The organism is Pseudomonas sp. PDM17 (genome assembly GCF_014851985.1).
Lineage (GTDB): Bacteria > Pseudomonadota > Gammaproteobacteria > Pseudomonadales > Pseudomonadaceae > Pseudomonas.
Window position 1 is genome coordinate 1 of record NZ_JACVAT010000001.1, and the last position, 224,653, is coordinate 224,653.

Sequence of the window (224,653 nt, forward strand, 5' to 3'; positions counted from 1 at the left end):
CTTGACGACCATAGAGCGTTGGAACCACCTGATCCCATCCCGAACTCAGTAGTGAAACGACGCATCGCCGATGGTAGTGTGGAGTTTCTCCATGTGAGAGTAGGTCATCGTCAAGCTCCTATCCCAAAGCCCCTGGTCAGCATCGCTGGCCGGGGGTTTTGCTTTTGCGCGCGAAAAGCTCGGCAGCGGCAACGCCGCTGCGGGTACGACTCGCTCCCAATGAATCGCGAAGAGCTGCGTCCCTGCCGGGTTTTCCAGAAATTTTGAGGCATGCTACGGGCACCGGAGATACGGTTGCGTCGTCTACAATAGCTTTCAAATTTTCCCTGAGTTCCTACATGCCCGACATCGAAGGACAAGCCTTGCAGGACCTGCCTCTGGAAGAGCTGATGGCTTGCCACGAGTGCGACCTCCTGATGCGTCGCGAGCCCGTTCCGCTCGGGCACCGGTCAGTCTGTCCGCGTTGCGGATACGAACTGGAAATCCACCGTCCCCACATGGTCCGCCGTGCCCTGGCGTTGGTACTGACGGCGCTGTTTCTGTACATACCGGCGAACTTTCTGCCGATCATGCATATCACCATCCTGGGCCAGACCAGCATGGATACCGTGTGGAGCGGCGTCGTAGGCCTGTATCACTCGAACATGGCCGGCGTCGCCTTCCTGGTATTTCTGTGCAGCATGGTGATTCCACTGCTGAAGCTGCTCTGTCAGTTGTTCGTGCTGGTCTCCATTCGCTACAAGGCGCTACGCGAGCACGGCATGTTGCTGCTGCGCGGCTACCAGCATCTGCGGGAGTGGGGGATGCTCGAGGTATACCTGATGGGCATCCTCGTCTCGATCGTCAAGCTGATAGGGATGGCGGAGCTGCATGTCAGCGTTGGCCTGGCCTGCTTCGTGGGCTTGCTGCTCACGCAGGTCTGGCTCGAAGTCACGATGTCTCACCACCAGGTATGGGGCGAGCTGTGCGGGGAGTTCGACGATGCGAGCCATTGATGCGGGGATCGTGGTGTGTGGCGAATGCCACCAACTCAACCGCCGCGAGGAAGATGACGAGACTCACTGCAGCCGCTGTGGTGCCGTGGTGCATGAGCGTACGCCCAACAGCATCATCCGGACCTGGGCGCTGCTGATTACGGCGGCGATCCTCTACATCCCCGCGAACCTGCTGCCGATCATGACAGTGAACTTCCTCGGTAATGGGATGCCTGCGACGATCATGGAAGGCGTGGTCGAGCTTATCAATGCGGACATGATACCCATCGCTGCGGTGGTTTTCGTCGCCAGTATCCTGGTGCCCACCTTCAAGCTCGTTGGCATTGCGCTGCTACTGTATTCGGTGCAGCGGCGACAGCCGCTTTCCGCCCTGCAACGGAATGTGATGTACCGCTTCATCGAATGGATCGGTCGCTGGTCGATGCTCGACATCTTCGTCATCGCGATCCTGGTGACGCTGGTGAACTTCGGTAATCTGGCCAGTATCGAGGCGAACCTCGGTGCGGCCGCCTTTGCCAGCGTGGTGGTGCTCACCATGCTGGCTGCAGTGACTTTCGATCCCCGGCTGATCTGGGATAACACGGACGCGGAAGAAAACGATGAGTGACCTCCCAACACCCAAGATGCGCAAGACCACCAATTGGTCGGCTATCTGGATCCTTCCGCTGATTGCCCTGGCGATCGGGGCCTGGCTGGCATGGCGTGCCTACGACCAGGCAGGGATCATGATCCAGATCCAGTTCGAAAGCGGCGAGGGTATCCAGGCCAACAAGACCGAGGTGATCTTCAAGGGGATCGGCGTCGGCAAGGTTGTCGACCTGCATGTGAACAAGCCGACCCTGGGCGTGATCGCCATGGTGGAGATGCGCAAGGAGGCCGCCGAGTACCTGAGCAAGAGCACGCGCTTCTGGCTGGTCAAGCCGCGGGTTTCCATCGCCGGCGTCACCGGCCTGGAGACGCTGGTTTCGGGCAACTACATCGCGATCGACCCGGTGAAGGGCGAGCAGCAGAAGGAGTTCGTCGCCCTGAAGGAACCGCCGCCGCTCTCCGACAGCCTGCCCGGGCTGCACCTGACGCTGAAGGCTGATCGCCTGGGCTCGCTGGAGCAGGGGAGCCCGATCTATTACCGGCAGATCCAGGTCGGCCAGGTGAAGAGCTACCAGCTGGCGGAAGACCAGAAGACCATCGAGGTGAAGGTCCACATCGAGCCGGCCTACGCGAACCTGGTGCGTAAACACACGCGTTTCTGGAATGCCAGTGGCATCACCCTTTCCGGCAGCCTGAGCGGTTTGAAGCTGCGCACTGAGTCTCTGGCAAGTATCGCCGCCGGCGGTATCGCCTTCGCCACGCCGGAGAACTATGCCGACAGCCCGCCCACTGACCCGACCAAGCCCTTCCGCCTGTACGAGGATTACGATGCCGCACAAGCAGGGCTCAGCGTCAAGGTGAAGGTCAGTGACGTCAGCGGCCTGACTCCCGGCAGTACACCGGTGATGTACAACGGCGTTGAGGTCGGTACGGTCAAGAGCATCGACATGGACAAGGACTTCAACGGCGCCACCGCCACCCTGTCCATGGATCCGCGCACCGAAGAGTTCCTCAACAGCAAGACCGAGTTCTGGATGGTCAAGCCGAGCATCTCGCTGGCCGGCATCACCGGCCTCGAGGCCCTGGTGAAGGGCAACTACCTCAATGTGCGCTTTGCCAGCGACGGGGAACCGACCCGTGATTTCGTCATCCGGCCCAAGGCGCCACCGCTGAATCTCGACTCACCGGGCCTGCACCTGGTGCTGACCACGGACCAACTGGGTTCGCTGGAGGTCGGTACACCTATCCTCTACCGCCAGATGAAGGTCGGTAGCGTGCAGAGCTACCAGCTCTCCCGCCGTGACCCGTCGCGTCTGGTCATCGGCGTCCACATCGAGCCGGAGTACGCCAAGCTGGTGAATACTTCGTCGCGCTTCTGGAATATCAGCGGCGTCACCATCAGTGGCGGCCTGGATGGCATCAAGCTCAAGAGCGAGTCGCTGCAGACCCTGCTCGCCGGCGGTATTGCCTTTGATACGCCCGATCCCAAGGCGGCGCCGATCACCAAGGTGCGTCGCTTCGCCCTGTTCGACAGCGAAGACGATGCTCACCTGAAGGGCCAGATGATCGAGCTGCGTGCCGATACCGCCGACGGTCTGAAGGAAGGTACCGTCCTGCGTTACAAGGGCCTGGAAGTAGGCCGCGTGGAGCAGGTGGAGCTGAGCAAGGACCTGCAGAGCGTGCAGTTGAAAGCGCGTCTGACCCGCGGGGCGGATCGTATCGCTCGCCAGGGGAGCCGCTTCTGGGTGGTAGGGCCGCAGGTCGGTCTGTCCGGTGTCAGCAATCTCGGCACCATCGTCAGCGGTCAGTACATTGAGGTGCTGCCCGCGTCCAAGCCCAGCCAGGAGCAGACCAGCTTCAGCCTGCTGGGTGGCGAACCCAATCGCTTGCTCGATGCCGACGGCTTGCGCCTGACCCTGAGCGCGGCTCGTCGCGGCTCGCTGAAGACCGGTGTCCCGGTGACCTACCGCGAGGTCCAGGTGGGCAAGGTGACGTCCTTCGAGCTGGGTGAGACGGCCGATCGGGTGCTGATCCACGTCCTTATCGAACCGCGCTACGCGGCATTGGTGCGGACGGGCAGCCGCTTCTGGAACACCAGCGGTGTCGGCGTGGATGCCGGGCTGTTCAAGGGCGTGAAGGTGCGCACCGAGTCGATGGAGACCATCCTCGCTGGCGGCGTAGCCTTCGCCACCCCGAACAATGCCGAGATGGGCTCGCCGGCCAAACCGGGGCAGACCTTCGCGCTGTTCGACGAGGCGAATGACGAGTGGCTGGACTGGGCGCCGAAGATCCCGCTGGGCAAGGCGAACTGAGTTTCAGCCGAACAGGAAAAGGGCCGCGATTGCGGCCCTTTTTCATTGCTCAACTCCGCGATGTGCCACCTGTAGGAGCGGGCTTGCTCGCGACCCTCCTCTTCCGATTCGCGATCAAGCTCGCTCCTACGAAAAGCGCAAAGAAAAAGCCCCGCAATGCGGGGCTTTTTTCAACGCTGAAGAAGCATCACGCCGGTTCGGCGCTGGCCTCCACGTCGTTATGCGCTGCCTTCTCGGTATCTCGGCGGCGGATGTACTTCCAGTCCGCCTCGTCGATGTAGATGCCGTTGGGGCCGCTACCGCCTTCCAGGTCGATGGCCACCTGGGCCGAGACCTGCGGCTTCACGCTCGCCAGGATGGGTACGAAGCCCAGCTGAAGGCTGGTTTCCAGTAGCGCCGACTGGTTGCGTTCGTCGATGTCCGCCGCCTCGTCGAGGTAGTAGGGCAGACGGATGCGGCCGGCCTGCTCGCGGTCCATCAGGTGCAGCAACAGGTACATGTTGGTCAGCGCCTTGATGGTCATGGTGGTGCCGTTGGATGCCGCGCCGTCGATGTCGGTGTGCATGATCGGCTGGCCGCCCATCTTGGTGATCTCGAACGCCAGCTCGAACAGGTCTTTGAGGCCGAGCTGGTTGTTGTTCGCTGCCACTAGGCGCGACAGGTAGTCCTTGGCTTCCTCGTTCCTGGCATCCTGCTCGGCGCTCTGGGTCAGGTCGAAGACCGAGAGGTTCTCGCCTTCTTCGTACTGGCCGGCGCTGTGGATGATCTGGTCGATGTGCTTGAGCGCGTCTTTGTTCGGCGCCAGCACGATGCGGAAGCTCTGCAGGTTCGACACCTGGCGCTTGTTGATCTCGCGGTTGAACAGCGCCAACTGGTGTTCCAGGTTGTCGTAGTCGCTGCGGATGTTGCGCAGGGTACGGGCGATGTCGGTGACGGCTGCACGGCGCGCCTTGGCCAGGGTCATGGCTTCGTCAGTGCGGTGCGCATAGGCGTTGATCAGCAGTTGCAGGCGACGCTCCGGGTCATCCTCGCTGTCGAACTTGGCCACGCCCTTCAGGCGCACCTGGGCATACAGCGCCTCGATCTGGCCGTCCACGCGCTGCAGCGATTGCCAGGTGTCCTGGTAGTCGTTGAGCAGCGGCAACAGGTTGTCCATGGAGTCGTCGACCGGATCCATGAACGGGATGCCGAAGGGCAGGTTCGCCGGCAGCAGTTGGCGACGGCGCAGGGCGTCGTCGAGGGTGCGTTGCTTGGCTTCCATGTCGGCCAGCTGGCGGCCGATCAACTGCAGCTTGGCGGACAGCTGCTGGACGCGTTCGGTGAAGGCGTCGGCGGAGCGCTTGAGTTCGTCCTGGGTGGCTTCCAGCTGGGCGAGCTGCTCCAGCTTGCCCGGCTCCTCGGCGTTCAGGGTCTGGCTGCGGCGGAAGTCTTCCAGCGCCTTCTGCGCGTCGAGCACGTCCTGATAAAGCTTGTCCGCCTGCGCCTTGCTGGCGTTGCGGTCGGCGGCCACGGCCTGCTGGGTCTTGAGCTGCTTGAGCTCCTTCTCCAGGCGTTCCTTCTGGTCGCGTAGGGCGGCGCGGTCGGCCAGGGCTTGCAGGGCCGGCGGCTCGATGTGCGAGAGGTCGATGGTCAGACCCGGCACTTCGAAGCGTTCGCCCTTGAAGGCATCGAGGATCTTCTCGACGCTGCCGACCCACAGGCCGTCCTCGTCGAGGTCCACGCCTTTCTCGCCCAGCGGCAGGCTGAACAGCGCGCCGTTGAACAGGCGCATCAGGCGTTCCACGTCCTGCTGGGAGAACTCCTCGCGCAGGCGGGCGTAGCTGTTGTTGTCGGCATGTTCGAGCTGCTGGCGAACGCCCTTCAGGCGCTTCTCCAGGTCGCGCATGCGCTCTTCCAGGTCTTCGCTGGAGAACTGCCGGGAATGCGCCAGCGCACCGGCCAGTTCGTCGTGGGCGTCCTTGGCGGCGAGCAGTTGCTGCTCCAGCACCTTGGCATCCTCGACCAGCGCGAAGCGGTTCTTCAGCACTGCCAGTTCGCCCATCCAGCGCTGGATCTCGCTGATTTCGCGCTCCAGGCGCATCAGCTCGGCGGTGCTGCCGCGCTGTTCGTTCTGCAGGCCGTCCTGCTCGCGGCGGTAGTGCTCGGCCTGGATGACCAGCTCTTCCTTGCGCGCACCGGAATAGTCTTCCCAGGTGCCCAGCAGGTTATCCAGCAGGGGCGAGAGGCGGTGCATCTTGCCGCGCAGGATTTCGCGCTGCTGCACGCCGTTGGCCAGGGCCTCCACCAGCGGGCCGGCGGCGACCAGGGCCTGGTAGTCGCCCTCCATGCGGCGCACGTCGCGGAAGGCTTCCTCGCAGGCGGCGATGTAGTCGACGCTGCCCGAACGCAGGCTGTGCTCGAAGGCATCGAGGAATAGCTGCTTGAGCTTGGCGGCGGTGATCTCGCGCATGTGCAGCAGGTTGATGAACAGCGAGCGGAAGGTCTTCAGGCTCTGTTCGCTGGTGGAGCGCAGCGGGATCAGGGTGAGGTCCAGCGGGATCGAGGTATGGCCGCCGACCAGCAGGCGACGCAGCTCGTCGGGCTTGAGTTCATAGGACTTGATGCCCTCGCGCTCCAGGTTGGCGTACAGCTCGCGCAGGCGCAGGCAGGTGCCGTTCTTCTGGTAGTGCTCAAGGTCCAGCTCGCCCTGGTAGGCGAAGAACTGGTGGCCGAAGCCGCCGCCCGGCCCGCGACCGCCGACGCCGATCACATGGCGGCCGTGGGGCAGGTCGAGTTCGATGAGGATGTAGCTGGTGTCGGTGGCGAAGTAGAACTTGCGCGAGGCCTCCAGGCTGTACTTGCCGAAGCTCATGTCGGACATGCGCGCGAGGATCGGGAACTGCAGCGCGTTGATCGACGCCGACTTGCCGAGGTTGTTCGCACCGTACACCGACAGCGGCTGTTCCAGCGGGAAGATGCCGAGGCTGTAGCCGGCGGTGTTGAGCAGGGCGAAGCGGCGGATGCCGTAGCGTTCCTGGGTCATGCCTGGGCCTCCATGTCGGCTTGTTCTTCGGCGATGGCGCGGGCGAGGGCGTCTTCTTCGCTCTCTTCTTCAGCGATGACTGCCGGCTCGTCGATCACGACGATGGCGTCGGCGGGATCTTCGGTAGGCTCGTTGGAATACGACTCCAGGATCACCACCGGCTCGTCGTCCTCGTCCATCAGCACCGGCGCTGTGAATTGCATGTCGCTGCTGTGCAGGTTGGCGGCCAGGTCGCGGTCCTGCTGGACCGACAGGCAGACGTCGAGGAAGCGGTGGATCGGCGGCAGGAAGCGGTACACGCCGTTGTCCTCGGCGGCGAAGCCGAGCTGGGTGAGGCGGCGCATGACCTTCTCTTCCAGTTCTTCCTGGGTGGTCACCTCGGCCTGCAGGAACAGGTCGCGGTACTTCTCCAGCAGCGGCGGCAGCTCGTCGCGGCCGATGCTGCCGCCATCGAGGACGGCCAGCGGGTCGCGGCCCTGGTCGGCGAGGTGCTCGACCAGGATGAAGGTGAACAGCGCCAGGCGCTGGGCGGTCTTGTTCACCTGGGCGCCGATCTGCTCGGGCACGAAGTAGTAGAAGCCGCGGGTATCGCAGACCAGCTCGTAGCCCAGGCTGCGGAACAATGCGCGGTAGGCGTCCTGCTGGTTGGACAGCTGGCTGTACAGCTCCGGGTCGCGGCGGCTGATGTGGAAGCCCTTGAACAGCTCGCGGAAGATCGGCGCGAGCTGGGTCATTTCGGTGAGATTAATCTGCATGCTGTTCGCTCTTGGTGTCCTTGCCAGCGGTCGGGCCGGCGATCAGGGCGAAGGAGCACAGGCTGACGCTGTGCTGGAGAGTGTCGTATTTGCGGCGCTCGAGGCGGTCGCGCTGGAAGCGGGCATCGCGCGACAGGCGCGAGAACCAGTAGAGCAGCTCGTCGGTGGCGCCTTCGGGCTCCTGCTCCAGCAGCCACTGCATCAGGTCGGGCAGCGGCAGCGCGGCCTGGCAGCGGTCGAGCATTTCCCGGGCGGTACGCGGCGAGCGCTGCGGGCCGTCGCTCTTGCGATTGCCGCTGGCCTTGGGGAAGTGCGCCGGCTTGGGCTGGAAGTTGGCCAGCGCGAAGACATAGCTTTCGACCTGGGACGCGGTGCCAAGGAAGTTGCTCTGCGGCCGGGTGAACATCGGCATGGCGGCCTGGGGCACGGCGTCGATGCCCTTGCGGCGGATGACCGACAGCGCCAGGGCGGCGCCACGGGTGATCGCGTTGTGCCGGCGGGCTTCCTCGCGCAGCGGCAGCAACAGCTCGCGGGCGCGGCGCAGGGTGAGCTGGGCGGTGGTCTGCATTTCCAGGATGCGCGCATGGGTGCGCAGCAGCTGGTCGTCGTCCACCAGCTGGCCGAGGCGCGCCTGTTCGCCGAGCAGGCGCAGCAGCACCTGCTCCACGCGGCGCACGCCCTGTTCGAAGGCGCCATCGGCGGAGACCAGCTGGATCATCGGCTCGACGTATTCGTCCCAGGTCGCCAGGACTTCCGCGTAGCGCTGGCGCAGCGGAATCTGCCGGTCCTGGGTCTTGGCCCGTTCGGCCACGGCGACCAGCGCCTGTTCGTCGTTGGCCAGCTTCTTCAGCACGTCGCGCACGCGCATGTCGAGCAGGCGCAGCTGGCGGGCCAGGTCGTTGCCGTCGCGCACCTCGAAGGCATCGCGGATGTAGCCGGCGAGGCGTTCCAGGTGGCGCAGGTAGGCTTCGATCTCCAGGCACAGGCCCAGGCGGTGTTCCTGGCGCAGGTAGGCGAGGAAGTCGTGGATCTGCGCGTTCAGCTCGAAACGGTTGGGGCTTTTCGCCACCGGGACGAGGATGTCCAGGCGCACCCACTGGTCGAGCAGGGCGGTGATGTCCACCGGGGTGCTGTCGGGCAACTGGCTGGTGAGCTGGTTGCGCAGCTCCACCAGGCTCAGGGTGCCGGCGTCGAAGCGCTCGCACAGCGGTTCGAGCAGCACCCAGTGTTCGGCGAGGGCGCGGAGTACGCGTCGTGGGTCGATCATCGGCTTGGTTGGGCCCGGAATGAACAAAGGGAGCGATTGTACTGCAAAGGCTTACCCCTGGCCGACAGGGTGACGAAACGCGTCAGTTTGCGACTGCACCATCAGCGCCCGTGTGACGTATCTCACGGAAAATGGGGCCTAAATGGCTGAATTTTCTGGCAAGTTTTTTGCCAAAGTCCTTACCAGAGACCTAGATATCAGAGTCTGATTTACGCAGATGACTTACGACGCCGCACTCGCCAAAGCCCGTTGGGCCGAACTGGAACGCCAGAACGATCTCGACTGGGACCTGGATGCGATCACCGATCGCAACGAAGCCATCGCCTTCCTGCAGCGCTTCGAGAATCGCTTGTGCATCTACTCGTCGTATGTCGAGAAGCTCTACAGCAACTACAGCTTCGTGATCCCGGAGAGCCAGGAAGGCGGCATCACCATCCTCCCGGACGAACAGGCCTGGTTCGACACCTTCCACGATATCCCCGGCGATGCGGTGGAGCCCACCGGCATCCATATCCTGCCTGGCGAGACCATGGGCTACAGCGGCCTGTACCTGAAAATTCCCGGCGAGCACCGGCTGGTGGCCTCGCGCGAGCTGCCCTTCCAGGATGGTTTGAAGCTGCTGATCAACCGTTACCGCATGCGGGGGGATATCTTCCTGCCGGTACTGGTGAAGGGCGACCTGCGCGAGTACGAGGCGCGCATGCCCTCGCTGCACCTGCATCGCCTGAACATCGCCAAGCTGCAGGCCCATTCGCGACTGAACCTCGACGCCATCAAGGGCGCGATCGCCGAGCACCTGATCGGCCTGTTCCGCCACCAGTGAGCTGCCGATTGCCCGAAGCTGTCACCCCGGTGTGACGATGGGTAACAACCTGGCCCGGACTTTCCTTTCCTCGTCTATCGTTCGGAGCGATTTACTCGACTATGGGTCGGCCCGCCGTGGCGGGTGAATTCCTATAGTGGCATCACGGCGCCGAGTCTCGACCTGTTTACTGGCTCGATACGCCCGACGAATAACAACAGGCGCCCGCGAACAGGGAGCCAGGAAAGGAGAGTGCCATGCGTCAGTCCTCCGGTCCGCTCATGCGTGCCCTAGTCTTGCTCTGCGGCGGCCTGCTGGCCTTTTCCGCCCAGGCGCGCATGCAGTCGATGGACGATGAAGAGCTGTCCGCCATCTCCGGCCAGGGCGCGATGCTCACCGTCGACGCTTCCACCTACCAGAACTACCAGTACACCCGGCTCAACTTCGGCGCTGACGTCAGCCTGCTGACCAACATCGACCAGTTGAGCCTGGGCAACTACAGCCGCACCGGCTCGACCACCGTCTCCGGCCAGCCGGCGGACATCCTGATCAACAACTTCGCCCTGGGTCGGGTGGACAACGCCAACTCCCCGGATGCCAAGGTGGTGCCGTTCCAGATCCGCGACCCTTACGTCGAGTTCGCCTTCCAGACCAACAACGGCGTACGCCAATTGGTAGGCGCGCGGGTCGGCTTCGGCAAGGCGCAGGGCGATCTCTCCGGCGACATCCTGTCGATCACCGGCAACCTGCAGGGGCAGATCTACGGCCCGGCCTCCATCGCCTACGACTACTACACCCGCAACGGTTGCCCGAACATCATCAACTGCCTGGCGCTGGCCGTGGCCGGTGATACCCCGGTGTACGCCGACGTGGTGCTGCTCAAGGGCGGCACCGGCGAGGCCACGATCAACGGCCAGCCGATCAACCGCGCCGAGCAGATCGGTATCGCCAAGGGCGACTCGCTGCATTCCGACGCTGGCGGCCTGATCGCCTCGCTGATCCCGACCCTGTCCACTACCAGCAACTGCCAGGCGCTGGGCCTGACAACCTGCTTCGATCTGACCAACTACAAGACCATCTACATCGGCAAGCCGGGCTCCACCGACATCAACACCGGCGCCCAGGGCATCTTCTTCTCCCTGCAGAACCAGAATGTGCCCTGGCAGGACCTCGCCAACGCCGGCAACTTCGTCAACACCCAGTCCGGTGCCTTCGCCAACTTCCCGAAGGTGGGCAGCGGTGCGGACGCCGTATACCCGATCCTGATCAACCTCTACGACGCCCTGCGCGGCCTGCCCCGGCAGTCCACCTGCATGGGCTCGCAAGCAGCGGGCTGCTGACATGAGCTGGCGCGCAGCGGTAGCTGCCTGTCTCGCCGGTTGCCTGGTCAGCCTGCCGGCGCTGGGCATGAAGGCCCTGGATGATGATCAACTGGAGGAGGTCAGCGGCGCGGGCCTGGGTTTCTTCATCGATGGCTTCAGCTACGACCAGGCCACGGCCACTTCGAAGATCACCGGGGTGAAGAACAGCGCCAACCAGGATGTGCAGGTGGATATCACCGGGGCCTATATAAAAGGTGCGGGCAGCCAGCGCGGCACCCTCGACACCAAGGCCTACCTCGGCACCCCCATGCACCCCTTCACCCTCGGCCCGGTGAAGTACAAGGCGGGGCTGAACATCCCGGCCAACCAGGAAGCGCTGCAACTGATGACGCCGACCTGGACCGACCCGATCAACGACACCCACAAGTTCGGCCTCTGGTCCTACTACCAGGGCTGCCTGTATGGCGACGCCGGTTGCACCAACCCGGCCCAGGCGACCAACAAGATCAACACCGAGCTGAGCGCCCTGAAGACCCAGCGCGACACGCTGCTGACCACCTATTCGAACAACATGGTGACGCTCAAGAGCGGCATCGATGCCGACATGGTCGTGGTCAACCAGCGCAAGGCGACGGTGGATGCCGCGCAGGTGGTGCAGAGGAACAACTACAGCACCATGCAGAGCACCTTCAACGTGGCCCCGGCCAGGGTCTGCGATACCGTCCTGGGCATTGCCTGTACCAACAAGCCGGACTTCGGCGAGAAGTACAGTTGCGGCGGCATCGTCGGTTGCAGCAGCAACTCGGGGGTGAAGGCCTACAACGACTCGGTGGACAAGTACGCCAGCAGCACCTCCGACCTCACCAAGGCGCAGCAGGACCTCAGCGCCTCCTGGTCGGTCAGTCGCAACGGCGTCACCCTGAGCCAGCGCGCCAGCGACTACGACAAGTTCGTCCAGCTCTGCGGCGCGCAAGGTGGCAGCGCCACCACCTGCGTCAGCGGCACCATCAGCCGTACCGAGAAGAACGTCTCCACGGTGCAACTGGTCGCCAGCGCCATGCAGAACTCCTCCGGCACCCGTATCCAGGGGCTGGATATCGGTATCGCCACCAAGTTCACCCTGCCCAGCACCGCTTACAACAGCAACGGCAGCGCGGGCGCCACCACGACCCGCACCGACTTCTTCTCCATTGCCCTGGAAAACTTCACCCTCAACGGCTCCTACCTCAATCTGTGGGGCGATGCCGCTGGCCTGAAGGCCTCCATGAGTCTGCAGATGTACGCCGACAAGCTGATCATCGCCGGCTGCGAGAACTGCGCCGACAGCAACAAGGTGGTGGCCAAGAACGTCTACTTCGACCTCAACCTGGGCGATGCCAACTACCAGCCGGCGACGCTCTCGGTGGCCAGCAACGGCGACCTGATGCTCAGCGCGCCGGGCGTCACCTGGGCCAACCACGAGGCCTTCTACCAGAACGTGCAGAAGAGCAATATCAGCATCGGCAACCTGAACATCAGCGGCACCGACGTCGGTTCCCAGGCCATCCGCGGCCTGCGCATCGACTACCTGAACGTCCGCACCGTGAACCTGCCGCGCTAGCGCATGAGGAGACTCGCCGTGAAAACCGCACGCCTTTCGAGCCGACTCCTGGCCCCCCTGTTGCTGCTGGCTGCCGCGATCGCCCACGGCGAGATGCGCGGGCTGGACGACAGTGAAATGGCCGACGTCAGTGGCCAGGACGGCGTCAGCCTGAGCGTCAATTTCAACCTTGCCGCCAACACCGCCGATACCCGCTGCACCGGCGGCTGCGGTGCGCGACTGGCGATCCAGCCGCTCAACAGCACCGGCTACATCGTGCTGGACAACATCAAGGGCACCTTCAGCTTCGACGGCATGTCCATCGACATGGTGACCATCAACAACGGCTTCAATGGTGACGGCGCGCTGTTCAACCGCCAGGCCATGAAAGTTGGCCTGACCAACGCCAGCGCCAGCAACCTGCAATTCACCCTGGGCGGCTCCAACCAGGGCAAGGTATCCGGCAGCGGCCTGCAGCAGACCAACCTGCTGACCTACCAGGCCACTGGCGCGGTCAAGCTCACCGGCAACGTCTACGTCTTCGGCACCCCGTAAGCGAAACGTACAGGCTCTCCGCCCGCCGGCCTTTCCCCCCGGCGCGTTTCACGCGACAATCCCGCCTCGTCGTGTCGGCCTGTCCATGCAGGCACCACCCACAGGTAAACGCCCCTTGATCGAAGAAGCCCGTCGCCGCGCCTACCTTGGCGCCATGCAGGTCGCCAGCTGGCTGCCGCGCGTGGTGCTGCCGTTTGCCGCCCCGTCGCGCCCGGAGCTGCTGGAAACCCCCGCGCCCGTCACGGCCGAGCCCACGGTAGCTGCGCCTGCCGCGGCTGCACGCGGGGCCGCCGCTCCGGTTGTGGCACCCGCGCCTGCGCCGGTCACGGCCGGCGAACCCGGCTCGATCGCCGCGCGCCTGCTGCCCAAGGTCGGTGCCCAGGCCAAGCCGGCCGCGCCGGTCAAAGCCGAGGAGTCGACCGAGGCGGAAGCCGAACCTGCCGTCCGCGCGCCAGTCGCCCCGCCGCCGCGTTTCGCCCTGCAATTGCTGCGCGCCGGCGAATGTATCCTGCTGGTCGAGCTGCCCACCGGAGAGCCGCTGGCCAGCCGTGACCCGGCCTACTTGCTGCTGAAGGACCTGCTGCGTGCCTCTGGCCTGCCGGACAGCCCGCAACTGATGGGCGAGCCGGTACGCTGGCCGCTGTTCTCCCGCGGCAACATGGACCAGGGCCCGCAAGCCGCCCGCGAGTTCGTCCAGGGTTTCGTCGCCGCGCGGCTGGAGGAGGGCGCCCCATGCTCCTGCCTGTGGCTGGTCGGTATGCCCGCCGTGCGCTTCGCTGGCGAAGGCGATGAAGAATCCCTGCTGCGCGAGCTGCAGGTCGAAGGCCTGGGCGTCGCCTGGGCGCTGCCGGGCCTCGAGCGCCTGGCCGAAGAACCCACTTTGAAAGCCGACCTCTGGCGCGCCATGCGCCGGGTGCGGCAACGCTGGATGAGTCAGACCCCTGCATGAGCGACGCTGTTTCCTTCCGCCCGATGACCGAGGCGGACCTCGATGCCGTACTCAAGATCGAATACGCCGCCTTCAGCCACCCCTGGACGCGCGGTACCTTCGCCGACGGCCTGAAGAGCTACGAATGCTGGGTGATGTTCGAAGGCAGCCAGCAGGTCGGCCACGGCGTGATCCAGCTGATCCTCGATGAAGCGCACCTGCTCAACATCACGGTGAAGCCGGAAAGCCAGGGGCGTGGCCTTGGTCTGGCGCTGCTGGAGCACCTGATGAAGCGTGCCCACGAGAAGGGCGGGGTGGAATGCTTCCTCGAAGTCCGCGCCTCCAACGGCCCAGCCTATCGTCTCTACGAGCGCTACGGCTTCAACGAAATCGGCCGCCGCCGCGATTACTACCCGGCAGTCGGCGGTCGTGAAGACGCGCTGGTGATGGCCTGCACGCTGGTCGACTGACTTCGCTGGAAAGTCTCACCGCAGCATGGCGTGGAGCGAAGCGATACCCATCACTGGGTGCGCCTGCCGCAAGGGGCTCGCTCGTCCTGCAAACGTCGCTCGGATCAGACATGTGTACCTGTGGGAGCGGGCCATGCCCGCGATCGCGCGCATGGCGCGCTCCTGCAGGTCTACTTCGCGCGTTCGGCAAAGCGTCGGAATCTGCCGCCTCGATTCCCCCGCAATTATTGAGAAATTTCCTGCCGATCGGGTTTTTCCGAGGGCGATTCCTGGCTTACCCTTAAGACCAATAACAACAAGAACATAAGGTCGCAAACATGAATCGCAGTGATGTGATCGTGGTGGGCGCCGGTATTTCGGGGCTGACCGCGGCCTGGCGTCTGGCGCAAGCCGGGCGGCGGGTGAAAGTGATCGAGGCCAACAAGCGCGTCGGTGGGCGCACCCTCAACCATCGCTTCGCCAGCGGCGAAGTGGTCGAAGTGGGCGGGCAGTGGGTCGGCCCGACCCAGGAGCGTATCCTTTCCCTGTTGGCCGAACTCGGCCTCTCGACCTTTCCGCAATGGAGCCAGGGCGACAACCTCACTCTTTTCGGCGGCCGACTCAGGCCGTATCGCGGCACCATCCCGAAGTTTCCTCCCCACGTTCTGCTCGATGTCCTTCAGGCCCATGTCCGCCTGGACCGCATGGCGCGGGAAATTCCGCTGGGCGACCCCAGCCTGCATCCCAAGGCGCCTCAGTGGGACAGCCTCACCTTCGCCGAGTGGCTGCGGCGCAACGTGCGCACCTCCACCGGGCGCAAGGTCTTCGAGCTGATGTGCGGCGCCGTGTTCGCCGCCAGCCCCCATGACCTCTCGTTTCTCCATGTCCTCTTTTATATCCACGGCGGCACCAACCTCGACACCGTGCTCGGCGTCGAAGGCGGCGCCCAGCAGGACCGCATCGTCGGCGGCTCCCAGCGGATCAGCGAAACCCTGGCCGAGCGCATCGGCGACGTCCAAACCGGCGAACCCGTGCGCGCCGTGCGCCAGGACGGCAGCCGCGTCGAACTGGTGACCGACCGCGGCACGCACCAGGCCAGCCATGTCATCTTCGCCATCCCACCAACGCAACTGCTGCGCATCACCCAGGAACCGCTGTTGCCCAGCTGGCGCGACCAGCTCCTGCAACGGCTGCCGCAAGGCGCGGTGATCAAATGCATGGCGCTCTATGACAAGCCTTTCTGGCGCGACAAGGGCCTCTCCGGTCAGGCCACCAGCGAAACCGGCCCGGTGCGCCTGACCTTCGACAACAGCGTCCCCGATTCCGGACGCGGCGTGCTGCTGGGCTTCATCGAAGGCGACGAGGCGCGGCAATGGAACGCCCGGCCCGCCGGTGACCGCCGTGGCCAGGTGCTGGACTGCTTCGCCCGCTACTTCGGCGAGCAGGCGCTGCAGCCGGTGGATTACGTGGACAAATCCTGGGCCGAGGAGCCCTTCGCCCGCGGCTGCTATGCCGCCCTGTTCCCGCCGGGGCTGTGGAGCAGCGGCGCGGCGCGCCTGCGCGAACCCTACGGACGTCTGCACTTCGCCGGTACGGAAACGGCGACCCGCTGGATGGGTTATTTCGATGGGGCCGTGGAGGCCGGGGAGCGCGCCGCGCGGGAAGTGCTCGGCGCGCGGGAAGATCACGGGGAGGAAGATTATGTGCGACACCTTGGTATTGCGTAGCGGCGGGGCCACCTGGTTCGCCAAGAACAGCGACCGTGAACCCGCCGAAGCGCAACGCCTGATCCGCCTGCCCGCTGTCAGCGGCGACAGCGCGGCCACGGTGCGCACCAGCTACCTGCAGATCCCCCAGACCGCCAACCGCCACGGTGTTATCCTCAGCCAGCCTGCGTGGCTGTGGGGCGCCGAAATGGGCGTCAATGACAAGGGCGTGGCCATCGGCAACGAAGCCGTGTTCACCCGATTGACCCAGCGCGACGGTGAGGCCCTGCTCGGCATGGACTTGCTGCGTCTGGGCCTGGAGCGCGGCGGCAGCGCCCGCGAGGCCCTGGCAGTGATCACCGAACTGCTGGAACGCCACGGCCAGGGCGGCCCGGCCGGCTATCGCAACAAGCGCATGCGCTACGACAACAGCTACCTGATTGCCGACCGTGACGAGGCCTGGGTGCTGGAAACCGCCGGGCGTCTGTGGGCGGCGAAGAAGGTCGAGCGCTGGGCCATCTCCAACGCCCTGAGCCTTGGCCACGAATACGACCTCGCCAGCCCCAACCTGGAAACCCAGGCGCGCCGCTTCGGCTGCTGGAACGGCCGCGGCGACTTCCATTTTGCCCGTGCCTTCGATGGCCGCGTACTGCCCTGGGTGGCTGGCGCCCACCAGCGCCGCCAGCTCAACGAAGACTTCCTCGCCCACTGCCCGGTCCAGGTCGACTGGCTGGCGCTGGTGGTCGCCCTGCGCAGCCATGGCCATCGCGGGCACCGCTTCAATCTGCACGACAACCGGCAGATCTGCCTGCACGCCGGCAGCTTCTGGCGCCCCTCGCAGACTACCGCCAGCCTCATCGCCCGGCTCGACGGCGACTCTCCGCGTCTGGCCGCGACCGCGACCTCTGCACCCTGCCTGTCGATGTTCCAGCCGCTGGGCTTCGACGAGCGTGCCGGGGAAGGGCTGCTTAGCCGCGAGACCGACGCCGTTGAAGATTCACTCTGGTGGCGCTTCGAAACCGTGCACCAGCGCGCCCTGACCGACCCCGGCTTCGCCGACGCCCTGCGCGCCGGTCACGGCTGGCTGGAAACCGAGTTGCTCGGCGCACTGGATCGGCGCACGCTGGATTGGCCGCGCCTCGCCGCCGAAGGCCAGGCCTGGCACGACGCCTGGCACCAGTTGGCGCTGCAGCAGGCGCCTCGCCCGTCGCGCTGGTGGCGGATGAACGCTGTGCGCTGATGCGGCTTGTCAGCCACGCCTGTGCTGCGTAAGGTGCCGCCAGCCAAATGATGAGGAGCCGGACATGAGCGATCTGCAGGAACTGTTCGACAACAACGCCCGCTGGGCCGAAGCCATCAAGCAGGAAGACCCCGACTTCTTCGCCAAACTGGCCCGCCAGCAGACCCCCGAATACCTGTGGATCGGCTGCTCCGATGCACGCGTACCGTCCAACCAGATCGTCGGCCTGCTGCCCGGCGACCTGTTCGTCCACCGCAACGTCGCCAACGTCGTGCTGCACACCGACCTCAACTGCCTGTCGGTCATCCAGTTCGCCGTCGACGTACTCAAGGTCAAGCACATCCTGGTCACCGGCCACTATGGCTGCGGTGGCGTGCGCGCCGCGCTGCACCACAGCCAGCTCGGCCTGATCGACGGCTGGCTGCGCACCATCCGCGACCTCGCCTACGAATACCGCGACCACCTCGCCCAGTTCGAGAAGGAAGAAGAGCGCGTCGACCGCCTCTGCGAGCTCAACGTCATCCAGCAGGTCGCCAACGTCAGCCACACCAGCATCGTCCAGAACGCCTGGCACCGCGGCCAGAAAATCTCCGTGCACGGCTGCATCTACGGCATCAAGGACGGCATCTGGAAGGACCTCAACGTCACCGTCAGCGGCCTCGACCAGTTGCCGCCGCAATACCGTCTGCGCCCGCTCGGCCAGTCTTGAGCCGACGCCTCTGCGTCATCCCCGGTGACGGCATCGGTCGCGAGGTCGTACCCGTCGCCGTGGAGGTGCTGCAGCGCCTGCTACCCGACCTGCAGGTAGAAGAAGCCGAAGCCGGCTGGGACTGCTTCCAGCGCCACGGCACCTCCGTTCCTGACGCCACCTACGAACGCCTTCGAGCCTGCGGCGCCGGGCTGTTCGGCGCGGTTTCCTCGCCCAGTCACAAGGTCGAGGGCTACCGCAGCGCCATCCTCAGTTTGCGCCAGACGCTGGCGCTGAACCTCAATTTGCGCCCGGTGCGTTCTCGCCCGGTCGTCTCACCGCGCGCAGGCATCGACCTGCTGGTTCTGCGGGAAAACAGCGAAGGCCTCTACAGCGGGCGCGAGCATTGGGAAGCCGAAGGCGTCGCCATCGCTGAGCGAGTCATCAGCCGCGCCGCCTGCGAGCGCCTCGCCGCTGGCGCTGCCGAATTTGCCCGCCTGCGACGTGCCCGGCGAATCACCCTGGTGCACAAGGCCAACGTCCTGCCGCTGACCTGCGGCCTGTTCCGCGACACCTGCCGCGACCTGCTCGCCGAAGACGGCTGGAGCGACGTGCTCGACGAGCGCCTGGTCGACGTCGCCGCCCTGCAACTGGTCGAGCGCCCGGAAGCCTTTGACCTGATCGTCACCACCAACCTCTTCGGCGACATCCTCTCCGACCTCGCCAGCCACTGGGGCGGCGGCCTGGGCCTGGCGCCCTCGCTCAACCTCGGCACCGGCACCGGCATCGGCCTGGCCGAACCCGTCCACGGCAGCGCCCCCGACATCGCCGGCTCCGGCCGCGCCAACCCGCTGGCCGCCATCCTCAGCGCCGGCATGCTGCTGCGGCATTACTGGCAAATGTCGGCGCTGGCCGACCGGCTCGATGGAGCGGTGGACGCATTCCTGCGGGAGGAGGGCAGTGTGGACTTCGGGGGCGAGACGACGCGGGTGATTGGAAAGGGCGTGCTGGAGCGCCTGGGCTAGACGGACGCCCGTCGCCCTGTCTGGACAGCCCGCCATTCGACACCCAAGGTGAAAGTAATCCTTTCCCCAAGGTCACCGGCATGTGCGGACGCTACGTCAGCCCCGAAGAGGCAGCCATCGAACGCTACTGGCACATCGGCGCGCGCACGCCACCGCGCTGGCTGCAGGCCTGCTACAACGTCGCCCCGACCATGACCGTGCCCATCCTGCGCCACGACGAAAACGGCCAGCTCGAACTGTTGCCCGCCCGCTGGGGCCTGATTCCCACCTGGTGGAAACAGCCCACCCCGCCGCGCTACTCCTTCAACGCCCGCAGCGAAGACGCTGCCGGCAAGCCCCTCTGGCGCCAAGCCCTGCGCAGCACCCGCTGCCTCATGCCCGCGCTGGGCTGGTACGAGTGGAACGAGACGGAATCTGTTCGTAACCCCGCCGGTCGCGAGGTCCACCAGCCGTACTTCATTCACAGCCCAACCGACCCCATCATCGCTATCGCCGGTCTCTGGTCCCTGTGGATAAACCCTAATGGCGGGCCCATCCTCTCCTGCGCCTTGCTGACCCGATCCGCCGTGCCCAGCATCGAACGCATCCATCACCGCATGCCGGTTGTGCTGGCGCCGGAGAACTTCGAGGAGTGGTTATCCGCTGCTACGCGCAGCGAAGCGCTGGACGATTTGATTCACCATGCGCGGGATGACTTTGCGGGGTATCGGGTGACATTGCGGGTGAACCACGCGAGGAATGACTCGGCGGCGTTGATCGAGGAGGCCGAGTAGACGAGAGAGCGGTTTTTTCGCAGGCAAAAGAAAAGGGGTTCAGCTTTCGCTAAACCCCTTTCGAGAGATGGTGGCTACACCGGGACTTGAACCTGGGACATCAGCATTATGAATCGCATGAAGTGGCTATCGTTCACCCTCAGAGGCCCATGTTTCGGGGCTTTCAGAGGGGCTGTTAGCTGGTTCAAACTCACTACTTCACGCTGGCGCTATGATGTAGTCACCTCGAATTCGAGCACCCAAGGAAGGCTAACGTGACCACGACGGATCGACCTCATATCACCGCTGTGGCGGTAACCCCTTTGACCTGCAGATTGGCTGAGGTCGTGGGAGTGAATTACGACTTGGACTCACTGCAGGTGGAGGTACAAGACCTCGAGGGCGAAGCTCGCTGGCAAATCACCTTCCCTGGAGTCGAAGGTTTCCGCGTTCTAGATGAAGGCGACCTTGGAGAGTTCTGGGGGCACGTTCCCGGCCTGGTCATCGAGGTGACCGCTGGCGGTTGGTGGGAACAGGAGTGCGCAAGAGTCGGGTTCGTAGGCAAATGGACGAAGCAAGTCCGAGAGTATTTTGTAAGTGGCCAGAACGCCTGCGTTAGCGTGCTTTCTTGGAGTGAGCCCATTGTCTTGTTGAAGTGACGCCCAAGGGCTCAACTCCGCCTCGGCCGTTAGCATTCCTGCCGAAGAGTTGAACTCTTCAGCAGAGTCTTATGAATCGCATGAGAGTCGCTACCCCGCGCTACCCCGGAAGCCTATAAGTCGGGCCTTCCAAAGGCGACGAAACCTCATTTCAACCGGCTGTTTCTGACAATACGCCTTTTGTAGTCACCCTAGACTCTTTACGGGTACTAGCGCCTCGCGCTAGCTTCCGTGTATGGCCTCTGGCCATGAATGGATGCGTGTTTAGGAGACTGGGATGGCTCGTCGCCGCAGAACCTCGCTTATCGAGGACCTCATAGAGATCGCTAGCCGCTTGCCCTGGTGGGTAAGCCTGCTCATTGCTCTGGGCAGTTGGCTCATTCTTCACCCTATTGCAGATAAGTCGCCGGATACCCTGAAGGACGCGCATCAGGTTGGGCCGTTCATGGCTGGCCAGATATTCCGTACTTTCGCCTTTTTCGGTCAGATCGTGCTGCCTTTGGTATTCGTAATCGGCGCCATCGGCTCCGTGCTTGCTAGGGCTGAACGTAAGCGACTGCGCACGAACGTGGCGAACGCGCGCGAGTCGGGGCAAACCATTGAAGGCATCAGCTGGCGCGAGTTCGAGCTGCTGGTGGGTGAGACCTTCCGCCGTAAAGGCTTCACCGTGGTCGAAAAAGGTGGCAACGGGCCGGATGGTGGTATTGACCTTGTGCTGCACTTGGGAACGGACAAGTACTTGGTTCAGTGCAAGCAGTGGAAAGCCATTAATGTTGGCGTCACGGTGATCCGCGAGTTTTTTGGTGTTATGGCTGCGGAAGGGGCTGCGGGAGGCTTCGTTGTAACTTCCGGCCAATTTACTCCAGAAGCTAAGGCGTTTGCGGAAGGGCGAAATATCCAATTGGTTGACCGGGCTTTGCTCAAACGATGGATCGCCAATAGCACTGAGTCTACTCCGAAGACTGTATCGGGCGACGTAAACGTTTCAGTAGCAGGAGCGTTGCCGGTGGCTCCGCATTGTCCCGTATGTAATGAGATTATGTTGATGAGGAAAGCGAGGCGTGGTTCAAATGCCGGGGCTGAGTTTTGGGGGTGCCGAAGATTTCCTGCATGTCGAGGTGTAAGGGGGATTCAATGAGCTGGTCTTCACTTTTCTGCTGAAGATTTTGGTATTTTCGATACAGGCGGTCAGCTGTGCTTGTGAGTTTAATAATTATAAATTTTGGTGACGGTGTCTATGCGGTTTGAGGTGTTTATGAGCGATTTCTCTGAAAGGCCGAAAAGAGCGTTAATTGCTTACTGCACTATGGCTGAGCGGTTAAGATCTGCTGGCACAAACATGCCCAATGCGCTCGTTCCCTTCTTTGCAGAAGCTGTCCGGCCGTATGCGGGACAGTTATTTGATGCAGGAAAAATATCTGCATCTCTCAAAGAGATCTATGATCTCGATGTGCCTCGTTTGGCTGTGCTTGGTTTGTCAGAACACCTGGAGCAAGCTGGTGTTCTGATTGTCGTTAATAGATATCCTAAGGTTGTATATAAATGTGTTGATTTGGCTTCTGAGTCTGAAGATCAAACTAGTTCGGTTACTGAAGAGCAGATTCAATCTGTACTCGATAGTTTTGTTAAATTCTGTAGGGTGACAGGAGATATACTAGAGCCTTCAGATGCGGACTTGCATGAAGCATTCAGAAAACGACTGCTAAACGTCTCATCGATGCGAATTATTGGTCGTAAAGAAGGGAGTGTCTCGGAAAAGAAGACCTCTAAAACATTGGTCCTAAAAAAAGAGGTTGACGGGCTAAGTAAAGAGGAACATCTGGAATACGATTTAGATTATCTGGTTGCACAATATATTGTTGATTTGAGAGACACGGATCAAATTTCTTTTGAAATTGTCTCTGATATTGCCTTTGCTAGTATGGCGTCGGAGGCTATTGCATGTTTTCGTGAGCCATCAGAGGATTCACCTAGGCTTGAAGGGTTAAAGGTTTATCTGGATACGCCGTTGGTCTTGGATATGCTTGGGGTTAACTCTGAGTATTCGGAATATGGGACAGAGTTGCTGGCGGTGATAAAGTCGAGTGGAGCTGTGGCTTGTACTCTGGATCACTGCATCGAAGAAGCGGAGTCGGCTGTAATAGCCCAATTGGCCTCCCTTCGCTCAGGCGTTCACTTGAACTCCATAAAGTACGGCGCATCTGTCAAGCCAGATTTGCTTTCTGCATTAGTAAACAATGTCGCGGCGCGCGTGGAAGGGCGTTTGGGAATTGCGGTTGAGCGGGACCCTAATGATAAATTTATAACGCGTTATCCTGGAGTTGTAGGTTCTATCGAAACTAGTATGGAAAGGCGAATGCAGGGATGGCGGAATGAAGACGCCAAGAAGCACGACAGAAAATCTGTATGGTCAATGCTTTGTTTTCGAGACACTGTCACACCCTGCAGGAAAATTTGCGACTCTAAGTCTATTTTTGTTACGAGAAATACTGCCCTTGTAAAAATTGCTAATGATTCTTGGTGCACCTTACTTCAAGGAATGGCGCGACACTCCCAAAGCATTATTGAGCAATGGGCGCCAGTGTCAATGTCGGATAAGCAGTTTGCTGGGTACGTATGGTTGCGTAGTGGCGGAGAAAGTAAAGATTTCCCAGTGGCAAGATTACTTGCGCATTGTTCTTCAGCTATTCGTCCGCGAGCGGATGTGAAAGCGGCGGCGATAAATCTGGTTCTTGAGCTCAGTGGAAAGGCTCAGGCTGATGATATTGCTGCACTATTAGAAGATCGCGAAGGCGCATCAGCACTAATGCGGGCAACCAAGGGAGATCCGGAGGATGTAACTCCAGAGCGGCTCCCTATGATTGTCGATATGGTAAAAACAGCTGCAGGTGAGTATGCAGCAAGAAAGGAGAGAGAATTAGCTGACGAGCGTCTTAAGTCTCAGCAGGCTGCTTATGAGGAAGAGTCTAGACGGAAGGCTGAAGTGCAGGCTGAAGCTGAACGCTCGCGCACAGAACAAGAGCGATCTCGTGCATTGGAACAAGCGCGTAAAGATTCGGAGGCAGAGCTTGAACGAAGGAAAAGAGAGCTAGAACTCACAGAGGCAAAAGAAAAAGCTAAAATTGTGCAGGAGTCTCTTGATGAAATTAGCAAAGAGGGAGAAAGGCAAAGAATAGCTTTAATTAAAGAGTCTATCGTGTTGGGTGGGAGGATATATCGGCGGCTCCGTCTTGAAGCGATTGCGCTATTTTCTTCCTTGGTTTTGCTAGGGGCATTTCATAATTTTGAGTCCCAAGCCATTGCCTCAATACTTACTGCTTCGTTATCTATTTTTGCTTTCTGGTTTGTTCCCGATGTTTTGCTGAGACCAATTCGTAAATATGCCGAAAAGCATATGAGGAAGTATTTGGAGATTCGGCGTATTGCGCCGCCTGAAGGTAGCCCAGATTTCGGGCTAAAAAGCTGGGGTGGGATTGAAAGGAATTAGTTGTTAAGCCAGGGGCTTTGAGTTCTCAAAGCCCTATCTTTTGCTTTCACCAAGTTTTTTCACGAAGTCCTTCCGTACATTCTTTCACGTCGTCATCGATGACGTTATCAGGTTTTATACAGTCCTTCACGGACCTCCGTACATCTCTGTTGGCCTCCCTTTCACGCTGAGCCTGCATTTTGAGGTTGTTCCGCGCCCCTTCTGCCATTGGTCCTTTCCCACCGGCAAGACTTTGCATGATGCTTTTCTGAAGGTAGTCCGCAGGGATTTCGATGATGGGTTTCATCGCCTCGGCAGCTTCGGCTAGGGCGGTTTTCTCTTCGGCGGATGCAAGGGTGGTGCAGCTCAGGAGGGCAAGGCTGGTCAGTATGGTTTTCATCTGATTCACGTCCTTGTTGCGGAGAGTTGATTGAGCCCGGCAAATAGGGGCTTAGCCAGACCATATGCTCGCGGTATCCAGCGTCAATCGGAAAAGACTGAAATGCGGAGGGCGGCACCTAATCCCTGGTCATGCGCTTCACCGTCTTACTAGCTGTAGCAGGCTTGGCCTGTGGTTCTGCTTCATTCCTTCCTGGCGGATTTCTCTCGGGCGTACCAGCGCCTAGCTACCGTCTGAGTAATCGCTATCCCGCGTCGTGTCCGGCCAAGTTTCGATCAGCTTCATCGTATTCCGGGCTTCGGTGCCCATTCTCGGGCTCTGTCCGCCCCGATATCAGCCAAAGCGCGTAATGAGGATATGCGTCCGCCAAGATGCCGACTTCCTCAGTACTAATCCTGATCTTCCCGCTACTGATATTTCTCCAGCGATCGTAGTTCTTCCCGCCAAGCTCACTAAGGTGCTTAGGACCAAGCGTTCGGATCAGTTGAAGCGCTCTATTTCGTACAGAATCCATCGACTTTTCTCACGGCGAGTAACCTTTACGCACGCAATTTGCGGGGGTAGCCTTTACTCATGCGTAAATTTTACTCCAGCTAACCGCTGGGAACGTCCGACCCGATTATAGGGAGTTCGTATGGAAGATTCTGGAATAGTGGGGTTCACCGTCACTGGTGCAGTTGAAAAGGTTACGGACTTCCGAACTGCGCCGTTTTGCTCTCAGGCGGTATTCGCTCAGATGCTGGGCCTTGAAGACATCACGGAAGACGTGGTGCGCGGCTGGGTCGAAACCAAGACCGTGCCGACCGCCAAGATTGGTCGCCGCCGCGTCATCAACCTCCACAAAATTCGCCGCGACCTCGACAAGGGCAAGTCGATCTTCTGCCAGGGGGATTACGACGATGAGTAACCGCTATCTGGTTGAGATGTGCACCCTCCATGGCCCGACCCGCCAGCGCCGCTGGCACCGCGTAAATCAAGGTGCTTCCCGCGTGGCATGCCAGCAGTGGATTGATGAAGCCGTCTCCTGCTTCCCCTCCGATGCCGAGGCCCCTCGCTCCTGGAGCCTGACCCGTGAACGCGCCCTGCAGGGATACCGAGTGCGCGGGGTGAGGGCATGAGCCATGAATCTACTCCGTGCGTACCGGGGCAAGCCGCACGCTTCGGACTGCGACTGCTCTGTCTGCTGGTCCCGTCGCGAATTGGCGAAACCCGCAGCCTCCCAGTCCACACCCTGCACCGAGTGCCGCCCTACGCGAGTCTTCACGGTCGTTACCACGATGGCCAAGGTCGCGGGAGTGTGGCGCTCGATCCATTCGACCTACCGGGTGGAACGGGGTTTTACCTGCGCGAAACACATGCCCGCGCTCCGTCCCCCGAAGTACTGGCACGTTATCTACGACAGCGGCAGGCCGACGCCCTTCGTCCCCGTGCGCGAGCCGTTCGAGCTGGAGGGCTGAGCCATGGTCTCTAACCCGATCCCGCACCTGATCTTCTGGCTCGTCCTCCTGGCGGTTGGCGCTGTGGTTGGCCGCTACCACGCTCGCCACACCATCCCCACCTGGGCCAATCAGGTCAGGGGCCGCCGCACCGGCTTGTCCGAACGCGCTTTTCCGTTCGGACAAACGGAGCGCCGGGCGAAGCGCACCCTTGACCGCGCTCCCCCCTGAACAGCCTCAGCTCGGGAGTGTGGGGTAGCTCCACCACCCCGCGCTCCTGAGCCCTCGGCGGCGAGAGCGGGATGGTAAGGGCAGCGCCCTTACGACGTTGATCTTCGCTCTCCCTGCCACCCACCCAACACACAACCACGGCACCACCACACCCGCTGAATGACGGCCACCACGCGCCCAAATTGCAGCAGCGGGCCAACTCATGCCCGAAAAAGGCAAAGGAGCTTCACATGAACATGTTCGCAACCACTGGCGGTGTCGTTGAACTCTGGGTCACTCAGACCGACACCTTCACCTCCAAGACCTCTGGCGAGATCTACGCCAGCGTTCAGGCCATCTCCCCGATCCCCGACGGCGCTCGCGGCAATGCCCGTGGCTTCGAAATCACCCAGTACGACATTGAGCCGACCCTGCTCGATGAAATCGTCTTCACCGGCTCCCCGGTCCTGTGCAAGTTCGCGACGGTCGTCCGTCCGACCAAAGACCGCTTCGGCAACACCAAGAACACTCAGGTCCTGACCGAACTACTGAGCGCGGGCAAGGATGCCTCCGCGCCGGTCCGCCAGCCCTCTGTACAGCAACCCATCCAGCGCCCGACTCAGCAGCAGCCCGCCAGCGACAAGCCGGCCGCTGAGAAGCCCGGCGACCAGCCGAAGAATTGACCGGGGGACGGGAGCATGAACGTGGACGGCTACCTCTTCTGTGATCGCTGCGGCGAAGCCATCGGCCACCTGTGGAACGAATCGGTAGTCGCCCCGGCCCTGCTGCCCGAGCCCGCCCGCCACACCTGCCCGGACTGCCTGGAGCTGACCGAGCTGAACGACGTGGAGGAAGAGTGAATGGGCGTTGTTGCCGTACAGGTCTGCACCAGCTGGGCTTCCACCGCGGACGGCCTGATGCGCTGCCAGCAGCTCGAATGGCAACAGGCCTACCTGATACCGCCTGAGGCCGCTGGAGCTGTAGAGCTCCTGGCCAACGGCGGGTTTTCCCTGGAAGCCTTCAGCGTGGGTGCTGCCGGCGTCCTGGGAGCCTTCGTGACGGGCCTGCTGACGGGCTGGGTCGCGTCACTTCTCCGTAAAGCCCGATAGAGAGGAAACACCATGAACGCCATGAAACAACGCATCGCCAAGTTCAACGCCGTTTCGTCCTTCCGCAACCTGTGCATCGCCGGCGCCGTGACCGCTGCCACTTCCGTCCCGGCCTGGGCCGGCAGCGTCATCGACACCTCGGCGGTGGAGAGCGCCATCAGCGACGGCAAGCAGGATATGTCCAACATCGGCGGCTACATCGTCGGCGCCCTGGTCATCCTCGCTTGCGCAGGCCTGATCTACAGCATGTTGCGCAAGGCGTAACCGGTGCTGTGGTCGGTGTGGTTGGGGGCGTTCTTCGCCGGCGCCTTCATCACCGGGTACCGCTGCGGCGAATTCTTCTGACGCGCTGACACAACAGCGGAAGCCCCCACGGTGCGCCGTTGGGGGCTTTTTTTCGGCCCGGAGATTTCCATGGTGAGGCAATGGTTAGTGGCGGTGGTGTTGCTGTTTGTGGGGCAGGTGGGGGCGGTGGAGTACTACTGGGAAAACACGTCCTACTCGAACCACTGGGCAACGCCATTAGAAGCCTGCTGGAGTGGCCAGCCCAGCGCAGGTGCGTATGTTTTCGAGTTCAAGGTTGTGCGAGATGGAAAGTACGTCAGTGGTTTCTGCAGGAAGAGGAGAACATCAGATGATGGTTTCCTCGGCACCCAGAACTTTTACCTACGGGGTGATTCCTGCCCGATCGGCAAGGTCTGGAACGAGGAATCCTTCAGCTGTATTTGCCCGTCCGACCAAGAACAGAACAGTGCCGGGATGTGCATGGAACTTCCGCGCTGCGACGCCGGCCTTGAACTGCTCACCCGAGGCTCCGACTTCCCCGCATCCACGGTATCCGGCCGCGTCTATGTCCTCAGCTCACCACCCTCTGCTGTATGCCGCGCCGGCTGCCAGTACATCTCCACCAGCAGCAAGGCCAGCTCCTGCTACCTGCTCAGCGGCTCTGCGGACACCGGCTTCTGCAACTACAAGATGGCCAGCGACGGCGAGCGCTGCAGCGGTGAAGACGCCCCCGGCCCGGACGTCGGCGAGCCGCCCAATCCCGAGGCGCCGCCGGACTCTCCAACCCAGCCGACAGACCCCGACGACCCCGGCTGCCCGGCAGGTCAGGCATGGTCCGGCACCGACTGCGTGGCTGAGCCCACCGGCGACGGTGATGAAGGCGGTGGCTCCGATGAAGGCGAAGACGACGATTCCGGCGACCCATGTGACATCGATGGCGACTGTTGGGAGGAAGGTGACGGCGGCTCTGGCGATGGCTCTGGCAGCGGCTCCGGATCCGGCACTGGCGACGACGACAGCAGCGACGATGGCGACGGAGAAGACGACGGCGAGGGCGAATGCGATCCGAGCAAAGGCTACGTCTGCGGCGGTGGCAAAGGCCCCGAATCCGGCCTGAACGCCCCCGACGCCGGCAGCTGGGATAAGGCCAACGAAGAGTGGGACCAGCGCCTCGACGAAGCCAAGAAAGAACTCAAGGACAAGGTGAAGGCCAACGTCGACCAGATGAAGAGCGCCTTCAACCTTCAGCTCTCCGCCGGCGGCGGCCAACTGCCGTGCGACTCCATCAGCGTGTGGGGCAAGTCCTACCGCTTCTGTGTCGCCGACTACGGCGAACAGCTCATCAACCTCCGACTTGCGCTGTTGCTGATGGCCGCCGTCATCGCCGCGCTCATCGTCCTCAAGGAGTGATTCATGGAATGGCTCTCCGGCTTCCTCGACCAGATCATCAGCTTCTTCCAGTGGGTCTGGAACTTCTTCGCCCAGGGCATCTACGACTTCATCAAGGATGGCCTGGTCGTCGCCACCAAGGCGGCAATGTATGGCGCGCTACAGACCTTCCTCCTGCTGATCGACGTCAGCTTTACCGTCGCCAACGACCTGATCGAAGGCCTCGGCGTGGGCAACCTGGTGCGCTCCATGTACGGCGCTTTGCCCGCGCCCATCGCGTCTGCGCTGTCGTTCTTCGGCGTGCCGCAGGCCCTCAACATCATCTTCGTCGCGGCCGTCACGCGCTTCTGCATGCGCTTCGTGCCGTTCATTGGCAGGTGACCCATGTCCATCAAGATTCACCACGGCCCCAACGGCTCGTACAAGACCTCCGGCGCCATCCAGGACGACGCCGTCCCCGCCCTCAAGGAAGGCCGCGTCATCATCACCAACGTACGCGGCTTCACCCTGGAGCGCGCCTACGAAGTCTTCCCCGACCTGCCCAACACCGCCGAGATCATCAACCTCGATCTCGAATCCCTGGCCGACCTCGACAGCATGCGCAGCTGGTTCCAGTGGGCGCCGCGGGGCGCGTTCCTGATCTTCGACGAGACCCAGCTGCTGTTCCCCAAGTCCTGGCGCGAAAAGGACCTGGAGAAGTTCGACTACCCCGGCGGCCCCGAAGCGGCGCACGAAGCAGACCGCCCCATGGGCTGGCTCGACGCCTGGACCCGGCACCGCCACTTCAACTGGGACATCGTCCTCACCACCCCGAACATCAGCTACATCCGCGACGACATCCGCATGACCAGCGAGATGGCCTACAAGCATTCAAACCTCGCAGTGATCGGCATTCCCGGCCGCTACAAGGAGGCCCAGCATGACGCCCAGCTCAACCGACCACCCGCCGACGGCACCATCGTCGAATACAAACGAATCAAGAAACAGACCTTCGCCCTCTACCAGTCCACCGCCACCGGCAAGACCCAGGACACCAAGGCCGGCAAGAGTCTGCTCCGGTCCCCTAAGCTGGTTTTTCTACTGGCACTGCTGGCCTGCACTATTGGCTTTGTCAGCTATATGGGGCCTCTCAAGGTCGTCGGCGGCAATGCTCCTGCGCCCGTTGCCAAGCCTGCTGTGGCACCTGCTCCGGGCGCTGCTGCGGTCCCTGCTCAAACCGCTGCTGTGGCTGCTGCGACGCGTCCTGCTGCGGCTGGGGCTGTTCCTGCTCAGCCTCTTCCTGATCGGCCAGCTGATCCGCCTCCTGAGCTGAACCCGCATCCCTTCGCCGGCCGCTCGATCACCATCACCGCCCACCTCTACAGCAAGAAGAAAGGCGACCAGTACATGTTCGCCTTCATCGACGCGGATGGTCGGCGGCTGCACATGACCAGCTGGGAGCTGGTCGGCTCGGGCTACGCCGTCCGCAGCAAGGGCGCGTGTGTCGCCGAGCTGATGTACGAGCGCTGGAAGCAGACCGTCACTTGTGTGGGTGCCCCACCAAGGCCGGCAGTTTCCAATGCCCCGCTCACTGTCGCAGTACCGCCCACTGCCAACTCCCCCACGCCGGCACAACAAGTGGTCGTGGTGCCTGACGGCGAATACGCCTCACGCCCCTGGAGAAAGCAATGAATCTGCCTGGACTGATCAATGCCCTCGGGCTGCTCGTACTTGCCTTTGCGCTCGGCTTCTTCACTGCGTTGCAGCTCGTGCAGCCGGTGGCGGCCTTCCCGTTTTGAGTCGGCGAGCCGCGCCGCCGGCCGAGAGCGTAAGGCACTAGCGGTAGGCCGGCGGCGCGGCCGACGACCCTGTAACACGTCGGATAGCTAACGAGTAAGCACCTCAATAAACCTCATTGAAGGTACGAAAGAATGAAAAAGGCAGTTCACCCCCTCCGCCTGATCCTCAAGGAGACCGGGGATTTTTATGAGTCGTCCGAAGGACGGATTTTCATGGACCCGAGCAACGGCAGATTTGCCGACCTGTCGGGTGTGCGCCTGCTGCGCTGTGGCGTCGATACCGTGCGGCAGCTGTACAACGGCATGATCCGCCCGGAAGTGATGGCGCTGTTCGATGAGCCGGAGGATTTGGTCAACTTCGCCGGCTACAAGTGGGCCAAGGGCCGTATCGGTCGGGACTCGGGCTACCAGTACCGCCTGCAGAACGCCGACCTCGGTCTGATCCTGCTGATCAAGAACCACAACGTGAAGCTGGAGAACATCGGCCCGCACCTCAAGATTGAAGTGTCGCCACACGCCCTGGATGGTGCAGATCCGAAGATCCTGCAGGGCGTACTCGATGACCTGGCCGCTGGCGTTCTCTCGGCCTGCGAAGTGAATCAGTGCGCTGTCCACATCGCCTTGGACGTGCAGGGCTGGACCCCACCCGTGGACTTCGTGGACCGCATGCATTGCCGCTCCCGCCGTGTCCGCCAGATCAGCGGCATCGACCGCATCGAGTACGACGGCAATGCCTCGGTCTACGGGCGTGGTGAGACCTTCATGTTCGGCTCGGCAAACGGCCTGCAAATGTGCCTCTACAACAAAACGCTGCAGGCGAGAGCGACCGACAAACTCGACTATTGGGAATCGGTGTGGGCTTCCCTGAACGGCGATCCCTTCGGCGATGGTGAACCTGCCTTCAACCCGCTGGAAACCGTGTGGCGCATCGAGTTCCGCTATCACCACTCCATCATCCAGCAGTTCTCCGAAGGCTCCACGATGACCTCTGGCGAGGTGATCGGCTGCCGCACCTACGAGGGCCTTTGCCCGCACCTGCAAGGCCTCTGGCAGTATGCCTGCGACAACTACAAGCTGATTTCCCGGGAAGGGATCTTCGACGCCTTCTGGTCGCTGATCAGCCTCGACACCAAGGTCCAGGTGGAAGCCGATCCACTCATCGAACGCACCGAGTACCGCCGCTACTACAAGACCGCTCAGGGCTTCTCCGGCAAGAACTGCGAGATGTTCCTGGGCCAGTTCGCCAGCCTGATCGCACGGGAGCGCATCCCGCCAAAAAAAGCGCTTGAGGTCGGGAGAACGCTCCCCTTCTGGCATGTGATCGAAGACCACTACACCGCCAAGGGCTACAGCACTCGCGACCTCGAAAAGCACGTCATCGGATTGATCAACGATCGCTACATTAGGCGGGGCTACGCGATATGACGGCACGCAAGGAAGGTAAGACGTGGACGGCTGACTTCTACGAGAACGGTCGCTCCGGTCGCCGGGTCAGGAAATACGGATTCCTTACCAAGTCTGCTGCGATCCGCTACGAGCAAGACTTCTTTGCCGTGAAGGGTGAGACGGGGCGGCCGCTGGATGATCGCCTCTCGGATCTGGTGAGGGTTTGGTATGACCTTCACGGATGCACTCTCAAGGATGGCAACCAACGCCTAGCGCGCTGTGAGGCGCTGGCCCAGCGGCTTGGTGATCCGCTGGCCTTCGAGTTCGATTCGCTCGCGTGGGCACGCTACCGGCAGCGCCGTCTGACCGAAGTGAAGCCGGAGACGGTCAACCACGAACAACGCTACCTGTCGGCCATCTTCTCCGAGCTGATTCGTCTCGGCTCCTGGCACAAGGCAAATCCACTGGCCAACGTCCGGCAGATCAAGACAGATCAGGTTGAATTGACCTTCCTCACCCTGGATCAGGTCGCCCAGCTCCTCGAGGAGTGCAAGGCCAGCACGAACAACCACACGTACCCGGTCGCTCTCCTGTGCCTCGCTACAGGTGCCCGTTGGGAAGAAGCCGAGAGCATCGCCCGTGGGGCCGTGCATGGGGGAAAGGTCCACTTCCACCGGACGAAGAACCGTCAGAGCCGCTCAGTGCCAATCCCTGCCGAGCTGGAGCAACTGATGTTCAAGGTGGGCATGCTGGGAACCGGCCGCCTGTTCATGTCCTGCCGCGCCGCCTTCCGTTGTGCTTATGAGCGCTGTGGACTCCAGACGCCGGGGCAACTGACCCACATCCTTCGCCACACCTTTGCGAGCCATTACATGATGGGAGGAGGGGACATCCTCACGCTTCAGCGGATCCTTGGGCACTCCTCGATCACGATGACCATGCGGTATGCGCACCTGTCGCCGGAGCATCTGGAGTCCGCAATGCGGTTGTCACCGATTGCTCAAGCTGCTTACAAGTTGACCAGATGAAATCCTGTGGTAAGCTTTGGTGAAGTTAACGCTTAACGTTAAGGGTTAATGAATGATTCTGACATTTCGATGCGATGAGACTCGTCAGCTTTTTGAGTCGGGCCTTTCTAGGCGGTGGGGAGCCATCCTCACGGTTGCTACGCGTAAGCTAGCAATGCTTCATGCTGCCACCGAGCTCCGAGACCTGCGCTCTCCACCTGGAAACAGGCTGGAACCGTTGCAGGGAAATCGTGCTGGGCAACATAGCATCAGGATCAATGACCAGTGGCGTGTCTGTTTCGTTTGGACGGATGCAGGTCCAGAAGAAGTCGAAATAGTTGATTACCACTGAGGAGGTGGACATGGCTACCAATGGTATGCGCCCCATCCATCCTGGGGAAATCTTGCGTGATGAGTTTTTGATGGAGCTGGATATTTCACCAACGGCTCTAGCGCGAGCATTGAATGTCTCTGCGCCAACGGTAAACGATATCGTACGTGAGCAAAGGGGCATTTCTGCGGATATGGCTATTCGCTTGGGTCGTTACTTCGATACATCCGCGCAGTTCTGGATGAACCTTCAAAGTGAATATTCTCTTGCCACTGCTTATGCGGCGAACGGCGAGCAAATTGAGCACGAAATCGAGCCTCTACTGGCTCACGCCTAGAGCTTGCAGGTTAGAAAGCCCCGCACGTGCGGGGCTTTTTTATGCCTATCGGGTGTGGGGAAGGGGCGTTAGCCAAGCAGCCACAGATAAATGGCATGTCCCAAGTCGTTAAGGAAAGCTGTAGCAATGACGATTGCGGCAAACTTTCCCGACACCTGAGCAAACCTCCACACACGCTCCATGAGTTGCCTCATTGTGCAGACCTCATACCGGGTTTTCAGGGAGGGCACTGGCGGATAGCTTGAGTTGAGATTCGAGATGAGATTTTCGAGGAGTCGAGTCGGTATGAGCTTGGCTGCGGGTATCGAAGAGGGTTGCGACGTCGGTACTAGAGATAAGAAGGGCTTCGAGAAAAGGTCGCGTCAGTATCAGTCAGTAGCAGCTACAGGTATGAGGTCGGCTTGGATTCGGAGTAGTTTTCGGATGCAAGATTCGATTATTGCTATCAGGGTGCCCGGTGTTGACGGCAGTAAGCCATCATCGAAAACTTTAGCACACTGTTGCTGCTGAGCAAGGTCTGGAAGGCGGTAGACGGGATGTAGTCGGTTTGTAGTCTGCCGGCCAAAACAAAAAAGGGTTAGCTTTCGCTAACCCTTTGTTTTGTATGGTGGCTACACCGGGACTTGAACCTGGGACATCAGCATTATGAATGCTGCGCTCTAACCGACTGAGCTATGTAGCCGAGTGGCGCGCATTTTCCGCAGATCGAGGGGGGGTGTCAACCCCTTTTCTTGAATATTGTTCTGATCTATCAATCATTTAGCCGGCGGCGCCGGATTTTCGCGATGAGCGGCGTGGCAGGGCGCCCAAATGAAAAAGCCCCGGCAGGTGGCCGGGGCTTTTTCAGGTCTGGGGCGGGCTCAAACGTTGAAGCGGAAGTGCATCACGTCGCCATCCTTGACGATGTATTCCTTGCCTTCCAGGCGCCATTTGCCGGCTTCTTTCGCACCCTGTTCGCCCTTGAACTGGATGAAGTCGTCGTAGGCAACGACTTCGGCGCGGATGAAGCCTTTCTCGAAGTCGGTGTGGATCACGGCGGCGGCCTGCGGAGCGGTGGCACCGACGCGGACGGTCCAGGCGCGAACTTCCTTCACACCGGCGGTGAAGTAGGTCTGCAGGTGCAGCAACTCGTAGCCGGCGCGGATCACGCGGTTCAGGCCGGGCTCTTCGAGGCCGAGGGATTCGAGGAACATGTCCTTCTCTTCGCCATCGTCCAGTTCGGCGATCTCGGCTTCGATCTTGTTGCACACCGGTACGACCATGGCGCCTTCTTCTTCGGCGATGGCGCGCACGACGTCCAGGTGCGGGTTGTTCTCGAAGCCGTCTTCGGCGACGTTGGCGATGTACATGACCGGCTTGCTGGTGAGCAGGTGGAAGCTGCGGACGAGGCGCTTCTCGTCATCGCCCATGTTCTTCATCAGCGAGCGGGCGGGTTTGCCTTCGCTGAAGTGGGGGATGAGCTTTTCCAGCAGGGCTTTCTGCACCAGGGCGTCCTTGTCACCGCCCTTGGCGTTGCGCGCGACTTTCTGCAGTTGCTTCTCGCAGCTGTCGAGGTCGGCGAAGATCAGTTCGAGGTCGATGATCTCGATGTCGCGCTTGGGGTCGACACTGTTGGAGACGTGGATGACGTTCTCGTCTTCGAAGCAGCGCACGACGTGGGCGATGGCGTCGGTCTCGCGGATGTTGGCGAGGAACTTGTTGCCCAGGCCTTCACCCTTGGAGGCGCCCGCTACCAGGCCGGCGATGTCGACGAATTCCATGGTGGTCGGGATCACGCGCTCGGGCTTGACGATCTCGGCCAGCGCATCGAGGCGGGCGTCGGGCATCGGTACGATGCCGCTGTTCGGCTCGATGGTGCAGAAGGGGAAGTTTTCCGCCGCGATACCGGATTTGGTCAGGGCGTTGAACAGGGTGGACTTGCCGACGTTGGGCAGGCCGACGATGCCGCAGTTGAATCCCATGCTAGGTTCCTCGCGCCACGTGGCGGAAAAAGAGGTGTGATCAGGCCTTCTGGCTGTGCAGCTTCTGCATCGCGCGGGTCCAGTCCCCGTCGAGCATTTCCGGCAGCACGCCGAGGGCGGAGTCGATGCTGGTGTCGAGCAGTTCCTGCTCGGAGCGCGGGGCGCGGCCGAGGACGAAGCCGGAGACCAGGCTGCTGTGCCCCGGATGGCCGATGCCAAGCCGCAGGCGATGGAAACCGTTCTGGTTGCCGAGTTGGGCGATGATGTCGCGCAGCCCGTTGTGCCCGCCGTGTCCGCCGCCCTTCTTGAGCTTGGCGACGCCGGGAGGCATGTCGAGTTCGTCGTGGGCCACCAGGATGGCTTCGACCGGAATGCGGAAGAATCCGGCGAGCGCCGCCACGGCCTGGCCGCTGCGGTTCATGTAGGTGGTGGGGATGAGCAGACGAACGTCGCGGCCCTTGTGGCTGAATTTGCCGACCAGGCCGAAGTACTTCTTGTCCAGCGACAGGTTCGCGCGTTGCGCGTCCGCCAGTCGCTCAACGAAAAGGGCCCCCGCGTTATGCCGGGTCTGGTCGTATTCGGGGCCTGGATTTCCCAGGCCAACGATCAGTTGTACGGCAGTCACGACGGGGGCCCCTTCCTTAAAGGCAATGGTGCGCGCGATTACTCGGCAGCAGCTTCGCCTTCACCTTCTTCTTTCACTACGCGGGAAGCGTGGATGTTGGCGACGGCCAGGTCGTTACCGTGGGCCAGCTGCACCAGCTCTACGCCTTTCGGCAGTTTCAGGTCGGACAGGTGAACGATCTGACCCAGTTCTACTTTGGCCAGGTCGACTTCGATGAATTCCGGCAGGTTGGTCGGCAGGCAGGAAACTTCGACTTCGGCGATCACGTGGGAGATCTCGCCGCCACCAACCTTGACGCCAACAGCAGTGGCTTCGTTGATGAAGTGCAGCGGAACGTGAGCGGTCAGTTTCTGGCCGGCAACGACGCGCTGGAAGTCAGCGTGCATGACGAAACCCTTGGACGGGTGACGCTGCAGGGCCTTGATCAGTACGGTTTCCTTGGCGGAACCGACGTTCAGGGTGATCACGTGGCTGAAGGCAGCCTCGTTTTCCAGCAGCTTGGATACTTCACGCAGTTCCAGGGTCAGGGATTGCGGGGCTTTCTCGCCACCGTAAACCACAGCCGGGATCAGGCCTTCGTTACGACGCAGGCGGCGGCTCGCACCTTTCCCCAGGTCGGAACGCTCTTGAGCATTGAGTACAAAATCAACCATTTCGCTATCTCCAAAATGACAAGATCGCCCGGACGCTTGCGACCAGCGTTCGGGCGATTTTGCTAATGCCCCATCGACGTGACGGGGCGCTTTACGTCAGCTCTGTCCCGCCTCAGCGGAACATGGCGCTGATCGATTCTTCGTTGCTGATGCGGCGCATGGCTTCAGCGACAACCGGAGCGATGTCCAGCTGGCGGATGCGGCCACAGGCTTGCGCAGCAGCGGACAGCGGGATGGTGTTGGTCACCACCAGCTCGTCCAGTACGGAATTCTCGATGTTCTCGATGGCGCGGCCGGACAGCACCGGGTGGGTGCAGTAGGCGATGACCTTGGCGGCGCCGTGCTCTTTCAGAGCCTTGGCGGCGTGGCCGAGGGTGCCAGCGGTATCGACCATGTCGTCGACCAGTACGCAGGTCCGGCCTTCGACATCACCGATGATGTGCATGACTTCGGACTGGTTGGCCTTCGGACGACGCTTGTCGATGATGGCGAGGTCCACGCCCAGGGACTTGGCAACGGCGCGAGCACGCACCACACCACCGATGTCCGGGGAGACGATCATCAGGTTCTCGAAGCGCTGGTCTTCGATATCGTCGACCAGTACGGGCGAGCCGTAGATGTTGTCGACGGGGATATCGAAGAAGCCCTGGATCTGGTCGGCGTGCAGGTCAACGGTGAGAACGCGGTTGACGCCTACGACGGTCAGCATGTCGGCAACGACTTTGGCGCTGATGGCCACGCGGGCGGAACGCGGACGGCGATCCTGGCGGGCGTAACCGAAGTAGGGGATGACTGCCGTGATACGAGTCGCCGAGGAGCGGCGGAAGGCATCGGCCATCACTACCAGTTCCATCAGGTTGTCGTTGGTCGGTGCGCAGGTCGGTTGGATCAGGAAGACGTCCTTACCACGAACGTTCTCGTTGATCTCAACGCTGATCTCGCCGTCGGAGAATTTACCGACAGAAACGTCACCGAGGGGGATGTGCAGCTGCCGTACGACACGGCGTGCCAGATCGGGGTTGGCGTTCCCCGTGAAAACCATCATTTTGGACACGCTGCGGTACCTGTGTCGGCTTGAGGGTAGGCCCGGTTGAGCCAGAAGAAAATGGCAGGGGCGGCTGGATTCGAACCAACGCATGGCAGGATCAAAACCTGCTGCCTTACCGCTTGGCGACGCCCCTGTAGCTTACAACTTGCGGAGCAATGTGTTCGTTGGCGCTGTACGTGTAACCCTGTGGGTTAATGGCAGGGGCGGCTGGATTCGAACCAACGCATGGCAGGATCAAAACCTGCTGCCTTACCGCTTGGCGACGCCCCTGTATCGTACAACCGATTACATTGCTTACTTCTCACTCCAGGCTTTGCAGCTTTCGGTGCAACATCGAGATGTTACGGCCCTGGGCAACAAAACTCGGCAGAGTGGCCGGAAGTTGGCGGCGAACTTTATCAGCATCGCCTTTGTTTGGGAAGCTCCCAAACACACAAGCTCCGGTGCCGGTCAATCTCGCTTGGGTAAATTTACCTAGCTGGATCAGTGCGTTACGAACATCCGGGTAACGCTTCTCGACGACCGGCTGGCAGTCGTTATGACCGTCCACCCCGAGAAGGCTGCGAACTTTAATGGGCGGAGTATCCCGTGTCAACTCGGGATCGGAGAAAACTTCTGCTGTGGAGACAAAGACTTGCGGTACGACGACGAGGAACCAGGGTTCGTCGAGTTCAACCGGCGTGAGCTGCTCGCCGACGCCTTCGGCAAACGCCGCGCGGCCGCGCACGAAGACTGGGACGTCTGCGCCCAGGCTCAGGCCCAGTGCGGCGAGGCGGTCTTCGCTCCAGTTCAGTTGCCACAGGCGATTGAGCGCGAGCAGGGTGGTGGCGGCGTCGGAACTGCCGCCGCCGATGCCGCCGCCCATGGGCAGGCGCTTGTCCAGCCAGATGTCGGCGCCCTGCGGGCAGCCCGATTGTTCCTGCAGCCGGCGGGCGGCCTTGACGATCAGGTTGCTGTCGTGGGGAACGCCCTCGATCTCGGTGTTCAGGCGGATTTCGCCGTCTTCGCGAGCAGCGAATTGCAGTTCGTCGCCGTGATCGAGGAACTGAAACAGGGTCTCTAGCTCGTGGTAGCCGTCGGCGCGGCGGCCGGTGATGTGCAGGAACAGGTTGAGCTTGGCCGGCGCCGGCAGGGTCAGGCGGTCCTGCATGTCACTGCGGGTCCGCTTTGTTCGACTGGACTGCGCCCAATTGACGCGGCTGCCAGGTCTTCACCACCAGGGTGACGTCCAGATCCTGGCCGTGCAGCTTCAGGCGCTCAGGCAGCCAGTAGCCGTTCTGCTCGCTGTAGCGGGTGTACTCCACGTCCCAGCCGTCCTGCTGCAGCTTGGCCAGTCGGCTGTCGCCGTCCAGGGTCAGGCGGCTCTTGCTGTCCGGCGCGGGCAGGCCGCGAATCCACCAGAGCAGGTGGGAAACCGGCAGGCGCCAGCCCATCTGTTGTTCCAGCAGTTCTTCGGGGGAGGTGGCCTCAAAACGGCCCTGGCCGGCGACCTCGAGGGTCACCGCACCCTCGCGCCCGGTCAGGCGTGCGGCGCCGCGGCCCAGCGGGCCCGACAGGCGGATGTCGTAGTAGTCCTGGCGTTGCAGCCAGAACAGGGTGCCGCTGCCGGAGTCCTTGGGTGCGCGGATGCCGACCTTGCCGTCGATCTGCCAGCCATCGAGGGTGGCGATGCGTGCCTTGTGGGCGTTCCAGGCAGTGGCGTTGCCCTGGCCTTCCAGGGCTTCGTGGGTGCCGAAGCTGGAGCAGCCGGCGAGCAGGGCAAGCGCGGCGGCGCCTATCAGGTGACGTAAACGCATGAATCAGAGGGTTCCGGAGCCGGTCAGACGCAACAGGGTGTCGCGCAGGACGGCGCTGTCAGGCTGGCTTTGCAGGGCGGTGGCCCAGACCTTGCGGGCTTCGCTCTGCTTGCCCTGGGCCCAGAGCACTTCGCCCAGGTGTGCGGCCACTTCGTGGTCGGGGAAGCGTTCCAGCGCCTTGCGCAGGTAGGTTTCCGCTTCGCTGAGGTTGCCCAGGCGGTAATTCACCCAGCCCAGGCTGTCGAGGATCGCGGGGTCGTCCGGGTTCAGCGAATGGGCCTTCTGGATCAGGTCGCGGGCTTCGCTGTAGCGGGTGGTGCGGTCGGCCAGGGTGTAGCCCAGCGCATTGAGCGCCATGGCGTTGTCCGGCTCGCGCTGGATGATCAGCCGCAGGTCCTGCTCCATCTGCGCCAGGTCGTTGCGCTTCTCGGCGAGCATGGAGCGGGTGTAGAGCAGGTTTAGGTCATCCGGGAACTGCTTGAGGCCCTGCTGGATGACGTTCCAGGCGCGATCCACCTGGTCGCGATTGGACAGGCCTTCGGCTTCGATCAGGTACAGCTGGATGGCGTAGTCGGGCTGGCGGTCGCGGGTTTCGGCGAGGCGGCGCGAGGCGTCGTCATAGCGCTTCTGGTCCAGCAGGATCTCGGTGGAGCGCAGCTGGGCCGGGAGGAAGTCGTTGCCCGGGCCGACGAGGGCGTATTCCTTGAGTGCGGTTTCCGGGTCCTTCTGCTCCTCGGCCAGGCGGCCCAGGTTGAAGTGGGCGGAGTCGACGTGGCTGTCGCGCTCGACCAGTTCCTGCAGGTAGACCTTGGCCTCGTCCCAGGCCTGGGCTTCGAGGCAGACCAGCGCGAGGGAGAAGCGCAGGTCGTCGTCGTCGGGGAATTGTTCGACCAGCGCGGAGAACTCGGCCTTGGCGTCTTCCAGGCGGTTCTGCTCCACCAGCAGGCGGGCGTAGGCGAGGTGGACGCGCTTGTCGTCCGGGTGCTCCTTGATGCCGGCCTTGAGCAGCGGCAGCGCTTCGTCGCTGCGCTTCATGCTCTGCAGCAGGCGGGCTCGCAGCAGCAGCGGGGCGACGTCGTGCTTGCTGGCGGAGTTGTCTTCGAGCAGGTGCAGGGCTTCCTGCGGGCGGCCGTCCTGCTGCAGCAGCAGAGCCTTGCCGAACAGCAGCTGGCCGTTGTCAGGGTACTTCTTCAGCAGGCGGTCAAAGCTCTGCAGCAGGCCGGCGCGGGTATCCGGGTCGGTCTCGGCGGCGGACAGCGCGAGGAAGTCGAAGTGGGTGTCGCCCTGGCCGTTGAGGACTTTTTCCATGTAGACCATGGATTCGTCGTACTGGCCGGTGCGCGCCAGCTGGATGGCAGCGGCGCGCTGGGCGTCGAGGTTGTCCGGCGCGGCCTTGGCCCAGATCAGCGAGGTGTCCAGGGCTTCCTGGTCGGCGCCCAGGTACTCGGCGATGCGGAAGGCGCGTTCGGCGACGCCCGGATCACGGGTTTCCCTGGCCTGCTCGACGTAGTTGGCGAGGGCGATGTCGAAGCGGTTGCGCTGGCCGGCGAGCTCGGCGGTGAGGAGCGAGAACATCGTGTCTTCGCTGAAGGAGCCGTACTTCTGATTCTTCTGAGCAGCCGCGGCCTTGTCCTTCTCCACGGAAGCACTGTCGGAATTTTTCTGTGTAAGAGACTGGCAGCCGCCGAGCAGCAGCAGAGCAGTCAGCAGCGCAAGAGACTTGTTCATAGAGGAAGGACGAGGGCCTGACCTGCGAAATGGGACCATCATGACATAAGGAAAGTGCCAATCCCATGGGCAAGCGCCGCTGACGGGCCTGTATACGATTTGCAGTGTGCGATACGTCGCGGGTGGTTGTCCTTCACAAGGCTAAGTAGGACAATTGCGGGCTTTCCGATCAGCTCAGCGACTCTGCATGGCCTTCATTGCCCTCGGCATCAACCACAAGACCGCGTCCGTGGCCGTCCGCGAGCGCGTGGCTTTTACTCCCGAGCAGATGGTCGAGGCCCTGCAGCTGCTGTGCAGGCTGACTTCCAGCCGCGAAGCCGCGATCCTCTCCACCTGCAACCGCAGCGAACTCTACCTGGAGATCGAGCATCCGGACGCCGGCGACGTGCTGGCCTGGCTGGCCGATTACCACAACCTGGGGATCGACGACCTGCGCGCCTGCGCCTACGTTCATCAGGACGAGGAAGCCGTGCGCCACATGATGCGCGTCGCCGCGGGCCTGGATTCCATGGTGCTGGGCGAGCCGCAGATCCTCGGGCAGATGAAGTCCGCCTACGCCGTAGCCCGCGAGGCCGGCACCGTGGGGCCGATGCTGGGGCGCCTGTTCCAGGCCACCTTCAGCACCGCCAAGACCGTGCGCACCGACACCGCCATCGGCGAGAACCCGGTGTCCGTGGCTTTCGCAGCGGTCAGCCTGGCCCGGCAGATATTCAGCGACCTGAGCCGCAGCCAGGCGCTGCTGATCGGCGCTGGCGAGACCATCACCCTGGTCGCCCGCCATCTGCACGAGCAGGGCGTGAAGCGCATCGTGGTCGCCAACCGCACCCTGGAGCGCGCCAGCCTGCTGGCCGAGCAGTTCGGCGCCCGCGCCATTCTGCTGGCGGACATGCCGGACGAGCTGGTCAACAGCGACATCGTCATCAGTTCCACCGCCAGCCAGTTGCCGATCCTGGGCAAGGGCGCGGTGGAGCGTGCGCTGAAACAGCGTCGGCACAAGCCGATGTTCATGGTCGATATCGCCGTGCCGCGCGACATCGAGCCGGAAGTCGGCGAGCTGGAAGACGTCTACCTCTATAGCGTCGATGACCTCCACGAAGTGGTGGCCGAAAACCTCAAGAGCCGCCAGGGCGCCGCCCAGGCCGCCGAGGAACTGGTCGGCGACGGTGTGCACGAGTTCATGCTGCGCCTGCGCGAGCTGGCCGCGGTCGATGTGCTGCGCGCCTATCGCCAGCAGGCCGAGCGCCTGCGCGACGAGGAAACCCAGAAGGCCCAGCGCCTGCTGGCCAACGGCGCCGACCCGATGGAGGTCATCGCCCAGCTCAGCCGTGGCCTGACCAACAAATTGCTGCACGCCCCCAGCGTGCAGATGAAGAAACTCTCCGCCGAGGGCCGCATCGATGCGCTGGCCGTCGCGCAGGAACTGTTCGCCCTCGAGGAGGGCACTGACAAGCGATGAAAGCTTCCCTCCTGAAAAAGCTGGATATCCTCAGCGACCGCTATGAAGAGCTGACCGCTCTCTTGGGCGACGCCGAGGTGATCAGCGACCAGACCAAGTTCCGCGCTTACTCCCGTGAATACGCGGAAGTGGAGCCGGTCATCCTCGCCTTCCGCGAGTTCCGCAAGGTGCAGTCCGACCTCGAAGGCGCTCAGGCGCTGCTCAAGGACAGCGACCCGGACCTGCGCGAGATGGCCGAGGAGGAAGTCGCCGAGGCGAAGACCGCATTGGTCGGCCTGGAGGATCGCCTGCAGCGCATGCTGCTGCCCAAGGACCCCAACGACGGCCGCAACGTCTTCCTGGAAATCCGTGCCGGCACCGGTGGCGACGAAGCGGCGATCTTCTCCGGCGACCTGTTCCGCATGTACTCGCGCTACGCCGAGAAGCAGGGCTGGCGTGTGGAGATCATGTCCGAGAACGAGGGCGAGCACGGCGGCTATAAAGAAGTCATCGCCCGTGTGGAAGGCGAGAGCGTCTACGCCAAGCTCAAGTTCGAATCCGGCGCCCACCGCGTGCAGCGCGTGCCGGCCACCGAATCCCAGGGGCGCATCCATACCTCGGCGTGCACCGTGGCGGTGCTGCCCGAGCCGGACGAACAGGCGGCCATCGAGATCAACCCGGCCGACCTGCGCGTGGACACCTACCGTTCCTCCGGCGCTGGCGGCCAGCACGTGAACAAGACCGACTCGGCGGTGCGCATCACGCACATCCCGTCGGGTATCGTGGTCGAGTGCCAGGAAGAGCGCTCCCAGCACAAGAACCGCGCCAAGGCCATGGCCTGGCTGGCGGCCAAGCTCAACGACCAGCAGCAGTCCGCGGCCCAGCAGGCGATCGCCAGCACGCGCAAGCTGCTGGTCGGTTCGGGTGATCGCTCCGAGCGCATCCGCACCTACAATTTCCCCCAGGGCCGGGTGACCGACCACCGCATCAACCTCACCCTGTACTCCCTGGGTGAAGTCATGGAAGGCGCGGTGGAGCAGGTCATCGAGCCGCTGCTGCAAGAGTTCCAGGCCGACCAGCTGGCCGCGCTCGGTGATTGAGAGAGCGGGCGACTGAGAGAGCGATAGACCATGGCAACCATCATGACCCTGCTCAACGAGGCGCAACTGCCGGACTCGCCCAGCGCGCGCCTGGATGCCGAGCTGCTGCTCGCCGCCGCGTTGGGCAAGCCGCGCAGCTTCCTGCGGACCTGGCCCGAGCGCGTGGTCAGCCGCGAGGCCCACGACCTCTACGACCGCTACCTGGCGCGCCGGGTGGCCGGCGAGCCGGTGGCCTACATCCTCGGCCGCCAGGGCTTCTGGAGCCTGGATCTGGAAGTCGCGCCGCACACCCTGATCCCGCGCCCGGACACCGAGCTGCTGGTGGAGACCGCGCTGGCGCTGCTGCCAGCCTCGCCATCGCGCGTGCTCGACCTGGGCACCGGCACCGGCGCCATCGCCCTTGCGCTGGCGTGCGAACGCCTGAGCTGGCAGGTGCTGGGCGTCGACCGCATTCCCGAGGCCGTCGCCCTGGCCGAGCGCAACCGCGAACGCCTGCGCCTGGCCAACGTCGCCTTCCGCGCCAGCCACTGGTTCTCGGCGGTAGAAGGCGAGCGCTTTGCGCTGATCGTCAGCAACCCGCCCTACATTCCCAGCACCGACCCGCACCTCAAGCAGGGCGATGTGCGCTTCGAGCCGTCGAGCGCGCTGGTCGCCGGGCAGGACGGGCTGGACGACATCCGCCTGATCATCGAGCAGGCGCCAAACCACCTGGAAAACGGCGGGTGGCTGATGCTCGAACATGGCTTCGACCAGCCTGACGCCGTGCGCGACCTGCTGCTCAGCCGTGGCTTCAGCGCGGTGGAAAGCCGTCGCGACCTCGGCGGCCACGAGCGCATCAGCCTGGGGCGATGGACATGCTGACCGACAACGAACTGCTGCGTTACAGCCGGCAGATCCTCCTGTCGCAGATCGACGTGGACGGCCAGCTGCGCCTGAAGGACAGCCGCGTGCTGATCGTCGGCCTCGGCGGCCTCGGTGCCCCGGTGGCGCTGTACCTGGCCGCGGCCGGCGTCGGCGAACTGCACCTGGCGGACTTCGACACCGTCGACCTGACCAACCTGCAGCGGCAGATCATCCACGGCACCGACAGCGTCGGCGTGGGCAAGGTGGACTCCGCCATCGCCCGCCTGACCGCGCTGAACCCGGACGTGAAGCTGGTTGCCCATCGCCAGGCGCTGGACGCCGACTCCCTCGACGCCGCCGTGGCGGGTGTGGACCTGGTGCTCGACTGCTGCGACAACTTCGGCACCCGCGAAGCGGTGAACGCCGCCTGCGTCGCCGCGAAGAAACCGCTGGTGAGCGGCGCGGCCATTCGGCTGGAAGGACAGCTTTCGGTGTTCGATCCGCGCCGCGAGGACAGCCCGTGCTACCACTGCCTCTACGGCCATGGCAGTGAAGCCGAACTGACCTGTAGCGAGGCCGGCGTGGTCGGCCCGCTGGTGGGGCTGGTGGGCAGCCTGCAGGCGCTTGAAGCATTGAAGCTGCTGGCCGGCTTCGGCGAGCCGCTGGTAGGTCGCCTGCTGCTGATCGATGCCCTCGGCACGCGCTTCCGCGAACTGCGGGTCAAGCGCGATCCGCAGTGCGCCGTGTGCGGAGCCGCGCATGGCTGATGCCGCGCCGATCGGCGTGTTCGATTCCGGTGTAGGCGGACTCAGCGTCCTCCACGAAATCCGGGCGCGGCTTCCCCACGAATCCCTGATCTACCTCGCCGATTGCGGCCACGTGCCCTACGGCGAGAAGACTCCCGAGTACATCCGCGCGCGTTGCCGCGCCATCGCCGATTTCCTCCTGAATCGTGGCGCCAAGGCGCTGGTGCTGGCCTGCAACACGGCCACCGCCGCCGCCGCTGCTGACCTGCGCGAGCTGTACCCGCAACTGCCCATCGTCGCCATGGAACCGGCCGTAAAGCCGGCGGCCGAAGCGACCCGCAGTGGCGTAGTCGGCGTGCTCGCCACCACCGGCACCCTGAAGAGCGCACGCTTCGCCGCACTGCTGGATCGCTTCGCCAGCGACGTGCGGGTCGTTACCCAGCCCTGCCCAGGCCTGGTGGAACGCATCGAGCTGGGCGACCTCAGCGGCTCTCAGACCCGTGAACTGCTGCAAGGTTACGTCTCGCCATTGTTGGCCGAGGGCTGCGACACGCTGATCCTCGGCTGCACGCATTACCCTTTCCTGCGTCCGCTGCTGCGTGAGCTGGTGCCGGCGGACGTTTCGCTGATCGACACCGGGGCCGCTGTGGCCCGGCAGCTCGAGCGTCTGTTGCAGGTACGGGGGATGCTGGCGCTGGGGGATGCAAAAAAAACTGAGCTATGGACCAGCGGTGCAGTCGAAGAACTTGAACGCGTACTGCCGGTGCTCTGGGGCACCGAAGAGCCGGTCAATTTCTTCCCTGGCTGATGAAAAAATAGCGGGCTGGATCTTTGGGTCTGTCAGCAAGTGGTGACAAATGGCCTTATAATCGCCAGCTATTCGCGGGGATTTTTCATTCAGCTTTCTAATAAAGGATGTTTCGATGAAGAAACTACTCTCGCTTGCCGCCGTGGCAGCTTTGACTCTGGGGCCTCTGCTCTCCGCACAGGCCGCTGGCCTGACTGGCGCCGTTGGTTTCACCGGGCAGAACACCATGACCTATCGCCTGGGTCTGGGGTTCGACTGGGACAAGAGCTGGTGGGAAAGCTCCACCGGGCGGCTGACCGGCTACTGGGACGCCGGCTACACCTACTGGGAAGGTGGTGACGAGGCCAGTGGCCGTCATTCGCTGTCCTTCAGCCCCGTGTTCGTCTACGAGTTCTCTGGCGAGAAGGTCAAGCCCTTCGTCGAAGCCGGTATCGGCGTGGCCGTGTTCAGTGGTTCCCGCGTCGGCGACCAGAACCTGGGTGGCGCTTTCAACTTCGAGGATCGCCTGGGCGTCGGCCTGCGCTTCGGTGAGGGCCAGGCACTGGGTGTGCGCGCCATGCACTACTCCAACGCCGGCATCAGCCAGCCGAACGATGGCATCGAATCCTACAGCCTTTATTACACGCATCCGCTGTAACAGAGCGCTGACAAAGAAAGCCGGACCCTGGGTCCGGCTTTTTTGTGCGCGACATGATTAGCTGAGGGCGGCTCCTGCGCTCCCAAAAGGCACTGGCGTTAATCGGTAACTCCGTAGGGCGCATAACGCACCAGCGTTATCCGCCGTGACCTAACCGGCGGATAACCCGTTCCGGGCGATTCGCCCTACGGGCGGAGTCTCCCCGCGATCGTGCGCATGGCGCGCTCAGCTTCAGCGGCCGGCGGAGAGGCTCTTGAACGCTTCCAGCGCGCGTTCCCGAGTGGCCGACAGGTCGCACATCGGCTGTGGATAACGTTCCGCGCCGAACAGCCCCAGTTTCGACGGATCGTGCATCGCCCGGCCTTGCAGCCCGGCCAGTTCCGGCACCCAGCGGCGGATGAAGCGGCCGTCGGGGTCGAAGCGTTCGGACTGCGAGATCGGGTTGAAGATGCGGAAGTAGGGCGCCGCGTCGGTGCCGGTGGAAGCGCTCCACTGCCAGCCGCCGTTATTCGCCGCCAGGTCGCCGTCGATCAGGTGGCGCATGAACCAGCGTTCGCCCTCGCGCCAGTCGATCAGCAGGTTCTTGGTGAGGAACATCGCCACCACCATGCGCAGGCGGTTGTGCATCCAGCCGGTGGCGAGCAACTGGCGCATGGCGGCGTCGATGATGGGGAAGCCGGTGCGGCCCTGCTGCCAGTCCTCCAGGTCTTTCTGGTCGTAGCGCCACTTCAGCTTCTCGGTGTCCTCGCGGAAGGCCCGGTGCCGGCTCACGCGCGGGAAGCCAACCAGGATGTGTTTGTAGAACTCGCGCCAGAGCAGCTCGTTGATCCAGCTGACCGCGCCGCTGTTGCCGGTCTCGAACTCGCCGTGGTTGTTCGCCAGCGCCGCGTGCAGGCATTGGCGGGGAGACAGCACGCCGGCGGCCAGGTACGGCGATAGGCGGCTGGTGCCGTCGCGGGCGGGGAGGTCGCGGGTGTCCTGGTAGGTCTTGAGGATTTCGTCGGTGAACCGCTCAACGCGCTCATGGGCGGCTTCCTCGCCGGCGGGCCATTCTTCGCTCAGTTCGGCGGGCGGCGGCTCGAAGCCCGCAACTTGCGAGGGCACCTCGTCGCTGGCGATATCCAGTTCCTGCTGCGCGCGGGGCGCCGGTACGAGGCTGGGCACGCCGAGGTTCAGGCGTTCATAGCAGACCTTGCGGAACTGGCTGTAGACCTGGAAGTAGGTGCCGCCCTTGGTGAGGATGGTGCCGGGGGTGAAGAACAGCTGGTCGAGGTGGCTGCGAAGGCGAACGCCGTCGTGCCCCAGCGCCTTCTCCACGGCGGCGTCGCGAGCGGCCTCGTTGACGCCGTACTCCTCGTTGACGTGCAGCGTTTCGATGTCCAGCTCGCGGCATAGCTGAGCGATGACTGTTGGTGCCTCGTCCCAGTGATCCGCCGTGCGGATCAGCAGAGGGATGCACAGCTTGTCGAGGTCGGCGCGCAGTTCGCGCAGGTTGCGCAGCCAGAAGTCGACCTTGCATGGGGCGTCATCGTGACGTCGCCACTGGCCGGGGCTGAGCAGGTAGAGAGCGATCACCGGGCCGCGCTCGGCGGCGGCATGCAGGGCGCTGTTGTCGTGCAGGCGCAGGTCGGTGCGCAGCCAGACGAGTTGGCGTTTCATGCGGCCTCCCCGTTGAGCAGGTGCAGTTCGCGCAGCAGGTCGAAGGCGGCGACCGGATCGCTGGCCAGGTGCAGCGGTGGTTCGGCGATGGCCAGTTCCTGCAGCGCGTCGGGGTGGATGGCGGTGGCAGGGCCGGCCAGCAGGCGCGGGCAGTCGACGCCGGCCAGCAGCCGGGGCAACTGCAACAGGTTCAGCGTGCGGCTGGAGTAGAGCAACACGGCACGCGGCTGCAGGCGCTCCACCGCCAGCGCCAGTTCACCGGGCGGCAAGGGCCAGTCGAAGATTTCCAGCGGGCAACCGGCACTGCTGGCCAGCCAGGCGGTGAGCCATAGGCCCGGTTCCAGCGGCAGTCCGGACTGGTTCACCAGCAGCAGCGGGGCGCCGCGCTGCTGGCGGTTGTGGTGGTAGAGGCGGGTGCCGAACTTGGTGCGCAGCCAGGTGTGGAAGAACACCCGTTCCAGCTGCGCGCCGAACTGGCCCTGCCAGCGCCGCTCGAGCTCTTCCAGCAGCGGCAGCATCAGTTGCTCGCAGAGGGTTTGCGCGGGATAGATTGCCAGTGCGCCGTTGAACAGCTCGTCCAGCTGGCGCTCATTGATCCGGCTGATGGCGGCGATGCACTGCTGGCGCAGGTCGTCCCAGGGCGAGGCGGTGGTTTCCGGCGGTGGCGGCGCGTCTTCGTCGATCAGCGAGCGGATCTTGCTCACCGCCACGCCTCTGCCTAGCCAGGTGAGAATGGCCTGGATGCGCGCGATCTGCGCTTCGGAGTAGAGGCGGTGGCCCTTGGGCGTGCGTTGCGGCACGACCAGGCCGTAGCGGCGCTCCCAGGCGCGCAGGGTGACCGGGTTTACGCCGGTGCGCCGGGAGACTTCGCGGATCGGCAGCCAGCCTTCGGCCAGGGCCTGACGGTAGTCGTCGTCCGATTCGCGGTGAGGGTGGTCGGGATTCATGGGCATCCTTTCAGTACGTCTGACGGCTACGTCAGATGGCATTGCGCAGGCTCAGGTCTTCGGGGTGCGGTTGCAGGTAGGCCTGGGCATCGATGTAGGGGTGTGGGTGCAGGCGGAAGTGGTGTTTGAGCAGTGTCAGCGGCACCACCAGCGGGATCACACCTTCGCGGTACTGGTCGATCAGGTGCTGCATCTCGGCCTTCTCGGTGGAGGGCAGGTCGTGCTTGAGATAACCGGCCAGGTGCTGCAGCACGTTGCTGTGGGTGCCGCGGGTGGCGCAAGTGCCCAGCGCCTGCATGAAGTCTCGGAAATAGTCCGGGGCGAAGTCTTCCAGCGGTTGCTCGCCGATCTTCGCCAGGCGCTGGCCGAGGGCGCTGTACTGGCGCGGGTTGTGCGCCATCAGCTGGTACTTGTAGCGGGAGTGGAAGCCGATCACCGCGTGGCGTGTCAGGCCGTCCGCGCAGAGCTTCTGCCACGCGGCGTAGGCGAACACGCGGGTGAGGAAGTTCTCGCGGATCACCGGGTCGTTGAGCCGGCCTTCTTCTTCCACGGGCAACTCCGGACGCGCGGCGCAGAAGGTTTCCGCGTAGAGCCCGCGCACGCCCGGCGGACGCAGCTGGCCGTCGAAGCGATAGAGCTTCACTCGCTGCAGGCCGCAAGAGGGCGACTGCTGCATGAAGATGTAGCCGCAGATGTCCTGCAGCAGCCCGGCCTGCTTGCGGCCGAAATCGCGCAGGGCTTCGCTGACATCTCGGCCGCCTTCGCGCTGGATCAGGGCCCGCGGGTCATCTCGGTCGCCAACCAGACGCAGGGTCGGCCGCGGCACGCCGAGGCCGATGGCGACTTCCGGGCACACCGGGACGAAGTCGAAGTAGCGGCTGAGTACGTCCAGGCACAGGCGTGAGGCCTTGTGTCCGCCGTTGTAGCGCACCGGCTCGCCCAGCAGGCAGGCGCTGATGGCGAGCTGGGGGCGTGAGGGGCTGTTGGGCTTGGCGATGGACATGGCGGCAACCGATTTCTTGTACAGATGAGTTTCTTTGTACAACTATCGGCAAGGATAGGCGCAGGCTTGTACAAGTGCAAAGACTTGTACAAGGAGGGGGCGAGCGCGTGATTCGACGGCCATCTCCGCAGGGAGTTGGCCGTGATCGGTCAGAGGTGTTCGAGCAGGCGGCGGGCCGCTTCCAGGCCGCTCAGCCAGGCGCCCTCGACGCGGCCGGAGAGACACCAGTCGCCGCAGGCATAGATGCCCAGGTCAGCGTCGGCGAGCGCGCCGAACTGGTGCGCCTCCATGGGCCGGGCGTAGAGCCAGCGGTGGGCAAGGGCGAAGTCGGGGGCGTGGACGGCGCAGCCGATCAGCTCGGCGAAGGCGCCGCGCAGGTGCTCGATCACGCTTTCCTTGGGCAGGTCGATGTGCTGTTTGCTCCAGCCGCTGGCAGCGTGCAGTACCCAGGTGTCGAGTTGCTCGTCACGGCCGGGCTTGGAGTGGTTGCTGGCCAACCAGGACAGCGGGCCTTCGTGCACGAAACAGCCCTGCACGGGCGTATCCAGCGGTTCGCGGAAGGCCAGGGCAACGGCCCAGGTCGGCTCCATGGGAATGCTCGCGGCGGCGGCGGCCAGCTTTGGTGCACTGGCCAGCAGTGCGGCGGCCTGTGGCGCCGGTGTGGCGACCAGCACGCGGCTGAAGGGGCCGTGGGTCTGGCCCTCGGAGTCCTGCAGGTGCCAGTGCTCCTCGCCGCGGTAGACCTCGGTGATGCGGCAGGTGAAGGTAACGACCTGGTCCTGCAGCAGCGCCCGGGTGATCGCACTCATGCGCGGGGTGCCGACCCAGCGCGGCTGCTCGTCGGGGGAGGGGCTCAGTTCACCGTCGCGGTACTGGTACAGGGCCGGGTCCCATTCGGCGACCCAGCCGTGCTCGCGCCACTTCTGCACGGCGTCGAGAAAGCGCCGGTCGCGGGCAGTGAAGTACTGCGCACCGAGGTCCAGGGCGCCGGCTTCGCTGCGCTTGCTGGCCATCCGGCCGCCGCTGCCGTGGCCCTTGTCGAATAGCTGGACGACCTGTCCGGCATCGCGCAGGGCGTGGGCGGCCGAGAGTCCGGCGATACCGGTGCCAATGATGGCAATGGGGGCGCTCATGACATGCCTCGTAGTCTGTGTCTTTCAGCGTAACGAGCGGGAGGCTCTTGTACAAACGAAACTATCTGTACAATTGCATTTCAGCTGTCCGCGCTCGTCAACGATAGGGGGTCCGATCATCGGAACCTTCGGCGCCGCATCGGTTCATTCAGGAATGAGCCCGGCTTTGGTTCCGGCACTTACAGCGTAGACCTCGCCGTAGAGGGAGTGTCAATGCAATCGCCTCCCTCTCGTCCAGACTGATGGAAGGTGGAACAGCCCAACAAGGAGTTCGCCATGCATATTCTCTTGACCGGCGGCACCGGTCTGATCGGCCGCCGCCTCTGCCGCCAGTGGAGCGCCGATGGGCACCAGCTCACCGTGCTGAGCCGCCAGCCGCAGCGCGTCGCCTCGCTGTGCGGGGAGACGGTGCGCGGAATTGCCGACTTCGAGGTCTATGGAGACGGGCCGCTGGATGCGGTGGTCAACCTGGCCGGCGAGCCCATCGCCGACAAGCCCTGGAGCGCCCGGCGCAAGGCTCTGCTGTGGGACAGTCGCGTGCGCCTGACCGAGCGCCTGGTGAGCTGGCTTGAGGGGCGCAGCCAGCGCCCGGCGGTACTGATCAACGGCTCGGCGGTCGGTTGGTATGGCGATGCCGGCGAGCGTCCGCTGGAGGAGAACAGCGCGGCGGCCGGCGAGGATTTTGCCAGCGAGCTGTGCCTGGCCTGGGAGCAGATCGCCCGCGAGGCCGAGGCACTGGGCATCCGCGTAGTCCTGGTACGCACCGGTCTGGTGCTGGCGCCCGAAGGCGGTTTCCTCAAGCGTCTGCTGCCGCCGTTCCGCCTGGGCGCCGGCGGGCGGCTGGGGGATGGACGGCAGTGGATGTCCTGGGTGCATATCGAAGATCAGATCGCCCTGATCGATTTTCTTTTGCGCAAGGCGGACGCGGCCGGTCCTTATAATGCGTGCGCGCCGCAGCCGGTGCGCAACCGCGACTTCACCCAGGAACTGGGCCAGGCGCTGCACCGGCCGACGCTGATGCCGGTGCCGGGCTTTGCCCTGCGTCTGCTGCTGGGCGAAATGTCGACCCTGTTGCTGGGCGGCCAGCGCATCGTGCCGCGCCGCCTGCTGGACGCGGGCTTCGAGTTCCGCTTCCCGGAATTCAAGGCAGCGCTGGCCGATGTGCTGCAGGAAAAGCGCTGAGCCCTGCGACATCGGCAACAGCCCTGGAACATCTGGATAGAGCGGGCTGCGTGTAAACTGCGCAGCCCGCACGACGACCTCCTACCGTACCGGTTTAAGGACACTGCATGACCCAAAACGCCCTCCTGCTGGTCAACCTGGGATCCCCGGCCTCCACCCAGGTCGAGGACGTGCGCCGCTACCTCGATCAGTTCCTCATGGACCCTTACGTGATCGACCTGCCCTGGCCGATCCGCCGGCTGCTGGTATCGCTGGTGCTGCGCAAGCGCCCGGAGGAATCCGCCCACGCCTACGCGTCGATCTGGTGGGACGAGGGCTCGCCGCTGGTCGTGCTGAGCCGCCGCCTGCAGGAGGCCGTCCGGCCGTTCTGGCCGCACGGCCCGGTGGAACTGGGCATGCGCTATGGCGAACCGTCGATCGAGAAGGCGCTGCTGCGCCTGAACCAGCAGGGCATCACCCAGGTCACCTTCGCGCCGCTCTACCCGCAGTTCGCCGACAGCACCACCACCACCGCTATCGAGGAAGCTCGCCGGGTGATGCGCGAGCACAACCTCAAGCTGGAGCTGAAGGTGCTGCCGCCGTTCTACGCCGAGCCCGAGTACCGCCAGGCGCTGGTGGACAGCGTGAAGCCGTACCTGGAACAACCCTACGACCACCTGCTGCTGAGCTTCCACGGCCTGCCCGAGTCGCACATCCGCAAGTTGGTGAAGGACAAGAGCCACGACCTCACCGCCAGCTCCAGCCGGGGTGTGCACGAGGACGTCATGGCCGTCTGTTACCGCAGCCAGTGCCTGCGCACGGCGGAGGATTTCGCCGCTGGCGCCGGTCTGCAGGATGGGCGCTGGTCGGTGTCCTTCCAGTCGCGCCTGGGCCGCAATAAGTGGATCGAGCCCTACACCGAGGCGCAACTGGACAAACTCGGCAAGCAGGGCGTGAAGCGCCTGCTGGTGATGTGCCCGGCCTTCGTCGCCGACTGCATCGAGACGCTGGAAGAGATCGGCCAGCGTGGCCAGGAGCAATTCCGCGCGGCGGGCGGCGAGGAGCTGGTGCTGGTGCCTTGCCTGAACGACCAGGAACTGTGGGCGCGGGCGCTGGCGAAGCTTTGTGAACGGACGCCTGTTGCGGTCTGAGCCAGTCATGTCGGGTGAATAACGCCTCGAGCGTTATCCGCCACGGCGGATAAAGCGTTCCGTTTTATGCGCCTTACAGGGAAGCTCTGCTCTCCTACAGGGCGAGACGACGAAACCCTCCATCCAATCCCTGACCACCCATTCATCAGCCAACGGCCGACGCGCGCATTCAGAGATTTGATAGTGCGCGCGCGACGCGTTCGCAATGCCTACTCTGCGGGTTCTCCCCTTCGCCTTCGCCGCGATTGGCGGCGTTTCAGGAGCCCGGCATGAACAACAACAATAACGGCTACCCCTCCAGTGCCGTGGCCTGGTCCACGGTTGCGATCCTCATGGTCGCCTACGTGCTTTCCTTCATCGACCGACAGATTCTCAACCTGCTGGTCGGCCCCATCCGGCGCGATCTGGAGATCAGCGACACGCAGATGAGCCTGCTGATGGGCTTGTCTTTTGCGCTGTTCTACACGCTGTGTGGCATCCCCCTCGGGCGCATGGCCGACAGCCGCAGTCGCCGCGGACTGATCACCGTCGGCGTGCTGATCTGGAGCGCCATGACCGCAGCCTGCGGCCTGGCCCGTCAGTACTGGCACTTCCTGCTGTTCCGCGTCGGCGTCGGTGTGGGCGAGGCGGCCTTGTCGCCGGCCGCCTACTCGCTGATCGCCGACAGCTTCCCGGCCCAGCGCCGCGCCACCGCCATCAGCGTCTATTCCATGGGGATCTACCTCGGCTCGGGGCTGGCCTTCCTGCTCGGCGGGCTGGTGATCAAGTTCGCTTCCGCCCAGGGCGACGTGCACCTGCCGATCCTCGGTGAAGTGCGCCCCTGGCAGCTGATCTTCCTGATCCTCGGCGCTGCCGGCGTGCTCTTCACCCTGCTGATGCTCGCGGTGAAGGAACCGACCCGCCGTGGCGTCGGTGCCGGCGTGGTGGTGCCGATGAGCGAAGTGGGCGCCTACCTGCGCGCCAACCGCAAGACCGTGCTCTGCCACAACTTCGGCTTCGCCTGCATCTCCTTCGCCAGCTACGGCAGCGGCGCCTGGGTGCCGACCTTCTTCGTCCGCACCTACGGCTGGGACGCCGGCCACGTGGGCGTGGTGTACGGCAGTATCGTCGCGGTGTTCGGCTGCCTGGGCATCGTCTGCGGCGGCCGCCTGGCCGACTACTGGTCCAAGCGCGGGCGCACCGATGCCAACATGCGCGTGGGCCTGCTGGCCGCCTGCCTGGCGATCCCGCTGAGCCTGGTCTATCCGCTGCTGGACAGCGGCAACGCGGCGGCAGCGATGATGGCGCCCATCGTGTTCTTCCTCAGCATGCCCTTCGGCGTCGCCCCGGCGGCGATCCAGGAAATCATGCCCAACTCCATGCGCGGCCAGGCCTCGGCCATCTACCTGTTCGTGGTCACGCTGCTGGGCCTGGGCATCGGCCCGACCGCCATCGCCCTGGTGACCGACTATGTGTTCGGCGACGACATGGCGCTGCGCTACTCGCTGCTGATCGTCAGCGTCGTGGCACTGGTCGCGGGGGCATTGCTGCTGGCCAATGGTCTGAAACCGTACCGCGCGAGCCTCGAGCACCTGAAGAGCTGGAGCTTGAAAGGCGAGAGCGACAGCGGCGCGATGCAACGCCAGCCGGCCTGATCGTTCTTCCGCGAGATTGAGCCCCCGCGCAGTGATGCGCGGGGGCTTTTCTTTGCCCGTGGCACAATGCAGCGGAACACCGGATCAAGGAGAAATTTCCAGCATGGAAGGAAATGGCATAGGTGCAGGGCTGGCAGGCCTCGTGGCGCTGGCGTTGAGTGTTTCAGCAGTGGCGGGCGAACCCTGGGTGGCATTCACGCAGAACGACCTCATCGGCTTCAAGGATGCCCAGGGCAGCGTGAAGGTTGCGCCGACGCTCAGCCCGATGTTCACCCTGGCCCGACGCTTCGAGCACATCATCGCCACCGGCGAGGAAACCGCCGACGGTTACCGCAGCTACTACCTGCTGCGCGATGGCCGCCACGTGGCGCCGGATTCGCTGTACTTCTTCGACAATGCACCGATCTGCGAGAGCGAAAACAGCATCCGCTTCCGTGACCGCCAGCGTGACAAGGTCGGCTTCCTCGACGGCAATGGCCAGGTGCTGATCCCGGCCGAGCTGAGTGACGCGACGGCCATGCGCAACGGCATGGTGGTGGCGCTGAAGGGCGCCACGCGCAGCTGTGCCGATCCGGACGTGAGCCTGGAGCAGTGCGAGCACAAGGGCTGGAGCGGTGGCATTGAACTGCTGCTGGATCGCCACGGCAGGACGCTGGTGCAAGGCTTCGACGCTTCCCGCGCCGAGGCGCTGGACTGGTATTCGAAGCAGGTGAGCGGGCAAGCTTCCAGCGACCCGCGCCGCGTGTCCTTCAAGGGAGTCGACGGCCGCTACATCAGCTTCGTCGATATCGAGAAGGACTTCGCCGTCTGGTTCCGCGATGAGTTCCTCGCGCACCTCGATGACGCCTCGCTGAAGGCCCACAGCTACTCCCGAATCCGGACTGGGCAGGGCAGTGGGCCGCTGGATGACTGGCAGGCTGCCACGCCGGACGAGGTGCTGAAAAAGTACGGCGCAGAGTTGCGCCAGCGACTGGAGGCCTTGCGAAGCTCCGCCGGCTACGGCGTGCGCCTGGGCGACATGGGCTGGCCCTTCGACCCCGAGCGCGACCCGCAGTATTTCGACAGCTGCGGCGAGTTCGCCCAGTGGCAGACGCCCAGGGTGTCGGCCATGGAGCATTGGCAGCAGGGCTCGTTCGAGCCGGGCAAGCACGCCAGCTTCGAATTCATCCGTACCGCCGAGGGGTATCGGCTGGTGGCGTTTTCTATCCCCGGGCAGTGACGGCTACCTGTAAGAGCGGGCCATGCCCGCGACTGGATACGACGCCTGGACATCCGGCGAGCCCTGTGCCGATCTGGCCCCGGTTCTGCCGGTGGATCGCGAGGCCTGTCGCGCCTCAACGCCAGCAATCACTTACGCTGCCGGTGCCGCTGCTGCCCTTCTGGCCCTGGGCGGTCAGGGTCAGGTGGGTGCACTTGCTATCGGTGAAGGTCGGGTTGGCCGTCAGCGTGTAGCCGCCGTCGCTGCTGCCTCCGCCCACCGTCAGGGTATACAGGCCGGTGGGGGAGGTGACGGTGCTGCCACTGGTGCCAGCCAGCTTCAGGTTGGCCACCGAAGACTGGTCGGTGACGTAGCCGGATACCGAATTGAGCGCGTACCAGCGTTCTTCCTGCGACGCGGCCTGGTTGAGCAGGGCCTGGCCTTCCGCGCGTTTGCCGCGCAGCACATATTCCTGGTAGTTGGGGTAGGCGACGGCGGCGAGGATCGCCAGGATCGCCACCACCACCATGAGCTCCATCAGGGTGAAGCCGTCTTGCCGGTAGTGCCTGTTCATTCCTGTTCCTTGATGTTCAGCCAGTTCTGCCGCCCGGAGCTGGCGCCGCTGGTTGCCACGCTGACGCAGCCGTCGCTTCCGCAGGCGTTGACGTTGCTGCTGCTGGCGCTGGTGCTGCCGACCGTGAAGCCGCCCTTGAGGCCGGACATCTGCAAGGCGGAGACGACGCTGCCGTTGTACAGATCGTTGTCGTCCACCACGCCGTCGTTGTTCAGGTCCAGGGTGGCGAAATCGGTGGCGCCGCCGGTATACGGGTCGAGCGACATCAGCCAGGTAGTGACGCCGTCGGCGCAGGGGTCTTCGTTGGGCGTCAGGGTGCTGGCGAGCAGCACGCCGGAGGTGGCGTAGGGGTTGTTGACCACCATTTCGCCGGTGGCGGGGAGGTCCAGGTACCAGCCGTACTGCGAGACGTTGCCGCTGCTGTCGTACCAGGTGACGGCGTTGTCGCTGACGGTGCGGATGGTCTGGGTCACCGCCGTGCCGTTGTTGTCGAAGGACGTGGTCACTTCGCTCTGGGTGATGGTCTGCTGCTGCAGCTTGCCGCGGCTGAGCGTGGGTGTACTGGTGGCGGCCTCGCCGGCGGTCTGCCGGTCCCAGATGCCGTAGAGGTCCATGATCTGGGTGGTGTTGGGGTCGGCGTCGTCGGACTCGATGTACTTGCCGGTGCCGAAGATCACCAGGTAGCCGGTGCCGGAGCTGTGCTTGACCAGGTAGGGTGCGCTGGTGATCGGTTGCACCTGCCCGGCAGTGGTGGTCGCGCTGTACAGCGGCGAGCCGCCGAAGCCGACGCGGAAGCTGCTGGCGGTGGTGCTGGCGGTGAGGCTGCCGGAGCTGGTCAGGTCGAAGCGCCAGAGGTTGCCGTGCAGGTCACCGGCATAGACGTAGTCGGTGATCAGGTCACCGTTGATATCGGCGGCGCGCGGGGTGGCCAGGCCATTGGCGGTGGTCTTGCCGTCGTTGGCGGTAAGGGCCTTGATCAGGCTGCCGTCCTTGACGTCCATCAGGTAGAGCACGGCCTTGTCGTTGGCGCCGTTGTAGCCGTTGCCCAGGATCACCGCCCAGGTGCCGTTGTGCAGCAGGCTGATGGTCGGCCGCGAGTAGGTGAAGCCCAGCTCGCTGTAGTCGCTGTCGCTGTAGCTCTTCTCCCAGAGCAGCTTGATGTTGGCCGGGTCGGTGATGTCCAGGGCGAACAGCGCGCGGCCGCCGCCGCGCAGGGTGCCGACCAGCACGGTGTGCCAGGCGTTGTCGTAATAGACATCGGCGGTGACCGGCGAGCCGTCCACGTAATACTGGTGGGTGGCGCTGGTGTAGTCGCTGTCGGTGAGCTTGTAGAGGTTGCTGATCACCGCGCTGGGGACGTAGGCGAAGACTTCCTTACCGTCGGCATCGAAAGCATGCAGCATGCCGTCGTTGGCGCCGACATAGAGGCGCGTGGGGCGCGCGCTCCAGGTGCTCTTGAAGGTGGTGTACGAGGTGTCGGTGCTGCTGACGGTGGCGTTCATCAGCGAGGCTAGGCGGTTGGGTGGGCCCACCAGCACCGGCGAAGAATCGATGATGTCGCCCAGCACGGTGCTGCGAGTACGCAGCAGCGTACCTTCATTGCTGCGGTCGCCACGCAGGTAGGCCACGCGCTTCTCGCCATTGCTGTCGGTGACGCTGGCGAGGGTCTTGTTGAGGGTGGTCTGCTGGGCGCTGCTGAGGTTGCTCCAGGTGAAGTCCTTGAGCGTCCCGGCTGTGCTGCCGGCCATCTTCACCGTACGCGTGGACCAGGCGCTGTTGCCGCTACCGTAGGTGCTGTCCATAACGTCCTGGGCGCTCCAGACAGAAGTCTGGCTGCCGTTGGCTGTGTTCTGCAGGTACTTGATCAGGTCGCCGCTCCAGTCTGTGCTGGCGAACTTCGGGGTATAGCTGTACAGCTCACTGTCGGCGGTGCTGCTGTCTGCATTGAGCAGCGGCGAGCTGACCAGCGCCGGCGCGGCGCCAGAGTCCTCGCGCTGGGAGATGCGGTTGACCACGTTCTGCAGGGCGGAGACCAGGTCATCGGGCGAGTCGACGCTGAAGAACTCGCCACGGGAGTCGATCGCCGCGTGCCAAAGGTCGTAGACGTTGTTGGCACTGCCCGAGGACGCCGCCGGCCAGCTCAGCGTGCCGGCGGCCAGCTTGCTGTAGTCGCCGGAATAGGTGTCGCCGCCCCAGGCGGGGTTGGTCAGGCTGGTGGTCAGGCCCAGACCGACGAAGTAGCTGACCATGTGCTGCCAGGTCGCCGGATCGTTTTTCGGGTTCCAGTATTGGGTGGTGGCGTTGCTGTTGCTCTCGGCGATGTAGGTGCTGACGTTGTTGGCGATGTTGGGCTGGGCGTCGGTGGCCCAGTACTTGAATGCCAGGTCGGCGAGGGTGTTGGAAGCGCTGTCCTTGTACGGTGCGCGTGCACTGTAGGTCTGGCCGTCGGGCAGGGTACGGCCGGTGCTGTCCCAGTCGCCGTGGCTGCCGGCGGTGTTCCAGATGCCGTCGGTGAGGGTGATGCTGTAGCTCGCCCGGCAGCTGTACAGCGGCGTTTCGCTGCTGCCGATGGAGTAGGCATAGGGGCTGTACTTGCCGGTGACACTGAGCAGCGAACCGACGCGGTCGACGGCATCCAGCAGCGGGGTGCCCTGGTTGAAGTAGATGTCGCCGAGCCACTCGAAGAACTTGGCCCGGTGCGCACCGGAGAAGGTGCCGAGGCGGTTGTCGTAATAGCTGGTGCTGGTGTTGCTCAGCCCGCGGCAGTTGTAGCTCGACAGGTACGAGCTGCTGGTGATGCAGGTGTCGCTGGTGCCCAGGGCCTGCCAGCTGAGGCGGGTGTTCTCCGGCAGCGAGACGAAAGCGAGGTTGGCGCCGGACTGGGTCGCCAGCTCACGGTTGCGGTAGAAGCTGTACCAGTTGGCGAAGTTCTGCCGCTCGTCACTGCTGTTGGTGCCGGAGGTGGAGGACACGGTCACCAGCTTGTAGCAGTTGTCGTCGTTGACGTTGCTGCTGCAGCCGCTGAGTGCGGTGTTGTAGACGTAGTAGTACGCCGGCACTGCCGCCTTGGTGCGATCGGGGTAGGTGGTGGTCGTCGTCAGCGTGGTGGTGGCGGTCGAGGTCACCGTGTAGGTGGTGGTCTTACCGCTGGTGGCGTAAGAGCAGCTGGCGGTCGAGTAGCTGACGGCGGTGGTAGTGCTGGAGGTGCTGCCGTCACTGTTGGTGGTGGTCGACCCGGTGCTGGACTTTGGGTTGGTGATGGTCGCCGTGCAGCTGCTGCTCTTGGCGGTGACCGTGTAGGTGCCGCCGCCGGTGAGCGACGCCGACTTGCCAGTGGAAGTGGTCGAGCTGCTGACGCTGGAGGAACTGGTGGTGCTGGACGAGGTACTGCTCGAACTGAAGTCCGAGGACGGGTTCGCCGCCAGGTAGTAGACCTTGTCCGGGCTGTTGTAGGAGGTGTAGCCGGTGTAGGTCCAGTAGGTGCTGTCGGTGGTTGCGCGGGCGGTGTCGTACTCCCAGGAGACCTTGTACGCCGAGCTCAGGTCGAAGCTGCCCTTGGCGCTCTTGAAACCGTTCACATAGGCCGTGGTGAAGCTGGTGGTCAGCGGCGTGTAGGTGGTGCTGGCGTTGCTGTAGCTGACGCTGTAGGGCGCTTGGTAGGTGACGTTGGGGTTGTAGTACAGCGGGTTGAAGGTCGACGACTTGGCGCGCCGGCTGGTGCGCACCTGGTCGGCGGTGTAGCCGTTGTAGGTGCTGCCGGTGGTGGGGTTCATGCCGTCGGGGGCAAAGCTCCAGCGCATGCTGTTGGAGTTGTCGATGGTCACCATGATGTTCGGCGCCACGCCCTCGGTGAGGAACAGCGGCTGCTGACTCAGCGTCAGTGTCGCGGCATCGGTGGGCAGCGCGGTGGCGAGCAACAGGCCGCCGAACAGGAGCGGCAGGAAGGGCTGGGCGGGACGTCGGCTCACGTCGGGCTCCTCAGTAGTAGCGACGGATGGTGACGGTCTGCAGCACGCTCATCAGGCGCTGTCCGTCGGCGCGGGCGGCAGCGCTCACCCGGTAGTAATGCGGCCCGCGCCCCTGGGAGCGCTCGTCGGGGTCGGTGATCTGTACGTTGCCGTTGGAGTCGGCCGGGTCGAAGGCGATGTAGGCGGCATTCCAGCGCGGCACGGGGTCGAAGGTGGAGCTGCCGTCCATGCCCAGGTAGGCGATGGAGGTGGCGTCGCTGCTCCACCAGTCGGCGTTGGCCTTGGCGTTGGAGGCGTACTTGTCGCTGACCAGGATGCACAGGTTGGCGTGCTGCGCGACGCTGGAGGCGCAGTTCGCCGAACCCTGGTCCAGGCTGGTCTGCGCGGCCAGTCGGCGCTCGCCCTCGCGCAGTGCTGACTCGGCGGCAGCCCGCGAATGCTGTTGCTCGCTGAGGTTGCCGATGATGCGGGTCTCGGTGGTGGTGCCGCGCATGCTGCTCAGGGCGATCAGGGTGCCAAGCAGCAGCATCACCAGGGCGATGACCAGGGTGGCGCCGCGTTGTGCGCGCAGGGTGTGTCGTGGGCTCATGGCATCAGGTTCCGCAGCATCACGCTGCCTTGGGCGATCTGGTAGAGGTAGGCGGTGTTCTCGCTGAGGGTCGCGCCGCTGAGGGTTTTCCAGCGGCCGGCGATATCGCTGCTCATGCCGCCACGGGTCGACGCGCCGGTGGCGAGCAGAGCGGCGTAGCTGACCGCCTGGCTGTCATCGCTGCTGGCGGGCAGGGCGAACAGCGCAAAGCCCGCCACGCCCTTGATCAGCGCCTGCTCGGTGGCGCCCTGGGCCGTGCAGGTGAGGGTGCCGTCCGCCGGCGTGCTGCCGGCGACATAGCTGATGCGCGTGAGCACACGTGTACCGCGCGGGACGAAGGCGCCCAGGCAGTCGTACTGGTTGCCATTGGAGCCGGCGACTTCCGTGGTGCTATCGCTGGCGCCCTGGTAGCGCAGGCAGACGCCCTTGCCGTCGCTGCTCGCCTGGTAGGTCTGGCCGGCCTTGAAGGACGGGCAGCCGTTGCTGCTGGCCAGCGCGGGGAAGGCCACTTCCAGGCTGTCCTGGGGCAGGTAGCGGTAGCCGGTGCGGGCCAATTGCTGGTCCAGCAGCAGGAGCGTGTAGCGGGCGTTTTCCTGATTGCCCAACTGCCCCTGCTGGAACTGGAAGTGCGCCTTGTTGTTGATGTACAGCTCGGTGGCGCCAAGGATCAGCAGGCTGCCGATGGCCAGGGCGACCATCAGCTCGACCAGCGACAGGCCGGCCTGGCGTGCTTGTGCGGGGAACGTTCTTGCGGACATGCCGGACCTCAGAGTTCGCCGCGCAGGCGGTAGATGCACAGGTTGTTGTCGCACTGGCCGCTGGGGTCGTTCCACGCCAACTGGATCAGCACGGCGGAGCTGGCGTCGTTGCTGCACTCGCCATCGGACTGGCTGGGGCAGATGGTGAAGCTGGCGCTGAGGATCGAGCTGGTCACCGGCAGCGTCGCCTGCACCGCTTGCAGCCAGCATGCGAGATCGGCTTTCGCCACGTCGGAGCCGCCATTACCGCGCTCGCGGGTGGCGCAATCGCTGCGCGAAGCGGTGGCGAAGGCCGTGCCGGCGACCTTGTAGTAGGCCGAGCTGCTGCTGAATTGATGGGTGGTGCTCAAGGCATCCTTGGGGTTGCTGCGCATCTGCTCCAGCAACTGTTGGGCGAGCATGATTGCCTCGTTGCGCTGCACCGCATCCTGCGTGTAACGCAGGCTCTTGCCCTGGAGTGCCGCCATGCCCAGTGCGCCGACGCTGACCAGCAGCAGGCTGATCAGCACTTCCAGCAGGCTGAAACCTCGGTGGGCGCGTCTCATGACGAGCACTCCGTGGTGGTGCTGGTGATCTGTCCGCTGCTGGAGATGCTCAGCAGACGGCCGCTGCTGCCGCTGCTGGGGCACAGACGGATGCTCTGTGCAGCGCCATTGAGCGTACCGGCGGCGCGGAAGGTCAGACTGCTGGCGCTGCCGGTCGCGGTCACCGCGCTGCCGCCGTTGATGCCCTCGCTGCCATACTGGCGCAGGGTTTCGCTGCTGGTGGCGACACTCAGCGCACCGACCCAGTTGCCGCTGCTGGCGGTGATCGTCACCGCGCTGGCGCGGGTGATGGCTTCGCTGCGCGCGTACTGCAGCAGGTGGGCCAGTTCGCCGCTGGCGGCATCGACTTTACTGCGTTGGATCAGGTCGCCGAACATCGGCGCGGCCAGTGTCGAGAGGATGGCCAGGACGGCCAGGGTGACCATCAGTTCGACCAGGGTGAAGCCTGGGCTTGGGGTGTTTGCCGGCATGGCGGGTTCCGACGTTGGGCCGGAGATCCCCGGCGAATGGCGCGCAGGGATACGCGATGCGTGTTTGGGGAATTTAGAGGTTGTGTATCAACGCCGAGATAAAGGAGCGGACGGTCGAAATGTGCGTATGAATGGTCTGTCGGAAGTCTGCTCAGATGACGAACTGGCGCGCCGATCCTGCAGGTGGGCCTCGTCCTGCAAGGCAGCTCCGGATGTCTCGGTGGCGGAGCTGCTCAAAGAAAAGGCCCCGCAAGTGCGGGGCCTTTTTGTTCAGTGCGCCGTGGCCGGTGCGGGGGATTCGGCCGGCTTCTTGTCCGGCTTGGCCAGCAGCGTGTAGACGCAGGGCAGCACGAACAGGGTGAACAGCGTGCCGACGCTCATACCGGTGGCGATCACCACGCCGATGTCGAAGCGGCTCACCGCGCCTGCCCCGGTGGCGAGCAGCAGCGGGATCACGCCGAGCACCATGGCAGCGGTGGTCATCAGCACTGGACGCAGGCGGATTGCCGCGGCTTCCTCCACCGCCTCGCGCACCGACAGCCCGCGCTCATGGCGCAGCTGGTTGGCGAACTCGACGATGAGGATGCCGTGCTTGCTGATCAGCCCGATCAGCGTCACCAGCCCCACCTGGGTGTAGATGTTCAGGCTCGACAGACCGAGGAACAGTGGGATCAGCGCGCCGCAGATCGACAGCGGCACGGTGACCATGATCACCAGTGGATCGCGGAAGCTCTCGAACTGAGCCGCCAGCACCAGGAAGATCACCGCCAGCGCCAGGGCGAAGGTAATCATCAATGCGCTGCCTTCCTGCACGAACTGCCGTGAGGCGCCGGCGTAGTCGAAGGAGAAGCCGCGCGGTGATTCCTGCTCGGCGATGCTGCGCACGGTGTCGATGGCTTCGCCCATGCTGACCATCGGCACGCCGGAGATGATCGCCGAGTTCAGCTGCTGGAACTGGTTGAGCTGGCGCGGGCGCGCGCGCTCGTGGAAGGTCACCAGGGTGGACAGCGAGATCAGCTGGCCGCTCTGGCTCTTTACGTAGTAGTTGTTCAGCCAGCTCGGGTTGTCGCGGTAGGCTCGCTCGACCTGGGCGATGACTTTGTAGCTGCGCCCGTCGATGGTGAAGCGGTTGATCTCGCCTTCACCCAGCAGCGCTCCCAGTGCGATGCCCAGATCCTGCATGGACACGCCCATCTGCGCGGCCTTGGCGCGGTCGATATCGACCACCAGTTCGGGCTTGTCGAAGGCCAGGTCGAGGTCGAGGAAGGCGAACTTGCCCGACTCTTCCGCGCGCTTCTTCACCCGCTCGGCTACCTGCAGCAGGGACTGGTAGTCGCTGGCGGTGTTGATCACGAACTGGAATGGCAGGCCCTCGCCTGTGCCCGGCAGCGACGGCAGGTTGAAGCCAAAGATCTGCAGGCCGGGGATCTTGTCCAGCTCGCCCTGCACCGCGTGCAGCAGTTCCATCTGGCTGCGCTGGCGCTCGTCCCAGGGCTTGAGCAGCATGCCGCCGATGCCGGTCTGCACGCCGTTGTAGCCGTTGATCTGGAACGCGGAATAATACTCGGGGAACTTGCGGAAGATGCCCTCGAACTCGGCGGTGTACTTCGACAGGTAGTCGAGGTTCGCCGTCTGCGGCGCGTTGGCCATGATGAAGACGATGCCCTGGTCTTCCTCCGGTGCCAGTTCCTTGTGGGTGAACATCATCAGCAGTGGGATGATTGCCAGCACCAGCAGCGCGAAGACGATCACCACCGGGCGGCTGTTCAGCGTGCCGTGCAGGGCGCGCTGGTAGCGCTGCTTGAGGCCCTCGAAAATCAGGTCCAGGCGATGGGCCAGGCCGCTGGGGTTCTCGTCGTGGCGCAGCAGGCGCGAGCACATCATAGGCGACAGCGTCAGCGCGACGATGCCGGAGATAATCACCGCGCCGGCCAGGGTGAAGGCGAACTCCTTGAACAGTGCGCCGGTGAGGCCGCTGAGGAAACCGATGGGCGCGTACACGGCGGCCAGGGTGATGGTCATGGTCACCACCGGCACGGCGATTTCCCGTGCGCCCTCGATGGCGCCCTGGAACGGCGATTTGCCCTCCTCGATGTGACGGTGGATGTTCTCCACCACCACGATGGCGTCGTCCACCACCAGGCCGATGGCGAGCACCATGGCCAGCAGCGTCAGCAGGTTGATCGAGTAGCCCATCACCTGCATGAAGAACAGCACGCCGATCATCGACAGCGGGATGGTCACCACCGGGATGATCACCGAGCGGAATGCGCCGAGGAACAGGAACACCACCACGATGACGATCAGGATCGCCTCGCCCAGGGTCTTCACCACTTCGTCGATGGAGGCCTGGATGAAGCGCGTGGCGTCGTAGGCGATGGACACCTGCAGGCCCGGCGGCAGCTGCTCTTCCAGCTCCGGCATCTTGGCGCGGACTTCCTTGATCACGTCCAGCGGGTTGGAGCTGGGCGTGCCCTTGATGCCGATGTACACCGACGGGATGCCGTTGAACGAGCTGACCGCGTCGTAGCTCGCCGCACCCAGTTCGATGCGCGCCACGTCGCCCATCAGCACGCGGCGGTCGCCAGCGGTCTTCAGCGGAATGGCGGCGAAGGCTTCCGGGGATTTCAGGTCGGTGGAGGCGTTCACCGAGGTGACCACCATTTCGCCCTTCACCTCGCCGGCGGCGGAGAGGAAGTTGTACTGGCGCACCGCGTCGGCCACGTCACCGGCGGTGATGCCGTAGGCGGCCATCTTCACCGGGTCCAGCCACAGGCGCATGGCGAACACCTGGTTGCCGAGGATCTCGGCTTCGGAGATGCCCGGCAGGGTGGCGAGCTTGGGCTGGATCACCCGCGACAGGTAGTCGGTGATCTGCGGGTTGTTCATCTGCTCGCTGAAGAAACTGATGTACATCAGCGCCGAGGCGTCGGCGGCTTCCTTGTCCAGTACCGGGTCTTCCGCATCGGGCGGCAGCTGGGTCTTCACCTCGCCGATCTTCGACAACAGCTCGGTGACCAGGCGATCGGAGTTGGCGCCGATGTGCGCGTAGATCGAGATCACCGAGTAGTTCTGCCGGCTCACCGAGGTCATGTAGTCGATGCCTTCGGCGCTGGCGAGGCTCTGCTGCAGCGGCTGGGTGATGTAGCCCTGGATGGTTTCGGCGTTGGCGCCGGCATAGAAGGTGGTGACGGTGATCAGCGCGTTTTCCATCTGCGGATATTCGCGGATCACCAGCTTGCTGAAGGCCTGCATGCCGAGCAGGACGATCAGCAGGCTGACCACGGTCGCCAGCACCGGGCGACGAATGAATGGATCGGTAAACATGCTCTCAATCCCTTGTTGCGGGCGCCGGCCGCTGTGCGGCGGGGCCTGTGGGCGCGCACTGAACCAGCGGCGCGCCGCCTGTGCGTTACTGCGGGTCCTTGACGATGGCCACGGCGGTACCGTTGTCCAGCTTGAGCTGGCCGGAGGTCACCACTTCTTCGCCGGCCTTCAGGCCCTCGAGGATCACCACGCTGCCTTCGCGGCGTTCGCCGGTCTTGACGAAGCGGCGCTCGACTTCGAGCTTCTTCTGCGAAGACTCCGTGACCTTGGTCTGGCTGGTACTGGCCACGTCGGCGTCCTTGTCGTCGGCCTTGTTCTTCTGCGGCACCACCACGTACACCGAGTTGCCATACAGGGTGAAGGCCACCGCGGTCTCGGGTACCACGACGCGCGGCGCACTGTCCGGCAACTGCACTTCCAGGTTGGCGAACATGCCCGGCAGCAGCTTGCCGTCGGGGTTGGCCATGCTGGCGCGGACCAGCAGGTTGCGCGTCTGGTTGTCCACCCGCGGGCTGATGGCGTCGATCTGCGCGTCGAAGCTCTGGCCCGGATAGGCCGCCACGCGTACCACGACTTTCTGCCCGCGCTTGAGCAGCGGGAAGTCCTGCTCGGGCAGGAAGAAGTCCACCTGCAAGGTCGTCAGGTCCTGCAGGGTGACGATCTCGGTGCCGGGGGAGACGTAGTCGCCGACGTCCACCTGGCGGATGCCGATGGTGCCGGAGAAGGGCGCGAGGATGCGCTTCTTCGCCAGTGCCGCGCGCAGTTGCGCGACGGTGGCGGTGGAGCGGTTCAGCTGGGCGGCGAGGCGGTCGTACTCGCTCTTGGAGATGGCCTGGCGACCCACCAGGCTCTTGCCACGCTCGTACTCGACCTGGGCCAGGCCGAGGTCCGCCTCGGCGGTGCGCAGGGTGGCCTGCTCGACATCGGATTCGAGCTGCACCACCGGCTGGCCAACCTTGACCTTGTCGCCGGAGACGAACTGCACCGCGCTGACCGTGCCGGAAACCTCGGCAGTCAGGGTTACGCCCTGGATGGCGCGCAGGGTGCCGATGGCCTGCAGGCGGCTCTGCCAGTCGCGTTGTTCGGCTTGGGCGGCGTTCACGCTCACCGGCGGACGCGGCGCCGAGAACATGGCGATCTGTTTCTTGATGGAGAGGTATTTCGAGCCGGCGAGCACCGCAACGATGACGGCAACTACGCCCAGCATGATCAGCATGCGGCGCAACATCTTCCTGTTCCTTGGTACGTGCCTGGCAGCAATCGGGCGCGATCGCTCGCCCACAAATTGCCGGGCGGCCTTCCGTTCGCGCAGATGTCGATCAGGCGTTGAAGCCGATACGTGGGACGCCCCATTGCGGGGCGGAATTGCGCACCTTATGCCTGAATGCACGGCGAGTCAAAGGGCTGCGATTACAAGAGGTTTCCCACGAAAAGTAAGGTTGTTTGCGGAAGATGTGCGCTGGATCGGTGCGACGGAATCTGCTGGAGGGGGAGCCACGTCCGTGTGGCTGAGAAGGATCAGGCGCTGAGCTTGCGAGTGACATCCGCCAGCTCGCCGGAGAGACCATGCAAGTGACGGCTGGCGCCCTGGGTGCGCACCACGTTCTCCTCGTTGGTGGCGCCGATGGCGGTGATCTCGGTGAGGTTGCGCGAGATGTCCTCGGCGACCGAGGTCTGCTCCTCGGCGGCGGTGGCGATCTGGCGGTTCATGTCGCGGATGGCTTCCACGGCGTGGGTGATGCTGCGCAGCACTTCGCCGGCCTGGGTGACGCGCTCCACGCCCTGTTCGCTACGGGTCTGGCCGCTCTCGATGGCGCGCAGGGCGTTGACCGAGCCGGTCTGCACGGTGTCGATGATCTGGTGGATCTCGGCGGTGGACTCGGCGGTGCGCTGGGCCAGGGTGCGGACCTCGTCGGCGACCACGGCGAAACCACGGCCGGCTTCACCGGCACGGGCGGCCTCGATGGCGGCGTTGAGGGCCAGCAGGTTGGTCTGGTCGGCGATGCCGCGGATCACTTCGAGCACCTTGCCGATGCGTCCGCTGTCGCTTTCCAGGCGGCGGATGACTTCGGCAGTGTTGGCGATCTCGTTGCTCATCTCGGTGATGGTGACGATGGTGGTCTTCATCACTTCGCCGCCTTCCTGGGCGTGCTGGTCGGCATCGTCGGCGGCGCGGGCGGCGTCGGAGGCGTGTCGGGCGACTTCCTGGGCGGTGGCGGACATCTCGTGCATCGCCGTGGCCACCTGATCGGTGCGCGAGAACTGCTCGCGGGTACCTTCGGCCATCAGGGTGGCGATGGCGTTCAGTTCGCCGCTGGCGGTGTCCAGTTCGGTGGTGCTGTGTTTCAGGCGGGTGAAGGTCTCGGCCAGGAAGTCGCGCAGGGTATTGGCAGCGCGGGCCAGGCGGCCCAGTTCATCGCGGCGGCTGGCGTCGACGCGCTCGCCGAAGTTGCCTTCGCTGAGCTGGGCGATGTGTTCGATCAGGCGGGCGATCGGGCCGATCAGGTTGCGGTTGACCAGCCACAGGCTCAGCAGGCCTAGCGCGAGGCCGGAGATCAGCAGGATCAGGCTGCCGCTGATGACGGTGCTGTGGGCGCTGGCGGAGATGTTCCCGGCTTCTTCCTGGGCATCGCGGTGCAGGCTGTCCACCAGGGCGGCCATCTGCTCGCTGGCGGCGCGGTCGATGCCTTTCACCGCGGCGTCACCGGCGCGCGGGTCGCTGCCGGCGGCGAGGTAGGCGTCGCGTCCCTTGCGGTAGGCCTGGCCGAGCTGGCGGTGTTCGTCGCGCAGGCGGCTGACCTGGGCCTTGAGCTGCGGCTCGTCGGCGGCGTTCTGCTCCAGGCGACCGAGCACCTCCTGCACGGCGCGTTCCTGGTCCTCGAACTGGCCCCAGTACTTGGTCAGGTCAGCCGGCTGCTGGCCGCGCAGCAGGACGTTCTTCCATTCCTGCACCTGGACCTTGAAGGCCAGGTTCGCCTGGTCGACCAGTTGCGAGGACTGCAGCGGGCCGTCCAGCAGGCGCTGGTAGGCGCCGACGCTGCCGGAGAGGAAGTGGAAGCAGGCGAGGGCGATCAGCAGCACGAGCAGCAGGCTGCCGCCCAGCAGCGAAAGGATCTGGGTACGCAAGGAAGTGTTGGGGGACATCGGGTTTACGCCTCTAAGACGCAGGGTGGGAATCGGTCAGCCTTTGCATCGGCCGCGTGGCGGTCTTCCTGAGGTCAGGGAGACGAGTGGTAGGGGGTTTAGGTGCTCTGGGACGGGCGTTCTGGCTTGATGCCATGGGGCTCCTACGACAACCCAGGCGACGGAGCTGACCTGCAGGAGCGCGCCATGCGCGCGATCGCGGGCATGGCCCGCTCCTACAAGGGAATGCCGGCGTTCGCCGATCCTGTTCAGGCCAGGTGCAGATGGTTGTCCCAGAACGCCGCGGGCAGCTCCAGCGGCGTGCCGGCAATGCGTTCGCTGCGGCAGTCGTAGACGCGGCAGCGGCCCTGGCCGGAGGTGACGACGAAGCCGTCCTTCACCGCGCCGACGCCGGCGCAATCGGGCAGCGGCGCGTCCAGCCGCACGGCGCCAGTATCCAGGTCCCAGATGAAGAAGCGGTTACCACGTGGGGCGGTCAGGGCGACCAGGCGCAGCTCGTCGTGGACGGCGACGCTGGCGGTGTACTGGGTCATCGCCTGGCGTTGCTCGTCGGCCAGCGGGAAGGCCTGGAAGGCTTCGCCGGGGCGCTTGATGGCGAGCAGGTCGGCGCGGTCGTGGGAGTCGCCCATGTACTGCTGGCCGGCGACTATGGTGCCGTCCGCGACAATCGCCAGGTGGCGCACGCTGTTCATCTGCTGTGGCAGGGTTTCCTTGGAGATCAGCGCGCCGTCGCGCTGCATCAGCACCAGGCTCGGCTCCATGGCGTCGAGGTTCATCTCCACGCGGCTTTCGGCTTCGGTGCGGATACCGCCGTTGGCCACCACCAGGGTCTCGCCATCGGGCATCCAGGACACCTGGTGTGGGCCTAGGCCGTGGGTGGAAACCTCGCCGGTGTGGCTCAGGCGCTCACCGTCGAAGCGGTACACGCCGAGCAGGCCGCGGCCCGGATCGGTGGTGTCGTTCTCGGTGGCGTAGAGCCATTCGCCGTTCTTGTGCCACACACCGTGACCGTAGAAGTGGCGGTCGACCTGCGAATCGAGAGTCTGCAGCAGGCGGCCGTCGTTCAGGTCGATCAGGTAGCTCTGGCGGCCCGGCCGGCGGGCGACGAACAGCGCCAGCGGCAGGCTGGGGTGCTGCACCACGTCGTGGCAGCGCAGGCCGACCTCGGTGGCGAAGGCGCAGCTGCCGTCCAGGCGATAGCCCACGGCGTAGTGCTTGCCATCCGCGTCGTCACGGGCGGACAGCACCAGGGGCTCCTTGCCCTTGCGTGACAGCGTCCAGCCGCCGAAGGTCAGGGCGCCGAGCAGCAGGCTGCCCAGGCCGATCACGTGACGTCGCAACATGGCTTGCACCTCGTTCGCTCTGTATCAGTCGCCGTCGTTGGCGTTGAACCCCAGCTGCACGCCGAGCGCTTTCGCCAGATCACCCTCGTGCAGGCGATGGACAACGTTCAGGCTGTCATACAGCTCGTTCAACTGCTTGAGGCCGGCTTCGTTCTTGAGCAGCTCGCTGAGTGGCTGGTTGATCGCCTTCAGCTTGCCGTGGACGTCGGCGTAGGCCGCGTCGATCTTGCCGGCCAGCTCTTTCTGTTCGGCCGGCAGCAGGGCGCGCAGGCCCTTCTTGTCGGTGCCGTCCCACAGCGCCTGGGCGCCGGTCAGGCTGGAATCAAGGCTCGCGAGCGACATGTCGCTGCGCCAGCCTTCGGCCTGGAACGGCTGTGGGATGCCCTTGCTCTGGCGGCCCAGCGGGGTGCCGAGTTTCTTCTTCAGCATGTCCAGCGCGGTGACCTGTACCCGCAGCAGCTCGGCGATGGCTTCGTGGGCATCGGCGTAGCGCTCGTTGGGGAACTTGGAGAGCTGGGCGAGCATGCCGCCGTCCTTCTTCCACTGCGCCAGGATGCTCTCCGCCAGCGCCTGCTGGTGTTCGCCGATGGCTTCCAGCAGCGGGCAGTAGCGCGCCTTGGTCTCGGCGTTGGCGAGGTCGATCCTGGCGTCATAGAGAATGTATTCGTAGGCGGTCAGGCCCTGCACCACGACGCTGGATTTATCCAGGGTCGCCGGGGAAATCGCGTTGCCGCTGTTGAGCAGTTGCTCGACCTGGCGCGCCACGAGGTTCTTCTTGTCCGGCCAGAACTGTACCTGCCAGGAGCGGTTGCCCTCGGCCAGCGGACCGACCAGCAGCGGCTGCAGCTCGGCCCAGGCCTTCTGCGCGACCATGAAGTCGGCGCGGGCCTTGGTCAGATCTTCCTTGCCCTGGCAGTAGGCCAGGGCGCTGGCGGCCAGCGCGCGGTCGGCGTCGACCCAGCGGCTGTAGGTCGGCAGGATCACCTGCTGGGCCAGCGTGGCGCTGGTGGTGGCCTGCGGGTCGGTGGGCGAGCAGGCGCCCAGGGCGATGGCAAGGCTGGTGATCAGCAGTCGGGGGCGGAACATGGTGGGCTCGGCTCCTTAGAGTGAGTTCAGGAACGCCAGCAGGGCATCGCGCTGCCCGGCGTCGAAATTCAGTACGCGTTGCTTGGCCGCTTCGGCTTCGCCGCCATGCCAGAGCACGGCTTCGAGCAGGTTGCGGGCGCGGCCGTCATGCAGGAACTGGGTGTGGCCGTTGACCGTCTCGGTCAGGCCGATGCCCCACAGCGGCGCCGTGCGCCAGTCGCGGCCGCTGGCAAGAAATTCCGGGCGATTGTCCGCTAGTCCCTCGCCCATGTCATGCAGCAACAGGTCGCTGTAGGGGCGGATGACCTGGTTGGCCAGTTCCGGCTCGGCGGCATTGGCGCCGGTGGTGAACTTGGGCGTGTGGCAGCTGGCGCAGCCGGAATCGAAGAACAGGCCCTTGCCGGTGAGCACCTGCGGGTCGTCGACCTTGCGCCGCGCCGGCACCGCGAGGTTGCGGGCGTAGAAGGCGACCTGGTTGAAGATGTGCTGGCTGACTTCCGGCTTGCCGCCGTCGATGGCGTTCAGGCAGTCGACCTGGGCTTTTGTGCAGTCATCGCTGGGCAGCAGGTCGCTGGTCAGGCCCATGTCGCCTGAGAAGGCGTGGGCGTTCTGCTGGGCGACGTTGGGTTGCCCGGCCTTCCAGCCGAAGCGGCCGAGGACGGTGGCCTGTTTCTCGTCGTCCCAGACCCGGTTCGGCCGACCGTTGATGCCGTCGCTGCCCTTGGCCTGGAGCTCGGCGTTGGCGAGGATGTCCGCCTCGCTGATGGACTCCAGCAGGCCCAGGCCGATCATCGGCGGGGCGATGCGGGCGGAGAACATCGTGTCCTGGTGCATCGGGCCGTAACCCAGGTCGCTGATCAGCAGCTTGGGCTTGCGCAACTCGACCACGGTGCCGTCCTTGAAGCTCACCTTCACCGGCTCGTAGTCCACCCGCACCTTGCCCTCGGGCGCGACGCCTGGGATGGCCGAGTCCTGGAACTGGCCGCCGTACACCGGCTCGGGCACCACGCCCAGGCGCTTGATGGTTTCGACGTCGGCGGCGCCGGCGGGGATCGACAGGCGCACCAGCATCGACACGGCGTTGACGTCGTTGATCTCCGGCGGATGGCCGCGACCGTCCTTGATGTGGCAGTTCTGGCAGGCGTTGGTGTTGAACAGCGGGCCGAGGCCGTCGCGCGCGGTGGTGGTGGTCGGCGCGATCACCCAGGGATTGCGGAAGAAGCTGTTGCCCACGGCGAAGTCCAGGCGGCGACTCGGCGTGAGGTTGCCCGAGGGCATGGAATAGGCGTTGCGATCGCTCTGTTTCACCGTGGTGGCGCCGCCAGAGAGTGCTTCGCCAGGCTCGGCCACGGCATGCTGGGAGGTCTCCGGCTTGCACGCGGCAAGGGCGAGGGCAGACAGCAGCGGCACAAGGCACAGGGCGGTACGGCGGTGGAGCATTGGCGGGGTTCCAGAGCGGTAGATGGCAGCGCGCCATGGTAGCAGGGGCGTCAAATGCAAATATGAAAAATTTGTATTTGAGAACGACATCGTTTGCCGCCCGGAAATGACAAAGCCCCGCAGTGCGGGGCTTTGCAGAGGCTTGCAGGTGGCTGCGGCGTGGAGCCGCAGCACTTTCAGCCGTCAGGACAGGCGGATCAGAACTGGTGATCGGCGTTGTCCGGCTTCAGGTCCTGCACGCCGACCGCGGTGGCGGCCTTCTCGATGGCGCCGGTCTGCTTGACCAGCGAGGCGATGGCGTCGCGGATCTTCTGCTGATCGTCCTTGTCTTCCGGAGCGATCATCTGGTCGAAATGCACACCGTCCTTCTCGGCACGGTCGACGATGACCTGCATCTTGGCTTCGGTGTTGGCCAGGTCGGCCTTCAGGTCGGTGTCGGCCTGGGCGTCAGCCTTGGCGACCAGGTCGGACAGGCTCGGGCCCTTCACGACGCTGCCGTCGGTACGCTTGTATTCGCCGGTGTAGATGTTGCGAATGCTCTTGGCGTTGAAGAACAGGGTGTTGTGGGTGTTGTCGCTGAAGCAGTCGTGCTCGTCTTCGGTGGAGTTGGCTTCCAGCGCGACCTTCATGCGCTCGCCGGCCAGTTCGCCCAGGGACAGGGAACCCATGCCGAAGAACATCTTGCGCAGGTTGTTCTCGGCGGTGTCGGCCTCGACCTTGGCGCGGTAGTTGTCGGCAACGCCGGCCTTGAAGTTGCCGTGCATTTCTTCCAGGTCGGAAACCAGCAGGTCGGTGACGGCCTTCAGGTAGGCGGCACGACGGTCGCAATGACCGTTGGTGCAGTCCTTACCCTGGGCGTAGTCGGTGTACTTGCGATCGCCTGCGCCCGGCTTGGTGCCGTTCAGGTCCTGGCCCCACAGGAGGAATTCGATAGCGTGGTAGCCAGTGGCGACGTTGGCTTCGGAACCGCCCAGTTCGTTCAGGCCCTTGAGTTTCTCGCCGGTGATTTCCTTGACGTCGATCTTGTCTTCGCCGACCTGGATCTCGGTGTTGGCGACGATGTTGGCGCTGGCGCCAGCATTGCCTTCAGCGTGCTGGTAGTCCTTGGCGACGTAATCGATCAGGCCTTCGTCCAGCGGCCAGGCGTTAACCGCGCCTTCCCAGTCGTCGATGATCGAGTTGCCGAAGCGGAAGGCTTCGCTCTGCGAGTAGGACGGGCGGGAGGCGATCCAGGCTTCGCGGGCGGCCTTCAGGGTTTCTTCGCTGGGCTTGGCGATCAGCGCATCGACGGCGGTCTGCAGGGCCTTGGCGGTGGTCAGGGCGTCGCCGTAGGTGGCTTCGGCGATGTCCAGGTAGTTCTTCACCACGGCCTTGACTGCGGCCTCGTCGACCTTGGCAGCCGCTGCCGGGGCAGTGCTCTGGGTGCTGGCAGCCGGAGCGGCGGCAGGAGCTTCGGCTTTCTTGTCATCGCCGCAGCCGGCGAGGGAAATGGCGATGGCGAGCAGGCTGGCAGTGGCCCAGGGCATACGAGTCATGACGGGTTCCTTTGCATGGATAAGAGGCGCACGTAAAAAGGACTGCGCAAGAAAATCCGCAACATAATGCGAAAGATTTGCATTTTTGAAAAGAGAGATCGGTGGCGCCGCTCGATCAAGGGGCCAGCAAGTCGCCAGCAGCGGGCAGGGGATTGGGCTTTTCGTAGGAGCGAGCTTGCTCGCGAACAGCCCCAGCGCCAGTGCCATGCGGTTCGCGAGCATGCTTGCTACGACAGGGGGATTCGGCGTGGGGGAGGAATCAATGGCGCTCGACGGAGCCGTTGGGATTGCCGCCGGCCGCTTCGGCCAGACGTCGCGCCTGCTTGAGGTAGAGCGTCAGTTCGCGCGCCGGCAGCGGCTTGCTGTAGAGGTAGCCCTGACCTTCGTGGCAGCCCTGGGCGATGATGTAAGCCTCCTGCTCGACCGTCTCCACGCCCTCGGCGATCACCTGCATCCCCAGGCTCTTGCCCAGCTGGATGATGGCGCGAACGATGGTGGCGTCATCGTCGTCCAGCAGCAGGTCCTGGACGAAGCTCTTGTCGATCTTGATCTTGTCCAGCGGCAGGCTCTTCAGGTAGCTCAGCGAGGAGTAGCCGGTGCCGAAGTCGTCGATGGCGATCAGGGCGCCTGCGCGGCGCAGGCTGAGCAGGTGCTGGGCGGCGGTGGAGATGTCCTCCATCAGGCCCGTCTCGGTGACTTCCAGCTCCAGCGAGCGCGGCGGCAGCCGGTGCATCTGCAACAGGTTGCTGACCACACGCGGCAGGGCGTTGTGGCGCAGCTGCACGGTGGACAGGTTGACCGCCAGGCGCAGGTCGTCGAAGCCCTGGTCGTGCCATTCGCGCAGTTGGCGGCAGGACTGGTCGAGCACCCATTCGCCGATACTGAAGATGCTGCCGTTCTGTTCCGCCAGCGGGATGAACAGGTCCGGCGCGACCCAGCCCTGGGTCGGGTGCTGCCAGCGCAATAGTGCTTCCACGCCGACCACGCGGTGATCGCGGTAATCCACCTGCGGCTGATACACCAGGTGCAGTTCGTTGCGTGCCAGGGCCTCGCGCAGGTCCTTCTCCAGCTCGCGACGACGACGCATCTCGCTGTCGACGCTGGCGATGTAGAACTGGTAGCGATTGCGCGAACGGCTCTTGGCCAGGGTCATGGTCTGCTCGGCTTTCTGCAGCAGCTTCTCGGTGGTCTCGCCGTCCTCGGGGAACAGCGTGATGCCGATGGTGGCGCGCAGGTGCACCAGGTGCTGGTCGAGCTCGAAGGGGGCCTCCAGGTCGTCGAGGATCTGCTGGGCCAGTTCCGCCGCTTCGTAGGGCTGTTCGATGTCGGCCTGGACCAGGGCGAACTGGTCGCCGCCCAGCCGTGCCAGGGCGCCGAGGTGCGCGCTGCGGGTGCGCAGGCGGTCGGCGAGGGCGATCAGCAACTGGTCGCCGAACTGGTAGCTGTATTGCTCGTTGATGCCCTTGAAGTCATCCAGGCCCAGGCAGAGCACGGCGACGCGGCGTTGCAGGCGCGAGGCGCCCTCGAGGATCTGGTCCAGGCGCTGTTGCAGCAGCTTGCGGTTGGGCAGGCCGGTGAGGAAGTCGTACTGGGAGATACGCAGCAGGCTGTCTTCGGCCTCCCGGCGCAGGTGGCCATTGCGCTCGATGGAGGCCAGCAGCTGGTTGGCGGTATTCACCCATAAACCCAGCTCGTCCTTCTCGTGGCCGTCGGGCATTGGCAGCTTGTGCTGGCTGGGGCGGTCCGGGTTGATGGAGGCGAGGTGCTCGATGATCTTCGACAGCGGCTTGGTCAGCAGCCAGTGGTAGACCATGAACAGCACCAGGCTCAGGGCCATGGCGCGGAGGATGCCGGAGATGAAGATGATCACCGAGGTGGCGACAAAGTCGTCGCCGTAGGGCGCGGTGTCGAGGGTGATCTTCAGGTCGCCGTAGTACTCGTTGGAACCGCCACGGCCGGCGAGGCGGATGGAGTAGTTCTGCTCGGCGCCGAGGATCGGGTCGGTCATCCAGCGGGTGCTGGAGTCCAGCAGCGGGCGGGATTTCTCCGCCAGCATGGGTTCGTCGGGGTGGCCGATGGCGGCGTAGCGCACGGCTTCGTGCTGGAACAGGCCCTCGAGGACCTGCATCGCCATGTCGCGGTCGAGGCTGTAGACGGCCTGGGTGGAGGGGTCGCGGACCATCGCCAGGATGCGCTGGGCATCGTTGTGCACGGCCTGGCGCGCCTTGTGGGCGTCATAGACGATCTGGGCACAGCTGAGTACCACCCCGACCACGAGGGCCGCGAGCAATACCATTCGCAGCAGCTTGAGGGAGAGGCTGTGCCGGGGATCCAGTTTCAAGGGCGTTCCTTGTTTCTCGCCAGGGGCGAACGACTGGGGCTGAGTATTGGCAATTGGCGCAATGACGTCAAAGGGCCATCGTTGTGTTTCGTGACTGTACCGGCCTTTCAGGTTAGCTGACACGAAGGTGTTACGCGCCCATTACGAAAAAACCCGGCGCGAGGCCGGGTTTTCGTATCAAGCAGGGTACATTCAGGCAGCGAACTGCTCGGCCACGAAGTCCCAGTTGACCAGGTTCCAGAACGCCTCGACATACTTCGGACGCAGGTTGCGGTAGTCGATGTAGTAGGCGTGTTCCCAGACGTCGCAGGTCAGCAGCGGGGTGTCGCCGCTGGTCAGCGGGCAGCCGGCACCGATGGTGCTGGCCAGGGCCAGGGAGCCGTCGGCCTTCTTCACCAGCCAGCCCCAGCCGGAGCCGAAGGTGCCGATGGAGGTCTTGCTGAACTCTTCCTTGAACTTGTCGAAGGAACCGAAGGCAGCGTTGATGGCGTCAGCCAGGGCGCCGGTGGGTTGGCCACCGCCGTTGGGGCTCAGGCAGTTCCAGTAGAAGGTGTGGTTCCACACCTGGGCGGCGTTGTTGAAGATGCCGCCGGAAGAGGTCTTGACGATGTCTTCCAGGCTCTTGCCTTCGAACTCGGTACCCGGAACCAGGTTGTTCAGGTTCACGACGTAGGTGTTGTGGTGCTTGTCGTGGTGGAATTCCAGGGTTTCCGCAGAAATGTGCGGCTCAAGGGCGTTCTTCGCGTAAGGCAGCGGCGGCAATTCGAAAGCCATGGTCTCTCTCCTATCTCACTCAGTCTGGGCTAGCGCGACGTGCGCGCGACCGGTACACGGGGCCGGTTCGATGTTTGTCGCGGCATCCGGGCGTAGCTGCAATGCGCCCCATCAAGGAGCAGGCAGCGCGCCAGTTGCGTCCGGAAGGCTCAGAGCCCGCCGGCGCCACGAAGGTCCGATCATAGCACCCGACCTGCGGCATATCCACGCAGCAACTGTAGGGGCAAAGGCCCTGCACAGCGGCTTGCGCCGGAGCGCGACGCTCACTATGCACAGACCGGGATGACGGAACGTCGTTCGAAAAGCTTCCGTTGGCGGGCCTGAGATCAGCTGGCGAACACCAGTTGCGCGGCCATGCCCAACATCATCACCGCGACCATCAGGTCCACCAGTCGCCAGGTCGCCGGCCGCGCCAGCCATGGCGCAAGCCACGCGGCGCCGAAGGCCAGGGTGAAGAACCACAGCAGCGAGGCGCTGGCCGCACCCATGGCGTAGGCGCCGGGCGCTGCCTGCTGGGCGCCGAGTGAGCCGATCAGCAGCACGGTGTCGAGGTAGACGTGGGGGTTGAGCAGGGTCACCGCCAGCGCTGCCATGAGCACGGTGCGGCGCGAGCGCGGGCCGGTTTCCTGGGCGTCGGCCATGGCTTCGGGTGCGACTGCACGACGCAGTGCCTTGAGGCCGTACCAGACCAGGAAGGTGACGCCGCCCCAACGGGCGATGGCCAGCAGCGTCGGGTTCTCCGCAAGGACCTTGGCCAGGCCGAACACCCCGGCGCTGACCAGGATGGCGTCGCACAGCACGCACAGCGCGGCCACCGACAGGTGATGCTCGCGGCGCAGGCTCTGGGCGAGGACGAAGGCGTTCTGCGCGCCGATGGCGATGATCAGGCCGGCAGCGACCAGCATGCCATTGAGGTAGCTCTGCCACATGGCTCAGGCCTCCGGATTCAGTGCGAGTGCACGGAGTGTTTCCAGCGCGCGCGGGCCGTCGGTGTGGGCGACGAACAGATGGTCGTGGTACCAGGCGGCGATTACGTTGCAACTGATCCCGGCCTTGGCCAGGGCGCCGGCCACGGCGGCGGTGAGACCGACCGCCTGCAACGCAGAGTGCACTTCCAGGGTCAGCCAGGCGGCGACGTAGTCGAAGGCCAGCTCGGCCTGCTCAGCCTCGAGGCGCGGCAGGATCAGCGTCAGCCCCTCGCTCTCGCGGAAGCTGCCCAGCGGCTGCAGGCCGATCGGGAGCTGACCGTCGGGCAGGGTGCAGAAGACGTACTCGCCGTCGTTGAGCACCGGGGTCATGTCGCGCAGCAGCGCGGCCAGGGAGGTTTCGCCAGCCATGGTGGGCAATCCATAAAGAGTGGGAATGCTGGCGATTGTCCGGCTTTGACCTGTATAAGAAAAACCAATACTGCTGATATCTCATTAGGAAAACTGATCATGTTCGACTACAAGCTGCTTGCCGCCCTGGCCGCCGTGGTGGAGCAGGGCGGTTTCGAGCGCGGCGCCCAGGTGCTAGGGCTATCGCAGTCGGCCATTTCCCAGCGCATCAAGCTGCTTGAAGCGCGGGTCGGCCAGCCGGTGCTGGTGCGCGCGGCGCGGCCGCAACCGACCGATCTCGGCCAACGCCTGCTCAACCATGTGCAGCAGGTGCGCCTGCTGGAGGGCGATCTGCAGCAGTGGGTTCCCGCACTGGATGACGGCGCGGCGCCCGAGCGCTTGCGGCTGGCTTTGAATGCCGACAGCCTGGCGACCTGGTGGGCTCATGCGGTCGGCGATTTCTGCGGCGAGCGCCACGTGCTGCTGGACCTGGTGGTCGAGGATCAGGAGGTCGGCCTCAAGCGCATGCGCGCGGGCGAGGTGGCCGGCTGTGTTTGCGCCAGTCCGCGCCCGGTGGCCGGCGGGCGCTGCGAGCCGCTGGGCGCCATGCGCTATCGCGGGCTGGCCAGCCCGGAATTCATCACCCGGCACTTCCCGAGGGGCGTGACGCCTACCGGATTGGTCCGCGCCCCGGCCATCGTTTACGGCCCGGACGATCAACTGCAGCACCGCTACCTGAAGGACCTCGGCGTCGACGGCCACTTCAGCTACCACCTGTGCCCGTCTTCCGAAGGCTTCGTGCGCATGACCAGCGGCGGCCTCGGCTGGGGCCTGGTGCCGGAGCAACAGGTGCGCGGCGAACTGGAGCGCGGCGAGCTGGTGGACATGCTGCCGGGGCAGGTGATCGACGTGCCGCTTTACTGGCACCACTGGCGCAACGGCGGCGAATTGCTCGCCGCGCTGACCCGGCACCTGCTGGCGAAGGCGCCGGGGCTCATGGTGCCGATCAACCGCGAATGACGATGCTGCCGCTGCCCGGCAATTGCTCGATGCAGCGCGCGCCGAAGAGTTTCGACGGAGTGAAGTAGCCGACCGTGTTGGGGTTGGCCAGCAGGTGGCGCACCGCGAAGAGCACACCGTGGATGGTCACGTCGTAGCCGTTGGCAGTTTCCAGTCGTGCGGTGCGGCGTTCGCCACGGGCGTTGCGTACTTCGCCCCAGACCCAGGTGCGCAGTTTGCTGCGGGCCAGTTCATTGGGGCCATGGACGCGCTTGTCCACTTGCTGCTTGAGCCAGTCCTGCACGCGGTCGCGGCCCAGCAGCGGGCGGAAGCTGTCCATCACGCGCATGCCGATGGCGGCGGCCGGCGGCACCGGCAGGTAGACCTCGATGTCGCCGATGCCGGTGGAGTAGTAGGCCGTCGCCACGTCGCCCCAGGGGATGGTCACCGCGTGCTTGAGGCCACGGCCGAAGTCTATGTCGCGGCGCTTGTAGCCCAGCGGCACGTCTCGCAGACGCCCGGCCTCGCGCACCTTGCCGCCCAGCTTGAGCCCTTCCACGGTGGTCTTGGCGGTGCCCGGCGAGAGGCCGCTTCCGCTGTCGAAGCCCAGTGCCAGGTGCGCGGCGTCGGGCATGGCTTCCTTCAGGCAGGCGGCGACGCAGTCGGTGGGGATCACGTCGAAGCCGACGCCGGGGCAGATCACCACGCCCGCCGTGCGCGCCACTTCGTCGAGGCTGTGGGCGTATTCGAAGACGGAAATCTCCCCGGTGATGTCCACGTAATGCGCACCGCTGGCGACGCACGCCTCGATCATCGGCGCGGCGGTGGCGGAGAAGGGCCCGGCGCAATTGGCGACCACGCCGACATCTTCCAGCGCGGCCAGGGCGGCGGCGCTGTCGTTCAGGTCGAACACCCGGCATTCCAGGCCCAGTGAACTGCCGAGCGCATGCAGGCTGGCCGGGTTGCGGCCGCCAAGGATCGGTTGCAGGCCCTCGCGCTGCGCCTGCTCGGCCACCAGCCGGCCGGTGTAGCCGTTGGCGCCGTAGATCATCCAGTGGGGCTTGCTCATGGTGTGGCCTCTTGAGAAAACTGCGTGCCTCAAAGGGTAGTCGCAACCACCCGCTGTATGTCGCCGATCGCAAGTCGTGCAACCCTGGCGCAGCGGCGCGGTCTGCAAGGATTCGTTTCTGGCGTGCAAGGCCAGAGTAGTACGGTGCGGCGCCTGCTAGAGTCGCCGGACTATAAGAACGGGAGTGGCGTGCATGAAGATTCTGGTCACCGGAGCCAGCGGGTTCATTGGCGGGCGTTTTGCCCGTTTTGCCCTGGAACAGGGGCTGGCGGTTCGGGTGAACGGACGCCGCGAAGAGGCGCTGCAGCCGCTGGTGGCGCGCGGCGCCGAATTCATGGCCGGCGACCTGTCGGACCCGGCGCTGGTCCGTGCGCTGTGCAGCGGCGTCGACGCCGTGGTGCATTGCGCTGGCGCGGTGGGTGTGTGGGGCAGCCAGGACTATTTCCACCAGGCCAACGTGACCATGACCGAGTCGGTGGTCGAGGCCTGCCTCAAGCAGAAGGTGCGCCGGCTGGTGCACCTGTCGTCGCCGTCGATCTACTTCGACGGCCAGTCCCACGTCGGCATCAGCGAGCAGCAGGTGCCCAAGCGCTTCGCCAACCACTACGGCTCGACCAAATACCAGTCGGAACTGGTCGCCCTCGGCGCCCAGGAATTCGGCCTGGAAGTGCTGGCGCTACGCCCGCGCTTCGTCACGGGTGCCGGCGACACCAGCATCTTCCCGCGGATGATCGCCGCGCACCGCAAGGGCCGCCTGCGCATCATCGGCCAGGGTCTGAACAAGGTGGATTTCACCAGCATCCAGAACCTCAACGACGCGCTGTTCGCCAGCCTGATGGCCGGTGAGGAGGCGCTCGGCCAGGCCTACAACATCAGCAACGGCCAGCCGCTGCCGCTGTGGGACGTGGTGAACTATGTGCTGCGCCGGCTGGACATGCAGCCGGTGGAACGGCACATGCCCTACGGGCTGGCTTATAACCTGGCGTTGCTCAACGAGGGCGTGTGCAAGGTCCTGCCCGGCCGCCCGGAACCGACCCTGCATCGCCTGGGGATGGCGGTGATGGCCAAGGACTTCTCCCTGGACATCTCCCGCGCCCGCCAGTATCTCGACTACGACCCGCAGGCGAGCCTGTGGGATGCGCTGGACGAGTTCTGCGACTGGTGGCGGTTGCGCGGGGCGTAACGGCTGGCTCCTGCACCATCTGTTACCCCGCTGCGAGGGCTTGCCCTCTCCCTAACCCTCTCCCTGAAGGGAGAGGGCGGGGGGAGAGGGAAGTTCCTGGCACAGACTTTCAGAGATAGACAGTTGCTACTACGAGAGCACGTCCAAATCTAACGTGAGGGGCGGGCGCCGCCACGCAGCGGCCCGGAGTACTGCTGGTCGCCACTGCCCTGCATTGGCAGGAAGCTCGGTTCCTGCACCACGCGGGGCAGCTTTACGCCGCTCAGCTCGCTCAGGCGTTCGCCCAGCTGGCGCGTTTCTTCCCGCGTTGAGTCGGCGCAGGCGCGCAGCATGCGCTCGATGGCGTCGCTCTGCTGGTACTGGATCTCCAGTGCCTGTTCTTCACGCAGACGGCGGCGCAGTTCGCGCATGCAATCCAGGATGGCCTTGTTGAGTTCGATCACCCGACTTCCTCCCCGCGAAGGGCGCCAAAGCGGCGCCAAGTACCTGGAGCGGGAGCAAGGGGCGTGCCACGATGTCGCAAAGCCACTATTGGCGGGTCGCCTGGGGAACTGCGACCTCCGTCACGGGTCTTCTGTGCGCCGACGAGGTGCGTGACGCCCTGTGATGGCACGCTGCTCTGAGCGTCACGCGAACGGATATACTGCGCCCTGCGCAGGCAACACGCCGCTTTATCCCCACAGGTTCATTCCATGCGTAACGACACGTTCGACGAATTCGATGATGTGCCCCACCTGTCCACTGACGCCGCCGACCGCGACGAGTTCGGTCATCACCCGCGCCGCGTGGTCGAGCCCAACGGCCGCCCGCAGCCCCAGCCGGTGAAGCGTGGTGGCGGTACCGGAGCGCTGTGGGCGCTGGTCGCGGCCATGGCCATCGCCCTGGCCGGCGTAGGCTGGTGGAGCCACCAGCAACTGCTGCTGATGGAGCAGCAACTGATCGCCACCCAGGAAAGCTTCGCCAAGATCAGCGAGGAAGCCGCCGGTCGCCTGGATGACATCCGCGGCAAGTTCGTCGCCAACGAATCCAACGGCATGACCGACCGCGAGGCGCTGAAGCTGCAGGTCAAGCAGCTGCAGGGTCGCCTGGCCGAGCAGGCCAAGGCGCAGCAGGCGTCCCTGTCGGAGTTTGACGGCGCCCAGGGCAAACGCCTGGCGCAGGTCAGCGCCGACCTCAAGTCCCAGCAGGAAAGCGCCGCGCTGCTGATGCAGCAGCTCGACGTCAAGCTCAAGTCCATCACTGATGAACAGGCCAAGCTGAAGAACGTGCAGGCTGATCTGACCGCCGCCAACCAGCAGATCCAGGCGCTGAACACCGAGATCGCCAACCTGAAGAAGCAGGGCAATCAGAGCCAGGCGATCAAGAGCCTCCAGGACGACCTGATGCTGCTGCGCGCCGAGGTCGATGGCCGTCAGGGCCAGGCCAGCAGCGATACCAAGGAGTTCGACGTGTTCCGCATCCAGGTGATGCGCAACATCAACACCCTGCAGCAGCAGATGCAGAACCTGCAGCAGCAGATCAGCACCCGCTGATTGTCCTGCCGATGAAAAGCCCCCGTGCCGACAGGTCCGGGGGCTTTTTTCTGGCCATCCCTCTTTGGGGGTAGTCACGGCAATTCTTGTCTTGAATCAGTTTCAGGGCCGGCTTCGAGGCGAATAATCGCTAACAAATGAGAGTCATTCCGATTCTCTCCTTGTTCGATCATTCGCCCCGGAGGCTTCCCATGCACGATCTTCAAGCGCAACGCCGGTACCGCATTGCCGGTTACCGGCCCGGGATCGGCGCCGCCTTCCGCCAGCGGCTGTTCTCCATGGGGCTATTGCCTGGCGCCGAATTGCAGGTGCGCCGCGTAGCGCCGCTGGGCGATCCGGTGCAGGTGGATACCCGCCAGTGCAGCCTGGTGCTGCGCCGCCGCGACCTGGCGTTCCTCCAGCTCGAAGCGCAGGACTGATCCAGCATGGACGAACTGCGCATCGGCCTGATCGGCAATCCCAACGCGGGCAAGACCACCCTGTTCAACCAGCTCACCGGCTCGCGCCAGCGCGTTGGCAACTGGGCTGGCGTCACCGTGGAGCGCAAGGAAGGCAGCTTCCGCACCGCGCGCCACAGCGTGCGCCTGGTGGATCTGCCCGGTACCTATTCGCTGACCACGTTGTCGACCCAGGCTTCGCTGGACGAGCAGATCGCCCGGCGCTGCATTGTCGATGGCGAAGTGGACGTGCTGGTCAACGTGGTGGACGCCACCAACCTGGAACGCAACCTCTACCTCACTGTTCAACTACGCGAGATGGGCTTGCCCTGCGTGGTGGCGCTGAACATGCTCGACATCGCCCGCACCCAGGGCCTGAACATCGACCGCGAGGCGCTGGCGCAGGAACTGGGTTGCCCGGTGGTGCCGCTGGTCTCGACCCGTGGCGAAGGCATCGACGCGCTGAAGGATGCCATCGATAGCGTGACGGCACAGCCGCCGCTGCAGGTGCCGTACCCTGCCGCACTGCGCAATGCCGTCATCCAGCTGCTGCCCGCTGACGCACCACCGGCCCAGGCCTGGATGGCCCTGCTGGCGCTGGAAGGCGATCTGCACAGCGCCCGTCAGCTCAAGCTCGATCCGGCGAGCCTGCTGGCCGCCCGCGATGCGATCCGCTGCGCCTGCGGCGAAGACCCGGAACTGCTGCTGGTGGACGCGCGCTACCGGCTGATCGGCGAACTCTGCGAGCGCGCCAGCAACCACCGCCAGGCCGCGCCGCATCGCCTGACCCAACTGCTGGACAGCGTCGCGCTGAATCGCTGGCTGGGCATTCCGGTGTTCCTCTTCGTGATGTACCTGATGTTCTTCTTCGCCATCACCCTGGGCGGCGCGCTGCAGCCGATCTTCGACCAGGGATCCTCGGCACTCTTCATCGACGGTATCCAGTGGCTGGGTGCGCGCACGGGGGCGCCGGACTGGCTGACCGCGCTGCTGGCCCAGGGGCTGGGCGGTGGCATCAACGCGGTGCTGCCGCTGATCCCGCAGATCGGCCTGATGTACCTGTTCCTCGCCCTGCTGGAGGACTCCGGCTACATGGCCCGCGCAGCCTTCGTCATGGACCGCCTGATGCAGGCCCTCGGCCTGCCGGGCAAATCCTTCGTGCCGCTGATCGTCGGCTTCGGCTGCAACGTGCCATCGATCATGGGCACCCGTACCCTGGACAACCCGCGCGAGCGCCTGATGACTTCGATGATGGCGCCGTTCATGTCCTGCGGTGCGCGGCTGGCGATCTTCGCCGTGTTCGCCGCGGCTTTCTTCGGCCAGAATGGCGCGCTGGCGATCTTCTCGCTGTACCTGCTGGGCATAGTCGTCGCGGTGCTCACCGGCCTGCTGCTCAAGCACACGCTGATGCGTGGTGAGGCCTCGCCCTTCGTCATGGAGCTGCCGCTGTACCACGTGCCGCACCTGCGCAGCCTGCTGCTGCAGACCTGGATGCGCCTGCGCGCCTTCGTGGTTCGCGCGGGGACCGTGATCATCCTGGTCAGCCTGGTGATCGGCGGCCTCAACAGCGTCACCCTCGACGGCCGCCCGGTGCAGGGCGACATCGCCGACTCGGCGCTGGCCAGCCTCAGCCACAAGGTCACGCCGCTGCTCAAACCCATGGGCGTACACGAGGACAACTGGCAAGCCACGGTCGGCCTGGTCACCGGCGCGCTGGCCAAGGAAGTGGTGGTCGGTACCCTGAACACCCTGTACACCGCCGAGCACATCCAGGGCGAAGCCTTCGATGCCGACGGCTATGACCTCTGGGGCCAGCTCAAGCAGGCCGGCGCGGATACCCTGGATGGCCTGCGCGACTCGTTCAGCCTCAGCGTGCTGGCCAACCCGGTGGCCGCGAGCATGGCCGACGGCGAGATGGAGGAGGGCTCCATGGGCACCTTCGCCGCCAAGTTCGGCAGCCCCTTGGCCGCCTATGCCTACCTGGTGTTCGTGCTGCTCTACGTACCCTGCGTGGCGACCCTCGGCGCGCTGACCCGCGAGAGCGGTCGCGGCTGGATGACCTTTGCGGTGTTCTGGGGCCTCAACGTCGCCTACTCGCTGGCGACCCTCTGCTACCAGGTCTTCAGCTTCGCCCAGCATCCGCAGTACAGCGCGGTGGCCATCGGCCTGGTGCTGGCGTTCAACCTGGTGCTGTTCCTGATCCTGCGCTGGGTTGGCCGGCGCGGCCTGGAGCTGGACGGCGAGCGCGACCTGCGCCCGGCCCCGGCGGGGAGCTGCCACTGATGGCCACGGCAATCGCGGTGCGCAACCTGCTCGGCGAGATGGGCGAGGCCGATGTGCCGACCTTGGCCCAGCGTCTCGGCGCCTCCAGGGCTCTGCTCGAAGCGCTGCTGGAGCGGCTGCTGGCGATGGGCGTGGTGGAAAAGATCACGCCCGAGCCGGCGGCCTGCGGGAGTTGCAAGGGCTGCGCGGAGGCGACGCGATGTGCGACCACGGGGTATCGGTTGACTGGTCGCAACGAGGCCACGCCCCTGCGCTGGATCACCACCTGAACCCGGCTCGCAGGATGGGTGGAGCCTAAGCGATACCCATGCTGTCGGTGCCACGGATCGATGGGTATCGCTGCGCTCCACGCCATCCTACAGGTACCGGTAACTCTGGGTGCCCATTGCAGGAGCGGCTGCGAATTTTCAGGACAACAAAAAAGGGCGCCTTCGCATGAAGGCGCCCTTTTCATTGGCGCAGGAACCCGCCGTTACAGGCGCGGGTAGTCCAGGTAGCCGACCGGGCCCTTGCCGTAGAAGGTTTCCGGGTGCGGCTCGTTCCAGGCGGCGCCTTTTTCCAGGCGGGTCACCAGGTCCGGGTTGGCGATGAACGGGATGCCGAAGGCCACAGCGTCAGCCTTGCCGCTTGCCAGCCACTCGTTGGCGCTGTCCTTGGTGAAGCGCTCGTTGGCGATGTACACGCCACCGAAGATCTCCTTCAGTTTCGGGCCGATGCTGTCGTCGCCGGCCTTCTCGCGGGTGCAGATGAACGCCACGCCGCGCTTGCCCAGCTCGCGGGCTACGTAGCCGAAGGTGGCCAGCGGATCGGCGTCGCCCATGTCGTGGGAGTCCATGCGCGGAGCCAGGTGCACGCCGACGCGGCCGGCACCCCAGACGCCGATCACGGCATCGGTGACTTCCAGCAGCAGGCGGGCACGGTTCTCCACCGAGCCGCCGTACTGGTCGGTGCGCTGGTTGGTGCTGCTCTGCAGGAACTGGTCGAGCAGGTAGCCGTTGGCGCCGTGGACTTCCACGCCATCGAAACCGGCGGCCTTGGCGTTCTCGGCACCGACGCGGTAGGCCTCGACGATGTCGGCGATCTCTTCGGTTTCCAGGGCGCGCGGGGTGACGAATTCCTTGATCGGGCGCACCAGGCTGACGTGGCCGGCCGGCTTGAGGGCGCTCGGCGCTACCGGCAGTTCACCGTTCAGGTACAGCGGGTCGGAGACGCGGCCCACGTGCCACAGCTGCAGCATGATGCGACCGCCGTTGGCGTGTACGGCCTTGGTGATGTTGGTCCAGCCGCGGACCTGGTCGTCGGACCAGATGCCGGGGGTGTCCGGGTAGCCCACGCCCATCGGGGTCACCGAGGTGGCCTCGCTGAGGATGAGGCCGGCGTCGGCGCGCTGGACGTAGTACTCGGCCATCAGTGCGTTGGGCACGCGGCCTTCGTCGGCGCGGCAGCGGGTCAGCGGGGCCATGACGATGCGGTTGGGCAGTTCCAGGTCACCGATGACGATGGGGTCGAAAAGCGTGGTCATTGCGTTACTCCGGGGCGTGAGGGTGGAGGATCAGTCGAGGACGGGTTGGGTCTGGTTGGGCTTGCCGCTGAACGCGATCATCACCGCGATCAGCGCGAGTACGGAGAGCACGGCGCCGGCCAGGGGCACGCGGGTCAGGCCCAGGCCGTGGTCGATGACGCTGCCGCCGACCCAGGCGCCGATGGCGTTGCCGACGTTGAAGGCGCCGATGTTCAGGGTGGCGACGAGGTTCGGCGCGGCGCCGCCGACGCGCACCACGTTGACCTGCAGGGCGGGCACCGCGGCGAAGGCAGCGGCGGCCCAGATGAACAGGGTGATTTCGGCCGGGATCAGCGAGGCGCTGGTCCAGCTCAGGACGGTGGAGACCACCGCCATGGTGGCGAACACGCCGGCCAGGGTGGTGCCCAGGCGCCAGTCAGCCAGACGGCCGCCGAGGATGTTGCCCAGGGTCAGGCCGAGGCCGATCAGTACCAGGCTCCAGGTAATGCCGTGCGGCGAAACCCGGGTGACTTCGCCCAGCAGCGGCGCGACGTAGGTGAACAGCGCGAAGACGGCGGCGGAGAACAGCACGGTGGTGCCCAGCGCCAGCCACAGCGGGCCGTTGCGCAGCGCAGCGACTTCCTTGCGCATGTCCACGGCTTCTTCATCGTGTTTCTTCGGCAGCACGCTCCACAGGCCGATCAGCGCGAACACACCGATCAAGGTCACCGCCCAGAAGGGCGAGCGCCAGCCGGCGATCTGGCCCAGCGCGGTGCCGGCCGGTACGCCGAGCACGTTGGCCAGGGTCAGGCCGGTGAACATCAGAGCCACGGCGGAAGCCTTGCGGTTGGCCGGCACCAGGCTGGCGGCGACCACCGAGCCGATGCCGAAGAAGGCGCCGTGACACAGGGCGGTAATGATCCGCGCCAGCATCAGCAGGCCGTAGTTGGCGGCCACCGCGCAGAGCAGGTTGCCGAGGATGAAGATGCCCATGAGCATCAGCAGCGCGGTCTTGCGCGGCAGACGGGCGGTGAGCAGGGCCATGATCGGCGCGCCGATGGCGACGCTGAAGGCGTAGCCGCTGACCAGCCAGCCGGCGGCGGGAATGGTCACCGAGAGGTCGCCCGCAACCTCGGGCAGCAGGCCCATGATCACGAATTCCGTGGTGCCGATGGCAAACGCGGACAAAGCGAGGACGAGAAGCGAAGTGGGCATTTGCCTGCTCCTGGAGAGTGGGATTGTCTTGGCTGGCAGTAGCCGGGTTACAGCGCTTCGCTCAGGTGGCGAACAAAGGCCTGGATGGTTTCCTCATTACGTTTGAAGAAATTCCACTGGCCGACTTTTCGACTGGTCACCAGGCCCGCGCGCTGGAGGGTGGCCAGATGCGCGGAAACGGTGGATTGCGACAGACCGGTGCGCTGGTCGAACTTGCCGGCGCAGACGCCGATCTCGAAGGATTGGTGCTCCTGCTCGACGAAGAACTGCTCAGGGTCCTTGAGCCAGTGCAGCATGTCGCGCCGCACCGGGTGGGCCAGGGCCTTGAAGATTTCGTCGAGGTCGATGCCAGGATCGAGAGTGGGTTGTTCAGTCATGGGGCACATCGGTATATCGCGTTGGGACGAACTATATATCGGTCAAAAGCGATATGAATTCGTTTGGGGCGATAGTAATGATCGACACCCGTGATAGTAGCCGCTGACCACCCGCGCTACTCTCTGCCCATGAACTACCTCGCGCACCTTCATCTGGGCGGCGACCGGCCCGCCCAACTGCTCGGCAGCCTCTATGGCGACTTCGTCAAGGGACCGCTGGCCGGCCAGTGGCCCGCCGAGATCGAGGCGGGCATCCGCCTGCACCGGCGCATCGACGCCTTCACCGACAGTCACGCCTTGATACACAGTGCCAAGACGCGCTTCCCCAGCGAGCGCCGGCGCATGGCCGGCGTGCTTCTGGACGTGTTCTTCGACCATTGCCTGGCCCGCGACTGGGGGCGTTTCTCCGGCGAGCCGCTGGAGCACTTCACCCAACGGGTCTACGGTGTACTGGGCCGTACGCCTGGCCTGCCGGAGCGTCTGGCGCGCATTGCACCGCGCATGGCCGCGCAGGACTGGCTCGGCAGCTATCGGGAGTTCGAGGTGCTGCAGGACGTGGTCGTCGGGATGTCCCGACGCCTGTCCAGGCCGTCTTTGCTGGATGGCGCCTGGGATGAGCTGGATCGCCTGTATGAGCCTTTGAGCAGCGATTTCCGTGAGTTCTATCCCCAATTGCAGGCCTTCGTCAGAAATCTGCCGAATACGATGGACGGTCCGGCCTGACTTGATATGCGTCAACCGCCCGACGGCCCATAGCGTGTGCAATAGACACATCTGAAGGACGACGAGAGGAGCAGCATGATGAAGTCGTTAATGGTCGCAACGGATCTGTCCGGCCGTTCCGAAAAGGCTTTGCACCGTGCGGCAGCGCTGGCCAAGCGCTACGCCTGCCCCTGGACCGTGCTCTACGTGGTCGATGAAGACCAGCCTTCGGCGCTGGTCGAACAGGAAGTCACCCAGGTGCGCCTGATGCTTGAAGCGCGGCTGGTGGAGCTCACCGAGCTGGGCGGCACCTGCCCGAAACTGCTGGTGGAGCGCGGTGATCCGAATCAGCAGATCCTCGCCGCAGCGAAGCAGCAGGACTGCGAGATGCTGGTGATGGGCGCGCACCGCAAGAGCGTGCTGCGCGACATCTTCGTCGGCACCACGGTCGAGCGAGTGCTGCGCGCCGGGCAACTGCCGGTGCTGGTGGTCAACCAGCCGGCCGGCGGCCAGTACCGCGACCTGTTGATCGCCCTCGATACCTCGCCGGCCTCGGCCCATGCGGTGGAAGTGGCCGATGAACTGGGCCTGCTCGAAGGCGCCGTGCGCCGGGGCGTCTATGCCTTCAGCCCGCTGGCCAAGGGCATGATGCAGTACTCCGGGGTGAGCGAGGAGCGCATCGACGAATTCGTCGGCAGCGAATCCCGCCAGGCGGTGGACGAGCTGAAGAAGTTCCTCCACGAGCGCCATCTGGAAGAACGCATCGACGAACAACTGGTGGCCGTCGGGCTGCCGGGCAACGTGTTGCAGCGGATGGTCGACAAGCATCGGCCCGATCTGCTGGTCATGGGTACTCGGGGTATGGGTGGGATCAAGCGTGCCCTGATCGGCAGTGTTGCCGACTACGCTCTGCGCGAACTGGATTGTGACATCCTGGTCGTGCCGCCGGAGGCTTGAGCCTCCGGCGCCTGGAGACTGTTTTCAGGTTGCGTCGGGCGGCTCGAGGGTGCCGCCCGGCGTAGTTTGAAAGCCGTTTCGTCAGAGTGGGAACCCGTCGGCCGTAGGTTACGGCGGGCTCCAAACCTTCTTCGCTTTCCCTGCAGCCTTGCTGGCAGAACTCAGGCCGCGATGGCCGACTCTTCCTGGGCCTCACACACCACCGCGTGGATCGCAGCATGTGCCTGTCTGGCCAGCAGATTGCGGTCCTGGTGCGCGCTGGACAGCGCCGGCAGCAGGTGGACTTCCACCACACCCCGATCATTGTCGAACAGGCGCTTCAGGTGACTGACCAGATCGTCGTCACCGATGAAGGGCGCCAGTTCGCACGCCTGGTCGTTGCGGCGGTAGCGCAGCCCTACCGGCTGCACCGGCACGCCGGCTTCGATGGCGCTGGCCATCAGGCGGCCGTGGAAGGTGCGCAGGCCCGTGCCGTCGGTGGTGGTGCCTTCGGGGAAGACCAGCAGCGAACGGCCGCGCGACAGGTGCGTGGCCAGCTGCGCATTGATCATCCGCGCATCGCCCGAGCCACGGCGAATGAACAGCGTACCGGCCTTCTCCGCCAGCCAGCCGGCTACCGGCCACTGGCGCACTTCGGCCTTGGACAGGAAGGTCAGCGGCAGCAGCCCGCCCAGCAGCGGAATATCGACCCAAGACACATGGTTGGAGACCCACAGCATCGGCTGTGTGGGCAACTCGCCGTGCACCTGCAGTTCAAAGGGCAGGGCGGCGGACAGGCGCGCCAGGAACCAGCGCGTCAGGCGCTGGCGCAGGGGCATCCGGTCGCCGGGCAGGCGCTCCAGCAGGCTGACGAAGCTGGCCAGCACGAGGCCCACCAGCAGAAGTGACAGCAGGCGGGCGACGCGCAGCCAGGCGCGCAGGCTGCGCATCAGACTGCGGCCTTGAAGTGGCGGGCGTAGCGCGGGCAGAGTTCGTCGCGCTTGAGCAGGATGAACACGTCGGCGACGCCGAAGTCCGGGTCCCAGCAGGGTTCGCCGCAGATCTTCGCGCCCAGGCGCATGTAGGCCTTGAGCAACGGCGGCAGCTCGGCGGTGAGGTTGTCCGGCACGTCCATCGGCGGCAGCGGGGTCTTCGGCTCGGCGCGCAGGTTCTGCTGGCACAGGTAGCGGTCGCGCAGGCGCTGCATGACCGCGCGGGCCTGGATGCCGCCGTCGCGCATGGGAATGCTGGCGCAGCCCATCAGGTAGCGGTAGCCGCCTTCGTTGAGCACTTCGGCCAGTTCGCTCCAGAGCACGGCGATGGTGCCGCCGTTGCGGTAGTCCGGGTCGACGCAGGTGCGGCCGATTTCCAACACCGGGCCCTGCAGGTTGTCCAGGCCGTCGAGGGCGAATTCCTCTTCGCTGTAGAAGCGGCCCAGGCGCTGCGCGGCGCGGTGGTCGAGCAGGCGGGTGGTGGCCACCAGCGCGCCGGTGTTGAGGTCGCGCACGCCGATGTGGGCGCAGTGACGGTCGTAGTCGTCCATGTCCAGGCCCAGGTCCGCGCCCTTGAGCTGGGCATCGAATTCGCTGCTGAACACGCGGTAACGCAGGGCCTGGGCTTCGCGCAGGGCGCGGGCGCCGCGCAGACGCACGGCCTTGAGACGGCGCTGTGCCGGGGTGTCACAGGAGAGGGCGATCTGACTCATGCGAGTGCCTCCGTGAACCGGCCATGCGGGTTGCGGCCGGTCGGCTTTGTTGTGCAAGCTCAGGCTAGGAATGACCGGTGTCACGCCCATGACGGTGCGGTGATGCTTGTATGACAAGAACAACGACCTCGAAGGAAGGAGCGCCGCGATGCCCTGGAAATGCCTGCTCGGCCCGCAGGACCGGTTACCGCCCGGCCTGGCCCTGGACGACTGGTACGCCGAATTGCTCACCCGCGCAGAGTGCGCCGGCAGCTTCGAACTGGCAGTGCTCGGCGGCCGTCTGGCGACGTCACCGGGGCTGGCCTTCCTTGCTGGCTACCAGGCCGCGCTGCGCGCACTCTGGCCGGCTGCCCCGCGCAGCCTCGGCGCGTTGTGCGTGACTGAGAAGAAGAGCGTGCGCCCCGCCGATCTGCAGACCCGCCTCGAAGGCCTGGTGCTGCACGGTCGCAAGGACTTCGCCACCGCAGCCGACAGCGCCGCCTGGTGGCTGGTTGCCGCGCGTGACGAGGAGGAGGGCCAGCCGCCGCGCATCGCCATGACCGTGGTGCAGGCCGGCGCCCCCGGCGCGAAGCTCGAAGCGCTGCCGGCCCTGCCGCTGATGCCGGACATCCCCCACGCTCGCCTGCTGCTCGACGGCGCCCATTGCGAGCGCCTGCCCGGTGATGGCTGGGAGGCCTACAGCAAACCTTTCCGCACCCTGGAAGACACCCATGTGCTGGCCGCAGTCTGCGCCTGGCTCTATGGCCTGGCCGTGGAACACCAATGGCCGGCGGAGCTGAGTCTGCGCCTCACCGGCGTGCTCGCCGGTTGCGCCGAAGTCAGCCGGCAGCCCGCCTCGCAGCCGGAAACCCACCTGCTGCTGGCCGGTGTGTTCAGCCAGTTCGAAAGCCTCGCCGCGGCACTGGATGCCGCATTCGCCTCCGGCGCCGCGGAACCGGCGACGGTGTGGAAGCGGGACAAGGGTGTACTCGCCATCGCCGGTTCCGCGCGGGCCAAACGCCTGGAGAAAGCGAGGGTGGCAATAGGCCTTGACCCACGTCAGTGAGGGCTCGGGGAGGGGACGTTAGCCTTACAGAAGTTTCTGAGATACCTAGAAATTTCCGCAGGGCTACCCACTGTTTTCCCTCCCACTGCTTTAGGAAATCCCCTCATGCGACGCGAACCCATCGTGCTGTTCGACGACGGTAAACACCAATGCCTGTGTTTCGACGATCTGGTCAGCGGCGACGGTGTGCAATCCAACCAGTTTCTCATCGTCGACCACGACAAGCGCCTGCTGCTTGATCCGGGCGGCGACCTGACCTACACCCCGTTGTCGCTGGAACTCTCCAAGCTGTTCCCGCTGCAGGACCTGGACTACATCTTCGCCTCGCACCAGGACCCGGACATCATCGCCGCGCTGGACAAGTGGCTGCTGCACACCCGCGCCAAGGTCATCTGTTCCAAGCTCTGGGCACGCTTCCTGCCGCACCTCACGGCCAGCTACCTGGCGGTCAGCCATGGCATCTCCACCTATGACCGCGTGATCCCGCTGCCGGACCGTGGCGAATCGGTGCAATTGGGCCGCTGCCAGCTGAAGATGATTCCCGCGCACTTTCTCCACTCGGTGGGCAACTTCCAGGTCTACGACCCGATCAGCAAGATCCTCTTCTCCGGCGACATGGGCGCCTCCCTGGTGGACGACGCCAGCCCGGTGCAGGACTTCGCCGCCCACGTGCCGCACATGGAAGGTTTCCACCGGCGCTACATGGCCTCGAACAAGGTTGGCCGGCTGTGGGCCAACATGGTTCGCGGCCTGGACATCGAGATGGTCGTTCCGCAGCACGGCCGGCCCTTCGTGGGCAAACCGATGATCACGGCATTCCTCGACTGGATCGCCGATCTGCAATGCGGCATGGACCTCATGGGGCCGGACGACTACCAGGTTCCTCGCTAGCGCGCTCGTGCTGACACGTTCCTGTCAACAAGCGCGGCGCTGACCGATTGCGCCAATCGTCCTTGATTACGGCACGATCGGCGCTTAATCCGTCATCTTCACCGTGCTAGGGTGCGGGCCGACCTGATAACAAGAGGCCCGCCGATGCCCTTTGCCCCCTTCCGCCCAGCGCTGCGCGCGCTGGCGCTGGCCACCTGCCTGCTGAGCAGCCACGCCCACGGTAGCGAAACCTGGCCCGAGGCCGACTGGCCTCACGGCGCCACGCCCAGCGGCGCCGCCGTGCAGGCGTTCGAGAACTACGCCTTCCCCACCCGCGACGACGGCACCCGCAAGGGCGTGCGCACCGACGCCGTGGTGGTGATCCGCGATGGCCAGCTGATCTACGAGCGCTACGCCGGCCCGACCCGCGCCGAGACACCGCATCTGGCCTGGTCGATGAGCAAAAGCGTGATGGCCAGCGTCCTCGGCGTGGCCTTCGGCGAGGGCAAGTTCCAGCTCGACGACCCGGTCGCCAAGCATTACCCGGCCTTCGCCGATCACCCCGACATCAAGATGCGCGACCTGCTGCATTGGGCTTCGGGCCTGGCCTGGCAGGAAGAGTACGAGTACGCGCCGGTGCGCTCCTCGGTGGTGGCGATGCTCTACACCCGTGGCCGCGACGACATGGCGAAATTCACCGCCGGCTTCCCCGCCGATGCCGAGCCGGGCAAGCGCTTCCGCTACTCCAGCGGCGACAGCAACGTGCTCTCCGCCACGCTCAAGCAGATGGTCGGCAAGGACTACGCCAACTATCCCTGGACCGCGCTGTTCGAGCCGCTGGGCATCCAGTCCGCCGTCTGGGAGCGTGACGCCAGCGGGACCTTCGTCGGTTCGTCCTACGCCTACATGACAGCCCGCGACTTGGCGCGCATCGGCCTGCTGATGGAGCGCGACGGGCGCTGGAAGGATCGCCAGTTGCTGCCGCAGGACTGGCTGAAATTCGTCCTCGCGCCGTTCCCCGAGTACCAGCCCGATCCGAAGAAGCCCAATGAGGCGGTGCCCGGCGGCCAGTGGTGGCTCAACCGCCCGGTGGCCGGCGCGCCCGCGCCCTGGCCGGATGCGCCGGCGGATACCTTCGCCGCTCTCGGCCACTGGGGCCAGGCGCTGTACGTGATCCCCGAACAGAAGCTGGTGATCGTTCGCTACGCCGACGACCGTGACGGCAGCTACCAGCACGACACCTTCCTCAAGCTTGCCCAGGCGGCCTTCGCCCACGGGGAGGTGCAGCCATGATCCGCCGTCATCCGATCCTCACCGCCCTGGTCCTGTTGCTGCTCGCCCTGGTCACCACCGCGTGGCAGAACCGTGTCCATCTCGCCGCCTTCCCCGGCATCATCGGCGCCTACACCGCCAAGGAGTACTGCTCCTGCCGCTACGTTATGGGGAACTCGGCGGACTATTGCCGGGCCTATACCAAGCAGTACGTGCCGACCAGCGCCTTTCTCGACGACGAAGCGCGCAAGCGGGTGACCGCCCGCGGCCTGGGCAGTACGCAGACAGCCGCCTGGCTCGGTGCGCGCGAGGGATGCCAACTGATGCCCCAGGCGGACGATTTGCCCGAATCGGGCAGCCACTGACGGGCGCGTTCCACGGAGCGGGGCGACCCGCTTCGGAGGACCAATGCATTCTTTTGTAACAGGAGCTGTATGCGCCTTGCTGGTACTGGCCAGCCCCCTGGCCCTGGCTGAATGGCAACTGGACGGCGACACCTCGCGGATCAGCTTCGTCTCGGTCAAGCGCGGCAAGATGGCGGAGGTGCAGCGCTTCGACCGCCTCTCCGGGCAGATCGACGACAAGGGCGCGGTGCGCGTGGTGGTGCCGCTGGAGTCCATCGACAGCGGCCTGGCGCTGCGCGACGAGCGCATGCGCAATGCCTTCTTCGAGATCGAGCGCTTCCCCGAGGCGATTGTCAGCAGTCAGCTCGACCTGAGCCGCTATGAGGACCTGCAGGTCGGCCAGTCGCGCCAGGAAACCGTGGATTTCAACCTCGACCTGCACGACCAGCAGCGCCGGCTCAAGTCCGAGGTGCTGGTCAGCCGCCCCAGCGAGAGCCGCATCGAAGTGACAACCATGGAGCCGCTGGTGCTCAAGCTGATCGACTTCGACCTGGAAGAGAAGCTGGAGCCGCTCAAGGAAGTCGCCAACGTGCCGTCCATTACTCCTGAGGTGCCGGTGTTTGCGGTGTTGGGGTTCAGTCAGGTGATCAAGCAGGCGCCGTGACACTGAACGCCATGCCCGCCATCGTGCGCATGGTGGGGAGATGCACCTGACCTGTAGGAGCGGGCCATGCCCGCGATCCGTCGGCAGGGCCGGCGTCTTCCTCCGCTCCGATGTTGGTCCTGTATTGCTGCGTTGGCTTGGGGATTTCTGCGCCGCTTCGGCGTGCGCTCAGATTCCTGGTTTCGCCCCCTCGGGCGAGTTACTTTTCCAAACGCCGAAAAGTAACCAAAAGGCTTGCCCCGGACATCCGGTTTTTCGCCTAGGCGAAAAATACCCTCGTTGAAGCGAAGTTTCAGGGGCACGCTGCGAAGGGCCATCCCTGGCCCATCGCAGCTCTCGCGACATCCATGTCGCTCAACCCCTGAAACTCCGCTTCAACGAGGCCTCCTGAACGGGGCGTTCGGATTGCGCTGAGGTTTATCTGGAAGTCTTCAAGAGCCAGAGCCAGAGCCAGAGCCGGGGCGGGGCATTGGCTCTTCGTAGGACCGAGGGGGGCGCCTAGCCCTTGCTCGCGAACCGCACGGCTCAGCGTCAATTGCGAAAACAGCCAGCCTTAAGCCCGTGCCGCAATCGCCGGCACGTCGGGTTGGAAGCGGAAGCCGGAGCCCACGCTGCAACTGGAAGCGCCGATGAGCACGAAGGTAAGCAGCAGGATGGTCTTCATGGTGATGCTCCTGTCATTCAGGATTGGACAGCCTCCAGTCTAGGCCGCGCCGCCCGATGCGCACCGAAGGTGAGGAAGCTGCCCACCGCGAACAGCCAGGCGCTGATCCCGCCGTAGCCAAGCACCCAGCCAAACCCCTGCACCAATGCCGCACGGGCGCCGTCCGGATCGTCCGCACCCAGCCGGCCGCTGGCGATGCTGGCCGCCAGTTGCAGCTTCTCGCCACTCTCTACGCCCTGTAGCGCCGCCGCGACGCCGGAAAGCAGGATCAGCCCCATCACCGCGATATTGATCGCCAGGGAGATCATCCGCGCGCTCATGTCGATGCCTGAGGCCATGCCGGCGCGGGTGGCGGGCACGGCGGCGGTGGAGGTGTTGGTCACCGTGGTGTTGGTCAGCCCCAGGCCGATTCCGGCCAGCACGCAGCCGGGCAGCAGGGTCAGCCAGCTGGCATGGTCCACGCTGCTGCCCCAGAGCATCAGGAAAAAGCCGGCGCCAATCACGAACATCCCGCCGGGAATCACCCAGCCGGGGTGGAAGCGATGCGCCAGGCGCTCGGCGATCGGCGGCACCACCAGCGTCGGCAGCGTGTAGGCGAGCAGCGACCAGCCGGCCTTCACGTCGTCGTAGCCGAGTACGCCGTGGTAGTAGACCGGCAGGTAGATCATCAGCGGCCAGAAGCTCACGTTCATCCCTGCCGAGGCGAACATCGCGCCGGAGAATGCGCGGATGCGCAGTACCGAGAAGTCGAACATCGGGTGGGCGACGCGGCGCTCGATCAGGACGAAGGCGATCAGGCAGGCGAAGCTGAGCAGCAGGATTGCCAGCGCGGCCGGGCTGGCGAAGCCCATGTCCGCGCCCTGGGTGATGTAGAACACCGTGCCGAGCACTGCCAGCGACAGCGTGAGCATGCCGCCGACATCCAGCCGTTCGGCATCCGGATCGCGCGATTCCACCGCGCCGTACTGCGCCAGCGCCAGGGTGAGCAGGGCGAGCGGCCCGTGCACCAGGAACACCCACTGCCAACTGGCCAGGACGACAATGGCGCTGCCGACGATCGGCCCGAAGCCCAGGCCGATGCCGAACACCACACCCCAGGCGGCGAAGGCGCGCACGCGCTCGGCCGGGTCGCCGAACTGGCTGGTCAGCACGGCCACCTGGCAGATCAGCATGACCCCGCCGGCGGTGCCCTGCAGGAAGCGCCCGGCAATCATGGTCGGCATGTCGCCTGCCAGCCCGCAGAGCAGCGAGGTCAGGCCGAACAGCGCCAGGCTGATGACAAACAGGCGCTTGCGGCCGAAGCGGTCGGCCAGGGTGCCGGCGGCCATCAGCACGCTGGTGACGGCAATGGTGTAGGCGTTCATCACCCATTGCAGGTCCTGGAAGTCGCCGTGCAGCACGCGCTCCAGGGCCGGCAGGCTGGCCGGCACGCTGGAGATTTCCAGGCCGAACATCATCGAGGACAGGCACACCGCCGCCAGGGCGATGAGGTTTCTTGGGTTGCGGTGGGCAGTCATGGGAGTGGGCTCCGTAGGGCGAGCCACCATTGTCGAAAAGAACAAGGTTCCCCATTGGCTCCATTTGGTCCCATCATTGAGTCTTTTCAGGATTCAAAGGGGAAGGGTGATGGATGACCGTCTCGATGGCATCGCTACCTTCGTTCAGGTGGTCGACGCCGGCAGCTTCGCCCTCGCGGCGGAGCGCCTGAGCCTTACGCGTTCGGCGGTGGGCAAGGCCATTGCCCGGCTGGAGGCGCGCCTGGGCGTGCGCCTGCTGCAACGCACCACGCGTAGCCAGAACCTCACCGACGACGGCCAGGTGTTCTACGACAGCTGCGTGCGCGCGCTGGCCGAGCTGGATGCCGCTCACACCGCGCTGGAAGGCGGGCGGATGGAGCCGCGCGGGCGCCTGCGGGTCAGCGTGCCGATCTCCTTCGGCCACCTCTGCGTGGCGCCGCTGATGCTGGCGCTGGCGCGGCAATATCCGTCATTGAGGATCGACCTGTCGTTCACCGATCGCCGCGTCGACCTGGTCGAAGAGGGCATCGACCTGGCCGTGCGCATCGGCCCGCTCAGCGACAGCGCCACACTCGCCGCCCGCAAGCTGGGAGTGCAGTACACCGGCATCGGCGCGGCGCCGTCGTACATAGCCGAGCATGGCATGCCGGAGCATCTCGACGATCTGGTCGGCCACGCTTCCATCAGCTATTCCGTGGCTGGCGTCACCTCCCCCTGGGACATGCGCGACGACGACGGATACGCCAGGCGCATCGAGATGGACCCGCAGCTGAGCATGGACGACCTGCAAGCCATCACCGCCGCCGCCGTGGCCGGTTTCGGCCTGGCACGCCTGCCGACCTGGCTGTTGGCGCGGCACGTGAAGCGTGGCGAGCTGGTGGTGGTGAAGGGACGCTGCAGGTTGCCGCCGCTGGAGATCCATGCGGTATGGCCGAAGACGCGCTACATGCCGTCGAAGATTCGTTGCGCCATCGATGCGCTGGTGGCTGGGATTCCCGCGTTGCTGGCCGACTGAACCATTGGCGCCCACGCCTGCCCAATGGGCTCGCCGGTCGGCCGGTTTGCAAGCCGACGGCGGGCCGCTATCGTTGGCCGTTGATCCATCCGTTTTCCATGTAAGGGATTTCATGCGCTCGCTGTTCACCTTCCTCTTCGCGGCCTGCTTCGCCGCTTCCGCCCAGGCTGCCTGGTACCTCGACTACGAGTCCTCGCGGCTGACCTTCGTCACGACCAAGAACGCCGATATCGCCGAGGTGAACCGCTTCCTGGTGATGCACGGCAAGGTGGAGGAGCAGGGCCGGGTGGAGTTGCGTATCGAGATGGACTCGCTGAGCACCGGCATCCCGCTGCGCGATGAACGTGTGCGCGACCAGTTGTTCGATACCGAGAAGTTCCCCGAGGCGCGCATCACCTCGACCATCGACCTGCGCCCCATCACCGATCTTGCCAACGGCGTGCAGCTGGAGACGCGCCTGCCGCTGCGCCTGGAGCTGAACGGCCAGGCGAAGGACTACCGCACCGATGTGCTGATCACCCGCCTGGACGAGCATCGCTTCCAGGTGGTGACGCTCTCGCCGCTGGTGATCAACGCCGCTGACTTCGGCCTCGCACCAGGCGTGGCGCAGCTACGCAAACTGGCCGGGCTCAAGAGCATCGGCCTGTCGGTGCCGGTGGGCGCCGTGCTGATCTTCGCCTCGCGGTGAGCGGCCCGATCTTCCCCTGGCGGACGGGCAACCGTTTCGCCCTGCTCTGCGATGGCGAGCGCTTCTTCCCGCGCATGTTCGCCGCCATCGACAGTGCCGAGCGGCAGATCGAACTGGAGCTGTACCTGGTAGAAAGCGGCAGTTGCGCCGAGGCGCTGCTGGATCGCCTGCTGGCTGCGCGCTCGCGCGGTGTGAAGGTGCGTTGCCTGTTCGACGCCTTTGGCAGCCTCAAGCTCTCCAGCGCCTGGACGCGCCAACTGCTGGAGGCGGGCGGCGAGCTGCGCCACTACAACCCGCTGAACTGGAAGGCCGGCATTCGCAACCTGTACCGCGATCACCGCAAGCTGTTGCTGGTGGACGAGCGCATCGCCTATGTCGGCGGTACCGGCGCCACCGACGAGTTCTGGTCCGCGCGGGAGAACCGCAGCGACTGGCACGAAGTGATGGTGGAGATGACCGGCCACATCGTCGCCGACTGGCAGCGTCTGTTCGAGCGGCAGTGGAATGCCTGTCTCGGCGTGCGCGCCTGGAAGCCTCGCGAGGAAGTCCTGCTGACCCGCCTGCCGCCGATCCCCAACTACGGCGAAGGCCTGGCGCGGGTCGCCTATGCCGACGCCGGCCAGCACAGGGACATCCTCCAGGCGCTGGTGCGTTCGCTGCGTGGCGCGCACCAGCGTGTGTGGCTGGCGACGCCTTACTTCCTGCCGACCTGGAAAGTCCGCCGCGCCCTGCGCAAGGCCGCCCAGCGCGGTGTCGACGTGCGCCTGCTGCTCACCGGGCGCCTCACCGACCATGCTCCCGTGCGCTACGCGGGTCAGCGCTATTACCCCGGCCTGCTGCGTGCCGGGGTGAAGATCTTCGAATACCAGCCGCGCTTCCTTCATCTGAAGATGGTACTGGTCGATGACTGGGTCAGCGTCGGCTCGTGCAACTTCGATCATTGGAACCTTCGGTTCAATCTGGAGGCCAATGTAGAAGCGTTCGATCCGTCGTTCACCGCGGCGGTGGCCGACTGCCTGGCCGCCGACTTCGCACAGAGCCGCGAGATCGACCTGGGCTTCTGGCGCGCGCGTCCCTGGTGGAAGCGCCTGCGCGAGCGCCTGTGGGGCTCGCTGGACCGACTGGTGGTGAACTTCCTCGATCGCCGCCGCTGATGTCGTTGTGGTTCGTCCAGCTGTCGTTCGCCTACCTGGAAGGAGAGAAGCGTGGAGAACAGACAAAAAAAGGAGCGTTTCATCGGGCTGGAATGGCTGCGCTTCCTGATGGGCCTTTATGTGGTGATCTACCACACGCTGCACAGCTACCCGGCGGAGCAGAAGTTCGCCGGCCTCGATGACCTCACCGCATTGGGCTTCTTCGCCACCAGCACCTTCTTCGTGCTCTCCGGCTTCCTGCTCTGCCACGTCTACGTCACCGACGGGCAGCTGCGCGAGAGCCCGCGCAGTTTCTTCACCAAGCGCCTGTCCAACCTCTACCCGCTGCACATCTTCTCGATCCTGCTGACCATCACCGTGCTGCTGGTGGTGAGCGGGCTGGGCATCGGCCCGGACCTCGATCAGGCCACGCCGCGGTTCGTCATCTACGACACCAACGAGGCCATCGGCCGGCTGCAGCCGGAGCTGTTCCACCACTGGATGAGCGACCGCGAACTGCTGTTCAACAGCATCCTCCAGCTCACCATGCTGCAGGCCTGGAACCCGTATTACCTGACCTTCAACGCGCCGCTCTGGTCGCTGTCGACGCTGTTCTTCTTCTACCTCTGCTTCCCCTTCGTCGCGCCGCGCCTGGCGCGCCTGCAGAACAAATGGCGCTGGCTGCTGGCGCTGTGGGTGCTTTACCTGATCCCGCCGATCCTGGTGGTCGCCAGCGAACAGTACGGCATGCCCTGGACCGGCCTGCTGCACCGCAACCCGCTGCTGCGTCTGCCGGAGTTCCTCAGCGGCATCCTTGCCTACGGACTGTTCCGCGAGTACAAGGACGCCGGCCGCCTGCCGGGGCGCGGGATGCTGGTGGCGATGGGCGCCTTCGTGCTGGCCAATTTCCTCGTCGCCGATTACCTCTATACCCACGGCGCCAAGTACTGGTACTTCCTCCTGCATAACGGCCTGCTGCTGCCGGCACAGTTGGTGCTGGTGTACATGAGTGCCTTGCCGCGCGATCCGCAGAACAGCCTGATCCGCCACTGGTCGCCGAGACTGGGGGCTGCATCGTTGTCGCTGTTCGCCCTGCATGTGCCACTGTTCACCCTGTTCTCGCGCACCGAGAAGCTGATCCGCGCGCCGGGCGACTGCCTGGCCGACTGGGCCTTCTGCGTCGAGTCGGCGACCCACCAGCAGCTGTCGCTGTGGCTGTATCCGCTGTTCCTGCTGTTCATGGTCACCAGTTGCGTGCTGGTGCAGGAGCGCTGCGTAGTGCCGGTGCGCAAATGGCTGGTGCGCCACCTGTTGCCGGCACCGCCCGCGCCGCCAGCCACGCGGCGACGGGTGGTGACGGAGTCCTGAGGCGCGTCCGTCGGTCACACCCGCGAACTGCCTTGAAGGCTGGCGCGCACGGATATGCTTCTGTCGCGGTTGGAACTTCGGCTGGCTTCTCGGCCCATGCTAGGTTTCAACATTGCTGCCACCTTGCCGGCGGCGGCACCTGCGGACTCCCGCCATGCCCCTGGATATCCGCCTGCTCAGCGGTGATGCCCTCCGCCCGTTCATCGATGATCTGGCGCGATTGCGCATCACTGTGTTCCGCGAGTATCCGTACCTCTTCGACGGCAGCCCGGAATACGAGGCCGGATACCTCGACAGCCACGTACGTTCAGCCTGGAGCCTGTGCGTGCTGGTGATCGATGAGGGCAGGGTAGTGGGGGCCTCGACCGGGCTGCCGTTGTTGGACGAGTCCGAGGCTTTGCAGCAGCCGTTCCTGGTGCAGGGCTGGAACCCGGAACGAATCTTCTATTTTGGCGAGTCGGTGGTTCTGCCGGAGTACCGCAGCGCCGATCTCGACCTGCGCTTCTTCGAGGAGCGCGAACGCTTTGCGCGTAGCCTGGATCGCTTCGACTGGTGTGCCTTCTGCGCCCTTCGGCGGCCGCCGGAGCATTCTGCGCGACCTGCCGGCTACCGCTCGCCGGACGCCTTCTGTCTGCAGCGCGGCTTCACTCCGCAACCCTCCCTGCAGACCGAATACCACTGGCGCGATATCGGCGAGCAACAGGAGACCGCCAAGTCGATGATGTTCTGGCTCAAGGAACTGAGCTGACGCACACCAGTGTTCGGGACGCTGGATCAGGGACAGGTTTGCGCCGGTGACCCAGGTGTGGCCGAGAAGTGACCGACCCGGACTTTCGACGGGTGGCAAGGTGTGATGCGCTGGTTATGCTCCGGGGATAACCATAAGAGGGACTTTCCATGCTCCGAATGGCCCTGTGCGCCTTTCTCCTGATGCTCGCCGGTTGCAGCTCGCCCGGTGCGTTCTTCGGCGCGGTCGACGGACCGCCCTTCGGTGCGTTGCCTGCGGATGCGCAGCAAGCCACGGTGTACATCTACCGGCCGCAGAACCAGTGGTCCGACGAGGAGCTGGAAGCGCCCGGGCTGTTCATCAACAACGAGCTGATCGGCAGCCTGCCGAGCAACGGCTACTTCGCCCTGAGCTTCGCCCCCGGCAGCTATCCGCTGCAGATGCGTCGCCCGTTGCTGGGCAGCTTCTGGACCTTCTTCGCCGGCGGCAGCCTGGACTTTACCCTGATCGCCGGCTTCACCCTGGAAGCCCGCGCCGGCGAGGTCTACTACCTGCGCTACGACGAGACCCACACGCCGCCCAAGTACGAACACACCGCCGGCCAGGGGGCTGGCCCGCTGCAACTGGTGGGCAAGGAGCTGGGCTCGCGGGAAATCCCCGCCACACGGCAGGTCCAGGAGCCGGTGAGCATTGCCGCCAGCGGCAAGGAAGTCGAAGGACCAGGCTTCTTCGAACGTATCGGGCTCTGAGATTTCCACCCTTTCGGAGTTATGAGGGCAACTCATAACTCCTTGAGTTTTTATGGTTACCGGGCCGATTTGGCCCGGTGCTAAAAATCGTCGCACCAGCTCATCGACAACAACAAAGAGCGACGCGACATGATCACCTGCCTGCTTTCCCCACCCTCGATCCGTCCTCCGCGTTCCGGCCTGTCCGGTGCCTTCGCGCACCCGTCCGACTTGCTCGTCGATTCCTGATCCCACACCGACTTTCTCCCGGCGTTCTGTGCCGGTTTTGCCACGGGCCGCGCACGCAGGCCCGGGCTTTCTTACTCCCCCACGGTTCCATGAGGTACCCCATGAAAAAGCTCGACCTGTACATCGGTGAAGGTTTCGAAGGCCCCGGCGTCAACGCCGCGCACATCAACATCCTGCTCGGCCCGCGCAGCGGCCCGGCCGGCCAGGCCTTCTCCAACAGCCTGGCTTCGCCCAGCCAGGGCCACTGCCCGTTCATGGTGATCGCCCAGCCGAACATTCCGGTCAAGCCGATGACCCTTTACGTGAACAAGGCCGAGATCGATGGTGACCTGCACGCCAACGCCACCTGGGGGGCTTCCCAGGCGGGCATCGCCAAGGCCGTCACCGAGGCGCTGCTGGACGGCACCCTGCCTCCGGAAGCGGAGGACGAATGGGCCATCGTCACCGCCAACTGGGTCAATCCGGGCTGCGACGACCTGGATGCCGTCTTCCGCAACAACTACAACGCCTGCCGCACCGCGATCCGCGCGGCGCTGACCTGCAAGCCCGAGCGTGCGCAGCTGGCCGACGTGGTCAACGCCATCGCCAACCCCTTCTACACCCCCAAGGCCTGAGGTCCGCACCATGCAATACATCCGTCTCGGCAACTCCGGCCTGCAGGTTTCCAAGCTGTGCCTGGGCACCATGAACATGGGCACCCCGGACTGGAAACCGTGGATCTTCGATGAGGCCAAGAGCGAGCCGATCGTGAAGCACGCGCTGGATGCCGGCGTGAACTTCATCGACCTCGCCGACTTTTACTCGGCCGGTGTCGGCGAGGAGGTGGTCTGCCGCATCCTCAAGCGCCTGGTGCGTCGCGAGGACGTGGTGATCACCACCAAGGTCGGCTACGGCACCCGTCCCGGCATCAACGCCAGCGGGCATTCGCGCAAGCACATCATGGATGGCATCGACGCCTCCCTGAAGCGCATGGGCATGGACTACGTCGACATCTACATGCTGCACTTCTACGACGTAAACACTCCGGTGGAAGAGGTGATGGGCGCGCTGAACGACATCGTCCGCGCCGGCAAGGCCCGCTACATCGGCGTGTCCACCATGCTCACCGGCCAGCTGGCGAAGATCCTCATGGCTTGCGAGCGCAATGGCTGGGTCAAACCGATCAACATGCAGCTGCAGCTCAACTGCGCCTACCGCGAGGAAGAGCGCGAGATGATTCCCTTCTGCCGCGACCAGGGCCTTGGCGTCTCGGTGTTCAGCCCGCTGGCGCGCGGGCTGCTGACTGGCGACGCGAACTCCACGCGCAACCAGACCGACTTCTTCACCCAGCAGATGTACGCCGACGAGGCCTCCTTCGAGATCGCCCGCTCCGTGCAGCGCGTGGCCCAACGCCGCGGCGTATCCAACGCGCAGATCGCCCAGGCCTGGGTCCTGCAGCATTCGGGCGTGGATTGCATGCTGGTCGGTGCCGACACCACCGCGCAGTTCGACAGCGCCCTGGCCGCGCTGGAAACCCGTCTGGACGACGAGGAAATCTATGAGCTCGAGCGCAACTACACGCCCTGCGACGTGATCAACGACTACAGCGCCGGCAAGCGTATCCTGCGCGCCGCCCGCCCCATGCGCGAAGCCTTCGCGCTGACGGAGGCGGTGGCATGAGCGCGCTGCTGAAGACTGGCCACTACATCGATGGCCAATGGGTGAATGGCGGCGCGACCTACCCGGTCCGCAACCCGGCCACTGGCGTGCTGATCGTCGAAGTTGCCCGTGGCGGCGCCGAGGAGACCAACGCTGCCATTGCCGCTGCTGAACGGGCGCTGCCGGCCTGGCGCGCACTCACCGCCAAAGAGCGCAGCGCGCGCATCCGTCGCTGGGGCGAACTGATGCTGCAGCGCCAGGACGACCTGGCGCGGCTGCTCAGCACCGAGCAGGGTAAGCCGCTGGCCGAGGCCAAAGGCGAGGTCGCCTACGCGGCGAGCTTCCTCGAGTGGTTCGCCGAGGAAGCCAAACGCGTGTATGGCGACGTGATCCCCTCGCACAAGGGCGATGCGCGCATCGTGGTGATCAAGCAGGCCATTGGTGTGGTCGCGGCGATCACTCCGTGGAACTTCCCGCTGGCGATGGTCACCCGCAAGGTGGGACCGGCGTTGGCCGCCGGCTGCACGATGATCCTCAAGCCTTCGGAAGAAACCCCGCTGTCGGCCTTCGCCCTCGCGGTGCTGGCGGAAGAGGCGGGCATTCCGCCGGGCGTGTTCAACATCGTTTCCGGCGACGCCCCGGCCATCGGTGGCGCGCTGCAGGCATCGGGCTCGGTGCGCAAACTGTCGTTCACCGGCTCGACCCGCACCGGCAAGCTGCTGATGCGCCAGGCGGCGGAGACGCTGAAGAAGGTCTCGCTGGAGCTGGGCGGCAACGCCCCCTTCATCGTCTTCGACGATGCCGATATCGAGGCCGCCGTGCGCGGCGCCATGGCCTCGAAGTTCCGCAACACCGGGCAGACCTGCGTGTGTGTGAACCGCTTCTACATCCAGGACGGGGTGTACGACGCATTTGTATCGCGTCTCACCGAAGCGGTGCGTGCCATGCGCGTGGGAAATGCGCTGGAAGGCGAAACCGAGCAGGGCCCGCTGATTAACGAAGCCGCGCTGGCCAAGGTCGAGCAGCATGTCGGCGATGCGTTGGAGAAGGGCGCGAAGCTGCTCTGCGGTGGCCGTCGCCATGCGCTGGGCGGCACCTTCTTCGAGCCGACTGTGCTGGCCGAAGCGAGTCCGAAAATGCTGATTGCCAGTGAGGAAACCTTCGGCCCTGTAGCGGCCTGTTTCCGATTCCTCGACGAGTCTGAAGTCCTGAGCCTGGCGAACGATACGCCCTACGGACTCTCCGCCTATTTCTACAGCCGCGACATCGGTCGCGTCTGGCGCATGGCCGAGGGCCTGGAGGCCGGCATGGTCGGTATCAACGAAGGAATCATCTCCACCGAAGTGGCGCCCTTTGGCGGCATCAAGGAATCGGGGCTGGGCCGGGAAGGCTCCAGGTACGGCATCGAGGACTACGTGGAGATCAAGTATTTGCTCATGGGCGGTCTGTCCGCCTGACGCTTCGCCAAGGCGTTCTGCCTCATCCGCCGCGCCCTCCGGGGCTCGGCGGCTCAACCTCGCTGTGTTTCCAATAACAAAAAGTCGGAGACGATCATGTCGGGTCAACCAGTCAAAATCGATGACCTGCCCATCGGCAGGTTTCACATCAAGATCGCCGGCCTCACCTTCGGCGCCCACTTCACCGACGGCTACATCCTCGGCCTCATCGGCATCGCCTTCACCCTGATCAACCCGCAGATGGCGCTGACGCCATTCTGGCAGGGACTGATCGGCAGCTCAGCGTTGCTCGGGCTGTTCTTCGGCAGCCTGTTCTTCGGCTGGATCTCCGACCACCTCGGGCGGCAGAAAATCTTCCTCATCAGCTTCGTGCTGATCACCGTTGCCTCGGTAATGCAGTTCTACGTCGAAACCGCGATGCAGCTGTTCCTCTGCCGGGTGTTGATCGGCATCGGCCTGGGCGGCGACTTCAGCGTCGGCCATGCCATGCTCGCCGAGTTCTCCCCGCGCAAGCAGCGTGGTGTGTTGCTGGGCTCGTTCAGCGTGATCTGGACCTTCGGGTATGTCGCCGCCACCTTCGTCGGCACCGCTCTGCTGGGGCTGGGCGATGATGCGTGGCGCTGGATGCTGGCGTCCTCGGCGATCCCCGCGGCGTTGATCCTGATCGCCCGCATCGGCACGCCCGAATCGCCGCGCTGGCTGATCCACAAGGGCCGCGTCGAGGAAGCCCGTGCCATCGTGCGCAAGCACCTGGGCGCCAACGTGGAGATCGACGAAGAAGTCATCACCCGCAAGCACGCCGGCTACAGCGCGCTGTTCAGCCGCGAGTACCGCAAGCGCACGGCCTTCAACTGCCTGTTCTTCATCTGCATCGTCATGCCGTACTTCGCCATCTACACCTTCCTGCCGTCGATCCTGCAGAAGATGGGACTCGCCGAAGGCTTCGGCACCGAGATGATGCTCAACGCGCTGCTGGTGGTCGGGGCCCTGCTGGGCATCTGGTGCACCATCAAGTTCAGCCGTCGCGGTTTCCTCATCAACTCCTTCCTGATACTCGCCGCTTCGCTGTTCCTGCTGGTGTTGCTGCCGGGCAGCATGGCCTGGCTGATGGTGGCGTGCTTCGGCCTGTTCACCCTGGTGCTGTCGGCGGTGAGCAACCTGGTCGGCGTCTACCCGGCGGAAAGCTTCCCCACTGAAGTGCGCGCCGGTGGTATCGGCCTGGCCACGGCGGCCAGCCGCCTGGGCTCGGCACTGAGCACCTTTCTGCTGCCGGTCAGTGTGGCGGGCATCGGCCTCAACCCGACCATGGCGATCCTTGCCGGCATTCTGTTGCTGGGGGCGATCATCTCCATCGCCTGGGCCCCGGAGACCAAGGACCTGACTCTGACTAACGCCTGCCGCGCCGAGTCAGGATCGGCACCTGGCGATGCGCCGGAAAAGGCTGCTCAACTGGCCTGACATCTCCCTGCGAGCTGAGCGAACGGGCGTGCCGGGAAACCGGTGCGCCCGTTCGTCTGTAGGCTCTGAAACGAGGCTTTACCGGGCAGTTCCTCAGATATCTGCGCTGATCATGTAGGAATTTGGCGCAACTGACTGGGGGACCATCCGTATCTATTTCTACCCCGATTTCAGCGCTCCGGATGGCGATTAAGGTAGCGGTCCCTGCCTCGGATTGCCGTCCCCGTACGTTCGTTCAACGGTGCAAAGGTCCCAGGCGATCACTCTTCAGCAAGGAGTCGCCATGCACCTGCGCCCCACCGTTACCGCCATCCTCCTCAATGGTCTGCCGTTGCTTCCCGCCTTCGCCTTACTGGCCTGCGCCGCCTCCCTGAGCGGCTGCATGACCGACCAGCAGTTCATAGCGCAGAACCAGAACGCGGCAATCAACACCGCCTTGTCCCGTGCACGCTTCGAACTCGATTGCCCGGACGCCACCGCCACCGTGCTGTCGAGCAAGGTCACCCAGTTCGCCTACGCCAACAACCGCACCGAATACACCATCGGTGCCCGCGGCTGTGGTCGGCAGGCGGTGTACATCGCCTTCTGCCTGACGCCCGACAGTTGCACCGCGGTCAGTGATACCGCGCGCCTCGGCCAGTGATGCAGCCACGTCGCCTACCTGTTCCGTTCACAAGAAACCGAGCCCAAGGAGGGTTCCTCATGCAAGCACCCAAGACTCTGCCCCTGTTCGCTGCGCTGGCCCTGGCGGCCATGGTCCCGGCGATGGCCGCCGATATTCCGCTGGGTACCGCGGTGGTGTCCGATGAGGTGGTGACCAAGGTCATCTCCGTCGATGCCAAGGACCGTCGCATCGTCGTCGAGGACGAGGCCGGGAAACCGCTGACCGTACAACTGACCGATGCTGCACAGGACCTGGGGCACCTCAGGGCGGGCGACTATATCGCCGCCCTGGTCGTCCACTCCGCTGCCTTTGACCTTGACACTCAGGTGCAGACACAGGCTCCCGGCGCTCTCGAAATCGATGGCGCGGCCATGGCCACTCCGACCAATCCGCATCCCGGAGGCGATGCATTCCGCATGGCCCGCGTCCAGTTGAAGATCGTCGGTATCAATCTCAAGAAGCATGAGCTGACCTTCGAAGGGCCGAACGGCGCGACCAAGGTGGTGCAGGTCGATGACGCCAAGCTGCGCAGCCGCATGAACGAGCTGAAGACGGGCCAGATACTGACAGTGACCTACGAGGACACCCTGCAGATCGTCACTGCTCATCCGGTCGCTCAATCGGCAGCGCCGGCCAAGTCCAGCAACTGATGCCCTCGCGGAGTTCCCGCCGTGGCGGGAACTCCCTTTTCCCGTTCCCTCGCCTTCGGGCAATCGCTGTGGATTGACTATGCGCCTGACTCCTTTGGGCTGCCCCTGCGCAGTACTACTCGCGACCGTATTCCTGACCGCCTGTGATCGGGCGGAAAAAACGCCCGTCGGGGCCGCTCCAGTCGCTGTCACGACCGTCGTGGCGAAGTCGGCCAGCCTGCCGGCGAGCATGACTTTCGTCGGACAGACCCAGAGTCCACAGGCGGTGGACATCCACGCGCGGGTGGATGGCTTCCTGCTCAGGCGCAACTACACCGAAGGCAGTGTGGTGAAGGCCGGAGACCTGCTCTTCGAGATCGACCACGCACCGTTCCAGGCCCAGCTCGATTCGGCCAGGGCGCAGTATGCCGCGCAGAAGGCCAGCTACGAACGCGCCAAGGCCAACCTGGATCGCGTGCTGCCGCTGGCGGCGGAAAAGGCCCTGAGCCCGAAGGACCGCGACGATGCCATCGGTACGGCCAAGTCTGCCGAGGCCTCCATGGAGGCGGCGCTGGCCCAGGTGAGGACGCAGGAGCTGAATCTCTCCTACACCTACGTGCGTTCCCCGGTCGATGGCGTCAGTGACTACGCCCACGTCAACGACGGGACCTATGTCAATGCCGGTAATAGCCTGCTGACCTCGGTGTCCACGCTGGACCCGATGCGCGTGGTGATGAGCGTGAGCGAGGAGCAGTTCCTCACCATCCGCGACCTGCGCGACAGCGGTCGCCTGGTGTTGCCGTCCGACGGCCGGCTCGAGGCGGACCTGCAGATGTCGGACGGCTCGCGCTACCCGGCGACCGGCGTGGTGAGCTTCGCGTCTTCCACTTTCAACCAGCAGACCGGCACCTTCATGGTCCGCGCCGACTTCGCCAACCCCAAGGGCAATTTGCGCCCCGGCCAGTTCGTGCGCATCACCCTGAAGGGTGCGAACTACGCCAATGCGATCCAGCTGCCACAGCGTGCCGTCATGCACGGGCCCAAGGGCGACTTCGTCTACGTGGTCGACGGCGACAAGGCCGAGGAGCGCCCGGTGCAGATGGCCGAGCCGTCCGACGAGTTCTGGCGAGTCGAGAAAGGGCTCAAGGCCGGCGAGCAGGTCGTGGTCGATGGCGCCGGAAAGCTCGCGCCCGGCGTCCCCCTGAAGATCACCGGTGACGCGCCGGCCGGCAGTTTCGGCCCGGCGACCCCCAAGGCAGAGTGAGGCGACCGTCATGCTTTCGCGATTCTGTATTGACCGTCCCATCTTCGCGATGGTGCTGTCGCTGATCATCATCATCGCCGGCGGCGTTTCCATCTTTGCCTTGCCGGTAGCGCAGTACCCGGACATCACCCCCATCCAGATCACCGTGACGGCGACCTATCCGGGCGCCGATTCGCAGACCATCGCTTCCACCGTGGCGGCGCCCATCGAGACGCAGGTCAACGGCGTCGACAACATGCTGTACATGCAGTCGGTCAGCTCGCCCACCGGGCAGATGACGCTGAACGTGTACTTCGACATTGGCACCGACCCGGATATCGCCCAGGTCCAGGTACAGAACCGCGTCAGCCAAGCGCTGGCGCAGCTGCCGCAGTCCGTGCAGCAGAACGGAGTGAACGTGCAGAAGCGCTCCTCCAGCTTCCTCATGCTGCTGGCGATCTACTCGCCTGACGGCAGCTTCGACCAGCAGTACGTGGGCAACTACGCCAACCTCTACGTGCTGGACGCGATCAAGCGCATCCAGGGCGCCAACCAGGCGCAGATCATGGGCGACGCCGACCTCGCGTTGCGCATCTGGCTCAAGCCGGACCGCATGGCGGAGCTGGGCATCACCGCGACCGACGTGCAGGACGCGGTCAGCCAGCAGAACCAGCAGTTCGGCGCCGGCAACATTGGCCAGGCGCCGTCCCAGGGGATGATGGAACTGACCTATCCGCTGGTTACGCCGGGGCGCATGAAGACTGCCAAGGAGTTCGAGCAGATCATCCTGCGCGCCGACGCCAATGGCACTGCGATCGTTCGGCTGGGCGACGTGGCCAGTGCCGAGATCGGTCTCAACCAGTACAGCATGCGCTCCTCGCTCAACGGCAAGACGGCAACCATGATCGCGGTCTACCAGCAGGCGGGCTCCAATGCCCTGGAAGTGTCGAAGAACGTCCGCGCCGCGCTGGCGAGCATGTCCACTACCTTCCCCCAGGGCATCGGCTATGCCGTCTCCCTGGATACCACCGAGTTCGTCCGCTCCTCGATCCATGAGGTCGTGGTTACGCTGCTGATCGCCATTGCCCTGGTAGTGCTCGTGGTGTTCATCTTCCTGCAGAGCGTGCGCAGCACGCTGATTCCGGTGGTCGCCGTGGTCGTGGCGGTAATCGGCACCTTCGGCGCGCTGCTGGCGCTGGGCTTTTCGATCAACCTGCTGACTCTCTTTGCCCTGGTGCTGGCCATCGGCATCGTGGTGGACGACGCCATCGTGGTGGTGGAGAACGTCGAGCGGAACATGGAGTCGTTCCACCTGAACGCCCATGACGCCACCGTGAAGGCGATGGAGGAGGTGACCGGCCCGGTGATCGCCATTGTGCTTGTGCTCTGCGCGGTATTCATTCCCGTGGCATTCGTCAGTGGTACCACCGGCCTGCTGTATCGCCAGTTCGCCCTGACCATTGCCTGCTCGGTGATCATCTCCGGCTTCGTCGCCCTGTCGCTGTCGCCAGCGCTCGCCTCGCTGATCCTCAAGCCGGGCCAGCATGCGCGCTGGAAGGGCTTCGAGTGGTTCAACCAGCGCTTCGACAGGATGACCCATGGCTTCGTCGGCCTGGTCTCCCTGGTCGTTCGGCGCATGTTGGTGGCGCTGGTGCTGTTCGCCGCCATGCTGCTGGGCATCGCCGCGCTGTTCTCGAGGATTCCCACCAGCTTCGTGCCCGAGGAAGACCAGGGCTACCTGCTGGTTGCCGTGATGATGCCGGACTCGGCGAGCCTGGATCGCACTGAGGCCACAACCGAGCAGATCGCGGCGATGTTCCGCGAGCACCCGGCCGTGCAGGACGCGTCGGCGATCTCCGGCTACAGCTTCATCGATGGCCAGAACCAGACCAACATGGGCACGGTATTCCTCAACCTGAAGCCTTCGGAACAGCGCAAGGGGGACGCGATGTCGGCCGATGGCATCATCCGCGCTCTCTACCCCAAGCTGGCGACCATTCCCCAGGCCCGCATCATCCCCATCAACCCGCCGTCGATTCCCGGCCTGGGTACCCAGGGCGGCTTCGAATTCTGGGTGGAGAACCGTGGCAACGGTGATGCGAAGGAACTCCAGGCCGCCACCTGGAAACTCATCGGCGCCGCCGCCAAGCGCCCGGAGCTGTCCGGCCTGATCAGTACCTTCCAGGCCTCGACCCGGCAGATGCGCGTCTCGGTGGACAACGCCAAGGCGGAGACCTTGGGCGTGCCGATGGCCGACGTGTACGGCGCACTGCAGACTCAGTTCGGTTCGGCCTATATCAGCCAGTACGTGCTGGGCAGTCGGGTGTGGCAGGTGATCGTGCAGGGCGATGCGCAATACCGCAGCTCGCCGACCGACCTGGGCTATCTCTACGTGCGGCAGAAGGACGGCAAGATGATCCCGCTGTCCGCCCTGGTGAAGACCGAATTCACCTCCGGCCCCAGTCTGGTGACGCGATTCAACAACTTCCCCGCGGCCAAGATCACCGGCAATGCCGGCCCTGGCTACAGTTCCGGCGATGCCATCAAGGCGATGCAGGAACTGGCCCTGCAGGAGCTGCCACCGGGTTACAGCTTTGCCTGGAGTGGCGAGGCCTTCGAGGAGAACAAGGCGGGTAACACCACGGTGCTGGTGTTCGTCTTCGGGATCATCATGGTCTTCCTCATCCTGGCGGCCCAGTACGAGTCCTGGTCGCTGCCGCTGACCGTGCTCAGTGCGGTGCCCTTCGGTATTTTCGGGGCGCTGGTGGCGATCTGGCTGCGCAGCATCTCCAACGACGTGTACTTCCAGATCGGCCTCGTCACCCTGGTGGGGCTGGCGGCGAAGAACGCGATCCTGATCGTCGAGTTCGTCATCCTGCAGCGACAGGCCGGGTTGTCGCCGCTGGACGCGGTGCTCAAGGCGGTCGAGTTGCGCCTGCGGCCTATCATCATGACGTCCCTGGCCTTCATCTTCGGTGCCGTGCCGCTGGCCATCGCCAGCGGGGCCGGGGCCAACTCCCGTCACTCCATCGGCACCGGCATCATCGGCGGCATGCTCGCGGCCACCAGCCTGGCGTTGCTGTTCGTGCCGCTGTTCTCCTACCTCGTCGAACGTTTCAGCGAACGACGGGAACAGTCCAGAAATTCCGTGACCGCGTTGGTGACGCCCCGTGGCGACACCACCCAGGAGGCGCACTGATGACCGCCAGGAAACTCATACTGGGGCTGGCCGTCTCGACCCTTGCCGGCTGCATGATCGGTCCCGATTATCAACGCCCCGAGGTCGCCATGCCGGCGGCCTACAGGGCGCACCTGAGCGCCACTACGTCCCAGATCGACGGCCCGTGGTGGGGCCAGTTCGGCTCTCCCACTTTGTCGTCGCTGGTCAAGGAAGGGCTGGCGAACAACCTCGACCTGCAACGTGCTACCGCGCGCATCGAGCAGTTTCGAGGTCAATTGCGCACGGTACGGGCGGGGCTGTTCCCGCAGTTGGGGGTGGGTGTCGGAGCCAGGCGTGCGCTGAGTGACCCGTTCGTCGACACACCGCTGGCCGGGTTCGACAGGGTAGGAAACCAGTACCAGGCAGGCCTCGATGCCAGCTGGGAGATCGACCTCTGGGGCAAGCTGCGTCGCCAAAGCGAGGCCGCAAGCGCGCAACTGCTCGGAGCACAGTACGCCCGGCGCGGCGTGGCGCTGAGCCTCGCCAGCTCCATCAGCGAGGGCTACCTCAACCTGCTGGCGCTGGACGAACAACTTGCCATCGCTGAGCAGACGGTGCAGGCGCGCAAGGACGCCCTGGACATCTTCCAGAAACGCTATGACCGAGGCGTGATCCGCCAGATCGAGCTCAGCCAGGCACAGAACGACTACTGGGCGACCCAGGCGGCGATTCCTCCCCTGAGAGCGAAGATCAGCGCGGCGGAGAACTCGCTGTCGGTGCTGCTCGGTCGAAATCCCGGCGCTATCGTGCGTAATGAACGCCTGTCCTCCTTGCGCGCGCCGAAGGTCCCGGACGTCCTGCCGGCCACCTTGCTGTCACGACGCCCTGACCTGCTGCAGGCCGAGCAGGCGGTGGTCGCCAGCAACGCGATGGTTGGCGCGGCGCAGGCGCTGTACCTGCCGGACCTGAACCTGTCGGGGATGATCGGCTTCAGCCGCGGCGAGAGCGGGCAGTTGTTCGAGAGTGCATCCAAGATCTGGAACCTGGCCCTGGGGCTCAACCAGACCGTGTTCGATGCCGGCGCAATCTCCGGGCAGGTGCTCCAGGCGAAATCCGAGTACCAACAGTCGGTACTTGCCTACAAGGGGGCGGTGCAATCGTCGTTGGCGGATGTGAACGATGCGCTGGTGGGCACACGGGAGACGGCGGCGCAGCTGACCGCGGTCGAGCAGCAGGTCAGCGCATTGCAAACCTACTCGCTGCAGGCGCGTCGCCTGTATGAGGGGGGATATTCGAGCTACCTGGATGTCACCACGTCGGAAGAAAAACTCTTCGACGGACAGTTGCAGGAAGTGAACAGTCGCCTGGCTTCGCTGAATGCGTTCAACACGCTGTATCTCTCCGTGGGCGGCGAGGTGGGCGCTGATATCCCGCTGCTGTTCAAACCTGTTGCGCTCAAGGAGGACTAGTTCGATGGCACTGGCACTTTCCCGTCGCCCCGGAGAGGAAATCCGCATCTTCTGTGGCGATGATGTGAGCGACGAAGAAATCCTCGAGGCAGTGCGGGGCGAGGGGGTAGCGGTGCGGATCGATGGTGTCTACGCGTCGCTTTCCCGTATGCCGATGAAGGGGATGATGGTGCGTCTTTCGATCCGCGCGCCCCGCTGTATCGAGGTGTTGCGCAACGAGTTGATCGACAAGTCGAGACGCCCCAGCGCCTGACAGCAAAGCCGCCGAAGCGCCTCTCGGAGGAGAGGCGCTTCGGGTGATCAGCTCTGGGGAACTACACGTGCTCCATTGCCGCTCCCCTCGATGTACACCGCCATGCCCTGGCCCAGGGTGGGGTTCACCGGCTGGGTCACCGAAACCAGCACGCCGCTGCGCATGCGCACGATGACCTGCTGGGCTTCCTTGGGTTGATCGTAAAGTTTCTTTTCCTCGTAGTCGCCACCCAGCGCTCCGCCCATTGCGCCAGCCACCATGGCCACATCACTGCCCGTTCCGCCCCCAATCAGGCCGCCCAGTACCGCACCACCGATGCCTCCAAGCACGGCGCCGACGCCGCTGTCCTGGTTGCTCTGCATTTGCGTCAAGGTGATCTGCTCGATGCGCCCGCTGCGGATTGCGATCTCGCCCGCCCCGCCGTTTCCCGCGTCGACCGTTGCGCAAGCGCTGAGGGAAAGGGCGATCAGGGTGCTGATGAGCCAGGATGTTGCTGGTTTCATGTCTCTGTACCTCGAGAATTGCAGGCGCGCCCTCATTGGCATGCCTGTTTCCTGAGGTTAAGGGGATGCTTCCGGCGATGCTGCGAGGGGAGGTGAGTACAGGAAATGTCGCGGCTGACTCCAGGAAGCTTCCGGCAGCACGCAGGAGAGAGCAGCATCAAGAATGGTCGCGCACGCCAGTCGAGGCATGTGACAGAGGCTTCACGAGGGGCTCCGTTACTCCCGCCTCTATCTTGGGCCGGGTCCTGGATTTTCGTGAGCCAGGGCCTGGCTTTTTTACGCTCGCGAAGGCCGCTTCACGGATTCCGCTCCACATTCAGCCAATGCTGGAAGCGCTCCACTTTCGACAGGCCCAGTTTGTCGCTGGCGATATCCAGCCAATAGCCGTAGGGACCGATCACCTCGACCGGGGTGATCGGCAACAGACTGCCGCTGGCCAGTTCCCTTTCGATCATCTGCCGGTCGATTACTGCCAGCCCGCCCCCGGCGAGGGCCGTGTGGATGACCTGGTCCAGGGTGCTGAATTCGATGCCGCGGGCGGCATCGACGTCGCTGCGGCCCACCGCTTCCAGCCAGTTTTCCCAGACCCGCAGGCGCTTGCCCTCGTGCAGGATGTGCAGCAGCGGGTGGTCATGCAGTTCAGGCGGTTGTTCACCGTCGAACAGCTCCGGGCTCGCCACGGCTATGTGGCGCTCCATCACCAGCAACTCGCTGTGGCAGTGGGGGGCCTGCTCCTGGCCGAAGCGGATGCGGCAATCCAGTTCGCCAGCGCTGTCGTCACCCTGCTGGTTGGTGATGCTCAGGTTGATGTCCGGATAGCGCTTGAGGAAGCTGCGCAGGCGCGGCGACAGCCAGCGTGTTCCCCAGGTTGGTGGCGCGAGGATGCGCAGGCGCTGGCGCAGGTTGGGCACGCGCACGGCCTGCAGGGCGCGCTCCATCTGGTCGAAGGCGTCGCCCAGGTGCGGGGCGAGGGCGCTGCCGGCCTCGGTCAGGGTCAGGCCGCGTGGCGTGCGTAGGAAAAGGCTGATTCCGAGGTATTCCTCCAGTTGCTTGATCTGCCGGCTGACGGCTCCCTGGGTGACGTTCAGGGCATCGGCCGCCCGATTGAAACTGCGGTGGCGGGCCACTTCTTCGAAGACGCGGAGCATGGTCAAGGGCGGCAGATTACGCATGGCGGGGCCATCCGGAAGTACGCTCGGGGCGCGGGCTTTTTTCGCTGATTCTAGCGATGGCGATGCCTTCGGAATATGCGTTTTTCTCGGGTTATGACTGCGATTTAGTCGTTTGTGTGGTGGTTCGGCCAAGGGCTAGTTTCGGCCGCGCTCACGAACCGGGGAGCACCGGGCGCGGGCGATTCCCATAACGACAAGAAACCAGCCGAGGCACCTTCAACGTGGCCAGACTCCACCTGCCGTTCCTGCTTCCTGCCCTCTTCGCCCTGAGCTCTACTGCCATCGCCGTACCGGTGACCGACAACCTGGACATCGGCGGCGCCGTGCGCGCGCGCTGGGATCATGACCCGGACCGCGATATCGAGAAGTTCGGCATCGACACCGCGATGCTGCGCGTCACCTACACCTCCGACACCTGGATCGGCGCCGCGCGCTACCGCTGGTACGGCAAGGACTATCCCTACCAGTACACCGAGCACTTTGGTGACGTGAACTTCGCCGAGTACGCCTGGATCGGCTACAAGTTTGATCCGGATCGGCAGATCCAGGTCGGTCTCAACCAGATTCCCTTCGGTCTGCAACCCTTCTTCGGCAGCACCTTCTACGAGACCCTCGGCAACGTCATCGGCCTGGAAGACGTCAACGACGTGGGCGTGAAGTACCTCCAGCAGCAGGGCGACTGGAACCTGCAGGTCGGCGCGTATAGCCGCCCCGCCTGGGAGGGCAACGGCACCAGCAACGGCACCACCTATTCCACCGTGGTGACTTCGGCGGATGGCTATGTCGGCGATGGTTCGCGCAACAAGGAGCGGCAGATCCTGGTCGGCCGCCTGGCGCGCTCGCTGCAACTGGGCGATTGGAAATCCGAAGTGGGTTTCTCGGCGCTGACCTCGCGCCTGGAGAACCAGGACACCGACGACAACGGCCGGCGCAACGCCTACGCCATTCACTATGCCGGGCAGAATGGCCCCTGGGGCGTGCAACTGCAGGCTGCGCGACAGCAGATGTCGCCGCGCAATCAGGGGAGCGACGAAGTAGTCACATTCGGTGGGTACGACGGTACGTTCAACGTCGCCAGTCGCGGTAACCTGTATGTCGGAGACCTGAGCTACAGCATTCCGGGAAGTTTCCTCGATGGTTGGGTCAGCGGCGTGAAGGTCTATGGCAACTACAGCGCCTTCGACAAGTCCGCTGACGACTTCAAGACTTCGCAGCGCTTCATCCTCGGCACCTCCTTCTCGGTGAAGGCGGTGTACATCGCCGTGGAGTGGCTCAACGGTCGCAACGATCCGTACATCGGCGGCAGCAACTACACCCAGAGCCTGGCCGAAGGTGGCACCAGCCACTGGGAGAACCAGCTGTACGCGAATGTCGGCTATTACTTCTGATATTGCGCTGACAAGGCCCGCGCGGCAGAGGCCGCGGGGCAGGGAAGGGTGGGTGAAACGCAAGATTCCGGCGCTCAATGCGCTGAAAGCCTTCGAAGTGGCCGGCAGCACGGGGAGCTTTACCCGTGCGGCCGAGCTGCTCAACGTGACCCAGAGCGCGGTCAGCCGCCAGGTGCGTCAGCTGGAGGAACAGCTGGGCGAGAGCCTGCTGGTACGCCGGCATCATCACCTGGAGCTGACCGAGGCCGGGCGTGTACTGCTGCGTGCGCTGCAACTCTCGTTCGACCGCATCGAGCTGACGGTGCGCGGTATCCAGCAGCGCCACCACCTCAATCGCCTGCGGGTCAACGCGCCGCCCACCTTTGCCCTGCGCTGGCTGTTGCCGCGCCTGTCGCGCCTGCGCGAAGCGCACCCTGACCTGGAAGTGAGCCTGACCACCAACCTGCAGGACAGCCTTGCGCAGAGCAGCACGCTGGATTGCGCGATTCGCTTCGGCAATGGCGAATGGGACGGCCTGGACAGCTCGCTGCTGATGCACGAACGGCACATCGCAGTGTGCGCGCCCAGCCTGCTGGCGCAGCGCGAGGAGCAGGACATCGATCTGCGCAGCATGACTTTGCTGCATGTGCTGGCCCGCGACGACCAGCGCTTCCTGACCTGGCGACACTGGCTGGACGCGGCGAAGATCCAGGGCGTCGACCTGCAGGGTGGCTACGAATTCGACCTGCTGGACATGGCCATCCGCGCGGCCATCGACGGGCTGGGCATCACCATCGCCGACCGGCAGATGGTCGCCCGTGAGCTGGCGGCGGGGCAGCTGGTGCAGATGCTCGACGTCGAGGTGCAGGGGCACCAGTCGTACTGGTGGGTGAGCCGGCCGGAGCAGGAGTTGCCGTCCCACGTCCAGCGCTTCCATGAGTGGTTGCAGCAGGAGGTGTGGATGACCGAGCGCAACCTGGTGGGATCGGGCTCCGTCATCAGTCTTTCCTGAAAGAATCCGTCGTCATTTCCTGTAGGAAGTGGCGACTTTCCTGCGCGCACTAACCTGCGTTTTTTGCATGTTATGGCGGTTTATTAATCGCTTGTCGCGACTGGGGCGCCTGTCGAAACTTCGGCCAACCGATAACGACAAGAGTCACCTCCCTGCCTGCGCCGCGCCGCCTTGCCCGTCGCCTGCATGAGCCAGCCTGCACCTTGTCGTTGCGTGGGGCCGCCACCGGCCCGAAGCCTTGCTTGAACGACAGGACATGACCATGCGTACAGATCGACACTTCATCGACGGCCGATTCGCCGACGCCTCCTCCGCCCATATCGCCGTGTTCGACCCGGCGACCGAGCAGCAGGTCGCCCAGGTGCCGGCCGCGAACGAGGCCGATGTGCGCAACGCCGTCGAAGCCGCCGCCCGCGCCCAGCGCAGCTGGGCTCGCCTGCCGGCCATCGAGCGCGGCGAACACCTGCGCCGCTTCGCCGAAGCCCTGGAACGCAACGCCGATCGTATCGGCGCCGCCCTGGCCGCCGAGTCCGGCAAGAGCCTGGCCGATGCCAGCAGCGAAGCCTTCTACGCCGGCCAGATCACCCGCTACCACGCCGAATGGGCACGTCGCATCGAAGGCGAAGTCATACCCAGCGACTCCACCGACGAAACCATCCTGCTGCAGCGCGAACCGATTGGCGTGGTCGCGGCGCTGATCCCGTTCAACTACCCGGTCTATACCTTCCTGCGCAAGGTCGCGCCGGCGCTGATCACCGGCAACACCGTGGTGGTGCGCCCGAGCAACAACACCCCGACTTCCGCCTTCGAGATCGCCCGTTGCGCCGAGGAAGCCGGCCTGCCCGCCGGCGTACTGAACGTGCTGACCATGAATCACGACGTCGCCGCCGTGCTCTGCCAGCAGCCGCAGATCGGCCTGATCACCCTGACCGGCAGCGTCGGCGCCGGCCGTATCGTGCTCGACTACTGCAAGGCCAACATCGCCAAGCCGTCCCTGGAACTGGGCGGCAAGACCCCGGCGATCATCGAGGCGGACGCCGACCTGGAGAAGGCCGCCACCGCCATCTTCGCTTCCAAGACCACCCACTGCGGCCAGCTGTGCACCGCCATCGAGCGCGTCTACGTGCAGGCCAGCGTGCATGACCGTTTCCTCGCCCTGCTGCGCGAGAAGATGGCCACCGTGCGCATCGGCAACCGTGCCGAGGACGCCAGCCTGATGGGCCCGCTGCAATACGGCCGCGCCCGTACCGACGTGCACGCCAAGGTCCAGCGCGCGCTGGCCGAAGGCGCCGTGCTGGAGTGCGGCGGCGTGCTGCCCGAGGGCGCCGGCCACTTCTACCCGGCGACCCTGCTCAGCGGCTGCCGCCAGGACATGGAGATCGTCCAGGAGGAAATCTTCGGCCCGGTGCTGCCGGTGCTGTCCTACGAGACCCTCGACGACGCGCTGGCCATGGCCAACGACCACCAGTTCGGCCTGTCCTCGGTGCTGTTCACCGAGAACTACCGCAACGCCATGAAGGTCGCCAACCACATCGAGGCTGGCGAGATCTACATCAACCGCACGCCCGCCGACCCCTACCAGGGCTTCCACGCCGGCTGGAAGCGCTCGGGCCTGGGCGGCGACGACGGCAAGCACGGGATGCTGGAGTTCACCCAGACGCGCCTCGTGGTCCTCAAGTTCTGACCCCACCTACGGGGCCCACTGCCTGGGCCCCGATACTCCCACCGCTGTTCCGACCAGTTGCCGGCGACCGAGCCGGCTGCGAGATGCATGATGAAAAAAACAATAAGTGCAGATGCCATGACCATGGCCGTGCCGGCTAACGCCAACCTCACCCGTTACATCCAGCTTGCCCTGCTCGTACTTGCGGCGGGGGCAATCTATCCCATGCTGTACCTGCGCCAGGTGTACCAGAGCACCATGCTCGAGGCGCTGGCGATCAACAACAGCGAACTGGGCTACCTCTACTCGATCCTCGGTACCGCCTTCCTGCTCAGCTACCTGCCCAGCGGCTGGCTGGCCGACCGCCTGTCGCCGCGCTTCCTGATCAGCTTCTCGCTGATCGGCACCGGCCTGCTGGGCATGTGGTACGCGATGCTGCCGGGCTTCGACACGCTGCTAGTGATCTTCTGCGGCTTCGGCATCACCACCGGCCTGACCTTCTGGGCCGCGCTGATCAAGCGGGTGAAGATGCTCGCCGGCGAAGACGAGCAGGGCCGCTTCTTCGGCGTGCTCGACGGCGGCCGCGGACTGGTCGAGGCGCTGCTGGCGACCATCGCCATCGCGCTGTTCGCCTACGTCACCGAGACCCGCGGCGAGAAGAACGCCCAGGGCCTGCAACTGGTCATCCATATGTACGCGATCTTCTGCATCGTGCTGGGCGCCGCACTGATGCTGGTGCGTGATCCGCAGAAGAACGGCAAGCAGTCCCGCGCCGAGAAGGGCAACCTGCTGGAAGACTTCCGCACCCTGCTGCGCATTCCCGAACTCTGGCTGGTCACCGCCATTGTCTTCTGCGGCTACCACTTCTTCTGGGCCACCTACAGCTTCTCGGCGTACCTGCAGGAAGGCGGCTTCGGCCTCTCCGCCACCGCTGCCGGCCTGATCACCACCATCAAGCTGTGGATGCGCCCGCTGGGCGGCATCGGCGGCGGCTGGCTGGGTGACCGCTTCACCCGTACCGGCGTGCTGACCTGGGCCATGCTCCTGGCCGCCCTGGGGATGATCGGCCTGATCGTGCTGCCGAGCCTGCATGTGCTCGGCGTGCTGATCTTCCTGGTGATCTTCATCGGCCTGATGACCTACGCCATCCGCGGCCTGTACTGGGCGATCCTCGATGACTGCCACATCCCGCTGCGTGTCACCGGTCTGGCCATCGGCATCATCTCGGTGCTGGGTTACGCCCCGGACGCCTACCTGCCCCTGCTCAACGGCTACATCACCGACCGCTTCCCCGGCTTCGTCGGCTACCAGATCTACTTCTCCTATGTCGTGGTGATGGGCCTGCTGGGCGTGGTCGCCACCCTGATCCTGAACAAGCGCATCCAGAAGAGAGCGAAAAACGCATGAAGATCGTCTCCCTCGAAACCCATGTGGTCGCCGTCCCACCGCCCCACGTCGGCGGCATGTACTGGCTGTTCGTCAAGCTGAAGACCGATTGCGGCATCGAAGGCGTCGGCGAGATCTACGCCGCCACCTTCCATCCCCGGGTGATGGTGCCGGCCATCGAGGACGTGTTCGGCCGCTACCTGGAGAACCAGGACCCGCACCACATCGAGCGCTTCTTCCGTCGCGCCTATTCGAGCGGTTTCACCCAGCGCCCCGACCTGACCATGATGGGCATTGTCAGCGGCCTGGAAATGGCCTGCTGGGACATCATCGGCAAGGCCGCGAACAAACCGGTGTACGAGTTGCTCGGCGGCAAGGTCCACGAGCGCCTGCGCTCCTACACCTACCTGTACCCGAAGAACGCCCAGGGCGAATACGACTACTCCGACCCGGACCTGGCGGCCGAGTGCGCCATCGAGAACATGAAGCTTGGCTTCACCGCGCTGAAGTTCGACCCGGCCGGCCCCTACACCGCGTTCTCCGGCCACCAGGTGTCGCTGGAGGTGCTGGATCGCTGCGAGACGTTCTGCCGCAAGATCCGCGAAGCGGTGGGCAACCAATGCGACCTGCTGTTCGGCACCCACGGGCAGATGGTGCCGTCCTCGGCCATCCGCCTGGCGAAGCGCCTGGAGAAGTACGACCCGCTGTGGTTCGAGGAGCCGATCCCGCCGGGCCAGGAAGACGCCATGGGCCAGGTCGCTGCCAAGACCAGCATCCCGATCGCCACCGGCGAGCGCCTGACCACCAAGTACGAGTTCTTCAGGCTGCTGCAGGCCGGCGGCGCGTCGATCCTGCAGATGAACGTCGGCCGCTGCGGCGGCCTGCTCGAAGGCAAGAAGATCGCCTCCATGGCCGAAGCCTTCTATGCCCAGATCGCCCCGCACCTCTACAACGGCCCCATCGGCGCGGCAGCGAGTTTCCAGCTGGCGGCCTGCACGCCGAACTTCCTGATCCAGGAAAGCATCGGCACCTGGGACGGCTTCCACGCGCAGGTGCTGAAGAAGCCGCTGCAGTGGGAAGACGGCTACATCATCCCGTCCAGCGAGCCCGGCCTTGGCGTCGAGCTGAACATGGACGTGGTCCGCGCCCACAGCCCCTACACCGGCGAACGCCTGCACCTGCAGATGGGCCCGGACCCTGTCGATGTGAAAGACAACGCACCGGCCAAAGGCTGATGCCGGACCCGCTCCCTGCAAACGGAAGCGGGGATCTACCCAACACCGCGGTACGCAATCCATGAAATACGACTACATCATCGTCGGCGCCGGTTCCGCCGGCTGCATCCTCGCCGCCCGCCTGAGCGAATCGGGCCAACACAGCGTCCTGCTGCTGGAAGCCGGTGGCAAGGACAGCTCGCACTGGTTCAGGATCCCGGTGGGCTTCGCCAAGCTCTACTACAACCCGACCTTCAACTGGATGTACTACAGCCAGCCGCAGAAGCAGCTCGCCAACCGCGAACTCTATGCGCCGCGCGGCAAGGTGCAGGGTGGCTCGGGCTCGATCAACGCGATGATCTATGTGCGTGGCCAGGCCCATGACTTCGACGACTGGGCGGCCAACGGCAACGAGGGCTGGTCGTTCAAGGACGTGCTGCCGTACTTCCGCAAGCTGGAATCGCACCCGCTGGGCAACACCGAGTACCACGGCGCCAACGGTCCTATTCGGATCACGCCGATGAAGGGCCACACCCATCCGATCTGTGACAGCTTCCTGGAAGGCTGCCAGGAGCTGGGTTATCCGCTGAGCGACGACTTCAACGGCAAGGACTTCGAAGGCGCCGGTCTCTACGACGTCAACACCAGGAACGGCCAGCGCTGTTCCAGCAGCTTCGCCTACCTGCACCCGGCGCAGCACCGCGCCAACCTGACCATCGAGCGCAACGCGCTGGTGGAGCGCGTGCTGTTCGACGAGAACAAGCGCGCCATTGGCGTGAGCGTGAAGCAGAGCGGCGTGCAGCGTGAGTTCCACGCCGAGCGCGAAGTCATCATCGCCGCCGGCGCGGTGGACTCACCCAAGCTGCTGCAACTCTCCGGCGTCGCCGACCGCGAGTTGCTCGATCAGCACAGGATTCCCCAGGTCCACGAGCTCCCCGCCGTGGGCAAGAACCTGCAGGATCACCTCTGCGTCAGCTACTACTACAAGGCCAACATCCGTACCCTGAACGACGACTTCGGTTCGCTGTTCGGCCAGGCCAGGCTGGGCCTTGAATACCTGCTGACCCGCAAGGGCCCGCTGTCGATGAGCGTGAACCAGAGCGGCGGTTTCTTCCGCAGCGACGATGCGCTGGAGCACCCGAACCTGCAGCTGTACTTCAACCCGCTGTCGTACCAGATTCCCAAGAGCAACAAGGCCAGCCTGAAACCCGAGCCGTATTCGGGCTTCCTGCTCTGCTTCAACCCGTGCCGGCCGACCAGCCGCGGCGAAATCCGCATCGCCTCGAAGAACCCGGCCGATGCCGCACTGATCGACCCGAACTACCTGAGCACGCAGAAGGACATCGACGAGGCCATTCAGGGCAGCCACCTGATCCGCAAGATCATGAACGCGCCGGCGCTGAAGAAAATCACCGTCGAGGAAGTACTGCCCGGCCCGGCCACCCAGTCCGACGAGCAGATGCTGCAGTACTTCCGCGAGAACTGCGGCTCGATCTACCACCTGTGTGGCAGCTGCGCCATGGGCAGCGACCCGCAGACCTCGGTGGTGGACAACCGCCTGCGCGTGCATGGCCTCAAGGGGCTGCGCGTGGTCGATGCGTCGATCTTCCCCAACGTCACCTCCGGCAACACCAACGCCGCAGTGATGATGGTGGCGGAGAAGGGCGCCGACCTGATCCTCGAAGATGCCCGTCTGGTTGCCGAGCAACGCTCGAGCGCCAAGCCTGTCCAGCGCGTGGCGGTGTAGTAGCGGCGTATTACCCACTGCCTGCGCCACTGACTAAGCTCTCCCGCATGCCCGGCCACCATGGCCGGGCCCTGCCGGGAGGATGCCCCAGATGGCCGCGAAGAAGATCCTGATGCTGGTCGGCGACTACGCCGAAGACTACGAAACCATGGTGCCGTTCCAGGCCCTGCTGATGGTCGGGCACACCGTCCATGCCGTCTGCCCGGACAAGAAGGCCGGCCAGAGCATCCGTACCGCGATCCACGATTTCGAAGGCGACCAGACCTACAGCGAGAAGCCCGGTCACAACTTCGCCCTTAATGCCAACTTCGCCGATGTGCGCGCCGAAGACTACGACGCGCTGCTGATTCCCGGCGGCCGTGCCCCGGAATACCTGCGCCTGAACGCCAGGGTGATCGAGCTGGTGAAAGCCTTCGACGCCGCGAAAAAGCCGATCGCCGCTGTCTGCCACGGTGCCCAGTTGCTGGCCGCTGCCGGCGTACTCAAGGGCCGCGCCTGCAGCGCCTACCCGGCCTGCGGCCCGGAAGTGACGCTGGCTGGCGGCGAGTACGTGGACATCCCGGTGGACGCGGCCCATGTCGACGGCAACCTGATCACCGCCCCGGCCTGGCCGGCGCACCCCGCCTGGCTGGCGAAGTTCCTCGACGTGCTGGGCACGAAGATCAGCCTGTAAACTGGCCCGTCATCGAAGCTGGAGCAGCCATCCATGTGCGAACTCTACGTAAAGGCCGACCCGATTCTCTACGAGTCGCGTTCGCGCTCGCTGCGCATCCGTGGCGTGGTCACCACGCTGCGCCTGGAGAACCAGTTCTGGGACATCCTGCGCGAGATTGCCGAAGTGGACGGCATGACCACCAACCAGCTGATCACCAAGCTCTACGACGAAGTGATGGACTACCGCGGGGAGGTGGTGAACTTCGCTTCCTTCCTGCGTGTGAGCTGCACGCGCTTCCTCGCCCAGCGCCGCGACAAGGTGACGGAACTGAGCCTGGTAGCGCGCAGCGCGTCCTGATTCGGCCTTTGCTCACGGCGTTTGCCGAATAGTCCGATCCCGGAGCCCGGTGCGGTCTTTCTAGACTGCGCCGTTGCCAGATTCCGGGAGTGTCCCATGCCATCCAGTACCCGCTCGCTTTTCCTCTGCGCCTTGCTGGCGGGAGGCATGGTCGGCCTGTCGATCGCCGAGCCCAGCTCCGCGGAACGCAAAGCCATCACGGCCTATCAGCAGAATGCCTTCGTCGAGCAACTGCACGATATCCAGGAGTCCGCCGGCTTTGCCGTGCCCGTCGAAGTGGACTGGGAGAGCATCGCCCTGCCGGGGCAGGCTGCTCACTATGGGGCCGAGGATTATTGGACCAACGTGTACTTCGTGCCGCTGGCCGAGGCGCTGGAGATGCTGACCTCCTACGACCAGGGCAAGCAGGCGGTACAAGGCAAGCTGAAACGTGTCGTGGTGCGCTACGACGCCAGTCGCGCCTCAGCGGACGGCTACCGCGACAAGGTAGCCCTGGACGCGGGAGTGCTCAGCATCAATTTCAAGCCCGCTTCGGCGGCCGAGGAAATCGAGGAGCGTACCGAGGCCATCCAGTCCGCTCTGGAAACCGCCCTCTGACAGCGAACGGCCAGACATGAAAAAGCCCGGCACTTGGCCGGGCTTTTTCATGGAGCGGTCATGCAGTGATTACTGCACTTCCACCGCCAGGCTCTCGGCGATCTTCTTCTGCCAGATGGCCGGGCCGGTGATGTGCACCGACTCGCCATTGGTGTCGACCGCAACGGTCACCGGCATGTCTTTGACTTCGAACTCGTAGATCGCTTCCATGCCCAGTTCGGCGAAGGCGAGGACCTTGGACTTCTTGATCGCCTGGGCGACCAGGTAGGCGGCGCCGCCAACGGCCATCAGGTAGACGGCCTTGTTGTCCTTGATTGCCTCGATGGCGATCGGGCCGCGCTCGGACTTACCGATCATGCCCAGCAGACCGGTGGTCTCGAGGATCTGGCGGGTGAACTTGTCCATCCGGGTCGCGGTGGTCGGGCCAGCCGGGCCAACCACTTCGTCACCGACCGGATCGACCGGGCCGACGTAGTAGATGAAGCGGCCCTTGAGGTCCACCGGCAGCTCTTCGCCCTTGTTCAGCATGTCGACCATGCGCTTGTGTGCGGCGTCGCGGCCGGTGAGCATCTTGCCGTTGAGCAGGATGGTCTCGCCCGGTTTCCAGCTTTGCACTTCTTCCGGGGTGATGCTGTCGAGGTTGACGCGGCGCGCGGACGGGCCGGCTTCCCAGACGATTTCCGGGTAAGCGTCCAGGGACGGCGCTTCCAGTTCGGCCGGGCCCGAGCCGTCGAGCACGAAGTGTGCGTGACGGGTGGCGGCGCAGTTGGGGATCATGCAGACCGGCAGCGAGGCGGCGTGGGTCGGGTAGTCCATGATCTTCACGTCGAGCACGGTGGTCAGGCCGCCCAGGCCCTGGGCACCGATGCCCAGCTGATTGACCTTCTCGAACAGCTCAAGGCGCATTTCCTCGATCTTGTTCTGCGGACCGCGGGCCTTCAGTTCGTGGATGTCGATCTCGTCCATCAGGACTTCCTTCGCCATCACCGCGGCCTTCTCGGCGGTACCGCCGATGCCGATGCCGAGCATGCCCGGCGGGCACCAGCCGGCGCCCATGGTCGGAACGGTCTTCAGGACCCAGTCGACGATCGAGTCGGACGGGTTGAGCATGGCCATCTTCGACTTGTTCTCGGAGCCGCCGCCCTTGGCTGCAACGTCCACTTCCACGGTGTTGCCGGGGACGATGGAGTAGTGGATCACTGCCGGGGTGTTGTCCTTGGTGTTCTTACGCGCGCCGGCCGGGTCGGCCAGGATAGAGGCGCGCAGGACGTTCTCCGGCAGGTTGTAGGCGCGACGCACGCCTTCGTTGATCATGTCGTCGACGCTCATGGTGGCGCCGGCCCAGCTCACTTCCATGCCGACGCGGACGAACACGGTGACGATACCGGTGTCCTGGCAGATCGGGCGGTGACCAGTGGCGCACATGCGCGAGTTGATCAGGATCTGCGCCATCGAGTCCCGGGCAGCCGGCGACTCTTCGCGCAGATAGGCCTCATGCATGGCCTGGATGAAGTCAACCGGGTGGTAGTAGGAGATGAACTGCAGGGCATCGGCGACGCTCTGGATCAGGTCGTCTTGCTTGATCACGGCCATGGAGCACGGTCCTCTTCAGGCGGGTAAGACAGGCTTCTAGCCTGTTACATCAGGGTTTCGCCGACACGGCTGCGGCGAAAAAAGGCGCCATAGTATAGCGCTGCGGCCGCTTGCCGCGCACTCGCCAGTGATCCGACCTTGGTCCCAGGTGACCTCTGCTCTTCATGCGGTCCGCCCACATTCCGATCGGCTAGGCACTGGGGCGCTTTGATAGTAGAGTGAAGGCCAGGTGCCATTACGGGACGGAGCCCCATGAGCACGCTGAAACCACCTCTGAAGCAGCACGCCTTACAAAAACTACTCATCAGGCGATTCGGCATGGCCCTCGGGACCTATGCGCTGGCGCTTCTGTTGTTGTGGTTGGCCGTATTCGGCGAGTTCTACCGCGCCCCCGTCAGCTTCGCCCTGACCTGCACGCTACTGGTCGCCGGCAGCCAGCTGGTGTTCGCCTGGCTGTTCTTCAGCGGGCGCAATCAGCGTTTCACCGATCCGAGCATGACCGAGCCGCAGGTGCTGGTGGCGCTGGTCTGGAACACCCTGTTCCTGGCCAACGTCGATACCGCGCGCGGCACGCTGATGGTGCTCTACGTGCTGATCCTGTTGTTCGGCGTGTTCCAGTTGCAGCCAAGGGTATTCGCCCGCTGCGCCGCGCTGGCCTTCATTGCCTTTGCTGGCCTGAACCTCCACGAAGCCTTCCAGCAGCGCCTGCAACTGCCGGCCCAGGCGGTCCTGCAACTGCTGGTGCTGTTCATCGTGCTTACCTGGCTGAGCCTGTTCGCCGGTTACGTGCAGTCGTTGCGCCAGCGCATGCGCCAGCGCCGCTATGCACTGCAGGCGCACCAGGACACCCTGCGCGGCATGATGCGCCAGCTCGAAGACCTGGTGGCCACCGACGAGCTCACCGGGCTGTTCAACCGCCGGCACTTCATCCGCCTGGCCGGTCGTGCGCTGGAAGAAATGCACCCCGGCCAGCGCCACGGCCTGGCGCTGATCGACCTGGACCACTTCAAGCGCATCAACGATGTCCACGGCCATGCCGCCGGTGACCGCGTGCTGCAGACCTTCGCCGCCGTGGCGCGGGCCTGCCTGCGCGAAGGCGACGTGCTGGCGCGCTACGGCGGCGAAGAGTTCGTCCTGCTGCTGCCCAACGCCGACGCCGATCGCCTGACCACCTGCTGCGAACGCCTGCGGATGGCCTATTCGGCGGCGGAACCGGTGGGTGTGAATATCGAAACCCTGAGCCTGTCGGCGGGGATGACCCTGCTCGACGCCAACGACGATCTCGACGAGGCCTTGCAACGGGCCGACCAGGCGCTCTACCGTGCGAAACGCAGCGGACGCAACCGCTGCGATGCCGCATGGGAGTGGACGCGTGCCTGAGATACAGGCCGGATCGCAACGCTTTTCGGTCAGCCCCGGAGTCAACCTGCTCGATGCCCTGCGCGGCGTCGGCATCGCGGTGCCTTACAGCTGCCGGGCCGGCAGTTGCCACGCCTGCCTGGTGCGCTGCACACGTGGCGAGGTGCTGGATGCCTTGCCCGAGGCGCTGGATTCCGTGCGCCGCGCGGAGGGCTGGCGACTGTCCTGCCAGTGCCGGGTGATCGAGGACCTCTCGGTGGAAACCTTCGACCCGCAGCGCGATGGCATGCCCGCCACGGTGACTGAACTCGACTGGCCGGCGCCGGACGTGCTGCGCCTGCGCCTCACCCCGCAACGCCCGCTGCGCTACAGCGCCGGTCAGCACCTGATACTCTGGAGCGCCGAAGGCGTCGCGCGGCCCTACTCCCTGGCCAGCGTGCCGGGCCTGGACCCCTGGCTCGAATTCCACATCGACTGCCGCGAATGCGGCGCCTTCGCCGATTTCGCCCGAGGCCTGAAGGTCGGTGACAGCCTGCGCCTGGGCGAGCTGCGCGGCGGCGCACTGCACTACGACCCGGAATGGCATGAGCGACCGCTGCTGCTGATGGCTTCCGGCACCGGCCTGGCGCCGCTCTGGGGCGTCCTGCGCGAAGCGCTGCGGCAGCATCACAGTGGGCCGGTCCGCGTCATTCACCAGGCCCATGACCACGCCGGCCATTATCTGGCGGAGCCCCTGCAATCCCTGGCCGCCAGCCATCCTGAGCTGCAAGTGACGCTGATGACCACGGCCGAGTCGGCCGAGGTTTTGGCGCAACTCCGGCTTGTTTCGCGGCGAACCCTCGCCTTACTCTGCGGCCATCCTGCCAGCGTCGATGCCTTCGCTCGCCGCCTCTACCTCTGCGGCGTGCCCCGTGGCCAGACGCTGGCCGACCTGTACCTGCCCCACGCCTGAACCGGTCCTCTCCCTTCAATAAGAACAAGGAATTGCCATGAGCGAACAGATTCTCGTCGAGCGCGAAGAGGGCCTGCTGACCCTGCGCCTGAACCGTCCAGACAAGATGAACGCGCTGACCCGCACTATGTATGCCGGTCTCGCCGATGCCCTGGAAGCGGCGCAGGAGGATCGTTCGGTGCGCGTGGTGCTGATCACCGGCAACGCCGAGTGCTTCACCAGCGGCAACGACATCGTCGACTTCCTCCAGGAGCCGCCGAGCGGTCCGGACAGCGCGGTGTTCCGCTTCATGCGCGCGCTGATGGAATTCACCAAACCGGTGGTCGCCGCCGTCGCCGGCCCGGCCGTGGGCATCGGCACCACGCTGCTGCTGCACTGCGACCAGGTGTTTATCGCCAGGAGCGCCAAGCTGAAGATGCCCTTCGTCAACCTGGGCCTGTGCCCGGAGTTCGGTTCCAGCTTCCTGGTGCCGCGTCTGGTCGGCCCGGTGAAGGCTTCCAGCCTGCTGCTGCGCGGCGAAGGTTTCACCGGCGAGCAGGCCGTGGCCTACGGCATCGCCAACGAGGCGCTGGCAGACGGCGCGGCCGCGCTGGAGCGTGCCCGCGAGGTTTGCCAGGCCTTCCAGCAACTGCCGCCGGCCGCGGTGGCGCTGAGCAAGCGCCTGCTGAAAGCACCCTTCATCGAGGAACTGCGCCGGGTGGTGGCGGAGGAAGGCCAGCACTTCGTGCAGCGTCTGCATTCGCCGGAAGCCCACGAAGCGCTGAGTGCCTTCACCCAGCGCCGCCAGCCGGATTTCTCCAAGTTCCTCTGAGCGGCTCGCTCACGGCGTACAACCGCGAGCGGTTGTACGCCCCGTTTATGTAGGATGGGTATCGCTGCGCTCCACGCCATCCTGCGTCGTGCACTCGGTCACTCTGGTCGGGCGAATAACGCGCCAGCGTTATCCGTCGTGGGATGGCCGGGTTGCCCACACAATCTGTGGAGCGCGCTGTGGATAAGCTCTGGGGCAACCCAGCGAAGCCACGCCAGCCGTGATCTGCAGGAGATTGAGCGGTATTTGAGCGATACCCGGCAGGTTGCCCACATAAGGTGTGGAAGGTGCTGTGGATAAGCTTGGGGCCAAGGTGCCGAAGCCGCATGGCGCCGGGCTTTCAGCCGATTGGTTGCCCTTTGAGCAACCGCAAAAGGAAAAGGCCGCCCGAGGGCGGCCTTTCTCGCTCAATAAAGAGCCTTTACAGCAGGATCAGACCAGCAGGTCGCCCACGTGCAGCACCTTCATGGTGTTGGTGCCGCCCTGGGCGGTGTAGCTGTCGCCCTTGGTCAGGATCACCCAGTCCCCCTTGGTCACCACGCCACGCTGCAGCAGCGCGTCGACGGCTTCCTGGCTGACACGCTCCGGCGGCAGGGCGGCCGGGTCGAACGGGATGGTCTCCACGCCACGGAACAGCGCCACGCGGGCCTGGGTTTCGCGGTGCGGGGAGTAGGCGAAGATCGGTACCGAGGAGCGGATGCGCGACATGATCAGCGGGGTGTAACCGCTTTCGGTCAGGCAGATGATCGCCTTGATGCCCGGGAAGTGGTTGGCGGTGTACATGGCCGCCAGGGCGATACTCTCGTCGCAGCGCTCGAAGGTCTGGCCCAGGCGGTGGCTGGACTTCTTGGTGGTCGGGTGCTTCTCGGCGCCGGCGCAGATGCGCGCCATGGCCTTGACCGCTTCCACCGGGTATTCGCCAGCGGCGGATTCGGCCGAGAGCATCACGGCGTCGGTGTAGTCGAGCACGGCGTTGGCCACGTCGGAGACTTCCGCGCGGGTCGGCATCGGGTTCTGGATCATCGACTCCATCATCTGGGTCGCGGTGATCACTGCCTTGTTGTAGCGGCGCGCGTGCAGAATGATCTTCTTCTGGATGCCCACCAGCTCGGCGTCGCCGATTTCCACGCCGAGGTCACCACGGGCAACCATCACGGCGTCGCTGGCGCGGATCAGGCCGTCCAGGGCTTCGTCGTCGGCCACGGCTTCGGCGCGTTCGATCTTGGCCACCAGCCAGGCGGTGCCGCCGGCTTCGGTGAGCAGGCTGCGGGCGTATTCCATGTCCTTGGCGTCACGCGGGAAGGACACGGCGACGTAGTCCAGGTCCATGCTCGCGGCCAGCTTGATATCGGCCTTGTCCTTCTCGGTCAGAGCCGGCGCGGTGAGGCCGCCGCCACGGCGGTTGATGCCCTTGTGGTCGGACAGCGGGCCGCCGATCAGTACTTCGCAGACCAGTTCGTCGGCCTTCACTTCCTTGACCGCCATGACCACGCGGCCGTCGTCCAGCAGCAGCTCGTCACCGATGCCGCAGTCCTTGACCAGGTCCGGGTAGTCGATGCCCACGACCTGCTGGTTGCCTTCGGTGCGCGGGTGGCTGGTGGAGAAGCGGAAGGTGTCGCCGACGGCCAGTTCGATGCGCTTGTTGGCGAACTTGGCGATACGGATCTTGGGACCCTGCAGGTCGCCCAGCAGCGCCACGAAGCGACCGTGCTTGGCGGCAATGTCGCGCACCAGTTGGGCGCGCGCACGATGTTCGTCGGGAGTGCCGTGGGAGAAGTTCAGACGGGCGACGTCGATCCCGGCGAGGATCAGCTGTTCCAGGACTTCGGGGGAATTGCTGGCTGGGCCGAGGGTGGCGACGATCTTGGTGCGGCGAAGGGACATGCGGGACTCCTAGGGGAAAGCAGCGGTCAGGCCGCCGCCGGAGCAGGTCCGGAGCGGCCAGGGCGCCATCTTACTCTCTTCAGGTGACTCTTTCAGGTAGCTCTCTCAGGTGCGGGGCCGGATCACCAGCAGATCGCATTCGACTTCCTCGAAGACCCGCTCGGCGGTCTGGCCGATCAGCGCGTTGTCGAGCTGCCCGCGGGCGACGGCGCCCATCAGCAGCAGGTCGATGGCGTGGTCCTTCACGTAGGCCGGGATCACTTCCTCGGCGAAGCCCTGGCCCAGCAACGCGCGCTGGCGATCGATCTGCGGGTAGTGCGCGAGCAGGGCGTCGAAGGCTGCGCGGTGGTGGGCTTCGGTGCGCAGCACGTAGTTATCGTAGTCGGCCAGCAGCTCGGCGTTGAACGCCAGGGTGCGCGGTACGGCCATGTAAGCGTGCAGGTAGTGGGCGTCGAGCTGCAGGCGCTGCTCCAGTTCGCGGGCTACCGTGATCAGCCGATGATCCAGCGTGGCCGGGGTATCGCCGGCGTGCAGCGGGTCGACGGCGGCGCACAGGTTCTTCCCCGACCATTCGCCGTGCTGCACTAGCCACAGCGGCTGCGGGCAATGACGGATCAACTGCCAGTCGTTGTTGGTGAGGAACAGGCGCTTGAGCAGGTTGTGGTGATGCGCGGACTTGAGTACCAGATCGGGCGTGGTCTGCTCGCAGTGGAGAACCACCTGGTGGTGCAGGGACTTGCCCCAGCGCACCTGGCAGTGCACGTTGAGGCCGGTTTCGCGCAGCGGTTCGGCGAGCTGTTGCAGCCAGCCCAGACGCTCGTCCAGCAAGTTGCGCTGGGCGGCGTCGAGGTCGCCACGTTCCAGCAGCAGGGCGTTGTCCAGCGCCGCGTTGTACACGCAGGCCAGCAGCTCCAGGCGCGCGCCGCAGCGCTGGGCGATCCAGCGGGCACGGGTGAGGGCGGGCTGGTCTGCGCGGGTCGGGTCGATGATGACGAGCAGGTGCTGCAGCTTCATGGCGGAGTCCTCGCGCGCTCTGCGTTCATTGCAGAGCACAAGCGTAGACACTGCCGCCCGCCGCGCGTCTTGACGTGGCTCAGCGGTGCGCAGGCTTTGCTGTCAGCTGCGGGGCGAGGTCTGGTTCAGCGCGCGGTCAAGGTGCCGGGCGCCCTTGTCGGCCAGTTCGCCGCTGGGGAATTCGGCGAGCTGGCGGCGCAGGTAGGCGATGGCCTTTTCGCGGTCCGGGTGCGGGTTGTCCGGCGCCATGTACATCAGTCCCAACTGGTACAGCGCCTTCTCGCGGATGTCCGCCGGGATGGCGGGGTCGTTGGCGCCCAGCAGGTAGAGTTGTGCGGCTTCGTCGACACGCCCCTTGAGCACGGCACGGCGCGACAGCAGGGTCATGTCCGGGTCGAGGGTCGGCTTGTTCAGGTCGAGGTTGTACTGCGGCTGCCAGTCGGCCAGCAATTGCCTGGCGGTCTTCTGCACCGGGTCCTTGGCACGCTGGCGGATGATCAGTTCGCGGGCATCGGCGTGTTCGGCGGCCTTGGTGCCGGGGAATTCACGGTCGATGCGCTGGAAGTAATCCATGGCTTTCTGATCGTCGCGCTGGTCGTTGTAGCGGCTCATGTAGATCAGGCCGATCTGGTACAGCGCGATGGCGCGCACCTCGGGGCCGTAGCGGGTGTTGTCGTAGCCGGTGAGGTAGAGCTGCTCGGCTTCGCTGCTCTTGCCGTCGCGGATGGCCTGGGCGCTGTAGGTGAGGAGGTCGCCTTCCTCTTCCACGGCAGCGGTCATGCGCTTGTTCTTGAGCTGCTTGTATTCGGCCACTTCGCCGGTGGTGATCTGGGCAACGAACAACGGCGTGGTCGGGGCGCAGGCGGTGAGCCAGGGCAGCAGCACGGCGAACGGGAGGGCAATAGAAATCGGGTGTGCGAAACGCATGGCAGATCCTTTGCGCTGAGGCGAAGTCCACGTGAGTCTAGTGGCGGGCTACAGTACGGCCAAGACGGGCCGATACACTTCCCAACGGAGGATATGCCCATGCGAACCCTTTTCCTCGCGCTGCTGGCGCTGAGTGTTACCGGCTGCACCAGCTGGTCGATGAATTATCACCTGAACAATGCCTACCGCGCGTACAAGAGCGGTGACTGCCAGCGCGTGCAGCTGGAGCTCTCGGAGACCGAGCGCAAGGCGCGCGCGCGGCCGTGGATCCAGCCGGAAATCTCCATGCTGCGCGGCCAGTGCCTGGAGCGTGAGAAGTTCTACGTCGATGCGGCGCAGACCTACCAGTTCATCGTCGCCCGTTACCCCACCAGTGAGTATGCTTACCGGGCCAAGGCACGGCTGGAAACGCTGCGCTTGAATGGCCGTCTGCCCAACGATCTGCGCCTCGACACGCCCACGCCCTGACCGGCGGTCGCGGGCCGACTTGAGCGCCGCTCATAGCTGGCTAATCTCTTGAGTGCATCATGCATGGAGGTACGAATGCGTGCCCTGTGGCTCTGCGCCTTGTGTTTCCCCCTGCTGGCATCGGCGGATATCTACCGCTGGACCGACGCTCAGGGAAAGGTGCATTTCAGCGAAACCCCACCGCCGGGGGCGCAACGCGTCGAGGTCAAGCCGCAGGTCATCGAACGGGATGCGGCGACACGCGAGCGGGAGGAACGCACCCGCCGCTTCTACGACGCGCGTCGAGATGAAAGCGCCGCTGCCCAGAACCAGGCGGCGGAGCAGCAAGCCAAGCTGGACCAGCAGTGCGCGAATTGGCGCCGTGATCTGGAGTCGCTCAGTCATGGCGGGCGGTACTTCACGCAGACCAGCAGTGGTGAAAGGACTTACTACAGCGATGCACAGCTCGACGCCGCTCGTCAGGCGCTTAGCGCACGGCTGGCGGAAGGTTGTCGTTAGGACTGGCCCTGCCTGGGCGGCATCGTCATACTGGACGATATTTCATAGCGAAACGCCATTATGCGTCATCAACGACATATCGAGCGCCATCAGCTGCCCTACTACCTGAAGGTGTTCAACAGCATCACCGACAAACCGATGGGTTACCTGGGCAACGTGTCGCTGGATGGGCTGCTCCTGATCAGCCAGCTGCCGATGCTGGTGGGTGGACGCTTCGAGATGCGCCTGAAGATTCCCGGACATGACGGCAAGCTGCAGCTGATTGAATTCGCCGCCACCTGCCAGTGGTGCCGCGAGGACGTCAATCCGGGCAACTACGATTCGGGCTTCAGCCTGACGGCGCCGCCGATGGAGTACGTCGAGCTGGTCGACGCGCTGCGCCGTTATTTCAGTTTTCGCCGGCAGGTGGAGTCGGTCTGAAGCGCAGGACGCGCTGACCGATCTGCACGGTGTGGGACGCCACGGAGTCGGCGTCCGGTTGTGGCCCACGGATAGAACCTGTTCAGAATCTCGCCGAGCGCAGCCCGGGTTAGGCGGGATCAGGTAAAAAAGCGCAGTTTACGCCTGCTAAATGAGCATTTTCCCCTGATTCCAACGCCACTTGGGCCAGCGCAGGCAGATTATGGACAGGTTCTACAGCGCGCCAGCCTTCTTCCAGCCTAGATAACGGCTGATCAGTTCCGGCCCCAGCTGGCTCGGCCGCGTGTCGAGTACCGGCACGCCATGGGCCGCCAGTTTCTCGTGCAGCCCCGCGCGGGCGTTCAGGTAATCCACCGCGCCGCAGTAGCCCAGGGCTTGCTCGAAACTTTCCACCGGCGCCTGGCGCAGGCGGTCCAGTACTTCCTCGCGCAGGCTCGCGACCAGCACGCGGTGCTGGCGCCCGAGGCGTTTCACCGCGGCCACCAGTTCCTCGTCATCCTCGTCGCGCAGGTTGGTCACTATCACTACCAGCGCGCGGCGGCGTTGGCGCGTGAGCACCGCCTGCACGGCGGCGGGGAAGTCTGCCGGGCGCTGGCTGCTGCGCAGGTCGTAGACGCTGTTGAGCAGGGCGGTGAGCTGGGCGCTGCCCTTGGCCGGTGGCAGATGGCGCGGCTGGTCGCCGGCAAAGGTCATCAGGCCCACCGCGTCGCCCTGGCGTAGCGCGACGTAGGCCAGCAGCAGGCTGGCGTTGAGCGAATGGTCGAAGTGCGAAAGGTCGCCGTCGTGGCTGCGCATGCGCCGGCCACAGTCGAGCAGGAAGAGAATCTGCTGGTCGCGTTCGTCCTGGTACTCGCGGGCGATGGGCGTGCGTTTGCGCGCGGTGGCCTTCCAGTCGATCTGCCGCAGGGTGTCGCCGTCGCGAAATTCACGCAGCTGGTGGAAATCCAGGCCCAGCCCGCGGCGCTGCCCGGCGCGCACGCCGATGCGGTTGAGCCAGTGGTCCACGGCCATCAGCTCGGCGCCGTAGAGGCGGGCGAAGTCCGGGTAGACGCGGGTTTCGTCGCGCTGTTCCAGGTAGCGCCGGCCCTTCCAGAGGCGCAGCGGGCTGGACAGTTCGATCTCGCAGCGCTGGAAGACGAAATGCCCACGGGACAGCGGGCGCGCGCGGTAACCCAGCTCGGTCTGCTCGCCGGGGTGCAACTCCACGGTCTGCGGCAGGTATTCGAAGTCCATGCCGGCGGGCAGGTGGTCGAACACCGTGATGCGTTGTGGCTGTGCGTAGCGATGATGGAATTGCAGGCGCACCTCGCTCCAGCGGCCCAGCGGCAGGTTGCCGTTCAGCTGGCGGCGCAGCTCGGGCGATGGCGTGCGGCGTAGCCAGAGGGCATCGGCCAGCGCCAGCAGGGCCAGCGCGCAGAGCGCACCCCACCAGAGACGACCGAGCAGCGCCGAGCCTGAGTCCAGAGCGTCGGCGGCGCCCAGGGCGATCGCGATCGCCAGCAGGACGCCGAGCAGCGCGAGGAGCGCGCGCGATGGCTTCATACGCGCGGCGCCGGTACCTGGTCGAGCAGCTGTTGCAGCACCTGGTCGACCGACAGGCCTTCGATCTCCAGTTCCGGCGACAGTCGCACGCGATGGCGCAGCACGGCCAGGGCGCTGCCCTTGACGTCGTCCGGAATCACGAAATCGCCGCTGCGCAGCAGCGCGCGGGCGCGGGCGCAACGCACCAGGGCGATGGATGCGCGCGGCCCGGCGCCCAGCGCCAGGCCCGGCCAGTTACGGGTGGTACGGGCGATGCGCACGGCGTAGTCGAGCACCTGGTCGTCGATGGGCAGGTCGGCGGCGATCTTCTGCAGGGCCAGCACGTCCTTGTCCTTGAGCAGGGCGCGCATCGGCGCCACGTCGAGCATGTCGCTGCGCGCGGAACGGGTGACCTGGCGCACCAGGGTCTGCTCCTCGGCTTCCAGCGGATAGTCGATGCGCAGCTTGAGCATGAAGCGGTCGAGCTCGGCTTCGGGCAGCGGGTAGGTGCCTTCCTGCTCGATGGGGTTCTGCGTCGCCAGCACCATGAACGGCTGCGGCACGGCCAAGGCGCGGCCCTCGAGGGTGACCTGGCGCTCCTGCATCACTTCCAGCAGCGCGGCCTGGGTCTTGGCCGGGGCGCGGTTGATCTCGTCCGCCAGCAGCAGGTGGGTGAACACCGGGCCCTTGCGCAGCTTGAACTGCTCGGTGGCCAGGTCGTACACGGCGTGGCCGGTGACGTCGCTGGGCATCAGGTCGGGAGTGAACTGGATGCGCGCGAAGCCGCCGTCGAAGCAGCGGGCGAGGGCGCGCACCAGCAGGGTCTTGCCCAGGCCGGGGACGCCTTCGATAAGCACGTGGCCACCGGCGAGCAGGGCGGTGAGTACATCGTCGATCACCTCCTGCTGGCCGATCAGGGCCTTCTGCAGTTCGTGGCGCAGCGCCTGGGCCAGCTGGCTGGCGCGCTGGCGCTGGGCGCCCGGGTTGGGGGCGGTGCCGGCGGTGGTGCCGGGCTGTTCGGGCGTCTGTTCGCTCATAGGGCATTCCTGAGGCTTTGCAGGTGCGCGACCTGGCGGGTGAATTCGGCGACGGCCATGCGCTTTGGCGGATAGGGGCGCATGGCCTGGCTGATGGCGCTGACCGACATGCGCGTCATGCGGCCCAGAGCTTGCCATTGTTCGGCGACCGGCAGGCGGTCGAAGCCGGGCTGGCGCTGCCGCGCCCGGCGCATCACGTCACGTTGCAGGCCCTGCAGCAGGGCGAGCTGGCCGCGCTGGCGGAGAATGAAATCAGCGCAGGCGCGCAGGTGTTCTTCCAGTTGCCGGCGGCTGCGATCCGGGTTGGGCTGCAGCGGGCCCTGGCGCAGGCCGTTGCGCCAGAGCACCAGGACCAGCAGCAGGACGGCGGCCAGCAGTGCCTGGGGGAAGTAGCGCATCAGCAGGGTCATCAGGCTGGTGCCGTCGGCGCGGTAGACCAGCGTGACGGCGCTGTCCTGGGTCAGGTACCAGAGCAGCCAGGCGTTGTCGTAGGCGTCGAGTTCGCCGTTCTGCCAGATCCAGTTGTCGGTGAGTACGGTGATCAGCCCCTGGCCCTGCTGCAGTTGCAGCAGGTGGGTGGAGTCGGCGCTGTTGGCCCAGGCGTAGGCGAGGTTCTTCGAGTCGAACAGGTGGTAGTCGGTGTCGAAGTCGAAGTAGGCCGGGGCCTTCTCGTTCTCCAGGTAGAGCTTGGTCAGGTTCGGGTAAGGGTCTGTTTCCGTCGCCTCGTTGTCGTGGGCGCTGGAGGCCTGGTCCGGATGTTCTTCTTCCACTTCCGGCTTGGTGGCTTCGTCCTGCTTCTGGTCTTCGGACGCCTCTGCGGACTTCTCGTCGGTCGGAGTGGATTTCTCCTCCTCCTTGTCCTTCAGGTCGGAGGTGAGGAATTGCTGCACGCCCAGCTGATCCAGCAGCGCGTCGCCGCTCTTGCCTTCGTCTTCATCCCACAGGCTCTCGGCGGTGACGATGAGGTGGCCGCCGCGATTGGCCCAGTCGAGTAGCCGCGCGTTCTGTGCTGGCGTGACGTTCTCGCGGGTGCCCAGCAGGATCAAGGTCTGGCCCTTGCTCGGCAACTGGTCCAGCACTTCCATGCCGCGCGCGGTGGTGACGTGGATGCCGCGACCGCGCAGGTACATTTCGGCGGCGAGATAGGGATTGGCACGGGCCTCCGGGGAGGCGCCGTGCTCGACGGTCTCGGTGTAGGGCTCGAGGTTGCGGTACAGGTAGTAGCCGATGCCGCCGAGCACGAGCAGGACGAGCAGCACCAGCAGGGCGATGTTGCCGCGCTTCATGCCCGCACCTCGCTGCCGAACAGGTGGCGCCATTCGCCGCACAGCTGCTGCTTGAGTTCCGCCTGCGGCGCGCGGTGGCCGTAGGCGAGCGCCTGCCACTGCTGGGTCAGGCTGCGGGCGAAGTTGTCCAGCGGCGGATCATTGAGGTCAGCCACGCGGACCAGGACTTCGCCTTCGGTGGTCGACTCGCGTAGCGGCACGCGGAAGTCGTGCAGCAGGCGGCTGAGCAGGGCGCGGTAGAGCAAGCCGAGCGCGGCGCGGGGCTGTTCGTCCCACAGGCGTTCGGCTTCGCTGGCGACGTCGCTGGGCAGGGTTTCCGGCGCCAGGTCCAGCCCGAACAGCACACTGGGCGCTTCGCGGCGCGGCTTCTGCGGCAGGCCGATGCGCCCGACGAACAGCCGCAGCCATTCGCGGTAGCGCCAGATGACCAGGGCGACGACGGTGAACAGAATGCCCCAGAGCAGCACTTCGATGCCTTGCGCGGCGAACTTGAAGGCCTTCCAGTTTCCCAGCGCCTCGAAGAAGCTCTTCAGCCGCTTGGCCTCGTCCGGGTCGGCCGGCTTCGGGTCTTTCTTGTCTTCGTGCAGCCGCCAGCTGGTGACCTTCTCGCTGTTCTTGAAGGGCGGCGCGGTGAGGATCTTTCCCGCGGCGCCGCGGGAGTCCTCGCTGTTGAGTTTCTGCTGGGTCAGGCGCGCGCCCTGCGGGCCGTCGGGATTCTGGTCAGGCAGCGGGCAACTCTGGCTGGCCTTGCTGCCGGTTTCCGAACCGGCAGCCAGCGCGTCGTTGGCCGGCAGCAGGGCGAAGATGCCGGCCACGACCAGCAGCAGGGCGTAGGCGCTGCCGATCAGGCGCTGGCGCAGGCGGCGGAACACCAGTTCGATGTCCCAGGCTTCCAGCTCGGTGCGGCGATTGAGGTAGAGGGTAAAGCCGCAGGCGACGTACACCGGTTCCCAGACGATCAGCAGCAACGCGTAGATCAGGTTGCTGACGTGCTCCAGCCACGCCCAGTCGCCCTGCGCCACGCTGATCAGCGACTGCCATTTCCAGTCGTCCACCCACTGCTGCGGCAGCATCAGGTACATCAGTGCGGAAAGGCCCAGCCACAACGCCAGTTCGAAATGCATGCCGACAATGGTCAGCCAGGTGGCGCCGCCGGCATTGCGCTGGCCGAGCACGACCAGACGCTGGCTGCGCGCCTGGCCCTTGAGGCCTTCGAGTTGCAGCACCGGCAGGTCGAAGCTGCGCGTCGGGCTCAGCCGGCGCCAGAGCAGGCTGGGCAGCAGTTGCGACTTGAGCAGGCCGGGGAAGGCCCGCAGCGCTTCCTTGAGCGTCGGCGTATCGCCGAACAGCGAGCGCGACAGGATGTACAGCGGCAGGCGCTCGAAGGCGGGCTTGAGCCACCAGAAGATCAGCACCGCCCAGCTGGAGTAGTTCCACAGCAGCACGGAGAGCAGCACGAACACCGGCAGGGTGACGATCGCCCAGCTGGCCATCAGCAGGCCGGCGTGACGGCGCGCCAGCAGGATGCCGAGGTCCAGCGCCTCCCAGGCACTGCGCGGGCGGATGGCGACGCTGGCGTCAGTCAGGCGCATGGCGACCCCGTCCGGCCAGGAGGAAATAGCTGCCCACCAGCAGCCACAGGCAGGCGCCGACGATGTACTTCACGGTCGCCGAGAAGTGCGTGACGGAGGACCAGTAGCCCTCGACGAACGCGGCGATCAGCAACATCAGGATCACTCCGCCGATCAGTTGCACGGCGCGGGCGGCGGCCTGGCGCAAGGCTTCAAGGCGGCTCAGGCGGCCGGGGGAGAGCAGCGCCCAGCCGAGCTTGAGGCCGGCGGCACCGGCGAAGGTGATCGCAGTCAGTTCGAAGGCTCCGTGGCCGATGACGAAGGACCAGAAGGTCTCGATGTAGCCGATCTGGGTCAGGTGGCCGGCTACCGTGCCGATCACCACGCCGTTGAACAGCAGGAAGAACAGGGTGCCGACGCAGAAGAGCAGGCCACTGGCGAAGGTCTGAAAGGCGATGCCGATGTTGTTCATGATGTAGTGGCCGAACATCTTCCAGTCATCGCCGGCGTCGCGCGTGCTCATCGGCCCCAGGCGCGTGGTGTCCGGCGAGTACATCGACTCCATCTCGGACACCCGCTCCGGCGCCATGACGCTGTAGACCAGGTCGGGGAAGTGATAGACCAGCACGCCCATCAGCAGCAGGCTGCCGTAGAACAGCAGGCTGGCGATGGCGATGCAGCGCCATTCCTGACGCACCAGACGCGGGAAGCCGGCGACCAGGAAGCCGAGGATGCGTGCGCCCAGGTGGCTGCGGTGGCGGTAGAACTGCTGGTGCCCGCGCATGGCGAGCTGCTGCAACTGGTCGATCAGGTGGCTGCTGTAGCCGCGCTCCTGGGCGAGAGCGAGCTGCTGGCAGATGCGTCGGTAGTCGGCGGCGAATTCCTCGGGCTTCTCGCTTGATTCCTGGCGCTTGCCGGTTTCCAGTTGCTCAAGGCGCTTGGCGAAACGCTTCCAGCTGCCCTGGTGACGCTGTTCGAAGAAGGCCTGCTTCATGGGTGGCCCGTCCCGTTGCCCAGCAGGCCGCTGGCGATGCGGTTCAGGCGTGCTTCGGCCTGCTCGGGCGCAATGCCCAGCGGTTGCGCGAGGATGGCGGCCAGCTCTTCACGGCGCGCCGCCGAAAGCTGTGTGCCACGTTCGGCGAAGCTCATCAGGGCGCGTTGCTCTTCCAGGTTCAGGGGCCAGGGTGCAAGTTCGGGCGTGGTCTGCGGCACCTGCGGGCGGCTCGGCGGCGGATCACGGTAGATCACCAGGGTGCCGGCGGCGAGGTCGCCCAGGCGCTTGAATGCGGAGTTGGACAGGCAACTGAGCAGCCCCAGTGTGTAGGCGAACGGCAGGATGTCGGCGAAGCGCAGCAGATTGCGCAACAGTGAGGCGGACCAGCCGATTGGTGTGCCGTCGTCATGCACCACGCGCAGGCCCATCATCTGCTTGCCGGGCGAGCGGCCCTGGTTGAGCACTTCGAAGAGCACCATGTACCACCAGGTCATGATGAAGGTGAGGATCAGCCCCAGCCCGGTGCCCAGCTCGCCGAGGAAGGCCAGCAGCATGAACAGCGCGACCATCAGCAGGACGCGGATGCCCAGGTCGATCAGGTAGGCGAGGGCGCGGGGGACGACACCGGCGGGACGCAGCAGCAGGTCGATGCCTTCCGGGGTCTCCACGTGGTAGCGGGTATCCAGGACGGGCGCGTGGGGCGACGCGTTGGAGGAAGGGGCTGCTGGGCTCAAGGGAAACCGCTGTCGATGACGTAGGTGCCAGATGCTAGCCAGCGCGGTGCGGCGAGGCAACCGCGCTGGCAGGCTCAGGCCGATTTGATCACTTGGCCGGCGGCAGCACGCCGAAGATGGTGCGGTAGAGCACGCCGATGGCGACGATCAGCCACGGCAACACCCAGATCAGCGCAATGCCCAGGGTCAGAGTGCTGAGCATGAACAGCAGACCGAACACCAGCAGCAGGCCGAAGACCTTGAACCAGTGCTGGGTAATGGCCTTGCGCGAGACTTCCATCGCCGCCCAGGGCGACAGGCCGCGCTCGACCACCAGCGGGATGGCGAGCATGTAGGCGATGCTCAGGTAGATGCCCGGCAGCACGAAGAGGAAGTAGCCGATGAAGATCATGATGGTGCTCAGCAGCACGCAGACCACCACCTGGAAGGTGCGGCCGAAGTGGCTGAAGACTTCGTTGAAACGCAGCGGCTGGTCGGCCGCGCGGCGGATGCCGAGCATATTCACGCCGGCCAGCAGCGGGTAGCAGACGGCGGTGGCGACGAAGCTCAGGACGATGGAGCCGATGAAGAACGCGACCAGGGCGCCGACCGCCATGCCGCCGGCGGCTTCGCTGTCGCCGAGCAGGCCCATGCCGGCGATCCCGGCGACGCCGACCACGGTGAGGAACAGGCTGAGCACGTTGACCAGGGCGAAGATTGCCGCATAGAAGACCACGAAGCCGCCGATGATCAGGCCCTTGGCGCCTTTGGTGCGGCGCCAGGATTCGCCCAGCAGGTCGCCAATGCCGAAGTTGTAGCCGCGGGTCAGGGCCTCGACGATAGAGGGCACTGCGCCCTGGGCGGCGCCCGGTTCGAGGTTGCTCAGCGGAGCGCTGTAGGGATTTTGTGCAGCGATGTCTTGCATGAGGAAAGTCCTTTCCAGTGGGTGTCCTTGCGACGCCCATCATAAAGGCGGGGGCTGGCGAGGTGCCAGCGAGGCGTTTTGGAAGTGTGGTCGGCCGCACTGTTAGACTGCGACGCACTCGCTTGCAGGCAAGGAAAAACGATGAACGCCAGCATCTTCTGGTACGACTACGAAACCACCGGTATCGACCCGCGCCGCGACCGCCCGCTGCAGGTGGCCGGCATCCGCACGGACGAGGACCTCAACGAGATCGGCGAATCGCTGAACCTCTATTGCCGGCCCAGCGACGATATCCTTCCGCACCCGGCCGCCTGCCTGGTCACCGGCATCACCCCGGATCGCCTGGAGGAACGCGGTCTGGGCGAAGCCGAATTCATGACCCGCCTGCACGCCGAACTGGCGCAGCCGGGTACCTGCGTGGCGGGCTACAACAGCCTGCGCTTCGACGATGAGGTGACGCGCTACAGCCTGTACCGCAACTTCTTCGATCCCTACGCCCGTGAGTGGCAGGGCGGCAATAGCCGCTGGGACCTGATCGACATGGTGCGTACCGCCTACGCTCTGCGCCCCGAAGGCATCGTATGGCCCGAGCAGGACGGCGTCGTCAGCCTCAAGCTGGAACGCCTCACCGCGGCCAACGGCATCGAGCACGGGCAGGCGCACGACGCGCTGTCCGACGTGCGCGCCACCATCGCCCTGGCGCGGCTGGTGCGTGACCGCCAGCCCAAGCTCTACGACTACCTCTATCGCCTGCGCGGCAAGCAGGGCGTGCTGGACCAGGTGCGCGTACTGCAGCCGATGGTGCATATCTCCGGCATGTTCTCCGGGGCGCGGCATTACCTGTCCGTGGTGCTGCCGCTGGGCTGGCATCCGCGCAACCGCAATGCATTGATCGTCTGCGACCTGGCTGCCGATGTTTCGCCCTTGCTGGAGCTGGATGCGGAAACCCTGCGCAAGCGCCTCTACACGCGTCGTGACGAGCTGGCCGAGGGCGAACTGCCGGTGCCGCTGAAGCTTCTGCACATCAACAAATGTCCGGTGGTGGCGCCGCTGTCCGTACTGCGCCCGCAGGATCGTGAGCGCATCGGCCTGGACCTCGAGGCTTGTCTGGCGGCGGGGCGGACACTGGCCGATGCGAAGGCAATCTGGCAGGACAAACTCGCGCCCTTGTATGCCGAGGAAAGTTTCGCCGGCAGTGAAGATCCCGAGCAGCAGTTGTATGACGGATTTATCGGCGACCGTGATCGCCGATTGTGCGAGCAGGTGCGCCAGGCCGACCCTGCGCGGTTGGCGAAAGAACAATGGCCGTTCGATGATGCGCGACTTCCCGAACTGCTCTTCCGTTATCGCGCGCGCAATTTCCCGGAAACTTTGAGTGCCACGGAACAGCAACAATGGCAGGACTTTTGCCGTGCACGCCTGAGTCAGGCCGAGTGGGGCGCGCCGAATACTCTGGATAACTTTGCCGCGGCAATGAGCGAACAACTGGTCAATGCCACGCCGGCCGGCCGTCTGGTGCTGCAAGAGTGGGACAAGTATGCGCAGGTGCTGCGCGCGCGCTATAGCCTGTAGCGCCGCGCACTTTTCTACGGGCAATAAAAAACGCCAGCGCAAGGCTGGCGTTTTTCATGGCGGAAAGGCTCAGCCCAGCAGTGTGGCCCAGCCTTCTACGGCCTCGGCGCCCCACTTGGCTTTCCATTCCTTGAGGGTCTTGTGATTGCCGCCCTTGGTTTCGATCACTTCACCGTTGTGCGGGTTCTTGTACTGCTTGACCTTGCGAGCACGCTTGCTCACGGTGGCTTTTGCGGCACGCGGCGATTTGCTCAGCTTCGCGTCCGGATCGAGCAGGGCAATGACATCACGCAGGGACTTGCCGTAGCTGGCCATGAGTGCGCGAAGTTTCTCTTCGAACTCAAGCTCTTTCTTCAGCTTGTCGTCCTGCTCCAGGGATTTCAGGCGCTCCTGAAGTTCCTTGATGGCTTCTTCGGTAGCGCGGTACTCGTTGATCAGCGACATGTTGGGTACCTTGTTCTGGGTCCAGCGGTGGCGGAAAGTTTGTAGCAGACATAATAGTCAGCGAAGTTGTTCAAGTAAATGCTTGGGAAAAGTTTTGTCGGTAATTGTCGACTTGTTTAACTAGTTCATTCGTCGGTAATTAATCGCAGCACTCGCAATGCATCGAACTGGCTCTCGTCGGCGCACCGCGGCAATGGCTGATCTTTTCCCCTCGAGCCGCTAGAATGGCGGCCTTCGCGATGTATCTGGAGTACACCCATGCGCACTTTCCGACTGGTGATCGCCTGCCCCGACGGGGTCGGCATCGTCGCCAAGGTGAGTAATTTCCTGGCCACTTACAACGGCTGGATCACCGAGGCCAGTCACCATTCCGACAACGACAACGGCTGGTTCTTCATGCGGCATGAGATTCGTGCCGACTCCCTGCCGTTCGATATCGACGGTTTCCGCCAGGCCTTCGCACCGATTGCCCGCGAGTTCTCCATGGAGTGGCGTATCACCGACTCCTCGGTGAAGAAGCGCGTCGTGCTGATGGCCAGCCGCGAATCGCACTGCCTGGCGGACCTGCTGCACCGCTGGCACAGCGGCGAGCTGGACTGCGAGATTCCTTGCGTGATCGCCAACCACGATGACCTGCGCAGCATGGTGGAGTGGCACGGCATTCCGTACTTCCACGTCCCGGTGGACCCGAAGAACAAACAGCCGGCCTTCGAGCAGGTGTCGCGCCTGATCGACGAGCACCAGGCCGACAACGTGGTGCTGGCGCGCTACATGCAGATCCTGCCGCCGGACCTGTGCCAGAAGTACCGCCACCAGGTGATCAACATCCACCACAGCTTCCTACCGTCCTTCGTTGGTGCCAAGCCGTACCACCAGGCGTCGCTGCGTGGCGTGAAGCTGATCGGTGCGACCTGCCACTACGTGACCGAGGAGCTGGACGCCGGCCCGATCATCGAGCAGGACGTAGTGCGCATCAGCCACCGCGACAACATCGAAGACCTGGTACGCCTGGGCAAGGACGTGGAGAAACTGGTGCTGGCCCGCGGCCTGCGCTACCACCTGGAAGACCGCGTGCTGGTGCACGACAACAAGACCGTGGTATTCGACTGATCCACCCGGTTTCGTTCTAGACTGGGTACTCCGCATGCTCCCGCCGTCGCCTGACGGCAGGCGCTGCGCTCAACGGAGATGGTCAGCATGAGTGACCCGAAGAGCCCCGGCACCGCCACCCCGCCGCCCACCCTGGGCGAAGGCTGTACCAGCCGCTACGATCCCGAAGCCCTGAGCGACGAGGACGGCACCGAGTTTCCCGGCGCCGCTGAACTCTGGGATTCACTCAGACCAAAGGCGCCGTCCGAAGACGACAAGCCTTCCGGCGACTGATCCTCAGGCGCTTTCCCGCAGCCCCATCAGCTTGCGCAACAACGGCCGGCCCGCCATCAGGGCAAACACTGGCGCGCCCATCACCAGGTAGAAGTAGTAGGTCACCACGCGCCAGATCAGGATCGCTGCGGCTGCCGTGGACTTGCCCACCAGCGGGGCGAGCAGCGCGGCGCTGGTCAGCTCCGTGCCGCCGGCGCCTCCCGGCAGTAGCGTGGCGAGACCCGCGGCCAGCGACAGCAACTGGATCAGGAAGGCCCAGGCCCAGTGCAGGTCCACGCCCAGCGCCTTGAGGGTGATGTAGAGCACCGAGAAGCGCAGCACCCAGTGGCAGCAGGTGAAGAAGAAGATCAGCAGCAGCCGGCGCTTGGGCTGGCGCAGGCAGCTCACCAGGGTGTCGCGGAAGTGCAGGCATTTGCGCGCCCAGTGCAGGCGTGTGCGCGGTTTCATCCCCAGGCGCTCGAACAGCCGGCCGTTGGCCTTGATCACCCGGCGCTGGAAGCGCGCGAGCAGTACCACGCCGAAGAAGATCCCGCCCAGCAGCACGCCGCTGGTGATCAGCGACGTCTCCAGGTTCGGACTGACGCTGTGTGACAGCGCCCACACCAGCACCGCCGCGAGTGCGCAGAGGAAGAACAGCAGGTCGCTCAACTGGTCCACGGCGAAGATCGCGCTGCTGTGCGCCGGGCGCATGCCGTGGCGGGCGAGCAGGGCCATCAGGGTGAGCGGGCCGCCGGTGCCGCCGGGGGTGGCGTAGAAGGCGAACTCCGAGGCCATGATGATGCCCACCGAGCGCACCTTGCCGATCTCGCCGGCGCGGCCATTGAGCAGCACCCGCAGCTTCTGCGCGTTGATCAGCCAGCACAGGCAGATCATGCCGAACATGATCAGCAACTGGTCGCGGGGGAAGGCCAGGACATGCTCGAGCATCTCCCGGCCGCCGATGGCGAGGGGGATCAGCGAGGCGCCGATCAGGCCGAGCAGCAGCCACGCGGCACGATTCACGGGCGCACCTGCGACGGGAAAAACGGGGCGAGCGAGGCGAAGCGGATGGGGAGTGCCTCCTGTCGGGATCGAACTGTCATGCTGAGTGGACCGTGATCGGCATGCTGCGTTCGCCTGACTTTGTGTGGGCGGGGCGCCGCCGCGAGGCGGCGCCCGGGGCTCACTCGGCGGGTTTGTCGGCCGCAGAGTCGCCGGCGCCCTGTTCCAGCGCCTTGTTTTCCCAGCCTTCTTCGCCGGGCAGGATCAGGTTCAGCAGGATGGCGACGATGGCGCACAGGGCGATGCCCTTCAGGCCGAAGTCGTCCGGGCCGGTGCCGGTGCCGATCAGCACGCCGCCGATGCCGAACACCAGGGTGACCGAGACGATGCACAGGTTGCGCGCCTGGGACAGGTCCACCTTGTGGCGGATCAGGGTGTTCATGCCCACCGAGGCGATGGTGCCGAACAGCAGGCAGAGGATGCCGCCCATCACCGGTACCGGGATGCTTTGCAGGATGGCGCCGAACTTGCCGACGAAGGCCAGGCTGATGGCGAACACCGCCGCCCAGGTCATGATCTTCGGGTTGTAGTTCTTGGTCAGCATCACCGCGCCGGTGACTTCGGCATAGGTGGTGTTCGGCGGGCCGCCGAACAGGCCGGCAGCGGAGGTGGCAATGCCGTCGCCCAGCAGCGTGCGGTGCAGGCCCGGGGTCTTCAGGTAGTTCTTGCCGGTCACGCCGCCCACGGCGATAACGCCGCCGATGTGCTCGATGGCCGGGGCCAGCGCCACCGGAACGATGAACAGGATGGCCTGCCAGTTGAATTCCGGGGCGGTGAACTTCGGCAGCTCCAGCCAGGGCGCAGCGACGATCTTCGCCACGTCGACCACGCCGAAGGCGAAGGAAAGGCCGTAGCCCACCAGCACGCCAGCGATGATCGGCACCAGGCGCAGCATGCCCTTGCCGAACACGGCGACGATCAGGGTGGTCAGCAGCGCCGGCATGGAGATGAACATGGCGGTCTTGTAGGGGATCAGCTCGGTGCCGTCTCCGGCCTTGCCCATCGCCATGTTGGCGGCGATGGGAGCCATGGCCAGGCCGATGGAGATGATCACCGGGCCGATGACCACCGGCGGCAGCAGGCGGTCGATGAAGCCAGTGCCCTTGACCTTCACCGCCAGGCCCAGGAAGGTGTAGACGAAGCCCGCCGCCACCACGCCGCCCATGGTCGCCGCCAGGCCGAACTGGCCCTTGGCGAGGATGATCGGGGTGATGAAGGCGAAGCTTGAGGCCAGGAACACCGGCACCTGGCGGCCGGTGACAATCTGGAACATCAGGGTGCCGAAGCCGGCAGTGAACAGCGCGACGTTCGGGTCCAGGCCGGTGATCAGCGGCATCAGCACCAGCGCGCCGAAGGCCACGAAGAGCATCTGTGCGCCAGAGATGATCTGGCGCCACAGCGGTTCGTTGAATTCATCGGCCATCTATCAGGTTTCCTTCTGCTTGGTGCCGAAGATCTTGTCACCGGCATCGCCCAGGCCCGGCATGATGTAGCCATTCTCGTTCAGGCACTGGTCGATGGAAGCGGTCAGGATGAGCACGTCCGGATGCGCATCGTTGACTGCCTTGATCCCTTCGGGAGCGGCCACCAGCACCATGGCGCGGATGTCCTTGCTGCCGGCTTTCTTGAGCAGGTCGATGGTGGCGACCATGGAGCCGCCGGTTGCCAGCATCGGGTCGATGATCAGCGAGCGGCGCTCGGCGATGTCCGGCGCGAGCTTTTCCAGGTAGGTGTGCGCTTCGAGGGTTTCCTCGTTGCGCGCCACGCCCACGGCGCTGACCTTGGCTCCCGGAATCAGGCTGAGCACGCCGTCGAGCATGCCGATGCCGGCGCGCAGGATCGGCACCACGGTGATCTTCTTGCCGGCGATCTTCTCGACCTGCACCGGGCCGGCCCAGCCTTCGATCTCGTAGTTTTCCAGGGGCAGATCCTTGGTCGCCTCGTAGGTCAGCAGGGCGCCCACTTCCTGGGCCAGCTCGCGGAAATTCTTGGTACTGATATCGTGACGGCGCATCAGTCCGATCTTGTGGCGGATCAGGGGATGGCGGATCTCGAGGACGGGCATGGATGGGTTCTCCGGACGGGCTGGCAAAAAAATTGCGGTAGCGTAATGCATCCTAGCTACCTTGGGCCACGATTGTCGGCGACATCCGTCCGCTGACCCTTGCTCCGTGGCACGCCGATAGGTACCTTTGCGCACTTTTTCACGGGAGAACCCCCATGTCCGTCGATCTCGCGCACATCCGCCAAGTCATGGCCGAAGCCGACTGCCTGTACACCAACGCCGAGGTAGAGGCCGCCATCGCCCGTGTGGCCGAGGCCATCAACGGCTCGCTGGCCGACACCAACCCGGTGGTGTTCTGCGTGATGAACGGTGGCCTGATCTTCTCCGGCAAGCTGCTTCCGCTGCTGAATTTCCCGCTGGAAGCCTCCTACCTGCATGCGACCCGTTACCGCAACGAGACCACCGGCGGCGAGCTGTTCTGGAAGGCCAAGCCGGAAATCTCCTTCATCGACCGCGAAGTGCTGATCATCGACGACATCCTCGACGAAGGGCACACCCTCTCGGCGATCATGGACTTCTGCAAGCATGCCGGCGCCAAGCGTGTGCACACCGCCGTGCTGATCGACAAGGACCACGACCGCAAGGCCCGTCCGGACCTGAAGGCCGACTACGTGGGCCTGTCCTGCATCGACCGCTACATCTTCGGCTACGGCATGGACTACAAGGGTTACTGGCGTAACGCCGCCGGTATCTTCGCCGTAAAAGGTCTCTGACGATGGGCGGGCCGCGTTTTCTCGACAGTGCGCTGTTCGACGAGGTCGCGGCCCGTGCTGCCGCCAGCCCCCGGCGCCGGCAGAACCACAACTTCCATGAGCAGACCGAGCCCTGCCATCGCCTGCTCAATGCGCTGCAACCCGACAGCTACATCCCGCCGCATTGCCACCGTCACCCGGACAAGGCCGAAAGCCTGCTGGTCGTGAAAGGCGCGCTGGGCCTGCTGATCTTTTCCGATAACGGCGAGTTGCTGACTACCCGCGTGCTGCGTGCCGGTGGCGACTGCGTCGGTGCGGACCTGCCGCCGGGTACCTTCCACGCCATCGTGGCGCTGGAGCCGGACAGCATCATGTTCGAAGCCAAGGCCGGCCCCTTCGTGCCGCTGAGCGAGGACGAGCGCGGGCAATGGGCGCCGCGCGAGGGTGAGACGGGCGCCGCCGAGTACCTGGACTGGATGCGTTCGCAGTTCCCAGCCTGATTCGAGAGGACGCCCGACGGGCGCGATTCGCGGGCATGGCCCGCACCTACACATCGAGTTATATCGATGCATGCATGGGCTGACTCGCATTTTTGCCGATGCATGCCCCGCCTATCCTGCGACCCTCACCAGACAACCGTCCGAGGTTCGCATGTCCCGTCTCCTTTATATCGATGGCCAATGGCAGCCCGCCGACAGCGGTGCCGTCCTGCGCCCGATCGCTCCCGCTACCCGTGAAGCGCTGCCGGAAGTCGCCTGCGCCGGTGTGTCCGACGTGGAGCGCGCCGTCGCTGCCGCCAAGCGCGCCTTCACTGACTGGAAGCTGACCAGCGCCGCCCAGCGCGCGGGCTACCTGCGCGCCTTCGCCGAACAGCTCGAAGCCCGCAGCGAAGCGCTGATCGCCCTGCAGATGCAGGCCAGCGGCAAGCCGCGCCTGGAAGCGGAAATCGATATCGGCGATGCCATTGCCACCTTCGCCTACTACGCCGAACTGGCCGACCAACTGGACGCCCGGCAGAACGCCGAGGTGGCCCTGCCGGACGCCGGCTACCGTTCGCAGACCCGCTTCGAGCCGATTGGCGTGGTTGGCCTGATCGTGCCCTGGAACTTCCCATTGGTGACCAGCGCCTGGAAAGTCGCGCCGGCCCTGGCGGCGGGCTGTACCGTGGTGCTCAAACCCTCGGAGATCACTCCGCTGATCGAGCTGGTGCTGGGCGAGATCGCCGACGCCATCGGCCTGCCCGCCGGCGTGCTGAACCTGGTGCCGGGCCTGGCCGATGCCGGCGCAGCGCTGTGCAGCCATCCGGGCATCGCCAAGCTGTCCTTCACCGGCAGCAACGTCGTCGGCCGCAAGGTCATGGAAGCTGCTGCCGCGCGCACCCTGCCGGTGGGCCTGGAACTGGGCGGCAAGTCGCCGATCCTGGTGTTCGAGGACTGCGACCTGGACCAGGCCGTGCAGTGGATCATCGCCGGCGTCTACTGGAACGCCGGGCAGATGTGCTCCGCCACCTCGCGCCTGCTGGTGCAGGAATCCATCGCCGAGCCGCTGCTGGCGAAGCTGAAGGTCGCGGTGGAAGGCCTGCGCGTCGGTGACTCGCTGCTCGGCGAGACCGACATGGGCCCGATGACCAGCCAAGCGCAGTACCGCAAGGTGCTCGACTACTTCGCGGTGGCTCGCGACGAAGGCCTGGCCTGCCTGACCGGCGGCGAAGCAGCCGAGGGCTGGTTCATCCAGCCGACCGTGTACACCGACGTACCGGCTGACAGCCGCCTGTGGCGCGAGGAAATCTTCGGCCCGGTGCTGTGCGTGCGCACCTTCAGTGATGAAGCGGATGCACTGCGTCAGGCCAACGACAGCGATTTCGCCCTGGCCGCCACCGTGTGCAGCGCCGATCTCGAGCGCGCCCAGCGTGTCGCCGAGTGCCTGGAGGCTGGCAACGTCTGGCTGAACTCGCCGCAAGTGGTATTCCCGCAGACCTCCTGGGGCGGAGGCAAGCGCAGTGGCATCGGCCGCGAGCTGGGGCCGTGGGGCCTGTCGGCGTTCTTCGACATCAAGCACATCACCGCGCCGCGCTGACCGGCGCCACCCCGTGCTCCAGGCGCAGGTCCTCGACCAGCGCCTGGAGCGCTTCGTTGTGCCCCGGCTCGTCGCGCACCACCAGGCTGTGGGTGATGCCGTAACCGAGGCTGTCCGGCAGCAGCGCGCGCATCTCACCCTGTTCCACCCAGCGTTCGGCGTAGTGCGTGGGCAGGTAGCCCAGATGAGTGCCGCCGCGCACGGCGTGGAGCACCGCCTCCATGTGCTGGGCGAAGGCCGTGCTGCGTTGCGGGTCGGCGGGCAACTGTACGTCGGCCACCGCATAGCCGTGCTGGATCCAGTCGCAGCTTTCCAGCTCTGCGGCGTCTTTCACTGACCGGTCGAACAACGGATGCTCGCGCCCGCAGAACACCGCCACCCGCTCGTGGTACAGCGGCTCATAGCGCAGGTTCGGCAGGCGCCGGCTGAAGCAGGCGATGGCCAGGTGAAGGCGGCCGCTGAGCACCAGACGCTCCAGCTCGCTGGATGATTCGATGAGGAAGTGCAGGCGCACGTCCTGGTCGCGGTGGTTGAAGCGCGCCAGGGTCTGGTGGATGCGGGCGTCGGGAAGGGTGGCAATGTTGTCGGCCAGCCCCAGGTGCAGCTCACCGACCAGGCGCCCGGCGAGTGACTGCACCTGATCGCGGAAGTCGCCCAGCGCGGCGAACAGGCTCTGCGCATAGTCCAGTACCCGCTCGCCTTTCTCGGTGAGGCGGAAGCCGCTCTTGCCGCGTTCGCACAGGCGATAGCCCAGGCGCGTCTCCAGGCTGGCGATGTGCGTGCTGATGGTCGACTGGCCCATGCCCAGTTCGCCCTGCGCGGCGGAGAACCCGCCGCAGCGCACCACGCAGGCGAAGATGCGCAGCAGGCGCAGGTCGAGGTCGGAGACGTTGTGCAGCATGGCGGGTTTCGATTCGTGAAGGACGATGTGTCGAGGGTATTGCTTCGAAGGCTATCAATGTATCGCTGCGCTTGCCACGTGTGCCTGTCGTGCCGCTTGGGGCGCATGCTAGAGTGCCTGGCCCTGTCCCGCGGAGGTGATGATGTCCATTCGCATGCCGGGCGCCGCGTTGGCGCTGCTGTTCTGCCTTCCTCTTGGCTTTGCCCCCTGCGTTTCTGGAGAGGCCGTTGCCGCGCCGATGCACAGCCAGTTCCTGCCGCCGGACGACGCCGGTCTGCGCCAGGGCGAGCCGGAGCAGCAGCAACTGCTGCAGGTCACTGAATACAGCGTGGTGCTGGGCAACCAGCGGCAGTCCAACCAGCAGCCGATCCCGATCACCACGCCGTCGCTGCTGCGCCTGAAGGGCAAGCCGCTGAACAAGGGAGCGCAGATCAGCCAGGTCGTCATCAGCTTCGACGCCGAGGGCAAGAGCCTGAAGAAGCCGGCCTACGACGAGAAGTCCCGCGTGCTCAGCCTGTATTACCCGCAGGCGGCTTATCCACAATTGCTCGACCTGCTGCGCAACGGCACCGTCTACGTGCAGTTCCTCACCTACGGCAACGGCCATATCTGGGCCGACCTGCACACCGGCGCCATTCGCACGCGTTGAGCCGCGCACGGCGCAGGGTTAAACTGCCCGACCCGTGGTGCCCGGCCTGAGCCGTTGCCGGCCGCGATCCCCGAGACAGCCGTAGAGAGAAGCGAGCGATGCGTAAAGACAAGAAGCAGGTGATTGGCGAAGAGATCAACGACGACGCCATCAAGCTGTTCCTCGACGTGGAACCGGCCGATGACACCCCGGCGTCCCTGCACAAGCTGGTCAAGGCCTACCGCGGCCTGCGCATCGACGACTTCGAGCGCTTCGTCGGCTTCTTCGTCGAAGCCGGTTACGACCTGTCCGCCAAGGATGCCCAGGGCCAGGACTTCATCGCCCTGATCCAGAACCAGCGCCAGGCCGAGCCTTACATCGAGGTGATCAAGGCCGCTCGCGGCTGATCGCTGCGAACCGCTGAAAAGCCCGCCTTGTGCGGGCTTTTTTGTTCGCGAGTTCAGCAGGGAAACTCGAAGTAGGATGGCGTGGAGCGCAGCGATACCCATCACTTCCGAGCTGCGGACCGCATGGGTATCGCTGCGCTCCACCCATCCTACGAACAGACTCGCCGGACACCTCCGCGAATCCCCGCCTAGACTTTCCCTCAGAACGATAACGACAAGGCGAGGACGAAGCCGTGCAAGTACAGCCCTATCTGTTTTTCCATGGTCGCGCCGAAGAGGCCATTGCCTTCTACCAACACGCAGTGGGTGCTCAGCTGGGGGCGCTGATGCGCTACGAGGAGGCGCCCGGCCCCTCGCCGGTGCCCGATGGCTGGCTGGACAAGGTGATGCACGCCAGCCTGCAGATCGGCGAGACGGAAGTCTTCCTGTCCGATGGCCGCGGCGAGCACAACGCAGCTTTCAATGGTTTCTCCCTGCACCTGACGCTGCGCAGCGTGGTGGCGGCGGAGCAGGCATTTGCCGCCCTGGCGGAGGAGGGGCGGGTGGAGATGCCGCTGGAGAAGACCTTCTGGGCGCAGCGCTTCGGCATGCTTACCGACCGTTTCGGCGTCGGCTGGATGATCAGCTGCCATTGACCGCTTCCGAACACAGAAACGAAAAAGCCCGCCGGACGGCGGGCTTTTTCATGAGTGCGGCACTCAGGACGCGGCGACGATCTGCAGACGGTCGGCGGTCATCTGGTTGACTTCGCGGTACACCGCGGCGTCGGTTTCCAGCTGCTTTTCGCGGGCCGGGAAGATCTCCTTGAGCTTCGCGGTCCACTCGGCCGACTTGTAGCGCTCGGGGAAGCAGCGCTCCAGCAGACCCAGCATGATCGACACGGTGACCGATGCACCCGGCGAGGCACCGAGAAGGGCGGCGATGCTGCCGTCCTGGGCCGCCACCAGTTCGGTACCGAACTGCAGGATGCCGCCTTTCTTCGGGTCCTTCTTGATGATCTGCACGCGCTGGCCAGCGGTTTCGAGGCGCCAGTCGGCCGGGTTCAGTTCCGGGTAGAACTTGCGCAGGGCTTCGATGCGCTGGTCCATGGACTGCATGACTTCCTTCACCAGGTAGCGGGTGAGGTCCATGTTGTCGCGGGCCACGGCGAGCATCGGCAGCAGGTTGCTGGTGCGCACCGAGAGCGGCAGGTCGAGGAACGAACCGTGGCGCAGGAACTTGGTGGAGAAGCCGGCGTACGGGCCGAACAGCAGGGAGGTCTTGCCCTCGACCACGCGGGTGTCCAGGTGCGGTACGGACATCGGCGGGGCGCCCACTTCGGCCTGGCTGTAGACCTTGGCCTGGTGGTGCTTGACCACTTCCGGGTTGTCGCAACGCAGCCACTGGCCGCTCACCGGGAAGCCGCCGAAGCCTTTGCTTTCCGGGATGCCGGACATCTGCAGCAGCGGCAGCGCGCCGCCGCCAGCGCCGAGGAAGACGAACTTCGCCTTGACCTTGCGGGCATCGCCGGTCTGGGTGTTCTTGATGTCCACCAGCCAGCCGTCGCCGGAGCGCTCGAGACCCACGACCTTCTGGAAGTAGCGGACTTCGCTGCCTTCGCGGCTGGAGAGGTAGCTCAGCAGTTGGTTGGTCAGGGCGCCGAAGTTGACGTCGGTGCCGCTTTCCACGCGGGTCATCGCGACCTGCTCGTCGGCCGGGCGGCCGGGAATGGTCAGCGGGGCCCAGTCGGCGATCTTCGCGCGGTCCTCGGTGTATTCCATCGAGGAGAAGGCATGGTGCTGGGCGAGCATCTCATGGCGCTTCTTCAGGAACGGAATGTCCTTGCCACGCACGAAGCTCATGTGCGGAACGGGATTGATGAAGTTGCGCGGTGCGCCGAAGGCGTCCTTCCCGGTCAGGTAGGCCCAGAACTGCTTGGACACCTCGAACTGGGCGTTGATGTTCACCGCCTTCTTGATGTCGATCGAGCCGTCAGCCGCCTGCGGGGTGTAGTTCAGCTCGCAGAGGCCGGCGTGACCGGTACCGGCGTTGTTCCACGGGTTGGAACTCTCGATGGCTCCGGATTCCTGAAGTTCGACGATCTCGAGCTTGACGCCGGGATCGACTTCCTTGAGCAGGACAGCCAGGGTTGCGCTCATGATGCCGGCGCCGACCAGCAGCACGTCCATCGATTCGATTTCGTTCTGCGCCATTAACGCGTCTCCAAAACTATCAGCAGCCAGTTGTGACTAGGGCCTTGCGCTCGTTGCGCGAAAGCCGCATGTCCGAATTCTTCTCAGGTCGCAAAGGACCTTTCGCGGAATGTCTCGGGCCGGGATCGGAGGAGGGGAAGTGCGCACCTTCTCGGCAGTCCTCGGCGGACGAATTCATCCGCAAGTGCATCCAAAAGTGGCGCTTATGCGCGGCTTCCGGTGCCGAAAAAGCGATTCAGTGCTGCGGGGTCAGACGTCAATGGTGCTACCAACGCAAAACTCTTCATTGCTCGCCACACTCTCGTGAAGTAGTGAAAAACCTTCGATCACGCTCTTTTGGAGGCGTGAAGCTCAAAGGGGATCGTCGTCGCGGGCCGGTCCGGTCTCCGTGCGGAGGGGGCGGCTGCATCCATGCCAAGTTCTGCGCAACGAACGTACAAAGCGCGACGGCCAGTGACCGAGGCGAGTGGCGACTCTCTTTGAGGGGTGGCAGAGGCGAGACACGGTGTGTCGGCATCGTGCGGGGCCCGACCAGGAGGCGTCCTTATAATCGGGGGGCGATTATAACGGCGAAACACAAAAAAAAGCTCTGCACCTTAGACTTTTTTCCTAGTGTCTACCCCTTGATTGACCATTTGTGCCCCCTCCCGGTGCGTCTTGCCTGCAGGTGGGTCAAGGCGGCCTATCGACGCGCGGCGAGGGAACCCTGAGAACGGGTTCCGCGTCCAATGGCCAAGCGCTATCTGACCGCGCTGCCCGCCGGTATACTGCCGGCCATCGCTTACCCCATGGAGAGATGAGCATGCTGCCTCGCCTGTTGCTCGGCTTTATCGCTGCCGCCAGCCTGACCTTGACCGGCTGCGCCCTCAGCCCGCAACAACTCAACCCGACGCCCGAGTTCAAGGGCCCGGTCGCCGCCGTTGGCCAGGGCCAGCCGGTGGTGGTGAAAGTCGTCGACGGTCGCCCGAGCACCGCGCTGGGTACCCGTGGTGGCCTGTACTCGGAAACCAGCCAGCTGACCGTGCGCAGCGAAGACGTAATCCCCAAGCTGCAGCTGCAGGCTGAAACCGCCGTGCGCCTGCTGGGCTTCACCCCGTCGGCCAACGCCTACAACGCGCCACAACTGACCCTGACCCTGGCCGAGCTGAAGTACCAGTCGCCCAAGGAGGGCATGTACGTCACCGAGGCCGACATCGGCGCCACTTTCCGCGCCGATGTGCAGAGCGGCACCCGTCGCTACAGCGGCCGCTACGGTGCCTCGACCAACCAGCGTTTCGGCATGGCGCCCAACCAGGCGACCAACACCAAGCTGGTGAGCGACGTGCTCAGCGACGCGCTGACCCGCGTGTTCAAGGACCCGACCATCGGCCAGACACTGAACCAGCGCTGATCGATCGGACATGAAAAAGCCCGCCGAATGGCGGGCTTTTTCATGGACGCTGGTCGGCGGCGATCAGGCGGCCTGGCGGTACGGGTCGACCTCGAACGAGCGCATGCGCTCGTCGGTTTCCGGCAGGTCCAGGTGCTCGTGGCCGCAGGCCTGGGTGTAGACCAGCCAGTGGTCGTCCTGGACGTTGAACGAGAGTTCGACGACCACGGCTTCGATTTCCTCGAGGTGTTCGATCAGGTAGGCGTTTTCGTGGGGGACGATGTCGAGCATGGCGAATCTCCTTGGCGAAAGACCGGGTTTGCAGAATTCGTTGAAGCCAGCAACGTGCCAGAACGCGGGAGAGGTCTTAGACCCTTTCTCGATAACTCTTACGCTCGTCGTAAATAAGCGTTGCGTGCTGGCTGCGATGGCGGCCCAGCGGATAAAATGCGCGTCGATTGTTTCTCATCCATGACGGGCCAAGCCCGTTCGTCCAGACTGACCCCGCTTTGCTTCGAAGTCGTTGGCGTGCAGTTCTGAAGCGGAGGTTGTGATGTCGCTGCAGGCGCTCTGGAGTCTTTTCCAGGCCCATCCCGGTCGTATCGTGAATGACCTGGCCTTGTTCTTCGCCCTGGCCGGAGGCTGGCTATTGCTGGCGACCCGCCGCCGCGAACGTCTCGCCCTGGCGCGCCTGGCCGCCGAGAGCGAAATTGCGCCGGTGCCGCTGGACAGTGTCGAGCCCACCGCGCGGATGAACCGCTTCTTCTACCGTTTCGGTTTCGCCTGCATGGCCCTGGCCGTGACGGTGAGCTGGTACAGCACCCGGCTCTGAGTCATCAGGGAATTGAAAAAGGCGCCCGAGGGCGCCTTTTTTCATGCCTGCTGCTTGAGTCGGTACTGGTTCAGCACCGGGTTGGCGTACTGCAGGATCAGGTGGCCGCGCTGCTCCGCGGGGCATTCGCCCAGGCGGCGCTCCCATTCGGTGCGCGCACGCTGCAGTTCCTCGGCCTTGAACAGGGTCTCGGCGCGCGGCACGTTCAGCGCGGCGTCGCGCAGATCGGAGGCCTCGTAGGCGAGGTAGTGCACCGGGAACAACCGGTAGTTGCCGAGAATCTGCCGGTCCAGCTCGGCGGCGAGCTGCTTGGCGTCGGCGAAGTCGCCGGTGATCTCCTCGCCGAAGTTGATGTGCACCCGGCCCTTGTAGCCGGTGATGCCCTGCACGATGCTGCGGTCGTCCTCGCCCGGCGCCTTCGTGTACTCGCCGGTGGTCGCGCGGGTGAACAGCTCGCGGGCCTTGGCGGCATCGCAGGGGTCGTATTCGTAGCTGATGGACACCGGGATCAGGTGCAGCTGGCGAACGACCTCGGCAAACGGCTCGTCCTTGCGGCTCATGTGGAACATCTTGAGGATCGCCGAATCGGTGCGGTCGTCACCGTCCTTGGCGCGGCCCTCGGCCTGGGCGATCCAGATCGACTGGCCGTCCTGGCAGATCGAGTGATTGATGTAGGCCGAGAGGTTCTGGTACGCCGCCAGTTTCTCGCGCCGACCGCTGATCGAGCGGTGCACGATGAAGCTCTTGTTCAGGCGCATCAGGTCGCTGACGAAGGACTTCTGCAGCAGGTTGTCGCCGATGGCGATGCGCGGCGTCGGCAGCTTGGCGTGGTAGATCGCGTAGTTGCAGAAGGCCGGGTCGACCACGATATCGCGGTGGTTGGCGATGAACAGGTAGGCACGGCCGGATTGCAGGCGCTCGACGCCGGAATAGGTGACGCCGTCGGTGGCGTGCTCGATGGTCCGGTCGACGTAGGGCTCGACTTTGTGCTGCAGCTCGCTGACGCTACGGATGCCAGTGACTTCGCGGGCCAGCCGATGGGCTATAAGAGGTCTGAGCAGCCATCCGAACGGACCGGACAGACGCGGGAAACGGTAACGCGCCAGCGCGCCGAGGAAGGCGTCATCGCTCAGCAGGCGCTGCAGGACAGCCGGGACTTCGGCGTCGTTGTACGGTCGGATGGCTTCGAACTCGCCCATCATGCTCTCTATGAATTCTCGGGGTATCACGGGACAGGCCGCGAAATAGACGGCCCGGATGGGTATGCCGCCGACTCACCGGCCAGGCGGGCACCCAAAAAGACCGCGCGATTATAAACGGAAGTCACGGGGGAACCAGCGATGCTCGAAAGTCAGGCCTATTCCTGTCCCTATTGCGGCGAGCCGGCCGAGGCTGTGCTTGATCTCTCCGGGGGCGACCAGAGCTACTATGAAGATTGCCCGGTGTGTTGCCGGCCGATCCTGTTCCAGCTCCACACCGACGGCGTGGACTGGACCCTGGAAGTCCAGCGCGAGGACGATTGATGCAGCGAATCTACGAACCCGCCGACCTGATCGAAGCCGAGCTGCTGGGTGGCATGCTGGCCAACGAGGGCATTTCGTCGCACCTTGGCGGACGCCATCTGGTCGGCGGCATCGGCGAGCTGCCGGGCCTGGGCCTGCTGCACCTGTGGGTGGAGGACGACGTGGCCGAGCAGGCGCGCGAACTGATCGCCGCGTACAATGCCGCGCAACCCTTGCCGGGCTGCGCCGACGATCACGAGGGCGGTCCCGGCGTCCTGCTTTGCTGACCTTCTCCCCCGACGAGTCCCAATGACCAGCCGCTACGCCCTGTTCCGCTGGAACCGCGAGCTTGCCGAGAATGCCGGCTTCCCTGCCGACCTGCAGCCGCAGTGGAACGTCGCGCCCGGCGCCCGCGTGCTCATGCTGCGCGAGGAGAACGGCGCGCGCCATGCCGACCTCGCGCGCTGGGGCCTGACGCCGGCCTGGCTGAAGGACCTGTCGCGAACCCCCGCCCATGCCCGTGCGGAAACCATCGTTGAACAGCCGATGTTCCGCGATGCCTTCGCCCAGCGCCGCTGCCTGCTGCCGGCCAATGGCTTCTATGAGTGGCTCGGCGTGCGCAAGCGGCCGCACTGGGTTTCCGGAGGTGGGTTGATCTGTTTTGCGGGGGTGTGGGAGGCGTATCCGGTGGAAGGCCACACCTATTACAGCGTGGCGATGCTCACCCAGGCGGCGGGCGATATGCGCCGGCCGCTGATTCTCGATGTGCAGGAGCAGGCGCAATGGCTGTCGAACGCGACGCCCGCCGCGCGCTTGCTGGAACTGCTGCGGTTGCCCCAGGCGCGGCTGCGCGTGCAGGCGCTGGCGAACTTCATCAATGACCCGACCTGCAATGGGCCGGAGTGCCTGACGCCGGCCTGAGAACTCCGGGGCAGTAAGATGGTGGGAGCGCAGCGATACCCATCGCCCCCTGCACCGGCAGCATGGGTATCGCCTAGGCTCCACCCATCCTACCAATGCGTGCGCTGTCGACGGCAGCGCACGCCCTGCAGCCTGTCTTACACCTTGAACTGATTCACCAGCCGGCGCTGCTGCTCCGCCAGCTTGGTCAGCTCGGCGCTGGCCTGGGAGGCCTCGTCGGCGCCGCCGGCCACCTGGTTGGCGACCATGCCGATGTTGCTGACGTTGCGGTTGATGTCCTCGGCCACCGCGCTCTGCTCCTCGGCGGCGCTGGCGATCTGGGTGTTCATGTCGTTGATCACCGACACCGCCTGGGTGATCGACTCCAATGCCTGGGCCGCCTCTCCGGCGTGGCGCACGCTGTCCTCGGTCTTGTCCTGGCTCTGCTGCATCACGTGCACCACTTCGCGGGTGCCGTTCTGCAGCTGCTGGATCATCGACTGGATTTCCTCGGTGGCCTGCTGGGTCTTCTGCGCCAGGTTGCGCACCTCGTCGGCGACCACCGCGAAGCCGCGGCCCTGTTCACCGGCGCGGGCAGCCTCGATGGCGGCGTTGAGCGCCAGCAGGTTGGTCTGCTCGGCGATACCGCGGATGGCCACCAGGATCGCGTTGATGTTCTCACTGTCGCGGGCCAGCGACTGCACCACGCCCACGGCGCGGCCGATCTCGCTGGCCAGCGCCTGGATCGCCGTGGAGCTGCTCTCGACGATGCGCTTGCCGTGGTGCGCGGCCTGGTCGGCATGGTTGGCCGCTTCGGCCGCATGGGTGGCGTTGCGCGCCACGTCCTGGGCGGTGGCGGTCATTTCGTGGACGGCGGTGGCCACCAGCTCGATCTCCGCCAACTGCTTCTGCACGCCCTGGTTGGTGCGGATGGCGATGTCAGCGGTGTGCTCGGAGGAATCGCTGACGTGCTGCACCGAGGTCACCACCTGGCCGATCATGCCCTGCAGCTTGCCCAGGAAGGTGTTGAAGCCCTTGGCGATGGAGCCCAGTTCGTCGGCGCGGTCGCTGCTCAGGCGGCGGGTCAGGTCGCCTTCACCCTGGGCGATGTCGTCGAGCATGCCGACCAGCTGGCGCAGCGGGCGGGCGATGCCATGGCCGACCAGCCAGATCACGGCCAGGCCGATGGCGGCGATCAGCAGGCCGACCAGGGTCATGCCCAGAGTGTCGCTGTCGCGCTGGGATTTCAGGTCGCTTTGCAGCTGGTTCAGGTCACCCAGCACAGCTTCCTGCGGCAGTTGCAGCATCAGGGTCCAGCGCGCACCGGAGTCGGCGATGGTGAAGGGCAGGAACAGCTCGATGTGGCCGTGTTCCTTGTCCACCGAGGTCAGCGGCTGGTCGAGGGTGAGCTTGGCCAGGTTGGCCACTTCGCTCGCGTCCAGCACGCTGCTGGCGGGTTCGCCGAGCTTGGCCGGGTCCTTGGTGTAGGCGACCAGGCGGCCGTTGGTGGAGATCAGCGCCATCTCGCCGGCGCCGTCGTAGAGCTGGCTGTCGGCAGCCTTGAGCAGGTCCTGGATGAAGTCCAGCGACAAGTCCACGCCGACGGTGCCCTTGAACTGGCCCTTGACCATGATCGGCGCGTTGAACGAGGACATCAGCACCATCTTGCCGGCCATCTCGTAGGGCGCCGGGTCGATGATGCAGGGCTGGTGCTTCTCTTTCGGGCACAGGTAGTACTCGCCTTCGCGCACACCGGTAGGCTGCATTTTCTGGCTTTCCAGGGTGTCGCCCATGGCTTCCACGGTCAGGCCGCCGTCCTTGCGGTACCACCAGGGCATGAAGCGGCCGCTGACGTCGTAGCCGGGCAGGCCGGAGTACTGGCTGTCGTTGCCGGCGAAGGCGTTGGGTTCCCAGCCGGCGAAGGCGTCGAGCAGCTTGGGGTTCTGCGCCACGGTCTGGCGCAGCAGGTTGGACATGCCGGCGCGGCCTATGCCCAGCAGCGGCTGGCCATTGCTGTCTGTCTCGTCGAGCAGGGCGTTGGTGTTGGCGAGGTCGCGGGCGACGGTGAGCGGGTATTCCAGTTCGCGCTGGATCTGTGCGACCTGGCCGCGCGCGATCGCTACCAGGCGATCGTTGATCACCTGCTCGAGCAGCGCCTGGGTGCGCTCCTGCACCAGCGCCTGGGTCCGCGAGCCGGCGAACAACGCGTAAAGCACCAGCGCCGCGACCACTGCCAGAACGCTGGCACCTGCCAACGCCACCACGGAAAACTGGATCGACTTGAATTTCATACGGGTACCCGGAATGCGCCAGAGGTCTGCGTGTCTATCTGTATCGGCAGGTCCGGGGATTTTCCTTAGGCGGCCGTTGTAATGGGTTGTAACGCGGCTGTTCGCCGCCTGTCGCAGGATTGTCGGCGCTGACCGGGAGGTCTAGCATGTGATGTCAAAATGAAATTATCTGGCCGTGGCGAGCGCCTCGACATCCTGGTTTTCAGGGTGAAATCAGACGCTGGCCGCGGCTAGCTCGCGGGTGTGGATCGCAGGTGCGATGCCATGCCCCGCGTACGCCACGACAGTCGCCCCAAGGCACCTTCAGATGCATCGGTGCGGTTTCCTAAGTCACTGCTGCGCCGGCTGTTTCCTGCCAGTTGCCGGGCATCGGGGGTGGGCCTACCATGCGCGCTGTCCGTGGGAGATTGCATTGTTTCGGGAGAGCAACATGCCCAGAGTTTTTCGTGTCGCAGGCCTGGCCGCAGCCCTGCTGCTCACCGCTTGCCAGCAGGTGAACACCACCAGCGGCGGCGTCGTCGGCGTCGATCGCAAGCAGAACATGTTCAGCATGCTGTCCAGCGCCCAGGTCGACCAGATGTATGCGCAGTCCTACCAGCAGACCCTCGGTGAGGCCTCCAAGGCCGGCAAGCTGGATGCCAGCAGCAATGACGCCAAGCGCGTGAAGGCCATCGCCGCGCGGTTGATCCCGCAGACCGGCGCCTTCCGTTCCGACGCGCCGTCCTGGCAATGGGAAGTCAACGTGATCAAGAGCGACGAGCTCAATGCCAACTGCGGTCCGGGCGGCAAGATCATCGTCTACACCGGGCTGATTGATCAGCTCAAACTCAGCGACGACGAACTGGCCGCGGTGATGGGCCACGAGATCGCCCACGCCCTGCGTGAGCACGGCCGTGAGGCCATGTCCCGCGCCTACGCGGAGCAGATGGGGTTGGGTATCGGCGGCGCGCTGCTGGGGCTGGGGCAGAGCAGCGTGGACATGGCCCACCAGGTGGTCGAATACAGCCTGACGTTGCCCAATAGCCGGCAGAATGAGAACGAAGCTGACCTGATCGGCCTGGAATTGGCGGCGCGAGCCGGTTATAACCCCAACGCCGCGATGACCCTGTGGCAGAAGATGGGGCAGGCATCGAACGGTGAAGCTCCGCCGGAAATTCTCAGCACGCACCCGGCGGACAGTACGCGGATGGCCAACCTGCAGGCCGCCATCCCGAAGGTCATGCCGCTCTACGAGCAGGCCAAGACCCGCTGAACAGTGTTTTTGCAGCAGGGGTTCGTGATTCTCTCGAACGGCCAGGAGCGGCGTAATGTTGCGCCGCTTTATCCAGTGAACAGGGAGCACCCGTGAAAATCGCTGTACTCGGAGCCACCGGGCTCCTGGGCCACCACGCCGCTCGCGCGATCAAGGCGGCCGGCCACCAGCTGGTGCTGATCCACCGACCCTCGTCGCAGATCCAGCGCCTGGCCTACCTCGAGCCTGAGTGCCGGGTAGCCGAACTCTTCGATCACCAGGGGATGGCTCGTGCGCTCAGCGGGCTGGACGCCGTGATCTTCAGCGCCGGTTACTACCCGGTGCGCCCGCGTCGCTGGCAGGAGGAAGTGGCCAGCGCACTGGACCTGACCAATCATTTCTACGCCGCCTGCCTGCAGGCGAAAGTACCGCGCATCCTCTACGTCGGTTCGGCCTTCGCCATGCCTTCGCACCCTCAGGGGCTGCCGGGCCATGAGGGGCTGTTCTACGAAGGCCTGCCCACCGGCAAGAGCGCCTACGTGATGTGCAAGTGGGCGCTGGACGAACAGGCCCGCGAACAGGCCCGTGGCGGCCTGCCGGTGGTGATCGGGATTCCCGGCATGGTGCTGGGCGAGCTGGACATCGGCCCGACCACCGGGCGCCTGATCACCGCCATCGGCCGCGACGAGATGCTGCACTACGTGCCGGGCCGGCGGAACGTCATCGATGCCTCCGAAGCCGGGCGCGGCCTGCTCACGGCGCTCGAGCGAGGCCGGGTGGGCGAGCGTTACCTGCTCACCGGGCACAACATCGAGATGGGCGAGCTGACCAGCACCATCGCCAAGCTGCTGGGCAAGCCGGCGCCGACCCCGATGCCGCTGCACCGCGCCCGCGCGCTGGCGACACTGGGTCGCTGGCGCTACCGCCTGACTGGCAGGATGCCGCTGCTGGACGACACCGCCATCGAGGTGATGGCCGGCGGGCAGTTCCTCGACGGCCGCAAAGCCCGCGAGGAGCTGGGTTTCGAGTCCCATGTGCCGCTGGAGGATACGCTGGAGCGGGCCATTTCCTGGTTCCACGCCAACGATTACCTCTGAGGTCCTTTAGGAGCGAGCAAGCTCGCTCCTACGAAAATCCCCTGCAGGTCGTGGACATGGGTGACAAGCGGACAGAAAAAAGCCCGGCGAATGCCGGGCTTTTTCATTGTCAGGGCAGCGCCTTCTCGGCGAACGGCCGGTTGGGCAGGCCCATCTGCGCGCGGAAGCTTTCCATGTCGAACAGCGTGCACAGCTCCTGCACCTGGTTCTGGCTGTTGAAGGTCCAGAAGCCCATGGCCGAGATGCTGACGATGCGGTCGCTGGCCGGGTAGCCCAGCACCGGGCGGGCGATGCTGCCCATCAGGGTGCTCCAGGTGAAGACCTTGTTGCCCTCGCGGATGCATTCCTCCACGGCCACTTCCAGGTCCTCCATGCCACTGCGGATCTCCTCCACCAGCGCCCGGTAGCCGGCGTTGTCCAGCGGCTGGGCGGTGAAGGCGCTCTTGTAGATGAAGTCCGGGCTGTGCAACTGCTCGACCAGCGCCAGGTGTCCCTTGTTCCAGGCGAGGTCGATGTGGTGGCGGGCGACTTTCTTCAGGTCTTTTTCCGGCATGGCGACATCCTTTGTCGTGGGAGGCTTCAGGCGCCACTGTGTATCGCGGGCGATACACAGGCATTGGCCGGCGCGCCAGCCTCCCGACGAAAAGCTGCCGGTCAGAACACCCCGGAGAGCTTCAGCGCGTGGTACACGGCAGCCAGGCCGAGGATGGCGAAGGCGGCGGCGGCCAGGCGGCGGATCAGGTTCAGCGGCAGGCGCTCGGCGGCGAAGTTGCCCGCCAGGACCACCGGCACGTTGGCGATCAGCATGCCCAGGGTGGTGCCGATGACCACCAGCCAAAAGTGCGGGTACTGCGCGGCCAGCATCACGGTGGCGACCTGGGTCTTGTCGCCCATCTCGGCGAGGAAGAAGGCGATCAGGGTGGTGAGGAACGGGCCGAATTTCTTCAGCGAGCCTTCTTCGTCGTCATCCAGCTTGTCGGGAATCAGGGTCCAGCCAGCGACCGCCAGGAAGCACACGGCCAGCACCCAGCTCAGCGTGCTTTCCGAGAAGAACGAGGCGACCCAGCTACCGACGGCACCGGCGGCGAAGTGGTTGGCCAGGGTGGCGGCGATGATCCCGGCGATGATCGGCCAGGGCTTGCGGAAGCGCGCGGCGAGGACGAGCGCGAGCAATTGCGTCTTGTCGCCGATTTCCGCGAGGGCAACGATCAGGGTGGGGACGAAGAGGGATTCCATCAGACTTCCTAAGGGGGCGGGTCGACTAATCACCATGACACGCGCCACCTGCCCGCCCCGGGTCAGGTTGCTCGTGTCATAGGTCTTGTCAAACCCCGGCCTGAACGCTGCAGGCCTGGATCGTACGCGCCATGGTCTGTGGACCAAGTGTGTTGACGCGTACCGGGCGAGCAGGGCGCTCGCGGGAGACTACTCCCCTAGGACGGGGCGCATTCTGCCCAAGTCCTGGGACTTGGGCAAGCCTGCGCGTCGGATCAGTCGCGGGTGGGGCGGATGTCCATGTCTTCGTAGCGGATGAAGCGGGTGCCGTTCTTGAAGCGGTAGCCCAGCCAGATCGCCAGGAACAGCGGGATGGTGATGTAGGTGGCGACCAGGCCGGCCCAGTCGACGTGCTCGCCGACGAAGGCCTGGTAGTTCTGCCCCAGGGTGATGATCAGGCACAGGGTGAAGGCGAACAGCGGGCCGAGGGGGAACCACTTGGCGCGGTAGGGCAGGTCGTTGAGGTTGCCGCCTTGCAGGATGAAGCCCTTGCGGAAGCGGTAGTGCGACACGGCGATGCCCAGCCAGACGATGAAGCCGCACATGCCCGAGGCGTTGAGCAGCCAGGTGTAGACGGTCTTGTCGCCGATGAAGCTGGTGAGGAAGCACAGCGCGCCGATCAGCGTGGTGGCGTAGAGCGCATAGCGCGGCACGCCGCTCTCCGACACCTGGGTGAACAGGCGCGGCGCCTTGCCCTGGGTGGCCATGGTGTAAAGCATCCGGGTCGAGGCGTACATGCCCGAGTTGCCTGCCGAGAGGATCGCCGAGAGGATCACCGCGTTCATCACGCCTGCCGCGGCGGCGAGGCCCGCGCGTTCGAACAGCAGGGTGAAGGGCGAGGTGCTGATGTCGCTGCTGTCGGTCTTGAGCAGGTTCGGATCGGTGTAGGGGATCAGCATGCCGATGACGAAGATCGACAGGATGTAGAACATCAGGATTCGCCAGAATACCTGGCGGATGGCGATGGGAATGGACTTCTGCGGGTTCTCCGACTCGCCCGCGGCGACGCCGATCAGCTCGGTGCCCTGGAAGGAGAAGCCGGCGATCATCGCCACCCCGATCATCGCCTGCAGGCCGCCGACGAAGGGCGCATCGCCGGTGGTGAAGTTGCTGAAGCCGGGGCTGTCGATGCCATGCATGATGCCGATGATGCTGGCCAGGCCGATGCCGATGAAGATCACCACGGCCACCACCTTGATCAGCGCGAACCAGAATTCGCTCTCGCCGAAGCCCTTCACCGAGAAGAAGTTGAGCATGAACATGATGGCCAGGAAGCCGGCGCTCCAGTACATGCCTGAGACTTCCGGGAACCAGAACTTCATCACCAGCTGCGCCGCCACCAGCTCGGCGGCGATGGTCACCGCCCAGTTGTACCAGTAGTTCCAGCCCATGGCGAAACCGAAGCCATCGTCGATGAAACGACTGCCATAAGTGCAGAACGAGCCGGAATCAGGAATGTACGCCGCCAGCTCGCCGAGGCTGGTCATGAGGAAGAACACCATCAGGCCGATCAGCGCATAGGCCAGCAGCGCACCGCCAGGGCCGGCGGTGGCGATGGTGCTGCCGGAGGCGACGAACAGGCCGGTGCCGATGGAGCCGCCGATGGCGATCATGTTCAGGTGACGCGGCTTGAGGGAGCGCTTCAGATGGTGCGGCTTCTCCTTCGGCCCCATGGCGAAAGTCAGTTCGACGTCATCTCTAATTCTTCGGTTCACGGGTGTCCTCGATAGTTCAGGGCGAGCGGCGATGCGCCGATCCAGCGGGCTCGGTGGAGTGTAGTGCGAGCCTTGGATCAGCGCCGGGCGCTGTAGATACGGAAGCCGTCGGCCTCGGCCAGGATGCGGCAGGGGCCCAGGTGCTGTTCGATCAGCGGCGGGTATTTCAGGAAGCTGTTGGCCACCAGGCGCAGCTCGCCGCCCGACGCCAGGTGGTGTGCCGACTGGCGCAGCAGGTGTTCGGTGGCGGCGTAGCTGGTGTGCACGCCCTGGTGGAAGGGTGGGTTGCTGACGATGGCAGCGAGGCCTTCCGGCGCGGCGTCGATGCCGTCGCCGGCGATCACTTCACCCTCCAGGTCATTGGCGGCCAGCGTCAGGCGGCTGCTCTCGACGGCGAAGGCGTCGACGTCCAGCAGGGTCAGGCGGCTCTGCGGATAACGTCGCTTGAGCGTGGCGCCGAGCACCCCGGCGCCGCAGCCGAAGTCCAGCACATGGCCGGCTGGCAGCTTGTCCAGGTGTTCCAGCAGCAGCGCGCTGCCACGGTCCAGGCGACCATGGCTGAACACGCCGGGCAGGGTGATGACTTGCAGCGGGCCATCGGCCAGCGGCAGTTCGTAGCGTTGCGCGAGGGCATGCAGGTCCGGCGCGGTCGGCGCGCCGTCGATGTGCGTGTGCCACAGCTGGCAGTGGCGGGCGCTGTCCAGCTTGCTGGCGCGGCCGAACTCACCGAGCTGCTTGCTGGCGCGTTCGACGCCGGCGCGTTTCTCGCCGACCAGGTACAGCTCGCCGTCCGGCACGGAGCTGGCCAGCGCGGCGAGCAGGTAGTCGGTCAGTTCGCGGGACTTGGGCAGGAACAGCACGGCGGCAGCGAACTGGCCCGTCGGCGGCGTGGCGCTGAAGTGGCAGCGACCGGCGTAGCGGCTTTCCAACTGCCGGGCAACGCCTGCATGCCAGCTCCAGCCCTGGGCCTGCGGGAGGTCGCCGAGCAGGGCGTCGGCGGGCAGGCCGGCGAGCAGGACGCGGCCCTGGAAGCGCTCGATCTGGCGCAGCAGCACTTCACTGGTAGGGGCGTTGGACATGCGGCCTCCTGGCGAAAAAGGGCGCGAGTTTAGCAGGGCTGCCGCGGCCGAGCCTAGGCGAGCCGTACCTCGGCGTTCTTCCAGAAGTCGTCGCCGCGCAGTTCCAGCGCTCCGGCCGCGACTTGTTCGCGCAGGCGCCAGGCGGCCAGCAGATCGCTGACGAACAGACCGTCGACGTAGGCCATGGTCGGGCCGATGAGCGACTGCACCGGGCGCCAGGATTCGCTGGCGCTGTCCAGCAGGATGCGGTCGATGTGGGCGTAGCCGGTGCCGCTCAGCTGGCCATCCAGCCACAGGCGCAGCTCGGCGTTTTCCGCCAGGGCGCCCTGCCAGTCCGCCGCCAGGCCTTGGCGCTCGGCGGCATCCAGTTCGTGGCTGGCGGCCAGGGCGTTGGCCAGTTCGACGGGTTTCAGCATGGCAATGGCGTGACGGTTCTCGCTGCGGCACTGGCCGCTGCCGGCACCGACACTGCGCAGGATGATGTTCGCCGGCAGCAAAGCGCAGACGCGGCGCAGCAGCAGTTGCTCGCTGGCGCTGTCGCCGTGCCAGAGGGTGACGGAGGCGACGTCCGGGCTGTGCAGCCAGTTCACCTCGGTGGCCATCTCGATGGCGATTTCCCGCTCGCGCAGGACTTCGCCCCCCAACGCATGCCAGAACGCAGCGCGCTGCTGGCAGGGCGGGTTATCCACATCACTCAGTGGGCCGACCGCCAGGTCGTCCGGCATCACGCGGATTTTCTTTTCGGTCAGCACACCTGCTTCGACGGCCCGATGCAGGGCTTCGGCGGCGCCGTCGCCGCAGACCAGATGCAAGCTCATGGCGCCACCACCCGGCGCGGCTCGCCGGCGAAGAAGCCGGCGGCGTTCTCGCTCAACTGGCCGACGATGCGCTGCCGGGCCTCGCGGCTGCCCCAGGCGCTGTGCGGGGTGAGGATAAAGCGCGGGATATCGCCGGCCAGCAGCGGGTTGCCGTCCCGCGGCGGCTCGACGCTGAGCACGTCGAAGGCCGCGCCGCCGAGATGGCCGCGACGCAGGGTATCGGCCAGCGCCTGCTCATCGACCAGCCCGCCGCGGGCGGTGTTGATCAGGTAGGCGCCGGGCTTCATCAGGTCCAGCTCGCGCTGGCCGATCAGGTTGCGCGTGGCATCGGTCAGCGGGCAGTGCAGCGTGAGGGCGTCGACCTGCGGCAGCAGTTCGTCCAGCGCCAGGCGATCAGCGCGCGCCGGGCGGCCGGGCAGGGCGCCGAGCAGTACGCGCATGCCGAAGGCCTCGGCCAGCTTCGCCACCGCGCCGCCCAGCTCGCCATGGCCGAGCAGGCCGAGGGTCTTGCCTTCCAGTTCGACGATGGGGAAGTCCAGCAGGCAGAACTGCGGGGCCTTCTGCCAGCGGCCCTCGCGGATCGCCGCCTGATAGTCCGGCAGGCGCGTAGCCAGGGAGAGCAGCAGCATCAGGGTGTGCTGCGCCACCGACGGGGTGCCATAGCCCTGGCAGTTGCTCACGGTCACACCATACTGGCGCGCGGCTTCGAGGTCGACGTTGTTGGTGCCGGTGGCGGCCACCAGAATCAGCTTGAGGTCCGGGCATTGTTCGAAAACATCGGCGCCGATACGCACCTTATTGCTGATCGCTACCTGCGCGCCCTGCAGTCGCTCGGCCACCTGCTGCGTGTCGCTGCGCCCGTGCAGGACCAGTTCGCCGAACGGCGCGCGCAGCGGCGTGAGGTCGAGATCACCGAGGTCGAGGGAGGCATGGTCGAGGAAGACGGCGCGAGCAGGATTCATGAGCGATGACACCTTGATCGGAAGGGCGGGATGAAGGGGATTCTCGGCAGAACCGCCGCCGTGGACAACCCGGTCTGCCCGCGGACGTGGACGGAGGGAACTGCGTACTGATGGTAGATGTTTGAGTGAAAAGTCTGACAGACGTTTCGGTTTTCCCTCATCCGCCGTCTCGTGCTCGCTTCTTAGAGTGATCCCATCGAAATCCCGAGGTGACTGGCGATGATGGGTTGGCTGCTCTCCGGCCTCACGGCCATTCGTGCGCTCGGCGTGCGTGTCGGACTGCGCAGTGGCGCGACGACTGGGTATCCCCGCTCCCGGCGGAGAAAGTCGCCCCGCGCCGCCGGCCCCGAACCCTTGCTGTGCTTCGGTGCGCTGCTGTCACACTGCGATGTGAGCGCGGGCGTGGTACAGGCCGAAGATCGGGTCGAGTTGTGGGGCATCACCGATGCGGCAACGGCGCGCCGGTCACTGCAGGAGCTGATGCTCGAAGCCCAGAGTCAGACGCTGGACGAGGAGTTTCGCCGGCTGCAGCGCAACGAACCTTGCGTCTTCGAGGGGGAGCAGCGGCTGCGCTTCAAGCAGGCGAAGCGAGCCTGGAGCAAGGCGGGCCTGACGTTGCCTGTGGATATCTCCATGGCCGCCCACGATCTCGAAAGCCTCGCCTGGCTGGCGCGGCAATGCCATGCCTGTGGCTATCTCGGCGAGTCGGAAACCTGGCTGTGCCTGGCCTGGGTGGCCGAGAGCGCCATCCGCCACTTTTCCGACTGGCAGGCGTATGCCGCGTCTTTCGTGCTGGGGCGGGCGATCCTGTTGCGCGACGGGACGTCCGGCTCGATGGCGATCAGGGCGTTCAAGGAACTGATCGGCGGCCGCGCCGATAACGGCTCGTTGGCCGGCCTGTGGCGAGCCCATCCGCTGGCAGGCATCCGCGTGAGCGAGGTGGTGTTGCAGGAAGAGCACGTCCATGAGCCGGCGGCGCATCCACCCCGCAGTGCCCTGCTCGCGTTGGGTTGTGTGATTGCCCACAGCGCGGGCGTGCGCGCCGACGATCTGGCAATTGCCCCGCAGGAGAAGGAGTTTCACCGGCTCTGGCTGGCCGAACATTGGCGGGCTGCCGATGCCGGGCAGGTGCGTGCGCGGCTGGACTGGTTGCTGGGCAGCGGCAGTCGCGAAAAGCTCGATCCGCTGCTGGACTGGGTGGCCGATGCTCTGGTGTCCGTCGGTGGAACGCCGATGGCGCGTTTTGCGCAGGCGCGTCGAGCGCTGCTGAAGGAAGGTCACGATCCGGCAATGGTCGATGAGTGCCGCACCGTGCTGGCCTACGACCTGGAGCGCGCTGCCTTCGGCGCGCGTCTGGCCTTCAGCGTCGGTCTGCTCGATGAGGAAAGCCTGTGGAATGCCCTGCGCCACATGGCCCGGCAGGCCCGAGGAGCATTCGATTGCTGGGAGCAGTACCTGATCTCGCTGATGCTCGGTCACGCCCTGGCCAATCAGGACTGGCAGGCGGGCAAGCGGTTGCTGCACAGCGGCATGGCGTTGCTCGACGGCATCACTCCGTTTGCCCAGTACCCTTCGCCGTGGCAGGTCTGCCCGCTGGAAATGCTGCCTGTGCTGCACCGAGTGGCGCCTGTCGCTTGTCGGGGGCCCGGCGCTTCGTATAGAACCTAGGGTTTTCCTGGCGGTGGTTCGGAGGCGCGATGTACTGGGCGGAATTTCTCACGGTGGCGTTCATTCACCTGCTGGCGGTGGCCAGTCCCGGCCCGGACTTCGCCGTGGTGGTGCGCGAGAGCGTGACCCACGGCCGCCGCGCCGGCACCTGGACGGCGCTGGGCGTGGGCAGCGCGATCTTCCTGCACGTGACCTACTCGCTGCTGGGCATCGGCCTGATCGTGTCGCAGTCCATCGTGCTGTTCAACGCACTGAAATGGCTGGCGGCGGCGTACCTGCTGTACATCGGCTTCAAGGCACTGCGAGCACGCCCGGCTGACCCGGCGGCGGCCGAATCCGTTGCCGCACCTGTCGCCCGCAGCGCACGCGGTGCCTATGTCGCCGGCTTCGTCACCAATGGCCTGAATCCCAAGGCCACGCTGTTCTTCCTCTCGCTGTTCACCGTGGTGATCAACCCACACACGCCGCTGCTGGTCCAGGCGGGCTACGGCGTGTACCTGGCCTGCGCGACCGCCGCCTGGTTCTGCCTGGTGGCGCTGCTGTTCAGCCAGCAACGGGTGCGCGCCGGTTTTGCGCGCATGGGGCATTGGTTCGATCGGATGATGGGCGTGGTGCTGGTGGGGCTGGGGATCAAGCTGGCGTTCACCGAACTGCGCTGAGCCGCGACTGGAGCGAAATGAAAAAGGGGCGCCGAGGCGCCCCTTTTTCATGCCGGCTCGAGGGTCAGACCAGCTCGATCGCCACCGCAGTGGCTTCGCCGCCGCCGATGCACAGCGAGGCCACGCCACGCTTGCCGCCCTTCTTCTGCAGGGCGTTGATCAGGGTGACGATGATGCGCGAGCCGGTGGAACCGACCGGGTGACCCTGGGCGCAGGCGCCGCCGTAGACGTTGACCTTGGCGTGGTCCAGGCCGTGTTCGCGCATGGCGAGCATGGTGACCATGGCGAAGGCTTCGTTGATCTCGAACAGGTCGACGTCGTCCTTGCTCCAGCCGGCCTTCTTGAACAGGTTGGTCATGGCGCCGATCGGGGCCAGGGTGAACTCGGCCGGGTCCTGGCTCTGGGTGGCGTGGGCGACGATCTTCGCCAGTGGCTTCAGGCCACGGCGCGCGGCTTCTTCAGCGGTCATCAGGACCAGCGCGGAGGCGCCGTCGGAGATGGAGCTGGCGTTGGCCGCGGTGATGGTGCCGTCCTTGCGGAAGGCCGGGCGCAGGCCGGGGATCTTGTCCAGGTTGGCGGTGAGCGGCTGCTCGTCGTCCTTCACCACGGTCTCACCCTTTCGGGTAGTGACGGTGACCGGGACGATTTCCGAATCCAGCGAACCGTCCTTGATGGCGGCCTGGGCGCGCTGCAGCGATTCGATGGCGTAGGCGTCCATCTCCTCGCGGGTGACGTTGTACTTGTCGGCGGTTTCCTGGGCGAAGGAGCCCATCAGGCGGCCGGTGCGGGCGTCCTCCAGGCCGTCGAGGAACATGTGGTCCTTGATCTCGCCGTGGCCCATGCGCAGGCCGGTGCGGGCCTTCTCGATGACGTAGGGGGCGTTGGACATGCTTTCCATGCCGCCGGCGACCATCACGCTGTTGCTGCCGGCCTTGAGCAGGTCGTGGGCCAGCATCACGGCCTTCATGCCCGAGCCGCAGAGCTTGTTGATGGTAGTGCAGCCGGTGGCGGCGGGCAGGCCGGCGTTCAGCGACGCCTGGCGGGCCGGGCCCTGTTTCAGACCGGCGGGCAGCACGTTGCCCATGATCACTTCCTGCACGTCCTCGGGCTGGATGCCGGCACGGGAAATGGCTTCGCGGATGGCGATGGCGCCCAGGTCGACGGCGGAAACGCCGGACAGGCTGCCCTGGAAGCCGCCCATGGGAGTACGGGCGCCGCTGACGATGACGATCTCGGACATGACTCTTAACCTCTTCGCTCTTGTTGTGATGCGCTATCTGGGTACCGGGCGTGAACGACCGGGCGTCAGGATTCTACCGCGTGACCGGATGTGGCCATAGAGTCATCGGCAAATCACTCTTTTGACTGATGAATGGACACACGGGGCGCTCTAGAGTCGGTCTCATCCTGATGAGATCCAGCCTTGAGAGTGCGTACGCCATGCTGAAAACCCGCGTCATCCCCGCTGCACAGAACGCCTACCAGTACCCGCTGTTGATCAAGAGTCTGCTGCTGTCGGGCAGCCGTTACGAGAAAGGCCGGGAAATCGTCTACCGCGACACCGTGCGATACAGCTATGCGACCTTCAACGAGCGTGTCGCGCGCCTGGCCAACGTGCTGACCGAGGCCGGTGTGAAGGCCGGTGACACCGTGGCGGTGATGGACTGGGACAGCCACCGTTACCTGGAATGCATGTTCGCCATCCCGATGATCGGCGCGGTACTGCACACCATCAACATCCGCCTCTCGCCGGAGCAGATCCTCTACACCATGAACCACGCCGATGACCGCTTCGTGCTGGTCAACAGCGAGTTCGCCGCGCTCTACCAGGGCATTGCCGGGCAACTGACCACGGTGGAAAAGACCCTGCTGATCACCGACGGCGCCGACAAGACCAGCACGCTGCCCCACTGCGTCGGCGAGTACGAGACCTTGCTGGCTGCCGCCAGCCCGCGCTACGCCTTCCCCGACTTCGACGAGAACTCGGTGGCGACCACCTTCTACACCACCGGCACCACCGGTAACCCCAAGGGTGTGTACTTCACCCACCGCCAGCTGGTGCTGCACACCCTGGCGATGGCCGCGACCATCGGCAGCCTGGACAGCATCCGCCTGATGGGCACCGACGACGTGTACATGCCGATCACCCCGATGTTCCACGTCCACGCCTGGGGTGTGCCCTACGTGGCGACCATGCTGGGGGTGAAACAGGTGTATCCGGGCCGTTACGAGCCGGAGCTGCTGTGCAAGCTGATCCGCGAGGAGAAGGTGACTTTCTCCCACTGCGTGCCGACCATCCTGCAGATGATGCTCAACGCCGCCGGTGCGAAGGACCACGACTTCGGCGGGCTGAAGATCATCATCGGCGGCAGTGCCCTCAACCACGCGCTGTACGACGCCGCCAAGGCCCGCGGCATCCAGCTCACGGCGGCCTACGGCATGTCCGAGACCTGCCCGCTGATTTCCTGTGGCTACCTCAACCAGGAACTTTGCGCCGGCAGCGAGGATGAGCGCACCACCTACCGCATCAAGGCTGGCGTGCCGGTGCCGCTGGTGGAGGCGGCGATCATGGACGAGCACGGCCAGTTCCACCCGGCCGACGGCGAGTCCCAGGGCGAGCTGGTGCTGCGCGCGCCCTGGCTGACGCAGGGGTATTTCCGCGAGCCGGAAAAGGGCGAGGAGCTCTGGGCCGGCGGCTGGATGCACACCGGCGACGTGGCGACCCTCGATGGCATGGGCTTCATCGATATCCGCGACCGTATCAAGGATGTGATCAAGACCGGCGGCGAGTGGCTGTCGTCCCTGGAGCTGGAAGACCTCATCAGCCGCCACCCGGCGGTGCGCGAGGTGGCCGTGGTTGGCGTGCCCGACCCGCAGTGGGGCGAGCGCCCGTTCGCCCTGCTGGTGCTGCGCGACGGCCAGGCGCTGGACGCCAGGGCGCTGCGCGAACACCTCAAGCCTTTCGTCGAGCAGGGCCACATCAACAAGTGGGCCATTCCCTCGCAGATCGCCGTTGTTACTGAAGTTCCCAAGACCAGTGTCGGCAAGCTCGACAAGAAGCGTATCCGGGTAGACATCGCCCAATGGCAGGAGGCTGGCAGCGCTTTCCTCTCCACGGTGTGACCGACGACCGGCAAGTCACGGTTTTCGGGCGCCGTGCCAAGCAAGCGCTTGGCACGGCGCAGCCCAGTGAACACGCCACCTCGGGGCCTGCGCAAGCGTCTAGTCAGGGCCTTTGTAAGACAAATCACACTTTAGAGCGATCAAGTGCCTTAGGACGCTGGATATAGTCGCCGCTACTCATAACAAAAAACACATGGAGTAGCGTCGATGAAAACCATGCAACATATCTGGCGCCTGGCACGGTTGCCGCTGGCAGTGAGCCTGGCATCCACGCTGGCGACGCCGGCTTCCGCCGTCAGCTTCAACATCGGGGAAATCGAAGGTTCGTTCGACTCGACGCTGTCCGTGGGGGCCAGCTGGTCGACGCAGAATCCGAACAGCAACCTCATCGGCATCAACAACGGCGGCAAGGGCCTGTCCCAGACCTCCGACGATGGCCACCTGAACTACAAGGCCGGCAAGACCTTCTCGAAGATCTTCAAGGGCATCCACGACCTCGAACTGAAATACCAGGACACCGGTGTCTTCGTCCGCGGCAAGTACTGGTATGACTTCGAGCAGAAGGACGAGAACACCGAGTTCAAGCCGCTCTCCGACCACAACCGCAAGGAAGCCGCCCAGGCCTCCGGCGCGGAAATCCTCGACGCCTTCATCTACCACAACTACAACATCGCCGACCTGCCGGGCACCGTGCGCCTGGGCAAGCAGGTGGTGAACTGGGGCGAGAGCACCTTCATCCAGAACGGCATCAGCGTAATCAACCCGTTCGACGTCACCGCCTTCCGCCGCCCGGGTTCCGAGATCAAGGAAGCCCTGGTGCCGGTGAACATGTTCTACCTGTCGCAGAACCTCACCGAGAACCTCTCCGCCGAAGGCTTCTACCAGCTGGAGTGGGACCAGACGGTAGTCGACAACTGCGGTACCTTCTTCTCCCAGCCGGACGTCGTGGCTGACGGCTGCACCCAGAACCTGGCGGTGCTGACCAACAACGCCGCTTCGATCCGCACCCTGAACGGCCTGCTCGGCCCGAACCTGGCGGTGACCCCGTCGCCGTGGAACGAAGGCCTGGTCGTACAGCGCGGCCCGGACCGCGACGCCCGCGACAGCGGCCAGTACGGCTTCTCCCTGAAGTACTTCGCCGACAGCCTGAACACCGAGTTCGGCGGCTACTACATGAACTACCACAGCCGCCTGCCGATCTTCTCCGGCCGTGGCGCCGATGCCTCCAAGGTTGCGCAGATCAACCAGCTGATCACCAACATCGCGGCGATCAGCCCGTCCCTGGCGGCCCAGGCCGGCGCGGCGGCGATGGCGGGCAACTCCAGCTACTTCATCGAGTACCCCGAAGACATCCGCCTGTACGGCCTGAGCTTCTCCACCACGCTGCCCACCGGCACCGCGTGGCAAGGCGAGATCAGCTACCGCCCGAACGCCCCGGTGCAGTTGAACACCACCGACATCCTGTATTCCGGCCTGGACCCGGTCTCCATCGGCGGCAACCACGTCTACGACAACGCCTCCGTGCTGACCGGCACCGCGGGTGAAGACCTGCACGGCTACCGCCGCAAGGAAGTCACCCAGCTGCAGACCACCTTCACCCACTTCTTCGACCAGGTCATGGGCGCCGAGCGTCTGACCCTGGTGGGCGAAGTCGGCTGGACCCACGTCGGCGGCCTGGAAAGCCAGAACAAGGCGCGCTATGGCCGCGACCCGATCTTCGGCCCCGGCCCGCTGAACGGCACCCTCAACGGCGCGCCGACCTGCCAGGCGCTCAACACTTCCACCCTGGGCACTGCCAACGCCAACAACGTCAGCCGCAACTGCGAAAGCGATGGCTTCACCACCGCTGACTCCTGGGGCTACCGCGCCCGTGCGATCTGGGACTACAACGACGTGTTCGCCGGCGTGAACCTGAAGCCCAACGTGGCCTGGTCCCACGACGTGGACGGCTACTCCCCCGGCCCCGGCGGCAACTTCGAGGAGGGCCGCAAGGCGGTCAGCCTGGGTGTCGATGCCGACTACCTGAACACCTACACCGCAAGCCTGGCCTACACCAACTACTTCGACGGCAAGTACTCCACCGTCGATGACCGTGACTTCGTCAGCTTGAGCTTCGGGGTGACCTTCTAAGCCGGCCGTTCAACTGGCAAGCGGCCCGCTCACGCGGCGGGCCATCCGCGCGGCCGGGTGACCCGGCCGCGCGGGGCAGCAGACAAAACCGCGCCCCGTCTTGGCGAAAGCATCCGGCAAGGGCGGCCAGCGCGGTGGGCAAAGACTCAACGAGGACGATAAACGAATGAGAACAACAAAGATCCTGCTGCACACGGGCGCCCTGGCGCTCAGCCTCATCGCCTCCCAGGTGATGGCGGCCGTCTCTGCCGATGAAGCGGCGAAGCTGGGCTCCACCCTGACTCCCATGGGCGCGGAAAAGGCCGGCAACGCCGACGGCAGCATTCCGGCCTGGACCGGTGGCCTGGCGAAGAACGCCGGCACCGCTGACAGCAAGGGCTTCCTCAGCGATCCGTTCGCCAGCGAGAAGCCGCTGTTCACCATCACCGCGCAGAACATGGACCAGTACAAGGACAAGCTGACCCCCGGCCAGCAGGCCATGTTCAAGCGCTACCCCGACACCTACAAGATGCCGGTCTACACCACCCACCGCACCGCCACCGTGCCGGAAAACGTGCTGGAGGCGACCAAGAAGAACGCCACCACGACCAAGCTGCTGCAGGGCGGCAACGGCCTGGAGAACTTCCAGGTAGCCAACCCCTTCCCGATTCCGAAGGACGGCCTGGAAGTCATCTGGAACCACATCACCCGCTACCGCGGCGGCCACGTGCGCCGTCTGGTGACCCAGGCGACCCCGCAGGTCAACGGCTCCTACTCGCTGGTGTACTTCCAGGACGAGTTCGTCTTCCGTACCGACCTGAAGGACTACGATGCCAGCAAGCCGAGCAACGTACTGTTCTACTTCAAGCAGCGTGTAACCGCTCCGGCGCGTCTGGCCGGTAACGTGCTGCTGGTGCACGAGACCCTCGACCAGGTGAAGGAACCGCGCCTGGCGTGGCTCTACAACGCCGGCCAGCGCCGCGTTCGCCGTGCTCCGCAGGTTTCCTACGACGGCCCGGGTACCGCCGCCGACGGCCTGCGCACCTCCGACAACCTGGACATGTACAACGGCGCGCCGGACCGCTACGACTGGAAGCTGGTGGGCAAGCAGGAGCTGTACATCCCGTACAACAACTACAAGATGGATGATCCGAAGCTGAAGTATTCGGACATCATCAAGCCCGGCCACCTGAACCAGGACCTGGCCCGCTACGAGCTGCACCGCGTGTGGCACGTGACCGCCACCCTGAAGCCGGGCGAGCGTCACATCTACGCCAAGCGTGACTTCTTCATCGACGAGGACACCTGGCAGGCCGTGGAGATCGACCACTACGACGGTCGTGGCACCCTGTGGCGCGTCGCCGAGGCGTTCAACCAGTACTACTACAACTACCAGGTACCGTGGTACACCGCGGAAACCCTGTATGACCTGCTGTCCGGCCGCTACCTGGTGCTGGGTCTGAAGAACGAGGAGAAATCCGCCTACGACTTCAACTACAGCGCTTCGGAAAGCGACTTCACCCCGGCAGCGCTTCGCCAGGAAGGCGTGCGCTGATCCCCCGATCCCCACGGGTGGTTCCGCGGTGAAAAAAGACCGGCCTTCGGGCCGGTTTTTTTATGGGAGATCATCTGTCAGATGAATGGAAGCCTGAATGTAGGACGCCTTCCGGTCATGTTGTGAGCAAAGGTAACAAAAACGACTTCTATTCCCGACCACGAGCGGCTAGGCTCGGACGGCAGTGTGACCTTCGTTGACCGCTATAAGAGCTAGAGCAAGAGCCAGGCCGATGACCGACTTCTCGACTCTGCCAAGTCTGACCGATGTACCCCCCAGCTCGGCCGGCAGCCGCTTCTTCCGACCGCCGCTGCCGCATGGCCACGTCGCCCGTTCGCGGCTGTGCCAGCGCATGGCCGCGGGGCTGCAGGGACGGCTGATACTGGTATCCGCCCCGGCCGGGTTCGGCAAGAGCTCGCTGGCCATCGAATTCTGTCAGACGCTGGAAGATCACTGGCGCAGCCTGTGGCTGGGGCTCAGTGCCAGGGACAGCGACCCCGGACGTTTCCTCGAACGCCTGCTCGAAGGCCTGCGCCTGCATTTCCCCACCCTCGGTGAGGAAGCCCTGGCCCTGCTGAAGATGCGCCAGCGCCATCAGCCGTTCGCCTTCGAAGCCTGGCTCGACGACCTGCTCGATGAGCTGGTGGACAGCCTGTCGGTCGACCGCCCGCTGCTGCTGGTGCTGGACGACTACCACCTGGCCCAGGGCGCGGTGCTCGACCGTTGCCTGCAATTCCTGCTCAATCACCAGCCCGCCGGCCTGGTCGTGCTGGTCACCAGCCGCCAGCGCCCGGACTGGCACCTGGCGCGCCTGCGCCTGTCGCGGCAACTGCTGGAGTTCACCGAACAGGACCTGCGCCTGACCGTCGAGGAAACCGCGCAGCTGGTCAGCGCCAACGGCGCGCAACTCGACGACAACGCCCTCGACAACCTGGTCGAGCGCAGCGAAGGCTGGATTGCCGGGCTGCGCCTGTGGCTGCTGGCCCATGGTGACGAGCTGGCGGCCAACGTGCCCGATCTGTCGGTGCATGGCGCCGAAGAGCTGATCCGCGACTACCTGCTGGAAGAGGTGATCGACAAGCAGTCGCCGGAGGTCCAGATGTTCCTGGCCCAGACCGCGCGCTTCGAACGCTTCTCCGCCCAACTGTGCGATGCGCTGCGCGATGCGCACGACAGCGCCTCGATCCTGCGGCACCTGCAGCAGCACCAGGTGTTCCTCGTGCCGCTGGACGAGCAGGGCCAGTGGTTCCGCTATCACCACCTGTTTTCCGACCTGCTGCTGGCGCGCCCACTGCCCGGCTCCGGGCCTTCGGCGGCGGCGCTGCACCTGCGCGCCTGCCGCTGGTTCAGCGCCCAGGGCCTGTTCGACGACGCGGTGGAGCAGGCCTTGCGCGCCGGCCACCCGGAGGTCGCGGCGAGCCTGGTGCAGAGCCTGTCCGAGGAACAACTGCTGGCCGAGCAGAACGTCGCCACGCTGCTGCGCTGGAAGATGGACCTGCCCGACAGCCTGCTGGCCAGCACGCCGCGTCTGATCGTGCTGTACAGCTGGGCGCTGGCGCTGGCCTGTCAGCTGGATGCAGCCGAAGAGCTGGCGGCGCAGCTGTCGCGCTTCCTGCCCGCCGCCGATGCCACCGCCCAGCGTGACCTGCTCGCGCAGTGGCAGGCGCTGGCGGGCGTGATCGCCCGTGGCCGCGGCGAGATCGAAGCGGCCGAGCGGCACTGCGAGGAAGCCATGCACGGCCTCGGCCCGGAGCGCTTCGGCCCGCGCCTGCTGTGCCTGTCGACCCTGAGCAACCTGGCCATCGTGCGCGACGACCTGTGGCGCGCCCGCGGGCTCAATCGCGAAGCCCTGGAACTGGCGCAGCGATTCGGTAATCCGCTGTTCGAAGCCATGGTGCATTACGACCGTGCCCGCGTTCTGCAGGCTCGCGGCGAGGTGCTGCGCGCCGAAGAAGAAGTGCGCCAGGGCCTGGCACGGCTGTCCGGCCTGTCTTCCCAGCGCCGCTATGCGGTACGGGGTCGCCTGATGCTTTACCAGGGCTACCTGCGCAGCCTCGCGCTGCAGCCCGACGAGGCGCGCAAATGCCTCAAGGCCGGCATCGAGGAAGCTCGCGCCTGTCGCGACATCAGCCTGGTGATCGGCTTCTGCGTGCTGGCCAGCCTGGAAGGGCGGCTGGGCAATTACACCCGCGCCTTCGCCCACCTCGCCGAGGTCGAGCGGATGATGCACGTGTGGGACGTGCCGCCGGTCTACTACCTGTCGGCCATTACCCTGATCAAGTGCGAACTCTGGCTCGGTCAGGGCCAGGTAGAACTGGCCACTGCGTGGCTGGAGCGTCTGCGTGAGACTTACACCGGGGACGAACCGGCCACTCCGCCGGAGTGCTCGCCGCAGCTGCCGCGCAACGTGGAGATGCTGCAGTCTCTGCTGGAGCGCCGCGAAGGCCGCATGGCCGACGCCGAGGTGCGGCTACGTACCGTGGCCAGCGGCGCCCTGCAAGGCGGTGCGCAGTTGCAGGCGCGCTTCGCCCAGGGACAGCTGGTCGCCCTGCTGCTGCAGGACGGTCGCGATCGCGAAGCTTCCTTCGAGCTGGGCGAGTGCCTGAACGGCCTGGCGGTCGGCCTGTTGATCCCATTGCAGGAAGTGCTTCTGCAGCATCCGGAATGGTTGCGCGAGCAGTTGGCCGTGCGGGCGTCAGCGCCGGCCATCGAAGCCCTGCGCGAACGCCTGCCGGCCGCGCCGGAGCGCGGGGTGGTGCTCAATGATTGCCTGAGCGGGCGCGAGCTGGCGGTGCTGGAACTGATCGCCCAGGGTTGCTCCAACCAGGAAATCAGCGAGCGCCTGTTCATCTCCCTGCACACCGTGAAGAGCCATGCCCGCCACATCAATGACAAGCTCGGCGTCGAACGCCGCACCCAGGCGGTGGCGCGGGCGAAAGAGATGGGGTTGTTGCGCTAGGGCGCTGGCGCGAATTTCAGATCGTAGGGCGGATCACGCGCCAGCGTTATCCGCCGCGAGGCAATCGGCGGATAACCCGTTCCGGGTTATGCGCCCTACGGTCCTGCAATCCTCTCGACTGGCGCCAGGATCACATCCCTTTCTTCTTCTCCGCCTCCGGCGGCGCACTCAGGTCCAGCCCCTTGGGCACAGGCTGTCCCTTGGCCGGGGCGGACAGCTGCTTCTGCACGTCCGCCTGGATCGCCTGCAGCACCGGCAGCAGGTCGCGCATGTTCTCGCGGACTTCCGGGTAGGCGTGCTTCTGCGACAGCTCATCCACGCGCATCAGCAGTTGCACGCGCACTTCCGGCGGCAGGTGGATGAAGAGTTCGGGCAACTGCTTGGCCAGTTCGGCGCTGTAGAGCACCAGGTCCTGGCGGTCGAACTGCGCGGTGAGGCCGAGGTAGTCCAGCGCGCTGCTGGTCAGCATCGAGGCGGCGGCCTTGGCTTCCTGCATGCCCTGCAGGCGCACCGGGTTGCGCTGCTCGCTCTGCGCCAGGGTCATCCAGAATTCCACCGTCAGGTTGAACAGGATCGCCTGTTCGCGCAGCGAGTAGCTCATCAGGCCCAGCGCCTCGGCGCCGTAGGGTTGCTTGGCGGCGCGGAAGTTGAAGTACAGACGCATCAGCTCCTTGAGCTTGAACAGCACCTCGCGCGCCTCGTTCTGCCGCAGCTCCAGCGGGGCGTAGATGTTCAGCTGCGGGCGGAAGTTCTCCTCGCTGACCATGCGCTGGTAGATCGGCCCGGTGAACTCGCCGCTGCGGCGGGGCAGGCCGTTGACCTGGGTTTCGTCGATCTTCTTCAGCGCGTCGATCAGTACCTGGTAGTCGGCGCTGGTCCAGTTGCGCTGGATGTCGGGAATCTTCTGGCCCAGGTAATACAGGTCGGCGGACAGGGCAGGGCGGCACAGGAGCAGCAACAGCACGGCCAGCGGCCACAGCGAACGGCGAATGAGGATCGGCACGAACGGGCTTTCCTTGCGCGAGGGCGGGTCGGGCTAGGTTAACGGGGCGAAAGGTCTGCGTCATCCCGTGACGAGCCTCGACACTACCTAGGTTGGGCGCGGCGGCGCGGGCGCTGTGGTGTGATTCGGGCTTTAGAACAACAAGCACGGGAGTCACTCGTCCATGACCGCCACATTGTCTGTGCAACCGCCGCTGGCCGAGGGCCTGGCCCGCTATGGGTTCGGCCCCCTGCCGCTGGCCGCACTGAAGGCCCGCTACGCCTCGCCCGAATCCGGCTCGAAGTTCATCCACGTCGACGGTTTCGACATCCACTACCGCGACGAAGGCAGCCCGGACAAGCCGGTGCTGGTGATGGTCCACGGCGTGATGGCGTCGCTGCACACCTGGGACGGCTGGGTCGCCGAACTGTCCCGGCACTTCCGCATCATCCGCCTCGATGTGCCCGGCTTCGGCCTCACCGGCGGCGGCCAGGACCGCGAGTACGACGGCGAGCGCCTGGTCAAGGTGTTCGGCCTGTTCCTCGATCGCCTGGACCTCAAGCAGGTGTCCATCGCCGGCAACTCACTGGGCGGCTACATCGCCTGGAACTACGCGCTGGTCAACGCCCGCCGTGTCGAGCGGCTGATCCTCATCGATCCGGCCGGCTACTACATGCAGAAGGTGCCGCTGATGATCGCCAGCGCGGTGCTGCCCGGCGCCGGCATCATGATGCCGATGTGGATGCCGCGCGCCCTGGTGGCCCAGGGCATCAAGGAAGTCTACGGCGATGCGCGCAACATCAAGCCGGGGGTGATCGACCGCTACTACGACATCAGCCGCCGGCCGGGTAACCGCCGCGCGATGATCGATATCTTCCGTGTCCTGGTGAAAGCCAACCGCGAGGAACTGCCCACCACGCCCAATCGAGTTGCCGCGCTGAAGGTGCCGACGATGCTGATGTGGGGCGAGCGCGACCGCTGGATTTCGCCGCGCCACGTGCCGATGTGGCAGCGTGACGTGCCGGGCATCGAGGTGAAGGTCTATCCGGGCGTGGGGCATATTCCGATGGAAGAAATCCCCGAGGAGTCGGCGGCGGATGCGTTGCGCTTCCTGCATGCTTGATTGCTCATCGCGCCACAAAAAAGCCCGGCCAAGCGCCGGGCTTTTTCATGGGCGTAGGAGCGGACTCCGTCCGCGATGGTTTTCCGTCGGCACGTCCTCCATCTGGGCGATGCCTATCGCGGATGAATCCGCTCCTACGTGAAGTCCCGCGCGGAGGCCTGCCCTCTCCCTAACCCTCTCCCTGAAGGGAGAGGGCGGGGAGAGGGAAAGTCCAGGCACGGATTTTCAGAAGAAGACAGTTGCTCGCTCCTACAGGGGGACGGAAACGAAACCGCCCCGACAGAGCGGGGCGGTGTTCGAAGCGCAGCGCGAATCAGCCGGCGTGAGCCATCGGCTGCGCGTCGTACTCCTTGCGCACCTCGTAGAGCACATCGAGGTTGTTGTGCTGCCAGGGGTGGAAGTCGGACTTGAAGAAGTCCATGTACTCGCGCAGCAGCGGGCGGAACACGCCGTGCTTGCCCCAGGTCCACTTGATGCCGTCGCGCCAGACGCGCCAGTTCCATAGCAGGCCGTCGACCTTGAGCATGTGTACCAACCCGCGGAAGGTATCCAGCACGAAGAAGAAGGTCGCCATGCGCATCGCCCGGCGCAGCAGCTTGCGGCTGCCGCAGACCTGGTTGTAGACGTCGAAGGCCACCGCCTTGTGCTCGGTTTCCTCCAGCGCGTGCCAGCGCCACAGGCGCTGCATCACCGGGTCGGCGCCTTCCATGGTGCGCGGGTCGGTCAGCAGCCCGTTGGCCATGATCGCGGTGATGTGCTCCAGCGCGGCGGTCGCGGCCAGTTGGCGCTTGGCCGGGAATTTCTTCTGGGTGAAACGGATGCGCGCCTGGGCGCGCTTCTCGATGGCGGTGATGTCGTAGCCCTGGTCGCGCAGACGCTGGCTGTAGGTCAGGTGCTCGCGGCTGTGGTGGCCTTCCTGGCCGATGAAGCCACGGATCTGTTCCTTGAGCACCGGGTCGCTGATCTGGTCGCGGAACTGCCGCACCGAGTCGATGAAGAAGCGCTCGCCGTCGGGGAACAGCACCGACATGGCGTCGAACAGATGGGACTTGAAGGCGTCTCCACTGTGCCAATGACGCGGCAGCGGATCGGGCAGATCGAAGTCCATGTGCCGGGGCTTGATCTCCAGTCCTGCGGGGGTGGTGCTGGCCATGGCGGCTCCATTGTTGTGGTTGTCCATGGTCATTACTCTGGGCTTGTAGGGAAAGCGTCACAAGGTTATTGTCTGCCAACTTTCCGGTCATATCCGGCCAGCGGTCACTATAAGAAGAATGATGAAACAACCGCTCAATTTCACCGCCGAACTGGTGCCCGTCGCCTATGCGCAGGCGCTCCTGGACCTCGCCGAAGAGCTGGGCGTGCCGCGTGTGCGCCTGTTCGAACTGGCCCGCGTGCGCCCCGAGGTGCTGCAGAGCCCCAACGGCCGCCTGTCCTTCATTGACTTCCATCAGCTCTCCAGCACCGCCCTGGTGTACTGCAACGAGCCGGCTTTCGGCCTGTTGCTGGGGCAGCGGCTGAACGTCTCCACCCACGGCATCCTCGGCTATGCGGTGCTGTCCAGCGCCAACCTCGGGCGCGCTATCGGCTTCGCCCTGAAGTACTACCGCGTGCTCGGCCTGGCCTATGACCTGGAAATGGTGGAAGACGGCGGCGTGTCCTACCTGCGCGCCAGCGAGTCGATTCCGCTGGGCCCCACCAGCCGCTTCGCCGCCGAAGGCCTGATGACCAGCCTGCACACCATCGCCCGCTTCCTGGTGGGCGAACCCTTGCAGGGTGTCAGCGTCGGCTTCGCCCATGCCGAGCCGGATTACGCCGAACGCTACGCCGAGGTGTTTGGCTGCGAGGTGCTGTTCGACCAGCCGTTCCACTTCATCGGCCTGCCCAGCGAGTACCTGGCGCGGCCCATGGCACTGGCCAACCCGGCCACGGTGCAGATGTGCGAGCAGCAGTGCGAGGCGCTGCTGGCTACGCTGGACGTGCAGGAAGGCCTGCTGACCCGCATCCGCCGCCTGCTGCTGGCGCGCCCCGGCGAGTTCCCCGACCTGGAAAGCGTCGCCGCCGACCTGCACACCAGCGGGCGCAGCCTGCGCCGGCATCTCTCGAACCTGGGCACCACCTACCAGGAAGTGCTCGACGACGTGCGCAAGCGCCTGGCCTTGCAGTACCTCACCACGACCCACCTGCCGCTCTACGAGATCGCGCTGCTGCTGGGCTTCAACGACCCGTCGAACTTCCGCCGGGCGTTCCGCAAGTGGACCGGCAAGCTGCCCACCGACTACCGCGAGGATTGACCCCGGGACCGGCGCAGCTGCCGCCCGGCAGCTGCGCTGACCACTGGGGCTGCGTCGGCTTCAGAAGCGATAGCCGACGTAAAGTTGCAGGGCATCGAAGGTATCGTTGCCGAACACTTCGCGAGCGGCGGCCTTGGGTTTCACCCAGTTGTACGAGAGTGTCGCGAATAGCTGGCTGCTCGCCGCCCAGTCCAGGTACACCGCCGCCTCGTCGGCGAAGCGCCGGTCGCTGACCGGCTGGCCGTAATAGTTCTCCTCATCCAGCGAGAGCTGGTAGTAGACCGTGCCCGCGCTCAGGCCGGGCGCGACCTGCCCGACCAGTCGCCACATGTGCACACGCTCGTTGCTGTCGTTGAGCAGGTAGTTGCCGACCACATCACCGATCACCCAGGAGCCGCGCTCGGTGTAGGCCTTGCTCAGCGGGTCCCAGCTCTTGCGGCGGTCGTCACTCGGGTCGTCGTCACCGGAGAACAGTGCATAACGGTAGGTCAGTTTCGGCTGAAGGGGCAGGTCGGCGAAGCCATAGTCCAGACGCACATACCAGGCGTGGCCGGAAAAGCTCACCTGTTCGCCCTCGCCGGTCTGCAGGCCGTATTCGGCGCTGATCGAAAGCTCCGGCAGGGCTTCGAAGCCGCCGTCCAGCCAGCGCAGGTTGTACACCTGCATGCCATTGCGCGGCGCTATCTGGTTGGCCTGGCTACCGACGTCGCTGACTTTCAGCGCCATCAGGCCGAGCTGGCCGCGCAGGAAGGGATAGTCGAGGTTGGCACCACTGAAGCGGGCACCGCCAAGGTCGTCGTCGTTGCGCACGCTGAACGCCTGGCCAGACAGTGCGCCGCCGCGATAGGCAAGGATGGCTCCATCGCGGAAGGCGGTGCGTGGGCCGGACCAGTACGCCCCTTCGCCGAGCAGGTCGAGGTTGCCGTCGGCGAGGATGAAGCCCGTGCCGACGCGGAAGTTCTGGTTGCCCAGCGTCAGGCGCCAGGGGCCACGCTCAATGCCGGCATAGAGTTCTTCCAGTGAGGTCTTGCCGTCCGAGTTGCGCGTGTAACCGCCGGCGTCGCCGTCGCCGAAGGTATGCGCGGCGACCAGCGAGGCGCCGCCGACCAGGCGCAGGTCCTGGTCCAGGGTGTAGCGGAAGCTGGCTTCCGGTTTGAGGAAGGCTTCCTGCCAGACGGCCCGCTCGCCCTTCACCTCGCCGCTGCGATAGTCGCGCTGGCCGGCGCCGAAGTTGACGTTGTGGCTGTCGATGAAAGTGGCGCCGCTGCTCAGGCTGAAGTCCGCCTGCAGGTCGCCGTTCTCGTAGTGACTGTCGGCGTGGGCGAGGCTCGTCAGGGAGGCGAGCAGGAGCGTGGATAAGGAACCCAGGTTCTGGTTGTTCATGTGGGAGCTCTGCGCTGTTGTTATTGGGATGGCAGGAGTTCAGGGCGCAACCGCTCGCGGCGTGCCCGAAGGCACACCGGAGGGAGGCGCGAGGTTGCGGTGGAGCGGGTCAGGCGCGGCGGCGGGCCAGTGGTAGGATCGCCAGGAACGACAGGGCGCAGATAGCTGCGGAGACCTGCAACAACAGGCTGAAGTTCTCCGTCTCGCCGAGCAGCCAGGCCGCCAGCGAAGGACCGACGGCGAGCCCGCCGCAGATCGCCAGGTTGGCCAGCACCACCAGCTTGCCGCCCTGGCGGTCGTAGTCGCTGATGGCTGCGAGGAGGAACGGCAGTGCGAAGGTCCAGGCGAACTTGAAGGCGCAGGCCGCCAGTACGTAGCGCAGCAGCGAGACGTCTCCCAGCAGGCCGATCAGGCTGGACGCCATGGCCAGGTAGCCCAGCGCGAGCAGCCACTCACGCCGGCCACTGATGCCGATCCAGCTGGCCAGCGAAGCGCCGACCACGCCCAGCAGGGAGGCGCTGGCCAGGGCGCTGGAGCTGTCCGTGGCGCTGATGCCCTGAGTCCGCGCCAGCTCGCCGACGAAGGTCCAGATGCCGGCGAGGCTGAGGTAGAACAGGAAGATCGCGCTCATGCCCAGGGCGATCTTCCCCAGCGCGGCGCGCGCCTGGCTGGGCGGCAGGGCTTCGGCCTGATTGTCGCTGCCCGCAGGCAGGGAGCGGATCAACGGCAGGCACGCGGCGGTGAACAAGGCGATCAGCAGGAAGAAGCTGGCGACGCGCCAATGGCTGAACAGCCACGGCATGAACTGCAGGCTCAGGGCTGCCAGCACCAGCTGGCCGGTGACCCACAGGCCGAATGCCCGCGCCGCGTTCGGCAAGGTGCCGGCGGTGCCCAGGCACACCAGCACCAGCGCCGCCTCGGAGAACGCGGTGAGGAAGCGCAGCGCTACCAGCAAGGGATAGGACGGTGCCGCCGTGCTCATCAGCACGGCGCTGAGCAGGTTGCCGAGAAGGAACACGGCAGCGGCGATCGCGGCGATCCGGCGCCAGTTGTAGCGGCGCATCCAGAAGTAGGTGGGGAGGGTGGAGATCGCCATGGCCCCCAGTTCCATGCTGAACAGGAAGCCGACCTGGCGGTTGTCCAGGCCCAGTTCGGCGATATAGCGACTGGCCAGGGCCGGTGCGGTGAGCAGCACCAGCGGGCCGATGGCGGAGAACAGCACCACCGCCAGCAGGCGCAGGCGTTGCTGCACCGGATTGAGCACCAGGGGAGCGGTGAGGGTGTTCATGCTTCCACCTTTTGCCGGCTGGCCGGGAGCAAGGGGCTGTCGTAGCGGGCGCGCAGGCTGGCGATCCACTGCCGCTGGTGCGCAGCCAGGGGCTGCCCGGAGAGGGCGCGCATCGCCTCCAGGTGCGGGTCCCGGATGTCAGTGGCAATGCCGCTGAGCGTCTCGATCACGGCCAGGCCGAAGTAGGGCACCGAGTTGGGCTCGTAGCCGCCTTCGTGGCACAGCACCAGACGGCCATCGCAGAGCTGGTCGGCCAGCGCCATCAACCTGGCGGTCAGCGCGCGGTAGGCATCGCCGTGGAGCATCATCCGCCCCAGCGGGTCGTGGGCGCCGGCGTCGAAGCCGCAGGGCACCAGGATCAGTTGCGGGCGATGGGCGCGCAGGGCCGGCAGCACGATCTCGTCGAAGGCATGCAGGTAGGCGCCTTCGCCACAGCCGGGCGGCAGCGGCACGTTGAGGTTGAAGCCGCGGCCGGCTCCAGCGCCCTGTTCGTCGACGAAGCCCGAGTCCTGGGGATAGTTGCCTTCCTGGTGCAGGGAGATGGTCAGCACGCGCGGGTCTTCCCAGAAAATGCTCTGCGAGCCGTTGCCGTGGTGCACGTCCCAGTCGACCACCGCGATGCGTTCCAGGCCGTGTTCGGCCATCGCCACATGGGCGGCCAGGGCGGCGTTGGCCAGCAGGCAGAAGCCGCGGCCGCGGTCCGCTTCGGCGTGATGGCCCGGCGGCCGCACCAGGGCATAGGCGTTGCGCGCGTCGCCGCGCAGCACGTGCTTGACCGCCTGGATCACACCGCCAGCGGACAGCCGGGCGATGTCGTAGCTGCCGTGGCCGAAAGGCGTGTTGTCGCCGGCGTCACCGCCACGCCCGGCGCTGAGTTCCTGCAGTTGCGCGAGGTAGCCGGGGGTGTGTACCCGCAGCAGTTGCTCCTCGGTCGCCGCCAGCGGCTTGACCGCCAGCAGGCGTTCGCCGAGGCCGCTGACGTCCAGCAGGTTTTTCAGCCGGCGCTTGGTTTCGGCGTTCTCGAAATGCAGGCCGGGCTGGATCCCCAGGCCGGGAGTGAACAGACCGGCGTAGTTGCCGGTGTCATGCCACATGTAGTGTTCGTGCCAGACGAATGCCGTGGTCATTGGCTTGATCCTTGTTGTTGTTCGGGATGTTGCAGCGTGCGCAGCGGGACTGGGCAAGGCACGGCGAGAGTAGGAAGGGGCCGGGGGAGGGTAAATACACCCGTGGGGGTAGGGCCCCCGCCGGACAGCAGGCAGCCGTGTTCCCGGCGGGAACACGGCTGATGTGGGGTGGGTAGGGGCGGATCAGCGCGGCAAGGGCAGCAGGCCGTTGGCGGAGTGGCGCAGGAACAGGTCGCAGAGTTGCAGTTCGGAGCGCACGCCGAGTCGCGTATAGAGATTGCGCCGATGCACCTTGACGGTGGCCTGGCTGATGTTCAGCTGGCGGGCGATCAGTTTGCTGGAGTTGCCCTGCAGCATCAGCCGGGCGATTTCCTGCTCGCGCGGCGTCAGCAGGCCGCCCGCGAAGGACGCCAGGGCCCGCGCGAGGCTGTCTTGCTCTTCCGGTTGGACGAGGGTTTCGCGGCTCTGTGCGAAGCCTCCCAGCAGGTACCGCAACAGCGGGTAGAGGTTGCGCAGGGCGCGCAGTTCGGCGGTGCTGGCGAGGTGGCGCTGGCGTCGGCCAATGGACATCACCAGCACGGTGTCGTCGCAGTCGTCGAAGAGAATGTCGATCTCGTCGTCCAGGCGCAGTTCGCGGTAGTAGTGCTTGTAGTAGTCGCTGCCGTGCAACTGGCTGGTGCGCTGGTTGATGCGCAGGATGCCGCTGCTCATGCCCTCGCGAATCGAGTTCGACACCGGGTCCAGGCGATACATGCCGTCGAGGTAGCGCTCGATGTACTCGGCGTGGAGCTGGTCCGGGTAGTCCTCGTAGAGAATGCGCGGGCAGCCGTCGCCGCGGTACGCCTTGATGATCACGTTGTCATGGGCCAGGACCGGTTGCAGGCTGTGCGACAGCAGCACCGGGAAATCCGGGTGGCCCTTGTGCTCCAGTAGCCGAGCCAGGTTCTGGTTCCAGTTGGCACTGGCCTGGGTCGCCAGCAGGTTGCTCAGTTGCATCGGCGTGCTCTCTGCATTCGATCTTGTTCTTTTCCGGGTGAGTTGCTGCAATATGGGTGCCATTCGGCCGCCGACTGCCATGCCGGCTTCGCTGGCCGCTCAACGCTCCGGAGTAACCGATGACCGATCAGCCTACCCTCATCCGCGAAACCTTCCCCGTCGGCCCCCTGCAATGCAACTGCAGCATCATCGGCGACCCGCTGACGAAGAAGGCCATCGTCGTCGATCCGGGCGGCGACCATGAGCTCATCCTGCAGCGTCTCGACGCGCTGGGGCTGAAGGTGGTCAGCATCATCCACACCCACGCGCACCTGGACCACTTCCTCGCTTCCGGGCAGATGAAGGAGAAGACCGGCGCGACCCTGCACCTGCACAAGGACGACCAGTTCCTCTGGGATAACTTGGAGATGCAATGCCGCATGTTCGGCGTCCCTTATACTCCGGTGCCTTCGCCGGACCAGTGGCTGGCCGATGACGAGGAACTGGCCTGCGGTTGCGGCGTGGCGCTGCACACGCCGGGGCACACGCCGGGCTCGATGAGCTTCTGGTTCCCCAGGGACAAGTTGCTGATCGCCGGCGACACGCTGTTCCGTCGCAGCATCGGCCGCACCGACCTGTGGGGCGGCGACTACGCCACCATCGAGCGCTCGATTCGCGAGCGCCTGTACTCGCTGGACGAAGACGCGACCGTGGTCACCGGCCACGGCCCGGATACCAACCTGGGCGACGAGATGAGGGAGAATCCCTTCATCCGAGCTTAAGGTTGCTACGGAATTATTTGCACGACCTAAGCTCTAACCTGCCGCCCGCTAATGGGTGTTTCGCTATTTCGAGGAGTCATCCGACATGTTCACCGCACGTAGTCTGTCCATGGTTGCGGCTGCCACCGCCTTTGCCCTCATGGCCGGTTGCGCCTCCCAGAACCCCTATGACCCCAACACCCAGGCCCCGCCGGCCGAAGGCGGCATGAGCAAGACTGCCAAGTACGGTGCGCTGGGCGCGCTGGCCGGTGCCGTCGCCGGTGCCGCGATCAACCATGACAACCGTGGCAAGGGCGCAATGATTGGCGCCGCCGCCATCGGTGCCGCCGCTGCCGGCTACGGCTACTACGCCGACAAGCAGGAAGCCAAGCTGCGCCAGCAGATGCAGGGCACCGGCGTGCAGGTCGAGCGCCAGGGTGATGACATCAAGCTGATCATGCCGGGCAACATCACCTTCGCCACCGATTCGGCGAACATCGCGCCGTCCTTCTACACCCCGCTGAACAACCTGGCCAACTCCTTCAAGGAGTTCAACCAGAACAGCGTCGAGATCGTCGGCTACACCGACAGCACTGGCAGTCGCCAGCACAACATGGACCTGTCCCAGCGCCGTGCGCAGTCCGTGGCCGCCTACCTGACCTCCCAGGGCGTCGACGCTTCCCGCGTCAGCACCCGTGGCATGGGTCCGGACCAGCCGATCGCGTCCAACGCCGACGTCAACGGCCGCGCGCAGAATCGTCGCGTGGAAGTGAACCTGAAGGCCCTGCCCAACGCGCAGACCCAGCAGTACCAGCAGTAAGCACTGCCCATGAAAAAGCCCGCCGATTGGCGGGCTTTTTCGTTCTTGCTGTTCTGCAAGGGCGGTCAGGCCTTGGCGGGGAATTCCCGGTGCAACTGGGTCAGCAACTGGTCCTTGCGTTCCCACAGCTGGTTCACCCACAGCTGGAACTCGGCGCGGTAGCCCTCGTCCTGGTCGTAGCTCTTGCCGATGAACTGGCGCGGGATTTCCAGCTCCTCGAAGCGCACCACCACCGAGCGCAGGCGTCCGGACAGCAGGCACCAGAAGGTCGGACGGCCGTCGGGGTAATGGATGGTCACGTTGACCAGGGTACGCAACTGCTCGCCCATGGCGTCGAGGACGAAGGCGATGCCGCCGGCCTTGGGCTTGAGCAGGTGCTGGAACTGCGAGTTCTGCTCGTCATGCTTGGCGGGGGTGAAGCGGGTGCCTTCGAGGAAGTTGAAGATCGCCACCGGGATGCGGCTGAACTTGGCGCACGCCTTGCGGGTGGTTTCCAGGTCCTTGCCTTTCTTCTCCGGGTGCTTGGCGAGGTAGGCCTTGGTGTAGCGCTTCATGAAGGGGAAATCGAGCGCCCACCAGCACAGGCCGATCACCGGGACCCAGATCAGCTCCTGCTTGAGGAAGAAGCGCAGCAGCGGAATGCGGCGGTTGAGCTGGTACTGCAGGACGAGGATGTCCACCCAGCTCTGGTGGTTGCTGGTGACCAGGTAGGAGTGGTCGTAGTGCAGGCCCTGCAGGCCCTGCACGTTCCAGCCGGTGTTGCGGACCAGGTTCATCCAGCCCTTGTTGCAGGTGATCCAGCTTTCGGCGATCACGCTCATGATCTTGCTCAGCGCCAGCTGCGCTGCCTTGAAGGGCAGCAGCAGCTTGATGATCGACATGCCCAGTAGCGGAATGCACCAGCACAGCGTGCTCGTCACCAGGATCAGGGTGGCGAGGATGCCGCGCAGGGTGTGCGGGAGGAAACTCAACATCGAGGAATGGTCCTTGTACGTAGGCGCCCGGTCGGCCGGGCGCGTGATGCGTTCTTGGGCACATCCCTCGTGCCGTGTCAGTCAGCCATCCTTGCTGCTGTCTGCCTGAATCGCCGTCAGCGCGATGGTATAGACGATGTCGTCCACCAGCGCCCCGCGCGACAGGTCGTTCACCGGTTTGCGCAGGCCCTGCAGCATCGGCCCGATGCTGACGCAGTCGGCACTGCGCTGGACCGCCTTGTAGGTGGTGTTCCCGGTGTTCAGGTCGGGGAACACATACACGTTGGCGCGTCCGGCCACCGGGCTGTCGGGCGCCTTCTGGCGGCCCACGCTGGCGATGGCGGCGGCATCATACTGCAAGGGGCCGTCAATCAACAGATCGGGGCGTTTTTCCTGCGCGATGCGCGTAGCTTCGCGGACTTTCTCGACATCTGCGCCGGTTCCGGAGTCGCCTGTGGAGTAGCTGATCATCGCCACCCGCGGGGTGATGCCGAAGGCCTGCGCCGAGGCGGCACTCTGCAGGGCGATTTCCGCCAGGTCACTGGCCGAAGGATCGGGATTCACCGCGCAGTCGCCATAGACCACCACCTGGTCGGGCAGCAGCATGAAGAACACCGAGGACACCAGGTTGTAGCCGGGCGCCGTCTTGATCAGCTGCAGGGCCGGGCGGATGGTGTTGGCGGTGGTGTGGATGGCGCCGGAGACCAGCCCGTCCACTTCGTCCAGGGCGAGCATCATGGTGCCCAGCACCACGTTGTCTTCCAGCTGCTGCTCGGCCATCGGCGCGTTCAGGCTCTTGCCCTTGCGCAGTTCCACCATGGGTTCGACGTAGCGGCTGCGCACCAGGTCCGGGTCGACCACTTCCAGGTCCTCGGGCAGCACGATGCCCAGCATCTGCGCCACGGCCTGTACGTCGTCGGGCTTGGCCAGCAGCATGCAGCGGGCGATGCCGCGGGCGTGGCAGATGGCGGCGGCCTGCACGGTGCGCGGCTCGCTGCCTTCGGGCAGGACGATGCGCTTGCCGGCGCGGTTGGCACGCTGGGTCAGCTGGTAGCGGAATACCGGTGGCGACAGGCGCAGCTCATGGGGGGAGCCGCAGCGGTCCTTGAGCCACTCGAAGTCGATGTGTTCGGCGACGAACTCGGTGACGCGCTCGGCGCGCTCGCGGTCGTCCACCGGGATTTCCTTGTTCATCCGCGACAGGTCGCCGGCAGTGTCGAAGGAGCCGGTCTTCACCGTCAGCACCGGCAGGCCGCTCTGCAGCGCGCTGCGGCACAGCTCCATGATCCGCGCGTCCGGCAGCAGGCCCGAGCACAGCAGCAGGCCAGCCAGCGGCACACCGTTCATGGCGGCGAGGCAGGCGGCGAGGATGATGTCGTCGCGGTCGCCCGGCACCACCACCAGCACGCCGGGTTTGAGCAGGTGCACGGTGTTGGGCGCCGAGGGTGCGCAGAGGATGATCTTCTGCACGCGGCGTTGTTCGTAGTCGCCGGCGTTGAGCACGCTCGCGTCCAACAGGTCGGCGACGTCGCGGGTGCGCGGGGCGTTCATCTCGTCCTGCCAGGGGATGCAGCCGAGCAGGCGCACGTCGCCGTCGCGCAGCAGCGGGGAGTGTTCCTTCAGGCGTTCGCCGAACAGCCGTGCGGCTTCTTCGGCGTCACGCGGCATGTCGTCGCTTTCGCCGCCGCGGACCTTGTTCACGATCAGGCCGGCCAGGTGCGGGTCGCGCGGGCCGCCGAACAGCTGGGCGAGGATCTCGATGCGGTCTGAGAGCTCGCCCACCGTCTCGTTGTCCGGCGCGGAGACGAGGATCACCTCGGCGTCCACGCTGCGCGCCAGATGGCCGTTGATGCGCGCGGCGTAGCTGGCGTGCTTGGTCGGCACCATGCCCTCGACGATCATCACGTCCTTGTCGACGGCGGCGCTGTTGTACATCCCGACGATGTCCTCGAGCAGTTCGTCGAGCAGGCCGTCGCCGAGCATGCGTTCGACCTTGGACAGCGACAGCGGGGTAGGCGCGTTGAGGCCGTGGGTGCGCGCGACCAGTTCGCTGGAGCGCTCCGGGCCGTCATCCCCGGCGTGGGGCTGGGCGATGGGCTTGAAGAAGCCGACTTTCAGGCCGGCGCGTTGCAGGGCGCGGATCAGGCCCAGGCTGGTGGACGTCAGGCCGACACCGAAACCAGTCGGTGCGAGGAAGAAAGTGTGCATCCGGGCTCCTTAAGCCGTGCGGGAGTGGTCTGTGCCCTTGTGGGGCGCAACCGATGAATCTTCAGTCGAGCACGGCCAGGGTGTCGAGTGCGATCTGCTTTTCCTCGTTGGTGGGGATCACCAGCACGCGGGGGTGGCCGGGCAGGTGGATCGGCCCGCCGACGCCGCGCACGCAGCGGGCGTTGGCTTCGCCGTCGAGTTCGAGATTGAGCACGTGCAGGTGCTTGACCGTGAGGTTGCGCACCAGCGCGGAGTTCTCGCCGATGCCACCGGTGAAGATGATGCCGTCCAGGCGCGGCAGCGCACAGGTCAGCGAGGCCAGGGACTTGGCCAATCGGTAACAGAATACTTCGATGGCCAGCGCCGCATTGGCGTGGCCCTGCTCGCGGGCGTTCTCCAGGGTGCGCATGTCGTTGGACAGCCCCGACAGGCCGAGCAGGCCGCTGTCGTGGTTGAGCATGTGGTCGATCTTCTCCAGGCTCCAGCCCAGCGTGCGCGCCAGGTGGCTGTGCAGGTTAGGGTCGACGTCGCCGGAGCGGGTGCCCATCATCAGTCCTTCCAGCGGGGTCAGGCCCATGCTGGTGTCGCGGCTCTGGCCGTTGGCGATGGCGCAGGTGGAGCTGCCGTTGCCCAGGTGCGCGGACAGCCAGTAGCTGTCGCCCACGGCCAGCCCGCTCATTTCCGCGGCCTTGTGGCTGACGTAGCGGTGGCTGGTGCCGTGGAAGCCGTAGCGGCGCACGTGCTGCTCGCGGTACAGCGGCTCGGGGATGGCGTAACGGTAGGCGCGCTCGGGCAGGCTCTGGTGGAAGGCGGTGTCGAACACCGCGATGTGCGGCAGGTCCGGGTACAGCGCCATGGCGGCGTCGATGCCGACCAGGTTCGCCGGGTTGTGCAGCGGCGCCAGGGGCGAGGTCTCGCGGATGGCGCTGAGCACTTCTTCGGTCAGGCGCGAGGCCTGGGTGAAACGCTCGCCGCCGTGCACCACGCGGTGGCCGATGGCGTGCAGTTCGCCCTGCGCGGCCTGGGCCACCAGCGGCAGCAGACGGGCGAGGGCGGCCTTGTGGTCGGCGCCGGGCAGCTCCAGAGTCTGTGGTTGCTCGTCGGTCTCGCCCTGCCAGCGCAGGCTGGCGCCGTTGGCGCCGAGGCGTTCGGCCAGGCCGTGGAGGATGAAATCATCGCGCCCCTCTCGAACCAGAGCGAACTTGATCGACGAACTACCGCAGTTGATCACCAGGATATTGCGAGCCGGCATGCCTACTCCTTGTTGCTGTCGGAATCCTTGGCGCACCAGCCGCAGGGGAACCAGCGGCCGATCTGCGCCATGCGCTGCTGCGGGTCCAGCACCCAGGGCCGCGACTGCCAGGGCGGCTGGTGGCGCAGGTGCTGGGTGTGACCGCAGGACAAGACTGCCACCCAGTGGCCGTCTTCGTCCTGATGAAAGTCAAGCAGGCGCGGCGAGACCGCGTGATCCCGTCCGTCCGTCTTCGGGTCGCATTCGGGGGCGTCGCCGCGTAAACTTACGCGCTCAACTTCTATATCAGATAGGTTTCGAACCATGCAGATCGCGGCCAACAAGGCGGTTTCCATCGACTATACCCTGACCAACGACGCGGGTGAGGTCATCGACAGCTCCGCCGGCGGCGCTCCGCTGGTCTACCTGCACGGTGCCCACAACATCATCGGCGGCCTGGAAAAGGCCCTGGAAGGCAAGCAGGTCGGTGACGAGCTGGACGTGACTGTCGAGCCGGCCGATGCCTACGGCGAATACAGCGCCGAGCTGGTTGCCACCCTGACCCGCGAAATGTTCGAAGGCGTGGACGAGCTGGAAGTCGGCATGCAGTTCCACGCTTCCGCTCCGGACGGCGGCATGCAGATCGTCACCATCCGCGACATCGAAGGCGATGACGTGATCGTCGACGGCAACCACCCGCTGGCCGGCCAGCGCCTGAACTTCAAGGTGAAAGTGGTCGACATCCGCGACGCTTCCGCCGAAGAAGTTGCCCATGGCCACGTCCATGGCGAAGGTGGTCACCACCACTGATTGTCGTCACCCGGTCGCCATCGACCGGGTGCAGCCATCATTGAGCTGCTACGCTCAATCGTGAAAGGCGCCTTCGGGCGCCTTTCTCATGCAAGTCGCTGTAACTGCAAAGAATGCCAGGGCATTTTTCCCGTATCGACTGGGATTGCGCAGCACGACGGACAGGTTGTCCGCTCCCTGCGCGGGCACTTTGTGCCTACCTCTTCAAGGAGCAAGCAATGAGCGCTTTTCACGATCTGACGCTGCATGGTCTCGACGGCCAGGATCTGCCGCTGGCCCCGCTCAAGGGCAAGGTCGTGCTGGTGGTCAACGTCGCCTCGAAATGCGGCCTGACTCCGCAGTACACCGGTCTGGAGCAGCTCTACCAGCAATACAAGGATCAGGGTTTCGTGGTACTGGGCCTGCCGTGCAACCAGTTCGCCGGGCAGGAGCCGGGCAGCGAATCCGAGATCCAGTCGTTCTGCTCGCTGAACTACGGGGTGAGCTTCCCGATGTCGGGCAAGCTCGAGGTCAACGGCTCCGAGCGCCACCCGCTGTACCGCTTGCTGGCGGGCGAGGGCGCCGAGTTCCCCGGCGACATCACCTGGAACTTCGAGAAGTTCCTCCTCGGCCCGGATGGCCGCGTGCTGGCCCGCTTCAGCCCGCGCACCACGCCGGATGATCCGGCGCTGATCCAGGCCATCGAGAAGGCGCTGGGCGCCTGATCCTGCCGGCGGGAGAGGGCGCAAGCGCCAATCCCGCCGGCATTTCTCCCTTTCGTCTTGCTCCACGCCAGGGGTGACGGCTTAATCGGGCGACCTGCTTCCGGAGCCCGCCATGAGCCGTTTCGCCGCTGAGTCCGCCTGTCTGCCCGCCACCCCCGATGCCTTGCGCGCCCTGATCGAACAGCGCCGCGCGGTGCGGCGATTCCTCGATGAGCCGGTGCCGGAAACTGTGCTGCGCGACTGCCTGGAGCAGGCGGTGCTGGCGCCCAATGCGTGCAACCTGCAGCCGTGGAGCTTCCAGGTGATCCGCGACGCCGAACTGCGCCGCCAACTGACGCCGGTGTGCCTGGGGCAGAATGCGGCGCGCACGGCACCGGTGCTGATTGCCGTGCTGGCGCGGCCGGATACCTGGCGCGAGTCCTGCGCGGCCGTCCTCGACCAGTGGCCCGAGCCGCAGGTGCCGGAGAAGGTGCGCGACTTCTACCAGCGCACCGCGCCCTTCCAGTACAACCAGGGTGCGTTCGGCCTGCGCGGGCTGTTCAAGCGCGCGCTGTACGCGGTGGTCGGCCGTCGTCGCGCGCTGATGCGTCAGCCCAACAGCCACGCCGAGATGCGCCTGTGGGCGGTGAAGTCCACCTCGTTGGCGGCGCAGAACCTGATGCTCGCCCTGCAGAGCCACGGCTACGCCACCTGCCCCATGGAAGGCTTCGACGAGGTGCGGCTGCGCAAGGTGCTGCAGATTCCCCGTGGCGCGGTACCGATCATGCTGCTGGCCGCCGGGCGGGCTGCCGACAACGGCGTCTACAACCCGCGCCTGCGTTTCCCGCTGGAGCAGCGCGTCAGCTGGCACTGACCGCATCGGGACGCGTCAGCACACCCATGCGCCCGCCGCCGAAGGACCAGTCGTCTGCGTCGCTGTTGGTGATCTGCACCATCACGTCCTCGCTGGCTATGCCCAGCCGCTCGCCCAGCAGCACATTCAGCCGGCGGTAGAACGCCTGTCGGATCTGCGAGTCCCGTGGCCGGCCGATGGTGATGGCGATCAGCACGAAGTCGTCGCTGCGCGGCCCGCCCAGGTAGTGGCGGTTGAAGACGAACTCTTCTGTCTCGTGCTGGTGGATCATCACGAACTGGTCGCCCTCCGGCACGTTGAAGGCCTCGTGCATGGCGTCGTAGACGGTGTTGGCGAGTTCGCGCAGGTACTCGGGTTGCTTGCCCTTGCGCAGGGAGATGCGGACGGTAGGCATGGCGCCGTTCCTCGGTGAGTGATTGACGAGTTCAGGCTAGCCCGGCAATTTTATTCGGAAAATCGGGAAATATTTGACCGATAGTTCGATTAATAAGGATGGTTGCCATGGCCCGCATCAATTTCGACCTGGACGTGCTGCGCACCTTCGTCACCGGCATCGAGCTGGGCAGCTTCGCCCGCGCGGCGGATCGTCTGGGGCGTTCCACTTCAGCCATCAGCGCGCAGTTGAAGAAGCTGGAAGAGCAGGCCGGCATCCCGGTGCTGCGCCGTGAAGGGCGCGGCATGGCGCTGACCGAGGCGGGCGAGACGCTGCTGGCCTACGCCCGCCGCCTGCTGGAGTTGAATGACGAAGCGGCAGGTGCCTTGCGCGGCGGCGTGCTGGAAGGTCGGGTGCGCCTCGGCCTGCAGGAAGACTTCGGCGAAACCCTGCTGCCGGCTGTGCTGGCGCGCTTCGCCCGCGCCCACCCCAAGGTGCGCATCGAGGTACGCACGGCACGCAATCAGCAGCTCATCGAAGGTGTGCGCAACGGTGAACTGGACCTGGCGCTGGCCTGGGAAACCGGCGAACGCACGCCGCACATGGAGCGCATCGGCGCAGTGGCGCAATGCTGGATCGGCGCGCCGGACGCACTCCCATCTCCCGGTACGGAACCCTTGCCACTGGTGATGCTGGAGGCGCCGTGCCTGCTGCGCAGCGCGGCAACGGCGGCGCTGGATCGCGCCGGTATCCCCTGGCGCGTGGCGTTCACCAGTGCCGGTTTGTCCGGCATCTGGGCGGCGGTCGGCGCGGGGCTGGGCGTCGGCCTGCGCACGCCGATCGGCCTGCCGGCCAGTGTCGAACAGTTGGACGCCGAGCGCGCCGGGCTGCCGGTGATGGCGCCGCTGGGGTTGTGCCTGCACCGTAGCGAAGCCGAGCCGGAAGCGCTGGTGGAGCGCCTGCGCGAACTGCTGCAGGAAGGCGTGGCGGGGCTGCTGGAAAGCCCGGCGATTCGCTGATCTGCTTGTAGAGGAAAATCACTGCGATCAATGGTGCTGGAAAAAGCGAGACGACCGGTCATATTCTTGCGCCCATGAACAGCATCCGACTCGACAAACGCGACCTGATCCTCGCCAAGGGCTCCCTGGCGATGACCCGCAGCGGCTACCACGGCACCGGCGTGCAGGACATCGTCCAGGCCGCCGGCATCCCCAAGGGCTCCTTCTATCACTACTTCGAGAGCAAGGAAGACTTCGCCCTGCAGGCCCTGGAGCACTTGTACGCACCGCGCCTGGCCCGCTACGCCGAGGCGCTGGGCAACCCGGCACTGGGCCCGCGTGCGCGCATCCTCACCTATTACCGCGAACTGCTGGCGCATTTCGCCCGCCAGGAGAAGCTCGAATACCACTGCTTCATCGGCAGCCTGAGCTTCGAGATGGCCGAGCTGTCGCCGGCCATCGCCGAGCGGGTCGACGGCATCCTCCAGCAGTCCATCGACACCCTGCAGGGTTGCCTGGTCGACGCCCAGCGCGCCGGGGAGCTGCCGGCAGCGGAAGACGCCGAATCCCTCGCCGAGTTCATCGGCAACGCCTGGCAGGGCGTGCTGGCACGGATGAAAGTCAGTGCCTCGCTCAAACCGGTGGAGCGCTTTATCGAACGCCTGGAGCACCTGCTTCAGGCCTGATCTGCCTGAGTCATCATTTTCCTTTCCAAAAACGAGACGACCGGTCGCCTGGTCGTCATGGAGACCTCAATGACCGCATCCGTAGACACCCTGTTCTCGCCCTTCCGCCTGGGCGGCCTGGAACTGCCCACGCGCATCGTGATGGCGCCGATGACCCGCAACTTCACCCCGGGCGGCGTACCCCATGCCCAGGTGGTCGAGTACTACCGTCGCCGCGCGGCTGCCGGCGTCGGCCTGATCGTCACCGAAGGCACCACGGTCAACCACAAGGCCGCCAACGGTTACCCGAACGTACCGCGCTTCTACGGTGAAGACGCCCTGGCCGGCTGGAAGCAGGTGGTCGACGCCGTGCATGCCGAAGGCGGCAAGATCGTCCCGCAACTGTGGCACGTCGGCGCCGTGCGCCGCCTGGGCACCGAGCCGGATGCCAGCGTTCCGGGCTATGGCCCCAGCGGCAAGGAAAAGGACGGCACCGTGCTGGTCCATGAGATGACCAAGCAGGACATCCAGGACGTCATCGCCGCCTTCGCCCAGGCCGCCGTCGACGCGAAGGCCATCGGCATGGACGGCGTGGAAATCCACGGCGCCCACGGCTACCTGATCGACCAGTTCTTCTGGGACGGCAGCAACAAGCGCACCGACGAATACGGTGGCAGCCTGGCCAACCGTTCGCGCTTCGCCATCGAGCTGATCCAGGCCGTGCGCGCGGCCGTCGGCCCCGACTACCCGATCATCTTCCGCTTCTCCCAGTGGAAGCAGCAGGACTACAGCGCCCGCCTCGTGCAGACCGCCGAAGAGCTGGAAGCCTTCCTCAAGCCGCTGTCGGATGCCGGCGTGGACATCTTCCACTGCTCCACCCGCCGCTTCTGGATTCCGGAATTCGAAGGCTCCGACCTCAACCTGGCCGGCTGGACCCGCCAGCTCACAGGCAAGCCGACCATCACCGTCGGCAACGTCGGCCTGGATGGCAGCGAGTTCCTCGCCTTCTTCGGCAACACCGAGGAAGTCGCGCAGCCGTCGGGTATCGACGGGTTGCTGGAGCGCCTGAACAAGGAAGAGTTCGACCTGGTAGCCGTCGGCCGCGCCCTGCTGGTCGACCCGGACTGGGCAGTGAAAGTGCGTGACGGCCGCCTGGAGGACATCAAGCCCTTCAGCCGCGATGCGCTGATGTCGCTGGCCTGATCCGCGCTTCGTTGAAATGAAAAGCCCCTGGCGCCGACGGTGCCAGGGGCTTTTTTGCTTTTCGCAGGAGCGTCTCGGTTATGGCGTGGTATTGATGGCCTGAATGATCTGAAAGCACCGTCCTAGGCGTTTACAAATCTTTTCCGAGACCCACCTTTCCGCATGCTGACTTCCCAGTCCGAAACGGGCAGAGTATGACGGCGTTCACACAAAAATAGGCCGGGATACGGCCATAGGAGTAAGACATGCGGATCGGCTTGGTGGTCGATGCAACCTGTGACCTTCCCCCGGAATTCCTTGCTGCCAACAACATTCGCGTACTGCCCATCGGCATCCGTGTGGGCGAGCGGCGCATCGTCGATGACCGCGATCCCGATACCACCCTCAGATTCTATTCCCAGGACCTGCCCAAGGTTGGCCCGGAGGACGGCAGCGAACCGCTGACGCCGGCGCAGACCCACGACTGGTTCCTGGAGCAGTTGGTCACCGACTTCGACTACGTGATCTGCCTGACCGTGACCAGCCAGCGCAGCCCGATCTTCGAGCACGCCACCCAGGCCTCCTTCAGCCTGCTGCAGAGCTACAAGGAGCGCCGCGCCGCCGCCGGCATCGCCGGGCCGTTCGCGTTGCGGGTGATCGACAGCCAGACCGTGTTCGCCGGCCTTGCCGTGCTGGCCGCCGAAGGCGTGCGCCTGCTCGGTGAAGATCAGCATCCCAATGCCGTACGTACCCGCCTGGAACAGCTCAGCCAGCAGATGAACACCTTCCTGGTCGCCAGCGACCTGGGGCATATCCGTCGCCGGGGCTTCCAGAAGGGCGACCGCAGCAGCATCGGCGACCGCCTGCGCGGTGCCTTCCTCGGCCTGGGCTCGATGCTCGACATGAAGCCGGTGCTGAGCCTGGTACAGGGCGAGGACAAGCCGGTATCGGTGTCGCCGAACTACGAGAAGTCCGCCGAGCGCCTGCTCAACTTCGCCCGTGCGCGGGTCGAGGCGGGCGAGCTGCTGGCGCCGCAGATGTGCCTGAGCTACGCCGGCGATCCTTCCGCCCTGCGCGACCTGCCCGGATTCGCGGCGCTGGAGGATGCCTGCGAGGCAAAAGGCATCCAGGTACACCTGGCGATGCTCAGCCCCACGGGGGGCATCAACCTCGGCGCGGGCGCCATGAGCCTGTCCTTCGCCGCCGAGCCCAAGCCCTTCACCTGATCCTATTTGTGGATTTCAGGGTGCCCCAGACCGCCGGGGTTCTTCCCCGGCAAGGCTGTGCGGCAGGCTGCCTGCAGATAGCCCTCGAAACGCTCGACCACCGTGTCCCACGCCTGATGGATGGCGTGGTGACGCGCATTGAGGCGCACCCGGCGCAGGCGCTCCGGGTCGCCCAGCAACCAGCTCGCTGCTTCGAAGAAGCTCTGGTCTTCCCCTGGCACGCCGAGTACGCCGTTGTGCCCGTGGCGAATGTGCTGGCCGGCGGCTGCCTGGTCGAAAGCCACCACACCCAGCCCTGACGCCAAGGCTTCCAGGACCACGTTGCCGAAGGTTTCCGACAGGCTGGGAAACAGGAACAGGTCGCCACTGGCGTAGTGCCGGGCCAGTTCTTCGCCGCGTTGCAGGCCGCAGAACACCGCTTCGGGCAATTCCTTCTGCAGCTGTGCGCGCTGTGGGCCGTCGCCGACTATCACCAGGCGCAGCTTGAGCTGCGGGTGCGCCGCGCACAGCGCGCGGAAGCTGCTGCCCAGCAGCGACAGATTCTTCTCCGCCGCCAGCCGTCCGACGTGCAGCACGGCGATGTCGCGTTCGCTCAAACCCCACTCGCGGCGCAACGATTCATCGCGCCGGGCGGGGTCGAACAGTTTGCTGTCGACACCGCGCGCTAGCTGCGCCAGGCGCTCGAAACCGCGCCGTTGCAGCTCCACGGACTGGCTGGCGCTGGGCACCAGGGTCTGCTGAGTGCGGTTGTGGAACCAGCGCAGGTACAGCGTCACCAGGCGCATCAGCGGGCCGAAGCCATAGTGCGCGCTGTACTGCTGGAAATTGGTGTGGAAGCCGCTGATCACCGGAATCCGCAGGCGCCGTGCGGCACGCAGGGCGGCGAGGCCGAGCGGGCCTTCGGTGGCGATGTAGAGCACGTCCGGGCGGGTACTGTTCCAGTGGCGCAGCAGCTTGTGCAGGCATGACTGGCCCCATTGCAGGCCGGGGTAGCCGGGCAGCGGCCAGCCCCGGGTGAGCACGAGGTCGCCATCGCTGTGACGGCCTTCATCGCCCTGCTGGCGCGGGCGCACGACCTGGATCTGGTGTCCGAGGCGCAACAGCCCCGAGGCCAACCGGCCAAGGGTGTTGGCAACGCCGTTGATTTCCGGCGGAAAGGTTTCGCTGATCAGCGCGATGCGCAGGGGAGTCGTGGTCATGCTTGCAGTGTCCCGGCGCGCGGTGGCGCGCCGATGACAGCGCGATGATCGATAGGTGACAGCGGCTCAGGCGGCGCCGGTGATTACTTCACCAGTGCCTGATCGCCGCCTTCACGCACCCAGAACAGCACCGCACCCGCCACGGCGGCGGGCATGGCGACCAGGTTGACCACCGGAATCAGCAGCGCCAGGTAGGTGATGCCGCCAAAGCCCATGCACGCCCAGCGCTTGCTGCGCAGCCAGGCGAGCATCTCGTTCCAGCCCAGCTTGTGGTTGTCCGCGGGGTAGTCGATGTACTGCACGGCCATCATCCATACGCCGAAAATCAGCCACAGCGGCGCGGCAATCAGGTTCAGCCCGGGGATCAGGCTGAGGATGAACAGCGCGATGGCGCGCGGCAGGAAGTAGCCGAGCTTGCGCAGCTCGCGGCCGATGGTGCGCGGCACCATGGCCATCAGTTCGCCCCAGCTGAATTCGGGGAAGTCGTCGGTGCCGCGCACCACCACCTCGACCTTCTCCGCGAGGAAGCCGTTGAAGGGCGCGGCGATGATGTTGGCGATCATGGTGAAGGTAAAGAATACGATCAGCAGCACCAGTGCCACGAACAGCGGCCAGACGATGAACTGCAGGAAGCTGAGCCAGTCCGGCAGGCTGGGCATCAGGGCATCGACCCAGTGGCTGAACTGGTTGATGGCGAAGCCGATCAGGCCGACGAACAGCAGGATGTTGATGCTCAGGGGCAGCAGGACGAACAGTCGCAGGCCGGGGCGCATCATCAGTTTCAGGCCTTCGCTGAGGTATTGCGGGCCGCTCAGGGTGGACATCGGATTCTCCAGGGTTGAACCGTAGGCGACCTTAGCAGACCGGGCGAACGGCCGGCGAGCCGTCTGTTTTGCCGGGTATGTGTTCGCGGGCCGGCGCTCAGGCTGCCGTGTAGCGATAGCAGCGGTTGCGTTCCTGCTTGGCCTGGTACATGGCGATGTCGGCGGCGCGGGTGAGGGCGTCGGCGTCACCGGCATCCTGCGGGTAGAAGGCGATGCCGATGCTGGGGGTGACGAAGTCGATCACCTGGCCGCCCAGGTCGTACTCGGCGCCCAGCACCGCCAGCAGGCGCAAGCCCAGGGCTTCGGCCTGATCCGGCTCGGCGTTCTCCAGCAGCACGGCGAATTCGTCGCCGCCCAGGCGGAAGGCCTGGTCCGGCTGGCGCAGGCTGCCGCGCATACGCTCGCCGACCGTGCTGAGCAGGGCATCGCCGAGGGCGTGGCCGAAGCGGTCGTTGACCTGCTTGAAGCGGTCCAGGTCGATGTACAGCAACGCGACCCGGTTGCTGTGCACGACGGCCTGCTGCAACTGTTCGTTGAACGCCTTGCGGTTGCCCAGCTCGGTGAGGGTGTCGCGGTAGGCCAGGTCGATGAGTTGTTTCTGGTAGGCCACCTGGTCGCTGATGTCGCGCAAGATGCCGCGGAACCCCTGGAACTCGCCCTGGCCGTCGCGGATCGCCGAGAGCCGCGTCTCGCAACTGACCAGCCGGCCGTCGCGGCGCTTGAAGGGCGCGGAGAAGGTAGTTTCCTGCTCGTCGTCGCGGGCCTGCTGGTAGAGGCTGCGAGCGCGGAGCAGGTCCTGCTCCTGCAGCAGGATGCTGAAGTGCTGGCCGCTGAGCTGCTCGGCGTCATAGCCGAGCATTCGGCACAGCGCCGGGTTGAGCGTGCGGATGATGCCCTGGGTGTCCATCTCGAAGTAGCCGTCGCGGATCGCGTCGAGGATCGCCCGGTCGCGCGCTTCACTCTGTTCCAGGCGGTCGAGGGTGCGGTTCATCTCGTTCGCCAGTTGGCCCAGTTCGTCCGTGCCCTGGGGGCTCAGGCGCGAGGGCGTGTCGTCCTGGCCGATGACCGCGACCTCGCGGTTCATGCTGGTGACGCGGCGGATGATGCGGAATTCCAGTGCCACGTAGGCCAGCAGGATGGCGCCGCCGAGCAGTGCCAGCGTCAGGTAGAGGAACAGCCGCACGGACTGCTGGCCCTGCTGGTAAAGCGGCCGCGGGCTGGTGAGCTCCAGGCGCAGTTGCGGCTTGCCGAGGGAGTCGAGGTAGAGCAGGGACATCTGCTGGCTGTTCTCGTCCAGCAGGCGTCGCGGGCTGAGCAGGGTGGCGCCGCGCCCGGTAGGGATGTTCAGGGTACGCCAGTCGTTGCCTTTCACCTCGTCCTGCACCAGGCGCAGGGTCGCGCCCATCTGGGTCTGCAGGTTGGACATGCGCGCATTGTCGAGCAGCACGCCGGCGATGACCGCGCCGGCCGGCTCGGCGGTGCCGGAGGTGTTGCTGATCGGGTAGCTGAGCAACAGCTGCGGGATGCCCTCTACCTGCAGCAACTGGTCGAGGCTGTGACGTGGGTCGCCGTCGATGTGCAGCGCGCCCAGGCGCAGCGCGGTGCTGAGAATGCTCTGGCGCAACTGGGCGGGGGCCGGTACCTGCTGGCCGGGGAAGCGCTGGGCCAGTTCGTCGAGCTTCCACTGCTGGGCGAGAATGCGCCCGTCGCGGTCGACGTAGAGCACGTAGTCGAAGCCGAGGATGCCGAGCAGGTCCTGATCCAGGTTGTCCTCGACGAAGCGTGTCTGCGGCAGGCGCATGAACTGGTAGCTGGCGTCCCACCAGGCATAGCTGTGGACGATATCGAGGTTGCGCTGCTTCTCGTAGGCGATGCGGTTGTGGACGATTCGCACCTCGTCGGCCAGGCGCTGGCGGTCCCCGCGGTCGAAGCGGTCGAGCAGGATCAAGTCCGACAGCAGCCAGACCCCGGCAAGGCTCGCGATGAACAGGGGCAGGCACAGCCATAGCAGGCGGGCGCGAAGGTTCATGGTGATACGGGTGACCTTTGGTTTTTTGAGTCTAGCCATCCAGGCAATGGGTGCCCGCTGCATAGGGGCAGCCTATGGAGGGCATTGATATTGGACATTTCAGCAGGACGCAGCGGCGGCGGTAAGCTGCGCGCCATCTGCTATCGAACAAGTTCGAGGGTCGATCCGCCGCTCCCTGACTTATCTCAAGGCGTTCGGGGCGACTGCGGAAATCCCTGACTTATCTCAAGGGATTCCCAGCGTTCTGCAGGACAATGCGAATTGTGACTTGGGTCACACCGCATTGCCCACGGTCTCCGGGCCATGCGGATCGCGCAAGAAACTTTTACGTGGAGCTGCCGCCCTCCCAACCTTCCCCCTGGTGCTTTGGCAGCTCCCTTTTCTTTGCCCGACTCATTCACCTGTGCACTGGAGGCTGTCATGTCCGATCGTCACGCGCGCGTCATCATTCTGGGTTCCGGGCCCGCCGGCTACAGCGCCGCGGTCTATGCCGCCCGTGCCAACCTCAAGCCGCTGCTGATCACCGGTATGCAGGCCGGCGGCCAGCTGACCACCACCACCGAGGTCGACAACTGGCCGGGCGACCCCCATGGCCTGACCGGCCCGGCGTTGATGCAGCGCATGCAGGAGCACGCCGAGCGCTTCGAGACCGAGATCGTCTTCGATCACATCCACGGCGTGGACCTGGCCGGCAAGCCCTTCGTGCTCAAGGGTGACAGCGGCACCTATACCGCCGATGCACTGATCATCGCCACCGGCGCCAGCGCGCGTTATCTGGGGTTGCCGTCGGAAGAGAGCTTCATGGGCAAAGGTGTGTCCGCCTGCGCCACCTGCGATGGTTTCTTTTACCGCAACCGCGAAGTGGCGGTGGTCGGCGGCGGCAACACTGCCGTGGAAGAGGCCCTGTACCTGGCCAACATCGCCAGCAAGGTGACCCTCGTGCACCGCCGCGAAAGCTTCCGCGCCGAGAAGATCCTGCAGGACAAGCTGCGTGCGCGCATCGCCGAAGGCAAGATCGAACTGCGCCTGAATGCCCAGGTGGAGGAAGTGCTGGGCGACGACATGGGCGTCACCGGTGTGCGCCTGCGCCACAACGACGGCGAGGATTCCGAACTGAAAGTGGATGGCCTGTTCGTCGCCATCGGCCACACGCCCAACACCTCGCTGTTCGAAGGCCAGCTTGCGCTGAAGGACGGCTACCTGGTGGTGAGCGGCAGCCGCGATGGCAATGCCACCGCGACCAGTATTCCCGGTGTCTTTGCTGCCGGCGACGTGGCTGACCACGTCTACCGCCAGGCGATCACCTCCGCCGGCGCCGGCTGCATGGCCGCGCTGGATGTGGAGCGTTACCTGGATTCCCTGTAACGGCCCGAAGAGCCGGCGTGCAGGAAGGGGCCCCGCTTGCGGGGCCTTTTTCTTGCCCACTCGGCGAGGTGGGCATTCTTCGTAGGGTGGATAAGGCGTCAGCGTTATCCGCCGTCGAGCATGATGCTCCATAAAAAAGCCCCGCTGATGCGGGGCTTTTTTTATGGAGCCGGATAACCTCAGCCGCGGCGCGACAGCGGCTGGCGCTCGAAGTTGACGCCGGCCAGGCCAGTGGTCTGCAGCGCACGGATGTTGGCGTGGTCGGTGCCTTCGGGATGCTCGCGCACGGCGCGGTAGTGCTCGCCGAATGCCAGCAGCGACTCTTCCTGGCTCAAACCTTCGAGGATCGCGAAACCCAGGGTCTTGCAGGAGCCTTCGTTCTGCCCGGCGGGGTTTTCCACGCTGCCGTTGGTGAAGGCGCTGGGGGTGTAGCTGTAGTGCTCGGCGATGTACGCCAGGGTATCGGTGAACAGGTGCTGTTCGCTGCGCAGGCGCGAGCGGAAATCAGTGAGGGTCATCAAGGCAAACTCTTAGTGTTTCTTCGCGTGGTCGAAGGCCGCCTGTTGCTCGGGCGAGGCTTCCGTCTGGTACTTGGCCTTCCATTCGGCGTAAGGCATGCCGTAGATCTCTTCGCGGGCCTGATCCGGGCTGACCGGCAGGCCCATGTCGTCCGCCGCGGCCTTGTACCACTTGGACAGGCAGTTGCGGCAGAACCCGGCAAGATTCATCAGATCGATGTTCTGCACGTCCTTGCGGGTACGCAGGTGCTGCACCAGGGTGCGGAACGCGGCGGCTTCGAGTTCGGTACGCTGCTCGTCGGTCAGGTTCATCGGCTCGGTCATGGCAGGTCTCTCAACTAAGGCGCATCGGAGGCGCATGGCGGGGCTGGCGAGATTCTAAGAGGCGGGCGATCTGCCAGCAACGCCCGTTGGCCGACTGGCACGCGCGTGCAAGTGCAGAGCGCGGCTCAGCGCTGGGCGGCCAGGGCGATCGATACCGACTCGGCGAAGCGCAGTGCGTGGGGTTTGTCCACTTCCACCTCGGCGTAGTGCACCGCCGGGTTGGCCATCACCAGGTCGAGCAGTTCCTGGGTCAGGCGCTCGAGCAGGGCGAAGCGGTTTTCCTCGACGTGGGCAATGATCGCCTTGGTGATGGTGCGGTAGTTCAGCGCGTGGTCGATGTCGTTGACCTGCACCGCATCACCGGCGGGGTAGAGGATGGTGAGGTTGATCAGCACATCCTGCTTGTTGAGGATTTCCTCTTCCTTGATGCCGATGTAGGTGCGCACGCGCAGGTCCTTGACCCGGATTCGCGCCATGCCCGGCTGCAATTGCGTCATTTCACTTGCTCCGTCCGATCAGTTGCAGGAATTCCTGGCGGGTATTGGTGGACGCGCGGAAGGCGCCAAGCATCACCGAGGTGTTCATCACCGAGTTCTGCTTCTCCACCCCGCGCATCATCATGCACATGTGCTGCGCCTCGATCACCACCGCCACGCCGGCGGCGCTGGTGACCTGCTGGACCGCCTCGGCGATCTGCCGGGTCAGGCTTTCCTGGATCTGCAGGCGCCGCGCGAACATGTCGACGATGCGCGCGACCTTCGACAGGCCCAGCACCTTGCCGGTGGGAATGTACGCCACATGGGCCTTGCCGATGAAGGGCAGCAGGTGATGTTCGCACAGCGAGTAGAGCTCGATGTCCTTCACGATCACCATTTCGTCATTGTCCGAGGCGAACAACGCGCCGTTGACGATCTCGTCCAGCGTCTGCCCGTAGCCGTGGCAGAGGTACTGCATGGCCTTGGCCGCGCGCTTGGGGGTGTCCAGCAGGCCTTCTCGGGTCGGGTCTTCGCCGATCCCCTGGAGAATCTCACGGTAGTGGTGAGACAGGTCTTCGATCATGGTGGGAGTTCCTCGCGCCCGCGCCGGGCGGGTCATTTGAGGTGCCGGCCGCCGTTGACGGTCAGGGTAGTGCCGGTCACGTAGGGACTGTCGAGCAGGTAGCGCACGCTCTGGTAGATCACGTCCGGGCCGGGCTCGATGCCCATGGCGGATTTCGCCAGGGTGCGGGCGCGGTAGGCGTCGTCGTCGCCTTCGTTGAACAGGATCAGTGCCGGCGCGATGCCGTTGACCTTGATGCGGGGCGCGAGGCTCGCGGCGAAGGACAGGGTGAGGTTGTCCAGGCCGGCCTTGCTGGCGCAGTAGGCGATGCGGTTGGCGCTGCCCTTGCGGGCGACGTCGTCGGAGAGATGGATGATGTCCGCCGGGGCGCCGCGCTCGGCGGCGTCGCGCTCGAGCAGGGGCGCGCAGCGCAGGTTTATCAGGTAGGGCGCGAGCATGTGCAGGCGGAACAGCGATTCGAAGGCCTGGGCTTCCTCGCCGGGGGTGTCGCCGATCCACGCCGAGGCGTTGTGGATGATCGCGCGCAGCCGGTCGGTGCGGGACCTCAGTTCGTCGACGAAGGCCAGGATGCCGGTTTCATCGGCCAGTTCGGCGTGCAGGCAGGTGGCGCCCAGTTCGCGCAATTCGGCGATGCCGGGCTTGTCCTGGCGATGGGTCACGATGACCGGCTGGCCTTCGAGCAGCAGGCGTTTCGCGCAGTGCAGGCCGATGCGCTGGCTGGCGCCGGTGATCAGGATGGGGGCTGGGGTCTGGCCCATGCGCGCCTCGCGAAAATCCACTTCAGGGAGCGCCGCGGCGGACAATGTCCTAGCGGCCGGGTAGGGCAAAACTATACCAGCCCCGGCGCGGTGCGGCACGGATGGGGCATAATGGGCGGCCTTGTCTTGCCTTGTGGGAGTGAACATGAAAGTCGCCATCGTGTCCGGTTCGGTCTACGGCACCGCCGAAGAAGTCGCGCGCCACGCCAAGCGCCTGCTCGAAGCCGCCGGCTTCGAAGCCTGGTATGACCCGCGTGCCACCCTGGACGCCATGCTCGAGTTCGCTCCCGAGGCCTTCCTGGTAGTGACCGCCACCACCGGCATGGGCGACCTGCCGGACAGCTTCCAGCCCCTGTTCCATGCCATCCGCGACCGCCTGCCGGGCGAGTGGCGCGGTCGTCCGGGCGCCGTGCTGGCGCTGGGCGATTCCAGCTACGGCGATACCTACTGCGGTGGCGGCGAGCAGGTGCGCGAGCTGTATGCCGAGCTGGGCGTGCAGGAAGTGGTGCCGATGCTGCGCCTGGACGGCAGCGAGACGGTGGACCAGGAGACCGACTCCGAGCCGTGGCTGGCTGATTTCATCGCCGCGCTGAAGGCCTGATGCATCCCCGCGCCCGCTACCTGATCGACACCCTGCAGCTTGCCCCGCACCCCGAGGGCGGCTTCTATCGCCGGGTGTTCGAATCGAGACTGGTGGGCGCCGATGGCCGGCCGCAGTCGTCGGCCATCCTTTTCCTCCTGCCCGCCGGCACCGTCAGCCGCTGGCACCGCGTGGACGCCGACGAGCTCTGGCACTTTCACGAGGGCAGCGCGCTGGAGCTGCTGGTCGCCGAACGGCCGGATGCCGAGGTGCGCCGCGAGGTCCTCGGCCCGGTGGGCGAGGACAGCCTGCCGCAACGTGCCGTGCCGGCCCACGCCTGGCAGGCTGCACGTTGCCTGGGGGATTACGTGCTGGTGGGCTGCACCGTGTCGCCGGCTTTCGAATTCGCCGGCTTCCGGCTGCTGGCGGATGACAGAGAGGCGCAGCTGCAGTGGCTGCGGCTCGTCAGCGAGTTTCCTGTGCTGCTCTGAAAGGCTTCGTGCCGAGCTCTGGTAGGGCGAATAACGCGCCAGCGTTGTCCGCCGCCAAGTTGCCGTCGGATAACCCGTTCCGGGATATGCGCCCTACGATCTTGGTGGAATCGAGGGATGCCTGGCCCTTGCTCGCGAGCCTTGCTTCACTCCGCACCTTCTGGATGCAGCGGCATTTCCACCATCAGCGCCAGCCAGGCCTTCGCGGCATTCGACAGATAGGCGTCGCGCCGCCAGATGAAGCTGATGTCCCAGCGCAGGTCCGGCTGGCTCAGCAGCACGCGGACCAGTCCCGGCCGCTCCAGGTCCTTTGCCACCACCCGCGGCAGCAGCACCGCGCCTTGGCCGGCGGCGACCAGCGCGCCGAGGAAATCCGCCTGGCCGCTGCGGCCGCCTTCCTTCGGCTCGAAACCGGCCTCGCGGCAGGCGCGCAGCAGGCGGTCGTTGAGGGTGAAGCTCTGTTGGTAGAGCAGGAACGGCGTGTCCGAGAGTTCCGCCAGCTCCAGGCTGCCGCGCCCGGCCAGCGGGTGCGCGGCGGGCAGCAGAACGTCCAGCGGCTCGTTGCAGAAGGGCTGCCAGTCGAAGCCGGGGTCGTCCGGCGTGAGGCCTCCGCCCAGCTCCAGCTCGCCGCTGTGGACCATCTCTTCCATGGTCTTGCTGCCGCCCTCGATCAGGTGCACGTCGATGTTCGGGTAGCGCCGCCTGTATTCGGCGAAGCGCCCGGCGAACAGCGCATCCGCGCCCAGCAGCGGCAGGCCCAGGCGCAGTTCGCCGCGGTGCAGCTGGGTAAGGTCGTCCAGTTCGGTATGCAGCTCGCGGCGCAGGCGCAGCATGTCCTCGGCGCGGCGTAGCACCACCTCGCCCGCGGCGGTCAGGCGAATATGCGGGCCGCTGCGCTCCAGCAGCTGCACGCGCAGGCTCTGCTCCAGCTGCGCGACCTGCTTGCTCACCGCCGACTGGCTGGCGTTCAGGTACACCGCCGCCAGGGTGAAACTACCGTGGCGCACGACTTCGGCGAAGGTGCGCAGTTGCTTGAATTCCATTATGGAATGGCTCCGATTCGATCTATTCGCTTTGGGGATGATAGGCGTGGGAGTAGGCTTTGCGCCATTCCCAACCGATTCCCTCACCCGCCTAACGCATCGAGATCGCCGCCATGTTCCGCCGTGCCGCCCGCCTGACTTTCGAACTCGCCGTCCTCGCCGCCTTCTGGTGGGTGGGCGGCTGGATCGCCACCCTCACCGGGCTGCCGGTGCCGGGTAGCGTCGTCGGGCTGGCGCTGCTGCTGGTGCTGTTCGCCTGCGGGGTGATCCGCCCGGCCCTGCTGCAGGGCGGCGCCGGCCTGCTGCTGGCGGAGATGCTGCTGTTCTTCATCCCTGCGCTGATGAGCCTGCTCGACTATGGCCCGCTGCTGCGCAGCGAAGGCTGGAAGATTCTGCTGGTGATCACTGCCAGCACCGTACTGGTGATGCTCTCCACCGCCCTGGCGGTGGAGTGGATGTGCCGCTGGAGATCGCGCCATGAGCCTCGATAAGCAAGCCCTGTTCTGGTTGGCCGTGACCCTGGGCGGTTACCTGCTCAGCCGTACCCTCTACCGCCGGTTCCAGCAGTACTGGCTCTCGCCCATCGTCTTCGTGCCGGTGCTGCTGTTCGCCCTGGCGATCCCGTTGCAGGCCCGCTACGCCGACTACGCCCGTGACACCAGCTGGCTGGTGGCGCTGCTCGGCCCGGCCACTGTGGCCTTCGCCATCCCGATCTGGCAGCAGCGCGCCTTGCTCGCCCGCCACTGGCCGGCGCTGCTGACCGGCATGCTGGCCGGTTCGGGCATGGCCATCGGCAGCTCCTGGGCGCTGGCCCACGCGCTGGCGCTGGACGGCCAGGTGACCTTGTCGCTGATCCCGCGCTCGATCACCACCCCGTTCGCCATGGAAATGTCCCATGACCTGGGCGGCGTGCCGGCGCTGACGGCGGCCTTCGTGATGATCACCGGGGTATTCGGCGCCCTGATCGGCGGCGTGCTGATGAAGATGCTGCCACTGCGCTCCGCCCTGGCCCGTGGCGCACTGCTGGGTGTCGGCGCCCATGGGGCGGGGACCAGCCGGGCCTACGAGTTCGGTGGTGAAGAGGGTTCGGCGGCCGGCCTGCTGATGGTCCTGACCGGGCTGTTCAACCTGCTGCTGGCGCCGGTTCTGGTCTGGTGCCTGTAACGGGCATTCAGCTCAGCTCATAGGCATCGAGCATCTGTGAGGTATCGGCGGGGGAGTTGAACATCATCACGTCGATGATCGACAAGCCCGCCTCGAAGGTCGGGCGCTTCTGTTCATAGGGCGTGAGCTTCGGCTCCTGGAAGCGCAGCGTCAGCCCGGCGGCCTCGTACTTTCCACGGTCGAAGAAGCTCTGCCCGCCCGGCGGATTCCAGTACTCCTCCACGCCGCCCAGTGCCTTGCAGATGTTCAGCGCCCATTCGTCCGGCGCGGTGGGCCGCTCCATAGGCAGTTCCATGTGCGACAGCACCGGCATCTTCCGGGGGAAGCCGAGGTAGGCGCAGGTGGCCTCCAGGGTGGTCTTGTTCACCGAGACGATGTCCTCGAACGGATGGTCCAGGGACGCGGCGATCATTTCCCGCACGTCGCGGTAATAGGGCGCGACCTTGCGGTACACGTCCAGCTGGGAGAACAGGCTGCGCCGCCAGTCCTGGCGGTTGTCCAGGCGCACGTCCTTGATCAGCGTCTGGCGGTGGTGCTTGACCCGCGGCACGCGGATGTACGACCAGCCGGCCTGGTGATTGAGGATGCGGTTGCGCTCGATCCAGCCGTGGTGGATGTACTGCACGGTATCGAACAGGACGAACAGGTCGGTGTGCTTGATCAGGCTGAAGTAGCCCAGGTACGGAAAGAAGTAGGGCTGCATGATGGCGGTTCGTTTCACGTCGGCTGCCTCGTTGGCCGAACTGGAGTCTCCTCCCGACTCCCGGGTACTACTGAGGAATGTTGCGAAAGATATTGCGAAATGTTTCCAGATGACTCGGAGACGTCGCAAAGGACGCCGGGGCAGGGATGGAAATCGGGCACGCTTCCGCCAGCCCTGACGTGCGAGCTGGCTGCCGCACTGTCTGGATAGCGCTTTCGGAGGGAGTCGCCGGGCGCCGGGTCGATCAGGCGCCGCTGGCAGCGACTACCGCCACTATAGGTGGGCAAACCGCTGACGCAAGCTGAGTTATCCGCCTGCGCTTATAGGGGAACATTCGCCAGACGCTGCCAGATGAAACTGTCAGTTCCGTGACAGTCGCCAGGTTGCCGCGCTGACTAGACTGCGCCATCGAACAACAACAACGAAGAGGCTACCGACCATGCACGCCGCTCATCCGCTGCCCACCGTGAACGTCAAGGACCAGGTCTCCGCCGCCGAGTGGCAGACCCGCGTCGACCTCGCCGCCTGTTACCGGCTGATTGCCCTGCAGGGTTGGGACGACCTGATCTTCACCCACATCTCGGCCAAGGTCCCCGGCACCGAGGACTTCCTGATCAATCCCTACGGCATGATGTTCCACGAGATCACGGCGTCGAGCCTGGTGAAAGTGGACGCCTCGGGCAAGAAGCTGATGGACAGCCCCTATGACATCAACCCGGCGGGCTACACCATCCACAGCGCGATCCACGACGTGCGCCACGACGTCGAGTGCGTGCTGCACACCCACACCGCCGCCGGCATCGCCGTCTCCGCGCAGAAGCAGGGCCTGCTGCCGATTTCCCAGCAGTCGCTGTTCGTCCTCTCCAGCCTGGCCTACCACGGCTACGAGGGCGTGGCGCTGAACCATGACGAGAAGGCGCGCCTGCAGGCGGACCTGGGTGAAGCCAACTTCATGATCCTGCCCAACCACGGCCTGCTGACCTGCTCGGGCACCATCGCCGACACCTTCCTGATGATGTTCACCCTGCAGCGCGCCTGCGAGATCCAGGTGCTGGCCCAGGGCGGCGGCGCCGAACTGATCCTGATCCCGCAGCCGATCCTCGATGGCGCCCGCGCCATGGCTGCCGCCGTGACCAAGAGCAAGCAGGGCATGGGCGGCGCGCTGGCGTGGCCGGCGCTGCTGCGCAAGCTGGACTTGCAGAACCCCGGCTACCGCGACTGATGGCGCTGGCCGGCATCGCCCTGCGCGACTGGCGCGCGCGGGGCAGTGACTTCACCTTCCGTGGCCACGCAGTACGTTACTGGAGCGCCGGCAGCGGCGCTCCGTTGCTGCTGGTCCACGGTTTCCCCACCGCATCCTGGGACTGGCACTACCTCTGGCAACCGCTGGCCGAGCGCTACCGGCTGATCGCCTGCGATATGCTCGGCTTTGGCGATTCCGCCAAACCCAGGGGCCACGACTACCGCATTCTCGAACAGGCCGACCTGCAACAGGCGCTGCTGGAGCACCTGGGCGTGCGCGAGCCGGTGCACCTGCTGGTGCACGACTACGGCAACAGCGTTGGCCAGGAGCTGCTCGCGCGGCACGAGGAGGGCGGTTTCGCCCTGGCCTCGCTGGCCTTCCTCAACGGCGGGCTGTTCCCGGAGACCCACCGCGCGGTGCTTTCGCAGAAGCTGCTGCTCGGCCCGTTCGGTTCCCTGTTCGGCCGGCTGTTCGACCGCAAGCGCCTGGCACAGAACTTCGCCAAGGTGTTCGGCCCGCAGACCCAGCCGTCCGAAGCAGAACTGGATGCCTTCTGGGAACTAATCCGCCACAACGACGGGCCGCGCGTCATGCACCGGCTGATCCACTACATCCTCGACCGTCGCCAGCATCGCGAACGCTGGGTCGGCACTATGCAGCGCACGGTGGTGCCGCTGCGCCTGATCGACGGGCCGGAAGACCCGATCTCCGGTGCGCACATGGTGGTGCGCTACCGGGAG

Annotated in this window: 213 protein-coding genes, 3 tRNA genes, 1 rRNA gene, 1 pseudogene and 1 riboswitch (1 of these 219 cut by a window edge); of the genes and pseudogenes, 124 read left to right on the forward strand and 94 right to left on the reverse strand. The window is 65.2% G+C overall.

All coding sequences use genetic code 11. From position 1 onward, the window contains the following. From rrf to IB256_RS00020, 4 genes are all read left to right on the forward strand, one after another. A 5S ribosomal RNA gene (gene rrf, locus IB256_RS00005) occupies positions 1-116 on the forward strand. Positions 117-338: 222 nt separating this feature from the next. Beyond that, a complete protein-coding gene (locus tag IB256_RS00010; RefSeq protein ID WP_192292456.1) occupies positions 339-995 on the forward strand; it encodes a paraquat-inducible protein A in 657 nt (218 codons plus the stop codon). Continuing rightward, positions 982-1,602 carry a paraquat-inducible protein A gene (locus IB256_RS00015; RefSeq protein ID WP_045211257.1) on the forward strand — a complete coding sequence of 207 codons (621 nt, stop codon included), beginning with the start codon at positions 982-984 and terminating at the stop codon, positions 1,600-1,602. Before IB256_RS00010 ends, IB256_RS00015 begins: the two co-directional genes overlap by 14 nt. Further along, the gene (locus IB256_RS00020; protein ID WP_192400946.1) at positions 1,595-3,895 is read left to right on the forward strand and encodes a PqiB family protein; all 2,301 of its coding nucleotides are present in this window, start codon (positions 1,595-1,597) and stop codon (positions 3,893-3,895) included. Before IB256_RS00015 ends, IB256_RS00020 begins: the two co-directional genes overlap by 8 nt. Before the next feature lie 187 nt (positions 3,896-4,082). Here the strand turns inward: IB256_RS00020 and mksF are convergent, their stop codons facing one another. The 3 genes from mksF to mksB are packed head-to-tail and all read right to left on the reverse strand — an operon-like array spanning position 4,083 to position 8,939. Further along, positions 4,083-6,917 (reverse strand): Mks condensin complex protein MksF, encoded by a 2,835-nt coding sequence (gene mksF, locus IB256_RS00025; RefSeq protein WP_192400947.1) that lies wholly within the window; start codon positions 6,915-6,917, stop codon positions 4,083-4,085. After that, positions 6,914-7,672, reverse strand: a complete 759-nt coding sequence (gene mksE, locus IB256_RS00030) for an Mks condensin complex protein MksE (protein ID WP_192400948.1) — start codon at positions 7,670-7,672, stop codon at positions 6,914-6,916. Before mksE ends, mksF begins: the two co-directional genes overlap by 4 nt. Further along, on the reverse strand, positions 7,662-8,939 hold the full coding sequence (gene mksB, locus IB256_RS00035; protein ID WP_192400949.1) for an Mks condensin complex protein MksB: 1,278 nt from the start codon (positions 8,937-8,939) through the stop codon (positions 7,662-7,664). The genes mksE and mksB overlap by 11 nt, the downstream gene beginning before the upstream one ends. 217 nt (positions 8,940-9,156) lie before the next feature. Here mksB and IB256_RS00040 point away from each other — a divergent pair, with 217 nt between their 5' ends. From IB256_RS00040 to IB256_RS00100, 13 genes are all read left to right on the forward strand, one after another. Continuing rightward, complete coding sequence (locus IB256_RS00040) at positions 9,157-9,762, forward strand: hypothetical protein (RefSeq protein WP_192292447.1); 606 nt, start codon at positions 9,157-9,159, stop codon at positions 9,760-9,762. Positions 9,763-9,998: 236 nt separating this feature from the next. Continuing rightward, positions 9,999-11,081, forward strand: a complete 1,083-nt coding sequence (locus IB256_RS00045) for a hypothetical protein (protein ID WP_192292445.1) — start codon at positions 9,999-10,001, stop codon at positions 11,079-11,081. A gap of 1 nt (position 11,082) precedes the next feature. Continuing rightward, positions 11,083-12,663 carry a hypothetical protein gene (locus IB256_RS00050; RefSeq protein ID WP_192292443.1) on the forward strand — a complete coding sequence of 527 codons (1,581 nt, stop codon included), beginning with the start codon at positions 11,083-11,085 and terminating at the stop codon, positions 12,661-12,663. A 3-nt stretch (positions 12,664-12,666) separates the two neighbouring features. Continuing rightward, positions 12,667-13,197, forward strand: coding sequence for a DUF6160 family protein (locus tag IB256_RS00055; RefSeq protein WP_192292441.1), 531 nt, complete (start codon positions 12,667-12,669; stop codon positions 13,195-13,197). A 115-nt stretch (positions 13,198-13,312) separates the two neighbouring features. Then, a complete protein-coding gene (locus tag IB256_RS00060; protein WP_192292438.1) occupies positions 13,313-14,146 on the forward strand; it encodes an energy transducer TonB in 834 nt (277 codons plus the stop codon). Beyond that, positions 14,143-14,595, forward strand: coding sequence for a ribosomal protein S18-alanine N-acetyltransferase (gene rimI / locus IB256_RS00065; protein WP_081516411.1), 453 nt, complete (start codon positions 14,143-14,145; stop codon positions 14,593-14,595). The genes IB256_RS00060 and rimI overlap by 4 nt, the downstream gene beginning before the upstream one ends. A 317-nt stretch (positions 14,596-14,912) precedes the next feature. Further along, the gene (locus IB256_RS00070) at positions 14,913-16,301 is read left to right on the forward strand and encodes a flavin monoamine oxidase family protein (protein ID WP_192292435.1); all 1,389 of its coding nucleotides are present in this window, start codon (positions 14,913-14,915) and stop codon (positions 16,299-16,301) included. Further along, a complete protein-coding gene (locus IB256_RS00075) occupies positions 16,276-17,520 on the forward strand; it encodes a C69 family dipeptidase (protein ID WP_192400950.1) in 1,245 nt (414 codons plus the stop codon). The genes IB256_RS00070 and IB256_RS00075 overlap by 26 nt, the downstream gene beginning before the upstream one ends. A gap of 64 nt (positions 17,521-17,584) precedes the next feature. Continuing rightward, a complete protein-coding gene (gene can, locus IB256_RS00080) occupies positions 17,585-18,229 on the forward strand; it encodes a carbonate dehydratase (protein WP_081516408.1) in 645 nt (214 codons plus the stop codon). Further along, positions 18,226-19,233, forward strand: a complete 1,008-nt coding sequence (locus IB256_RS00085; protein ID WP_192400951.1) for an isocitrate/isopropylmalate dehydrogenase family protein — start codon at positions 18,226-18,228, stop codon at positions 19,231-19,233. Before can ends, IB256_RS00085 begins: the two co-directional genes overlap by 4 nt. Positions 19,234-19,313: 80 nt before the next feature. Then, positions 19,314-20,006, forward strand: coding sequence for an SOS response-associated peptidase (locus IB256_RS00090; protein WP_192400952.1), 693 nt, complete (start codon positions 19,314-19,316; stop codon positions 20,004-20,006). Between the two features lie 915 nt (positions 20,007-20,921). Then, positions 20,922-21,782 carry a restriction endonuclease gene (locus IB256_RS00095; protein ID WP_192400953.1) on the forward strand — a complete coding sequence of 287 codons (861 nt, stop codon included), beginning with the start codon at positions 20,922-20,924 and terminating at the stop codon, positions 21,780-21,782. A 117-nt stretch (positions 21,783-21,899) separates the two neighbouring features. After that, positions 21,900-24,131 (forward strand): hypothetical protein, encoded by a 2,232-nt coding sequence (locus tag IB256_RS00100; protein ID WP_192400954.1) that lies wholly within the window; start codon positions 21,900-21,902, stop codon positions 24,129-24,131. A gap of 46 nt (positions 24,132-24,177) precedes the next feature. Here the strand turns inward: IB256_RS00100 and IB256_RS00105 are convergent, their stop codons facing one another. After that, positions 24,178-24,510 (reverse strand): hypothetical protein, encoded by a 333-nt coding sequence (locus IB256_RS00105; protein ID WP_192400955.1) that lies wholly within the window; start codon positions 24,508-24,510, stop codon positions 24,178-24,180. A gap of 634 nt (positions 24,511-25,144) precedes the next feature. Here IB256_RS00105 and IB256_RS00110 point away from each other — a divergent pair. From IB256_RS00110 to IB256_RS00170, 13 genes are all read left to right on the forward strand, one after another. Continuing rightward, positions 25,145-25,417 (forward strand): hypothetical protein, encoded by a 273-nt coding sequence (locus tag IB256_RS00110; protein WP_054909848.1) that lies wholly within the window; start codon positions 25,145-25,147, stop codon positions 25,415-25,417. Between the two features lie 214 nt (positions 25,418-25,631). Continuing rightward, positions 25,632-25,967 (forward strand): lysogeny maintenance protein PflM, encoded by a 336-nt coding sequence (gene pflM / locus IB256_RS00115; protein ID WP_192400956.1) that lies wholly within the window; start codon positions 25,632-25,634, stop codon positions 25,965-25,967. A 440-nt stretch (positions 25,968-26,407) separates the two neighbouring features. Continuing rightward, positions 26,408-26,839 carry a DNA-binding protein gene (locus IB256_RS00120; RefSeq protein WP_192400957.1) on the forward strand — a complete coding sequence of 144 codons (432 nt, stop codon included), beginning with the start codon at positions 26,408-26,410 and terminating at the stop codon, positions 26,837-26,839. A gap of 21 nt (positions 26,840-26,860) precedes the next feature. Next, positions 26,861-27,016 carry a hypothetical protein gene (locus IB256_RS00125; RefSeq protein ID WP_192400958.1) on the forward strand — a complete coding sequence of 52 codons (156 nt, stop codon included), beginning with the start codon at positions 26,861-26,863 and terminating at the stop codon, positions 27,014-27,016. Beyond that, positions 27,017-27,265: a hypothetical protein gene (locus IB256_RS00130; protein WP_192400959.1), complete on the forward strand. Its 249-nt coding sequence runs from the start codon at positions 27,017-27,019 to the stop codon at positions 27,263-27,265. Positions 27,266-27,277: 12 nt separating this feature from the next. After that, positions 27,278-27,529, forward strand: coding sequence for a major capsid protein (locus IB256_RS00135; RefSeq protein ID WP_192400960.1), 252 nt, complete (start codon positions 27,278-27,280; stop codon positions 27,527-27,529). A 501-nt stretch (positions 27,530-28,030) separates the two neighbouring features. After that, a complete protein-coding gene (locus IB256_RS00140; RefSeq protein ID WP_192400961.1) occupies positions 28,031-28,960 on the forward strand; it encodes an attachment protein in 930 nt (309 codons plus the stop codon). A gap of 3 nt (positions 28,961-28,963) precedes the next feature. Then, on the forward strand, positions 28,964-29,320 hold the full coding sequence (locus IB256_RS00145; RefSeq protein WP_192400962.1) for a DUF2523 family protein: 357 nt from the start codon (positions 28,964-28,966) through the stop codon (positions 29,318-29,320). A gap of 3 nt (positions 29,321-29,323) precedes the next feature. Continuing rightward, positions 29,324-30,610, forward strand: coding sequence for a zonular occludens toxin domain-containing protein (locus IB256_RS00150; protein ID WP_192400963.1), 1,287 nt, complete (start codon positions 29,324-29,326; stop codon positions 30,608-30,610). A 239-nt stretch (positions 30,611-30,849) separates the two neighbouring features. Beyond that, complete coding sequence (locus IB256_RS00155; RefSeq protein ID WP_192400964.1) at positions 30,850-32,142, forward strand: hypothetical protein; 1,293 nt, start codon at positions 30,850-30,852, stop codon at positions 32,140-32,142. Next, a complete protein-coding gene (locus IB256_RS00160; RefSeq protein WP_192400965.1) occupies positions 32,139-33,131 on the forward strand; it encodes a tyrosine-type recombinase/integrase in 993 nt (330 codons plus the stop codon). The genes IB256_RS00155 and IB256_RS00160 overlap by 4 nt, the downstream gene beginning before the upstream one ends. A 52-nt stretch (positions 33,132-33,183) precedes the next feature. Continuing rightward, positions 33,184-33,462, forward strand: a complete 279-nt coding sequence (locus IB256_RS00165) for a type II toxin-antitoxin system RelE/ParE family toxin (protein ID WP_192400966.1) — start codon at positions 33,184-33,186, stop codon at positions 33,460-33,462. Positions 33,463-33,472: 10 nt separating this feature from the next. Then, positions 33,473-33,778 (forward strand): HigA family addiction module antitoxin, encoded by a 306-nt coding sequence (locus IB256_RS00170; RefSeq protein WP_192400967.1) that lies wholly within the window; start codon positions 33,473-33,475, stop codon positions 33,776-33,778. 605 nt (positions 33,779-34,383) lie between these two features. Here IB256_RS00170 and IB256_RS00175 read toward each other — a convergent pair. The 10 genes from IB256_RS00175 to IB256_RS00220 all read right to left on the reverse strand — a co-directional run bounded on the left by IB256_RS00175 (position 34,384) and on the right by IB256_RS00220 (position 41,631). Then, positions 34,384-34,460 (reverse strand) — tRNA-Met (locus IB256_RS00175). 178 nt (positions 34,461-34,638) lie between these two features. Next, a complete protein-coding gene (gene ychF / locus IB256_RS00180; protein WP_192223855.1) occupies positions 34,639-35,739 on the reverse strand; it encodes a redox-regulated ATPase YchF in 1,101 nt (366 codons plus the stop codon). Positions 35,740-35,779: 40 nt separating this feature from the next. Further along, complete coding sequence (pth, locus tag IB256_RS00185; protein WP_081516404.1) at positions 35,780-36,364, reverse strand: aminoacyl-tRNA hydrolase; 585 nt, start codon at positions 36,362-36,364, stop codon at positions 35,780-35,782. Between the two features lie 38 nt (positions 36,365-36,402). Continuing rightward, positions 36,403-37,017 carry a 50S ribosomal protein L25/general stress protein Ctc gene (locus IB256_RS00190; RefSeq protein ID WP_081516403.1) on the reverse strand — a complete coding sequence of 205 codons (615 nt, stop codon included), beginning with the start codon at positions 37,015-37,017 and terminating at the stop codon, positions 36,403-36,405. A gap of 112 nt (positions 37,018-37,129) precedes the next feature. Further along, positions 37,130-38,071, reverse strand: coding sequence for a ribose-phosphate pyrophosphokinase (locus IB256_RS00195; protein ID WP_015478849.1), 942 nt, complete (start codon positions 38,069-38,071; stop codon positions 37,130-37,132). A 52-nt stretch (positions 38,072-38,123) separates the two neighbouring features. Further along, positions 38,124-38,198: transfer RNA gene (locus IB256_RS00200), tRNA-Gln, on the reverse strand. A 62-nt stretch (positions 38,199-38,260) separates the two neighbouring features. Next, positions 38,261-38,335 (reverse strand) — tRNA-Gln (locus IB256_RS00205). Between the two features lie 31 nt (positions 38,336-38,366). Then, positions 38,367-39,215, reverse strand: a complete 849-nt coding sequence (gene ispE / locus IB256_RS00210; protein ID WP_192400968.1) for a 4-(cytidine 5'-diphospho)-2-C-methyl-D-erythritol kinase — start codon at positions 39,213-39,215, stop codon at positions 38,367-38,369. Position 39,216: 1 nt separating this feature from the next. Continuing rightward, the gene (gene lolB, locus IB256_RS00215) at positions 39,217-39,861 is read right to left on the reverse strand and encodes a lipoprotein insertase outer membrane protein LolB (RefSeq protein WP_192400969.1); all 645 of its coding nucleotides are present in this window, start codon (positions 39,859-39,861) and stop codon (positions 39,217-39,219) included. Between the two features lie 3 nt (positions 39,862-39,864). Beyond that, the gene (locus tag IB256_RS00220) at positions 39,865-41,631 is read right to left on the reverse strand and encodes a tetratricopeptide repeat protein (RefSeq protein ID WP_192400970.1); all 1,767 of its coding nucleotides are present in this window, start codon (positions 41,629-41,631) and stop codon (positions 39,865-39,867) included. Between the two features lie 145 nt (positions 41,632-41,776). Between IB256_RS00220 and hemA the strand changes: the two genes are divergently transcribed. The 6 genes from hemA (at position 41,777) to IB256_RS00250 (ending at position 47,158) form a co-directional block, all read left to right on the forward strand. After that, positions 41,777-43,045, forward strand: coding sequence for a glutamyl-tRNA reductase (gene hemA, locus IB256_RS00225; RefSeq protein WP_045211202.1), 1,269 nt, complete (start codon positions 41,777-41,779; stop codon positions 43,043-43,045). Further along, positions 43,042-44,124: a peptide chain release factor 1 gene (prfA, locus tag IB256_RS00230; RefSeq protein ID WP_138215893.1), complete on the forward strand. Its 1,083-nt coding sequence runs from the start codon at positions 43,042-43,044 to the stop codon at positions 44,122-44,124. Before hemA ends, prfA begins: the two co-directional genes overlap by 4 nt. A 30-nt stretch (positions 44,125-44,154) precedes the next feature. After that, entirely contained in the window at positions 44,155-44,985 is an 831-nt protein-coding gene (gene prmC / locus IB256_RS00235) for a peptide chain release factor N(5)-glutamine methyltransferase (RefSeq protein ID WP_192292381.1), read from the forward strand. Next, positions 44,979-45,734, forward strand: a complete 756-nt coding sequence (locus IB256_RS00240) for a molybdopterin-synthase adenylyltransferase MoeB (protein ID WP_192292378.1) — start codon at positions 44,979-44,981, stop codon at positions 45,732-45,734. Before prmC ends, IB256_RS00240 begins: the two co-directional genes overlap by 7 nt. After that, positions 45,727-46,521 carry a glutamate racemase gene (gene murI / locus IB256_RS00245; protein WP_192292375.1) on the forward strand — a complete coding sequence of 265 codons (795 nt, stop codon included), beginning with the start codon at positions 45,727-45,729 and terminating at the stop codon, positions 46,519-46,521. Before IB256_RS00240 ends, murI begins: the two co-directional genes overlap by 8 nt. A gap of 115 nt (positions 46,522-46,636) precedes the next feature. Beyond that, on the forward strand, positions 46,637-47,158 hold the full coding sequence (locus IB256_RS00250) for an acyloxyacyl hydrolase (protein ID WP_192400971.1): 522 nt from the start codon (positions 46,637-46,639) through the stop codon (positions 47,156-47,158). 231 nt (positions 47,159-47,389) lie between these two features. Here the strand turns inward: IB256_RS00250 and phrB are convergent, their stop codons facing one another. From phrB to IB256_RS00270, 4 genes are all read right to left on the reverse strand, one after another. Next, complete coding sequence (gene phrB, locus IB256_RS00255) at positions 47,390-48,817, reverse strand: deoxyribodipyrimidine photo-lyase (RefSeq protein ID WP_192400972.1); 1,428 nt, start codon at positions 48,815-48,817, stop codon at positions 47,390-47,392. Further along, on the reverse strand, positions 48,814-49,764 hold the full coding sequence (locus IB256_RS00260) for a MerR family transcriptional regulator (protein ID WP_192400973.1): 951 nt from the start codon (positions 49,762-49,764) through the stop codon (positions 48,814-48,816). The genes phrB and IB256_RS00260 overlap by 4 nt, the downstream gene beginning before the upstream one ends. 31 nt (positions 49,765-49,795) lie before the next feature. Continuing rightward, positions 49,796-50,767 (reverse strand): YbgA family protein, encoded by a 972-nt coding sequence (locus tag IB256_RS00265; RefSeq protein ID WP_192400974.1) that lies wholly within the window; start codon positions 50,765-50,767, stop codon positions 49,796-49,798. Positions 50,768-50,916: 149 nt separating this feature from the next. Then, a complete protein-coding gene (locus IB256_RS00270; RefSeq protein ID WP_138522352.1) occupies positions 50,917-51,900 on the reverse strand; it encodes an NAD(P)/FAD-dependent oxidoreductase in 984 nt (327 codons plus the stop codon). Positions 51,901-52,176: 276 nt separating this feature from the next. Here IB256_RS00270 and IB256_RS00275 point away from each other — a divergent pair, with 276 nt between their 5' ends. The 4 genes from IB256_RS00275 to IB256_RS00290 all read left to right on the forward strand — a co-directional run bounded on the left by IB256_RS00275 (position 52,177) and on the right by IB256_RS00290 (position 57,065). Beyond that, positions 52,177-53,082, forward strand: a complete 906-nt coding sequence (locus tag IB256_RS00275) for a TIGR01777 family oxidoreductase (RefSeq protein WP_192292359.1) — start codon at positions 52,177-52,179, stop codon at positions 53,080-53,082. 107 nt (positions 53,083-53,189) lie between these two features. Continuing rightward, complete coding sequence (hemH, locus tag IB256_RS00280) at positions 53,190-54,212, forward strand: ferrochelatase (protein WP_192400975.1); 1,023 nt, start codon at positions 53,190-53,192, stop codon at positions 54,210-54,212. Positions 54,213-54,481: 269 nt separating this feature from the next. Beyond that, positions 54,482-55,846, forward strand: a complete 1,365-nt coding sequence (locus IB256_RS00285; RefSeq protein ID WP_192292354.1) for a spinster family MFS transporter — start codon at positions 54,482-54,484, stop codon at positions 55,844-55,846. A gap of 103 nt (positions 55,847-55,949) precedes the next feature. Next, the gene (locus IB256_RS00290) at positions 55,950-57,065 is read left to right on the forward strand and encodes a hypothetical protein (RefSeq protein WP_192292351.1); all 1,116 of its coding nucleotides are present in this window, start codon (positions 55,950-55,952) and stop codon (positions 57,063-57,065) included. 115 nt (positions 57,066-57,180) lie between these two features. On the opposite strand, the gene IB256_RS00295 is transcribed toward IB256_RS00290, so the two are convergent. The 18 genes and pseudogenes from IB256_RS00295 to IB256_RS00375 form a co-directional block, all read right to left on the reverse strand. Beyond that, positions 57,181-57,618: a type IV pilin protein gene (locus IB256_RS00295; RefSeq protein ID WP_192292348.1), complete on the reverse strand. Its 438-nt coding sequence runs from the start codon at positions 57,616-57,618 to the stop codon at positions 57,181-57,183. Continuing rightward, on the reverse strand, positions 57,615-61,586 hold the full coding sequence (locus IB256_RS30845; protein ID WP_192400976.1) for a pilus assembly protein: 3,972 nt from the start codon (positions 61,584-61,586) through the stop codon (positions 57,615-57,617). Before IB256_RS30845 ends, IB256_RS00295 begins: the two co-directional genes overlap by 4 nt. A gap of 10 nt (positions 61,587-61,596) precedes the next feature. Then, positions 61,597-62,175, reverse strand: coding sequence for a PilX N-terminal domain-containing pilus assembly protein (locus IB256_RS00305; protein WP_192292342.1), 579 nt, complete (start codon positions 62,173-62,175; stop codon positions 61,597-61,599). Continuing rightward, the gene (locus IB256_RS00310) at positions 62,172-62,933 is read right to left on the reverse strand and encodes a PilW family protein (protein WP_192400977.1); all 762 of its coding nucleotides are present in this window, start codon (positions 62,931-62,933) and stop codon (positions 62,172-62,174) included. Before IB256_RS00310 ends, IB256_RS00305 begins: the two co-directional genes overlap by 4 nt. An 8-nt stretch (positions 62,934-62,941) precedes the next feature. After that, on the reverse strand, positions 62,942-63,478 hold the full coding sequence (gene pilV, locus IB256_RS00315; RefSeq protein ID WP_192292334.1) for a type IV pilus modification protein PilV: 537 nt from the start codon (positions 63,476-63,478) through the stop codon (positions 62,942-62,944). Continuing rightward, a complete protein-coding gene (locus IB256_RS00320) occupies positions 63,475-63,948 on the reverse strand; it encodes a GspH/FimT family pseudopilin (protein ID WP_192292331.1) in 474 nt (157 codons plus the stop codon). The genes pilV and IB256_RS00320 overlap by 4 nt, the downstream gene beginning before the upstream one ends. A 270-nt stretch (positions 63,949-64,218) precedes the next feature. After that, entirely contained in the window at positions 64,219-67,275 is a 3,057-nt protein-coding gene (locus tag IB256_RS00325) for a multidrug efflux RND transporter permease subunit (protein WP_192400978.1), read from the reverse strand. A gap of 85 nt (positions 67,276-67,360) precedes the next feature. Continuing rightward, complete coding sequence (locus IB256_RS00330; RefSeq protein ID WP_192400979.1) at positions 67,361-68,503, reverse strand: efflux RND transporter periplasmic adaptor subunit; 1,143 nt, start codon at positions 68,501-68,503, stop codon at positions 67,361-67,363. Between the two features lie 290 nt (positions 68,504-68,793). Further along, positions 68,794-69,561, reverse strand: coding sequence for a methyl-accepting chemotaxis protein (locus IB256_RS30910; RefSeq protein WP_405307215.1), 768 nt, complete (start codon positions 69,559-69,561; stop codon positions 68,794-68,796). A gap of 165 nt (positions 69,562-69,726) precedes the next feature. Further along, positions 69,727-70,419: pseudogene (locus tag IB256_RS30915) on the reverse strand (methyl-accepting chemotaxis protein); the annotation flags it as partial. A gap of 248 nt (positions 70,420-70,667) precedes the next feature. Then, a complete protein-coding gene (locus tag IB256_RS00340; RefSeq protein WP_192400981.1) occupies positions 70,668-71,762 on the reverse strand; it encodes a DUF1513 domain-containing protein in 1,095 nt (364 codons plus the stop codon). Positions 71,763-71,786: 24 nt separating this feature from the next. Beyond that, entirely contained in the window at positions 71,787-72,848 is a 1,062-nt protein-coding gene (locus IB256_RS00345; protein WP_192292316.1) for an imelysin family protein, read from the reverse strand. 15 nt (positions 72,849-72,863) lie between these two features. After that, positions 72,864-74,288, reverse strand: coding sequence for a di-heme oxidoredictase family protein (locus IB256_RS00350; protein WP_192292313.1), 1,425 nt, complete (start codon positions 74,286-74,288; stop codon positions 72,864-72,866). Positions 74,289-74,485: 197 nt separating this feature from the next. Continuing rightward, a complete protein-coding gene (locus IB256_RS00355) occupies positions 74,486-75,823 on the reverse strand; it encodes an imelysin family protein (protein WP_081516376.1) in 1,338 nt (445 codons plus the stop codon). A 259-nt stretch (positions 75,824-76,082) separates the two neighbouring features. Continuing rightward, positions 76,083-78,164: a putative bifunctional diguanylate cyclase/phosphodiesterase gene (locus tag IB256_RS00360; protein WP_081516375.1), complete on the reverse strand. Its 2,082-nt coding sequence runs from the start codon at positions 78,162-78,164 to the stop codon at positions 76,083-76,085. Between the two features lie 192 nt (positions 78,165-78,356). After that, the gene (locus IB256_RS00365; RefSeq protein ID WP_045211147.1) at positions 78,357-78,938 is read right to left on the reverse strand and encodes a superoxide dismutase; all 582 of its coding nucleotides are present in this window, start codon (positions 78,936-78,938) and stop codon (positions 78,357-78,359) included. A gap of 326 nt (positions 78,939-79,264) precedes the next feature. Beyond that, complete coding sequence (locus IB256_RS00370) at positions 79,265-79,867, reverse strand: LysE/ArgO family amino acid transporter (RefSeq protein ID WP_192292310.1); 603 nt, start codon at positions 79,865-79,867, stop codon at positions 79,265-79,267. Positions 79,868-79,870: 3 nt separating this feature from the next. Then, a complete protein-coding gene (locus tag IB256_RS00375) occupies positions 79,871-80,275 on the reverse strand; it encodes an ACT domain-containing protein (RefSeq protein ID WP_192400982.1) in 405 nt (134 codons plus the stop codon). A gap of 93 nt (positions 80,276-80,368) precedes the next feature. On the opposite strand from IB256_RS00375, the gene IB256_RS00380 reads away from it, so the two are divergent. Beyond that, positions 80,369-81,274: a LysR family transcriptional regulator ArgP gene (locus IB256_RS00380; protein ID WP_192292563.1), complete on the forward strand. Its 906-nt coding sequence runs from the start codon at positions 80,369-80,371 to the stop codon at positions 81,272-81,274. Here IB256_RS00380 and IB256_RS00385 read toward each other — a convergent pair. Beyond that, complete coding sequence (locus tag IB256_RS00385; protein ID WP_192292304.1) at positions 81,261-82,322, reverse strand: saccharopine dehydrogenase family protein; 1,062 nt, start codon at positions 82,320-82,322, stop codon at positions 81,261-81,263. The two genes, IB256_RS00380 and IB256_RS00385, sit on opposite strands and share 14 nt — an antisense overlap. Positions 82,323-82,515: 193 nt before the next feature. On the opposite strand from IB256_RS00385, the gene IB256_RS00390 reads away from it, so the two are divergent. Then, positions 82,516-83,505, forward strand: a complete 990-nt coding sequence (locus tag IB256_RS00390) for an NAD-dependent epimerase/dehydratase family protein (protein WP_192292301.1) — start codon at positions 82,516-82,518, stop codon at positions 83,503-83,505. Positions 83,506-83,654: 149 nt separating this feature from the next. Here IB256_RS00390 and IB256_RS00395 read toward each other — a convergent pair whose 3' ends face one another. Next, the gene (locus tag IB256_RS00395) at positions 83,655-83,945 is read right to left on the reverse strand and encodes a hypothetical protein (protein ID WP_285887111.1); all 291 of its coding nucleotides are present in this window, start codon (positions 83,943-83,945) and stop codon (positions 83,655-83,657) included. 252 nt (positions 83,946-84,197) lie between these two features. Here IB256_RS00395 and IB256_RS00400 point away from each other — a divergent pair, with 252 nt between their 5' ends. From IB256_RS00400 to IB256_RS00415, 4 genes are all read left to right on the forward strand, one after another. Then, positions 84,198-85,037, forward strand: coding sequence for an ATPase (locus tag IB256_RS00400; protein ID WP_192292295.1), 840 nt, complete (start codon positions 84,198-84,200; stop codon positions 85,035-85,037). A gap of 191 nt (positions 85,038-85,228) precedes the next feature. Beyond that, the gene (feoA, locus tag IB256_RS00405) at positions 85,229-85,456 is read left to right on the forward strand and encodes a ferrous iron transporter A (protein WP_081516367.1); all 228 of its coding nucleotides are present in this window, start codon (positions 85,229-85,231) and stop codon (positions 85,454-85,456) included. Positions 85,457-85,462: 6 nt separating this feature from the next. Beyond that, positions 85,463-87,757, forward strand: coding sequence for a Fe(2+) transporter permease subunit FeoB (feoB, locus tag IB256_RS00410; RefSeq protein WP_192292292.1), 2,295 nt, complete (start codon positions 85,463-85,465; stop codon positions 87,755-87,757). Continuing rightward, positions 87,757-88,026 (forward strand): FeoC-like transcriptional regulator, encoded by a 270-nt coding sequence (locus IB256_RS00415; RefSeq protein ID WP_192400983.1) that lies wholly within the window; start codon positions 87,757-87,759, stop codon positions 88,024-88,026. The genes feoB and IB256_RS00415 overlap by 1 nt, the downstream gene beginning before the upstream one ends. A gap of 203 nt (positions 88,027-88,229) precedes the next feature. Here IB256_RS00415 and IB256_RS00420 read toward each other — a convergent pair whose 3' ends face one another. Genes IB256_RS00420 through IB256_RS00430 form a run of 3 tightly spaced genes read right to left on the reverse strand, consistent with a single transcriptional unit; the run spans position 88,230 to position 90,850 of the window. Then, positions 88,230-89,279, reverse strand: coding sequence for an alkene reductase (locus tag IB256_RS00420; RefSeq protein WP_192400984.1), 1,050 nt, complete (start codon positions 89,277-89,279; stop codon positions 88,230-88,232). A gap of 30 nt (positions 89,280-89,309) precedes the next feature. Further along, the gene (locus tag IB256_RS00425; protein WP_138215929.1) at positions 89,310-90,473 is read right to left on the reverse strand and encodes an MFS transporter; all 1,164 of its coding nucleotides are present in this window, start codon (positions 90,471-90,473) and stop codon (positions 89,310-89,312) included. Positions 90,474-90,520: 47 nt separating this feature from the next. After that, positions 90,521-90,850 (reverse strand): ArsR/SmtB family transcription factor, encoded by a 330-nt coding sequence (locus IB256_RS00430; protein ID WP_192292284.1) that lies wholly within the window; start codon positions 90,848-90,850, stop codon positions 90,521-90,523. A 129-nt stretch (positions 90,851-90,979) separates the two neighbouring features. On the opposite strand from IB256_RS00430, the gene IB256_RS00435 reads away from it, so the two are divergent. Beyond that, positions 90,980-91,573 (forward strand): ACP phosphodiesterase, encoded by a 594-nt coding sequence (locus IB256_RS00435; RefSeq protein ID WP_192292560.1) that lies wholly within the window; start codon positions 90,980-90,982, stop codon positions 91,571-91,573. Between the two features lie 75 nt (positions 91,574-91,648). Continuing rightward, positions 91,649-92,509, forward strand: coding sequence for a universal stress protein (locus IB256_RS00440; protein ID WP_225601570.1), 861 nt, complete (start codon positions 91,649-91,651; stop codon positions 92,507-92,509). A 161-nt stretch (positions 92,510-92,670) separates the two neighbouring features. Here IB256_RS00440 and IB256_RS00445 read toward each other — a convergent pair whose 3' ends face one another. Further along, positions 92,671-93,438, reverse strand: coding sequence for a lysophospholipid acyltransferase family protein (locus IB256_RS00445; protein ID WP_192400985.1), 768 nt, complete (start codon positions 93,436-93,438; stop codon positions 92,671-92,673). Further along, positions 93,438-94,193 (reverse strand): L-ornithine N(alpha)-acyltransferase, encoded by a 756-nt coding sequence (gene olsB, locus IB256_RS00450; RefSeq protein WP_081516358.1) that lies wholly within the window; start codon positions 94,191-94,193, stop codon positions 93,438-93,440. The genes IB256_RS00445 and olsB overlap by 1 nt, the downstream gene beginning before the upstream one ends. Positions 94,194-94,341: 148 nt before the next feature. Here olsB and IB256_RS00455 point away from each other — a divergent pair, with 148 nt between their 5' ends. The 5 genes from IB256_RS00455 to IB256_RS00475 all read left to right on the forward strand — a co-directional run bounded on the left by IB256_RS00455 (position 94,342) and on the right by IB256_RS00475 (position 98,388). Next, on the forward strand, positions 94,342-95,238 hold the full coding sequence (locus tag IB256_RS00455) for an acyl-CoA/acyl-ACP dehydrogenase (RefSeq protein WP_192400986.1): 897 nt from the start codon (positions 94,342-94,344) through the stop codon (positions 95,236-95,238). A gap of 105 nt (positions 95,239-95,343) precedes the next feature. Further along, positions 95,344-96,129, forward strand: coding sequence for an MBL fold metallo-hydrolase (locus IB256_RS00460; RefSeq protein ID WP_192400987.1), 786 nt, complete (start codon positions 95,344-95,346; stop codon positions 96,127-96,129). Positions 96,130-96,273: 144 nt separating this feature from the next. Beyond that, positions 96,274-97,401 carry a serine hydrolase domain-containing protein gene (locus IB256_RS00465; protein ID WP_192292272.1) on the forward strand — a complete coding sequence of 376 codons (1,128 nt, stop codon included), beginning with the start codon at positions 96,274-96,276 and terminating at the stop codon, positions 97,399-97,401. Then, on the forward strand, positions 97,398-97,745 hold the full coding sequence (locus IB256_RS00470; protein ID WP_192400988.1) for an amidase: 348 nt from the start codon (positions 97,398-97,400) through the stop codon (positions 97,743-97,745). The genes IB256_RS00465 and IB256_RS00470 overlap by 4 nt, the downstream gene beginning before the upstream one ends. A 43-nt stretch (positions 97,746-97,788) precedes the next feature. Beyond that, positions 97,789-98,388 (forward strand): YceI family protein, encoded by a 600-nt coding sequence (locus IB256_RS00475; protein WP_192400989.1) that lies wholly within the window; start codon positions 97,789-97,791, stop codon positions 98,386-98,388. 681 nt (positions 98,389-99,069) lie between these two features. Here the strand turns inward: IB256_RS00475 and IB256_RS00480 are convergent. Continuing rightward, entirely contained in the window at positions 99,070-100,569 is a 1,500-nt protein-coding gene (locus tag IB256_RS00480; protein ID WP_192400990.1) for an MFS transporter, read from the reverse strand. Positions 100,570-100,678: 109 nt separating this feature from the next. On the opposite strand from IB256_RS00480, the gene IB256_RS00485 reads away from it, so the two are divergent. From IB256_RS00485 to IB256_RS00560, 16 genes are all read left to right on the forward strand, one after another. Next, positions 100,679-101,584, forward strand: a complete 906-nt coding sequence (locus IB256_RS00485) for a LysR family transcriptional regulator (RefSeq protein WP_192292260.1) — start codon at positions 100,679-100,681, stop codon at positions 101,582-101,584. A gap of 112 nt (positions 101,585-101,696) precedes the next feature. After that, positions 101,697-102,272: a YceI family protein gene (locus IB256_RS00490; protein ID WP_192292257.1), complete on the forward strand. Its 576-nt coding sequence runs from the start codon at positions 101,697-101,699 to the stop codon at positions 102,270-102,272. Continuing rightward, positions 102,269-103,426 (forward strand): phospholipase D-like domain-containing protein, encoded by a 1,158-nt coding sequence (locus IB256_RS00495; RefSeq protein WP_192400991.1) that lies wholly within the window; start codon positions 102,269-102,271, stop codon positions 103,424-103,426. Before IB256_RS00490 ends, IB256_RS00495 begins: the two co-directional genes overlap by 4 nt. 51 nt (positions 103,427-103,477) lie before the next feature. Further along, positions 103,478-104,773, forward strand: coding sequence for an acyltransferase family protein (locus IB256_RS00500; RefSeq protein WP_192292251.1), 1,296 nt, complete (start codon positions 103,478-103,480; stop codon positions 104,771-104,773). A 160-nt stretch (positions 104,774-104,933) separates the two neighbouring features. Continuing rightward, positions 104,934-105,521, forward strand: a complete 588-nt coding sequence (locus IB256_RS00505; protein WP_192292557.1) for a GNAT family acetyltransferase — start codon at positions 104,934-104,936, stop codon at positions 105,519-105,521. Positions 105,522-105,670: 149 nt separating this feature from the next. Next, on the forward strand, positions 105,671-106,249 hold the full coding sequence (locus IB256_RS00510) for a DUF2846 domain-containing protein (protein WP_192400992.1): 579 nt from the start codon (positions 105,671-105,673) through the stop codon (positions 106,247-106,249). Positions 106,250-106,578: 329 nt separating this feature from the next. Beyond that, a complete protein-coding gene (fae, locus tag IB256_RS00515) occupies positions 106,579-107,091 on the forward strand; it encodes a formaldehyde-activating enzyme (protein ID WP_192292245.1) in 513 nt (170 codons plus the stop codon). A gap of 10 nt (positions 107,092-107,101) precedes the next feature. After that, complete coding sequence (locus IB256_RS00520; RefSeq protein ID WP_192400993.1) at positions 107,102-108,136, forward strand: aldo/keto reductase; 1,035 nt, start codon at positions 107,102-107,104, stop codon at positions 108,134-108,136. Next, the gene (locus IB256_RS00525; protein ID WP_192400994.1) at positions 108,133-109,572 is read left to right on the forward strand and encodes an NAD-dependent succinate-semialdehyde dehydrogenase; all 1,440 of its coding nucleotides are present in this window, start codon (positions 108,133-108,135) and stop codon (positions 109,570-109,572) included. The genes IB256_RS00520 and IB256_RS00525 overlap by 4 nt, the downstream gene beginning before the upstream one ends. 96 nt (positions 109,573-109,668) lie before the next feature. Continuing rightward, positions 109,669-111,030, forward strand: a complete 1,362-nt coding sequence (locus IB256_RS00530; protein WP_192292236.1) for an MFS transporter — start codon at positions 109,669-109,671, stop codon at positions 111,028-111,030. A 283-nt stretch (positions 111,031-111,313) separates the two neighbouring features. Further along, a complete protein-coding gene (locus IB256_RS00535; protein WP_192400995.1) occupies positions 111,314-111,673 on the forward strand; it encodes a hypothetical protein in 360 nt (119 codons plus the stop codon). A 59-nt stretch (positions 111,674-111,732) separates the two neighbouring features. Then, positions 111,733-112,344 (forward strand): hypothetical protein, encoded by a 612-nt coding sequence (locus IB256_RS00540; RefSeq protein ID WP_192400996.1) that lies wholly within the window; start codon positions 111,733-111,735, stop codon positions 112,342-112,344. A 199-nt stretch (positions 112,345-112,543) separates the two neighbouring features. Then, positions 112,544-113,587: an efflux RND transporter periplasmic adaptor subunit gene (locus IB256_RS00545; protein ID WP_192292227.1), complete on the forward strand. Its 1,044-nt coding sequence runs from the start codon at positions 112,544-112,546 to the stop codon at positions 113,585-113,587. A 10-nt stretch (positions 113,588-113,597) separates the two neighbouring features. Beyond that, a complete protein-coding gene (locus IB256_RS00550; protein ID WP_192400997.1) occupies positions 113,598-116,765 on the forward strand; it encodes an efflux RND transporter permease subunit in 3,168 nt (1,055 codons plus the stop codon). Beyond that, the gene (locus tag IB256_RS00555) at positions 116,765-118,195 is read left to right on the forward strand and encodes an efflux transporter outer membrane subunit (RefSeq protein WP_192400998.1); all 1,431 of its coding nucleotides are present in this window, start codon (positions 116,765-116,767) and stop codon (positions 118,193-118,195) included. The genes IB256_RS00550 and IB256_RS00555 overlap by 1 nt, the downstream gene beginning before the upstream one ends. Before the next feature lie 4 nt (positions 118,196-118,199). Beyond that, complete coding sequence (locus IB256_RS00560; RefSeq protein ID WP_192400999.1) at positions 118,200-118,448, forward strand: hypothetical protein; 249 nt, start codon at positions 118,200-118,202, stop codon at positions 118,446-118,448. Positions 118,449-118,495: 47 nt separating this feature from the next. Here IB256_RS00560 and IB256_RS00565 read toward each other — a convergent pair whose 3' ends face one another. Together IB256_RS00565 and IB256_RS00570 are read right to left on the reverse strand one after the other, a co-directional pair. Continuing rightward, positions 118,496-118,951, reverse strand: a complete 456-nt coding sequence (locus IB256_RS00565; protein ID WP_192401000.1) for a hypothetical protein — start codon at positions 118,949-118,951, stop codon at positions 118,496-118,498. 296 nt (positions 118,952-119,247) lie between these two features. Then, complete coding sequence (locus tag IB256_RS00570; RefSeq protein ID WP_192401001.1) at positions 119,248-120,123, reverse strand: LysR substrate-binding domain-containing protein; 876 nt, start codon at positions 120,121-120,123, stop codon at positions 119,248-119,250. Positions 120,124-120,344: 221 nt separating this feature from the next. Between IB256_RS00570 and IB256_RS00575 the strand changes: the two genes are divergently transcribed. The 9 genes from IB256_RS00575 (at position 120,345) to IB256_RS00615 (ending at position 130,121) form a co-directional block, all read left to right on the forward strand. After that, the gene (locus IB256_RS00575; protein WP_192401002.1) at positions 120,345-121,511 is read left to right on the forward strand and encodes a hypothetical protein; all 1,167 of its coding nucleotides are present in this window, start codon (positions 120,345-120,347) and stop codon (positions 121,509-121,511) included. A gap of 52 nt (positions 121,512-121,563) precedes the next feature. Continuing rightward, the gene (locus tag IB256_RS00580; RefSeq protein ID WP_192401003.1) at positions 121,564-122,502 is read left to right on the forward strand and encodes a LysR substrate-binding domain-containing protein; all 939 of its coding nucleotides are present in this window, start codon (positions 121,564-121,566) and stop codon (positions 122,500-122,502) included. A gap of 262 nt (positions 122,503-122,764) precedes the next feature. Beyond that, positions 122,765-124,186, forward strand: coding sequence for an aldehyde dehydrogenase (gene aldA, locus IB256_RS00585; RefSeq protein ID WP_192401004.1), 1,422 nt, complete (start codon positions 122,765-122,767; stop codon positions 124,184-124,186). 90 nt (positions 124,187-124,276) lie between these two features. Beyond that, positions 124,277-125,572: an MFS transporter gene (locus IB256_RS00590; protein WP_225610428.1), complete on the forward strand. Its 1,296-nt coding sequence runs from the start codon at positions 124,277-124,279 to the stop codon at positions 125,570-125,572. Then, a complete protein-coding gene (locus IB256_RS00595) occupies positions 125,569-126,786 on the forward strand; it encodes a mandelate racemase/muconate lactonizing enzyme family protein (RefSeq protein ID WP_192292207.1) in 1,218 nt (405 codons plus the stop codon). Before IB256_RS00590 ends, IB256_RS00595 begins: the two co-directional genes overlap by 4 nt. A gap of 61 nt (positions 126,787-126,847) precedes the next feature. Next, a complete protein-coding gene (locus tag IB256_RS00600) occupies positions 126,848-128,512 on the forward strand; it encodes a GMC family oxidoreductase (protein ID WP_192401005.1) in 1,665 nt (554 codons plus the stop codon). Positions 128,513-128,603: 91 nt separating this feature from the next. Next, the gene (locus tag IB256_RS00605) at positions 128,604-129,185 is read left to right on the forward strand and encodes a DJ-1/PfpI family protein (protein ID WP_192401006.1); all 582 of its coding nucleotides are present in this window, start codon (positions 128,604-128,606) and stop codon (positions 129,183-129,185) included. Positions 129,186-129,218: 33 nt separating this feature from the next. Continuing rightward, positions 129,219-129,524 carry a ribbon-helix-helix domain-containing protein gene (locus IB256_RS00610; protein WP_081516329.1) on the forward strand — a complete coding sequence of 102 codons (306 nt, stop codon included), beginning with the start codon at positions 129,219-129,221 and terminating at the stop codon, positions 129,522-129,524. Positions 129,525-129,620: 96 nt separating this feature from the next. After that, a complete protein-coding gene (locus tag IB256_RS00615) occupies positions 129,621-130,121 on the forward strand; it encodes a hypothetical protein (RefSeq protein ID WP_192292197.1) in 501 nt (166 codons plus the stop codon). A gap of 69 nt (positions 130,122-130,190) precedes the next feature. Here IB256_RS00615 and IB256_RS00620 read toward each other — a convergent pair whose 3' ends face one another. Next, entirely contained in the window at positions 130,191-131,714 is a 1,524-nt protein-coding gene (locus IB256_RS00620) for a fumarate hydratase (RefSeq protein ID WP_081516327.1), read from the reverse strand. 252 nt (positions 131,715-131,966) lie between these two features. Between IB256_RS00620 and IB256_RS00625 the strand changes: the two genes are divergently transcribed. The 3 genes from IB256_RS00625 to IB256_RS00635 are packed head-to-tail and all read left to right on the forward strand — an operon-like array spanning position 131,967 to position 134,836. After that, positions 131,967-133,094, forward strand: coding sequence for a sensor domain-containing diguanylate cyclase (locus tag IB256_RS00625; protein ID WP_192223895.1), 1,128 nt, complete (start codon positions 131,967-131,969; stop codon positions 133,092-133,094). Then, on the forward strand, positions 133,087-134,025 hold the full coding sequence (locus IB256_RS00630; RefSeq protein ID WP_192401007.1) for an iron-sulfur-binding ferredoxin reductase: 939 nt from the start codon (positions 133,087-133,089) through the stop codon (positions 134,023-134,025). The genes IB256_RS00625 and IB256_RS00630 overlap by 8 nt, the downstream gene beginning before the upstream one ends. Before the next feature lie 37 nt (positions 134,026-134,062). Next, the gene (locus IB256_RS00635; protein WP_192401008.1) at positions 134,063-134,836 is read left to right on the forward strand and encodes an enoyl-CoA hydratase-related protein; all 774 of its coding nucleotides are present in this window, start codon (positions 134,063-134,065) and stop codon (positions 134,834-134,836) included. Between the two features lie 432 nt (positions 134,837-135,268). Here IB256_RS00635 and pyk read toward each other — a convergent pair whose 3' ends face one another. The 3 genes from pyk to IB256_RS00650 form a co-directional block, all read right to left on the reverse strand. Then, entirely contained in the window at positions 135,269-136,720 is a 1,452-nt protein-coding gene (pyk, locus tag IB256_RS00640; RefSeq protein WP_081516323.1) for a pyruvate kinase, read from the reverse strand. 105 nt (positions 136,721-136,825) lie between these two features. After that, positions 136,826-137,734, reverse strand: coding sequence for a universal stress protein (locus IB256_RS00645; RefSeq protein ID WP_192401009.1), 909 nt, complete (start codon positions 137,732-137,734; stop codon positions 136,826-136,828). A 102-nt stretch (positions 137,735-137,836) separates the two neighbouring features. Continuing rightward, positions 137,837-138,661, reverse strand: a complete 825-nt coding sequence (locus IB256_RS00650; RefSeq protein WP_192292181.1) for a tetratricopeptide repeat protein — start codon at positions 138,659-138,661, stop codon at positions 137,837-137,839. A gap of 99 nt (positions 138,662-138,760) precedes the next feature. On the opposite strand from IB256_RS00650, the gene IB256_RS00655 reads away from it, so the two are divergent. The 3 genes from IB256_RS00655 (at position 138,761) to IB256_RS00665 (ending at position 140,047) form a co-directional block, all read left to right on the forward strand. After that, complete coding sequence (locus tag IB256_RS00655; protein WP_045211033.1) at positions 138,761-139,129, forward strand: lipoprotein; 369 nt, start codon at positions 138,761-138,763, stop codon at positions 139,127-139,129. Positions 139,130-139,204: 75 nt separating this feature from the next. After that, positions 139,205-139,627 carry a DUF4124 domain-containing protein gene (locus IB256_RS00660; protein WP_045211031.1) on the forward strand — a complete coding sequence of 141 codons (423 nt, stop codon included), beginning with the start codon at positions 139,205-139,207 and terminating at the stop codon, positions 139,625-139,627. Positions 139,628-139,687: 60 nt separating this feature from the next. Beyond that, on the forward strand, positions 139,688-140,047 hold the full coding sequence (locus IB256_RS00665) for a PilZ domain-containing protein (RefSeq protein ID WP_081516319.1): 360 nt from the start codon (positions 139,688-139,690) through the stop codon (positions 140,045-140,047). 213 nt (positions 140,048-140,260) lie between these two features. Here IB256_RS00665 and IB256_RS00670 read toward each other — a convergent pair whose 3' ends face one another. The 7 genes from IB256_RS00670 to IB256_RS00700 all read right to left on the reverse strand — a co-directional run bounded on the left by IB256_RS00670 (position 140,261) and on the right by IB256_RS00700 (position 148,094). Next, a complete protein-coding gene (locus tag IB256_RS00670; RefSeq protein ID WP_192401010.1) occupies positions 140,261-141,589 on the reverse strand; it encodes a DUF58 domain-containing protein in 1,329 nt (442 codons plus the stop codon). After that, entirely contained in the window at positions 141,586-142,605 is a 1,020-nt protein-coding gene (locus IB256_RS00675) for an AAA family ATPase (protein ID WP_081516317.1), read from the reverse strand. The genes IB256_RS00670 and IB256_RS00675 overlap by 4 nt, the downstream gene beginning before the upstream one ends. After that, the gene (locus IB256_RS00680; protein ID WP_192401011.1) at positions 142,602-143,891 is read right to left on the reverse strand and encodes a DUF4350 domain-containing protein; all 1,290 of its coding nucleotides are present in this window, start codon (positions 143,889-143,891) and stop codon (positions 142,602-142,604) included. Before IB256_RS00680 ends, IB256_RS00675 begins: the two co-directional genes overlap by 4 nt. Continuing rightward, a complete protein-coding gene (locus tag IB256_RS00685) occupies positions 143,888-145,483 on the reverse strand; it encodes a DUF4129 domain-containing protein (protein WP_192292172.1) in 1,596 nt (531 codons plus the stop codon). The genes IB256_RS00680 and IB256_RS00685 overlap by 4 nt, the downstream gene beginning before the upstream one ends. Then, complete coding sequence (locus IB256_RS00690) at positions 145,470-146,456, reverse strand: stage II sporulation protein M (RefSeq protein ID WP_192401012.1); 987 nt, start codon at positions 146,454-146,456, stop codon at positions 145,470-145,472. The genes IB256_RS00685 and IB256_RS00690 overlap by 14 nt, the downstream gene beginning before the upstream one ends. Further along, positions 146,453-147,190 (reverse strand): RDD family protein, encoded by a 738-nt coding sequence (locus tag IB256_RS00695; RefSeq protein ID WP_081516313.1) that lies wholly within the window; start codon positions 147,188-147,190, stop codon positions 146,453-146,455. Before IB256_RS00695 ends, IB256_RS00690 begins: the two co-directional genes overlap by 4 nt. 88 nt (positions 147,191-147,278) lie before the next feature. Then, complete coding sequence (locus IB256_RS00700) at positions 147,279-148,094, reverse strand: hypothetical protein (protein WP_192292167.1); 816 nt, start codon at positions 148,092-148,094, stop codon at positions 147,279-147,281. Between the two features lie 141 nt (positions 148,095-148,235). Between IB256_RS00700 and sbcB the strand changes: the two genes are divergently transcribed. Next, positions 148,236-149,666 (forward strand): exodeoxyribonuclease I, encoded by a 1,431-nt coding sequence (gene sbcB / locus IB256_RS00705; RefSeq protein WP_192401013.1) that lies wholly within the window; start codon positions 148,236-148,238, stop codon positions 149,664-149,666. A 69-nt stretch (positions 149,667-149,735) separates the two neighbouring features. On the opposite strand, the gene mvaT is transcribed toward sbcB, so the two are convergent. Continuing rightward, a complete protein-coding gene (mvaT, locus tag IB256_RS00710; RefSeq protein ID WP_045211008.1) occupies positions 149,736-150,110 on the reverse strand; it encodes a histone-like nucleoid-structuring protein MvaT in 375 nt (124 codons plus the stop codon). A 258-nt stretch (positions 150,111-150,368) separates the two neighbouring features. Here mvaT and purU point away from each other — a divergent pair, with 258 nt between their 5' ends. Together purU and IB256_RS00720 are read left to right on the forward strand one after the other, a co-directional pair. Next, a complete protein-coding gene (gene purU / locus IB256_RS00715; protein WP_017519713.1) occupies positions 150,369-151,220 on the forward strand; it encodes a formyltetrahydrofolate deformylase in 852 nt (283 codons plus the stop codon). A gap of 87 nt (positions 151,221-151,307) precedes the next feature. Next, on the forward strand, positions 151,308-151,493 hold the full coding sequence (locus IB256_RS00720) for a hypothetical protein (protein ID WP_192292157.1): 186 nt from the start codon (positions 151,308-151,310) through the stop codon (positions 151,491-151,493). Between the two features lie 3 nt (positions 151,494-151,496). On the opposite strand, the gene IB256_RS00725 is transcribed toward IB256_RS00720, so the two are convergent. The 3 genes from IB256_RS00725 to upp all read right to left on the reverse strand — a co-directional run bounded on the left by IB256_RS00725 (position 151,497) and on the right by upp (position 154,599). After that, positions 151,497-152,495, reverse strand: a complete 999-nt coding sequence (locus IB256_RS00725; RefSeq protein WP_192401014.1) for a lysylphosphatidylglycerol synthase transmembrane domain-containing protein — start codon at positions 152,493-152,495, stop codon at positions 151,497-151,499. 160 nt (positions 152,496-152,655) lie between these two features. Continuing rightward, a complete protein-coding gene (locus tag IB256_RS00730; RefSeq protein ID WP_192401015.1) occupies positions 152,656-153,957 on the reverse strand; it encodes a uracil-xanthine permease family protein in 1,302 nt (433 codons plus the stop codon). 3 nt (positions 153,958-153,960) lie between these two features. Beyond that, positions 153,961-154,599: a uracil phosphoribosyltransferase gene (gene upp, locus IB256_RS00735; RefSeq protein ID WP_081516307.1), complete on the reverse strand. Its 639-nt coding sequence runs from the start codon at positions 154,597-154,599 to the stop codon at positions 153,961-153,963. A gap of 155 nt (positions 154,600-154,754) precedes the next feature. On the opposite strand from upp, the gene IB256_RS00740 reads away from it, so the two are divergent. The 3 genes from IB256_RS00740 (at position 154,755) to IB256_RS00750 (ending at position 157,367) form a co-directional block, all read left to right on the forward strand. Continuing rightward, positions 154,755-155,312, forward strand: coding sequence for a hypoxanthine-guanine phosphoribosyltransferase (locus tag IB256_RS00740; protein WP_017519718.1), 558 nt, complete (start codon positions 154,755-154,757; stop codon positions 155,310-155,312). 2 nt (positions 155,313-155,314) lie between these two features. Further along, positions 155,315-155,791 (forward strand): WbuC family cupin fold metalloprotein, encoded by a 477-nt coding sequence (locus IB256_RS00745; protein WP_192292151.1) that lies wholly within the window; start codon positions 155,315-155,317, stop codon positions 155,789-155,791. 151 nt (positions 155,792-155,942) lie between these two features. After that, the gene (locus IB256_RS00750; RefSeq protein WP_192401016.1) at positions 155,943-157,367 is read left to right on the forward strand and encodes an aldehyde dehydrogenase family protein; all 1,425 of its coding nucleotides are present in this window, start codon (positions 155,943-155,945) and stop codon (positions 157,365-157,367) included. Here IB256_RS00750 and IB256_RS00755 read toward each other — a convergent pair. Beyond that, positions 157,351-158,268 (reverse strand): LysR family transcriptional regulator, encoded by a 918-nt coding sequence (locus IB256_RS00755; protein ID WP_192292145.1) that lies wholly within the window; start codon positions 158,266-158,268, stop codon positions 157,351-157,353. The genes IB256_RS00750 and IB256_RS00755 overlap by 17 nt on opposite strands. Positions 158,269-158,410: 142 nt before the next feature. Between IB256_RS00755 and IB256_RS00760 the strand changes: the two genes are divergently transcribed. The 3 genes from IB256_RS00760 (at position 158,411) to IB256_RS00770 (ending at position 159,938) form a co-directional block, all read left to right on the forward strand. Then, entirely contained in the window at positions 158,411-158,917 is a 507-nt protein-coding gene (locus IB256_RS00760; RefSeq protein WP_192401017.1) for a hypothetical protein, read from the forward strand. Between the two features lie 98 nt (positions 158,918-159,015). Further along, positions 159,016-159,303 (forward strand): PA4642 family protein, encoded by a 288-nt coding sequence (locus IB256_RS00765; protein WP_192401018.1) that lies wholly within the window; start codon positions 159,016-159,018, stop codon positions 159,301-159,303. 233 nt (positions 159,304-159,536) lie between these two features. Next, positions 159,537-159,938, forward strand: a complete 402-nt coding sequence (locus IB256_RS00770) for a VOC family protein (protein ID WP_192401019.1) — start codon at positions 159,537-159,539, stop codon at positions 159,936-159,938. A 63-nt stretch (positions 159,939-160,001) separates the two neighbouring features. On the opposite strand, the gene mqo is transcribed toward IB256_RS00770, so the two are convergent. Beyond that, positions 160,002-161,495: a malate dehydrogenase (quinone) gene (gene mqo, locus IB256_RS00775; RefSeq protein WP_151188254.1), complete on the reverse strand. Its 1,494-nt coding sequence runs from the start codon at positions 161,493-161,495 to the stop codon at positions 160,002-160,004. A gap of 802 nt (positions 161,496-162,297) precedes the next feature. On the opposite strand from mqo, the gene IB256_RS00780 reads away from it, so the two are divergent. Then, complete coding sequence (locus IB256_RS00780) at positions 162,298-162,885, forward strand: YajG family lipoprotein (RefSeq protein ID WP_081516300.1); 588 nt, start codon at positions 162,298-162,300, stop codon at positions 162,883-162,885. 63 nt (positions 162,886-162,948) lie between these two features. On the opposite strand, the gene IB256_RS00785 is transcribed toward IB256_RS00780, so the two are convergent. After that, a complete protein-coding gene (locus IB256_RS00785; protein WP_081516299.1) occupies positions 162,949-163,155 on the reverse strand; it encodes a hypothetical protein in 207 nt (68 codons plus the stop codon). A gap of 262 nt (positions 163,156-163,417) precedes the next feature. On the opposite strand from IB256_RS00785, the gene IB256_RS00790 reads away from it, so the two are divergent. Next, entirely contained in the window at positions 163,418-163,696 is a 279-nt protein-coding gene (locus tag IB256_RS00790; protein ID WP_081516298.1) for a hypothetical protein, read from the forward strand. Positions 163,697-163,737: 41 nt separating this feature from the next. On the opposite strand, the gene IB256_RS00795 is transcribed toward IB256_RS00790, so the two are convergent. Further along, a complete protein-coding gene (locus IB256_RS00795; RefSeq protein WP_151188253.1) occupies positions 163,738-164,898 on the reverse strand; it encodes a 1-acyl-sn-glycerol-3-phosphate acyltransferase in 1,161 nt (386 codons plus the stop codon). Between the two features lie 138 nt (positions 164,899-165,036). On the opposite strand from IB256_RS00795, the gene IB256_RS00800 reads away from it, so the two are divergent. The 3 genes from IB256_RS00800 to IB256_RS00810 are packed head-to-tail and all read left to right on the forward strand — an operon-like array spanning position 165,037 to position 166,119. Further along, positions 165,037-165,219, forward strand: a complete 183-nt coding sequence (locus tag IB256_RS00800) for a CPXCG motif-containing cysteine-rich protein (RefSeq protein WP_192292137.1) — start codon at positions 165,037-165,039, stop codon at positions 165,217-165,219. Continuing rightward, entirely contained in the window at positions 165,219-165,485 is a 267-nt protein-coding gene (locus IB256_RS00805) for a DUF2007 domain-containing protein (RefSeq protein WP_081516295.1), read from the forward strand. Before IB256_RS00800 ends, IB256_RS00805 begins: the two co-directional genes overlap by 1 nt. Before the next feature lie 22 nt (positions 165,486-165,507). After that, entirely contained in the window at positions 165,508-166,119 is a 612-nt protein-coding gene (locus IB256_RS00810; RefSeq protein ID WP_192401020.1) for an SOS response-associated peptidase, read from the forward strand. 137 nt (positions 166,120-166,256) lie between these two features. Here IB256_RS00810 and IB256_RS00815 read toward each other — a convergent pair whose 3' ends face one another. Further along, the gene (locus IB256_RS00815; RefSeq protein WP_192401021.1) at positions 166,257-168,389 is read right to left on the reverse strand and encodes a methyl-accepting chemotaxis protein; all 2,133 of its coding nucleotides are present in this window, start codon (positions 168,387-168,389) and stop codon (positions 166,257-166,259) included. A gap of 430 nt (positions 168,390-168,819) precedes the next feature. On the opposite strand from IB256_RS00815, the gene IB256_RS00820 reads away from it, so the two are divergent. Beyond that, positions 168,820-169,641, forward strand: coding sequence for a M48 family metallopeptidase (locus tag IB256_RS00820; protein WP_081516292.1), 822 nt, complete (start codon positions 168,820-168,822; stop codon positions 169,639-169,641). Positions 169,642-169,733: 92 nt separating this feature from the next. Further along, the gene (locus IB256_RS00825) at positions 169,734-170,717 is read left to right on the forward strand and encodes an NAD-dependent epimerase/dehydratase family protein (protein ID WP_192292128.1); all 984 of its coding nucleotides are present in this window, start codon (positions 169,734-169,736) and stop codon (positions 170,715-170,717) included. 109 nt (positions 170,718-170,826) lie between these two features. Here IB256_RS00825 and IB256_RS00830 read toward each other — a convergent pair whose 3' ends face one another. The 6 genes from IB256_RS00830 to IB256_RS00855 all read right to left on the reverse strand — a co-directional run bounded on the left by IB256_RS00830 (position 170,827) and on the right by IB256_RS00855 (position 176,566). Then, complete coding sequence (locus IB256_RS00830) at positions 170,827-171,270, reverse strand: ketosteroid isomerase-related protein (RefSeq protein ID WP_045210962.1); 444 nt, start codon at positions 171,268-171,270, stop codon at positions 170,827-170,829. 101 nt (positions 171,271-171,371) lie between these two features. Continuing rightward, the gene (locus tag IB256_RS00835) at positions 171,372-171,953 is read right to left on the reverse strand and encodes a TMEM165/GDT1 family protein (protein ID WP_081516290.1); all 582 of its coding nucleotides are present in this window, start codon (positions 171,951-171,953) and stop codon (positions 171,372-171,374) included. A 6-nt stretch (positions 171,954-171,959) separates the two neighbouring features. Further along, a riboswitch (yybP-ykoY riboswitch) is annotated at positions 171,960-172,163 on the reverse strand. Between the two features lie 44 nt (positions 172,164-172,207). Next, the gene (locus IB256_RS00840) at positions 172,208-173,665 is read right to left on the reverse strand and encodes an amino acid permease (protein ID WP_192292554.1); all 1,458 of its coding nucleotides are present in this window, start codon (positions 173,663-173,665) and stop codon (positions 172,208-172,210) included. A gap of 119 nt (positions 173,666-173,784) precedes the next feature. Continuing rightward, positions 173,785-174,786, reverse strand: coding sequence for a class I SAM-dependent methyltransferase (locus IB256_RS00845; RefSeq protein WP_192292125.1), 1,002 nt, complete (start codon positions 174,784-174,786; stop codon positions 173,785-173,787). 53 nt (positions 174,787-174,839) lie between these two features. Beyond that, positions 174,840-175,604, reverse strand: a complete 765-nt coding sequence (locus tag IB256_RS00850; protein ID WP_192292122.1) for a DUF1835 domain-containing protein — start codon at positions 175,602-175,604, stop codon at positions 174,840-174,842. After that, positions 175,601-176,566, reverse strand: coding sequence for a 2-hydroxyacid dehydrogenase (locus IB256_RS00855; RefSeq protein ID WP_192401022.1), 966 nt, complete (start codon positions 176,564-176,566; stop codon positions 175,601-175,603). The genes IB256_RS00850 and IB256_RS00855 overlap by 4 nt, the downstream gene beginning before the upstream one ends. A gap of 219 nt (positions 176,567-176,785) precedes the next feature. Here IB256_RS00855 and IB256_RS00860 point away from each other — a divergent pair, with 219 nt between their 5' ends. Both IB256_RS00860 and IB256_RS00865 read left to right on the forward strand, forming a co-directional pair. Next, positions 176,786-178,234 (forward strand): DUF1266 domain-containing protein, encoded by a 1,449-nt coding sequence (locus IB256_RS00860; protein ID WP_192401023.1) that lies wholly within the window; start codon positions 176,786-176,788, stop codon positions 178,232-178,234. Positions 178,235-178,263: 29 nt separating this feature from the next. Further along, positions 178,264-178,893: a LysE family translocator gene (locus IB256_RS00865; protein ID WP_192292110.1), complete on the forward strand. Its 630-nt coding sequence runs from the start codon at positions 178,264-178,266 to the stop codon at positions 178,891-178,893. Between the two features lie 64 nt (positions 178,894-178,957). On the opposite strand, the gene IB256_RS00870 is transcribed toward IB256_RS00865, so the two are convergent. After that, positions 178,958-180,133: a thiolase family protein gene (locus tag IB256_RS00870; protein ID WP_192292107.1), complete on the reverse strand. Its 1,176-nt coding sequence runs from the start codon at positions 180,131-180,133 to the stop codon at positions 178,958-178,960. 200 nt (positions 180,134-180,333) lie between these two features. On the opposite strand from IB256_RS00870, the gene IB256_RS00875 reads away from it, so the two are divergent. The 4 genes from IB256_RS00875 to IB256_RS00890 all read left to right on the forward strand — a co-directional run bounded on the left by IB256_RS00875 (position 180,334) and on the right by IB256_RS00890 (position 188,639). After that, entirely contained in the window at positions 180,334-182,016 is a 1,683-nt protein-coding gene (locus tag IB256_RS00875) for a fatty acid--CoA ligase (protein ID WP_192292104.1), read from the forward strand. A 207-nt stretch (positions 182,017-182,223) separates the two neighbouring features. Beyond that, entirely contained in the window at positions 182,224-184,146 is a 1,923-nt protein-coding gene (locus IB256_RS00880) for a DUF1302 domain-containing protein (RefSeq protein ID WP_138216048.1), read from the forward strand. Between the two features lie 166 nt (positions 184,147-184,312). Further along, on the forward strand, positions 184,313-185,680 hold the full coding sequence (locus tag IB256_RS00885; RefSeq protein WP_192292101.1) for a DUF1329 domain-containing protein: 1,368 nt from the start codon (positions 184,313-184,315) through the stop codon (positions 185,678-185,680). A 232-nt stretch (positions 185,681-185,912) separates the two neighbouring features. After that, the gene (locus IB256_RS00890; protein WP_192292099.1) at positions 185,913-188,639 is read left to right on the forward strand and encodes a LuxR C-terminal-related transcriptional regulator; all 2,727 of its coding nucleotides are present in this window, start codon (positions 185,913-185,915) and stop codon (positions 188,637-188,639) included. 130 nt (positions 188,640-188,769) lie between these two features. On the opposite strand, the gene IB256_RS00895 is transcribed toward IB256_RS00890, so the two are convergent. After that, on the reverse strand, positions 188,770-189,642 hold the full coding sequence (locus IB256_RS00895; protein WP_192401024.1) for a hypothetical protein: 873 nt from the start codon (positions 189,640-189,642) through the stop codon (positions 188,770-188,772). A 163-nt stretch (positions 189,643-189,805) separates the two neighbouring features. On the opposite strand from IB256_RS00895, the gene IB256_RS00900 reads away from it, so the two are divergent. Next, complete coding sequence (locus IB256_RS00900; RefSeq protein WP_192401025.1) at positions 189,806-190,744, forward strand: alpha/beta fold hydrolase; 939 nt, start codon at positions 189,806-189,808, stop codon at positions 190,742-190,744. A gap of 313 nt (positions 190,745-191,057) precedes the next feature. Here IB256_RS00900 and IB256_RS00905 read toward each other — a convergent pair whose 3' ends face one another. Further along, entirely contained in the window at positions 191,058-191,897 is an 840-nt protein-coding gene (locus IB256_RS00905) for a metal-dependent hydrolase (protein WP_081516440.1), read from the reverse strand. 121 nt (positions 191,898-192,018) lie between these two features. Here IB256_RS00905 and IB256_RS00910 point away from each other — a divergent pair, with 121 nt between their 5' ends. Continuing rightward, entirely contained in the window at positions 192,019-193,035 is a 1,017-nt protein-coding gene (locus tag IB256_RS00910) for an AraC family transcriptional regulator (RefSeq protein WP_192292094.1), read from the forward strand. A 60-nt stretch (positions 193,036-193,095) separates the two neighbouring features. Here the strand turns inward: IB256_RS00910 and IB256_RS00915 are convergent, their stop codons facing one another. The 4 genes from IB256_RS00915 to IB256_RS00930 all read right to left on the reverse strand — a co-directional run bounded on the left by IB256_RS00915 (position 193,096) and on the right by IB256_RS00930 (position 197,829). Beyond that, complete coding sequence (locus tag IB256_RS00915) at positions 193,096-194,418, reverse strand: alginate export family protein (RefSeq protein WP_192401026.1); 1,323 nt, start codon at positions 194,416-194,418, stop codon at positions 193,096-193,098. A 109-nt stretch (positions 194,419-194,527) separates the two neighbouring features. Then, entirely contained in the window at positions 194,528-195,706 is a 1,179-nt protein-coding gene (locus IB256_RS00920; protein WP_192401027.1) for an MFS transporter, read from the reverse strand. Beyond that, entirely contained in the window at positions 195,703-196,833 is a 1,131-nt protein-coding gene (locus IB256_RS00925; RefSeq protein WP_192292085.1) for a class II histone deacetylase, read from the reverse strand. The genes IB256_RS00920 and IB256_RS00925 overlap by 4 nt, the downstream gene beginning before the upstream one ends. A 183-nt stretch (positions 196,834-197,016) precedes the next feature. Further along, positions 197,017-197,829: a LuxR C-terminal-related transcriptional regulator gene (locus tag IB256_RS00930; RefSeq protein ID WP_192292082.1), complete on the reverse strand. Its 813-nt coding sequence runs from the start codon at positions 197,827-197,829 to the stop codon at positions 197,017-197,019. Between the two features lie 119 nt (positions 197,830-197,948). Between IB256_RS00930 and IB256_RS00935 the strand changes: the two genes are divergently transcribed. Beyond that, positions 197,949-198,590 carry an MBL fold metallo-hydrolase gene (locus IB256_RS00935; RefSeq protein ID WP_192292079.1) on the forward strand — a complete coding sequence of 214 codons (642 nt, stop codon included), beginning with the start codon at positions 197,949-197,951 and terminating at the stop codon, positions 198,588-198,590. A gap of 85 nt (positions 198,591-198,675) precedes the next feature. Continuing rightward, positions 198,676-199,389 carry an OmpA family protein gene (locus IB256_RS00940; protein WP_081516270.1) on the forward strand — a complete coding sequence of 238 codons (714 nt, stop codon included), beginning with the start codon at positions 198,676-198,678 and terminating at the stop codon, positions 199,387-199,389. A gap of 65 nt (positions 199,390-199,454) precedes the next feature. On the opposite strand, the gene IB256_RS00945 is transcribed toward IB256_RS00940, so the two are convergent. The 4 genes from IB256_RS00945 to IB256_RS00960 form a co-directional block, all read right to left on the reverse strand. Next, positions 199,455-200,363: an acyltransferase gene (locus IB256_RS00945; RefSeq protein ID WP_081516269.1), complete on the reverse strand. Its 909-nt coding sequence runs from the start codon at positions 200,361-200,363 to the stop codon at positions 199,455-199,457. A gap of 81 nt (positions 200,364-200,444) precedes the next feature. Then, the gene (pta, locus tag IB256_RS00950) at positions 200,445-202,571 is read right to left on the reverse strand and encodes a phosphate acetyltransferase (protein WP_192401028.1); all 2,127 of its coding nucleotides are present in this window, start codon (positions 202,569-202,571) and stop codon (positions 200,445-200,447) included. A gap of 61 nt (positions 202,572-202,632) precedes the next feature. Continuing rightward, positions 202,633-203,823, reverse strand: a complete 1,191-nt coding sequence (locus IB256_RS00955; RefSeq protein ID WP_081516267.1) for an acetate kinase — start codon at positions 203,821-203,823, stop codon at positions 202,633-202,635. 2 nt (positions 203,824-203,825) lie between these two features. After that, on the reverse strand, positions 203,826-204,158 hold the full coding sequence (locus IB256_RS00960; RefSeq protein ID WP_192292071.1) for a DUF3565 domain-containing protein: 333 nt from the start codon (positions 204,156-204,158) through the stop codon (positions 203,826-203,828). Between IB256_RS00960 and IB256_RS00965 the strand changes: the two genes are divergently transcribed. The 3 genes from IB256_RS00965 (at position 204,127) to IB256_RS00975 (ending at position 206,169) form a co-directional block, all read left to right on the forward strand. Beyond that, positions 204,127-204,612 carry an FKBP-type peptidyl-prolyl cis-trans isomerase gene (locus IB256_RS00965; RefSeq protein WP_017519102.1) on the forward strand — a complete coding sequence of 162 codons (486 nt, stop codon included), beginning with the start codon at positions 204,127-204,129 and terminating at the stop codon, positions 204,610-204,612. The two genes, IB256_RS00960 and IB256_RS00965, sit on opposite strands and share 32 nt — an antisense overlap. A gap of 218 nt (positions 204,613-204,830) precedes the next feature. Further along, on the forward strand, positions 204,831-205,316 hold the full coding sequence (locus IB256_RS00970; protein ID WP_081516265.1) for a glutathione peroxidase: 486 nt from the start codon (positions 204,831-204,833) through the stop codon (positions 205,314-205,316). Between the two features lie 112 nt (positions 205,317-205,428). Then, a complete protein-coding gene (locus tag IB256_RS00975; protein WP_192401029.1) occupies positions 205,429-206,169 on the forward strand; it encodes a nitroreductase family protein in 741 nt (246 codons plus the stop codon). Here the strand turns inward: IB256_RS00975 and IB256_RS00980 are convergent. Next, entirely contained in the window at positions 206,156-206,563 is a 408-nt protein-coding gene (locus IB256_RS00980; protein ID WP_192401030.1) for a tautomerase family protein, read from the reverse strand. The genes IB256_RS00975 and IB256_RS00980 overlap by 14 nt on opposite strands. Positions 206,564-206,670: 107 nt before the next feature. On the opposite strand from IB256_RS00980, the gene IB256_RS00985 reads away from it, so the two are divergent. The 4 genes from IB256_RS00985 to IB256_RS01000 all read left to right on the forward strand — a co-directional run bounded on the left by IB256_RS00985 (position 206,671) and on the right by IB256_RS01000 (position 210,613). Beyond that, entirely contained in the window at positions 206,671-207,561 is an 891-nt protein-coding gene (locus tag IB256_RS00985; protein WP_192401031.1) for a LysR substrate-binding domain-containing protein, read from the forward strand. 74 nt (positions 207,562-207,635) lie between these two features. Next, a complete protein-coding gene (locus IB256_RS00990; protein WP_192292056.1) occupies positions 207,636-208,226 on the forward strand; it encodes a TetR/AcrR family transcriptional regulator in 591 nt (196 codons plus the stop codon). Positions 208,227-208,295: 69 nt separating this feature from the next. Continuing rightward, a complete protein-coding gene (locus tag IB256_RS00995; RefSeq protein ID WP_192292053.1) occupies positions 208,296-209,408 on the forward strand; it encodes an NADH:flavin oxidoreductase in 1,113 nt (370 codons plus the stop codon). Between the two features lie 245 nt (positions 209,409-209,653). Continuing rightward, entirely contained in the window at positions 209,654-210,613 is a 960-nt protein-coding gene (locus tag IB256_RS01000) for a DegV family protein (RefSeq protein WP_192401032.1), read from the forward strand. A 2-nt stretch (positions 210,614-210,615) separates the two neighbouring features. On the opposite strand, the gene IB256_RS01005 is transcribed toward IB256_RS01000, so the two are convergent. From IB256_RS01005 to IB256_RS01015, 3 genes are all read right to left on the reverse strand, one after another. Continuing rightward, the gene (locus IB256_RS01005; RefSeq protein ID WP_192292050.1) at positions 210,616-211,812 is read right to left on the reverse strand and encodes a glycosyltransferase family 4 protein; all 1,197 of its coding nucleotides are present in this window, start codon (positions 211,810-211,812) and stop codon (positions 210,616-210,618) included. An 83-nt stretch (positions 211,813-211,895) separates the two neighbouring features. Then, on the reverse strand, positions 211,896-212,636 hold the full coding sequence (gene cysZ, locus IB256_RS01010) for a sulfate transporter CysZ (protein WP_192401033.1): 741 nt from the start codon (positions 212,634-212,636) through the stop codon (positions 211,896-211,898). 97 nt (positions 212,637-212,733) lie between these two features. After that, entirely contained in the window at positions 212,734-214,665 is a 1,932-nt protein-coding gene (locus IB256_RS01015) for a diguanylate cyclase domain-containing protein (protein WP_192292044.1), read from the reverse strand. A gap of 420 nt (positions 214,666-215,085) precedes the next feature. On the opposite strand from IB256_RS01015, the gene trxB reads away from it, so the two are divergent. Next, positions 215,086-216,030: a thioredoxin-disulfide reductase gene (gene trxB, locus IB256_RS01020; RefSeq protein WP_192292027.1), complete on the forward strand. Its 945-nt coding sequence runs from the start codon at positions 215,086-215,088 to the stop codon at positions 216,028-216,030. A 179-nt stretch (positions 216,031-216,209) separates the two neighbouring features. Here the strand turns inward: trxB and IB256_RS01025 are convergent, their stop codons facing one another. The 5 genes from IB256_RS01025 to folM all read right to left on the reverse strand — a co-directional run bounded on the left by IB256_RS01025 (position 216,210) and on the right by folM (position 218,689). After that, the gene (locus tag IB256_RS01025; RefSeq protein WP_081516253.1) at positions 216,210-216,548 is read right to left on the reverse strand and encodes a HopJ type III effector protein; all 339 of its coding nucleotides are present in this window, start codon (positions 216,546-216,548) and stop codon (positions 216,210-216,212) included. 12 nt (positions 216,549-216,560) lie between these two features. Then, positions 216,561-216,872 carry a DUF1244 domain-containing protein gene (locus tag IB256_RS01030; protein WP_081516252.1) on the reverse strand — a complete coding sequence of 104 codons (312 nt, stop codon included), beginning with the start codon at positions 216,870-216,872 and terminating at the stop codon, positions 216,561-216,563. 125 nt (positions 216,873-216,997) lie between these two features. Continuing rightward, positions 216,998-217,369 (reverse strand): dihydroneopterin triphosphate 2'-epimerase, encoded by a 372-nt coding sequence (gene folX / locus IB256_RS01035; RefSeq protein WP_081516251.1) that lies wholly within the window; start codon positions 217,367-217,369, stop codon positions 216,998-217,000. Between the two features lies 1 nt (position 217,370). Continuing rightward, a complete protein-coding gene (gene folE, locus IB256_RS01040) occupies positions 217,371-217,931 on the reverse strand; it encodes a GTP cyclohydrolase I FolE (RefSeq protein WP_081516250.1) in 561 nt (186 codons plus the stop codon). A 32-nt stretch (positions 217,932-217,963) separates the two neighbouring features. Next, a complete protein-coding gene (folM, locus tag IB256_RS01045) occupies positions 217,964-218,689 on the reverse strand; it encodes a dihydromonapterin reductase (RefSeq protein WP_192401034.1) in 726 nt (241 codons plus the stop codon). Between the two features lie 145 nt (positions 218,690-218,834). Between folM and IB256_RS01050 the strand changes: the two genes are divergently transcribed. Beyond that, a complete protein-coding gene (locus IB256_RS01050; RefSeq protein ID WP_081516248.1) occupies positions 218,835-219,290 on the forward strand; it encodes a flavodoxin in 456 nt (151 codons plus the stop codon). Continuing rightward, the gene (locus IB256_RS01055) at positions 219,290-219,760 is read left to right on the forward strand and encodes a cupin domain-containing protein (protein WP_192401035.1); all 471 of its coding nucleotides are present in this window, start codon (positions 219,290-219,292) and stop codon (positions 219,758-219,760) included. Before IB256_RS01050 ends, IB256_RS01055 begins: the two co-directional genes overlap by 1 nt. 146 nt (positions 219,761-219,906) lie before the next feature. Here the strand turns inward: IB256_RS01055 and IB256_RS01060 are convergent, their stop codons facing one another. Further along, a complete protein-coding gene (locus tag IB256_RS01060; protein ID WP_192401036.1) occupies positions 219,907-220,803 on the reverse strand; it encodes a LysR family transcriptional regulator in 897 nt (298 codons plus the stop codon). Between the two features lie 113 nt (positions 220,804-220,916). Here IB256_RS01060 and IB256_RS01065 point away from each other — a divergent pair, with 113 nt between their 5' ends. Together IB256_RS01065 and IB256_RS01070 are read left to right on the forward strand one after the other, a co-directional pair. Continuing rightward, on the forward strand, positions 220,917-221,294 hold the full coding sequence (locus tag IB256_RS01065; protein WP_192292018.1) for a CidA/LrgA family protein: 378 nt from the start codon (positions 220,917-220,919) through the stop codon (positions 221,292-221,294). After that, positions 221,281-221,967 (forward strand): LrgB family protein, encoded by a 687-nt coding sequence (locus IB256_RS01070; RefSeq protein ID WP_192292015.1) that lies wholly within the window; start codon positions 221,281-221,283, stop codon positions 221,965-221,967. Before IB256_RS01065 ends, IB256_RS01070 begins: the two co-directional genes overlap by 14 nt. A 7-nt stretch (positions 221,968-221,974) precedes the next feature. Here the strand turns inward: IB256_RS01070 and IB256_RS01075 are convergent, their stop codons facing one another. Then, positions 221,975-222,688 carry a WbqC family protein gene (locus tag IB256_RS01075; RefSeq protein WP_285886880.1) on the reverse strand — a complete coding sequence of 238 codons (714 nt, stop codon included), beginning with the start codon at positions 222,686-222,688 and terminating at the stop codon, positions 221,975-221,977. Positions 222,689-223,109: 421 nt separating this feature from the next. Between IB256_RS01075 and IB256_RS01080 the strand changes: the two genes are divergently transcribed. Further along, positions 223,110-223,892 (forward strand): class II aldolase/adducin family protein, encoded by a 783-nt coding sequence (locus IB256_RS01080; protein ID WP_192292012.1) that lies wholly within the window; start codon positions 223,110-223,112, stop codon positions 223,890-223,892. Beyond that, positions 223,892-224,653, forward strand: the 5' portion of a protein-coding gene (locus tag IB256_RS01085) for an alpha/beta fold hydrolase (RefSeq protein WP_192401037.1). It continues 117 nt past the right edge of the window; 762 of the gene's 879 nt are visible here — the first part of the coding sequence; the start codon lies at positions 223,892-223,894; the stop codon falls past the right edge of the window. The genes IB256_RS01080 and IB256_RS01085 overlap by 1 nt, the downstream gene beginning before the upstream one ends.

Excerpts from the sequence above, each read along its gene's own strand:
- IB256_RS00935 (WP_192292079.1), top strand. The coding sequence starts at position 197,949 with ATGACCGATCAGCCTACCCTCATCCGCGAAACCTTCCCCGTCGGCCCC.
- prfA (WP_138215893.1), top strand. The coding sequence starts at position 43,042 with ATGAAAGCTTCCCTCCTGAAAAAGCTGGATATCCTCAGCGACCGCTAT.
- IB256_RS00310 (WP_192400977.1), bottom strand. The coding sequence starts at position 62,933 with ATGTCCGCAAGAACGTTCCCCGCACAAGCACGCCAGGCCGGCCTGTCG.
- IB256_RS01060 (WP_192401036.1), bottom strand. The coding sequence starts at position 220,803 with ATGGAATTCAAGCAACTGCGCACCTTCGCCGAAGTCGTGCGCCACGGT.
- IB256_RS00550 (WP_192400997.1), top strand. The coding sequence starts at position 113,598 with ATGCTTTCGCGATTCTGTATTGACCGTCCCATCTTCGCGATGGTGCTG.
- IB256_RS00015 (WP_045211257.1), top strand. The coding sequence starts at position 982 with ATGCGAGCCATTGATGCGGGGATCGTGGTGTGTGGCGAATGCCACCAA.
- IB256_RS00435 (WP_192292560.1), top strand. The coding sequence starts at position 90,980 with ATGAACTACCTCGCGCACCTTCATCTGGGCGGCGACCGGCCCGCCCAA.
- trxB (WP_192292027.1), top strand. The coding sequence starts at position 215,086 with ATGTCCGATCGTCACGCGCGCGTCATCATTCTGGGTTCCGGGCCCGCC.
- IB256_RS00810 (WP_192401020.1), top strand. The coding sequence starts at position 165,508 with ATGACCAGCCGCTACGCCCTGTTCCGCTGGAACCGCGAGCTTGCCGAG.
- IB256_RS00680 (WP_192401011.1), bottom strand. The coding sequence starts at position 143,891 with ATGAAGCGCGGCAACATCGCCCTGCTGGTGCTGCTCGTCCTGCTCGTG.
- IB256_RS00055 (WP_192292441.1), top strand. The coding sequence starts at position 12,667 with ATGAGGAGACTCGCCGTGAAAACCGCACGCCTTTCGAGCCGACTCCTG.
- IB256_RS00270 (WP_138522352.1), bottom strand. The coding sequence starts at position 51,900 with ATGAGCGCCCCCATTGCCATCATTGGCACCGGTATCGCCGGACTCTCG.
- IB256_RS00740 (WP_017519718.1), top strand. The coding sequence starts at position 154,755 with ATGTCCGTCGATCTCGCGCACATCCGCCAAGTCATGGCCGAAGCCGAC.
- IB256_RS00670 (WP_192401010.1), bottom strand. The coding sequence starts at position 141,589 with ATGAAGCCATCGCGCGCGCTCCTCGCGCTGCTCGGCGTCCTGCTGGCG.
- cysZ (WP_192401033.1), bottom strand. The coding sequence starts at position 212,636 with ATGTCCACCCTGAGCGGCCCGCAATACCTCAGCGAAGGCCTGAAACTG.
- IB256_RS00160 (WP_192400965.1), top strand. The coding sequence starts at position 32,139 with ATGACGGCACGCAAGGAAGGTAAGACGTGGACGGCTGACTTCTACGAG.
- IB256_RS00985 (WP_192401031.1), top strand. The coding sequence starts at position 206,671 with ATGGCCCGCATCAATTTCGACCTGGACGTGCTGCGCACCTTCGTCACC.
- IB256_RS00590 (WP_225610428.1), top strand. The coding sequence starts at position 124,277 with ATGAAAAAAACAATAAGTGCAGATGCCATGACCATGGCCGTGCCGGCT.
- IB256_RS01055 (WP_192401035.1), top strand. The coding sequence starts at position 219,290 with ATGCATCCCCGCGCCCGCTACCTGATCGACACCCTGCAGCTTGCCCCG.
- IB256_RS00995 (WP_192292053.1), top strand. The coding sequence starts at position 208,296 with ATGACCGCATCCGTAGACACCCTGTTCTCGCCCTTCCGCCTGGGCGGC.
- ychF (WP_192223855.1), bottom strand. The coding sequence starts at position 35,739 with ATGGGATTCAACTGCGGCATCGTCGGCCTGCCCAACGTCGGCAAGTCC.
- aldA (WP_192401004.1), top strand. The coding sequence starts at position 122,765 with ATGCGTACAGATCGACACTTCATCGACGGCCGATTCGCCGACGCCTCC.
- IB256_RS00650 (WP_192292181.1), bottom strand. The coding sequence starts at position 138,661 with ATGCGTTTCGCACACCCGATTTCTATTGCCCTCCCGTTCGCCGTGCTG.
- IB256_RS00930 (WP_192292082.1), bottom strand. The coding sequence starts at position 197,829 with ATGCAACTGAGCAACCTGCTGGCGACCCAGGCCAGTGCCAACTGGAAC.
- IB256_RS00605 (WP_192401006.1), top strand. The coding sequence starts at position 128,604 with ATGGCCGCGAAGAAGATCCTGATGCTGGTCGGCGACTACGCCGAAGAC.
- IB256_RS00865 (WP_192292110.1), top strand. The coding sequence starts at position 178,264 with ATGTACTGGGCGGAATTTCTCACGGTGGCGTTCATTCACCTGCTGGCG.
- IB256_RS00155 (WP_192400964.1), top strand. The coding sequence starts at position 30,850 with ATGAAAAAGGCAGTTCACCCCCTCCGCCTGATCCTCAAGGAGACCGGG.
- IB256_RS00100 (WP_192400954.1), top strand. The coding sequence starts at position 21,900 with ATGAGCGATTTCTCTGAAAGGCCGAAAAGAGCGTTAATTGCTTACTGC.
- IB256_RS00075 (WP_192400950.1), top strand. The coding sequence starts at position 16,276 with ATGTGCGACACCTTGGTATTGCGTAGCGGCGGGGCCACCTGGTTCGCC.
- IB256_RS00720 (WP_192292157.1), top strand. The coding sequence starts at position 151,308 with ATGAGTGACCCGAAGAGCCCCGGCACCGCCACCCCGCCGCCCACCCTG.
- IB256_RS00475 (WP_192400989.1), top strand. The coding sequence starts at position 97,789 with ATGCATTCTTTTGTAACAGGAGCTGTATGCGCCTTGCTGGTACTGGCC.
- IB256_RS00845 (WP_192292125.1), bottom strand. The coding sequence starts at position 174,786 with ATGTCCAACGCCCCTACCAGTGAAGTGCTGCTGCGCCAGATCGAGCGC.
- IB256_RS00275 (WP_192292359.1), top strand. The coding sequence starts at position 52,177 with ATGCATATTCTCTTGACCGGCGGCACCGGTCTGATCGGCCGCCGCCTC.
- can (WP_081516408.1), top strand. The coding sequence starts at position 17,585 with ATGAGCGATCTGCAGGAACTGTTCGACAACAACGCCCGCTGGGCCGAA.
- IB256_RS00560 (WP_192400999.1), top strand. The coding sequence starts at position 118,200 with ATGGCACTGGCACTTTCCCGTCGCCCCGGAGAGGAAATCCGCATCTTC.
- IB256_RS00345 (WP_192292316.1), bottom strand. The coding sequence starts at position 72,848 with ATGTTCCGCCCCCGACTGCTGATCACCAGCCTTGCCATCGCCCTGGGC.
- IB256_RS00595 (WP_192292207.1), top strand. The coding sequence starts at position 125,569 with ATGAAGATCGTCTCCCTCGAAACCCATGTGGTCGCCGTCCCACCGCCC.
- IB256_RS00765 (WP_192401018.1), top strand. The coding sequence starts at position 159,016 with ATGCGTAAAGACAAGAAGCAGGTGATTGGCGAAGAGATCAACGACGAC.
- IB256_RS00830 (WP_045210962.1), bottom strand. The coding sequence starts at position 171,270 with ATGCCGGAAAAAGACCTGAAGAAAGTCGCCCGCCACCACATCGACCTC.
- IB256_RS00815 (WP_192401021.1), bottom strand. The coding sequence starts at position 168,389 with ATGAAATTCAAGTCGATCCAGTTTTCCGTGGTGGCGTTGGCAGGTGCC.
- IB256_RS00095 (WP_192400953.1), top strand. The coding sequence starts at position 20,922 with ATGGCTCGTCGCCGCAGAACCTCGCTTATCGAGGACCTCATAGAGATC.
- IB256_RS00330 (WP_192400979.1), bottom strand. The coding sequence starts at position 68,503 with ATGTTGCGCCGCATGCTGATCATGCTGGGCGTAGTTGCCGTCATCGTT.
- IB256_RS00620 (WP_081516327.1), bottom strand. The coding sequence starts at position 131,714 with ATGGCCGTGATCAAGCAAGACGACCTGATCCAGAGCGTCGCCGATGCC.
- IB256_RS00165 (WP_192400966.1), top strand. The coding sequence starts at position 33,184 with ATGATTCTGACATTTCGATGCGATGAGACTCGTCAGCTTTTTGAGTCG.
- IB256_RS00285 (WP_192292354.1), top strand. The coding sequence starts at position 54,482 with ATGAACAACAACAATAACGGCTACCCCTCCAGTGCCGTGGCCTGGTCC.
- IB256_RS00520 (WP_192400993.1), top strand. The coding sequence starts at position 107,102 with ATGCAATACATCCGTCTCGGCAACTCCGGCCTGCAGGTTTCCAAGCTG.
- IB256_RS00325 (WP_192400978.1), bottom strand. The coding sequence starts at position 67,275 with ATGTTTACCGATCCATTCATTCGTCGCCCGGTGCTGGCGACCGTGGTC.
- folE (WP_081516250.1), bottom strand. The coding sequence starts at position 217,931 with ATGATCGAAGACCTGTCTCACCACTACCGTGAGATTCTCCAGGGGATC.
- IB256_RS00755 (WP_192292145.1), bottom strand. The coding sequence starts at position 158,268 with ATGCTGCACAACGTCTCCGACCTCGACCTGCGCCTGCTGCGCATCTTC.
- rimI (WP_081516411.1), top strand. The coding sequence starts at position 14,143 with ATGAGCGACGCTGTTTCCTTCCGCCCGATGACCGAGGCGGACCTCGAT.
- IB256_RS00455 (WP_192400986.1), top strand. The coding sequence starts at position 94,342 with ATGCCCTGGAAATGCCTGCTCGGCCCGCAGGACCGGTTACCGCCCGGC.
- IB256_RS00135 (WP_192400960.1), top strand. The coding sequence starts at position 27,278 with ATGAACGCCATGAAACAACGCATCGCCAAGTTCAACGCCGTTTCGTCC.
- IB256_RS00940 (WP_081516270.1), top strand. The coding sequence starts at position 198,676 with ATGTTCACCGCACGTAGTCTGTCCATGGTTGCGGCTGCCACCGCCTTT.
- IB256_RS00010 (WP_192292456.1), top strand. The coding sequence starts at position 339 with ATGCCCGACATCGAAGGACAAGCCTTGCAGGACCTGCCTCTGGAAGAG.
- IB256_RS00350 (WP_192292313.1), bottom strand. The coding sequence starts at position 74,288 with ATGCTCCACCGCCGTACCGCCCTGTGCCTTGTGCCGCTGCTGTCTGCC.
- IB256_RS00615 (WP_192292197.1), top strand. The coding sequence starts at position 129,621 with ATGCCATCCAGTACCCGCTCGCTTTTCCTCTGCGCCTTGCTGGCGGGA.
- ispE (WP_192400968.1), bottom strand. The coding sequence starts at position 39,215 with ATGCAGGACCGCCTGACCCTGCCGGCGCCGGCCAAGCTCAACCTGTTC.
- IB256_RS00375 (WP_192400982.1), bottom strand. The coding sequence starts at position 80,275 with ATGGCTGGCGAAACCTCCCTGGCCGCGCTGCTGCGCGACATGACCCCG.
- IB256_RS00860 (WP_192401023.1), top strand. The coding sequence starts at position 176,786 with ATGATGGGTTGGCTGCTCTCCGGCCTCACGGCCATTCGTGCGCTCGGC.
- IB256_RS01080 (WP_192292012.1), top strand. The coding sequence starts at position 223,110 with ATGCACGCCGCTCATCCGCTGCCCACCGTGAACGTCAAGGACCAGGTC.
- IB256_RS00540 (WP_192400996.1), top strand. The coding sequence starts at position 111,733 with ATGCAAGCACCCAAGACTCTGCCCCTGTTCGCTGCGCTGGCCCTGGCG.
- IB256_RS00900 (WP_192401025.1), top strand. The coding sequence starts at position 189,806 with ATGACCGCCACATTGTCTGTGCAACCGCCGCTGGCCGAGGGCCTGGCC.
- mqo (WP_151188254.1), bottom strand. The coding sequence starts at position 161,495 with ATGGCGCAGAACGAAATCGAATCGATGGACGTGCTGCTGGTCGGCGCC.
- IB256_RS00820 (WP_081516292.1), top strand. The coding sequence starts at position 168,820 with ATGCCCAGAGTTTTTCGTGTCGCAGGCCTGGCCGCAGCCCTGCTGCTC.
- sbcB (WP_192401013.1), top strand. The coding sequence starts at position 148,236 with ATGAACGCCAGCATCTTCTGGTACGACTACGAAACCACCGGTATCGAC.
- IB256_RS00090 (WP_192400952.1), top strand. The coding sequence starts at position 19,314 with ATGTGCGGACGCTACGTCAGCCCCGAAGAGGCAGCCATCGAACGCTAC.
- feoB (WP_192292292.1), top strand. The coding sequence starts at position 85,463 with ATGGACGAACTGCGCATCGGCCTGATCGGCAATCCCAACGCGGGCAAG.
- folX (WP_081516251.1), bottom strand. The coding sequence starts at position 217,369 with ATGACGCAATTGCAGCCGGGCATGGCGCGAATCCGGGTCAAGGACCTG.
- IB256_RS00805 (WP_081516295.1), top strand. The coding sequence starts at position 165,219 with ATGCAGCGAATCTACGAACCCGCCGACCTGATCGAAGCCGAGCTGCTG.
- IB256_RS00655 (WP_045211033.1), top strand. The coding sequence starts at position 138,761 with ATGCGAACCCTTTTCCTCGCGCTGCTGGCGCTGAGTGTTACCGGCTGC.
- IB256_RS00420 (WP_192400984.1), bottom strand. The coding sequence starts at position 89,279 with ATGACCACGCTTTTCGACCCCATCGTCATCGGTGACCTGGAACTGCCC.
- IB256_RS00320 (WP_192292331.1), bottom strand. The coding sequence starts at position 63,948 with ATGCCGGCAAACACCCCAAGCCCAGGCTTCACCCTGGTCGAACTGATG.
- IB256_RS01065 (WP_192292018.1), top strand. The coding sequence starts at position 220,917 with ATGTTCCGCCGTGCCGCCCGCCTGACTTTCGAACTCGCCGTCCTCGCC.
- IB256_RS00795 (WP_151188253.1), bottom strand. The coding sequence starts at position 164,898 with ATGATGGGCGAGTTCGAAGCCATCCGACCGTACAACGACGCCGAAGTC.
- IB256_RS00730 (WP_192401015.1), bottom strand. The coding sequence starts at position 153,957 with ATGGCCGATGAATTCAACGAACCGCTGTGGCGCCAGATCATCTCTGGC.
- IB256_RS00485 (WP_192292260.1), top strand. The coding sequence starts at position 100,679 with ATGGATGACCGTCTCGATGGCATCGCTACCTTCGTTCAGGTGGTCGAC.
- IB256_RS00220 (WP_192400970.1), bottom strand. The coding sequence starts at position 41,631 with ATGATGGTCCCATTTCGCAGGTCAGGCCCTCGTCCTTCCTCTATGAAC.
- IB256_RS00340 (WP_192400981.1), bottom strand. The coding sequence starts at position 71,762 with ATGTTGCGACGTCACGTGATCGGCCTGGGCAGCCTGCTGCTCGGCGCC.
- IB256_RS00645 (WP_192401009.1), bottom strand. The coding sequence starts at position 137,734 with ATGAAGCTGCAGCACCTGCTCGTCATCATCGACCCGACCCGCGCAGAC.
- pflM (WP_192400956.1), top strand. The coding sequence starts at position 25,632 with ATGAATCTACTCCGTGCGTACCGGGGCAAGCCGCACGCTTCGGACTGC.
- IB256_RS00745 (WP_192292151.1), top strand. The coding sequence starts at position 155,315 with ATGGGCGGGCCGCGTTTTCTCGACAGTGCGCTGTTCGACGAGGTCGCG.
- IB256_RS00660 (WP_045211031.1), top strand. The coding sequence starts at position 139,205 with ATGCGTGCCCTGTGGCTCTGCGCCTTGTGTTTCCCCCTGCTGGCATCG.
- IB256_RS00685 (WP_192292172.1), bottom strand. The coding sequence starts at position 145,483 with ATGCGCCTGACTGACGCCAGCGTCGCCATCCGCCCGCGCAGTGCCTGG.
- IB256_RS00890 (WP_192292099.1), top strand. The coding sequence starts at position 185,913 with ATGACCGACTTCTCGACTCTGCCAAGTCTGACCGATGTACCCCCCAGC.
- IB256_RS00665 (WP_081516319.1), top strand. The coding sequence starts at position 139,688 with ATGCGTCATCAACGACATATCGAGCGCCATCAGCTGCCCTACTACCTG.
- IB256_RS00150 (WP_192400963.1), top strand. The coding sequence starts at position 29,324 with ATGTCCATCAAGATTCACCACGGCCCCAACGGCTCGTACAAGACCTCC.
- IB256_RS01015 (WP_192292044.1), bottom strand. The coding sequence starts at position 214,665 with ATGAACCTTCGCGCCCGCCTGCTATGGCTGTGCCTGCCCCTGTTCATC.
- fae (WP_192292245.1), top strand. The coding sequence starts at position 106,579 with ATGAAAAAGCTCGACCTGTACATCGGTGAAGGTTTCGAAGGCCCCGGC.
- mksE (WP_192400948.1), bottom strand. The coding sequence starts at position 7,672 with ATGCAGATTAATCTCACCGAAATGACCCAGCTCGCGCCGATCTTCCGC.
- IB256_RS01025 (WP_081516253.1), bottom strand. The coding sequence starts at position 216,548 with ATGACCCTCACTGATTTCCGCTCGCGCCTGCGCAGCGAACAGCACCTG.
- IB256_RS00265 (WP_192400974.1), bottom strand. The coding sequence starts at position 50,767 with ATGTCCATCGCCAAGCCCAACAGCCCCTCACGCCCCCAGCTCGCCATC.
- IB256_RS00780 (WP_081516300.1), top strand. The coding sequence starts at position 162,298 with ATGCTGCCTCGCCTGTTGCTCGGCTTTATCGCTGCCGCCAGCCTGACC.
- IB256_RS00130 (WP_192400959.1), top strand. The coding sequence starts at position 27,017 with ATGGGCGTTGTTGCCGTACAGGTCTGCACCAGCTGGGCTTCCACCGCG.
- IB256_RS00260 (WP_192400973.1), bottom strand. The coding sequence starts at position 49,764 with ATGAATCCCGACCACCCTCACCGCGAATCGGACGACGACTACCGTCAG.
- IB256_RS00145 (WP_192400962.1), top strand. The coding sequence starts at position 28,964 with ATGGAATGGCTCTCCGGCTTCCTCGACCAGATCATCAGCTTCTTCCAG.
- IB256_RS00570 (WP_192401001.1), bottom strand. The coding sequence starts at position 120,123 with ATGCGTAATCTGCCGCCCTTGACCATGCTCCGCGTCTTCGAAGAAGTG.
- IB256_RS00880 (WP_138216048.1), top strand. The coding sequence starts at position 182,224 with ATGAAAACCATGCAACATATCTGGCGCCTGGCACGGTTGCCGCTGGCA.
- pilV (WP_192292334.1), bottom strand. The coding sequence starts at position 63,478 with ATGAGACGCGCCCACCGAGGTTTCAGCCTGCTGGAAGTGCTGATCAGC.
- IB256_RS00840 (WP_192292554.1), bottom strand. The coding sequence starts at position 173,665 with ATGGGGCCGAAGGAGAAGCCGCACCATCTGAAGCGCTCCCTCAAGCCG.
- IB256_RS00855 (WP_192401022.1), bottom strand. The coding sequence starts at position 176,566 with ATGAATCCTGCTCGCGCCGTCTTCCTCGACCATGCCTCCCTCGACCTC.
- IB256_RS00305 (WP_192292342.1), bottom strand. The coding sequence starts at position 62,175 with ATGAGCCCACGACACACCCTGCGCGCACAACGCGGCGCCACCCTGGTC.
- IB256_RS00925 (WP_192292085.1), bottom strand. The coding sequence starts at position 196,833 with ATGACCACGGCATTCGTCTGGCACGAACACTACATGTGGCATGACACC.
- IB256_RS00750 (WP_192401016.1), top strand. The coding sequence starts at position 155,943 with ATGTCCCGTCTCCTTTATATCGATGGCCAATGGCAGCCCGCCGACAGC.
- IB256_RS01030 (WP_081516252.1), bottom strand. The coding sequence starts at position 216,872 with ATGACCGAGCCGATGAACCTGACCGACGAGCAGCGTACCGAACTCGAA.
- IB256_RS00050 (WP_192292443.1), top strand. The coding sequence starts at position 11,083 with ATGAGCTGGCGCGCAGCGGTAGCTGCCTGTCTCGCCGGTTGCCTGGTC.
- IB256_RS00555 (WP_192400998.1), top strand. The coding sequence starts at position 116,765 with ATGACCGCCAGGAAACTCATACTGGGGCTGGCCGTCTCGACCCTTGCC.
- prmC (WP_192292381.1), top strand. The coding sequence starts at position 44,155 with ATGGCAACCATCATGACCCTGCTCAACGAGGCGCAACTGCCGGACTCG.
- IB256_RS01050 (WP_081516248.1), top strand. The coding sequence starts at position 218,835 with ATGAAAGTCGCCATCGTGTCCGGTTCGGTCTACGGCACCGCCGAAGAA.
- IB256_RS00470 (WP_192400988.1), top strand. The coding sequence starts at position 97,398 with ATGATCCGCCGTCATCCGATCCTCACCGCCCTGGTCCTGTTGCTGCTC.
- IB256_RS01070 (WP_192292015.1), top strand. The coding sequence starts at position 221,281 with ATGAGCCTCGATAAGCAAGCCCTGTTCTGGTTGGCCGTGACCCTGGGC.
- IB256_RS00700 (WP_192292167.1), bottom strand. The coding sequence starts at position 148,094 with ATGCAAGACATCGCTGCACAAAATCCCTACAGCGCTCCGCTGAGCAAC.
- IB256_RS00785 (WP_081516299.1), bottom strand. The coding sequence starts at position 163,155 with ATGCTCGACATCGTCCCCCACGAAAACGCCTACCTGATCGAACACCTC.
- IB256_RS00885 (WP_192292101.1), top strand. The coding sequence starts at position 184,313 with ATGAGAACAACAAAGATCCTGCTGCACACGGGCGCCCTGGCGCTCAGC.
- IB256_RS00510 (WP_192400992.1), top strand. The coding sequence starts at position 105,671 with ATGCTCCGAATGGCCCTGTGCGCCTTTCTCCTGATGCTCGCCGGTTGC.
- IB256_RS00105 (WP_192400955.1), bottom strand. The coding sequence starts at position 24,510 with ATGAAAACCATACTGACCAGCCTTGCCCTCCTGAGCTGCACCACCCTT.
- IB256_RS00790 (WP_081516298.1), top strand. The coding sequence starts at position 163,418 with ATGTCGCTGCAGGCGCTCTGGAGTCTTTTCCAGGCCCATCCCGGTCGT.
- IB256_RS00600 (WP_192401005.1), top strand. The coding sequence starts at position 126,848 with ATGAAATACGACTACATCATCGTCGGCGCCGGTTCCGCCGGCTGCATC.
- IB256_RS00525 (WP_192400994.1), top strand. The coding sequence starts at position 108,133 with ATGAGCGCGCTGCTGAAGACTGGCCACTACATCGATGGCCAATGGGTG.
- IB256_RS00355 (WP_081516376.1), bottom strand. The coding sequence starts at position 75,823 with ATGACTCGTATGCCCTGGGCCACTGCCAGCCTGCTCGCCATCGCCATT.
- IB256_RS01000 (WP_192401032.1), top strand. The coding sequence starts at position 209,654 with ATGCGGATCGGCTTGGTGGTCGATGCAACCTGTGACCTTCCCCCGGAA.
- pta (WP_192401028.1), bottom strand. The coding sequence starts at position 202,571 with ATGCACACTTTCTTCCTCGCACCGACTGGTTTCGGTGTCGGCCTGACG.
- IB256_RS00240 (WP_192292378.1), top strand. The coding sequence starts at position 44,979 with ATGCTGACCGACAACGAACTGCTGCGTTACAGCCGGCAGATCCTCCTG.
- IB256_RS00400 (WP_192292295.1), top strand. The coding sequence starts at position 84,198 with ATGCGTAACGACACGTTCGACGAATTCGATGATGTGCCCCACCTGTCC.
- IB256_RS00445 (WP_192400985.1), bottom strand. The coding sequence starts at position 93,438 with ATGCGCAGCCTGCGCGCCTGGCTGCGCGTCGCCCGCCTGCTGTCACTT.
- olsB (WP_081516358.1), bottom strand. The coding sequence starts at position 94,193 with ATGAGTCAGATCGCCCTCTCCTGTGACACCCCGGCACAGCGCCGTCTC.
- IB256_RS00990 (WP_192292056.1), top strand. The coding sequence starts at position 207,636 with ATGAACAGCATCCGACTCGACAAACGCGACCTGATCCTCGCCAAGGGC.
- IB256_RS00460 (WP_192400987.1), top strand. The coding sequence starts at position 95,344 with ATGCGACGCGAACCCATCGTGCTGTTCGACGACGGTAAACACCAATGC.
- folM (WP_192401034.1), bottom strand. The coding sequence starts at position 218,689 with ATGGGCCAGACCCCAGCCCCCATCCTGATCACCGGCGCCAGCCAGCGC.
- feoA (WP_081516367.1), top strand. The coding sequence starts at position 85,229 with ATGCACGATCTTCAAGCGCAACGCCGGTACCGCATTGCCGGTTACCGG.
- IB256_RS00250 (WP_192400971.1), top strand. The coding sequence starts at position 46,637 with ATGAAGAAACTACTCTCGCTTGCCGCCGTGGCAGCTTTGACTCTGGGG.
- IB256_RS00490 (WP_192292257.1), top strand. The coding sequence starts at position 101,697 with ATGCGCTCGCTGTTCACCTTCCTCTTCGCGGCCTGCTTCGCCGCTTCC.
- IB256_RS00975 (WP_192401029.1), top strand. The coding sequence starts at position 205,429 with ATGAGCCGTTTCGCCGCTGAGTCCGCCTGTCTGCCCGCCACCCCCGAT.
- IB256_RS00020 (WP_192400946.1), top strand. The coding sequence starts at position 1,595 with ATGAGTGACCTCCCAACACCCAAGATGCGCAAGACCACCAATTGGTCG.
- IB256_RS00675 (WP_081516317.1), bottom strand. The coding sequence starts at position 142,605 with ATGAGCGAACAGACGCCCGAACAGCCCGGCACCACCGCCGGCACCGCC.
- mvaT (WP_045211008.1), bottom strand. The coding sequence starts at position 150,110 with ATGTCGCTGATCAACGAGTACCGCGCTACCGAAGAAGCCATCAAGGAA.
- pyk (WP_081516323.1), bottom strand. The coding sequence starts at position 136,720 with ATGTCCCTTCGCCGCACCAAGATCGTCGCCACCCTCGGCCCAGCCAGC.
- IB256_RS00960 (WP_192292071.1), bottom strand. The coding sequence starts at position 204,158 with ATGGAAACCGCCTTGTTGGCCGCGATCTGCATGGTTCGAAACCTATCT.
- IB256_RS00070 (WP_192292435.1), top strand. The coding sequence starts at position 14,913 with ATGAATCGCAGTGATGTGATCGTGGTGGGCGCCGGTATTTCGGGGCTG.
- hemH (WP_192400975.1), top strand. The coding sequence starts at position 53,190 with ATGACCCAAAACGCCCTCCTGCTGGTCAACCTGGGATCCCCGGCCTCC.
- IB256_RS00430 (WP_192292284.1), bottom strand. The coding sequence starts at position 90,850 with ATGACTGAACAACCCACTCTCGATCCTGGCATCGACCTCGACGAAATC.
- IB256_RS00370 (WP_192292310.1), bottom strand. The coding sequence starts at position 79,867 with ATGTGGCAGAGCTACCTCAATGGCATGCTGGTCGCTGCCGGCCTGATC.
- IB256_RS00910 (WP_192292094.1), top strand. The coding sequence starts at position 192,019 with ATGAAACAACCGCTCAATTTCACCGCCGAACTGGTGCCCGTCGCCTAT.
- IB256_RS00535 (WP_192400995.1), top strand. The coding sequence starts at position 111,314 with ATGCACCTGCGCCCCACCGTTACCGCCATCCTCCTCAATGGTCTGCCG.
- IB256_RS00385 (WP_192292304.1), bottom strand. The coding sequence starts at position 82,322 with ATGAGCAAGCCCCACTGGATGATCTACGGCGCCAACGGCTACACCGGC.
- IB256_RS00295 (WP_192292348.1), bottom strand. The coding sequence starts at position 57,618 with ATGAACAGGCACTACCGGCAAGACGGCTTCACCCTGATGGAGCTCATG.
- IB256_RS00530 (WP_192292236.1), top strand. The coding sequence starts at position 109,669 with ATGTCGGGTCAACCAGTCAAAATCGATGACCTGCCCATCGGCAGGTTT.
- IB256_RS00440 (WP_225601570.1), top strand. The coding sequence starts at position 91,649 with ATGATGAAGTCGTTAATGGTCGCAACGGATCTGTCCGGCCGTTCCGAA.
- upp (WP_081516307.1), bottom strand. The coding sequence starts at position 154,599 with ATGCCCGTCCTCGAGATCCGCCATCCCCTGATCCGCCACAAGATCGGA.
- IB256_RS00290 (WP_192292351.1), top strand. The coding sequence starts at position 55,950 with ATGGAAGGAAATGGCATAGGTGCAGGGCTGGCAGGCCTCGTGGCGCTG.
- IB256_RS00190 (WP_081516403.1), bottom strand. The coding sequence starts at position 37,017 with ATGGTTGATTTTGTACTCAATGCTCAAGAGCGTTCCGACCTGGGGAAA.
- purU (WP_017519713.1), top strand. The coding sequence starts at position 150,369 with ATGCGCACTTTCCGACTGGTGATCGCCTGCCCCGACGGGGTCGGCATC.
- IB256_RS00415 (WP_192400983.1), top strand. The coding sequence starts at position 87,757 with ATGGCCACGGCAATCGCGGTGCGCAACCTGCTCGGCGAGATGGGCGAG.
- mksB (WP_192400949.1), bottom strand. The coding sequence starts at position 8,939 with ATGATCGACCCACGACGCGTACTCCGCGCCCTCGCCGAACACTGGGTG.
- IB256_RS00635 (WP_192401008.1), top strand. The coding sequence starts at position 134,063 with ATGAGCGAACAGATTCTCGTCGAGCGCGAAGAGGGCCTGCTGACCCTG.
- lolB (WP_192400969.1), bottom strand. The coding sequence starts at position 39,861 with ATGCGTTTACGTCACCTGATAGGCGCCGCCGCGCTTGCCCTGCTCGCC.
- IB256_RS00110 (WP_054909848.1), top strand. The coding sequence starts at position 25,145 with ATGGAAGATTCTGGAATAGTGGGGTTCACCGTCACTGGTGCAGTTGAA.
- mksF (WP_192400947.1), bottom strand. The coding sequence starts at position 6,917 with ATGACCCAGGAACGCTACGGCATCCGCCGCTTCGCCCTGCTCAACACC.
- IB256_RS00945 (WP_081516269.1), bottom strand. The coding sequence starts at position 200,363 with ATGTTGAGTTTCCTCCCGCACACCCTGCGCGGCATCCTCGCCACCCTG.
- IB256_RS00875 (WP_192292104.1), top strand. The coding sequence starts at position 180,334 with ATGCTGAAAACCCGCGTCATCCCCGCTGCACAGAACGCCTACCAGTAC.
- IB256_RS00760 (WP_192401017.1), top strand. The coding sequence starts at position 158,411 with ATGTCCATTCGCATGCCGGGCGCCGCGTTGGCGCTGCTGTTCTGCCTT.
- IB256_RS00465 (WP_192292272.1), top strand. The coding sequence starts at position 96,274 with ATGCCCTTTGCCCCCTTCCGCCCAGCGCTGCGCGCGCTGGCGCTGGCC.
- IB256_RS01005 (WP_192292050.1), bottom strand. The coding sequence starts at position 211,812 with ATGACCACGACTCCCCTGCGCATCGCGCTGATCAGCGAAACCTTTCCG.
- IB256_RS00140 (WP_192400961.1), top strand. The coding sequence starts at position 28,031 with ATGGAACTTCCGCGCTGCGACGCCGGCCTTGAACTGCTCACCCGAGGC.
- IB256_RS00040 (WP_192292447.1), top strand. The coding sequence starts at position 9,157 with ATGACTTACGACGCCGCACTCGCCAAAGCCCGTTGGGCCGAACTGGAA.
- IB256_RS00045 (WP_192292445.1), top strand. The coding sequence starts at position 9,999 with ATGCGTCAGTCCTCCGGTCCGCTCATGCGTGCCCTAGTCTTGCTCTGC.
- IB256_RS00390 (WP_192292301.1), top strand. The coding sequence starts at position 82,516 with ATGAAGATTCTGGTCACCGGAGCCAGCGGGTTCATTGGCGGGCGTTTT.
- IB256_RS00120 (WP_192400957.1), top strand. The coding sequence starts at position 26,408 with ATGAACATGTTCGCAACCACTGGCGGTGTCGTTGAACTCTGGGTCACT.
- IB256_RS00690 (WP_192401012.1), bottom strand. The coding sequence starts at position 146,456 with ATGAAGCAGGCCTTCTTCGAACAGCGTCACCAGGGCAGCTGGAAGCGT.
- IB256_RS00625 (WP_192223895.1), top strand. The coding sequence starts at position 131,967 with ATGAGCACGCTGAAACCACCTCTGAAGCAGCACGCCTTACAAAAACTA.
- IB256_RS00905 (WP_081516440.1), bottom strand. The coding sequence starts at position 191,897 with ATGGCCAGCACCACCCCCGCAGGACTGGAGATCAAGCCCCGGCACATG.
- IB256_RS00920 (WP_192401027.1), bottom strand. The coding sequence starts at position 195,706 with ATGAACACCCTCACCGCTCCCCTGGTGCTCAATCCGGTGCAGCAACGC.
- IB256_RS00365 (WP_045211147.1), bottom strand. The coding sequence starts at position 78,938 with ATGGCTTTCGAATTGCCGCCGCTGCCTTACGCGAAGAACGCCCTTGAG.
- IB256_RS30910 (WP_405307215.1), bottom strand. The coding sequence starts at position 69,561 with ATGGCCGAAGGTACCCGCGAGCAGTTCTCGCGCACCGATCAGGTGGCC.
- IB256_RS00915 (WP_192401026.1), bottom strand. The coding sequence starts at position 194,418 with ATGAACAACCAGAACCTGGGTTCCTTATCCACGCTCCTGCTCGCCTCC.
- IB256_RS00170 (WP_192400967.1), top strand. The coding sequence starts at position 33,473 with ATGGCTACCAATGGTATGCGCCCCATCCATCCTGGGGAAATCTTGCGT.
- IB256_RS00850 (WP_192292122.1), bottom strand. The coding sequence starts at position 175,604 with ATGAGCTTGCATCTGGTCTGCGGCGACGGCGCCGCCGAAGCCCTGCAT.
- IB256_RS00800 (WP_192292137.1), top strand. The coding sequence starts at position 165,037 with ATGCTCGAAAGTCAGGCCTATTCCTGTCCCTATTGCGGCGAGCCGGCC.
- hemA (WP_045211202.1), top strand. The coding sequence starts at position 41,777 with ATGGCCTTCATTGCCCTCGGCATCAACCACAAGACCGCGTCCGTGGCC.
- IB256_RS00480 (WP_192400990.1), bottom strand. The coding sequence starts at position 100,569 with ATGACTGCCCACCGCAACCCAAGAAACCTCATCGCCCTGGCGGCGGTG.
- IB256_RS00955 (WP_081516267.1), bottom strand. The coding sequence starts at position 203,823 with ATGCCGGCTCGCAATATCCTGGTGATCAACTGCGGTAGTTCGTCGATC.
- murI (WP_192292375.1), top strand. The coding sequence starts at position 45,727 with ATGGCTGATGCCGCGCCGATCGGCGTGTTCGATTCCGGTGTAGGCGGA.
- IB256_RS00610 (WP_081516329.1), top strand. The coding sequence starts at position 129,219 with ATGTGCGAACTCTACGTAAAGGCCGACCCGATTCTCTACGAGTCGCGT.
- IB256_RS00835 (WP_081516290.1), bottom strand. The coding sequence starts at position 171,953 with ATGGAATCCCTCTTCGTCCCCACCCTGATCGTTGCCCTCGCGGAAATC.
- IB256_RS00965 (WP_017519102.1), top strand. The coding sequence starts at position 204,127 with ATGCAGATCGCGGCCAACAAGGCGGTTTCCATCGACTATACCCTGACC.
- IB256_RS00870 (WP_192292107.1), bottom strand. The coding sequence starts at position 180,133 with ATGTCCGAGATCGTCATCGTCAGCGGCGCCCGTACTCCCATGGGCGGC.
- IB256_RS00980 (WP_192401030.1), bottom strand. The coding sequence starts at position 206,563 with ATGCCTACCGTCCGCATCTCCCTGCGCAAGGGCAAGCAACCCGAGTAC.
- IB256_RS00565 (WP_192401000.1), bottom strand. The coding sequence starts at position 118,951 with ATGAAACCAGCAACATCCTGGCTCATCAGCACCCTGATCGCCCTTTCC.
- IB256_RS00970 (WP_081516265.1), top strand. The coding sequence starts at position 204,831 with ATGAGCGCTTTTCACGATCTGACGCTGCATGGTCTCGACGGCCAGGAT.
- phrB (WP_192400972.1), bottom strand. The coding sequence starts at position 48,817 with ATGAAACGCCAACTCGTCTGGCTGCGCACCGACCTGCGCCTGCACGAC.
- IB256_RS00425 (WP_138215929.1), bottom strand. The coding sequence starts at position 90,473 with ATGCCCACTTCGCTTCTCGTCCTCGCTTTGTCCGCGTTTGCCATCGGC.